This is a genomic window from Roseobacter sp. FCG-D35, from assembly GCF_033436665.1.
Classification (GTDB): Bacteria; Pseudomonadota; Alphaproteobacteria; order Rhodobacterales; family Rhodobacteraceae; genus JAWQFO01.
In genome coordinates, this window is sequence record NZ_JAWQFO010000002.1 from 395,069 (window position 1) to 619,031 (window position 223,963).

The 223,963-nt window shown below is 66.5% G+C and carries 219 protein-coding genes, 5 tRNA genes and 1 pseudogene (2 of these 225 cut by a window edge); 108 read left to right on the plus strand and 117 right to left on the minus strand.

Annotation, left to right across the window (positions count from 1 at the left end):
- Positions 1-308: the start of a glutamate--tRNA ligase gene (gene gltX / locus R5H30_RS06035; protein WP_318327177.1), read on the minus strand. 1,114 nt of this gene lie to the left of the window's left edge; 308 of the gene's 1,422 nt are visible here — the first part of the coding sequence; it begins with the start codon at positions 306-308; its stop codon lies beyond the left edge, outside the window.
- A 77-nt stretch (positions 309-385) separates the two neighbouring features.
- Between gltX and R5H30_RS06040 the strand changes: the two genes are divergently transcribed.
- A complete protein-coding gene (locus R5H30_RS06040) occupies positions 386-2,446 on the plus strand; it encodes a ComEC/Rec2 family competence protein (RefSeq protein ID WP_318327178.1) in 2,061 nt (686 codons plus the stop codon).
- On the opposite strand, the gene lexA is transcribed toward R5H30_RS06040, so the two are convergent.
- The 7 genes from lexA to R5H30_RS06075 form a co-directional block, all read right to left on the minus strand.
- The gene (gene lexA / locus R5H30_RS06045; protein WP_318327179.1) at positions 2,440-3,138 is read right to left on the minus strand and encodes a transcriptional repressor LexA; all 699 of its coding nucleotides are present in this window, start codon (positions 3,136-3,138) and stop codon (positions 2,440-2,442) included. The genes R5H30_RS06040 and lexA overlap by 7 nt on opposite strands.
- Positions 3,139-3,216: 78 nt before the next feature.
- Positions 3,217-4,398, minus strand: coding sequence for a molybdopterin molybdotransferase MoeA (locus R5H30_RS06050; protein ID WP_318327180.1), 1,182 nt, complete (start codon positions 4,396-4,398; stop codon positions 3,217-3,219).
- Between the two features lie 106 nt (positions 4,399-4,504).
- Positions 4,505-4,987, minus strand: a complete 483-nt coding sequence (gene moaC, locus R5H30_RS06055) for a cyclic pyranopterin monophosphate synthase MoaC (RefSeq protein WP_318327181.1) — start codon at positions 4,985-4,987, stop codon at positions 4,505-4,507.
- Between the two features lie 2 nt (positions 4,988-4,989).
- Complete coding sequence (gene trpC, locus R5H30_RS06060; protein ID WP_318327182.1) at positions 4,990-5,802, minus strand: indole-3-glycerol phosphate synthase TrpC; 813 nt, start codon at positions 5,800-5,802, stop codon at positions 4,990-4,992.
- Positions 5,799-6,470: a uracil-DNA glycosylase gene (locus R5H30_RS06065; protein ID WP_318327183.1), complete on the minus strand. Its 672-nt coding sequence runs from the start codon at positions 6,468-6,470 to the stop codon at positions 5,799-5,801. Before R5H30_RS06065 ends, trpC begins: the two co-directional genes overlap by 4 nt.
- Complete coding sequence (gene trpD / locus R5H30_RS06070) at positions 6,467-7,486, minus strand: anthranilate phosphoribosyltransferase (RefSeq protein WP_318327184.1); 1,020 nt, start codon at positions 7,484-7,486, stop codon at positions 6,467-6,469. The genes R5H30_RS06065 and trpD overlap by 4 nt, the downstream gene beginning before the upstream one ends.
- Positions 7,483-8,064 carry an anthranilate synthase component II gene (locus tag R5H30_RS06075; RefSeq protein WP_318327185.1) on the minus strand — a complete coding sequence of 194 codons (582 nt, stop codon included), beginning with the start codon at positions 8,062-8,064 and terminating at the stop codon, positions 7,483-7,485. Before R5H30_RS06075 ends, trpD begins: the two co-directional genes overlap by 4 nt.
- 178 nt (positions 8,065-8,242) lie before the next feature.
- On the opposite strand from R5H30_RS06075, the gene R5H30_RS06080 reads away from it, so the two are divergent.
- Complete coding sequence (locus R5H30_RS06080; protein WP_318327728.1) at positions 8,243-10,132, plus strand: divergent polysaccharide deacetylase family protein; 1,890 nt, start codon at positions 8,243-8,245, stop codon at positions 10,130-10,132.
- Positions 10,133-10,188: 56 nt separating this feature from the next.
- On the opposite strand, the gene trpE is transcribed toward R5H30_RS06080, so the two are convergent.
- The 5 genes from trpE to fabI form a co-directional block, all read right to left on the minus strand.
- Positions 10,189-11,700, minus strand: coding sequence for an anthranilate synthase component I (gene trpE / locus R5H30_RS06085; RefSeq protein ID WP_318327186.1), 1,512 nt, complete (start codon positions 11,698-11,700; stop codon positions 10,189-10,191).
- A gap of 7 nt (positions 11,701-11,707) precedes the next feature.
- Complete coding sequence (locus tag R5H30_RS06090; protein ID WP_318327187.1) at positions 11,708-13,546, minus strand: peptidyl-prolyl cis-trans isomerase; 1,839 nt, start codon at positions 13,544-13,546, stop codon at positions 11,708-11,710.
- Between the two features lie 80 nt (positions 13,547-13,626).
- A complete protein-coding gene (locus tag R5H30_RS06095) occupies positions 13,627-14,802 on the minus strand; it encodes an aminotransferase (protein ID WP_318327188.1) in 1,176 nt (391 codons plus the stop codon).
- 105 nt (positions 14,803-14,907) lie between these two features.
- The gene (gene gpt / locus R5H30_RS06100) at positions 14,908-15,420 is read right to left on the minus strand and encodes a xanthine phosphoribosyltransferase (protein WP_318327189.1); all 513 of its coding nucleotides are present in this window, start codon (positions 15,418-15,420) and stop codon (positions 14,908-14,910) included.
- Positions 15,421-15,424: 4 nt separating this feature from the next.
- Positions 15,425-16,231 carry an enoyl-ACP reductase FabI gene (fabI, locus tag R5H30_RS06105; protein ID WP_318327190.1) on the minus strand — a complete coding sequence of 269 codons (807 nt, stop codon included), beginning with the start codon at positions 16,229-16,231 and terminating at the stop codon, positions 15,425-15,427.
- 145 nt (positions 16,232-16,376) lie between these two features.
- Between fabI and pdxH the strand changes: the two genes are divergently transcribed.
- The 5 genes from pdxH (at position 16,377) to R5H30_RS06130 (ending at position 22,675) form a co-directional block, all read left to right on the plus strand.
- A complete protein-coding gene (pdxH, locus tag R5H30_RS06110) occupies positions 16,377-16,982 on the plus strand; it encodes a pyridoxamine 5'-phosphate oxidase (RefSeq protein ID WP_318327191.1) in 606 nt (201 codons plus the stop codon).
- A gap of 346 nt (positions 16,983-17,328) precedes the next feature.
- Positions 17,329-17,826 carry a cold-shock protein gene (locus tag R5H30_RS06115; RefSeq protein ID WP_318327730.1) on the plus strand — a complete coding sequence of 166 codons (498 nt, stop codon included), beginning with the start codon at positions 17,329-17,331 and terminating at the stop codon, positions 17,824-17,826.
- The gene (locus R5H30_RS06120; RefSeq protein WP_318327192.1) at positions 17,823-18,287 is read left to right on the plus strand and encodes a DUF192 domain-containing protein; all 465 of its coding nucleotides are present in this window, start codon (positions 17,823-17,825) and stop codon (positions 18,285-18,287) included. The genes R5H30_RS06115 and R5H30_RS06120 overlap by 4 nt, the downstream gene beginning before the upstream one ends.
- Before the next feature lie 41 nt (positions 18,288-18,328).
- Positions 18,329-18,405, plus strand: a tRNA-Pro gene (locus R5H30_RS06125).
- 634 nt (positions 18,406-19,039) lie between these two features.
- Entirely contained in the window at positions 19,040-22,675 is a 3,636-nt protein-coding gene (locus R5H30_RS06130) for a vitamin B12-dependent ribonucleotide reductase (protein WP_318327193.1), read from the plus strand.
- A gap of 366 nt (positions 22,676-23,041) precedes the next feature.
- On the opposite strand, the gene R5H30_RS06135 is transcribed toward R5H30_RS06130, so the two are convergent.
- The gene (locus R5H30_RS06135; RefSeq protein WP_318327194.1) at positions 23,042-25,156 is read right to left on the minus strand and encodes a sterol desaturase family protein; all 2,115 of its coding nucleotides are present in this window, start codon (positions 25,154-25,156) and stop codon (positions 23,042-23,044) included.
- 289 nt (positions 25,157-25,445) lie between these two features.
- Here R5H30_RS06135 and R5H30_RS06140 point away from each other — a divergent pair, with 289 nt between their 5' ends.
- Entirely contained in the window at positions 25,446-25,976 is a 531-nt protein-coding gene (locus tag R5H30_RS06140) for a hypothetical protein (protein WP_318327195.1), read from the plus strand.
- A gap of 81 nt (positions 25,977-26,057) precedes the next feature.
- On the opposite strand, the gene R5H30_RS06145 is transcribed toward R5H30_RS06140, so the two are convergent.
- The gene (locus tag R5H30_RS06145; protein ID WP_318327196.1) at positions 26,058-26,705 is read right to left on the minus strand and encodes a glutathione S-transferase family protein; all 648 of its coding nucleotides are present in this window, start codon (positions 26,703-26,705) and stop codon (positions 26,058-26,060) included.
- Positions 26,706-26,708: 3 nt separating this feature from the next.
- Entirely contained in the window at positions 26,709-27,065 is a 357-nt protein-coding gene (locus R5H30_RS06150) for a DUF1428 domain-containing protein (RefSeq protein WP_318327197.1), read from the minus strand.
- An 81-nt stretch (positions 27,066-27,146) separates the two neighbouring features.
- Here R5H30_RS06150 and R5H30_RS06155 point away from each other — a divergent pair, with 81 nt between their 5' ends.
- Entirely contained in the window at positions 27,147-27,608 is a 462-nt protein-coding gene (locus R5H30_RS06155; RefSeq protein WP_318327731.1) for a MarR family winged helix-turn-helix transcriptional regulator, read from the plus strand.
- Between the two features lie 3 nt (positions 27,609-27,611).
- Here the strand turns inward: R5H30_RS06155 and R5H30_RS06160 are convergent, their stop codons facing one another.
- Positions 27,612-29,150, minus strand: a complete 1,539-nt coding sequence (locus R5H30_RS06160; protein WP_318327198.1) for a trimethylamine methyltransferase family protein — start codon at positions 29,148-29,150, stop codon at positions 27,612-27,614.
- Positions 29,151-29,620: 470 nt separating this feature from the next.
- Here R5H30_RS06160 and R5H30_RS06165 point away from each other — a divergent pair, with 470 nt between their 5' ends.
- Positions 29,621-30,226, plus strand: coding sequence for an outer membrane protein (locus tag R5H30_RS06165; RefSeq protein WP_318327199.1), 606 nt, complete (start codon positions 29,621-29,623; stop codon positions 30,224-30,226).
- A 4-nt stretch (positions 30,227-30,230) separates the two neighbouring features.
- Here R5H30_RS06165 and R5H30_RS06170 read toward each other — a convergent pair whose 3' ends face one another.
- Positions 30,231-31,463 (minus strand): pyridoxal phosphate-dependent aminotransferase, encoded by a 1,233-nt coding sequence (locus R5H30_RS06170; RefSeq protein ID WP_318327200.1) that lies wholly within the window; start codon positions 31,461-31,463, stop codon positions 30,231-30,233.
- A 286-nt stretch (positions 31,464-31,749) separates the two neighbouring features.
- On the opposite strand from R5H30_RS06170, the gene cysS reads away from it, so the two are divergent.
- The 4 genes from cysS to R5H30_RS06190 all read left to right on the plus strand — a co-directional run bounded on the left by cysS (position 31,750) and on the right by R5H30_RS06190 (position 36,371).
- Positions 31,750-33,135, plus strand: coding sequence for a cysteine--tRNA ligase (gene cysS, locus R5H30_RS06175; protein WP_318327201.1), 1,386 nt, complete (start codon positions 31,750-31,752; stop codon positions 33,133-33,135).
- Between the two features lie 142 nt (positions 33,136-33,277).
- Positions 33,278-34,888: a citramalate synthase gene (cimA, locus tag R5H30_RS06180; RefSeq protein WP_318327202.1), complete on the plus strand. Its 1,611-nt coding sequence runs from the start codon at positions 33,278-33,280 to the stop codon at positions 34,886-34,888.
- Positions 34,885-35,598 carry a class I SAM-dependent methyltransferase gene (locus tag R5H30_RS06185; protein WP_318327203.1) on the plus strand — a complete coding sequence of 238 codons (714 nt, stop codon included), beginning with the start codon at positions 34,885-34,887 and terminating at the stop codon, positions 35,596-35,598. The genes cimA and R5H30_RS06185 overlap by 4 nt, the downstream gene beginning before the upstream one ends.
- Positions 35,595-36,371, plus strand: a complete 777-nt coding sequence (locus R5H30_RS06190; protein ID WP_318327204.1) for a squalene/phytoene synthase family protein — start codon at positions 35,595-35,597, stop codon at positions 36,369-36,371. The genes R5H30_RS06185 and R5H30_RS06190 overlap by 4 nt, the downstream gene beginning before the upstream one ends.
- An 81-nt stretch (positions 36,372-36,452) precedes the next feature.
- Here R5H30_RS06190 and R5H30_RS06195 read toward each other — a convergent pair whose 3' ends face one another.
- Positions 36,453-37,664 carry an MFS transporter gene (locus R5H30_RS06195; protein ID WP_318327205.1) on the minus strand — a complete coding sequence of 404 codons (1,212 nt, stop codon included), beginning with the start codon at positions 37,662-37,664 and terminating at the stop codon, positions 36,453-36,455.
- A gap of 78 nt (positions 37,665-37,742) precedes the next feature.
- On the opposite strand from R5H30_RS06195, the gene R5H30_RS06200 reads away from it, so the two are divergent.
- From R5H30_RS06200 to R5H30_RS06215, 4 genes are all read left to right on the plus strand, one after another.
- Positions 37,743-38,480, plus strand: coding sequence for a precorrin-6A/cobalt-precorrin-6A reductase (locus tag R5H30_RS06200; RefSeq protein ID WP_318327206.1), 738 nt, complete (start codon positions 37,743-37,745; stop codon positions 38,478-38,480).
- Positions 38,477-39,121 carry a DNA-3-methyladenine glycosylase family protein gene (locus R5H30_RS06205; protein WP_318327208.1) on the plus strand — a complete coding sequence of 215 codons (645 nt, stop codon included), beginning with the start codon at positions 38,477-38,479 and terminating at the stop codon, positions 39,119-39,121. The genes R5H30_RS06200 and R5H30_RS06205 overlap by 4 nt, the downstream gene beginning before the upstream one ends.
- A complete protein-coding gene (locus tag R5H30_RS06210; RefSeq protein ID WP_318327209.1) occupies positions 39,118-39,783 on the plus strand; it encodes an alpha/beta hydrolase in 666 nt (221 codons plus the stop codon). The genes R5H30_RS06205 and R5H30_RS06210 overlap by 4 nt, the downstream gene beginning before the upstream one ends.
- Positions 39,784-40,367: 584 nt before the next feature.
- A complete protein-coding gene (locus R5H30_RS06215) occupies positions 40,368-40,952 on the plus strand; it encodes an HNH endonuclease (RefSeq protein WP_318327211.1) in 585 nt (194 codons plus the stop codon).
- Between the two features lie 6 nt (positions 40,953-40,958).
- Here the strand turns inward: R5H30_RS06215 and R5H30_RS06220 are convergent, their stop codons facing one another.
- Positions 40,959-41,987: a PAS domain-containing sensor histidine kinase gene (locus tag R5H30_RS06220; protein WP_318327212.1), complete on the minus strand. Its 1,029-nt coding sequence runs from the start codon at positions 41,985-41,987 to the stop codon at positions 40,959-40,961.
- A 196-nt stretch (positions 41,988-42,183) separates the two neighbouring features.
- Positions 42,184-42,966, minus strand: a complete 783-nt coding sequence (gene xth, locus R5H30_RS06225; protein ID WP_318327214.1) for an exodeoxyribonuclease III — start codon at positions 42,964-42,966, stop codon at positions 42,184-42,186.
- Between the two features lie 385 nt (positions 42,967-43,351).
- Between xth and R5H30_RS06230 the strand changes: the two genes are divergently transcribed.
- Together R5H30_RS06230 and R5H30_RS06235 are read left to right on the plus strand one after the other, a co-directional pair.
- Positions 43,352-43,639, plus strand: a complete 288-nt coding sequence (locus tag R5H30_RS06230) for a DUF6749 domain-containing protein (protein ID WP_318327215.1) — start codon at positions 43,352-43,354, stop codon at positions 43,637-43,639.
- A 34-nt stretch (positions 43,640-43,673) separates the two neighbouring features.
- Positions 43,674-44,720, plus strand: coding sequence for a DUF6902 family protein (locus tag R5H30_RS06235; protein WP_318327217.1), 1,047 nt, complete (start codon positions 43,674-43,676; stop codon positions 44,718-44,720).
- A gap of 4 nt (positions 44,721-44,724) precedes the next feature.
- On the opposite strand, the gene R5H30_RS06240 is transcribed toward R5H30_RS06235, so the two are convergent.
- On the minus strand, positions 44,725-45,048 hold the full coding sequence (locus R5H30_RS06240) for a HesB/IscA family protein (protein WP_318327218.1): 324 nt from the start codon (positions 45,046-45,048) through the stop codon (positions 44,725-44,727).
- An 83-nt stretch (positions 45,049-45,131) separates the two neighbouring features.
- Here R5H30_RS06240 and R5H30_RS06245 point away from each other — a divergent pair, with 83 nt between their 5' ends.
- From R5H30_RS06245 to R5H30_RS06275, 7 genes are all read left to right on the plus strand, one after another.
- Entirely contained in the window at positions 45,132-46,316 is a 1,185-nt protein-coding gene (locus R5H30_RS06245; RefSeq protein ID WP_318327219.1) for a deoxyguanosinetriphosphate triphosphohydrolase, read from the plus strand.
- Between the two features lie 70 nt (positions 46,317-46,386).
- A complete protein-coding gene (gene argS, locus R5H30_RS06250; protein WP_318327220.1) occupies positions 46,387-48,129 on the plus strand; it encodes an arginine--tRNA ligase in 1,743 nt (580 codons plus the stop codon).
- 86 nt (positions 48,130-48,215) lie between these two features.
- Complete coding sequence (locus R5H30_RS06255; protein ID WP_318327221.1) at positions 48,216-49,364, plus strand: SPOR domain-containing protein; 1,149 nt, start codon at positions 48,216-48,218, stop codon at positions 49,362-49,364.
- A complete protein-coding gene (nagZ, locus tag R5H30_RS06260; RefSeq protein WP_318327222.1) occupies positions 49,361-50,386 on the plus strand; it encodes a beta-N-acetylhexosaminidase in 1,026 nt (341 codons plus the stop codon). Before R5H30_RS06255 ends, nagZ begins: the two co-directional genes overlap by 4 nt.
- Complete coding sequence (locus R5H30_RS06265; protein ID WP_318327224.1) at positions 50,379-51,170, plus strand: segregation and condensation protein A; 792 nt, start codon at positions 50,379-50,381, stop codon at positions 51,168-51,170. Before nagZ ends, R5H30_RS06265 begins: the two co-directional genes overlap by 8 nt.
- A 53-nt stretch (positions 51,171-51,223) precedes the next feature.
- Positions 51,224-51,832, plus strand: a complete 609-nt coding sequence (gene scpB, locus R5H30_RS06270) for an SMC-Scp complex subunit ScpB (RefSeq protein ID WP_318327732.1) — start codon at positions 51,224-51,226, stop codon at positions 51,830-51,832.
- A 47-nt stretch (positions 51,833-51,879) separates the two neighbouring features.
- Positions 51,880-52,068, plus strand: coding sequence for a hypothetical protein (locus R5H30_RS06275; protein ID WP_318327225.1), 189 nt, complete (start codon positions 51,880-51,882; stop codon positions 52,066-52,068).
- Between the two features lie 9 nt (positions 52,069-52,077).
- Here R5H30_RS06275 and R5H30_RS06280 read toward each other — a convergent pair whose 3' ends face one another.
- The 8 genes from R5H30_RS06280 to R5H30_RS06315 all read right to left on the minus strand — a co-directional run bounded on the left by R5H30_RS06280 (position 52,078) and on the right by R5H30_RS06315 (position 57,993).
- Positions 52,078-53,154, minus strand: coding sequence for a 2'-deoxycytidine 5'-triphosphate deaminase (locus R5H30_RS06280; RefSeq protein ID WP_318327226.1), 1,077 nt, complete (start codon positions 53,152-53,154; stop codon positions 52,078-52,080).
- Positions 53,155-53,221: 67 nt separating this feature from the next.
- A tRNA-Pro gene (locus R5H30_RS06285) sits at positions 53,222-53,298 on the minus strand.
- A gap of 52 nt (positions 53,299-53,350) precedes the next feature.
- Positions 53,351-54,532 (minus strand): MerR family transcriptional regulator, encoded by a 1,182-nt coding sequence (locus R5H30_RS06290; RefSeq protein WP_318327227.1) that lies wholly within the window; start codon positions 54,530-54,532, stop codon positions 53,351-53,353.
- A gap of 4 nt (positions 54,533-54,536) precedes the next feature.
- Entirely contained in the window at positions 54,537-54,839 is a 303-nt protein-coding gene (gene ihfA / locus R5H30_RS06295) for an integration host factor subunit alpha (protein ID WP_318327228.1), read from the minus strand.
- 94 nt (positions 54,840-54,933) lie between these two features.
- Positions 54,934-55,905 carry a beta-ketoacyl-ACP synthase III gene (locus R5H30_RS06300; RefSeq protein ID WP_318327229.1) on the minus strand — a complete coding sequence of 324 codons (972 nt, stop codon included), beginning with the start codon at positions 55,903-55,905 and terminating at the stop codon, positions 54,934-54,936.
- A complete protein-coding gene (plsX, locus tag R5H30_RS06305) occupies positions 55,902-56,975 on the minus strand; it encodes a phosphate acyltransferase PlsX (protein WP_318327230.1) in 1,074 nt (357 codons plus the stop codon). The genes R5H30_RS06300 and plsX overlap by 4 nt, the downstream gene beginning before the upstream one ends.
- A 46-nt stretch (positions 56,976-57,021) precedes the next feature.
- Positions 57,022-57,228 carry a 50S ribosomal protein L32 gene (gene rpmF / locus R5H30_RS06310; protein WP_318327231.1) on the minus strand — a complete coding sequence of 69 codons (207 nt, stop codon included), beginning with the start codon at positions 57,226-57,228 and terminating at the stop codon, positions 57,022-57,024.
- 234 nt (positions 57,229-57,462) lie between these two features.
- The gene (locus R5H30_RS06315; protein WP_318327232.1) at positions 57,463-57,993 is read right to left on the minus strand and encodes a YceD family protein; all 531 of its coding nucleotides are present in this window, start codon (positions 57,991-57,993) and stop codon (positions 57,463-57,465) included.
- Positions 57,994-58,106: 113 nt separating this feature from the next.
- Here R5H30_RS06315 and R5H30_RS06320 point away from each other — a divergent pair, with 113 nt between their 5' ends.
- The 3 genes from R5H30_RS06320 to R5H30_RS06330 all read left to right on the plus strand — a co-directional run bounded on the left by R5H30_RS06320 (position 58,107) and on the right by R5H30_RS06330 (position 61,251).
- Positions 58,107-58,589 carry an outer membrane protein assembly factor BamE gene (locus tag R5H30_RS06320; RefSeq protein WP_318327234.1) on the plus strand — a complete coding sequence of 161 codons (483 nt, stop codon included), beginning with the start codon at positions 58,107-58,109 and terminating at the stop codon, positions 58,587-58,589.
- Positions 58,590-58,687: 98 nt separating this feature from the next.
- Positions 58,688-59,371, plus strand: a complete 684-nt coding sequence (locus R5H30_RS06325) for a GNAT family N-acetyltransferase (RefSeq protein WP_318327235.1) — start codon at positions 58,688-58,690, stop codon at positions 59,369-59,371.
- 56 nt (positions 59,372-59,427) lie between these two features.
- Positions 59,428-61,251 (plus strand): ABC-F family ATP-binding cassette domain-containing protein, encoded by a 1,824-nt coding sequence (locus tag R5H30_RS06330; RefSeq protein WP_318327236.1) that lies wholly within the window; start codon positions 59,428-59,430, stop codon positions 61,249-61,251.
- On the opposite strand, the gene R5H30_RS06335 is transcribed toward R5H30_RS06330, so the two are convergent.
- Positions 61,239-61,706 carry an MOSC domain-containing protein gene (locus tag R5H30_RS06335; RefSeq protein WP_318327237.1) on the minus strand — a complete coding sequence of 156 codons (468 nt, stop codon included), beginning with the start codon at positions 61,704-61,706 and terminating at the stop codon, positions 61,239-61,241. The two genes, R5H30_RS06330 and R5H30_RS06335, sit on opposite strands and share 13 nt — an antisense overlap.
- Positions 61,706-62,461, minus strand: coding sequence for an SDR family NAD(P)-dependent oxidoreductase (locus tag R5H30_RS06340; protein ID WP_318327238.1), 756 nt, complete (start codon positions 62,459-62,461; stop codon positions 61,706-61,708). The genes R5H30_RS06335 and R5H30_RS06340 overlap by 1 nt, the downstream gene beginning before the upstream one ends.
- Before the next feature lie 114 nt (positions 62,462-62,575).
- On the opposite strand from R5H30_RS06340, the gene R5H30_RS06345 reads away from it, so the two are divergent.
- Positions 62,576-63,124 (plus strand): AAA family ATPase, encoded by a 549-nt coding sequence (locus R5H30_RS06345; protein WP_318327239.1) that lies wholly within the window; start codon positions 62,576-62,578, stop codon positions 63,122-63,124.
- An 18-nt stretch (positions 63,125-63,142) separates the two neighbouring features.
- Here R5H30_RS06345 and tyrS read toward each other — a convergent pair whose 3' ends face one another.
- The gene (gene tyrS, locus R5H30_RS06350; RefSeq protein ID WP_318327240.1) at positions 63,143-64,393 is read right to left on the minus strand and encodes a tyrosine--tRNA ligase; all 1,251 of its coding nucleotides are present in this window, start codon (positions 64,391-64,393) and stop codon (positions 63,143-63,145) included.
- Positions 64,394-64,458: 65 nt separating this feature from the next.
- Here tyrS and R5H30_RS06355 point away from each other — a divergent pair, with 65 nt between their 5' ends.
- Positions 64,459-65,595, plus strand: a complete 1,137-nt coding sequence (locus R5H30_RS06355) for an anhydro-N-acetylmuramic acid kinase (RefSeq protein ID WP_318327241.1) — start codon at positions 64,459-64,461, stop codon at positions 65,593-65,595.
- Here the strand turns inward: R5H30_RS06355 and R5H30_RS06360 are convergent.
- Together R5H30_RS06360 and R5H30_RS06365 are read right to left on the minus strand one after the other, a co-directional pair.
- Positions 65,561-66,451, minus strand: a complete 891-nt coding sequence (locus R5H30_RS06360; RefSeq protein ID WP_318327242.1) for a fatty acid desaturase — start codon at positions 66,449-66,451, stop codon at positions 65,561-65,563. The two genes, R5H30_RS06355 and R5H30_RS06360, sit on opposite strands and share 35 nt — an antisense overlap.
- A 46-nt stretch (positions 66,452-66,497) precedes the next feature.
- Positions 66,498-66,920 carry a cupin domain-containing protein gene (locus R5H30_RS06365; RefSeq protein WP_318327243.1) on the minus strand — a complete coding sequence of 141 codons (423 nt, stop codon included), beginning with the start codon at positions 66,918-66,920 and terminating at the stop codon, positions 66,498-66,500.
- A 47-nt stretch (positions 66,921-66,967) separates the two neighbouring features.
- Here R5H30_RS06365 and R5H30_RS06370 point away from each other — a divergent pair, with 47 nt between their 5' ends.
- On the plus strand, positions 66,968-68,050 hold the full coding sequence (locus R5H30_RS06370) for an NAD(P)/FAD-dependent oxidoreductase (RefSeq protein ID WP_318327244.1): 1,083 nt from the start codon (positions 66,968-66,970) through the stop codon (positions 68,048-68,050).
- Here the strand turns inward: R5H30_RS06370 and R5H30_RS06375 are convergent.
- The 5 genes from R5H30_RS06375 to R5H30_RS06395 all read right to left on the minus strand — a co-directional run bounded on the left by R5H30_RS06375 (position 68,040) and on the right by R5H30_RS06395 (position 71,962).
- Positions 68,040-68,585 (minus strand): GNAT family N-acetyltransferase, encoded by a 546-nt coding sequence (locus R5H30_RS06375; protein ID WP_318327245.1) that lies wholly within the window; start codon positions 68,583-68,585, stop codon positions 68,040-68,042. The genes R5H30_RS06370 and R5H30_RS06375 overlap by 11 nt on opposite strands.
- On the minus strand, positions 68,557-69,834 hold the full coding sequence (gene eno, locus R5H30_RS06380) for a phosphopyruvate hydratase (protein WP_318327246.1): 1,278 nt from the start codon (positions 69,832-69,834) through the stop codon (positions 68,557-68,559). The genes R5H30_RS06375 and eno overlap by 29 nt, the downstream gene beginning before the upstream one ends.
- Positions 69,831-70,772: a DMT family transporter gene (locus R5H30_RS06385; RefSeq protein WP_318327247.1), complete on the minus strand. Its 942-nt coding sequence runs from the start codon at positions 70,770-70,772 to the stop codon at positions 69,831-69,833. Before R5H30_RS06385 ends, eno begins: the two co-directional genes overlap by 4 nt.
- 61 nt (positions 70,773-70,833) lie before the next feature.
- The gene (locus tag R5H30_RS06390; RefSeq protein ID WP_318327249.1) at positions 70,834-71,535 is read right to left on the minus strand and encodes an NYN domain-containing protein; all 702 of its coding nucleotides are present in this window, start codon (positions 71,533-71,535) and stop codon (positions 70,834-70,836) included.
- A 13-nt stretch (positions 71,536-71,548) separates the two neighbouring features.
- A complete protein-coding gene (locus tag R5H30_RS06395) occupies positions 71,549-71,962 on the minus strand; it encodes a Fur family transcriptional regulator (protein WP_318327250.1) in 414 nt (137 codons plus the stop codon).
- Positions 71,963-72,322: 360 nt separating this feature from the next.
- Between R5H30_RS06395 and R5H30_RS06400 the strand changes: the two genes are divergently transcribed.
- Complete coding sequence (locus tag R5H30_RS06400) at positions 72,323-73,636, plus strand: DEAD/DEAH box helicase (RefSeq protein ID WP_318327251.1); 1,314 nt, start codon at positions 72,323-72,325, stop codon at positions 73,634-73,636.
- A gap of 42 nt (positions 73,637-73,678) precedes the next feature.
- Here the strand turns inward: R5H30_RS06400 and R5H30_RS06405 are convergent, their stop codons facing one another.
- Positions 73,679-74,536 (minus strand): tellurite resistance TerB family protein, encoded by an 858-nt coding sequence (locus R5H30_RS06405; protein ID WP_318327252.1) that lies wholly within the window; start codon positions 74,534-74,536, stop codon positions 73,679-73,681.
- A gap of 146 nt (positions 74,537-74,682) precedes the next feature.
- Here R5H30_RS06405 and R5H30_RS06410 point away from each other — a divergent pair, with 146 nt between their 5' ends.
- Entirely contained in the window at positions 74,683-75,594 is a 912-nt protein-coding gene (locus tag R5H30_RS06410; RefSeq protein WP_318327254.1) for a DMT family transporter, read from the plus strand.
- Positions 75,595-75,597: 3 nt separating this feature from the next.
- Here the strand turns inward: R5H30_RS06410 and R5H30_RS06415 are convergent, their stop codons facing one another.
- The 3 genes from R5H30_RS06415 to R5H30_RS06425 all read right to left on the minus strand — a co-directional run bounded on the left by R5H30_RS06415 (position 75,598) and on the right by R5H30_RS06425 (position 78,500).
- Positions 75,598-77,010, minus strand: a complete 1,413-nt coding sequence (locus R5H30_RS06415) for a protein adenylyltransferase SelO (protein ID WP_318327255.1) — start codon at positions 77,008-77,010, stop codon at positions 75,598-75,600.
- A gap of 102 nt (positions 77,011-77,112) precedes the next feature.
- Complete coding sequence (locus R5H30_RS06420) at positions 77,113-77,562, minus strand: GNAT family N-acetyltransferase (protein WP_318327257.1); 450 nt, start codon at positions 77,560-77,562, stop codon at positions 77,113-77,115.
- Positions 77,559-78,500: a nucleoside hydrolase gene (locus R5H30_RS06425; protein WP_318327258.1), complete on the minus strand. Its 942-nt coding sequence runs from the start codon at positions 78,498-78,500 to the stop codon at positions 77,559-77,561. Before R5H30_RS06425 ends, R5H30_RS06420 begins: the two co-directional genes overlap by 4 nt.
- 105 nt (positions 78,501-78,605) lie before the next feature.
- On the opposite strand from R5H30_RS06425, the gene R5H30_RS06430 reads away from it, so the two are divergent.
- Entirely contained in the window at positions 78,606-79,496 is an 891-nt protein-coding gene (locus R5H30_RS06430; protein WP_318327259.1) for a hypothetical protein, read from the plus strand.
- Here R5H30_RS06430 and mazG read toward each other — a convergent pair.
- Complete coding sequence (gene mazG, locus R5H30_RS06435) at positions 79,493-80,305, minus strand: nucleoside triphosphate pyrophosphohydrolase (RefSeq protein ID WP_318327260.1); 813 nt, start codon at positions 80,303-80,305, stop codon at positions 79,493-79,495. The genes R5H30_RS06430 and mazG overlap by 4 nt on opposite strands.
- 63 nt (positions 80,306-80,368) lie before the next feature.
- Between mazG and R5H30_RS06440 the strand changes: the two genes are divergently transcribed.
- From R5H30_RS06440 to R5H30_RS06455, 4 genes are read left to right on the plus strand one after another with little or no spacing between them, the layout of a single operon-like run.
- Complete coding sequence (locus R5H30_RS06440) at positions 80,369-81,538, plus strand: M20 aminoacylase family protein (RefSeq protein ID WP_318327261.1); 1,170 nt, start codon at positions 80,369-80,371, stop codon at positions 81,536-81,538.
- 3 nt (positions 81,539-81,541) lie between these two features.
- A complete protein-coding gene (gene speB, locus R5H30_RS06445) occupies positions 81,542-82,513 on the plus strand; it encodes an agmatinase (RefSeq protein WP_318327262.1) in 972 nt (323 codons plus the stop codon).
- Positions 82,510-83,460 (plus strand): agmatinase, encoded by a 951-nt coding sequence (gene speB / locus R5H30_RS06450; RefSeq protein WP_318327263.1) that lies wholly within the window; start codon positions 82,510-82,512, stop codon positions 83,458-83,460. The genes speB (R5H30_RS06445) and speB (R5H30_RS06450) overlap by 4 nt, the downstream gene beginning before the upstream one ends.
- Before the next feature lie 36 nt (positions 83,461-83,496).
- Complete coding sequence (locus R5H30_RS06455; RefSeq protein ID WP_318327264.1) at positions 83,497-83,910, plus strand: DUF1499 domain-containing protein; 414 nt, start codon at positions 83,497-83,499, stop codon at positions 83,908-83,910.
- On the opposite strand, the gene R5H30_RS06460 is transcribed toward R5H30_RS06455, so the two are convergent.
- Positions 83,851-84,138 (minus strand): hypothetical protein, encoded by a 288-nt coding sequence (locus R5H30_RS06460; RefSeq protein ID WP_318327266.1) that lies wholly within the window; start codon positions 84,136-84,138, stop codon positions 83,851-83,853. The genes R5H30_RS06455 and R5H30_RS06460 overlap by 60 nt on opposite strands.
- A 63-nt stretch (positions 84,139-84,201) precedes the next feature.
- Here R5H30_RS06460 and prfA point away from each other — a divergent pair, with 63 nt between their 5' ends.
- The 3 genes from prfA (at position 84,202) to R5H30_RS06475 (ending at position 86,919) form a co-directional block, all read left to right on the plus strand.
- Positions 84,202-85,257 (plus strand): peptide chain release factor 1, encoded by a 1,056-nt coding sequence (prfA, locus tag R5H30_RS06465; RefSeq protein ID WP_318327267.1) that lies wholly within the window; start codon positions 84,202-84,204, stop codon positions 85,255-85,257.
- Positions 85,258-85,295: 38 nt separating this feature from the next.
- Entirely contained in the window at positions 85,296-86,111 is an 816-nt protein-coding gene (gene prmC / locus R5H30_RS06470; protein WP_318327733.1) for a peptide chain release factor N(5)-glutamine methyltransferase, read from the plus strand.
- Between the two features lie 220 nt (positions 86,112-86,331).
- The gene (locus R5H30_RS06475; protein ID WP_318327268.1) at positions 86,332-86,919 is read left to right on the plus strand and encodes a DUF4167 domain-containing protein; all 588 of its coding nucleotides are present in this window, start codon (positions 86,332-86,334) and stop codon (positions 86,917-86,919) included.
- A 3-nt stretch (positions 86,920-86,922) separates the two neighbouring features.
- Here R5H30_RS06475 and rsmA read toward each other — a convergent pair whose 3' ends face one another.
- The 6 genes from rsmA to lptF are packed head-to-tail and all read right to left on the minus strand — an operon-like array spanning position 86,923 to position 94,336.
- On the minus strand, positions 86,923-87,765 hold the full coding sequence (gene rsmA / locus R5H30_RS06480) for a 16S rRNA (adenine(1518)-N(6)/adenine(1519)-N(6))-dimethyltransferase RsmA (RefSeq protein WP_318327270.1): 843 nt from the start codon (positions 87,763-87,765) through the stop codon (positions 86,923-86,925).
- Between the two features lie 7 nt (positions 87,766-87,772).
- Positions 87,773-88,747, minus strand: a complete 975-nt coding sequence (gene pdxA / locus R5H30_RS06485; RefSeq protein WP_318327271.1) for a 4-hydroxythreonine-4-phosphate dehydrogenase PdxA — start codon at positions 88,745-88,747, stop codon at positions 87,773-87,775.
- Entirely contained in the window at positions 88,744-89,964 is a 1,221-nt protein-coding gene (locus R5H30_RS06490; RefSeq protein ID WP_412105106.1) for a peptidylprolyl isomerase, read from the minus strand. The genes pdxA and R5H30_RS06490 overlap by 4 nt, the downstream gene beginning before the upstream one ends.
- Positions 89,965-89,969: 5 nt before the next feature.
- On the minus strand, positions 89,970-92,108 hold the full coding sequence (locus R5H30_RS06495) for an LPS-assembly protein LptD (protein ID WP_318327273.1): 2,139 nt from the start codon (positions 92,106-92,108) through the stop codon (positions 89,970-89,972).
- Positions 92,109-92,111: 3 nt separating this feature from the next.
- A complete protein-coding gene (gene lptG / locus R5H30_RS06500) occupies positions 92,112-93,212 on the minus strand; it encodes an LPS export ABC transporter permease LptG (protein WP_318327275.1) in 1,101 nt (366 codons plus the stop codon).
- Entirely contained in the window at positions 93,209-94,336 is a 1,128-nt protein-coding gene (gene lptF / locus R5H30_RS06505; protein ID WP_318327276.1) for an LPS export ABC transporter permease LptF, read from the minus strand. Before lptF ends, lptG begins: the two co-directional genes overlap by 4 nt.
- A 139-nt stretch (positions 94,337-94,475) precedes the next feature.
- On the opposite strand from lptF, the gene R5H30_RS06510 reads away from it, so the two are divergent.
- On the plus strand, positions 94,476-95,948 hold the full coding sequence (locus R5H30_RS06510) for a leucyl aminopeptidase (protein WP_318327277.1): 1,473 nt from the start codon (positions 94,476-94,478) through the stop codon (positions 95,946-95,948).
- Positions 95,949-95,951: 3 nt separating this feature from the next.
- Positions 95,952-96,410, plus strand: coding sequence for a DNA polymerase III subunit chi (locus R5H30_RS06515; RefSeq protein WP_318327278.1), 459 nt, complete (start codon positions 95,952-95,954; stop codon positions 96,408-96,410).
- Positions 96,411-96,501: 91 nt separating this feature from the next.
- On the opposite strand, the gene R5H30_RS06520 is transcribed toward R5H30_RS06515, so the two are convergent.
- The 4 genes from R5H30_RS06520 to R5H30_RS06535 are packed head-to-tail and all read right to left on the minus strand — an operon-like array spanning position 96,502 to position 100,299.
- The gene (locus R5H30_RS06520; RefSeq protein ID WP_318327279.1) at positions 96,502-97,083 is read right to left on the minus strand and encodes a retropepsin-like aspartic protease family protein; all 582 of its coding nucleotides are present in this window, start codon (positions 97,081-97,083) and stop codon (positions 96,502-96,504) included.
- 44 nt (positions 97,084-97,127) lie between these two features.
- Positions 97,128-97,751 carry a MarC family protein gene (locus R5H30_RS06525; protein WP_318327734.1) on the minus strand — a complete coding sequence of 208 codons (624 nt, stop codon included), beginning with the start codon at positions 97,749-97,751 and terminating at the stop codon, positions 97,128-97,130.
- 31 nt (positions 97,752-97,782) lie between these two features.
- Positions 97,783-99,633 carry a ribosomal protection-like ABC-F family protein gene (abc-f, locus tag R5H30_RS06530; RefSeq protein WP_318327280.1) on the minus strand — a complete coding sequence of 617 codons (1,851 nt, stop codon included), beginning with the start codon at positions 99,631-99,633 and terminating at the stop codon, positions 97,783-97,785.
- 42 nt (positions 99,634-99,675) lie between these two features.
- The gene (locus R5H30_RS06535; protein ID WP_318327281.1) at positions 99,676-100,299 is read right to left on the minus strand and encodes a YceI family protein; all 624 of its coding nucleotides are present in this window, start codon (positions 100,297-100,299) and stop codon (positions 99,676-99,678) included.
- Positions 100,300-100,504: 205 nt separating this feature from the next.
- Here R5H30_RS06535 and ndk point away from each other — a divergent pair, with 205 nt between their 5' ends.
- Positions 100,505-100,927 carry a nucleoside-diphosphate kinase gene (ndk, locus tag R5H30_RS06540; protein WP_318327283.1) on the plus strand — a complete coding sequence of 141 codons (423 nt, stop codon included), beginning with the start codon at positions 100,505-100,507 and terminating at the stop codon, positions 100,925-100,927.
- A 57-nt stretch (positions 100,928-100,984) separates the two neighbouring features.
- On the opposite strand, the gene R5H30_RS06545 is transcribed toward ndk, so the two are convergent.
- The 3 genes from R5H30_RS06545 to R5H30_RS06555 form a co-directional block, all read right to left on the minus strand.
- Positions 100,985-101,314, minus strand: coding sequence for a TfoX/Sxy family DNA transformation protein (locus R5H30_RS06545; RefSeq protein WP_318327284.1), 330 nt, complete (start codon positions 101,312-101,314; stop codon positions 100,985-100,987).
- Positions 101,315-101,358: 44 nt separating this feature from the next.
- Entirely contained in the window at positions 101,359-101,484 is a 126-nt protein-coding gene (locus R5H30_RS06550) for a hypothetical protein (RefSeq protein WP_318327285.1), read from the minus strand.
- A 331-nt stretch (positions 101,485-101,815) separates the two neighbouring features.
- Positions 101,816-102,493 carry a hypothetical protein gene (locus R5H30_RS06555; RefSeq protein ID WP_318327286.1) on the minus strand — a complete coding sequence of 226 codons (678 nt, stop codon included), beginning with the start codon at positions 102,491-102,493 and terminating at the stop codon, positions 101,816-101,818.
- A 251-nt stretch (positions 102,494-102,744) separates the two neighbouring features.
- On the opposite strand from R5H30_RS06555, the gene R5H30_RS06560 reads away from it, so the two are divergent.
- Positions 102,745-105,618: a chemotaxis protein CheB gene (locus tag R5H30_RS06560; RefSeq protein ID WP_318327287.1), complete on the plus strand. Its 2,874-nt coding sequence runs from the start codon at positions 102,745-102,747 to the stop codon at positions 105,616-105,618.
- Between the two features lie 6 nt (positions 105,619-105,624).
- Here the strand turns inward: R5H30_RS06560 and R5H30_RS06565 are convergent, their stop codons facing one another.
- From R5H30_RS06565 to R5H30_RS06600, 8 genes are all read right to left on the minus strand, one after another.
- The gene (locus tag R5H30_RS06565; RefSeq protein WP_318327288.1) at positions 105,625-105,765 is read right to left on the minus strand and encodes a hypothetical protein; all 141 of its coding nucleotides are present in this window, start codon (positions 105,763-105,765) and stop codon (positions 105,625-105,627) included.
- Positions 105,766-105,768: 3 nt separating this feature from the next.
- Positions 105,769-106,980, minus strand: coding sequence for a formate dehydrogenase subunit gamma (locus tag R5H30_RS06570; protein WP_318327289.1), 1,212 nt, complete (start codon positions 106,978-106,980; stop codon positions 105,769-105,771).
- Between the two features lie 244 nt (positions 106,981-107,224).
- Positions 107,225-107,818, minus strand: coding sequence for a formate dehydrogenase FDH3 subunit beta (gene fdh3B, locus R5H30_RS06575; RefSeq protein ID WP_318327291.1), 594 nt, complete (start codon positions 107,816-107,818; stop codon positions 107,225-107,227).
- Positions 107,819-107,830: 12 nt separating this feature from the next.
- On the minus strand, positions 107,831-110,821 hold the full coding sequence (locus R5H30_RS06580) for a formate dehydrogenase subunit alpha (RefSeq protein WP_318327292.1): 2,991 nt from the start codon (positions 110,819-110,821) through the stop codon (positions 107,831-107,833).
- Between the two features lie 78 nt (positions 110,822-110,899).
- The gene (locus tag R5H30_RS06585; RefSeq protein WP_318327293.1) at positions 110,900-111,097 is read right to left on the minus strand and encodes a twin-arginine translocation signal domain-containing protein; all 198 of its coding nucleotides are present in this window, start codon (positions 111,095-111,097) and stop codon (positions 110,900-110,902) included.
- Positions 111,098-111,152: 55 nt separating this feature from the next.
- On the minus strand, positions 111,153-111,761 hold the full coding sequence (locus R5H30_RS06590; protein WP_318327294.1) for a TorD/DmsD family molecular chaperone: 609 nt from the start codon (positions 111,759-111,761) through the stop codon (positions 111,153-111,155).
- Positions 111,758-112,372, minus strand: coding sequence for a DUF3306 domain-containing protein (locus R5H30_RS06595; protein WP_318327295.1), 615 nt, complete (start codon positions 112,370-112,372; stop codon positions 111,758-111,760). The genes R5H30_RS06590 and R5H30_RS06595 overlap by 4 nt, the downstream gene beginning before the upstream one ends.
- Complete coding sequence (locus R5H30_RS06600; protein WP_318327297.1) at positions 112,369-112,941, minus strand: DUF3305 domain-containing protein; 573 nt, start codon at positions 112,939-112,941, stop codon at positions 112,369-112,371. The genes R5H30_RS06595 and R5H30_RS06600 overlap by 4 nt, the downstream gene beginning before the upstream one ends.
- 326 nt (positions 112,942-113,267) lie before the next feature.
- Between R5H30_RS06600 and R5H30_RS06605 the strand changes: the two genes are divergently transcribed.
- Entirely contained in the window at positions 113,268-115,223 is a 1,956-nt protein-coding gene (locus R5H30_RS06605) for a 4Fe-4S binding protein (RefSeq protein WP_318327298.1), read from the plus strand.
- Here the strand turns inward: R5H30_RS06605 and R5H30_RS06610 are convergent.
- A complete protein-coding gene (locus tag R5H30_RS06610; protein WP_318327299.1) occupies positions 115,217-115,948 on the minus strand; it encodes a c-type cytochrome in 732 nt (243 codons plus the stop codon). The two genes, R5H30_RS06605 and R5H30_RS06610, sit on opposite strands and share 7 nt — an antisense overlap.
- Before the next feature lie 65 nt (positions 115,949-116,013).
- On the opposite strand from R5H30_RS06610, the gene R5H30_RS06615 reads away from it, so the two are divergent.
- From R5H30_RS06615 to R5H30_RS06660, 10 genes are all read left to right on the plus strand, one after another.
- Positions 116,014-116,208 (plus strand): DUF6494 family protein, encoded by a 195-nt coding sequence (locus R5H30_RS06615; RefSeq protein ID WP_318327300.1) that lies wholly within the window; start codon positions 116,014-116,016, stop codon positions 116,206-116,208.
- Between the two features lie 3 nt (positions 116,209-116,211).
- Entirely contained in the window at positions 116,212-117,276 is a 1,065-nt protein-coding gene (gene apbC, locus R5H30_RS06620) for an iron-sulfur cluster carrier protein ApbC (protein ID WP_318327301.1), read from the plus strand.
- Positions 117,273-117,980: a biotin/lipoate--protein ligase family protein gene (locus tag R5H30_RS06625; RefSeq protein ID WP_318327303.1), complete on the plus strand. Its 708-nt coding sequence runs from the start codon at positions 117,273-117,275 to the stop codon at positions 117,978-117,980. The genes apbC and R5H30_RS06625 overlap by 4 nt, the downstream gene beginning before the upstream one ends.
- Positions 117,977-118,480: a DUF6505 family protein gene (locus R5H30_RS06630; protein ID WP_318327304.1), complete on the plus strand. Its 504-nt coding sequence runs from the start codon at positions 117,977-117,979 to the stop codon at positions 118,478-118,480. Before R5H30_RS06625 ends, R5H30_RS06630 begins: the two co-directional genes overlap by 4 nt.
- Before the next feature lie 86 nt (positions 118,481-118,566).
- Positions 118,567-119,247, plus strand: a complete 681-nt coding sequence (locus R5H30_RS06635; RefSeq protein ID WP_318327305.1) for a GntR family transcriptional regulator — start codon at positions 118,567-118,569, stop codon at positions 119,245-119,247.
- On the plus strand, positions 119,244-120,266 hold the full coding sequence (locus tag R5H30_RS06640; protein WP_318327306.1) for an AbrB family protein: 1,023 nt from the start codon (positions 119,244-119,246) through the stop codon (positions 120,264-120,266). Before R5H30_RS06635 ends, R5H30_RS06640 begins: the two co-directional genes overlap by 4 nt.
- A 267-nt stretch (positions 120,267-120,533) precedes the next feature.
- Complete coding sequence (locus R5H30_RS06645) at positions 120,534-120,794, plus strand: hypothetical protein (RefSeq protein ID WP_318327307.1); 261 nt, start codon at positions 120,534-120,536, stop codon at positions 120,792-120,794.
- A gap of 70 nt (positions 120,795-120,864) precedes the next feature.
- On the plus strand, positions 120,865-121,803 hold the full coding sequence (locus R5H30_RS06650) for a pirin family protein (protein ID WP_318327308.1): 939 nt from the start codon (positions 120,865-120,867) through the stop codon (positions 121,801-121,803).
- 124 nt (positions 121,804-121,927) lie between these two features.
- Positions 121,928-122,004: transfer RNA gene (locus tag R5H30_RS06655), tRNA-Asp, on the plus strand.
- 152 nt (positions 122,005-122,156) lie between these two features.
- Positions 122,157-122,233, plus strand: a tRNA-Asp gene (locus R5H30_RS06660).
- Between the two features lie 31 nt (positions 122,234-122,264).
- Here R5H30_RS06660 and R5H30_RS06665 read toward each other — a convergent pair.
- Positions 122,265-122,924 (minus strand): hypothetical protein, encoded by a 660-nt coding sequence (locus R5H30_RS06665; protein WP_318327309.1) that lies wholly within the window; start codon positions 122,922-122,924, stop codon positions 122,265-122,267.
- Positions 122,925-123,152: 228 nt separating this feature from the next.
- On the opposite strand from R5H30_RS06665, the gene R5H30_RS06670 reads away from it, so the two are divergent.
- A complete protein-coding gene (locus R5H30_RS06670; protein ID WP_318327310.1) occupies positions 123,153-124,025 on the plus strand; it encodes a glycosyltransferase family protein in 873 nt (290 codons plus the stop codon).
- A gap of 10 nt (positions 124,026-124,035) precedes the next feature.
- Here R5H30_RS06670 and R5H30_RS06675 read toward each other — a convergent pair whose 3' ends face one another.
- The 3 genes from R5H30_RS06675 to R5H30_RS06685 form a co-directional block, all read right to left on the minus strand.
- Positions 124,036-124,917, minus strand: a complete 882-nt coding sequence (locus R5H30_RS06675; protein WP_318327312.1) for an alpha/beta fold hydrolase — start codon at positions 124,915-124,917, stop codon at positions 124,036-124,038.
- Positions 124,914-126,290 carry a M20/M25/M40 family metallo-hydrolase gene (locus R5H30_RS06680; protein WP_318327314.1) on the minus strand — a complete coding sequence of 459 codons (1,377 nt, stop codon included), beginning with the start codon at positions 126,288-126,290 and terminating at the stop codon, positions 124,914-124,916. Before R5H30_RS06680 ends, R5H30_RS06675 begins: the two co-directional genes overlap by 4 nt.
- 73 nt (positions 126,291-126,363) lie before the next feature.
- Positions 126,364-126,699 carry a 5-aminolevulinate synthase gene (locus R5H30_RS06685; protein ID WP_318327316.1) on the minus strand — a complete coding sequence of 112 codons (336 nt, stop codon included), beginning with the start codon at positions 126,697-126,699 and terminating at the stop codon, positions 126,364-126,366.
- A gap of 271 nt (positions 126,700-126,970) precedes the next feature.
- On the opposite strand from R5H30_RS06685, the gene hemA reads away from it, so the two are divergent.
- The 4 genes from hemA (at position 126,971) to R5H30_RS06705 (ending at position 132,121) form a co-directional block, all read left to right on the plus strand.
- On the plus strand, positions 126,971-128,194 hold the full coding sequence (hemA, locus tag R5H30_RS06690) for a 5-aminolevulinate synthase (RefSeq protein WP_318327318.1): 1,224 nt from the start codon (positions 126,971-126,973) through the stop codon (positions 128,192-128,194).
- 135 nt (positions 128,195-128,329) lie between these two features.
- Positions 128,330-129,592, plus strand: coding sequence for a helix-turn-helix domain-containing protein (locus tag R5H30_RS06695; RefSeq protein ID WP_318327319.1), 1,263 nt, complete (start codon positions 128,330-128,332; stop codon positions 129,590-129,592).
- 92 nt (positions 129,593-129,684) lie between these two features.
- Positions 129,685-130,827: a flavodoxin-dependent (E)-4-hydroxy-3-methylbut-2-enyl-diphosphate synthase gene (ispG, locus tag R5H30_RS06700; RefSeq protein WP_318327321.1), complete on the plus strand. Its 1,143-nt coding sequence runs from the start codon at positions 129,685-129,687 to the stop codon at positions 130,825-130,827.
- 10 nt (positions 130,828-130,837) lie between these two features.
- On the plus strand, positions 130,838-132,121 hold the full coding sequence (locus tag R5H30_RS06705) for a sensor histidine kinase (protein WP_318327322.1): 1,284 nt from the start codon (positions 130,838-130,840) through the stop codon (positions 132,119-132,121).
- Between the two features lie 6 nt (positions 132,122-132,127).
- Here the strand turns inward: R5H30_RS06705 and R5H30_RS06710 are convergent, their stop codons facing one another.
- Entirely contained in the window at positions 132,128-132,880 is a 753-nt protein-coding gene (locus tag R5H30_RS06710; protein ID WP_318327323.1) for a DsbA family protein, read from the minus strand.
- A 170-nt stretch (positions 132,881-133,050) separates the two neighbouring features.
- Here R5H30_RS06710 and R5H30_RS06715 point away from each other — a divergent pair, with 170 nt between their 5' ends.
- The 5 genes from R5H30_RS06715 to R5H30_RS06735 all read left to right on the plus strand — a co-directional run bounded on the left by R5H30_RS06715 (position 133,051) and on the right by R5H30_RS06735 (position 140,908).
- The gene (locus tag R5H30_RS06715) at positions 133,051-134,193 is read left to right on the plus strand and encodes a pyridoxal phosphate-dependent aminotransferase (RefSeq protein ID WP_318327324.1); all 1,143 of its coding nucleotides are present in this window, start codon (positions 133,051-133,053) and stop codon (positions 134,191-134,193) included.
- 80 nt (positions 134,194-134,273) lie between these two features.
- On the plus strand, positions 134,274-135,488 hold the full coding sequence (locus tag R5H30_RS06720) for an N-acetylmuramoyl-L-alanine amidase (RefSeq protein WP_412105107.1): 1,215 nt from the start codon (positions 134,274-134,276) through the stop codon (positions 135,486-135,488).
- 106 nt (positions 135,489-135,594) lie between these two features.
- Complete coding sequence (locus R5H30_RS06725) at positions 135,595-138,147, plus strand: penicillin-binding protein 1A (protein WP_318327326.1); 2,553 nt, start codon at positions 135,595-135,597, stop codon at positions 138,145-138,147.
- 91 nt (positions 138,148-138,238) lie between these two features.
- The gene (prfB, locus tag R5H30_RS06730) at positions 138,239-139,360 is read left to right on the plus strand and encodes a peptide chain release factor 2 (protein WP_318327327.1); all 1,122 of its coding nucleotides are present in this window, start codon (positions 138,239-138,241) and stop codon (positions 139,358-139,360) included.
- A 138-nt stretch (positions 139,361-139,498) separates the two neighbouring features.
- On the plus strand, positions 139,499-140,908 hold the full coding sequence (locus R5H30_RS06735) for an amidase (protein WP_318327328.1): 1,410 nt from the start codon (positions 139,499-139,501) through the stop codon (positions 140,906-140,908).
- A gap of 2 nt (positions 140,909-140,910) precedes the next feature.
- Here R5H30_RS06735 and R5H30_RS06740 read toward each other — a convergent pair whose 3' ends face one another.
- From R5H30_RS06740 to R5H30_RS06750, 3 genes are all read right to left on the minus strand, one after another.
- Positions 140,911-141,129 (minus strand): hypothetical protein, encoded by a 219-nt coding sequence (locus R5H30_RS06740; RefSeq protein WP_318327329.1) that lies wholly within the window; start codon positions 141,127-141,129, stop codon positions 140,911-140,913.
- Positions 141,126-142,289, minus strand: coding sequence for an aromatic ring-hydroxylating oxygenase subunit alpha (locus tag R5H30_RS06745; protein ID WP_318327331.1), 1,164 nt, complete (start codon positions 142,287-142,289; stop codon positions 141,126-141,128). Before R5H30_RS06745 ends, R5H30_RS06740 begins: the two co-directional genes overlap by 4 nt.
- A gap of 116 nt (positions 142,290-142,405) precedes the next feature.
- Entirely contained in the window at positions 142,406-143,203 is a 798-nt protein-coding gene (locus R5H30_RS06750; protein ID WP_318327332.1) for a helix-turn-helix domain-containing protein, read from the minus strand.
- 244 nt (positions 143,204-143,447) lie between these two features.
- On the opposite strand from R5H30_RS06750, the gene R5H30_RS06755 reads away from it, so the two are divergent.
- Entirely contained in the window at positions 143,448-143,804 is a 357-nt protein-coding gene (locus tag R5H30_RS06755) for a hypothetical protein (RefSeq protein ID WP_318327333.1), read from the plus strand.
- 9 nt (positions 143,805-143,813) lie between these two features.
- Here R5H30_RS06755 and ilvN read toward each other — a convergent pair whose 3' ends face one another.
- From ilvN to R5H30_RS06780, 5 genes are all read right to left on the minus strand, one after another.
- Positions 143,814-144,374 carry an acetolactate synthase small subunit gene (ilvN, locus tag R5H30_RS06760; protein ID WP_318327334.1) on the minus strand — a complete coding sequence of 187 codons (561 nt, stop codon included), beginning with the start codon at positions 144,372-144,374 and terminating at the stop codon, positions 143,814-143,816.
- Positions 144,375-144,445: 71 nt separating this feature from the next.
- On the minus strand, positions 144,446-146,197 hold the full coding sequence (locus tag R5H30_RS06765) for an acetolactate synthase 3 large subunit (RefSeq protein WP_318327335.1): 1,752 nt from the start codon (positions 146,195-146,197) through the stop codon (positions 144,446-144,448).
- Positions 146,198-146,537: 340 nt separating this feature from the next.
- Positions 146,538-148,076, minus strand: a complete 1,539-nt coding sequence (locus tag R5H30_RS06770) for a peroxidase family protein (protein WP_318327336.1) — start codon at positions 148,074-148,076, stop codon at positions 146,538-146,540.
- 256 nt (positions 148,077-148,332) lie between these two features.
- A complete protein-coding gene (locus R5H30_RS06775) occupies positions 148,333-148,995 on the minus strand; it encodes a response regulator transcription factor (RefSeq protein WP_318327337.1) in 663 nt (220 codons plus the stop codon).
- Positions 148,992-150,443, minus strand: coding sequence for a cache domain-containing protein (locus R5H30_RS06780; protein ID WP_318327338.1), 1,452 nt, complete (start codon positions 150,441-150,443; stop codon positions 148,992-148,994). Before R5H30_RS06780 ends, R5H30_RS06775 begins: the two co-directional genes overlap by 4 nt.
- A gap of 240 nt (positions 150,444-150,683) precedes the next feature.
- Here R5H30_RS06780 and R5H30_RS06785 point away from each other — a divergent pair, with 240 nt between their 5' ends.
- The 3 genes from R5H30_RS06785 (at position 150,684) to R5H30_RS06795 (ending at position 155,114) form a co-directional block, all read left to right on the plus strand.
- Positions 150,684-151,772, plus strand: a complete 1,089-nt coding sequence (locus tag R5H30_RS06785; protein WP_318327339.1) for a TRAP transporter substrate-binding protein — start codon at positions 150,684-150,686, stop codon at positions 151,770-151,772.
- A 75-nt stretch (positions 151,773-151,847) separates the two neighbouring features.
- Positions 151,848-152,741: a TRAP transporter small permease subunit gene (locus R5H30_RS06790; protein ID WP_318327340.1), complete on the plus strand. Its 894-nt coding sequence runs from the start codon at positions 151,848-151,850 to the stop codon at positions 152,739-152,741.
- A gap of 15 nt (positions 152,742-152,756) precedes the next feature.
- A complete protein-coding gene (locus R5H30_RS06795) occupies positions 152,757-155,114 on the plus strand; it encodes a TRAP transporter large permease (protein WP_318327341.1) in 2,358 nt (785 codons plus the stop codon).
- A 73-nt stretch (positions 155,115-155,187) separates the two neighbouring features.
- On the opposite strand, the gene R5H30_RS06800 is transcribed toward R5H30_RS06795, so the two are convergent.
- The 4 genes from R5H30_RS06800 to R5H30_RS06815 form a co-directional block, all read right to left on the minus strand.
- Positions 155,188-156,006: an arginyltransferase gene (locus R5H30_RS06800; RefSeq protein WP_318327342.1), complete on the minus strand. Its 819-nt coding sequence runs from the start codon at positions 156,004-156,006 to the stop codon at positions 155,188-155,190.
- Positions 156,007-156,081: 75 nt separating this feature from the next.
- Positions 156,082-156,519, minus strand: a complete 438-nt coding sequence (locus tag R5H30_RS06805; protein WP_412105114.1) for an RDD family protein — start codon at positions 156,517-156,519, stop codon at positions 156,082-156,084.
- Between the two features lie 69 nt (positions 156,520-156,588).
- Entirely contained in the window at positions 156,589-157,011 is a 423-nt protein-coding gene (locus R5H30_RS06810; protein ID WP_318327344.1) for a DUF2852 domain-containing protein, read from the minus strand.
- Positions 157,012-157,130: 119 nt separating this feature from the next.
- Positions 157,131-157,613: a YbaK/EbsC family protein gene (locus R5H30_RS06815; protein WP_318327345.1), complete on the minus strand. Its 483-nt coding sequence runs from the start codon at positions 157,611-157,613 to the stop codon at positions 157,131-157,133.
- 84 nt (positions 157,614-157,697) lie between these two features.
- On the opposite strand from R5H30_RS06815, the gene R5H30_RS06820 reads away from it, so the two are divergent.
- The 5 genes from R5H30_RS06820 to R5H30_RS06840 all read left to right on the plus strand — a co-directional run bounded on the left by R5H30_RS06820 (position 157,698) and on the right by R5H30_RS06840 (position 163,319).
- Positions 157,698-160,502 (plus strand): [protein-PII] uridylyltransferase family protein, encoded by a 2,805-nt coding sequence (locus tag R5H30_RS06820; protein ID WP_318327346.1) that lies wholly within the window; start codon positions 157,698-157,700, stop codon positions 160,500-160,502.
- Complete coding sequence (locus R5H30_RS06825; RefSeq protein WP_318327347.1) at positions 160,499-160,771, plus strand: hypothetical protein; 273 nt, start codon at positions 160,499-160,501, stop codon at positions 160,769-160,771. The genes R5H30_RS06820 and R5H30_RS06825 overlap by 4 nt, the downstream gene beginning before the upstream one ends.
- A 139-nt stretch (positions 160,772-160,910) precedes the next feature.
- Positions 160,911-161,507 carry a DUF6778 family protein gene (locus R5H30_RS06830; RefSeq protein ID WP_318327348.1) on the plus strand — a complete coding sequence of 199 codons (597 nt, stop codon included), beginning with the start codon at positions 160,911-160,913 and terminating at the stop codon, positions 161,505-161,507.
- 50 nt (positions 161,508-161,557) lie between these two features.
- Positions 161,558-162,766 (plus strand): RSP_2647 family RNA methyltransferase, encoded by a 1,209-nt coding sequence (locus R5H30_RS06835; protein WP_318327349.1) that lies wholly within the window; start codon positions 161,558-161,560, stop codon positions 162,764-162,766.
- A gap of 4 nt (positions 162,767-162,770) precedes the next feature.
- Positions 162,771-163,319: an RSP_2648 family PIN domain-containing protein gene (locus tag R5H30_RS06840; protein WP_318327350.1), complete on the plus strand. Its 549-nt coding sequence runs from the start codon at positions 162,771-162,773 to the stop codon at positions 163,317-163,319.
- A 19-nt stretch (positions 163,320-163,338) separates the two neighbouring features.
- Here R5H30_RS06840 and R5H30_RS06845 read toward each other — a convergent pair whose 3' ends face one another.
- From R5H30_RS06845 to R5H30_RS06880, 8 genes are all read right to left on the minus strand, one after another.
- Positions 163,339-164,034 carry a M48 family metallopeptidase gene (locus R5H30_RS06845; protein ID WP_318327351.1) on the minus strand — a complete coding sequence of 232 codons (696 nt, stop codon included), beginning with the start codon at positions 164,032-164,034 and terminating at the stop codon, positions 163,339-163,341.
- A gap of 109 nt (positions 164,035-164,143) precedes the next feature.
- Entirely contained in the window at positions 164,144-164,569 is a 426-nt protein-coding gene (locus R5H30_RS06850) for an OsmC family protein (protein ID WP_318327353.1), read from the minus strand.
- Positions 164,570-164,689: 120 nt separating this feature from the next.
- Entirely contained in the window at positions 164,690-165,877 is a 1,188-nt protein-coding gene (locus tag R5H30_RS06855) for a vWA domain-containing protein (protein ID WP_318327355.1), read from the minus strand.
- 111 nt (positions 165,878-165,988) lie between these two features.
- Entirely contained in the window at positions 165,989-166,156 is a 168-nt protein-coding gene (locus R5H30_RS06860; RefSeq protein ID WP_318327356.1) for an apolipoprotein acyltransferase, read from the minus strand.
- 21 nt (positions 166,157-166,177) lie between these two features.
- Positions 166,178-167,563 carry a DUF2927 domain-containing protein gene (locus R5H30_RS06865; RefSeq protein WP_318327357.1) on the minus strand — a complete coding sequence of 462 codons (1,386 nt, stop codon included), beginning with the start codon at positions 167,561-167,563 and terminating at the stop codon, positions 166,178-166,180.
- Positions 167,560-168,015: a GNAT family N-acetyltransferase gene (locus R5H30_RS06870; RefSeq protein ID WP_318327358.1), complete on the minus strand. Its 456-nt coding sequence runs from the start codon at positions 168,013-168,015 to the stop codon at positions 167,560-167,562. The genes R5H30_RS06865 and R5H30_RS06870 overlap by 4 nt, the downstream gene beginning before the upstream one ends.
- 163 nt (positions 168,016-168,178) lie before the next feature.
- Positions 168,179-169,078: an AEC family transporter gene (locus tag R5H30_RS06875; RefSeq protein ID WP_318327359.1), complete on the minus strand. Its 900-nt coding sequence runs from the start codon at positions 169,076-169,078 to the stop codon at positions 168,179-168,181.
- A gap of 10 nt (positions 169,079-169,088) precedes the next feature.
- Complete coding sequence (locus R5H30_RS06880; protein WP_318327360.1) at positions 169,089-169,928, minus strand: AAA family ATPase; 840 nt, start codon at positions 169,926-169,928, stop codon at positions 169,089-169,091.
- A gap of 137 nt (positions 169,929-170,065) precedes the next feature.
- On the opposite strand from R5H30_RS06880, the gene dksA reads away from it, so the two are divergent.
- Both dksA and R5H30_RS06890 read left to right on the plus strand, forming a co-directional pair.
- Positions 170,066-170,521 carry an RNA polymerase-binding protein DksA gene (gene dksA, locus R5H30_RS06885; protein WP_318327361.1) on the plus strand — a complete coding sequence of 152 codons (456 nt, stop codon included), beginning with the start codon at positions 170,066-170,068 and terminating at the stop codon, positions 170,519-170,521.
- A gap of 93 nt (positions 170,522-170,614) precedes the next feature.
- The gene (locus R5H30_RS06890; protein WP_318327362.1) at positions 170,615-171,760 is read left to right on the plus strand and encodes an FAD-dependent monooxygenase; all 1,146 of its coding nucleotides are present in this window, start codon (positions 170,615-170,617) and stop codon (positions 171,758-171,760) included.
- A 6-nt stretch (positions 171,761-171,766) separates the two neighbouring features.
- Here R5H30_RS06890 and ocd read toward each other — a convergent pair whose 3' ends face one another.
- Together ocd and rocF are read right to left on the minus strand one after the other, a co-directional pair.
- Positions 171,767-172,813, minus strand: a complete 1,047-nt coding sequence (gene ocd, locus R5H30_RS06895; RefSeq protein WP_318327363.1) for an ornithine cyclodeaminase — start codon at positions 172,811-172,813, stop codon at positions 171,767-171,769.
- Between the two features lie 11 nt (positions 172,814-172,824).
- Positions 172,825-173,745 carry an arginase gene (gene rocF, locus R5H30_RS06900; protein WP_318327364.1) on the minus strand — a complete coding sequence of 307 codons (921 nt, stop codon included), beginning with the start codon at positions 173,743-173,745 and terminating at the stop codon, positions 172,825-172,827.
- Between the two features lie 114 nt (positions 173,746-173,859).
- On the opposite strand from rocF, the gene R5H30_RS06905 reads away from it, so the two are divergent.
- A complete protein-coding gene (locus tag R5H30_RS06905; RefSeq protein ID WP_318327365.1) occupies positions 173,860-174,285 on the plus strand; it encodes an Lrp/AsnC family transcriptional regulator in 426 nt (141 codons plus the stop codon).
- Between the two features lie 72 nt (positions 174,286-174,357).
- Here the strand turns inward: R5H30_RS06905 and R5H30_RS06910 are convergent, their stop codons facing one another.
- Positions 174,358-174,822 (minus strand): disulfide bond formation protein B, encoded by a 465-nt coding sequence (locus tag R5H30_RS06910; protein WP_318327366.1) that lies wholly within the window; start codon positions 174,820-174,822, stop codon positions 174,358-174,360.
- Positions 174,819-175,397 (minus strand): YqaA family protein, encoded by a 579-nt coding sequence (locus R5H30_RS06915; RefSeq protein WP_318327367.1) that lies wholly within the window; start codon positions 175,395-175,397, stop codon positions 174,819-174,821. Before R5H30_RS06915 ends, R5H30_RS06910 begins: the two co-directional genes overlap by 4 nt.
- 144 nt (positions 175,398-175,541) lie before the next feature.
- Between R5H30_RS06915 and R5H30_RS06920 the strand changes: the two genes are divergently transcribed.
- Positions 175,542-175,627, plus strand: a tRNA-Leu gene (locus R5H30_RS06920).
- 45 nt (positions 175,628-175,672) lie between these two features.
- Here the strand turns inward: R5H30_RS06920 and R5H30_RS06925 are convergent.
- The 3 genes from R5H30_RS06925 to R5H30_RS06935 all read right to left on the minus strand — a co-directional run bounded on the left by R5H30_RS06925 (position 175,673) and on the right by R5H30_RS06935 (position 179,676).
- On the minus strand, positions 175,673-176,461 hold the full coding sequence (locus R5H30_RS06925) for a glycoside hydrolase family 25 protein (RefSeq protein ID WP_318327368.1): 789 nt from the start codon (positions 176,459-176,461) through the stop codon (positions 175,673-175,675).
- Between the two features lie 129 nt (positions 176,462-176,590).
- On the minus strand, positions 176,591-177,211 hold the full coding sequence (locus tag R5H30_RS06930; RefSeq protein WP_318327369.1) for a nucleotidyltransferase family protein: 621 nt from the start codon (positions 177,209-177,211) through the stop codon (positions 176,591-176,593).
- 56 nt (positions 177,212-177,267) lie between these two features.
- Positions 177,268-179,676, minus strand: coding sequence for a GcvT family protein (locus R5H30_RS06935; RefSeq protein WP_318327370.1), 2,409 nt, complete (start codon positions 179,674-179,676; stop codon positions 177,268-177,270).
- Positions 179,677-179,801: 125 nt separating this feature from the next.
- Between R5H30_RS06935 and R5H30_RS06940 the strand changes: the two genes are divergently transcribed.
- The 3 genes from R5H30_RS06940 (at position 179,802) to R5H30_RS06950 (ending at position 184,770) form a co-directional block, all read left to right on the plus strand.
- Positions 179,802-181,103 (plus strand): DUF2254 domain-containing protein, encoded by a 1,302-nt coding sequence (locus R5H30_RS06940; protein WP_318327371.1) that lies wholly within the window; start codon positions 179,802-179,804, stop codon positions 181,101-181,103.
- Positions 181,104-181,218: 115 nt separating this feature from the next.
- Positions 181,219-183,639, plus strand: coding sequence for a GcvT family protein (locus R5H30_RS06945; RefSeq protein WP_318327372.1), 2,421 nt, complete (start codon positions 181,219-181,221; stop codon positions 183,637-183,639).
- A 204-nt stretch (positions 183,640-183,843) separates the two neighbouring features.
- Positions 183,844-184,770 (plus strand): homocysteine S-methyltransferase family protein, encoded by a 927-nt coding sequence (locus R5H30_RS06950; RefSeq protein ID WP_318327373.1) that lies wholly within the window; start codon positions 183,844-183,846, stop codon positions 184,768-184,770.
- A gap of 79 nt (positions 184,771-184,849) precedes the next feature.
- On the opposite strand, the pseudogene R5H30_RS06955 reads toward R5H30_RS06950, so the two are convergent.
- The 6 genes and pseudogenes from R5H30_RS06955 to R5H30_RS06975 form a co-directional block, all read right to left on the minus strand.
- Positions 184,850-186,127 (minus strand): annotated as a pseudogene (locus tag R5H30_RS06955) (sulfatase-like hydrolase/transferase); the annotation flags it as partial.
- 18 nt (positions 186,128-186,145) lie between these two features.
- A complete protein-coding gene (locus R5H30_RS21755) occupies positions 186,146-186,364 on the minus strand; it encodes a hypothetical protein (protein ID WP_412105108.1) in 219 nt (72 codons plus the stop codon).
- A gap of 285 nt (positions 186,365-186,649) precedes the next feature.
- Positions 186,650-187,957, minus strand: coding sequence for an HlyC/CorC family transporter (locus R5H30_RS06960; protein WP_318327375.1), 1,308 nt, complete (start codon positions 187,955-187,957; stop codon positions 186,650-186,652).
- 130 nt (positions 187,958-188,087) lie between these two features.
- Complete coding sequence (locus R5H30_RS06965; RefSeq protein WP_318327376.1) at positions 188,088-189,056, minus strand: site-specific tyrosine recombinase XerD; 969 nt, start codon at positions 189,054-189,056, stop codon at positions 188,088-188,090.
- On the minus strand, positions 189,053-190,603 hold the full coding sequence (locus R5H30_RS06970; RefSeq protein ID WP_318327378.1) for a hypothetical protein: 1,551 nt from the start codon (positions 190,601-190,603) through the stop codon (positions 189,053-189,055). The genes R5H30_RS06965 and R5H30_RS06970 overlap by 4 nt, the downstream gene beginning before the upstream one ends.
- Positions 190,593-190,742 carry a hypothetical protein gene (locus R5H30_RS06975; protein WP_318327379.1) on the minus strand — a complete coding sequence of 50 codons (150 nt, stop codon included), beginning with the start codon at positions 190,740-190,742 and terminating at the stop codon, positions 190,593-190,595. Before R5H30_RS06975 ends, R5H30_RS06970 begins: the two co-directional genes overlap by 11 nt.
- A gap of 82 nt (positions 190,743-190,824) precedes the next feature.
- On the opposite strand from R5H30_RS06975, the gene R5H30_RS06980 reads away from it, so the two are divergent.
- On the plus strand, positions 190,825-191,418 hold the full coding sequence (locus R5H30_RS06980) for a shikimate kinase (protein WP_318327380.1): 594 nt from the start codon (positions 190,825-190,827) through the stop codon (positions 191,416-191,418).
- The gene (gene aroB, locus R5H30_RS06985; RefSeq protein ID WP_318327381.1) at positions 191,411-192,526 is read left to right on the plus strand and encodes a 3-dehydroquinate synthase; all 1,116 of its coding nucleotides are present in this window, start codon (positions 191,411-191,413) and stop codon (positions 192,524-192,526) included. Before R5H30_RS06980 ends, aroB begins: the two co-directional genes overlap by 8 nt.
- A gap of 16 nt (positions 192,527-192,542) precedes the next feature.
- On the opposite strand, the gene R5H30_RS06990 is transcribed toward aroB, so the two are convergent.
- A complete protein-coding gene (locus R5H30_RS06990; RefSeq protein ID WP_318327382.1) occupies positions 192,543-192,935 on the minus strand; it encodes a DoxX family protein in 393 nt (130 codons plus the stop codon).
- 122 nt (positions 192,936-193,057) lie between these two features.
- Positions 193,058-193,561, minus strand: coding sequence for a single-stranded DNA-binding protein (gene ssb, locus R5H30_RS06995; RefSeq protein WP_318327383.1), 504 nt, complete (start codon positions 193,559-193,561; stop codon positions 193,058-193,060).
- Between the two features lie 215 nt (positions 193,562-193,776).
- Here ssb and R5H30_RS07000 point away from each other — a divergent pair, with 215 nt between their 5' ends.
- From R5H30_RS07000 to R5H30_RS07010, 3 genes are all read left to right on the plus strand, one after another.
- Positions 193,777-194,361, plus strand: coding sequence for a lytic transglycosylase domain-containing protein (locus R5H30_RS07000; protein ID WP_318327384.1), 585 nt, complete (start codon positions 193,777-193,779; stop codon positions 194,359-194,361).
- A 191-nt stretch (positions 194,362-194,552) separates the two neighbouring features.
- A complete protein-coding gene (locus tag R5H30_RS07005; RefSeq protein WP_318327385.1) occupies positions 194,553-195,041 on the plus strand; it encodes a hypothetical protein in 489 nt (162 codons plus the stop codon).
- 248 nt (positions 195,042-195,289) lie between these two features.
- The gene (locus tag R5H30_RS07010; protein WP_318327386.1) at positions 195,290-195,688 is read left to right on the plus strand and encodes a hypothetical protein; all 399 of its coding nucleotides are present in this window, start codon (positions 195,290-195,292) and stop codon (positions 195,686-195,688) included.
- A gap of 84 nt (positions 195,689-195,772) precedes the next feature.
- On the opposite strand, the gene R5H30_RS07015 is transcribed toward R5H30_RS07010, so the two are convergent.
- The 5 genes from R5H30_RS07015 to miaA all read right to left on the minus strand — a co-directional run bounded on the left by R5H30_RS07015 (position 195,773) and on the right by miaA (position 202,230).
- Positions 195,773-197,860 carry a dipeptide ABC transporter ATP-binding protein gene (locus tag R5H30_RS07015; RefSeq protein WP_318327387.1) on the minus strand — a complete coding sequence of 696 codons (2,088 nt, stop codon included), beginning with the start codon at positions 197,858-197,860 and terminating at the stop codon, positions 195,773-195,775.
- A 97-nt stretch (positions 197,861-197,957) separates the two neighbouring features.
- Positions 197,958-199,175 carry an ABC transporter permease gene (locus tag R5H30_RS07020; protein ID WP_318327388.1) on the minus strand — a complete coding sequence of 406 codons (1,218 nt, stop codon included), beginning with the start codon at positions 199,173-199,175 and terminating at the stop codon, positions 197,958-197,960.
- Positions 199,176-199,190: 15 nt separating this feature from the next.
- Positions 199,191-200,234: an ABC transporter permease gene (locus R5H30_RS07025; protein WP_318327389.1), complete on the minus strand. Its 1,044-nt coding sequence runs from the start codon at positions 200,232-200,234 to the stop codon at positions 199,191-199,193.
- A gap of 202 nt (positions 200,235-200,436) precedes the next feature.
- Positions 200,437-201,243 carry a helix-turn-helix transcriptional regulator gene (locus tag R5H30_RS07030; protein ID WP_318327390.1) on the minus strand — a complete coding sequence of 269 codons (807 nt, stop codon included), beginning with the start codon at positions 201,241-201,243 and terminating at the stop codon, positions 200,437-200,439.
- 93 nt (positions 201,244-201,336) lie between these two features.
- Positions 201,337-202,230: a tRNA (adenosine(37)-N6)-dimethylallyltransferase MiaA gene (gene miaA, locus R5H30_RS07035; protein ID WP_318327391.1), complete on the minus strand. Its 894-nt coding sequence runs from the start codon at positions 202,228-202,230 to the stop codon at positions 201,337-201,339.
- Positions 202,231-202,325: 95 nt separating this feature from the next.
- Here miaA and pyrH point away from each other — a divergent pair, with 95 nt between their 5' ends.
- Positions 202,326-203,084 carry a UMP kinase gene (pyrH, locus tag R5H30_RS07040; RefSeq protein ID WP_318327392.1) on the plus strand — a complete coding sequence of 253 codons (759 nt, stop codon included), beginning with the start codon at positions 202,326-202,328 and terminating at the stop codon, positions 203,082-203,084.
- Positions 203,085-203,095: 11 nt separating this feature from the next.
- On the opposite strand, the gene R5H30_RS07045 is transcribed toward pyrH, so the two are convergent.
- Positions 203,096-203,737 (minus strand): DUF8692 domain-containing protein, encoded by a 642-nt coding sequence (locus tag R5H30_RS07045; RefSeq protein ID WP_507028649.1) that lies wholly within the window; start codon positions 203,735-203,737, stop codon positions 203,096-203,098.
- Positions 203,738-203,916: 179 nt separating this feature from the next.
- Here R5H30_RS07045 and frr point away from each other — a divergent pair, with 179 nt between their 5' ends.
- The 12 genes from frr (at position 203,917) to lpxB (ending at position 215,266) form a co-directional block, all read left to right on the plus strand.
- A complete protein-coding gene (gene frr, locus R5H30_RS07050) occupies positions 203,917-204,480 on the plus strand; it encodes a ribosome recycling factor (protein ID WP_318327395.1) in 564 nt (187 codons plus the stop codon).
- Positions 204,477-205,223 (plus strand): polyprenyl diphosphate synthase, encoded by a 747-nt coding sequence (uppS, locus tag R5H30_RS07055; protein WP_412105109.1) that lies wholly within the window; start codon positions 204,477-204,479, stop codon positions 205,221-205,223. The genes frr and uppS overlap by 4 nt, the downstream gene beginning before the upstream one ends.
- Before the next feature lie 7 nt (positions 205,224-205,230).
- The gene (locus tag R5H30_RS07060) at positions 205,231-206,028 is read left to right on the plus strand and encodes a phosphatidate cytidylyltransferase (RefSeq protein ID WP_318327397.1); all 798 of its coding nucleotides are present in this window, start codon (positions 205,231-205,233) and stop codon (positions 206,026-206,028) included.
- Positions 206,029-206,034: 6 nt separating this feature from the next.
- The gene (dxr, locus tag R5H30_RS07065; RefSeq protein ID WP_318327399.1) at positions 206,035-207,207 is read left to right on the plus strand and encodes a 1-deoxy-D-xylulose-5-phosphate reductoisomerase; all 1,173 of its coding nucleotides are present in this window, start codon (positions 206,035-206,037) and stop codon (positions 207,205-207,207) included.
- A 4-nt stretch (positions 207,208-207,211) separates the two neighbouring features.
- Positions 207,212-208,561 (plus strand): RIP metalloprotease RseP, encoded by a 1,350-nt coding sequence (gene rseP, locus R5H30_RS07070; protein ID WP_318327401.1) that lies wholly within the window; start codon positions 207,212-207,214, stop codon positions 208,559-208,561.
- Positions 208,562-208,646: 85 nt separating this feature from the next.
- Positions 208,647-208,805, plus strand: coding sequence for a hypothetical protein (locus R5H30_RS07075; protein ID WP_318327747.1), 159 nt, complete (start codon positions 208,647-208,649; stop codon positions 208,803-208,805).
- A 164-nt stretch (positions 208,806-208,969) separates the two neighbouring features.
- The gene (gene bamA, locus R5H30_RS07080; RefSeq protein WP_318327403.1) at positions 208,970-211,333 is read left to right on the plus strand and encodes an outer membrane protein assembly factor BamA; all 2,364 of its coding nucleotides are present in this window, start codon (positions 208,970-208,972) and stop codon (positions 211,331-211,333) included.
- A 7-nt stretch (positions 211,334-211,340) separates the two neighbouring features.
- Positions 211,341-211,973, plus strand: a complete 633-nt coding sequence (locus R5H30_RS07085) for an OmpH/Skp family outer membrane protein (RefSeq protein WP_318327404.1) — start codon at positions 211,341-211,343, stop codon at positions 211,971-211,973.
- Positions 211,974-212,048: 75 nt separating this feature from the next.
- The gene (gene fabZ, locus R5H30_RS07090) at positions 212,049-212,519 is read left to right on the plus strand and encodes a 3-hydroxyacyl-ACP dehydratase FabZ (protein ID WP_318327405.1); all 471 of its coding nucleotides are present in this window, start codon (positions 212,049-212,051) and stop codon (positions 212,517-212,519) included.
- Between the two features lie 4 nt (positions 212,520-212,523).
- A complete protein-coding gene (gene lpxA / locus R5H30_RS07095) occupies positions 212,524-213,306 on the plus strand; it encodes an acyl-ACP--UDP-N-acetylglucosamine O-acyltransferase (protein ID WP_318327406.1) in 783 nt (260 codons plus the stop codon).
- Positions 213,306-214,097 carry an LpxI family protein gene (locus R5H30_RS07100; protein ID WP_318327407.1) on the plus strand — a complete coding sequence of 264 codons (792 nt, stop codon included), beginning with the start codon at positions 213,306-213,308 and terminating at the stop codon, positions 214,095-214,097. The genes lpxA and R5H30_RS07100 overlap by 1 nt, the downstream gene beginning before the upstream one ends.
- Positions 214,094-215,266 (plus strand): lipid-A-disaccharide synthase, encoded by a 1,173-nt coding sequence (gene lpxB, locus R5H30_RS07105; protein WP_318327408.1) that lies wholly within the window; start codon positions 214,094-214,096, stop codon positions 215,264-215,266. Before R5H30_RS07100 ends, lpxB begins: the two co-directional genes overlap by 4 nt.
- Positions 215,267-215,272: 6 nt before the next feature.
- Here lpxB and mnmA read toward each other — a convergent pair whose 3' ends face one another.
- Positions 215,273-216,415, minus strand: a complete 1,143-nt coding sequence (gene mnmA / locus R5H30_RS07110) for a tRNA 2-thiouridine(34) synthase MnmA (protein ID WP_318327409.1) — start codon at positions 216,413-216,415, stop codon at positions 215,273-215,275.
- Positions 216,416-216,555: 140 nt separating this feature from the next.
- Here mnmA and sciP point away from each other — a divergent pair, with 140 nt between their 5' ends.
- The 5 genes from sciP (at position 216,556) to R5H30_RS07135 (ending at position 222,378) form a co-directional block, all read left to right on the plus strand.
- Positions 216,556-216,834: a CtrA inhibitor SciP gene (gene sciP / locus R5H30_RS07115; protein ID WP_318327410.1), complete on the plus strand. Its 279-nt coding sequence runs from the start codon at positions 216,556-216,558 to the stop codon at positions 216,832-216,834.
- A gap of 99 nt (positions 216,835-216,933) precedes the next feature.
- The gene (gene ctrA / locus R5H30_RS07120) at positions 216,934-217,653 is read left to right on the plus strand and encodes a response regulator transcription factor CtrA (RefSeq protein ID WP_318327411.1); all 720 of its coding nucleotides are present in this window, start codon (positions 216,934-216,936) and stop codon (positions 217,651-217,653) included.
- A 292-nt stretch (positions 217,654-217,945) separates the two neighbouring features.
- Positions 217,946-220,066: an NAD-dependent DNA ligase LigA gene (gene ligA, locus R5H30_RS07125; RefSeq protein ID WP_318327412.1), complete on the plus strand. Its 2,121-nt coding sequence runs from the start codon at positions 217,946-217,948 to the stop codon at positions 220,064-220,066.
- A complete protein-coding gene (recG, locus tag R5H30_RS07130; protein WP_318327413.1) occupies positions 220,063-222,153 on the plus strand; it encodes an ATP-dependent DNA helicase RecG in 2,091 nt (696 codons plus the stop codon). The genes ligA and recG overlap by 4 nt, the downstream gene beginning before the upstream one ends.
- Before the next feature lie 96 nt (positions 222,154-222,249).
- A complete protein-coding gene (locus R5H30_RS07135) occupies positions 222,250-222,378 on the plus strand; it encodes a hypothetical protein (protein WP_318327414.1) in 129 nt (42 codons plus the stop codon).
- A 202-nt stretch (positions 222,379-222,580) separates the two neighbouring features.
- Here R5H30_RS07135 and R5H30_RS07140 read toward each other — a convergent pair whose 3' ends face one another.
- Positions 222,581-223,033, minus strand: coding sequence for an iron-sulfur cluster assembly scaffold protein (locus R5H30_RS07140; RefSeq protein ID WP_318327415.1), 453 nt, complete (start codon positions 223,031-223,033; stop codon positions 222,581-222,583).
- A gap of 85 nt (positions 223,034-223,118) precedes the next feature.
- On the opposite strand from R5H30_RS07140, the gene hisI reads away from it, so the two are divergent.
- Entirely contained in the window at positions 223,119-223,484 is a 366-nt protein-coding gene (gene hisI / locus R5H30_RS07145) for a phosphoribosyl-AMP cyclohydrolase (RefSeq protein ID WP_318327416.1), read from the plus strand.
- A gap of 5 nt (positions 223,485-223,489) precedes the next feature.
- Here the strand turns inward: hisI and gluQRS are convergent, their stop codons facing one another.
- Positions 223,490-223,963, minus strand: partial view of a tRNA glutamyl-Q(34) synthetase GluQRS gene (gene gluQRS / locus R5H30_RS07150; protein ID WP_318327417.1) — the 3' portion only. Its footprint extends 399 nt past the window's final position; the window shows 474 of its 873 coding nt (coding positions 400-873); its start codon lies off the right edge, out of view; it ends in the stop codon at positions 223,490-223,492.

Below are 223,963 nucleotides of genomic sequence, written 5' to 3' on the forward strand. Positions count from 1 at the left end.
GTTGCAAAGCACTTGTAGGCCTTGCCGGCCGCCAGCAGTTCCTGCGCGACCTCGGCATGGCGCTCGGCGCCGGCGGCCTGCGAGATCACTTCGCCGTCGTGATCGAGCCCGAGCCAGCCCAGACCGTCGAGGATCGCCTGTGTCGCTTCCGGCGTCGACCGCGCCCGGTCGGTGTCCTCGATCCGCAGCAGGAACTTGCCGTCGCGTCCGCGCGCATACAGCCAGTTGAACAGTGCCGTGCGCGCCCCGCCGATGTGCAGGAAGCCGGTGGGAGACGGCGCGAAACGCGTGACGACGGGGGCGGACATTGCGGGCGTTTACCTTTCGGAAAGCATGTAATTCTAGGCTGCGCACTGTCTATCCAGTGCTGGCAACGGGGGCAAGGATGCGCGGTTCGGCCCGGATCGAGGCGACCCTGCTGCGCCAGCGCGGATACCTTTTCGAATGGGTCCCGGTGTGCCTTGGCTGTGGCATCGGGGTCTTCTTCCTGCTCCGCTTCGAACCCTCCCCGACGCTCTTGACGCTCGCCGCCCTTGCCGCTCTGGCGCTTGCGGCGCTGAGCCCGCGTCTGGGCGAGGCCGCAGCACCGCTGGCGCTTGCGCTGGCCGTTGCCGGGGCGGGCTTCGTGGTGGCTGGACTGCGGACGCATCAGGTCGCGGCGCCGGTGCTGAACTTCCGCTACTACGGCCCTGTCGAGGGCCGGGTGGTCGCCATCGACAGATCCGGCTCGGACGCGCTGCGCCTGACGCTCGACCGCGTGCAGCTCGAAAGGGTCTCCGCAGCGCGCACGCCCGACCGAGTGCGCGTTTCGCTCCACGGCGAGCGGTCGCACGATGTCGCCGCGGTGCCGGGTCTGCGGGTCATGACCACCGCCCACCTGTCGCCGCCCGGCGGCCCGGTCGAGCCGGGCGGTTTCGATTTCCAGCGCCATGCCTGGTTCGAAGGGCTGGGCGCCGTGGGCTATTCCCGCGTTCCGCTGCTGGCGATCGCGCCGGCCTCCGAGGGGTTGGCAGGGCTCGCCGTCTTCCGGATTCGCATGGCGCTGTCGGAACACGTCCGCTCCGTTCTGCCCGGCGACGCCGGCGGGTTCGCGGCTGCGGTCACCACGGGCGATCGCAGCGCCATATCGCAAGCCGCGCTCGAGGATCTGCGCGCCAGCAACCTCGCGCATCTTCTGGCGATCTCGGGCCTGCACATGGGGCTTCTCAGCGGCTTCGTCTTCGGCCTGTTGCGCCTGACGCTTGCGGCGATCCCGCCCGTCGCCCTGCGCTGGCCGACGCGGAAGATCGCCGCTGGCGGTGCGCTGGTGGCGGCAACAGGCTACCTGCTGCTGTCGGGGGCGAGTGTCGCCACCGAGCGCGCCTACATCATGGCCGCCGTGGCGCTGAGCGCAGTGATGCTCGACAGGCGCGCGATCAGCCTGCGCGCGGTGGCGATCGCCGCGACGATCGTGCTTGTCCTGCGGCCGGAAGCCCTGACCGGACCGGGTTTCCAGATGTCCTTTTCCGCCACCACGGCGCTGGTCGCGATCTTCGGCTGGATCCGCGATGCGCGCGTGCCGATGGGTCCGAAATGGCTGCGCCCGGTGCTGGCGGTGGTGATCTCGTCCGCTGTGGCCGGTCTGGCCACCGCGCCCATCGGGGCCGCACATTTCAACGCCGTGTCGCGCTACGGTCTTCTCGCGAACCTGGTGTCGGTGCCGGTCATGGGCACGCTTGTGGTGCCGGCGGCGGTGCTGGCCGCGTTGCTGGCGCCGCTGGGGCTCGACTGGCTCGGGCTTGGGGTCATGGAACTGGGCCTGCGCTGGATCCTCGGCGTGGCCGAGACCGTGGCAGGCTTCGACGGCGCCCGCCGGCTCGTGCCGAAGCCGGGCACCCCGGTGCTGCCGCTGCTTGCTCTGGGGCTTCTCTGGGCGCTGCTGTGGCGCGGCAGGGGGCGCGTTGCCGGTGCGGTCCCGGTCGTGCTTGCCGTCACGCTCTGGACCCAGGCGGAGCGTCCTTTCGCACTGGTTGCCGAGAACGGAGCGCTGGTCGGCGTGATGACGCCGGAGGGGCGGGCGCTCAGCAAGCCACGCGGCGCGGGATTCGTCGCCGAGAATTGGCTGGAGAACGACGGCGACGGTGCGGACCAGGCGGCCGCGGCGCAGCGCTGGCCCGCGGAACCCGCCCGGCCCGCCAGCTTCGGCGCGGTCAGCATCCTGCATCTGTCGGGCAAGCGCGCGGCCTCGCAAGTGACGCGCTGCGCGCCGGATCAGGTCGTGGTGGCCAGCGTACCGCTCACAGGGCTCGGCGGCGGCTGCACGGTGCTCGACCCCGCCCGGTTGCGCGCGACCGGCGCGGTGGCGCTGGTCTGGCGCGACGGCACGCCGGTTTTGCGCACGGCGCGCGAGGTCACCGGGCAGCGAGTCTGGAGCGGATGGAAAAAAGTGAGCCCGCGCGGTCAGTAGCTGCGGATCAGGCCCACGAGTTTGCCTTGAACCTTGACGAGGTCGGGCGGCAGGACGCGGGTTTCATAAGCCGGGTTCGCCGCCTCGAGCGCGATCGAACCGCCGCGCCGCATGAAGCGTTTCAGCGTCGCCTCGTGATCCTCGATCAGCGCAACGACGATATCGCCGTTGTCGGCGGACTTGGTTTCGCGGATCACCACGACGTCGCCGTCGTTGATCCCCGCGCCGATCATCGAGTCGCCCTTGACCTCGAGCGCGTAGTGGCTGCCGGAACCCGACAGCATCGCCTGCGGCACGGTGACCGAATTGTTGTTCTGGTTGAGCGCTTCGATCGGCACACCCGCGGCGATCCGGCCGACCAGCGGCAGGTCCATCGCGCCGGCGGTCGAAATCTCGCGCGCCTGCGACGGCGGAGCGGCATCGGGCCGGTCGCCATCGATCACGCGCGGCGTAAACCCCGACGGCCCGCCACCAAGGCTGTCGGGCAGCTTGACGATCTCGAGTGCGCGGGCGCGGTGGGCGAGGCGGCGGATGAAACCGCGTTCCTCAAGCGCCGTGATCAGGCGGTGGATGCCGGATTTGGATCGCAGGTCGAGCGCTTCCTTCATCTCGTCGAAGCTGGGCGGAACGCCGTCTCGCTGTACGCGCTTGTGGATGAATTCGAGCAAGTCCAGTTGCTTCTTGGTCAGCATCTCTCGGGCCTCTGCGTCGTTATTTTCCGTTTGTTCTAGTCATGTTCCCGTTTTGTGTCAACTCTCGACCCTGGAACGTCAGTAGTTACGCAGCATGATGACGTCGACCGTGTCGCCTGAGACACGCGCGGGATCACCCGGGGGCCGCACCAGCAGGGCATCGGCTTCCGACAATACGGTCAGAAGCGAACTATCCTGGCTGCCGAACACAGACAGGCCGTCCGGGCCGAGCCGCGCGCGCATGTAGTGCTCGCGCGGACCGTTTGCCGGGATGTCCTGGGCCAGGGCGCCCGTGGTGCGCGGCGCTGCCTCGGGCGCGAAACCTTGCATCACCCGGACCATCGGGGCGAGAAACACGGTGCCGCAGACCATGGCGGAGACCGGGTTTCCCGGCAGGCCCAGCATCGGCAGACCCTTGAGGTTGCCGGCCATCAGCGGCTTTCCCGGCCGCATCGCGACCTTGTAGAAGGACTGCTTCATCCCGAGTTCGGCCGCAACGCCACCGACAAGGTCATGATCCCCGACCGAGGCGCCGCCGATGGTAACCAGCAGGTCCGCGCCTTCGGCCAACGCGAAGGCGGCTGCCAGCGACGCAGACGTGTCGCGGGCGACCGGCAGCAGGCGCGCCGTTGCGCCGAGCTCTTCGAGAAGGGCGGCAAGGCCGAAACTGTTGGAAGCGATGATCTGGTCCGGGCCGGGGGCTTCGCCGGGAAGAACCAGTTCGTCGCCCGTGGCCAGAAGGGCGATGACGGGCTTTCGGGCGACCGGCACTTCGGCGATGTTCATCGCCGCCAGCAGGGCCACGTCGGACGGCGTCAGGCGGCGCGGCGCGGACAGGCTGTCGCCCTCGTGAAAATCGCTTCCGGCGGGACGGATGTTGGACTTACCGTCGAGCTTTCCGCTGATTGCGATGCGGTCGCCGTCGCGGGTGACGTCCTCCTGGATCACGACCATGTCCGCGCCGCGCGGAACCGGTGCGCCGGTGAAGATGCGCACCGACTGGCCGGGACCGACAGAGCCGTCGAACCCGTGCCCGGCGGCGGCCTCGCCGATGACGTCGAAACGCGCGTCCGGCGACAGGTCGTTGCGGCGCAGCGCATAGCCATCCATCGAGGACGCGTCGAAGGGCGGCTGGGTGCGTCGGGCGCGGACCTCGCGGGCCAGCACGCGCCCGGCGGCCGCCCGCAGCGGCACGGTTTCGGCCTCGAGCGGCGAAACCAGCGCAAGGAGTTTGGCCAGGGCGTCGTCGACGGAAATCATCGGGGCCGCGGCACTCTGTCCGCCGGTTGCGGCAGGGAGACGGAAAATTGGAATTTTCCGAACCGTTTTCCGGATCGGAAAACGGCTGCGGTTCGCCGCAGCGCGTTCACGGCGCCTCGTAGCGGCCCGACTTGCCGCCATCCTTGAGGCGCAGGCGCAAGCCGCCGATCTCCATCGCCCTGTCGACCGCCTTGGCCATGTCATAGACGGTCAGCGCCGCAACCGAAGCCGCCGTCAGCGCCTCCATCTCGACCCCGGTCTTGCCGGTCGTCTTCACCGTCGCCTCGATCCGAAGGCCCGGCAGGTCGGCATCGGGCGCCAGATCGACCGAAACCTTGGTGATCGGCAGCGGATGGCAGAGCGGTATCAGATCGGCGGTGCGCTTGGAGGCCATGATGCCGGCCAGGCGCGCCACCCCGGCGACATCGCCCTTCTTGGCGCGGCCCTCTGTGATCAGCGCCAGGGTCTCGGCCTGCATCCGGACGTGGCAGACCGCGACCGCGACCCGGTCGGTGTCGGGCTTGCCACCGACGTCGACCATTTGTGCATCGCCCTTGGCGTCGAAATGGGTGAGGCTGCCGGTGGCCACCCTTACATCCCCGAGGCGGTGACCGGGTGCGCAAGCAGGTCTCGAGTGGCCTGGGCCACGTCCTCCTGTCGCATCAGGCTTTCGCCGATCAGGAAGATGCGGGCGCCGAAGCGCGCGAGGTCGGCAAGATCCTCGGGCGACGACATGCCGGACTCGGCCACGATCAGCTTTTCTGCCGGGACCTGCTTGGCCAGCTTGCGCGTGGTGTCGAGCGAGGTCTCGAAGCTCTTGAGATTGCGGTTGTTGATGCCGACGAGCCGGCTTTCGAGTTCGGCCGCGCGGTCGAGCTCGTCGCGGTCGTGAACCTCGACCAGCACGTCCATCCCCCAGTCCCGCGCGGTCTGCTCGAGCTCCTGCGCCTGGGCGTCCGAAACCGCGGCCATGATGATGAGGATGCAATCGGCGCCAAGCGCGCGCGCCTCGACGACCTGGTACGGGTCGTACATGAAATCCTTGCGCAGCACCGGCAGCGAACAGGCCGCGCGGGCCTTGCCCAGGTAGGACTTGGCGCCCTGGAAGCTTGGTGTGTCGGTCAGCACCGACAGGCAGGTGGCGCCACCGTCCTCGTAGGCCTGCGCCAGCGCCGCAGGGTCGAAATCGGCGCGGATGAGGCCCTTGGAGGGGCTCGCCTTCTTGATCTCGGCAATCAGCCCGTAGCCCGCGATCGACACCTGGTGCAGCGCCTCTGCAAAGGGGCGCACGGTCGGGGCCGACGTAGCATCGCCCTCGACTTCGGCCAGCGGTTTCGCGGCCTTGTCGGCGGCGACCTCTTCGATCTTGTAGGCCTTTATGCGGTCGAGAATGGTTTCGCTCATGGGCCCTCCGGTGGTTTCGTCCAGTTTATGGCTGTCTGGCCTTGCCCCTGCAACCATGCATTCACCCGCGAGAACGGCCGCGAGCCGAAAAAACCGCGGCGTGCAGAGAGCGGCGAGGGATGCGCGGTCTCGATCTTGAGGTTGCACGTGCCGTCGACTCCGGCGGCGGTCTTCTGTGCCAGCGTCCCCCAGAGCAGGTAGGCCCGCGGCCGGTCCGCAAGCCTGCCGAGCACCTGGGCCGTCAGTCGTTGCCAGCCAAGCCCGGCGTGGCCCTTCGCCTGCCCGGCGGGAACGGTCAGGATCGGGTTGAGCAGCAGGACACCCTGGTCGGCCCAGAACCGCAGGTCGGCAGTGGCCGGGCAGGCTCCGATATCGTCGCGCATCTCGCGAAAGATGTTGCCGAGCGAGCGCGGCAACGGATGCACGTCTGCTTCGGCCGAGAACGCGAGCCCGTGGGCGTGACCGGGCGTGGGGTAGGGGTCCTGGCCCAGGATGACCACGCGCACCGTCTCGGGTGGCGTGCGCTCGAACGCGGCGAAGACGAGCTCGGGCGGCGGCAGCACCGGACGCGTCTCGGCCGCCAGCCGGGCCGCGATCGCAGGCAGGTCCCGGTCGAAGAAGGGCAGGTCGCGCCAGCCGCCGAGGCGGCCGAGATCGAGGGCGCTCACGCCTTTTGGGTGACGCGCGCGAGCGTCGCGATCCGCTCCTTGGCCGCGCCGCTGTCGATCGACTCGGCGGCGAGTTCCACGCCCTGTTTCAGGTCCGGAGCGGCCTCGGCCACCACCAGCGCCGCGGCGGCGTTCAGCAGCACCGCATCGCGATAGGCCGAGGGCGCACCGTCGAGCAGTTCGCGGAAGGCGCGGGCGTTGTCTTCGGGCGTACCGCCGACGATGGCCTCGAAAGGATGCACCGGCAGGCCCGCCTCTTCGGGATGCAACTCGCGCGCGCTGACGGTGCCGTCCGGGAACAACTCCGACACCCAGCTGACCCCGGTTATGGTCAGCTCGTCGGTGCCGTCCGAGCCATGCACCAGCCAGGCGCGCTCGGAGCCCAGCATCCGCAGCGTCTCGGCCATCGGGTCAATGAGATCGCGCGAGAAGGCCCCGGTCAGCTGGCGCTTGACGCCCGCCGGATTGGTCAGCGGCCCGAGGATGTTGAAGATCGTGCGGGTTCCGAGTTCGGCGCGCGTGGGCATGACATGGGCGATGGCCGGGTGATGCATCGGCGCCATCATGAAGCCGATCCCGGCCTCGGCCAGCGCGGTTTCCACGACTTTCGGCCCGACCATGACGTTGACGCCCATCTGTGTCAGCGCATCGGCGGCACCGGACTTGGAGCTGAGGTTGCGGTTGCCGTGCTTTGCGACGACCACGCCCGCGCCCGCGGTCACGAAAGCCGTTGCCGTCGAGATGTTGAGGGTCCCCTTGCCGTCGCCGCCGGTGCCGACGATGTCCATCGCGCCGGGCGGGGCCTTCACCGCGTTGCACTTGGCGCGCATGACGCTGGCCGCGGCGGCGTACTCCTCGACCGTCTCGCCGCGCGTGCGCAGCGCCATCAGCAGCCCGCCGATCTGGCTTGGCGTCGCCTCGCCGTCAAAGAGCACCTGAAAGGCGGCCTCGGCCTGGGCGCGGCTAAGCGCGCCTTCCGCGGCGGCGGCGATTAGCGGCTTCAGGGCTTCGCTCATGCCGGCACCTGCATCTCGTCAAGAAAATTCTTCAGCATCGCGTGGCCGTTTTCCGAGCGGATCGATTCGGGATGAAACTGCACGCCGTGGATCGGCAGGTCGCGATGGCGCAGCCCCATGATCGTGCCGTCCTCGAGGTCCGCGGTGATCTCGAGACAGTCGGGCAGGCTTTCCCGCTCGACGATCAGCGAATGGTACCGCGTGGCGAGAAACGGTGAGGGCAGTCCGGCGAAAACACCACTGTTGGTGTGGCGGATACGGCCGAGCTTGCCGTGTACGATCTCGTGGCAGCGGACCACGTTGCCGCCGAAAGCCTGGCCGATGGTCTGGTGGCCGAGGCAGACCCCCATCAGCGGCGTGCGGGTCTCGGCGGCGGCCTCGGTCAGAGCAAGGCAGATCCCGGCCTGGTCTGGGTCGCAGGGGCCCGGCGACAGCATGATGCCCGTCGGGCGCATCGCCATCGCCTCCTGAACGTCGAGCGCATCGTTGCGGCGCACGGTGACCTCGGCGCCGAGCGCCCCGAGATAGTGCAGCAGGTTGTAGGTAAAACTGTCGTAGTTGTCGATCAGCAGCAACATGTCCAAAACTTTGCAAACGGGGCTGGAGGCAGGGACTGCCGGCGCGATATACGTCGGGCCATACTTGTTCAGGCTTGAACACGGGCGTCAAGGGCAGGGCCGCGGCGGAGACCGCGCCAGGAGCCGACGTGGGCCGGGTCGGCCGTGAGCTGAAGGCAGAGGTGGGCAGACCGTGGCGATGGGATTTCTCAAGGGCGTTTTGAACGGCGGCGTGCTGTGCGTTTCCGCCGCGGCGGTCGCGTCGCTGATCGCGGACGGACCGGAACCTCCCGCCGTCGGCGAGGCGGCGCCGCAGGTTGCCCGCGCGGGCGATACCGCGCCGCCGGGCAGCGGGCGGCTGGGAAGCGGCACCGGACGCGACCGGGTGCCGGTCACCGGTGAGCGCAGCCCCAGAACCCCGGAGCCGGATGCCGACACGCTGGCATCGGTCACGAATTCCGACACGCTGCCCGCGCGGCAGCCCGAGACCGGTGGTGCGGCAATGGTGCCGCGTCCGGCAGCCCCGTCGGCCCCGGTCGCGCCGCAGCCGACCCCCACACAGGACAGCCCGGTGGATCCCGGCGCCGCGCTGACCGCGGCGGCGAGCCCGCAGGAGGTGCCTGTTCCGACCTTCGAGGCGAACCCCGTGGCCCCGCCGACCCCTGAACTGGCCGAAGCGACGGACGTGCTGGCCCTGTCGGTGGAACCGGCCAAGGCGCCCGCGATCCCGACGGCCTTCACGCCGGATGCCGCGGCGCCGAACCCGGACTCCGCGCCTGCCCGGCAGACGGCCGCGCGATCGCCCTCAGCCGATGCGCCGGTCGCAGCGGACCGCACAGCCGCGTTGGAGAACCCCTCGGTCGCCACCGTCCCGGTCGCCCAGCCGGCCGTGCCAAACGGCACTGCGACCGCCGCCGCTCCGGCGCTGTCCGGCATGGCCCAGCGGGGTCTCACGGGCGATACCGTGCCCGCGACCCAAGCTCCGTCCGAACCGCAGGCCACGGCGACTGCTCCCACACCCGACCTTCCGCCGGCCCGCACAGAGTCCGCCCCATCGACGGGAGACCGGAACCCTCCGGAGACGCCCGACGCGGCATCCAAGCCAGTGAACGAACAGGTCGCGGAACTCGATACGCTTCCGGCCCCTGTCCCGGCACAGGCTCCGGAGACTGCGCCCGAAGAAGCGGAACTGACCGAGCCGGACGCGCCGGCGGGCGAACCCGCGACCGAGACGGCAGACGCTCCCGCGACACTTGCCCCGGCCGCCGGACCGCGTTTCGCCGGCACGCTGACCGACCGGGCCGACGGCGTCACCGTCAACCGCCTGCCGAACCTCGCTGGCGCCGCCGCGGCGGAGGCCGACACCGCCGAGGCGGACGCGGCGCCGGCCCCCGGGGTCGATAGCCCGCCGCTTGTGCAATTTGCAAAGGCCTTCGACGACCCCGGCGGCAAGCCTCTGATGGCGATCGTTCTGGTGGACGACGGTGCGCCGCTTGGCGACGAGGTCGTGGGCATCGAGGCATTGGGGCGCTTTCCCTACCCGGTGAGCTTTGCCATAGACGCGACACTTCCCGATGCGGCGGCGCGCATGCAGGAGTACCGCGCTCGCGGTTTCGAGGTCCTGGCGATGCTGGATCTGCCCGAGGGGGCGACGGCGCGTGACGCGGAAGTGTCGGTCGCGGCAGCCTTCGGCAACCTGCCGGAAGCGGTGGCGCTGATGGAGGGCACCGGGTCTGGCATCCAGTCGACCCGCGCGGCCTCGAACCAGGTGACGGCGATCCTAGGCCAGACAGGGCACGGGCTGGTGACCCAGAACCGTGGTCTCAACACCGCCCAGAAGCTCGCCGTGAAAGAGGGCGTCCCCGCGGCCGCGGTGTTCCGCGACTTTGACGGCAAGGAACAGACGCCCAGCGCGATCCGCCGCTCTCTCGACCAGGCCGCGTTCCGCGCCGGCCAGGAAGGCGCCGTTGTGATGCTGGGTCGCCTGCGGCCCGACACGATCTCGGCGCTGTTGCTCTGGGGCCTGCAGGACCGCGCAGGAAAGGTGGCGCTCGCCCCTGTTTCCGCCGTGCTGGCCCCGCAGGACTGATCGTTTTCCGATCCGGAAAACGGGCCGGAGTTCTTAAAATTCCGGGGCGCGCCGGCTTAGCCGTTTCCCTTCCGGCCGAAACGCGCCGCGTCCGCTGCCGCGCGCCGGATCGCATTCGACTTGTGCACGGTCTCCTGGTACTCCGCCTCGGGGTCGCTGTCGTAAACGACCCCGCCGCCGGCCTGGATGTAAAGCGTCTCGTCCTTGACCACTGCCGTGCGCAAGGCGATGCACATGTCCATGTCGCCGCCGGCGCTGAAATAGCCCACGCCGCCGCCGTAGACGCCCCGCTTTTCCGGTTCCAGCTCATCGATGATCTGCATCGCCCGCACCTTGGGCGCGCCCGAGACCGTGCCCGCCGGCATCCCGGCGAAAAACGCGTCGAGCGCATCGCAGTCTTCGCGCAATTCGCCCACCACGTTCGACACGATATGCATCACGTGACTGTAGCGCTCGACGATGAACTCCTCGGTCGGGCGCACGGTGCCGATCTTCGCCACGCGTCCGACGTCGTTGCGGCCGAGGTCGAGCAGCATCAGGTGCTCGGCCAGTTCCTTCTCGTCCGCCAGCAGGTCGGCCTCGAGCGCGCGATCCTCTTCCGGCGACGCCCCGCGCGGCCGGGTTCCCGCGATGGGCCGGATCGTGACCTCGCGCCCGAAGACGCGGACCAGGATCTCCGGGCTCGCGCCGATCACCTGGAAGCCGCCGAAATCGAAATGGAACATGAAGGGCGACGGATTGGTGCGCCGCAATGAGCGGTAGAGCGCGAAAGGCGGCAGGCGGAACGCTTGTGTCCAGCGCTGCGCCGGCACTACCTGGAAGATGTCGCCCGCGGCGATGTAGTCCTTGGCCGTCTCGACCGCCGAAAGATAGTCCGCGTGGCTGAAGTTCGACACCGGCTCGGCAGGCTGGTCCGCTTCTCCGAGATCGCGATCGACCCCCGGCATCGCCCGTTCGAGATCGCGCACGGCGTCCATCACGCGCTCGGCGGCCTGGGCGTAGGCGGCACGGGCGCTCTGCCCGTCCGATACCCAGGCTGGCGAGACAACCGTGACCTCGCCCTTGACCCCGTCGAGCACGGCGACCACCGAAGGGCGCAACATGATCGCGTCGGGCAGGTCCAAAGGGTCGGGATTGACCTGCGGGAGGTGTTCGACCAGCCGCACCATGTCATAGCCGAGATAGCCGAAAAGCCCCGCCGCCGCCTGCGGCAGGTCGTCGGGAAGGTCGATGCGCGACTCCTCGATCAGGCTGCGCAGCGTGTCGAGCGGGTTGCCGTCGAGCGGCTCGAACGCCTCGCCATCGTAGCGCGCGGCGCGGTTGATCTCGCTTGCCGTTCCGCGGCAGCGCCAGATCAGGTCGGGCTTCATCCCGATGATCGAGTAGCGCCCGCGCACCTCGCCGCCCGTCACCGATTCCAGCACGAAGGCGTTCGGCGCGGCGCCGGTCAGCTTGAGCATCAGCGAGACCGGCGTGTCGAGGTCCGCCGCCAGCCGGGTATAGACGATCTGGTTGCGGCCCGCGGCGTAGGCGCGGTCGAAGGTCTCGAAGTCGGGCGTCAGGGCCATGGCCGGCTCACCGGAAGTTGGCGTGAACCGCCTGCACCGCACGCTGGTCGATCTGCGGGCGCGCTTCGGTCGTGACCTGTGCCACGAAGCGGGTAAAGACGTTCTCGGCCAGCGACCGGTCTGCCTGGTCCTGGAGCTGCGCGCGCAGCGCCTCGGCATCGGCGTTGCCGGACGTGCCGTCGACGCTCTCCAGCTTGACGATCGCCGCGGTCCCGTTGCCCGGCAGCACGCGGACCTCGCCCGGCGCCATTTCGAACACGGCCTCGACGAAGCCCGGCGGGGTGCCCGGCACCGTCGCCTGCCGCGTCAGCCCGGTCTCCGCCACGGCGTCGAGCCCGGCGTCGGCAAAGCTCTCGCCCTCGCGGATCCTTCCGGCGATCTCCTCGCCCATCGTCACGAGGCGTGCGCCGATCTCGCGTGCCTCCCAGCCGGCGCGGACCGCCTCGCGGACGGTCTCGAACTCGGCCGGGCGCGGGGCCAGCACCTCGTCGAGACGCATCGCGAAGATGCCGCCATCCTCCAGTTCGATGATCGAGGGGAAATCCTCGGCCTGCAGGGCTGCCGCGGCGCTGCGGAACCCGTCGTAGGCAGCGATGCCGTCCGTCGTGTCCTCGCTCCAGTCGATCTCTCCAAGCTGCATGCCGGTTTCCGAGTCCAGCTCTTCCAGCGTGGCGCCGCCGGCCAGCATGTCCTCGAACTCCTGCGCCTGGGCGGCGATCTGGCGCCGCGCCCGGTCGCGGGCGAGATCGTCGCGGATCGCTTCGCGCGCCTCCTGGAATGTGGTCACCTGCGCTGGCAGAACCGCGTTGACCCGGAAGAGGGCCGGCCCCAGCGGGCTCGGCAGCGGCCCCGCGACGGACCCGACCTCGGTGGCGAAGACCGTGTCACCGGCCGCGCCGAGATCTGCCGAACTCACGTCGCCGAGATCGATGTCGGCAAGCTGAAGCCCGCGGTCCTCGACCAGATCCTCGAAGCTGCTGCCTTCCGCGAGCGCCTCTGCCGCCGCTGCGGCCTTGTCGTCGTCGATGAAGGCAAGGCGCTCGACGAGGCGCCGCTCGGGCTGATTGAATTCTTCCGAGCGCTCCTCGTAGGCCGCCTGCAACTCGTCCTCGGCGATCTCGATATCGGCAAGCTGCGTCTCCGGCAGCAAGGCCGCATAGGTGATCTTCTTGGTCTCGGGCAGGGTGAAGGCCTCGATGTTCTCGTCGTAATACGCGCGCAGCACCGAATCGTCCGGGTCGGGCAAAGGCTCGGTCAGGCTGGCCCCGTCGATCAGCGACCAGGTAAAGCTGCGCTCCTCGGCGATGAATTGCATCAGCGTGTGCGCGAAGGTCGCGGGCATGGCGATGCCGCCCATCACGGCCCCCTGCAGCAGCGAGCGTGCCACGTCCTCGCGCAGTTGCGCCTCGAACTGCGCCTCGCTCAGCCCGGTCCGATCCAGCGTCATGCGATAGGCTTCCCGGTCGAAGCTGCCGTCGATCCCCTGGAAGCCGGGGATCTCGACGATGCGTTCGCGCAGGATATCGTCGCCCACCGACAGGCCCATCCGGTCGGTCTCGTCGTCGAGCGCGCGCAGCTGCACGAGGCGCTGCAAAACCGACTGGTCGACTCCGAGCTCCTGGGCGCGCTGAAAGCTCAGCGGCTCGCCCGAGCGGGTCTCGATGGCGCGGATCTCCTGCTGCAGCATCCGCCCGTAGGTCTCCACCGGCAGCGTCTTGTCGCCCACCGTGCCGATCGAGCGGACCTCGCCGCTGAGATTGGTCATCCCGAAACCGCCGAGGCCGAGAATGAGCAGGCCCATCAGGATCCACACGAAGGTCTTTGAGATGCTTTTGCTCTTGGCCATGAAGTGGGTTCCGGATGTGGGTTGGTTACAGGTTGGCGCCGTGTCTACGCGGGCCGGCAGGGCGGGGCAAGCCTCGGCCCTCAGCCCTCCACGGCGGCGAGCCGATCATAGAGCGTGGCGATGCCCGCGGCGTCGAGGTTGGCGAAGGCGATGCGCAGCTGGCGCGCCCCGGCCTGCGCGTCCGCAGGCTGGAACATCGTGCCGGGCAGGCACAGCACCGACTGCTCGCGGACCAGCCGCGGCGCAAGCTCGGCCGAGCTTTCCGCGAAGGGATGGGCAAAATAGGCGAAATAGGCGCCGACCCCCAGAAGCTCCCAGCCCCTGTCCCCCAGCATCGGCAGTCCGCGTTCGATCGCCGCGCGCCGGGCGAGGATCTCGTCACGCTCGCCGGCGAGCCACTGGGTCAGGTTGCGCAACCCCCAGAGCGCCGCGTGCTGACCGATCTGGGACGGGCAGATCGCCACGGTGTCGAGGAACTTCTCGACCTCGGCCAGGAATGCCTGCGCCGCCACGATGGCGCCGACCCGGTGGCCAGTCAGCCGGAACGATTTGGAGAAGGAATAGAGATGGATCAGCACGTCCGCCCAGTCCGGATCGGCGAAAAGATCGTGCGGCGCCCCCGGCGCGCTGTGAAAGTCGCGATAGGTCTCGTCGAGGATCAGCGCCAGGCCGCGATCACGCGCAAGTTCGAACATCGCGCGCAGCAGGTCGGCCGGGTACTCCACGCCACCCGGGTTGTTGGGCGAGACCAGCGCGATCGCCCGCGTACGTTCGGTGATCAGCGTCGCGGCGCGTTGGGGATCGGGCAGCAGTCCGTCGCCGCAGGGCAGGGGCACGGCGCGTACACCGGACATGTCGAGCCACATCTTGTGATTGAAGTACCAGGGCGTCGGCAGAATCACCTCGTCGCCCTCGCCGCACAGCGCTGCGATCGCCGCCGCGAATGCCTGGTTGCACCCCGAGGTGATGGCGACCTGCTCCGGCGCGACCGCGCCGCCATAATGTGCCGCCGTGCGGCCCGCCAACTCGGCACGCAACTCCGGCAGGCCCAGCACCGGGCCGTAGAGATGCGCGTCGTCCCGGCTCAGCGCGACCTCGGCCATGACCTGCCGCAGCGCCTCGGGCGGCGGGTCGACAGGCGCCGCCTGGCTGACGTTGATCAGCGGGCGCTCCGCGGGAAACGCGACGCCCGCGATCCAGCGCCGCGCCTCCATCACGGGTGGCGCGAAGGTCGCCGATGTGCGCGTCAGGCTCATCGCGCGCCCCGCGCACGTCGGGCCAACGACCGCAGTGCCGATCCACTTGACGTTCTCTGGTTCAGAAATATCCCCGCCGGAGGCATGAAACTCATGGCGCGCCGCTCAGGTGCCGCGATAGGGTTCGACATATTGCAGCGCCATGTCCCAGGGAAAGAAGATCCAGGTGTCCTGGCTCACTTCGGTGATGAAGGTGTCGACCTGCGGACGGCCCTTCGGCTTGGCGTAGACGGTGGCGAAATGCGCATTCGGATACTTCCGCCGCACCACTTCCAGCGTCTTTCCGGAATCCACCAGGTCGTCGACGATCAGTATCCCGGTGCCGTTGCCCATCAGCTCCGCGTCCGGCGCCTTCAGCACCTTGGCCTCGGACTGCTGCTGGTGGTCGTAGGACTTGATCGAGATCGTGTCGACGGTGCGGATGTCGAGCTCGCGCGCCACGATCATCGCCGGCGCCATGCCGCCGCGGGTGATGGCCACGACCGCGCGCCAGCCACCCTCGTCCGGACCCTGCCCGTCGAGCCGCCAGGCCAGCGCCCGGCTGTCGCGGTGAATCTGGTCCCAGCTGATGTGGAACCCCTTTTCATGCGGCAGGCGGGACGGATCCTTGGAGCTCATGGCGTCATTCCTTGCTCATGTCCGGGGCGTCGACCGCCTTCATGCCGACCACGTGGTAGCCGGCATCGACATGCAGGTTCTCGCCCGTGGTGCCGGACCCGAGGTCCGACAACAGGTAGAGCGCCGCCTTGCCGACGTCCTCGGTGGTCACGTTGCGCCGCAGCGGCGAATTGTACTCGTTCCACTTCATGATGTAGCGGAAATCGCCGATGCCGGAGGCCGCAAGCGTCTTGATCGGGCCCGCCGAGATCGCGTTGACGCGGATGCCGTCCTTGCCGAGATCCTCGGCGAGGTATTTCACGCTGGCCTCAAGCGCCGCCTTGGCGACCCCCATGACGTTGTAATGCGGCATCACCTTCTCGGCGCCGTAATAGGTCAGCGTCAGGCACGAACCGCCCGGCTGCATCATCTTCTCGGCGCGTTGCACCACGGCGGTGAAGGAATAGACCGAGATGTCCATCGACATCGCGAAATTGGCCCGGCTGGTGTCGACATAGCGCCCGCGCAGCTCGGACTTGTCCGAAAACCCGATCGCGTGCACCACGAAATCGAGCCCGCCCCAGCGCTCCTTCAGCGCCTCGAACAGCGCGTCGATCGAACTCTCGTCTCCGACGTCGCAAGGCAGAACGATATCGCTGCCGAGTTGCGCCGCCAGCGGGTCGACGCGTTTCTTCAGCGCCTCGCCCTGGTAGGAAAAGGCAAGCTGCGCACCGGCTTCGGCGCAGCTCTTGGCGATCCCCCAGGCGATGCTCTTGTCGTTCGCAAGCCCCATGATCAGGCCACGTTTGCCCGCCAGAAGATCCTTCGCCATCCGTGCCACCCTTCCTCGTCCCGTTCGGCCGTTCCGATTGCTTTAGGCGATCCACCGCAAACCATCAAGCACCTGCCATCCCTTGACCCGGCCACCGTTCCGGCCAATCTGCGCCGGGCGGCAGCACGGCAAAACGGAGGCGATGATGGAAAAACGCGACGGCAAGTTTGCAGGCGACGACCCTTTCGAAATAGCCCGGCGCTGGCTGGCCGAGGCCGAGGCGACCGAGCCCAACGATCCGAATGCAATTGCGTTGTCGACCGTGGGTGCCGACGGGCTGCCGAACGCACGCATGGTGCTGCTCAAGGAAATCGAGGCGGAGGCCTTCGTTTTCTACACCAATTACGAGAGTGCCAAGGCCGGCGAGATCGACGCGACGGGCAAGGCCGCGTTCGTGATGCACTGGAAATCGCTGCGCCGCCAGGTCCGGGTGCGGGGACTGGTCCACCGCGAGGACGGACCGCAGGCGGATGCCTATTTCGCGTCGCGCTCTCTCAAGAGCCGGCTGGGCGCCTGGGCCTCGCGCCAGTCCCGTCCACTGAAAAGCCGCGCGGCGTTGATGGCGGAGGTGGCCAAGGTCACGGCCAGGTTCGGGACCAATCCGCCGCGCCCGCCGTTCTGGGGCGGATACCGGATCGCCCCGCTGGAGATCGAGTTCTGGGCCGACGGCGAATTCCGCCTGCATGACCGTTTTGTCTGGCGCCGGGCCGAAATCGGGCAGGAATGGACCACCGCGCGGTTGAATCCATGACGCCCGCGGCGAAATTCGCTTGGAGCAGGGCCCGTGTGAGGGTTAGAACAAATAGGTTAACGGACATTTCGCCGCCCGCGTTGGCGGACCGGCGGCAGGATATTTCAGAACGTACTGGTAGGGGCAAAATTGTTATTCAGAATTTACGGGAAAATTCCGCGATTTACGTCGATCGCATGGTCAAACAGCCCGCGTTGTAGTTTACTTGTCCGGACGCCAGGTCATTGTCCAGTCGAGGACGGGCATGACACGGCTGGAATGGCGCTGGGAAGCAAATACCCTCTTTCGATGACAAGAAAGCAAAACGGTGAACGACGTTAGTGAAAAAGCCGGCCCGGTGACCGGCATGGTCAAGTGGTTCGATCCCGTCAAGGGGTTCGGGTTCGTCGTCGCCGACGTGGGCGGGCCGGACATCCTTTTGCACGTCAACGTGCTGCGCAACTTCGGGCAGAGTTCGGTCGCGGATGGCGCGCGGGTCAAGCTCGAGGTGCAGAGCACCGAGCGGGGCGTTCAGGCCACGCAGGTACTGTCGCTGCAACCGCCCGAATCCGGCGGAGCCGCTGTGCTCTCCGACCTCGCCGAGCTCGATCCCGAGGACGTGTCCTCGGCGCCGCTCGAGCCAGCGCGGGTGAAATGGTTCGACAAGGGCAAGGGCTTCGGCTTCGCCAATGTCTTCGGCCGGCCCGAAGACATTTTTCTGCATGTCGAGGTGCTGCGCCGGTCCGGACTGTCGGACCTGCAACCGGGCGAAGCGCTCGCCTTGCGGGTGATCAACGGCAAGCGCGGCCAGATGGCGGCCGAAGTTCTCGCCTGGGAAGCGGCGGCGCACCGGCCGAAGTCATGACCCGCGGATTATTCGCCGTGGCGATGCTGGTCTGGTCCGGCGCGGCCGCGGCGCAGAACTGCCGGGAGGATACCGTCTTTCTCAAGGGCGATTGGGGTCAGGCGCGCTTCAGCGTGGAAATCGCCGACGATGCGGCTGAACAGGCGCAGGGACTCATGCATCGCGACAGCCTGCCGATCTCTTCCGGTATGCTTTTTGTCTATGACAGACCGCAATCGCTGTCTTTCTGGATGCGCAACACCCTGATCCCGCTGGACATGCTGTTTCTCGACGCGACCGGAACCGTCCGGCACATACACGCCATGGCGGTCCCGCTGGACGAGACACCGATCCACGGCGGCGACGGGCTGACCCATGTGCTCGAGATCAACGGCGGACTGGCCGAGCGCATGGGTATCACCGAAGGCTCGGTCATGCGGCACCCGTCCTTCGACGCCTCCGACGCCGCCTGGTCGTGTTAGGGCTTTTCAAAACCTGAGCACCTGTCTAAAGAGGCGCCTGTCGGGGCGTGGCGCAGTCTGGTAGCGCACCTGTTTTGGGTACAGGGGGTCGTGAGTTCGAATCTCGCCGCCCCGACCACTTCCACAACATCTGGTATCGGCGGGGCGAAATTTCTGCCGCGGACCACAGGGTCTGGCACGTGGCGTTGTCCGCCTGCGTCGCAAATCTGTCACATGTCCGCGCCGGACATCGCGTCATCCATGCTGGCCGCGCTTCGGGTGAATGCCCGCGCCCGGCGGGTCGCCGGGCCTGTGGACAGGTTCAGGCGGTTTCTCAACTTGCGCGTCCAAACCTCAACGCAGGCGGGCGTTTTTTGACCTCGTTTGCAGAGGCGTCCGCCTCAGCGCCCTGTGGAGAACCTGCCGCCGGGTCATCGACTGAATCAGCCTGCAGGCCGCGTGACGCGCCGCGTCGCGCAGGTCAACCCGGAAGATTTGTCTAAAGCGCGAATTTTTTCGTTGACCAGTTGTGGTCGGATACGCCAGTTTGTGGAGGCCGACGATGGCGCCACAATATGTAGTAGAAAAATCTACAGGGCGACGCGGCGGACCGAGGGCTGACATCACTGCGACCATGTCGAATGGCCGTGCATCCGCGCAACGACGCGGATCGTGCGGACGGAGAAGTGTTGTGCGCTTTCAAGAGACGGTGGGGCGGTTTGCAAAGACGGATGCGGCCCTTGTTCGAAGAAGCTGAAGACGAGGCAGCGCACATGAAAATCGAAAGAAAATTCACCCGGGCCGATCAGGACGCCTACGCGGAGCTCGACTTCGTTTCCACCGTCTCCGAGATCCGCAACCCTGACGGCACCATCGTGTTCCGCCTCGACGACGTCGAAGTGCCGGCCTCGTGGAGTCAGGTCGCCAGCGACGTGATCGCCCAGAAGTATTTCCGCAAGGCCGGCGTGCCGTCCGCGACGCGCAAGGTGAAGGAAAAGGGCGTGCCCGAGTTCCTGTGGCGCTCGGTCGCCGAGGAAGGCGCGGAGATGGGCGGCGAGACCTCGTCCAAGCAGGTGTTCGACCGGCTTGCGGGCGCCTGGACCTACTGGGGCTGGAAGGGCGGCTACTTTTCCACCGAAGAGGACGCCCGCGCCTACTTCGACGAGATGCGCTTCATGCTGGCCACCCAGAAGGCCGCGCCGAACAGTCCGCAGTGGTTCAACACCGGCCTGCACTGGGCCTACGGGATCGACGGCCCGGCCCAAGGCCATCATTATGTCGATTACAAGACCGGCAAGCTGACCAAGTCGAAATCCTCGTACGAGCACCCGCAGCCGCATGCCTGCTTCATCCAGTCGGTCGAGGATGACCTGGTGAACGAGGGCGGCATCATGGACCTGTGGGTCCGCGAGGCGCGGCTGTTCAAGTACGGCTCGGGTACGGGCACCAACTTTTCATCGCTCCGCGGAGAGGGCGAGAAGCTGTCGGGCGGCGGCAAGTCGTCGGGCCTGATGGGGTTCCTCAAGATCGGGGACCGCGCCGCGGGCGCCATCAAGTCCGGCGGCACCACCCGGCGCGCGGCCAAGATGGTCATCGTCGACGCCGATCACCCGGACATCGAGGACTTCATCAACTGGAAGGTGCTCGAGGAGCAGAAGGTGGCAAGCATCGTCGCCGGCTCGAAGATGCACGAGCAGAAACTCAACCTCATCTTCAAGGCCATCGGCAGCTGGGACGGCGCGGCCGAGGATGCCTATGTTCCGGCGACCAACCCGCAGCTGCGCGAAGCGGTGCGCGAGGCCAAGAAATCCGCGATCCCCGAGACCTACATCAAGCGCGTATTGGACTACGCCAAGCAAGGCCACACTTCGATCGAGTTCCCGACTTACGACACAGATTGGGACTCGGAAGCCTACAACTCGGTTTCCGGCCAGAATTCCAACAACTCGATCCGGGTCACCAACGCCTTTCTGCACGCCATCGAAAAAGACGCCGACTGGGAGCTGATCTCGCGCGTCGATGGCGGCGTGAAAAAGACCGTGCGCGCCCGCGATCTCTGGGAGCAGATCGGGCACGCGGCCTGGGCCTGCGCCGACCCGGGCATCCAGTTCCACGACACCGTGAACGACTGGCACACGTGCCCGGCGGACGGGCCGATCCGCGGATCGAACCCGTGTTCGGAGTACATGTTCCTCGACGACACCGCCTGCAACCTTGCGTCGATGAACCTGCTGACCTTCCTCAAGGACGGCGCGTTCCAGGTCGAGGATTACATGCATGCGACGCGGCTCTGGACCGTGACGCTGGAAATCTCGGTGCTGATGGCGCAGTTCCCCTCGAAGGAGATCGCGCAGCGCAGCTACGACTTCCGTACCCTGGGCCTCGGATATGCCAACGTCGGCGGTCTGCTTATGAACATGGGCCTGTCCTATGACAGCGCCGAGGGCCGTGCGCTCTGCGGGGCACTGACGGCGATCCTGTCCGGGGTCTCCTATGCCACCTCCGCAGAGATGGCCGGTGAACTCGGACCCTTCCCGGGCTATGCCAAGAACGCCGATCACATGCTGCGGGTGATCCGCAACCACCGCACCGCAGCACGCGGCTTGTCGGACGGCTACGAGAGCCTCGCCGTCAAGCCGGTGGCGCTCGATCACGCCAACTGCCCGGACGCGCGCCTCGTCGAAGTGGCGATGCAGGCCTGGGACGAGGCGCTGAACCTCGGCGAGCAGCACGGTTACCGCAACGCGCAGGTCTCGGTGATCGCGCCGACCGGCACGATCGGGCTCGTGATGGACTGCGACACCACCGGGATCGAACCCGATTTCGCGCTCGTGAAGTTCAAGAAGCTTGCGGGTGGCGGCTACTTCAAGATCATTAACCGTTCGGTCCCCGCGGCGCTCGAAAAGCTCGGCTACGGCTCGGCAGAGATCGAAGAGATCGTCGCCTATGCTGTGGGTCACGGCACCATCGGCAACGCGCCGGGCGTCAACCACACAACGCTTGCCGGTCACGGCTTCGGCCCGAACGAGCTGGCCAAGGTCGATGCCGCGCTGGGTCAGGCCTTTGACATCCGCTTCGTCTTCAACCAATGGACGCTGGGCGAGGAGTTCTGCACCCAGGTCCTCGGCATCCCCGCGGAGAAGTTGAACGATCCGACTTTCGACCTGCTGAAAAGCCTCGGCTATTCGCGCAAGGACATCGAGGCGGCCAACGATCATGTCTGCGGGACGATGACGCTGGAGGGTGCGCCGCATCTGAAAGCCGAGCACCTGCCTATCTTCGATTGCGCCAACGCCTGCGGTAAGAAAGGCAAGCGCTACCTGTCGGTCGAAAGCCACATCCGGATGATGGCGGCGGCGCAAAGCTTCATCTCGGGCGCGATCTCGAAGACGATCAACATGGCCAACTCGGCCACCATCGAGGACTGCAAGGCGGCCTACGAGCTTAGCTGGTCGCTCGGCATCAAGGCCAACGCGCTCTACCGCGACGGATCGAAGCTGAGCCAGCCGCTCGCAGCGGCCCTGGTCGAGGATGACGACGAGGCCGCCGAGACGCTGGAAAGCGGAACGCCGCAGGAAAAGGCCGCCGTGCTGGCCGAGAAGGTGGTCGAGAAGATTATCGTCAAGGAGGTCGTCGCACGGCACCGCGAGAAGATGCCGCAGCGCCGCAAAGGCTATACCCAGAAGGCGATCGTCGGCGGGCACAAGGTCTACCTGCGCACGGGCGAATACGAGGACGGTAACCTCGGCGAGATCTTCATCGACATGCACAAGGAAGGCGCCGGCTTCCGCGCGATGATGAACAACTTCGCCATCGCTGTCTCGGTCGGGCTCCAGTACGGCGTGCCGCTCGAGGAATTCGTCGACGCCTTCACCTTCACCAAGTTCGAACCGGCGGGCATGGTGCAGGGCAACGAGACGATCAAGAACGCCACCTCAATCCTCGACTACATCTTCCGCGAATTGGCGGTCAGCTACCTCGACCGTACCGATCTCGCGCATGTCCAGCCCGAGGGTGCGACCTTCGACACGCTGGGGCGTGGTGAGGAAGAGGAAGGCATCGAGAACGTCTCGGAACTGAGCGAGACGGCCGCCACCAAGTCGCTGGAAGTGCTGCGCCAGATCAGTTCGACCGGCTACCTGCGCAACCGTCTGCCGCAGGAGCTGGTGGTGCTGCAGGGCGGGCAGGGCGTGACGGCCTCGATGGACGCGGCCGCTGTCGCGGATGGCGGGGTCGCGGTCATGGCCTCGAACACCACCGTCACCGCCACGGCGCTCGATGCCCGGACCAAGGCAAAGATGCAGGGCTACGAAGGCGAGGCCTGTGGCGAATGCGGCAACTACACGCTGGTGCGCAACGGCACCTGCATGAAGTGCAACACCTGCGGGGGCACCTCGGGGTGTAGCTGAGAACACGCGCCGGCTATGGCGCGCAGGGGCGCGGAGGCTTCGGTCTCCCGCCCCGCCGAGATAGAGGTCAGGGCGGACTATCGCCCTGATCGCACCACGGGCTTCCGGGCCCCTGGAAGAATGGGTGGGACGGTACCTTGTCCGCCCACCTGACACGGGGCGGGTGCGCTCGCCCCCGACGACGTTCAGGCCGCAGGCAGAAAATATCCGAGCGGTTAACAGATCGAGCCTGAACGGCGAAACTCAAGAGGCGCTTCGGCGCCTCTTTTTCTTTGCGCTGAGCCGATGGTGACGAGGCCGCATTCGCCTAGGGAACTCATGGCGCAAGTCGATCGTCCTGTCGTCACCCCGGTGAGTTGTTCTCGCCTATCCGGCAGAGGCCGTGTCGGCCTCACGAGGTGAGGCGATGCGTGCAAATAGCGCGCGCAGGACCGCGCGATACCGGCGGATGGGGCGTTCGAAGATCGCGGCAAAGCCGAAACAGACCGCGAGTGTCAGAACGAGCATCCACAGATCATGACCCGGAAGCGTGGCGGGCAGCGTCGCGTCGAGCAGGTGCAGCGTCGGGTAATGCACGAGGTAGAGCGAGAAGCTGCCGCCCGCGATCCAGCGCACCAGCCGCGCGAAGCGTCCCTCGGCCCGGCGCGCGCCATCCTGCGCCAGCGCCCAGATCGCAATCAGGTGCACTGCGAGCAACAGCGCGATCACCGTGTTCCACAGAACCTCGTTGGAATAGACGAGCAGATCGTGATGGTTGACGGGTTGCAACACCGCAATCGTCAGATTCTCGAGGATGTTCGGCAGTTTCGCGACCTTGAGCGCGACCAGCAGAGCGATGCTGCCGACGGCGATGGCCCAGTTCGCCTTGCGGCTGCGGGTAGACGGCGCGGCCGAGACGCGCTTCCAGACCAGCACGCCGAGGTACCACGCCGGGAACATGACGAGGATCGGAATGCCGACAAGCAGCACGAGCATGGCCAGCACGGCGGCGCGTGTCAGGCCCTTGAGGAAAATCATCGCGCCGAAGATCAGGTAGAAGCCGATTTCATAGCTCAACGACCAGACCGGACCGTTCGATCCCAGGCGAACCCAGTCCTGGGCGCCGGTCCAGAGGTTCGTGACTGTCAGGCCGCGCCAGAGGAACTCTCCGAGCGAAAGCTGCTGATAGTATCCTTGCGGGTAGGCCGACATGTCGGTCCGCGTTCCGATCGCGTCGAAGACCAATGTCAGAAGCAGTGCGGGCACCAGAACCGATGCCACGCGCGTCACCCTGTTGAAGGCAAACCGCGACAGCGTGGCGTCGCGACCGGCGGCGTAGGCGATCACGACGCCGGACAGTACGAAAAAGACGGCGACCGCGTCGCTTGCCACGTTCCAGTCGCGCAGGAAATAATATTTTCCGCCGGTGAACCGGACGTGGGCCATGTGGCCGAACAGGACCGTCAGGGCCGCGCCGGCGCGCAACACGTCGAGCCAGAGCGAGAAGCCCTGCGGCATGGCGGGCGCAAGGGCCGGAGTTGCTGCCGGCTGCGGGGCAGGGGTTTGGGTCCGCTGCGCCTGTGTCCCGCCCATCTTGTCCACAATCGCCGACCAGCTTTGCGTAAAGGGCAGGATCAGGGCGGCGACCAGCGTCGGGTAGGGCTGTTCGACGGGCTTGTCGGTGCCGTCGGAAACCCCGAAGCGCAGCTTTTCCTGCTCGGTCGGCACGTAGAGCGTTCCGAATGCCCAGTCCCAGACTGCGAAGATCGACCCGTAGTTCTTGTCGTGATGCTTGCGCGCAACCGAATGGTGGATCTGGTGCTGCGCGGGCGAGATGAACACGTGTTCGAGCACCGGCCCGTAGCTGATCCAGATGTGGCTGTGCCGAAAATTGGACCCGAGAGCGTTGAAAACGAAGTAGAGCGCGTTCGCCCCGCCGATGGTCGTCAGGTTGATCTGTCCGACCAGTCCGTAAAGCACGAGCCCCTGAACAAGGCCGACAACCAGCGTCATCAGCAGGTTGCGGATGATCGGCTCGAGCGGATGGACGCGTTCTACCGTCAGCGGGGTGAGCACGTCGGCCGAATGATGGACGGCATGGAACGGCCAGAGAAAGCGCCATTCGTGATGTGCACGGTGCGCCCAGTATTTGCAGAAATCCGAAGTGACCACGACGACCACCGTCGCGATGAAGCCGCGCGACCAGCTGATCGGCGGGGCGGAGAACTCATCCGGTGACAGGTAGGTCAGCACCGCGTAGGCGATGGTGGTGGGAAAGAAAACGGCCCCGAATAGGCCCAGGATGCTGAACAGGCGGCCCGTGATAAACAGCTTGATGTCGAGCAGATTGGATCTGTGCGTGTAAACGGCCTTGGGAAAGAGCCACGTGCTGAAGCTCTCGGGACGACCGCGATAGCGCCAGACAAGAAACGCGATCAGGATCGTGCAGGACAGATAGAACAACGAGTAGCGCACGTTCAGATCGAACAGCGCGCCGGTCACGAGTCCCAGGATTGATCCGATTGCTTCCACGGTACAGCCCTCAAAATTTGGCTCACAGCTAGCGATCCAATCGAGCGCAATTGAGGCGCAAATGCGACTGTTCTCTGAACCGCAACGCAGTGTTCGCGCAATCCGACTTCGTCTCCGGACGGCGGACGGGCTTCGCCTTGCAGCGCGGGACGCAGCGGAGCACAACCTTGATTCATGTCAAGGTGGTATTATGCTCTTTCCGCGCAATCTTCGGCGGGCGAGCCGATGGGGTTTGCGCAAATCAGGAGAGGAAATCACCATGAAGATGTCGACGCTCATTGCCGCAGCCGTCTGCTGCGGGTTCGCAGGAACCTCGGCTCTGGCGCAGGCCAGCGACGTTCTGCCCGTCGAAGGCAGCACGTTCACCGAGTGGGGGACCGAAGGCGACTGGCGCATCTACCTCGACGAGACCAAGGGCTCGTGCTTTGCCGAACGCACGGACGCGGAACAGGACGTGCTGCAGATGGGACTGACCAAGGCCGGAGATCTGGGCTACCTCGGTGTCTTCACGCTGGGCGATTCCAGCGGTGGCGTGCGCGAACAGCGCATCAACGTGTCGCTCGACGGGAAGGAATACCAGGGAACCGGCTATTCCGGCGGCAATCACCTGTCGAAGAATCACGTTGGCGGCTACATCCTCACCAACAATCCCCGGCTGGTCGAAGATGTCATGAACACGTCGCAGATGGACGTCACGCCGCAACTCGGCAAACCGTTCTCGATCAGCCTCGCGGGCACCCAGATGGCGATCGAGGCCGCCCGGAAATGCACGTCCGAGCAGGGCGGCTGACATCCGGACCGAATCCTGCCCGGCGGGTGTTTCCTCCGGGCAGGTCCAAGCGACGAGGCGGCCCCCGCCGCGGCCAGGGAATCAGGCCGCTTCAGGCCGGAAGCTCTCACGCTGTTTCCTGAGTGCTTCGGCAAAAGCCGGGCGTTCAAGGCAGCGTTCGAGATAGGATGCGACGACCGGGAAATCGTCGATCACCGGCTCTTCTCGCAACCCGCGCAGAACGGTCGCCATGGCGATATCGGCCACGCCGAAGCGCGCGACCAGCCAGTCGCGTCCTTCAAGCCAGCCGGTCAGTGATGTCAGGCGAAATTCGAGCAGGCGCAGCGCGTGCGGCCGCCAGCCCGCCACCCAGTCCTCGTCCGGGTAGAAGATCTGCGGATTCACGAGGTTGTCGACGCGTGGCTCGACAGAATTGAACGCAGCGAACATCCAGGCTTCTGTCTGGGCCGTTTCCTGCGCGCCGCGCGGCCGCAGCACATCGGACTTTCGGCCGATGTGCAGCAGGATGGCGCCGCTTTCGAAGAGCTCGACCTCGTCATCCCGGTAGGCGGGCACCTGCCCGAAGGGCTGCCAGCGCCGGTATTCGGCGCCGTCGGTCTCGCCGTTTTCCAGTTGGCGCACTTCGTAGTTCAGTCCCGCCTCGGCCAACGCCCACCGCGGGCGCAGGTCCTTGACGTAGCCTTGGGCGAATTCGGGCACCCACGCGAAGCCGCTGATCTCGATGCCCATGGCTCAGGCTTCCATGCGGATCAGAGGTTCGAACCCGCCCCACATCATCCGCATTCCGTCGAAGGGCATCACCTGGATCTTTTCCATCCGCGGGTCCTGCATCATCGCCTCGAAGCCCTTGTCCGCCGTGTCCTTGTCCGGCCATTCCATCCAGGAGAAGACGACGACCTCGCCCTCCTTCTTCTGCACCGCCATCGGAAACGAGGTGACCTTGCCATCGGGCACGTTCTCTCCCCAGTTTTCCTGCATGGCGAGGCATCCGTGATCTTTGAAGATCTCCCAGGCTGCTTTCGCCATATCGAGGTATTCCTGCTTCTTGTCTTCCGGTACCGCCAAAAGAAATCCGCTGACGTAGGCCATGTCTGTCACTCCCTTCCTGGTTCTGAATCGTCTTCTCCGACGTTGACAGCCAGTTAAGTTGATATCAACATAAATATCGTGATGGATCCCGACCTGCCGATTTCCGCCACCCACGAGGTGCGCGACAGGTGCCTGTGCCTGCATGCGCAGCGCGCGGCGCGGCGGCTGGGGCGCGTCTTTGACGAGGCCTTGCGCCCGGTCGGGCTGACCAACGGACAATTCTCGCTGCTGATGGCGCTCAACCGACCGGACGGGCCGCGCGTGGGTGATCTGACGGGCGTTCTCGCGATGGATCGCACCACCGTCACCGCCGCCCTGAAGCCACTGGAACGGCGGGGCCTTGTCGACAGCTTCGCCGACGACCAGGATGCGCGCGCGCGACGGCTGCGCCTGACCGACGCGGGGCGAGAGGCGCTCAAGCAGGCGCTGCCGATCTGGCGCGAGATGCATGACCGGGTCGATGCATTGCTGAGCCGCATCACGCCGGAGGCCCTGCGTACCGGTCTTGTCGAGGTGCTGGGCGAGGTCGACCGCCCCACCTGACGTTCAGGCGGGCAGGTGGATGCGGAAGCGGTCGCGGATCGCGGCGTCCGTCGCGGCATCGAAGCGCGCGCGGGATCTTTGCGACAGGATCTCGTCCTTGAACGCCCTGGCGCGTTCCAGAAGGTCGGGCTTGCCCTTTTCCTCCCATTCCTTGGGGGAACTGCGATCGCCCAGGCGGGGGTAAAGATATTCGGTCTGCATCAGTTCCAGCGTCTGGGCCGAACCGAGGTAGTGGCCCGGCCCGCCGAGGCAGGTGGCCCGCATGACGTCCAGCGACACCGCGTCTTCGCTGACCTCGATCCCGCGCACGCAGCGCAGCGCCTGTCCGATCAGGTCGTCGCCGATCACCAGCGATTCCAGGCAGAACCCCAGCAGCGAAGCATGCATCCCAGCAGCCTCGTAGACCATGTTGAGCCCCGCCATCCCGGCCATGACGTTCGACATGGCCTGTTCCCAGCCCGCCTGCATGTCGGGCAGTTTGGCGTCCGCGATGCCCGCCGCCGCGCCGCCGGGCAGATCGTAATGGCGGTGCATCTGTGCGCAGCCCGCGGTCAGCAGCGCCTGTTCGCCGGACCCGCCCGACATCGCCCCGGTGCGCAGGTCCGACACGAAAGGCCAGGTGCCGAAGATCGCCGGATGACCCGGCTGGATCGCCTGCACATAGACCAGTCCGGCCAGACACTCGGCCACGGCCTGCACGATGGCGCCCGCGATCGGGGCAGGGGCGGTGGCCCCGGCCTGACCGGCCGAGAGCAGCAGGACCGGCATCCCGCCGCGAATGCAGGTCTCCATCACCAGGCAGCTTTCCGTGGCGAATTTCATCGGCGGCACAACGAAGCAGTTCGAATTCGACACGAAAGGCCGTGCACGCCAGGCCTCCTCGCCGCCCGCGATCAGGTGCAGCATTTCCAGCGCGTCCGCGGCGAACTCGGCTTCGGTGAAGGATGTGCCGATATGCTTGGTTGTCCCCGCGCAACAGGCATAGACGGTGTTCAGGTCCATCTCGCGGTTGTCGGAAATGTCGCGGGCGACCATCGGGCGTTGCAGGAAGTGGATGTTGTCGAGCACATCGGAGATGCGCGCGGCGTCATGCAGGTCCTGAAGCGTGCTTTCGCGATACGTTCTGTCGTGCGGCTCGACGATATGCACGGCGGCCCCCGCGGTGCCATAGTGAACACGGGTGCCGGAGAGGTCCATGTCATGACGGGCATCGCGTCCGCAAAGAGTGATCGACCGATTGGCCCGCGCGATCGTGTCCTCGACCAGCGCGCGCGGATAACGCAAGCGCCCGTCGCCGCCCAGAACCGCACCCGCGCGGGTCATCGCTTCGATCCCGGAGGGCGGCGCGTCGGCAAGCCCGATCTCTTCGAGCGCGTCGAGCGCGGCCGTGTGGATGCGGTCCATGCCGTCCCGGGTCAGCGGCGCGTAGGTGCCGCCGGACATCCCGGCGCGCACCGGGCGGAGATGTTCGGCAAGCGGGCCGGCACGGGCGGCCCGACGCGCGGCACGGCCACCGCTGCGGGTCTGGGACTGGTCGTTCATATCGGTGTCCTTGAGAGGAGAAAACTGAGGGCGGCGGCGGTCAGTTTTCGATCGGTCCGCCGCGTGCGGCCCGTCCCCGCTCGGCCCCGATGGTGCGGATCACCAGTTCGATCTTGCTTTGGTCGCCCTGCATCGTGGCCCTCCCGGACGGCATGATGGTCGGACGGCGCGCCGCCTCTGTCTGCCGCGTTTGCGACGCCGGGTCGCTTTTGGACCCTGCGGCGTTCCGGCGCTTTCTACGCAAGGGACTTCAAGGAAATGTGAGCGTTGAACGTGGCTTACGCAGGGTCGCTGGGCCGGTTCCCGCCGGCATGATTCCACGCTGTGCGCCAAATCGCGCGCAAATCCGCCACGGCTCTGGCAATGGTCGGGCGCGGTGAACAACTCGGCGTGGACCGTCGTTGAAGGTACGAGGGCAACAGCGATCGCCCCTGCCAACAACGGCAGTCGAGCAAGAAAGGACAAGACAGATGAAGAAGTTCAAGAGTATCGCCGCCAGCCTGGCAGCCACCACCGTTCTCGCAACCCCGCTGATGGCGGGCGACCTCGTCGAGGCCCCCGTCGAGCCGGTGCCGGTTGCGCCGGTCGCGACGCCTCCGGTCGACTACGGCAGTGACTGGGGCGGCTTTTACGGCGGTGTGCAACTGGGCTACGGCGATGTCTCGGGCGACGGCGGTCTCGACGGGATCGACGGCGACGATACGTTCTACGGGGTGCACGTCGGTTACAACCACGATTTCGGCAACTGGGTCGCCGGTGCCGAACTCGACTACGACAAGATGGACATCGACATCGGCGATGGCGCCGCGACCGTCGACGACGTGACGCGCCTCAAGCTCAAGGGCGGTTATGACTTGGGCAACACGCTGGTCTACGCCACGGCGGGGTCGGCGATGGCCAGCACCTCGGTGGGCGACGACACCGGGCCGTTCTACGGTCTCGGCGTGTCCTACAAGGTGACTGATAACTGGCTGGTCGGCGGCGAGGTGCTACGGCACGAGTTCGACGGCCTCGGCGCAGACGGCAATGACGCCAGCGCCAACACCGTCTCGCTGCGCGCGTCCTACAAGTTCTGATCGGTCACGCGGTTGGAAAGATACGCGGCCCGGGCTTTCCGCCCGGGCCGTTCTCGTTGACACAGGCTGCGGCGCGCTGCTGCGCGTGGGCGCAGATCGTCGCCAAAGCCCGTTCGAAGGCGGCATCCTCGACCGTCATCGCAACGCGGATGTGCCCCCAGGCCGCCGCACCGAAGCTTTCTCCCGGCATGACCGCGATGCGGTGAGTCTCGAGCAGGTCTTCCGCGAAGTCTTCCGACGACATGCCGGTCGCGCGGATGTCGAGCATCAGGTACATCGCGCCACCGGCGGGGACGAGGCCAACGGTGTTCTGTCGCGCAAGGATGCTTTTCGCGAGCGCCCGCCGACGCCGGAACGGCTCGGCGATCTCGGCCTCGAAGTCAGGCCCCTCCTGCAGCGCGAAAAGCGCCGCGTCCTGGATGAAGCCCGGAACGCCGTAGGTGGTGTGTGTGGCGAGGTTGATCAGATGCGCAATCGCCGCTTCCGGGCCGATCAGCCAGCCGATCCGCGATCCGGTCATCGCGTGGCTCTTGGACATAGAGCCCACGACAAGCGTGCGCTCGGCCATGCCGGGCAGCGCGCGCGGCGAGACGTGTTCGCCTTCCCAGACTTGGGTGTCGTAGACCTCGTCCGAAATCAGCCACAGATCCGCGTCCTGGCTGATCCTCGCGATGCCTTCGAGCGTCTCGCGCGAATAGACCACGCCGGTCGGGTTGTTGGGGGAGTTGACGAGCAGCGATTTTGCGCCCTGCGCGGCCTCGGCGATGTCCGCCGCGCGCGGCTGGAATGCATTCTTGGCCCGGGCCTGCACCGCGACCGGAACCGCGCCGGCGCCTCGGATGGTGCCTGGGTAGGTCGCGTAATAGGGATCGATGTAGAGCGCCCGGTCGCCCACATCGCAGGCTGCCATGTGCGCCGCAAAAAGCGCCGACTGCCCGCCGGGCGTGATCAGCACGTTCTCGGGTGTCGTCGCAACGCCGGTCCGCTCGGTCACGCGCCGGGCGACGGCCGCGCGCAGCGCATCGACACCCGGAATTGCGGCATAGCCGGTGTGTCCTCCCAGCGCCGCTTGGTGCATCGCCTGCAGCACCGGGGCGGCGGTTCGGATGTCATGCTCGCCGATGGTCAGCTCGGTCACCGGTATCCCGGCGGCGACCATCGCGCGCGCCTTGAGAAACAGCTCCCACCCGTCCGAGCCACCGCCGGTGATCCCGTCCAGCCGCTTCGAAATCTGCATCTGCCCGTTCCCTTTTCGCCTGTCTGTCCGCGTCCGAAGATCGGCGGCAAGGGCGCAGAGGCGGCGCGATTCGTCAATCACATGCCGGCGCGGGCGGCGTCGCCCGGCCGGGTCCATAGCCCTTGACCGCAAGCGACGCCGCGGGATATGCGGGGCCATGACCCGCATGAACGCCATTTGCTGCTGCATTACCATTCGCTGATCCATCCAGCGGGCGTTCACTGTCGTTTCCATTCTGACCAGAGATTGCTAAGCCCGCGTCACCCCCGCGCAAGGACGCCCGGCCATGTCGACCCAGATCAAGCTTCACAACACCCGGACCCGCCGCAAGGAGGCGTTCGCCCCGATCGATCCCGGCAACGTGCGCATGTATGTCTGCGGGCCGACCGTCTATGACCGCGCGCACCTCGGCAACGCGCGCCCGGTCATCGTCTTCGACGTGCTCTACCGGCTCCTGCGCCATGTCTACGGAGCGGATCACGTGAACTACGTGCGCAACTTCACCGACGTCGACGACAAGATCAACGCGCGCGCCGCCGAGACCGGGCGCAGCATCCGCGAGATCACCGACGAGACCACCGGCTGGTATCTTCAGGACATGGCGGCGGTCGGCGCGCTCGAGCCAGACGCGATGCCGCGGGCGACCGAGTGGGTCCCGGCGATGGTGGCGCTGATCGAGCGGCTGATCGAGATGGGTCACGCCTATGCCGCCGAAGGTCATGTGCTGTTTGCCGTGGACAGCTACGCGAAGTACGGCGCGCTGTCGGGGCGTTCGGTCGACGACATGATCGCCGGCGCCCGCGTCGAGGTCGCGCCCTACAAGCGCAATCCGATGGATTTCGTGCTCTGGAAGCCGTCCGACGATACCCAGCCCGGCTGGGAGAGCCCCTGGGGCCGCGGGCGCCCGGGATGGCACATCGAATGCTCCGCCATGGCTCACGAGCTTTTGGGCGAGAGTTTCGACATCCACGGCGGCGGCAACGACCTGATGTTTCCGCACCACGAGAACGAGATCGCGCAAAGCTGCTGCGCCTACCCGAACGCCGAGTTCGCCAGGGTCTGGATGCACAACGAGATGCTGCAGGTCGAAGGCAAGAAGATGTCGAAATCGCTCGGCAACTTCTTCACCGTGCGGGATCTGCTGGATCAGGGTGTGCCGGGCGAAGTGATCCGCTTCGTGATGCTGTCGACGCATTACCGCAAGCCGATGGACTGGACAGCGGAGAAGGCGCGGCAGGCGGAGGACACCCTGCGCAAATGGCGAGCAATGACCGATGGCGTCGATCCGGGCGACATGTCCGGCGCGGCGCTCGAGGCGCTGGCGGATGACGTGAACACGGCGGGCGTGATTGCCGAACTGCACAGGCTTGCCGGAAAGGAAGATGCTGCCGGGCTGAAGGCTACGGCGGGTCTGATCGGATTGCTGACCGATGCGCTAGGCGAATGGTGTTCGTTGGAGGCGGATGTACCTACCAAAGAGTTTCAGGAAAAGGTTGAAGCCTACGTCACCGCGAGACTGGCGGCGAAGAGCGAGAGAGATTTCCAGCGTGCAGATGAGATCCGAGACCATTTGGCGTCCATCGGCGTAATGCTCTCAGATGGCCCACAGGGCACGACTTGGCACCTTGACCACACAAATCCGAACCTCGGAAACTGGGAGGCTCTAAAATGAGCGCCTCGTTTACCGTGGAGGGCAGCGCCCGGCCCGAGGGTAGGCGTGAAGCGCCCGCCCTGGGGGCCGGGTCGGGCGCTGCCCGGCGTTGCCGCCGGGCAGTTCATCCTGAACAAAACGCTCAAACTTTGGACGCCCACCCATGACCCGCGAGCGCCTCACCCTTTACGACACCACGCTGCGCGACGGCCAGCAGACCCAAGGTGTTCAATTCTCCACCGAGGAAAAGCGCGTCATCGCCACGGCGCTCGACGACCTCGGTGTCGACTACATCGAAGGCGGCTGGCCCGGTGCCAACCCAACCGACAGCGCATTCTTCGAGACCGCACCGCAGACCCGCGCCACCATGACCGCCTTCGGCATGACCAAGCGCGCGGGCCTGTCGGCGGAAAACGACGACGTGCTCGCCGCCGTCCTGAACGCCGGCACCCCGTCGGTCTGCCTCGTCGGCAAAACCCACGACTTCCACGTTTCCGCCGCGCTCAAGATCTCTCTCGAAGACAACCTCGACAATATCGCCAAATCCGTCGCGCATCTCGTCGCGCAGGGCCGAGAGGCGCTCTTCGACGCCGAGCATTTCTTCGACGGCTACAAGGCCAACCCCGACTATGCGCTCGACTGTCTCAGAGCCGCGCACGAGGCAGGCGCGCGCTGGGTCGTGCTTTGCGACACCAACGGCGGCACGCTGCCCGCCGACGTCGGCCGCATCACCGCCGAGGTGATCGCCGCCGGCATCCCCGGCGACCACCTCGGGATCCACACACATGACGATACCGAGAATGCCGTCGCCTGCACCCTTGCCGCCGTCGATGCCGGCGCCCGACAGGTTCAGGGCACGCTCAATGGGCTCGGCGAACGCTGCGGCAATGCGAACCTCACCGCGCTGATCCCGATCCTGCTGCTCAAGGAGCCTTATGTCAGCCGCTTCGAGACCGGCGTCACCCTCGAAGCGCTGCGCGGCCTCACCCGCATCAGCCGCACGCTCGACGAGATCCTGAACCGCGTGCCCAAGCGCCAGGCCGCCTTCGTCGGCTCTTCGGCCTTTGCGCACAAGGCCGGGCTGCATGCCTCGGCCATGCTGAAGGATCCGTCCACCTACGAACACATCGACCCGGCGCTGGTAGGCAACAGCCGCATCATCCCGATGTCAAACCAGGCCGGCCAGTCGAACCTGCGCGAGCGCCTCGAGGGCGCGGGGCTCCAGGTGGCAAAGGGCGACCCGGCGCTTGGCCTGATACTCGACACGATCAAGACACGCGAGGCCGAGGGCTATTCCTACGACACCGCGCAGGCGAGCTTCGAACTGCTCGCCCGCGAGGCGCTGGGCCAGCTGCCCGCCTTCTTCGAAGTCAAGCGCTACCGGGTCACGGTCGAGCGCCGCAAGAACAAGTACGACCGCATGGTCAGCCTTTCCGAGGCCGTGGTCGTGGTGAAGATCGACGGCGAGAAGAAACTCTCGGTCTCCGAAAGCATGGACGAGATGGGCAGCGATCGCGGCCCGGTCAATGCGCTTTCCAAGGCGCTGGCCAAGGACCTCGGGCGCTACCAAGAGATCATCGACGACATGCGCCTCGTCGACTTCAAGGTGCGCATCACCCAAGGCGGCACCGAGGCCGTGACCCGCGTCATCATCGACAGCGAGGACGGGCAAGGCCGGCGCTGGTCGACGGTGGGCGTGTCGCCCAACATCGTCGACGCCTCCTTCGAGGCGCTGCTCGACGCGATCCGCTGGAAGCTGGTGCGCGACACGTGAGCGCGTTCTTCAGCGTCTATAGCGGCCTCGACCGCGAAGGACCGGGGTGTCCGGAAGACGTGCTCTGGGCCCTGGAGGTCGCCGGCACGCCGGACCGCGCACGTATCTGCGACGCCGGCTGTGGCTCTGGCGCCGACAGCGCAACGTTGGCCGAGGCCCGGCGTGACGCGCGGATCGTGTCGGTCGAGCAAGCCGAACCGCTCGCGCGCGAGGCAAAGGAGCGGCTGGCCCGCTTCGGGGCGCGGGTCGAGACCCGTCAGAATGACATGGCGCGGCTCGACGGCGCCTTCGACCTGATCTGGTGCGCCGGTGCGCTCTATTTTCTCGGCGTGACCGAAGGGCTGTCGGGCTGGCGCAGCAACCTCGCACCCGGGGGCGCGATCGCCTTTTCCGAACCCTGCGCGATTGCCGGCGCCGAGACCGGGGCGACGCAACGCTTCTGGGCCGATTATCCCGCGTTGACCGATCTCGCCGGCATCGAGGCGCGCGTTCGCGCCGCGGGGTTCGCGCCACTTGGGCACCGCATCATCGTCGGCCCCCCCTGGGCGCGCTACTACGCCTCTCTCGAACGCAGGATCGCCGCCTTGCGCAAGGGCCGTCCTGACGCCGAGGTCCGGCAGGTGCTCGACGCAGCCGAAGCCGAGATCGCGGCTTGGCGGCAGGCGCCCGAGGCCATCGCCTATGCCTTGCTCGTGGTGCGCCCGGAATGACCCTGTCGACTGACGTCCTGGCCTGCGCGCGGATCGTCGAGTCGGCCGACCCGCACCGCTTCCGCGCCGCGATGGTCGCTCCATTGGCGGCGCGGACCGTGCTCTTCCCGCTCTATGCCTTCAACGTCGAGGTTTCGCGCGCACCGTGGGTCACGCAGGAGCCGATGATCGCCGAGATGCGTCTGCAATGGTGGCGCGACGTCGCGGACGAAATCGGGCAGGGCGGCCCGGTGCGCCGACACGAGGTCGCAACGCCCCTGGCCGAAGTCATCGCCCCGGACCGCGCGCACCTGCTCGATGCACTCGTCGCGGCCCGAAGCTGGGATATCCATCGCGACCCGTTCGAGGACCACGACCACCTCGCCACCTACATCGACGCCACCGCCGGCAACCTCGTCTGGGCCGCGGCCTCGGCCCTGGGTCCGGCCGACGAACACACCGTGCGCGACGCCGCCTGCGCGGCCGGCATCGCCGCCTGGTTATGTGCGGTCGCGGAACTCGAAGCCCGCGGCCGCATCCCACTTGTCGACGGCACGCCCGAGGGTGTCCGGCGTCTTGCCCGATCCGCGCTGGACCGGCTCGCGCGGGCGCGCCGCAATCGCGGGACCGTCTCGCGCGCCGCCCGGCCGGCGCTCAACTCAGTCGCCGGGACCACGCGCATTCTGCGCGCCGCCGCCCGCGACCCCGCCCGCGTCGCCGACGGTCGCCTGACGTCCGATGCGGCCCTCGCCGGCTTCAGTCTCGCGCTGCGCACCGCCACCGGCCTCTGGTAGCTAGCTGCGCCCTCTCTGGTTCGAAAATATCCCGGGGGAGACGCGCGCAGCGCGGCGGGGGCAGCGCCCCCACGCAACGCTTCAGGCGGCGGCCCGGCGCGGCCGCAGCACAAGCCAGATCAGCGCCCCGCCCGCGAGGGTCAGTGCCGGGACCATGGCGAGGTTCACCGCCGTCCAGCCTTCCACCGCGCTGCCGCCCGAGCAGTTCATCAGCCCGCCGCTCGCCAGCGAGGCCAGCGTCACGCCGCCGAAGATCAGCAGGTCGTTGAGCCCCTGCATGCGCCCGCGCTCGGCCGCGGTATGGCTCGCGGCCAGCATCGTCGTCGCACCGATGAACCCGAAGTTCCAGCCGATCCCGAGCAGCACGAGGGCGACGAAAAAATTTCCCAACTCCACGCCGTTCAGCGCCACGAGGCCCGCAGCGCCAAGGATGGCAAGCCCCAATGCCACGATGCGCTCGACGCCGAAGCGTGCGATCAGGTGCCCGGTGAAGAACGACGGCACGTACATCGCCAGAACGTGCCCGGTGACGATGTCGGCGGCGTTCGACTTGGAAAAGCCGCAGCCCACGACCGCCAGCGGCGTCGAGGTCATCACCAGGTTCATCAGCGCGTAGGAGACCATGGCGCAGATCACCGCCACCGCGATGCGCGGGTTGCGCAGCAACTCGCGCCGCGTCCGGCCGCGCGGCGCGTCCCGCGTCGGCCGCGGCGGCGTGGGGATATCGAGCCTGAAAAACAGCAGCGAGCCCGCGAGGTTCAGCACGATGATCGCGAGATAGGTGCCGAGGAACGGGATCACGTAGGCGTCGGCGGTCAGCTTGACCAGCTGCGGCCCGATGATCGCCGAGGCCAGCCCGCCGGCCATGACGTAGCTGATCGCCTTTGGCCGGAACGCCTCCGACGCGGTGTCGGCGGCGGCGAAACGGTAGAAGCCGTGGGCCGAGAAGTAGATACCGGTCAGCAGGCTTCCGGCTAGAAAGACCGGGAAGGAGGCGATGGAGAGCCCCCAGGCGCCGACCACGCCGCCCAGTGCGCCGAACCCCGCGCCTGTCACGAAGCCCGCGCGCCGCCCGAAGCGTTGCATCAGCGCCGACATCGGCGTCGCGGCCAGCATCGAGCCGAGCACGATCAGCGAGATCGGCAGCGTGGCGAAACATACGTTCGAGGCCAGCGACTGCCCGGCCAGCCCGCCGATGGTGAAGATCATTGGCAGTTGCGCCCCGAGAAGCGCCTGCGCCGCCACCAGAACCCAGACATTGCGCCGTGCCCGGCTGTCGTCACTCGTCTCCATCGCGCCATGCCTAGTCCTCGTGCGCGACGGCGGCAAGCCCCTTGCCAGCGCGCCCGCGCCGCTTATGGTCGCGGCATGATGCGACGGCGGAAACTGGCTCTCCTGGCGGGCGCGCGCGAGGCGCATGCGCTGGCCTCGGTTCTTGTAGCTGCTGGCGCCGAGGTGCGCGCGTGCCTGTCCGAACCGTCTCGGCTTGCGCCGCTGCCTGTCCCGACGCATGTGGCGTCTGCGGAACCGGCGGACGGCCTCTCCGCCTGGCTAGCGGCGGATGTGCCCGACCGGGTAATCGACGCCGGCCACCCCTTCGATGCCGGCGTCACCGCCGTTGCGCAGCAGGCCTGCAAGACACTCGGCATCCCGTACCTGCGGCTGCTGCGTCCGGCCTGGCAGGCGCAGACCGGTGATTGCTGGACCGGGGTGGGCAGCATCCCCGAGGCGGTCGCCGCGCTCCCGCCGGAGGCCCGTGTCTTTGCCAACACCGGGCGCGCGACGGTCGATGACTGGCGCGACTTTGAGGGGACGGCGCTGATCCTGCGCATCATGGAGACACCCGCCACGCCGCCGCCCTTCACCTTCATGACCTACCTGCCGGCATCGCCTCCTTTCACGCTCGAGGATGAACGCGCCATGCTGCGCGACAATGCCATCACCCATCTGGTCTGTCGCAACACCGGCGGCGTCGAAAGCCGCGCCAAGCTCGAAGCCGCCCGGAGCCTCGGATGCCAGGTCCTGATGATCGCGCGACCCGCCGCGCCGCCCGGGGCGCCCGTGGTCGCCTCGGTGGCCGAGGCCCGAGACTGGGCGCTTGCGCCATGACGGATGACGCACATGTCGGGCGCATCATTACCTGCGACGCCGACGTCGCCGAAGGAGCGGCCTGGCTCGCCCGGGCCGAGCCACGCTTTGCCGCCGCACTCGAGGCGGTTGGCCCCCTGCCACTGCGGCGCAAGCCCGACGGATTCGCGCAACTGCTTTCCGCCATCGTCTCCCAGCAGGTCAGCCTCGCCTCGGCCCGCGCGATCTGGGGCCGGCTCGAGGCCGCGGGCCTGACCGATCCGACGCGGGTCGCGGCACTTTCGGAGGAAGACTTGCGCGCGCTCGGCCTCAGCCGCCAGAAGGCGCGCTATGCCCGGGCGCTCGCCTCCGCCGACATCGACTACGACGCCTTGCGCCGGGCCGAGGACGCCGAGGTCGTCGCCAGGCTTACGCAGGTGTCGGGGATCGGCGTCTGGACGGCGGAGATCTACGCGATGTTCAGCCTCGGGCGCGCCGATGTCTTCGCCCCCGGCGACCTCGCCCTGCAGGAGGCGGCGCGTCTCATCTTCGATCTCGAGGCCCGCCCGAAGGAACGGGCGCTGCGACAAATGTCCGAAGCCTGGTCGCCCTGGCGCGCGGTTGCGGCGCGGTTGCTGTTCACCTACTACAGGCACGCCAAGGGAAGGGATGCCATCACATGACACGGGTTTTGAATGCGGAGCGGCGTGCGCCGGCCTCGGGGGACACGCGCTCGGTCGTGGTGTTCCTGCACGGGTACGGGGCCAACGGCGCCGACCTGCTGGGTCTAGCCGATCCGTTGGCCGAACATCTGCCGGACACGCTGTTCGTGGCGCCCGACGCGCCCGAGGACTGTCCCGGCGCGCCAATGGGGTTCCAATGGTTCCCGATCCCCTGGATCGACGGGTCGTCCGAGGAAGAGGCGATGCGCTCGATGGGCCAGTCGATCGACGATCTCAACGCCTTTCTCGACGCGCTGATGGTCGACGAGGACGTATTGCCCGAGCAGGTCGTGCTCTTCGGGTTCAGCCAGGGCACGATGATGAGCCTGCATGTCGCCCCGCGCCGCGAGGATGAGGTGGCCGGAATCGTCGCCTTCTCGGGCCGGCTGCTGAACCCCGAGGCGCTGGAAGAGGAGACGCTTGTGCGTCCGCCGGTCCTGCTTGTGCATGGCGACGCCGACGAGGTGGTCCCGCCGCAATCGCTGCCCGAAGCCGCCGAAGCCTTGCAGCAGGCGGGATGGAAGGAAGTCTACGCCCACGTGATGAAGGGGACCGGCCACGGCATCGCGCCGGACGGGCTGTCGGTCGCCCTGGCCTTCATGCGCGACAAACTGCACCTCTGAGCACGTCTTGCAGCCAAAGCGCGGCGACCTCCAAAATCGCTTGTGTGATCGCGCCGGTAGAGCGACCGCGCTCCGGAGACCAAGTCCAATGACTCCTCGACCGCGGCATCATCCGCGGTCGTCTGCGCGCGCCTCTCTGCATGCGTCGTCGCAGTAGCGATATGGCGCGACCAAGATGGCAGTTTGGCTTCGTCCGGGCGAGGACCAGCGCGACCGATGGTTCGGCGAAAACTACAGGTGTCGCGACTACTGCCGCACCGAGATTGTCGGATGCTACGCGACCCGGCGGATGGCGCCGGATGGCGCGGCGCAGGGTCGGTTACCATTTGGCGATTTGAGGCAGGCCCGGCAGTCCCGAAATTCGACGTCACGGCCGGGCGATGCCTCGGTAAGAGGTTGGAAAACCCTGTGGAAAACCGTCACGTCGCCGTTACGTAAGCGCTGTAGCGAAGAAGCGACATGTTGTGGCATTGCAAAGGCTTGTCAGATGCAAACCACGATATATAGTCATCAGGGACTCGAGGCGCCTCCGGTCTGGTGCCCGGGGACCGGTGTGAGGGTCGGGCATAGGGTGATCGTGAGGCATGGACGGCGATTTCAGAACTGAATTCACGCGGAACCCCGCGAGCCTGAAGCACCATCCGGCGCTGGTGCTCAACGCGGATTATCGCCCGCTCAGCTACTATCCGCTCTCGCTCTGGCCCTGGCAGGAAGCGGTCAAGGCCAAGTGGCTCGACCGAGTGGATATCGTGGCCGAATACGACGAGATCGTTCGAAGCCCGAGTATCGAGATCAGGATCCCTTCGGTGGTTGTCCTGAAAGATTACGTAAAACCCCAGAAGCGCGTGGCCTTCACGCGCTTCAATCTTTTTCTGCGGGACGAATTCCGCTGTCAGTACTGCGGCAGCAAGGGCGATCTGACCTTCGACCATGTGGTGCCGCGGGCATCGGGCGGCGTCACGAGCTGGCAGAACGTCGTCGCGGCCTGTGCGCCCTGCAACCTCAAGAAGGGCTCGAAGCCGCTGCATCGGACGGGCCTTTCACTGCGCAAACCGCCGCGCCAGCCTGGCGCGGAAGAGTTGCGCAACATGGGGCGCAAGTTCCCGCCCAACTACCTGCACGACAGCTGGATGGATTTCCTCTACTGGGACGCCGAACTCGAGGCCTGAGCCGGACTACTTCGCCGGGATGTCGAGAGTAAAGATCGTCTCTGCCGGGGTCGAGGCGACCTTGAGTTCGCCCTCATGCGCCTGGGCGATCTGGGAGGCGATATAAAGGCCGAGACCCAGACCGTTCTGGCTCTGCCGAACCTTTTCCCGGAAGAACGGGCGGAACAGGTGGCGCATGGCCTCCTCCGGGATCGGTTCGCCCTTGTTGGCGACCGACAGCATGAAACGGTCGGCCTGGCGCGTAGCGCTGACCCGAACCGCTTGCGCCTTGTCACCGTGCAGCACAGCGTTGGCCAGCAGGTTCGACAGCAATTGCCCGATGCGCGCCGGGTCGCAGTAGACGTCATCGAGATCTGACATCTCGAGCTCGATCGCCGCGCCGGTTGCCGAGCGCTGCTCGAAGACCACTTGCTCGAGCACGTCGCGCAGGCCGCTGCCAACACTGCGCTCCACCTTCAGCCCGTCGGCCTGCTTGGCACGGGCAAGGTCCATCAGGTTGTCGACAAGTTCGGCCATGCGGTCAGCGCTGCCCTGGATGCCACTCAGGATCTCGGCGGACGCGTCATCCTGCTCGCGCCGCATCAGCATCCGAACGCCGGCGCCGATCGCGCTGATCGGGTTGCGCAAGTCGTGCCCCAGAACGGCGACGAACTGTTCGCGCAGCTCGGCCTCGCTGCGCTGACGCTGGATGATCTCGAGCCGACGCTTGTCGTCGGTCACGTCCCGCGCCGAGCAGAAATAGTGATCGCCTTCGGGAACGGCGACCCAGGCCAGCCAGCGCTGCTCGCCCATGCGTGTCTTGTAGCGATTCTCGAACCTCAGGACCGGATCGCCCGCGGTCAGCGTCTCGAAGGCGCGCACAGAAGCGGCAAGATCCTCCTCGGCGACGAATTCCGAGAAGTGATGTCCGACCATCTCGTCGTGCCTCCAGCCCAGCGTCCGCTGCCAGGCCGGGTTGACCGCTGCGAACTTGCCTTCACCGTCGATGATGCAGAGCATGTCGGGGGTTACGCGCCAGGTCGCGCTGAGTTCCACCGGTAGTTCTTCGAATGCGTCTCTCAACCGAGCAATCCCTTTTCCTGATCGGCTGATAGCAGTCAAACCGCGCATGGTCACGAAGTTTGAACAGTCTGGTTAACCAAGCGTCGTGGCGTCATCGCGGTCCGGATCGGCGGGCTACACGGCCCGATTGGTGAATGTCCCGTGCGGCGGGTATACGTTCCATCAAGTCTCAGGCGGCGAGGTCGATCCAGACCGGCACGTGATCGGAGGGTTTTTCGCGCCCGCGCACCTCCTTGTCGATGCGGCAGTCGATCAGCAGATCGGCGGCCTGCGGGCTCAGCAGCAGGTGGTCGATGCGGATGCCGTTGTTGCGGTTCCACGCGCCGGCCTGGTAGTCCCAGAAGCTGTAGTGTCCCGGCGCCTGCACGCGGGCACGGAAGGCATCCGTGAGTCCGAGATTGACCAGGCGGCGGAACGCTGAGCGGCTCTGCGGCAGAAACAGCGCATCGTCGCGCCAGCTGTCTGGTTTGGCGGCATCCTCGGCCTGCGGGATCACGTTGTAATCGCCGGCCAGCACGAAGGGCATCTCTTCGGAGAGCAGCGTCTCGGCGCGCGCCTGCAAACGCTCCATCCATGCCAGCTTGTAGTCGTACTTCGGACCCGGGGCAGGGTTTCCATTAGGCAGGTAGAGGCCGCAGAGCCGCACGGCGTGGTCCCCTCCGGTCACAATGGCTTCGATCCAGCGGGCCTGTTCGTCGTCCGCGTCGCCCGGCAATCCTTGGCGCACGTCCTCCAGCGGCAGTTTTGACAGGATCGCCACGCCGTTGAAGCTTTTCTGCCCGTGGGTCTCGACGTTGTAGCCGCGATCCTCGAACAGTTCGCGCGGAAAGGTTTCGTCGAGCGACTTGATCTCCTGCAGCAGAACGACATCCGGCTTGGCCTCGTCAAGCCAGTCCGGAAGCGCCGCCGCGCGCGCCTTGATGCCGTTGATGTTGAAGGTTGCGATCTTCATGGCCGATGCCTCCGCTGCGCTTGTCGTCAAGCTATCGCCGACGGCGCGGGAATCGGCAAGGCCGCGCGCCCCCGAAGCGGTGGCCATGCGGCCCCGATTCGCCGCTCTGACGAGCTTGATCCGGACCCCGGGAAGCGACGTTTCGTTAACCAATTTTGATTTTACTACTTGGGGTTTTGGCCCGACAATCCCCGAACCCTGTGGATAAAAGTTTTTTCCAACGTCCGGTCGCAGCAGATACCCCGTCTCGTGAAGACCCTAGGCATCCGAATTGCTGTGGATAACCAAAGGTAAACACATCCTTAACACGAAAAGTATTTGGCATATCTCCTGAAACGGGCAAGCTGTAATCACTCGACAATCCGAGCAACACGGGGATAGATAAATGACTGCTCTGAAACAATTTTCCACCACTCACGACCATTTTGCGCCGGTTCCGGACGCGCTGTCTTCCGGCGCCTTCGGGGTGCGCGTGATTCGCTCTTCGGTAGCACCGGGATCGGACCTGCACCTGGGCGAGGACTGCGGTCTTTTCACCACCAGCTGCGAGCCCCGTATGGCCGATACGCTGACGGGGGCCAGGACCGGTCTCTTCACCACCAGCTGCGATCCCGCGGCCGGATCGGGGATCTTAGACGGCGCATGGACCGGGCTTTTCAGCTCGGGATCCTGACAGACCGGCAGATCCGACGCGGGGAGGACAGGCAATGGGGAACGTCGTCTACATCGAGCCTTCGCGCCGGATCGGCCTGCAGGGTCGCCTTGCGGCCCTGTTGCAGGTCTTCGCCAGCCACCGCAAACGCCGGGACGACGTGTTCTGGCTCAAGGAAAACGCGGAGCTTCTCAACATCTGCGCCAACCTGGGCGCGCCGCTGGACCGCATCGACCTCGACCCCTACGCACGCTTCTATGCGGACCTTCCGCAGCGCCTTCGCTTTTTCCCGCAATACTATCGGTTCCTGCTGTCGATCTGTCTCGATCTGGAAGATCTCGGGATCGGCGGATCGCACGGACCGGAAATCTGCCGCCACGTCGCTGCCCTCGATCTTCCCGGCATGGAAATCTCCGATCTGCAACGCGCCGAGGCCGTCCGCCTTCTGGCCCGCGGTGGGGTGAAACAATGCGATGCGCATCTCGACAACCGCTTGCGCACCTTCATCGCCCGCTCCGACACCTTCGCGCTGCCCAACCGCAAGGCTGCCTACGAACTTACCCACATCGTCTTCTATCTCAGCGACTACGGTCGCTGCGATCCACTGCTCGACGACCGTGCCATTACAGCGCTGGAGTTCGCGGGATTGCTGGCCTTTCTGGATCAGAACAGCGATCTGCTGGCCGAGGTTTGCATCGCGCTGCGATACGTCGGACAGGCCCCGAGCGCCATCTGGGAGGGTTGGCTGGCACAAGGCCTGAACGGGTTCGCTGTGTCCCGATGCGGCAGCGGCATCGCGGACGACGACTATCACGACTACCTCGTCACCGGTTGGTGGGCGCAGCTTGCCGGCCGGAGCGGGTTCAGGTGCGCCGGTCGAGCCGGCCAGAACAGTTTTGTCCGCCTGGATCGGAAGCCGGGGCCCTTGCGTCGGATGTCGGAGGTGATGTACCAGCTCGGCGCCGAGCGCCGGCGCGACTGGCACGTCATGCGCCCGACGATCGCCGACGCGCTCAGCCAGGAATGCTACGACATCCTTGCCGGCGCGGAACGCTCGTCCGACAGGTTCGGCGAGTTTTTCGAAGGCTTCGCGCGGGCCTGAGGCTTCAGAGCGAGAAGGACGTGCCACAGCCGCAGCTGCTGGTCGCGTTCGGATTCTCGATCACGAACCGCGCGCCGATCAGCTCTTCGGAAAAGTCGATCGTGGCATCGGCGAGGAATGGCAGCGACACCGAATCCACGACGACCTTTTCGCCGCTGCCCTCCAGCACCAGGTCGTCCGACTTCGGCTCGTCGAGCGCGATGTCGTACTGGAACCCCGAGCAGCCTCCGCCCTCGACGGCCACGCGCAGCGCCTTGCCTTCCGAGGCCGCGCCGATCTCGGCCAGGCGTTCGAAGGCACGCGGTGTGACTTTCGGGGGCAGATTCATGTGTCGCGCTCCGTGGGACGGTTTCAATGGGCCGCTGGCTGCAATATAGAAACCGCAAGGACAGGCCACAAGGACCAGCCAGTATGACGGCGCCCTATGCCTCTGATCCGGACACGGCCCGGGGACGGCTGGTGCCGGAGGAGGAAAGCACGTTCCGGTCGTGTTTTCAGCGCGACCGGGACAGGATCATCCATGCCAGCGCGTTCCGGCGCCTCAAGCACAAGACCCAAGTCTTCATCGAGCACGAGGGCGACTATTACCGCACGCGCCTCACGCATTCGATCGAGGTGGCACAGGTCGCACGCACGATCTCGGGGGCGCTGGGGCTCAACCCGGAATTGACCGAGGCGGTGGCGCTGGCGCACGATCTCGGTCATCCGCCCTTCGGGCATACCGGCGAGGACGCGCTGCAGGCGCTGATGGCGCCCTATGGCGGCTTCGATCACAACGCCCAGACTGTGCGCATCGTCACCCGTCTCGAACGCCACTACGCCGATTTCGACGGGCTGAACCTGACCTGGGAGACGCTCGAAGGCATCGCCAAGCACAACGGCCCGGTTGTGGGTGACATCCCCTGGGCGCTGGCTGACTACACCGCGCGGCACGATCTCGAGCTCGACAGCTTCGCCAGCGCCGAGGCGCAGGTTGCCGCGATCGCGGATGACGTGGCATACAACCACCACGACCTGCACGACGGTCTGCGCGCCGAACTGTTCTCCACCGACGAACTGGCCGAACTGCCGATCCTCAACGCGTGTTTCGACCGCGTCGACAGGCTATACCCCGGTCTCAACTACTACCGACGGCGGCACGAGGCGTTGCGGCGCTTCTTCGGCGTACTGGTCGAGGACGTGATCGGCTTCGCACGCGCGCGACTGGCCGAGCTCGGTCCGGCTTCGGTCGCGGATATCCGCGGGGCAGGGCGCACGATCATCCGGTTTTCGGACGCGGTGTTCAACGATCTCAAGGTGATCCGAGCTTTCCTTTTTCAGCGCATGTACCGCGCACCCTCGGTCGTCGCCATGCGCAGCGAGGTGACGCAGGTGGTCAACGAGCTGTTTCCGTACTTCATGGACCACACCGAGCATCTGCCCAAGCAATGGCGCAAGGATGTCGAGGACGTCGAGGGCGAGACCGAGCTTGGCCGCATCGTCTGCGACTACATCTCCGGCATGACGGATCGCTTCGCGATCCAGGAGCACGCCCGGCTCATTCTCGGCCAGCCGGTCGATACGCGTGTCTTTCTGCCGCCGCTCGAAGGGCGCTGAGGCTCCGGCTTCCGAGTTGACCCGGCATGGGGGAATGGTAAGACGCGCTGACCCCAGACAGGACCAGACGATGAACCTCTTCGCCGATATTCGCACGCTCGTGATCGAAACGCTGGACGCGATGGTCACCGCCGGTCAGTTGCCCGGCGGCCTGTCCTTCGAGAACGTGACGGTCGAGCCGCCGCGCGACGCGGCACATGGCGACATGGCGACCAACGCGGCGATGGTGCTGGCCAAGCCCGCCGGGCAAAAGCCGCGCGACATCGCCGAGGCGCTGGCCGCCCGCCTGGCCGAGGACACGCGCATCACCAGCGCCGAGGTGGCGGGACCGGGCTTTCTCAACCTGCGGCTCGACGCCGGCGTCTGGCAGGGGCTGGTCGGCGCGATCCTCGCCGCCGGTACCGATTACGGGCGCGATTGCATCGGAACCGCTGAAAAGGTCAATGTCGAGTACGTCTCGGCCAACCCGACCGGGCCGCTGCATGTCGGACATACGCGCGGCGCGGTCTTCGGTGATGCGCTGGCGAGCCTGCTCGACTTCGCGGGTCACGATGTGACGCGCGAATATTACATCAACGACGGCGGCGCGCAGGTCGACGTGCTCGCGCGGTCGGTCTACCTGCGTTATCTCGAGGCGCACGGGCAAGAGGTCGCCTTCGAGGACGGTACCTACCCGGGCGACTACCTGATCGCCGTGGGCGAGGCGCTCAAGGAAAAGGTCGGCGACGCCTATGTCGGCAAGGGCGAGGAGGTCTGGCTGCAGGACGTGCGCAATTTCGCCACCGACGCGATGATGGACCTCATCCGCGCCGATCTGAAGGCGCTGGGCGTCGAAATGGACGTGTTTTACTCCGAAAAGTCTCTTTATGGCACCGGCCGGATCGAGGCGGCGATCGAAGATCTGCGCGGCAAGGGGCTGATCTATGAGGGCGTGCTCGAACCGCCGAAGGGCAAGGCGCCCGAGGACTGGGAGCCGCGCGAGCAGACGCTCTTCAAGTCGACCGAACATGGCGACGACGTCGACCGTCCGGTGATGAAGTCCGACGGCAGCTGGACTTATTTCGCGCCCGACATCGCCTATCACTACGACAAGGTGCAGCGCGGCTTCGACGCTCTTATCGACGTGTTCGGCGCCGACCACGGCGGCTATGTCAAACGCATGAAGGCGGCGGTCTCGGCGCTCTCTGAGGGCGGCGTGCCGCTCGACGTCAAGCTCACCCAGCTGGTCAAGCTCTTCAAGAATGGCGAGCCCTTCAAGATGTCCAAGCGCGCCGGGACCTTCGTCACCCTGCGCGACGTGGTCGAGCAGGTCGGGGCGGACGTCACACGCTTTGTCATGCTGACGCGCAAGAACGACGCGATGCTCGATTTCGACTTCGACAAGGTGCTCGAGCAAAGCCGCGAGAACCCGGTGTTCTACGTGCAATACGCTCATGCCCGGGTGGCGAGCGTGCTGCGCAAGGCCGAAGAGGCGGGTGTGGCCGTCGACGACGAGACCCTGCGCGCGGCGGACCTGAGCAAGCTCGACCACGAGGCCGAACTTGCGATGGCGGCAAAGCTCGCCGAATGGCCGCGGCTGGTCGAAACCGCGGCGCGCACGCATGAGCCGCACCGCGTCGCCTTTTATCTCTATGACCTCGCCGGCGCCTTCCACGGGCTGTGGAACCGCGGCAACGACGAGACCTCGCTGCGCTTCCTGCAGGACGATGCGCAACAGTCGCAGGCAAAAATCGCGCTGGCCCGGGCCACGGCAATTGTAATCGCATCCGGCCTCGGTATTCTCGGCGTCACACCGGCCCAGGAAATGCGGTAGAAACCGCAACTGGCGCCGGGCAGGCGTGACAGCAACAGACCCCGATGGCGATGCACCGGACGGGCAGCGAGGCAGAGATGACAGACATGAATTCCTCCCAGCACATGGGAGACGATCGTAGTGTACCCGAATTTCAATCCCCGCCGAGATCGCGCGCCAAGTCATTGGTTTTCCTGACCAATGCGGCGGGCGCGGCCGTGTCGCTGGCGCTGATCGGTGGCATCGCGATGTGGAGTTACAAGCTGGTCATGCGCGACGTGACCGGCATTCCGGTGGTCCGCGCGATGGCCGGAGAAATGCGCGTTCGGCCCGAGGATCCGGGCGGAATGCAGGCGCGCCACCAGGGCCTTGCCGTGAATGCCGTGGCCGCAGAAGGCGAGGCCGAGGCGCCAGCCGACCGGATCGTTCTGGCACCGCGTCCAGCCGCCCTGACCGACGAGGACCAGCCGATCACCCCGCAGGCGGTGGCAGCCGTGCAACAGCCCGACGCCCCGGAAAAAACCGCCGCGGATGAGGCCAAGGAAACCACGGTTGCCGACATTTCCGAGAGCCTCGCTGCCGGCAATGTCGACGGGCTGGTCGCGCAGTTGACCGACGGTGTGGCGCCGATCGACGCGGAGGAAGCCACCGAAAACGCCGAGGTCGCCGAGGAGGCTGACGACGGCACCGTGGCGCTGGCCGAGATCGGCGTCGAGACCGCGACTGAGGGCACGCCGACCGAACTCGCTGAAGTCATGGACGAAGACGAGACCTCCGACGCCGGGACCGAGATGGCGATCCTCGCGGCCCTTGCTGGCATTCAGCAGGAGGACGCGCAGGCCGCGACGCCTGCGATCGCGCGCAGCGTGCCGGGCGTCCGGACCTCGATCCGCCCGCGCACCCGGCCCGAGGACGGACCCGAAATGCTCATCCGTGCGAGCCTTTCGGCCCCGGCCCCGACACCTGCCGCGGCGTCGAACGAGATCGACGCAACCAAGATCCCGACCGGCACGCGGCTGGCGCAGCTTGGCGCCTTCGACAGCGTCGAGGTCGCGCGCAGCGAATGGGCGCGCCTCGAAACCCGCTTCGGCGATTACCTGCACGGCAAGTCGCGGGTGATTGAGAAGGCAAGCTCGGGCGGCCGGACCTTCTACCGGCTGCGCGCGATGGGCTTTACCGATCTGGCCGACGCGCGGCGCTTCTGTTCGACGCTCGTGGCCGAGAACGCGGACTGTATTCCGGTCGTCACGCGATGACCGCAACGGCGGGGGCGCGGACCTTCGGCGCGACCATTCTCGATGCCGAAGGCTTGCGTCTGACGCCGCATGAAAAGTCGTTCTTTCGCGAGGCCGACCCGTTCGGCTTCATCCTTTTCGCGCGCAACGTCGACACGCCCGACCAGCTGCGCGCGCTCTGCGACGAAATGCGCGCGGCCGTGGGTCGCGATGCACCGATTACCGTCGATCAGGAAGGCGGGCGCGTGCAGCGCCTGCGCGCGCCGCACTGGAGCGACTGGACGCCGCCGCTCGATTTCGCAGCGGCGGCAGGTGACGTGGCCGAAAAGGCGATGTACCTGCGCTATCGCATCATCGCGCACGAGCTGCGCGTCGTGGGCATCGACAGCGACTGCGCGCCGATGCTCGACGTCGCCACCGACGCGACCCATGCCTTTTTGCGCAACCGCTGTTACGCGGGCGATCCCGACACGGTGGCGCGGTTGGGTCAGGCGGTGGCCGAGGGGCTGCTGGCGGGCGGCGTGCTGCCGGTGATGAAGCACATGCCGGGCCACGGTCGCGCCACGCTCGACAGCCACCACGATCTGCCGCGCGTCACGGCGGCGCGGGACGACCTCGAAGCGGTCGACTTCGCGCCGTTCCGCGCGTTGGCCGATCTGCCGATGGGCATGACGGGGCATCTGGTCTTCGAGGCGCTCGACGACGCGCCCGCAACGCAATCGCCGCGGCTCATCAATCTGATCCGCGACGAGATCGGGTTCGACGGCCTGCTGATGACCGACGATCTGTCGATGAACGCGCTCAGCGGCAGCTACGGCGCGCGCGCCCGCGCCGCCCTCGACGCCGGTTGCGACGTGGCGCTGCTGTGCAACCGCTCGCTTGCAGAGCGGCAGGAGGCGACGGAGGCCGCCGGCCGGATGACGGCAGCGGCGCAGGCCCGTGCCGAACGGGCGCTGGCCGCGCGCCGGGCCCCCGACGATATTGACATTGCCGCCGCTCGTGCGCAGCTTGAGACGCTGTTGAGCGGACGGGACGATGGCTGAACCCACATTCGAAGAAGACAGCACCTCCGTTGCCGACCGCCTCGCCGCCGAGGCCCTGATCGTCGACGTGGACGGCTTTGAGGGGCCGCTGGACGTGCTGCTGACGCTGAGCCGGACCCAGAAGGTCGACCTGCGCAAGATTTCGGTGCTGGCGCTGGCCCGGCAATACCTCGCCTTCGTCGAGAAGGCCAAGAAGCTGCGCCTCGAGCTTGCCGCCGACTACCTGGTGATGGCGGCCTGGCTCGCCTTCCTGAAGTCGCGCCTGCTGCTGCCGCCTGATCCGGAAGAGGAAGGTCCGAGCGGCGAAGAGATGGCCGCGCACCTGGCCTTCCAGCTCGAACGGTTGCAGGCGATGCGCGATGCTGCGGCCCGGCTGATGGGCCGTGACCAGCTTGGCCGCGACTTCTTTGCGCGCGGCCAGACCCAGGAGGTGACCAGCCTGCGCCGGGTGACCTACACCGCCACGCTGCTCGATCTCATGCAGGGCTACGCGCGCATCCGCACCCGCGACGAGTTCCGTCCGTTCGTGATGGACCGCGATCACGTCTTCACCATGGAGCAGGCGCTCGAGCGGATGCGCGGCCTGATCGGTTTCGCGGGTGACTGGACCGAGATTTCCAGCTATCTGCCGGACGGCTGGGAAACCGACCCCGCGCGCCGGCGCTCGGCCACGGCCGCGACCTTCGCCGCCTCGCTGGAACTGGTCAAGGAAGGCCATCTCGAGATCCGGCAGGGCGATACCTTCGCGCCGATCCAAATCCGAAGAAAGGATCCCCGGACGTGAACGACCGCGCCGAAACGCCGGAGACAGAGGAAAGCCTCTTCGATGCCCCGCCAATGGCCGAGCAGGAGCGCATGGTTGAGGCGATCCTCTTTGCCACCGCCGAGCCGGTGAGCGTGTCCGAACTGGCCGGGCGGATGCCGCACGGCTGCGATCCGGCCGAGGCGCTGGTGCATCTGCGCAAGCGTTACGAGGGGCGCGGCGTCACCGTAATGAAGATCGGCGACGCCTGGGCGCTGCGCACCGCGCCGGACCTCGGGTTCCTGATGCAGCGCGAGACTGTCGAGACCCGCAAGCTGAGCCGGGCCGCCATCGAAACGCTGGCGATCATCGCCTACCACCAGCCGGTGACGCGGGCCGAGATCGAGGAGATTCGCGGCGTTTCGGTGTCGCGCGGGACGGTCGACCAGTTGCTCGAGATGGAGTGGATCCGCTTCGGGCGCCGCAAGATGACACCGGGCCGGCCGGTGACTTTCGTGGTAACGCAGGGCTTTCTCGACCATTTCGGCCTCGAGAATGCGCGCGATCTGCCGGGGCTCAAGGAACTGCGCGCTGCCGGCCTGCTCGAGAACCGCCCGCCGCCGGGCAGCGGGCCGCTGAAACCCGACGACGAGGATGCCGAAGACGAGAGCCCGGAAGGCCAGAGCGAACTTTTCGAGGACTGAGACGGCCGCGCGCCGCGACCGGAAGAGGAGGACTGCGAATGCAACGCATGCTGACGATGATCCTGCGCATCGTGATCCAGCGCCTGCTCAACAAAGGCATCGACGCGGGTTTCGATCATTTCAGCAAGGGGGCCGGCGCACCCGGTCAGGGCAAGCAGGGGCGCAAACAGGCAAAAGGTTCGGTGCGCAAGGCCCGACGGACTTCGCGGCTCATCCGGCGCGGTATGAAATTTTGAGCTTTCCCGTCAGGCGGCTGCGAAGTGTTTCGAGAGCTTCAGGCCCTGGCCCTGGTAGTTCGAGGCGATGCCGGACCCGTAAAGCTGCGTCGGCGCTTCGGCCATGCGTTCGTAGACGAGACGGCCCACAACCTGCCCGTGCTCGAGAACGAACGGCGCCTCGTGACACCGCACTTCCAGCACGCCGCGCGAGCCTGCGCCGCCGGCCGCCGCATGGCCGAAGCCCGGGTCGAAGAACCCGGCGTAATGCACGCGGAACTCGCCGACCATCGCAAGGTAGGGCGCCATCTCGGCAGCGAAAGCGGGCGGGATCGTGACCGCCTCGCGGCTTACCAGGATGTAGAATGCGCCGGGATCGAGGATTATGCGCCCGTTGTCGGTATGCACCTCTTCCCAGTATTCCGCCGGGGGGTACTGCCCGATGCGGTCGAGGTCGATGGCCCCGGTATGCGGCTTGGCGCGATACCCGACCAGGGTCGCGCCGGCAGGGCGCAGGTCGACAGAGAAACCGAGCCCGTCATCGATTACCGCCGGGCCGTCGACCAGGGGCGTGTGCGCGTGCAAGTCGCCCAGCTCGCCGTCGCTCAGCACCGCCTGTCCGCGCCGGAACCGGACCTGGTTGAGCCGCATGCCGGGCCGGACCAGCACCGAAAACGAGCGCGGGCAGATTTCGGCGTAGAGCGGCCCGTCATAGCCCGGCGCGATCCGGTCGAACTCGGTGCCGCCGTCGGTGATGGTGCGGGTGAGCAGGTCAAGCCGTCCGGTCGAGCTCTTGGCATTCGCCACCGCCGTTATGTCGAAGGGCAGGGCAAGCGACTCCATCAGCGGCACGACGTAGACGCAGCCCTTTTCCAGCACCGCGCCGTTCGTAAGGTCGATCTCGTGCATGCCGAACTCGTCGAGCCGTTCGGTGACCGTGCGGCCGGTCCCCGCAAGAAACGAGGCGCGCACGCGAAAGGCGCGACTGCCAAGACGCAAATCGAGGCTCGCGGGCTGGATCTGGGCCTCGGTGACGGCGTGTGCCGCGCGGATTTCTCCGGCCTCGATCATCGCCGCGATGGACTGGTTTGGAAGAACGCCGCTCATCTGACTGCTCCCGGACACGCGGACGCCCGCGTCGCAAGGGCGCGGGCGCTCCACGAAGTGCGGTTCTTGGTCGGGCTAGCAGGACTTGAACCTGCGACCTTCCGTCCCCCAGACGGACGCGCTACCAGGCTGCGCCATAGCCCGACTTGCCGCGTTTCATACCCGATCTGAGAGCAGGGGCAAGGCCGAATTGCGCTCACGCCCCGTCTTTGCCGTGCGTGTCCCCGGCGAGACTGTCGTGCACCCGCGCAAGCCGCGCGAGCAGCGGCCGCAATTCGTCCGCCTGGCGTTTCGACAACCGGCGCGGCGGGTGCAGGGCGCTCAGAACCGAGGGCCGTGCGGGTATTTCGTCTTCCGCCCGAAGCGGCGGGATGTCGACGACGCGGGGTTTGGGCGCGGTGGCATCCGATTGCGATGCGTCCTGGGCATCTGCAGTGTCTGCGGTGTGCTCGGCGTATAGCGGCTCGGCATTTTCGGGGCCATCCACCTCCGCCGAGGAGAGGTCGTGCGTCTCCGCAGGCTCAGGTGTGGGTTCTGCTTCGGAGGCCGTACGGGGCAGGCCGTCGTCGGCTGCCGCATCCGGCACCGGCGGCTCCGCCGTCTCGGGCGTGCGGTGGCGGCGGAAGCTCGGCATGCTCATCGGAGCCTCGGCGTCGGGCACATCCCCGTCATCCGGATCGTCCGCGAAGAGGTTTCCTGCCTCCTCCGCCTCAGGCGCCTCGTCGCTGATCTCGCCGGCCTCGATGCGCGCGGCACCTTGGACCGCGTCGCTCTGGGCATCCTCGGCTGCGGCGTCTCCGGCGCTCTCCTCCTCGGTGGTCTCGGGGGTCTCGGGCGCGCGCGCCGCGTCCATCATCGGCAGGTCGGCCTGCGGGGATGCCTCGTCCGTTTCCGACCCCGGACCGGAAGGGTCTTGGGCAATCTCAGGCTCGGGGGCATTATCCTCCGGCGCTTGGGTAGGTTCCGGGGCTTCGGCCGCTTTCGACGCGCTTGCACGGTCCTCGAACGGTAGCACGACACCGGTATCCGGTTCCGGCTCGGCCACGGTAAAGCGCGCGGTCTCTGGCGCGGTATCGCTGTCGAGCACCGCCAGCGTCAGGTCGTCGAGCGGCTGGGACAGGTCCGCGACATGGCTCATGCCGTGCTCGCGCAGGATCTTCTGCACCCCCTTGATGGTCAGCCCGTCCTCATGCAGCAGCTTCTTGATGCCCCCCAGCAAGAGCATGTCCGAGGGCCGGTAATAGCGCCGTCCCCCGGCCCGCTTGACCGGTTTCACCTGGGTGAACTTGCTTTCCCAGAAGCGCAGCACATGCGCCTGAACGCCGAGCCAGTCTGCGACTTCGGAGATGGTGCGGAACGCGTCGGGCGATTTGGCCATCAGATCAGGTCTTGTTGCCCTCGGCCACCCGGTCCTTCATCAGGTGCGACGGGCGGAAGGTCAGCACCCGGCGCGGGTTGATCGGAACCTCTTCGCCGGTCTTTGGGTTGCGGCCCATCCGGGCCGACTTGTTGCGCACAGAGAAGGTGCCGAAGCTCGAGATCTTCACCTGTTCGCCGCGCACCAGAGCGTCGGACATGTGCTCGAGAACGGATTCCACGAGCTGCGCGCTTTCGTTGCGCGACAACCCGACCTCGCGGAACACGGCTTCGCTGAGATCCATTCGGGTCAGGGTTTTCTCGGCCATCTCTTCCCCCTCGTTTCCGGCAACCATAGGTCCGGGGGTTTTTCCGAGTCAATATCAATGGCTTGGCGGACGGCGCTTTGGCGGTGGTTCGCCCTTACCAGCGCAGCACGACGGCGCCCCAGGCAAGCCCGCCGCCGATCGCTTCGGTGACGATCAGATCGCCGCGCTTGATCTGGCCGCGGGCGTGCCCGACAGACAAAGCCAGCGGGATCGAGGCCGCCGACGTGTTTCCGTGGTCCTGCACGGTCACCACGACGCGCTCCATCGGCACGCCCATCTTCTTCGCCGTGCCCTGGATGATGCGGATATTGGCCTGGTGCGGCACGACCCAGTCGACATCGCCGGCACCGACGCCGGCGCGCTCCATCGCGGTCTCCGCGGTCTGGGCCAGCTTTTCCACGGCGTGGCGGAACACCTGGTTGCCCTGCATGCGCAGGTAACCTGTCGTGCCGGTCGAGACACCGCCGTCGACATAGAGCAGGTCGCGGTGCGCGCCGTCCGAGTGCAGATCGACCGCAAGAATCCCGCGATCGTCGCTGCCACCCGCGCCCTCCTGCGCTTCGAGCACCAGCGCGCCGGCGCCGTCGCCGAAGAGAACGCAGGTCGAGCGGTCGGTCCAGTCCATGATGCGGCTGAAGGTCTCGGCTCCGACCACCAGAACGCGCCGCGCCTGGCCCGACACGATCAGCGCATTGGCATTGCCAAGCGCATAGACGAAACCGGCACAGACCGCCTGGACGTCGAAGGCAAAGCCGCGCGTCATGCCGAGCGCGGACTGCACCATGGTCGCGGCAGAGGGAAAGGTCAGGTCCGCGGTCGAGGTGGCCACGATGATCGCGTCGAGGTCGTCGGGCCCGATCCCGGCCATCTCCAGCGCATTCTGCGCAGCCGCGGTGCCCATCTGCGACGTGGTCTCGCCCTTCTCGGCGAAATGCCTCCGCTCGATGCCCGAGCGCGAGCGGATCCATTCGTCGGTGGTGTCGAGCGTGGCTTCGAAGGCCGAGTTCGGGACGACGCGCGAGGGCAGGTAGTGGCCCACGCCGGTGACGACGGATCGCAGGGTCATTCAGCCGCCTCCTCGGCGGGGATCGCGGCGACACGGGCGGCGAGCTTGTCGGTGAACTGGATGTCGGAGAGCTGCGCGGCGAGCTTGATGGCCGCCGACACCCCGGTCGGATCGGCGGAGCCGTGCGATTTGACCACGGTGCCGTTCAGCCCAAGGAACACGCCTCCGTTGACCCGGCGCGGGTCGATCCGGCGCTTCAGGCGCTGCAGCGAAGGATGCGCCAGAAGCGAGGCGGCGCGGGACAGGAAGGAATACTTGAAGGCCTCTCGCAGGGCGTTGCCGATCAGGCTCGCCGTGCCTTCGCCGGTCTTGATCGCCACGTTGCCGGTGAAGCCGTCCGTGACGATCACGTCGCAGGCGTCGCCCGAGATGTCGCCGCCCTCGACGAAGCCCACGAACTCGAACCCGGCCGGGTCCGCCTGGTCGCGAATCAGGTCGAAGGCTTCCTTGAGCTCGGTGCGGCCCTTGTGCTCTTCGGTGCCGACGTTCAGCAGCCCGACGCGGGGCCGCGGCAGATCGAGCCCGTTTCGCGCATAGGACATGCCCATCAGGGCAAAGCGCAGCAGGTCGTCGGCATCGGCGCGCACGTCGGCGCCGACGTCGAGCATCACGTTGAACCGCTGCGGGTTCGAGGACGGGTAGAGCACGGCGATCGCGGGACGGTTGACGCCCGGCAGCCTCTTGAGCCGGATCATCGACAGCGCCATCAGCGCGCCGGTGTTGCCGCAAGACACCGCCACCGCGGCCTCGCCCTCGCGCACCGATTCGATGGCCGACCACATCGAGGTACCCTTGCCGTGGCGCACCACCTGGCTGGGCTTGTCCTCCATCGTCACGACGTCCGCGGCATCACGGAAGCTGCAGCGCCCTTCGAGAGAGGCGCGGCGCGCGACAAGCTCTTCCAGCTCGGCCCGGGGACCGTGCAGGATGAAGCTGATGTCCGGGTTGATCTGTGCGGATTGTGCGCAGCCCGCGATCACGGCAGACGGACCCTTGTCGCCGCCCATCGCATCGACTGAGATGATGGTGCGTCCGGGCTTCGCCTGTGTCTGATCGGTCTTCGCCGTCATGTCCGCAACTGCCTGTCCGTCCCGTTCCGACCGGAAACGGGGCGGCTTAGGCTGCGTCGTCTTCCAGGTCGATCTCTTCGGTCAGCGCGACGACTTCCTTGTCGTCGTAGTGCCCACACGCTGCACAGACATGGTGCGGGCGCTTCAGCTCGCCGCAGTTCGGGCACTCGTTGGGGTTCGCCGCGACCAGCGAATCATGCGCGCGGCGATTGTTGCGGCGCGACTTGGAAACCTTGTTCTGTTGAACAGCCATTGTCCTGGGCCTTCTGTCGTTCGGGGCCGGGCCGGATGCATGCTCCATCCATCGGGCGCGTGGCCATGTTTCTGATGATCCCGTCCGGGCGTGACGTGCGTCTAGACCCTGGCCCCCGCCTTGTCCAACCCTTTCGCGATGAGCCGCGCAAAATACCCCGATTGCGCGCGGGCGCAAGGGGGTATTTCGCAGCTGCAGAATGAGCGTGGCGTCGCGAAGCCGAAGCCTGCCTGACTAGCGATCTGCCTCGGGGTCATCCTTCATCCTGTCACGCAGACCGGCCAGCCCGGCGAAGGGTTTCGCGTCCTCGTCGCGCATCGGTGCCACGCCATCCTCGGCATAGACCGCTTCGCCCAGTTCGGCGCCCGGCGCGCGCGGGTAGAGCGGCAGCGCGAGCACCAGCGCCTCGACCATGACCTCGGCGGGATCGATCCACCGCCCCAGTGGCTCAACGCTGTCGTCCTCGGGCATTTCGCTCTCGATCTCGTCGGGCTCGGTGTAGTCGTGCTGGAAAAGCCGCGTCACCGGCTGGTCGATGCGCGTCGTCACCGGCTCGAGCGTCACGCCGCAGGGCTGCACCACCGTCGCGCCCAGCGTCGCCTCGAGCCGCCAGTCGCGCGCACCCTCGCCGCGGATCGCCCCGCGGAACGACAGCTTGCGCAACCCCTGGAGGCCGAGCTCATCCGCAATGTCCTGCGTCCGTGCAGCGTCGGGCTGGATCTCGAACGCCGTCTGCGCGTTCTGCGATAGATCGGCGACACGCAATGCGGTAGGGGACTGAGCGGAAGCTGACATCATCTATGCTTTCGTTTCTTGAACGAGGACCACGGCTTGGTGTAAGCGAGATAGAAGTTGCACCGGCCAAGGGCAAGGACGTGATGAGCAGTATCCCGATATCGAGGGCCACCTTGCGCAAGGCGGCCCGCCTGACCAGCGCGCTGGCGCTGACTGTCGGGCTGGGAGCCTGCCAGGCGCAGTATCGCAATCACGGCTACGTCCCCTCGGCCGAAGAGCTGAGCCAGATCGCCGTCGGTGTCGACACGCGCGCCAGCGTCGAGGAGGCGCTGGGCTCGACCGGCGCCGGATCGGTCGCCGGAGACCGCGGAATCTATTACGTGCGCAGTCGCGTCCGCAGCTTCGCGATCCGCGAACCCGAGGTCGTCGACCGCCGCGTCGTGGCGATCAGCTTCAACGACGCCGGCGTGGTCAGCAATGTCGAGAGCTTCGGCCTCGAACGTGGACGCATGGTGCCGCTGACGCGTCGCGTCACCAGTTCGCCAAGCGACGACAAGCCTTTCCTCAACCAGCTGCTCGGCAATCTCGGACGGATCGGCCCCTCGGGCCTCGGGTCGCCCGAGTAACGGCCCCGGTGACCGTCGCGGGCGATACCGGATCGGTCCGCGCAGAGCCTCTACCCGTCGAGACACGAGAATCTCTTCCGGAAAGCGGTCGCTATTTGGTGCGCCTGTCGCGGGACGCGGAAGACGTCGCGAAAGCCCTGGCGTTGCGGGAGAGATGTTTCGGTACGAACGACGCCGACAGTTTCGACACGACCTGCGATCACGTGCTGATCGAAAGCCGCGCCGGCCTCGTTGTCGCATGTTTTCGCCTCCTCTGGCTCGACGGGGCGCGCATCGGAACCGGCTACGCGGCGCGATCCTACGACCTGAGCGCGCTGTCGGGCTTGCCGGGGCCGATTCTCGAGATCGGGCGCTTTTGCGTCGATCCGGCCTGCCGCGACGCGGACGTCCTACGCCTGGCCTGGGCCGCGATCACGACGCTTGTCGACCGGGAACACGTCAGGCTGTTGATCGGCTGCACGTCCTTTTCCGGCATCGACCCGAAGCCATACCGCGACTGCTTCGCGCTTCTGCACGCACGCCATCTCGGCCCGCACGACCGCCGACCGGCCGCCGTCGCCGCAGAGGTCGTGTCGTTCGGTACGCTTGCGCATGCTCCCTTCGACGCGCAGCGGGCAACGCGGATGATGCCGCCGCTTCTGCGCAGCTACCTCGCGATGGGCGGGTGGGTCGGCGATCACGCCGTCGTCGACCGGCAGATGAACACGCTGCATGTCTTCACCGCCGTCGAAGTCGCGGCCATCCCGGAGGCCCGCAAGCGGCTGCTGCGCGCGTTGGTCTGAGACCGCGTAAGGCGACCCCCGTTGACGCCGGAGGCCGCGCGGCATAGCTGGCGTGCATGGCACGCGCACCGCTTCTGCAACTCACCGACATTTCCCTGACCTTCGGGGGCAACCCGGTCTTCGATGGCCTTTCGCTGGTCGTGCCCGACGGCGACCGCGTGGCACTGGTCGGGCGGAACGGCTCGGGCAAGTCGACACTGATGAAGGTCATGGCCGGGCTGGTCGAACCCGACCGCGGCGAGGTCGTGACCGGCCCTGGCTCGAGCGTCGGCTACATGGAGCAGGACCCCGACCTTGCCGGGTTCGACACGTTGGGGGCCTTCGCCGCGCACGGGCTCGAAGCCTCCGAGATGTACCGGGTCGAGCGCGCGGGCGAGGGGTTGAAGTTCGACCCCGCGCGGCCGGTGGCCACCGCCAGCGGCGGCGAACGGCGCCGCGCGGCGCTGGCCCGGCTGATGGCGCAGGACCCGGACCTGATGCTGCTCGACGAGCCGACCAACCACCTCGACATCGAGGCGATCGCCTGGCTCGAGGACGAGCTGCGCGCCAGCCGCAAGGCGTTCGTCATCATCAGCCACGACCGCGCCTTCCTGCGCAACCTCACCCGCGCCACACTCTGGATCGACCGCGGTGCGGTGCGCCGGCAGGACAAGGGGTTCGCGGACTTCGAGGCGTGGCGCGACAAGGTCTGGGAAGACGAGGACCAGCAGCGCCACAAGCTCGACCGCAAGATCAAGGCCGAGGCGCGCTGGGCGGTCGAGGGCATCTCGGCCCGCCGCCGCCGCAACCAGGGCCGGGTGCGCGCTCTGCAGGACCTGCGCGCCGAACGCGCCTCGCAGATCCGACGGCAGGGGGCTGCGGCAATGGAACTCGACGCTGGCCCGAAGTCCGGCAAGAAGGTGATCGAGGCGACAGCGATCACCAAGGCGTTCGGCGACCGCACCATCCTCAAGCCGTTCTCGCTGACCGTGCAGCGCGGTGACCGCATCGCGCTGGTGGGTCCCAACGGGGTCGGCAAGACCACGCTTCTGAACCTGCTGATCGGCCTCGAAACCCCCGATAGCGGCATGGTGACGCTCGGCACCAACCTCGAGATCGCGCTGTTCGACCAGGCCCGGGCGCAGCTCGACCCCGACCTCAGCCTCTGGGAAAGCCTGACCGGCGATCCCGAGATGCGCGTCTCTGGCAAGGCCGACCAGGTCATCGTGCGCGGAACTCCCAAGCACGTCGTGGGCTATCTCAAGGAGTTTCTCTTCGACGAGGCGCAGGCCCGCGCGCCGGTGCGCTCGCTCTCGGGTGGCGAAAAAGCACGGCTGCTGCTGGCCAAGCTGATGGCCAGGGAAAGCAACCTTCTGGTGCTCGACGAGCCGACCAACGACCTCGATGTCGAAACGCTGGACCTGCTGCAGGAGCTTCTGGACACCTACGACGGCACCGTGCTGCTGGTCAGCCACGACCGGGACTTCCTGGACAGGGTCGCGGCGACGACGATCGCGATGGAAGGCGACGGGCGTGCGACGGTCTATGCCGGCGGCTGGAGCGACTACCGCAGCCAGCGCCGGGAGAGGGATACGCCCGCCGCGCGCGACAAACCCGCAGGCCCCGCGCCAAAACGTGCCACGGCACCGAAGCCCGCGCGAAAGGCCGGTCTCAGCTTCACCGAGAAACATCGTCTGGAAGCGCTGCCTGCCGAGATCGCCCGGCTCGAGGCCGAGATCGGCAAGCTGCAGGAGTTGCTCGCCGACCCCGACCTTTTCAGTGCCAACCCGGTGAAGTTCCGCAAGGCGACCGAGGCGCTGGCAGAACGCGGCGAAAGGCTTTCGGCCGCCGAAGAGGAATGGCTGACGCTCGAGGAAAAGGCCGAGGCTCAGGCCGGTTGAACGGTGTCGCCGGGGCGGATCGTGCCGCCTTCGACGATCCGGCAGTTGAGCCCCGAGCGGTGCACCATCAGGTCGCACACCGATTTGCGAGTGATCATGTCGAGATACCGGCAGGGTGTATTGAGCCGTCCGCCTTCGAGCACGACCTCGCCGACCCGGAAGCGCACCCCGACGAGGTGGTTCAGGGGTACGCCTCGGACCGTCAGGTTACGCCGGTGCTCCTGCGGCGTCAGCGTGATGTCATGATCGCGGGCCAGCGCCTCGAGCGTTTCGACCTCGATCAGCGTCACCTCGCGCACGTCCGGGATCTTGGAATAGGTGCCCGTGTCGATGCCCTTGGCATAGCGGTCCCCCTCGATGCCGACCCCGGCGATCAGCGTCGCCCTGTCCAGCTCGCGTATCGGTTCGCGCGACGCTCCGGTGGTGTGGATGCTGAGCAGGCGACCCTTCCACATCAGCGCATCCTCAGCGCGCCGTCGATGCGGATCACCTCGCCGTTGAGGTAGCCGGCCTCGACGATGAAGCCCGCAAGCGCGCCGTATTCCGCCGGATCGCCCAGACGGGGCGGGCAGGGCACATCGGCGGCAAGCTGCTTTTGCACCTCTTCGCCCAGCCCCTGCAGCATCGGCGTCAGGAAGATGCCCGGTGCGATGGTCATCACCCGGATGCCGCTTTGCGCAAGATCACGCGCCATCGGCAGGGTCATGCCCGCGACCCCGCCCTTGGAGGCGGAATAGGCCGCCTGGCCCTTCTGCCCGTCGAAAGCGGCAATCGAGGCGGTGTTGACTATCACGCCGCGCGCGCCGTCGGGCTCGGGATCATTCCCGGCCATCGCCGCCGCCGCCAGCCGCGCCACGTTGAAGGTGCCGACGAGGTTCACGTCGATCGTGCGCCGGAAGGCGTCGAGCGGATGTGGGCCGTCCTTGCCGACGGTCTTGATCGCGTAGGCGATGCCCGCGCAGTTCACCGCTGCCGTGATCCGGCCCATCTTTTCGCGCCCGAAGTCGACTGCCGCCTGCACCGAAGCCTCGTCGGTCACGTCGGTTTCCGCGAAATGGCCGCCGATCTTCTGCGCCACCGCCGCGCCACGCTCGGCGTCCCGGTCGAGGATCGTGACCTGTGCCCCGTGCGCCGCGAAATGCCGCGCCGTCGCTTCCCCGAGGCCCGAGGCCCCACCGGTGATCAGGGCCGAAGTTCTGTCGAGTTGCATCGTTCTCTCCCGGGTCTGGTACGTGCCTCAGTTCGCACGGGGCGCAAGGCGCCTGCAAGAGGGCGCGGTTGCGAGAGAAATCCGTTAGTGTTTCGCGTGCAGGAGGCAACGCCAGTGAAAGACCTTGGCCACCACGTCATCCTCTCGGGGTGTTCCGGCGGCGGAAAATCCACCCTGCTGGCAGTACTGGCGTATCGGGGGTTCGCGACCGTCGCTGAACCCGGCCGCAGGATCGTCGCCGAAGAGTCCCGCAGCGGTGGCTCGGCGTTGCCCTGGGTCGATCCGGGGGCCTTTGCGCGACGGGCCGTCGACATGGCGATCGCGGACCGGGATGCCGCGCGGGACCTTGACGGCTGGGTCTTTTTCGATCGCGGTCTCGTGGACGCTGCCGTGGCGCTCGAACATGCATGCGGAACCCCGGCTGAGGACACGGTGCGAGGTCACCCGCAATTTCACCGGACGGTCTTCCTGGCACCGCCCTGGCCCGAGATCTACCGCCGCGACGACGAACGCCGGCACGGGCTGGAGGAGGGCATCGCGGAGTATCATCGCCTGCAGGCGGCCTACCGGCGGCTGGGCTACGACCCGGTCCTGCTGCCCAAGACCGAACCGCAGCGGCGCGCCGATTTCGTCCTCGAGTGCCTGACGGGACCGCCGCCCTGAAAGGCGGCGGCCCGGATGTCAGCCGAGTTGCACCAGCGCGTGGCGTTTCTTGCCGGCGCTGAGCTTGATCGGGCTTGCAAGCTTGCCCGCGTCGATCATCAGGCCGGCATCGGTCAGCGGCGCATCGTCGAGCCGCGCGCCGTTCTCGGCGATCAGCCGCTTGGCCTCTTTGCCCGACGCCGCGAGACCCGAACGCACGATCAGCTGCACGATGGAAATGCCGTTGCCGACATCGGTTTCGCTCAGCGTCAGCGTCGGCAGATCGTCCCCGATCCCACCCTTCTCGAAGACCTCGCGCGCCGTCGCCTCGGCGGCCGCCGCCGCTTCGGCGCCGTGCAGAAGCGTCGTGACCTCGTTGGCGAGCCGGATCTTGCCCTCGTTGATCTCGGCACCTTCGAGCGCGCCCAGCCGGTCGCATTCCGCCACCGGAAGCTCGGTGTAAAGCTTGAGGAAGCGGCCGACGTCGGCGTCCGTGGTGTTGCGCCAGAACTGCCAGAACTCGTAAGGGCTCAGCATGTCGGCATTGAGCCAGATCGCCCCACCCGCCGACTTGCCCATCTTGCGACCGTCCGAGGTCTCCAGAAGCGGCGTGGTCAGCCCGAAGATCTCGTGGTCGAGCACGCGGCGCGTGAGGTCGATGCCGTTGACGATATTGCCCCACTGGTCCGAGCCGCCCATCTGCAGCAGGCAGCCGTAACGGCGGTTCAGTTCGAGGAAGTCATAGGCCTGCAGGATCATGTAGTTGAACTCGAGAAAGCTCAGCGACTGCTCGCGGTCGAGCCGCGACTTGACGCTCTCGAAGCTCAGCATCCGGTTGACCGAGAAATGCCGCCCGATGTCGCGCAGGAACTCCAGGTAGTTGAGCCCGTCGAGCCATTCGGCATTGTTGATCATCAACGCGCCCGAGGGCCCGTCGTCGTATGAAATGAGCTTGGCAAAGACCGTCTTCATCGACGCGATGTTGTCGTCGATGGCCTGCGGCGTCAGCAGCGGGCGTTCGTCCGAGCGGAAAGACGGATCGCCCACCTTCGTCGTGCCGCCGCCCATCAGCGTGATCGGCTTGTGTCCGGTCTTCTGCAGCCAGCGCAGCGCCATGATGTTCATCAGGTGGCCGACATGCAGCGACTTCGCCGTCGCATCGTAGCCGATATAGGCCGGGACGACGCCTGCCATCAGCGCCTCGTCGAGCGCCTGATAGTCGGTGCAGTCCGCGAGAAACCCGCGTTCCATCATGATCGAGATGAAATCCGATTTCGGATGGTAGGTCATCTGTCTTGCCCTTGGCTGGAAATGCGTTGCACTCTATAGGCGCGCGGCAGGCAAAGGAAAAGGCCATGAAACCGGCCACTGGGGCGGCAGATCTCAAGAGTGGCGCGGTGACTGCCCTCGGTGCGATGAGCGGGACGTCCCTTGACGGGGTCGACGCCGCCGTCCTGCGCACCGACGGGGTGGAAATTCTCGGATTCGGCGACAGCGATTACCGGCCTTATTCGGCCTCCGAGCGCCGGGTGCTTGCCGCCGCGTTGGGGCGCTGGGAGGGGGCTGCGGTCGATGCGGCCTCGGAAGTGGTGGACACCGCGCACATGGAACTCCTGTCGCGCTTCGACGCGGTCGATCTCGTGGGGTTTCACGGTCAGACGCTGGCCCATGCCCCGCGCACGCGCGGCACGCTGCAGGTGGGCGACGGGGACGCGCTATCGCAGGCGCTGGGCGCGCCAGTGGTCTGGGATTTCCGCTCGGCGGATGTCGAGCTTGGCGGCGAGGGCGCCCCGTTGGCACCCTTCTTCCACTTCGCCTGCGCGCGCTTCATCAGCGCCGAGGCACCGCTGGCCTTTCTCAACCTCGGCGGGGTCGGAAATCTCACCTATGTCGACCCGCGCCATGCCCGGCCCGAGAGCCCCGGCGCGCTGCTGGCCTTCGACACCGGCCCGGCCAATGCGCCGGTCAATGACCTTCTGCAGACCCGATTGGGCGTTGCGTTCGACGAGGACGGTCGCATCGCACAGGGCGGCACGGTCGAGACCGGGGCGCTGGAACTCTTCCTGGCCGAGCCCTTCTTCGCCAGGATGCCACCCAAGTCGCTCGACCGAAACGATTTCGCCGAAATGATTGGCCTCGTGGGCGAGCTGGGCGATGCCGATGCGGCGGCCACCCTGACGGCGATGTGCGCGGCCGGTGTGGCCGAGGGCATGCAGCACTGCCCCGAACCGCCGAGCCGCGTGCTGGTCACTGGTGGTGGTCGTCACAACCCGGTTCTGATGCAGATGCTCGAAGTCTCGCTCGACTGTCCGGTGCTGCCGGTCGAGGCGGTCGGGCTCGATGGCGACATGCTGGAGGCGCAGGCCTTTGCCTATCTCGCCGTACGCGTCTTGCGCGGATTGCCGACCTCCTGTCCGGGCACGACCGGCGTGAAGGCGAGTGTCAGCGGCGGCCGGATCAGCCGTCCAGGTCGCGTACATACGCCCGCGTGAAGGCGACATAGCCCGGGGACACAGACTTGAGGTGCGCCCGCGCCATCTCGTGCAGGGCTGGCAGGGCATGGAAGGGCACCGCCGGAAAGGCGTGATGTTCGGCGTGGTAGGGCATGTTCCAGGCCAGAAAGCGCACCGCACGGCTGGTGAGCGTCGTGCGGGTGTTCTCCAGCATGTTGGCCACCGGTGGGCAATGCCCGTGCTCGGCCAGTAAGTAGAGTCTCAGGAACGGCTGGCCCAGGAGGACCGGCACCAGCCATATCCAAAGGAGCAGCGGCGTGAAGGCCAGTGACAAGGCCGCCAGCGCGTAGAGGGCGAGGATAGTCCGCGCCTCGCGGCGTATCGCGCCGTGCTTCCGCACCGGCAGGTAGTCGGCGCCGATCCGCCCGATGGCGTTGCGCCAGAGGGTCGCAAGGTTGCCGGACCAATAGCCCCAGCCGACGAGATAGACGAGATAGGCGCGCCAGGTCTCCGGACGGCCGTGATCCATGATCTCCGGGTCGTACGCCGGATCGTTGGTGAAGCGGTGGTGCGCGAGATGGAAATAGCGGAACCAGGTGAAGGGCAAGGCCAGCACCGGGGCGATCGCGTGGCCCACGATGTCACAAAGGCGCGCGCTGGCGAACGGGGTCTGGTGGGTGCATTCGTGGCTCAGAGTGAACAGAAACACCAACAGCACCCCGTGCGGCAGCAGCACAAGGCCCCAGAATGGGCCTTGCAGGGCGATCCACGTCCCCGTCAGCAGGATTGCACCGAGGTGGCCCGCGAGATGCGTCAATCCCTTGGCCGTCGATCGGCGCGTGAGCCGGTCGCGCGTCCCGGCGTCGAGCGATTTCAGGAAGGCAGCATGATCCATGTCCTGAACCTAGCGCCGCCCGGCCTGCTTCGACAGTCCGGCGGGATCACGTTCCGCGTGGAGGGTCGAACCCGTCCGCGGCAAGGGTGAACCCCTCGAAGTTGAAACCCGGAGACACGGCGCAGCTGACCAGCGCATAATCGCCTGTCGTGCGCGCGGATTGCCAATGATGCTCTGGCACGACGATCTGCGGTGAGCCGGTCGCAAGATCCGGGGTCAGGACATGATCCCGGGCCGGGCCGTGGGCGTCCGCGCTGATCGACAGCACCAGCGGCGCGCCCGCGTGCCAGAGCCAGATTTCTGCGGCGTCGACCTTGTGCCAGTGGCTGCGCTCGCCGGCGGCCAGCAGGAAATAGATGCAGGTGGCCGTCGGCCGCCCGGCGTTCTTGGCAATCCAGGTCTGCCGGTAATGCCCGCCCTCGGGATGCGGCGCCAGGCCGAGCCGGTCGATGATCTCTTGTGCCGTCATGCCCGCAGGCTAGTCTGGCGCGCGAAAAGGACCAAGGAGCGTTTGCTGTGAAAGTCGTGATTGTCGGGGCCGGGGTGATCGGCGCGCTCATCGGATACCGCCTGGCGCAGTCCGGGGCCGAGGTGACGATCCTCGAGGCCGGACGCCCCGCCGGCGCTGCCTCGGGCGCGTCCTTCGGCTGGATCAACGCGTCCTTTTATGCCGATGCGGATCATTTCCGCCTGCGCCACGCGGCGATCGAGGCGCACCGGCGGCTTCAGTCCGAGCTTGGGTCGGACGCCGCGACATGGCCTGGCTGCCTCTGCTGGGAAGAGAAAGGGGCGGCCTTTGACACCCGGCACGACGCTCTGCGCGATCTCGGCTACGACGTCCGGGAGGTGGACGCGGCGGAGTTCCGGCGGCTCGAACCCGAAGTCACGCCCCCTGATCGGGCGCTGCGCTTCGGCGCGGAAGGGGCCGTCGATCTGCCGACCCTGACGCGCGACGCATTGCAGGCCGGCCACGCGCTGGGCCTGCGTCTCGTCTGCGGCGTGCGGGTGACCGGGGTCCGCGCGGACGGGGACCGGATCAGCGGCGTCGAGACGACCGCCGGGCGCATCGACGCCGACCGCGTGATCGTCGCTTCTGGCACCGGGACGCAGGCGCTGCTCGAGACCGCGGGCGTGCCGCTGCCGATGCTCGACCGGCCGGGTCTGATCCTGCGCAGCCAGCCACTCCCGCAACTGGTCTCGCATGTACTCGTGACGCCGGACGGCGAGGTCCGGCAACTGCCCGACGGGTGCTTCCTGTCACCTACCGCCGCCGCGCATCAGCAGGTCGACACCGCCTCGGATGTCACCGACCCGCGCGCGCTGGCCGATGCCGCCGCGGCGCGCCTGTCGCAGCTTCTCAATCGCGCGGTGCACTGGGAGCAGGTGACGCTGGCGCAGCGCCCGGTGCCGCAGGGCGGGCTTCCGGCGATCGGTCCCTGTGGTTCGGAGGGTCTTTACGTGGCGACGCTGCATTCCGGGGCGACGCTGGCGCCGCTCGTGGCCGAGCTTGTCGCGGCAGAGGTCGCGGATCCTGGCGGGCTGGGCAACGACCGCGCCCGAATGCTCGCGCCCTACCGACCCGACCGGTTCAAAGGCTGAGTTCGTAGAAGCAGAGCAACGGCACCATATGCTCCGGCACCGGGGCATAGGGTCCGCGCGACCTGAACCCGAGCGACTCGTAAAGCCCTCTCGCGGCCAGAAGATCCTGCGACGTGTCCAGAAACACCGTATCGAACCCGTCCGCCCGCGCCTGGTCGATCAGAGCGCGTGACAGCGCCTTCGCCGCGCCCGTGCCCCGCGCCTCGGGCCGCATGAAGACGCGCTTGATCTCGGCGGCCGTCTCGTTCAGCGCATGGCTCATGCCGCAGCCCGAGATCACGCCGTCGACCTCGGCCACCAGAACGATCCCGCGAGGGCGGGCATGTTCTTCCTCGAGTCGGTCCATCAGCGCGGCGTAGTCGTCGTGCGGGTAGAACACACGGACGATGCGCCGCTGCTCCGGCCCGAATGTCTCGAGAAAGTCGCGGTATTCCCAGCAAAGCGCGCGCACCGCGTCGAAGTCCGCCCGCGATTGCGCGGGGCGGACCGTGACGCGGGACACGCAGTCAGCGCCGGAGGATGCTGCGTCCGGCATATTCCGCGGTCTCCCCCAACTGTTCCTCGATCCGGATGAGCTGGTTGTATTTCGCCAGCCGGTCCGAGCGCGCCAGCGAGCCGGTCTTGATCTGCCCGCAGTTCGTCGCCACGGCGAGATCGGCGATGGTGGCATCCTCGGTCTCGCCCGACCGGTGCGACATGACGTTGGTGAACCCCGCGCGATGCGCCATGTCGACGGCCCGGAGGGTCTCGGTGAGGCTGCCGATCTGGTTGACCTTGACCAGCATCGAGTTGCCGCAGCCGTTGGCGATGCCCTCGGCAAGGCGGCGCGGGTTGGTCACGAAGAGGTCGTCGCCCACCAGCTGCACCCGGTCTCCGAGGCTTTCGGTCAGCGCGCGCCAGCCGTCCCAGTCATCCTCGGCCATGCCATCCTCGATCGAGATGATCGGGTAATCGTCGACCAGCGCGGCAAGGTAAGCCACGTTCTCGTCCGAGCTGAGAGTTTTGTCTTCCCCGGCAAGGACATAGGCGCCGTCCTTGTAATATTCGGTCGCCGCGCAATCCATCGCGAGATAGATGTCCTCTCCCGGCTTGTAGCCGGCTTTCTCGACGGATTTCAGAATGAAATCAAGTGCGTCACGGGTCGAGTTTATGTTGGGCGCAAAGCCACCCTCGTCGCCGATCCCGGTGGACAGCCCCGCCGCCGACAGCTCCTTTTTCAGCGTGTGGAACACTTCCGAGCCCCAGCGCACGGCCTCGCGGATGTTCTCCGCCGCGACCGGCATGATCATGAATTCCTGGATGTCGATCGGGTTGTCGGCATGTTCGCCGCCGTTGATGATGTTCATCATCGGCACCGGCAAAACCCGCGCCGAGGTGCCGCCGATGTAGCGGTAAAGCGGCTGGGTGCAGAAGTCCGCCGCAGCCTTGGCGGAGGCCAGCGACACGCCGAGGATTGCGTTGGCGCCAAGCCGGCCCTTGTTGTCGGTGCCGTCGAGCTCGATCATGATCTCGTCGATTCCAACCTGTTCGGTCGCGTCGATCCCGACCAGCGCCTCGGCGATCTCGCCGTTGACTGCCGCCACCGCCTCGGTCACGCCCTTGCCCATGTAGCGCGCCTTGTCGCCGTCGCGGCGTTCGACCGCCTCATGCGCCCCGGTCGAGGCTCCGGAGGGCACCGCGGCGCGCCCCATCGTGCCATCCTCGAGGATCACGTCGACCTCCACCGTGGGGTTGCCCCGGCTGTCGAGGATTTCGCGTCCGATGATGTCGATGATGGTGCTCATGCCAAGGGCTCCCTGTTCCCACTTTCCGTGCGGTCATAGCGGGATGGACCCTGCAAGGGAAGGCTTGCCGTCCGCCGCGCGCCGGTTTTGCGCTCGCGCCAGACCGTGTAGATGCCCGAGCCCACGATCACCGCCGATCCCAGCAGCGTCATCAGGTCGGGCCGCTCGTCGAAGACCGTCATGGCGATCACGATGGCGAAGGGCAGGCGGGTGTAGCGGAAGGGCGTCACGAAGCTCACCTCGCCGACCCGCATTGCTGCCACGATCCCGTAGTACGCAAGCACGCCGATGGCGACGCTGGTGCCCAGTACGGCCCACTCAGCCGCTGAGGGCGCGACCAGCGAAGCGCCCGAGAGCGCCTGCATGATCAGCGCCGCCGGGATCACCGACAGGAAGCCCAGAAAGCTCAGCTGCATCGATGACGTCTCGGGCGGAACGCGCCGCGTGGCGAGATCGCGGATGCCGAGGCCGATGACCCCCTGAAGCGCAAAGAGCGACATCCAGTCGAAATTTTCGAGGCCGGGGCGGATGATGAGCAGAACGCCGAGAAATCCTACGAGAATGGCCGACCAGCGTCGCCAGCCCACGGGTTCGCGCAGGAAAAGCGCGGCCCCGAGTGTCACGAAAAGCGGTGTCGCCTGCAGGATCGCCGAGGCCGAGGCCAGCGGCGTGTAGGCGATGGCGCTGACAAAGCCGATCGTGCCCACGACCTCGCCCACCGCGCGCAGCAGGATCGGCCCGGTCAGCATCGCGCGTTCGAACAGCGGTCGGCCCTGCGCCACCAGCACGGTGCCGAAGATCACCGACCCGCCCAACCCCAGAAAGACCAGGATCTGCGACAGCGGCAGGGTGCCCGAGACGAACTTGATACAGGCGTCCTCGATGGCGAAGCCAAGCATCGCCAGCACCATGAGCAGTGCGCCGCGCAGGTTGTCCATGTCGGGAATCCTTCGGGAAGTCGTGCCGCCGGTCTAGGACCGGGCCGGCACGATGTCCACCTCAGTCCCGGCGGCGGATCATCAAGACATTGCCCTCGCGCCGGGTCTCGAGCTTCGGGATCGCCTTGACCAGCGCCGAGAGCTTGCCATGACCGAAGCTGCGCGTGTCGAAGTCGGGATGCGCCGCGAGGATGGTCTTGCCGATCGCACCAAGGTCGAACCAGTCGCCCTCCTGGTCGATCTTGTCCATCGCCTCGGCGACCAGCCGGAAGGCGTCGTTGAGCGCCTTGGCATCGGTCTGCGGCGGCTTGGCCCGGGCTTCCTCGGTGATGTTCTCGATGAAGATGAAGCGATTGCAGACGTTGCGCAGCGCCTCGGGCGCCTTCTTTTCACCGATGCCCACGACCATCAGCCCGTCCTCGCGCAGCCGGTTGGCAAGGGCAGTGAAATCGCTGTCCGACGAGACCAGCACGAAGCCGTCAAAGCGCCGGGCGTGCAGGATGTCCATCGCGTCGATCACCAGCCCGATGTCCGAGGCGTTCTTGCCCTTGGTGTTCGCGGTTTCCTGGTGGGCCACCAGCCCCAGCGACAGGATCCGGTCGGACCAGGCATTGAGGCGGCCGCTCGACCAGTCGCCGTAGACGCGCCGCAAAGCGGGCTCACCAATGCCCGCGATCTCCTTCAGGATCGCCTCGGCGAACTTCGCCGGCACGTTGTCGGCGTCGATGAGAACGGCCAGCAGCGGCCTGTCACGCTCTGCCATTGCGTCTTTCCCTTCAGCCCTTCTTCAGCGGAACGCCGTAAAGCTCGAGCCGGTGCCCGCGCAGGTCGTAGCCCAGCTTGCGCGCGATCCGCTCCTGCAGCGCCTCGATCTCCTCGTCGACGAATTCGATCACCTCGCCCGAATTCATGTCGATCAGGTGGTCATGGTGGTCGCGCTCGGCATCCTCGTAGCGCGCGCGCCCGTCGCCGAACTCGAGCTTGTCGAGAATGCCGGCCTCTTCGAAGAGCTTGACGGTGCGGTAGACGGTCGCGATCGAGATGTTGCTGTCCGCCGCCGAGGCGCGGGCGTAAAGTTCCTCGACGTCCGGGTGATCCTCGCTGTCCTCGAGAACCCGCGCGATGGTCCGCCGCTGTCCCGTCATGCGCAAGCCCTTGGCCTCGCAGCGTTTGATGATGGGTTTCGCCATGCCGTCCCGCGCCCGCATCCTCACGATTGAGGGTCACGTTTAGCCTGTTTGCGAAACCGGGGCCAGTCGGGTTTTGCCTGGCAGGTTGACTTGTCGCTGCATCGCGGCCATATGCCCCCCAAGCGACGCCTTCTGCCGCGTGAGCAGTGTCAGCATTTCCGGCCCCGACGGCCGCCTCGCTGAGCGACAAGGCCCGCCATTGTTCCCAAGATCACGCGTGGGGCAGACGCGACGGACAGGTGCCGGCATGTGGCCGCGACCTGCGATCCGGTGACGCGCGACCCATGCCGCACGCTCTCTTGCGTGCCGCAAAGACGTATTGGCCGCGGAGCGATGAGCCCGGGCCGGAAAGATGTGACTATGAGCGATTTCGACATGATGGACCTGCCGCCCAAGATCGTGGCGCGGCTGGCCGAGATGGGCATTACCGAGCCCACTCCGATCCAGAAACAGGCGATTCCCCACGCGCTGAACGGGCGCGACGTGATGGGCCTGGCCCAGACCGGCACCGGCAAGACGGCCGCCTTCGGCGTGCCGCTTGTGGCCCGGATGCTGGAGGAGGGCGGGCGTCCCGCGCCGCGCTCGGTGCGCGGTCTCGTCCTGGCGCCGACCCGCGAACTGGCCAGCCAGATCGCGCAGAACCTGCGCGGTTTCTGCGAACATACCAAGATGCGCGTGCAGATGGTCGTCGGCGGCCAGTCGATCAACGCGCAGATCAAGCGGCTGGAACGGGGTGCCGACCTGCTGGTAGCGACACCCGGCCGGCTGCTCGACCTGATGGACCGCCGCGCGGTCCGGCTCGAGGACACGACGTTCCTCGTGCTCGACGAGGCCGACCAGATGCTCGACATGGGCTTCATCCATGACCTGCGAAAGATTGCGGCGGTGATCCCCGAAAAGCGCCAGACGATGCTGTTCTCGGCCACCATGCCCAAGCTGATGGCCGAACTGGCGCAGTCCTTCCTGCGCTCGCCGATCCGCGTCGAGGTCTCGCCCCCGGGCAAGGCCGCCGACAAGGTCACGCAAGAGGTGCATTTCATCGCCAAGGCGGAAAAGGCCGGGCTGCTGATCGAACTGCTCGACAAGCACCGCGACGAGCGTGCACTGGTCTTCGGGCGCACCAAGCACGGCTCGGAAAAGCTGATGAAACAGCTGGTCAACGCCGGCTTCGCGGCGACCTCGATCCACGGCAACAAGAGCCAGGGCCAGCGCGACCGTGCCATCGAAGGCTTCAAGTCCGGCGACATCCGGGTGCTGGTGGCCACCGACGTGGCCGCGCGTGGCCTCGATATTCCGGACGTGAAGCACGTCTACAACTACGACCTGCCCAACGTGCCGGACAATTACGTGCACCGCATCGGCCGGACCGCGCGCGCCGGCAAGGACGGTGCTGCCGTGGCCTTCTGTGCGCCCGACGAGATGGGCGAGCTGAAGGCGATCCAGAAGGTCATGGGCATCACCATTCCCGTCGCCTCGGGCCGCCCGTGGGAGCCGATGGATGCGCCCGACAAGCCTGCGGGCCGCGGACGTGGACGCCGGCGTGGACCGCGCCCCGGTCAGGGCCAGAAGCAGGGTCAGGGTCAGCAGGGCAAGCCTAAGGCCGCCGCGAAGCCCTCGGGCGGGCGCGGACGGCGGCGACGCAAGCCGGGCCAGGGTCGCAGCGCTGCGGCCTGATCGGAAAGGTCTGGCCCGGGCCGAAGCGGCCCGGGCTGTCCTTCAGGTGTAAAGTGTCGGAACCCCCAACTCGTCGTGGATCTGGTTGACCTTTTCCGGTGCCAGATCGAGCCCGCGCGCGAGTTTGTCGAGGTATTGCGCCTCGGCCTGGTGGTCGAGGTCGATGGCCAAGAGCGAGACCGCGTAGATCTGCGCCTCCATGCCCTCGGGCACCTGTGACACCAGCTTGTCGACATCGACCGGCGACTGCATCTCGGACTGAACGAAGGCCTTTTCCTCTTCGTCGACTCCGGAGCCAAGCTGGCCCAGCAGCCGTTCGCTTTCGGCAGCGTCGATTTCGCCATCGGCCTTGGCAGCCTGTATCATCGCCCGCAGCATCAGCGCCGCGGTCAGTTCCTGCTCGGTGCTGGGTTCGATCTCGGGTTCCGGACTGCCGTCGAATTGCGAATTGAGCACGCGCCCGAAATCCGCATCGACCCGATCGGGATGGTTCTGCACGGATCTCGGCAAGCCGCCCGATCCGCCGCCCATCGCACCACCCGCGGCCGCGCCGCCCAGTAACCCGCCGAGGATATCCTGCAATCCACCGCCGGACCCGCCAGCGCGTCCCGCGCCAAGCCCGTTGAGCAGCCCGCCGAGGCCGCCCGACCCGCCGGTGCCACCACGTCCGCCAAGCACGGATCCGAGCAGATCCTCGAGCCCGCCGCCGCTCGACGCGCCGCGCGTGCCGGACTGGCCGGGCGCCTGCCCCGGGGCGTGTCCGGGCCTCTGGCCGCCGGACATCTGCCCGAGAATGCCGCCGAGCCCGCCGCCCGACTTGCTGCCACGCATCATGCTCTGCGCGCCTTTCGCGACCGCCACGCCCACGGCCACCTTGGCCAGCGCCTTCATCAAGCTCATGTCGAAATCTCCCTGAATCAATTCCGCCCCCCGGCGTGTTCGCAACGCGCCGACCGGCTCAGTTGAACATGGATCGATTCGGCGGAATTTCCATGCAGAGCCGGACCCGCGATTGACAAACCGGCGGCCACGCGCCCAATGGCGCAATGGACAGGAAAACCCACATGGACGCGTTCGGCGCCACGGCGCTGGTGCTTTTCGCGGCGAACCTCGGGTTCAACCAAGTCGTCATCAAGGTCACCAATGGTGGTTTCCAGCCGGTGTTCTCGGCGGGCCTGCGATCGGCCGGAGCGATCGTCATCCTGCTTTTGTGGATGAAGCTGCGCGGCACGACCTTCCGCATCGACCGCGCCGCCGTGCCCGCGGGCCTGCTGTCGGGCGTGTTCTTCGCCGTCGAGTTCATGGCGCTCTTTACCGCGCTTGACCTCACCACCGTCGGGCGCGCTTCGGTCATGCTCTACTCGATGCCGGTCTGGCTGGCGCTGGCAAGTCACCTCGTGATTCCCGGCGAGCGGCTGACGAAGCTTCGCACGCTCGGCATGGCGCTGGCGATGGGCGGGGTGGCCCTTGCGCTGCTGGACCGGTCGAGCGCGGGCGCGAGCCTTGCCGGAGACCTGCTGGCGCTGGTCGCGGCCTTCTGCTGGACCGGCATCGCGCTTTGCGTGAAGATCACGCCGCTGTCGCGCGTCGCACCCGTTCATCAACTGATGTACCAGCTTGTCGTCTCGGCCCCCGTGCTGTTGCTGGCGGCCCTGTTCTTCGGAGATCTCGTGCGCGACATCGGCCCCGTGCATCTCGCAGGGCTCGCCTACCAGATCGTCTGCGTGGCGAGCCTGGGGTTCCTTGCATGGTTCTGGCTGCTGTCGATCTACCCGGCGGCCTCGGTCGCCTCGTTCAGCTTCCTGTCGCCGGTCTTTGCCGTGCTGCTCGGCTGGGCGCTGCTGGGCGAAGAGATCGCACCGCGGGTCTGGATCGCACTGGGGCTCGTGGCCGCCGGCATATTCCTCGTCAACCGGCGGCCACGCGCGGTGCGGGCAACCGGCGCTCCGGCGCGCTGACGCTCAGGTGCCGCAGAATGTGGCCGGCACCACCTCGTCGGGCTGCGGCGGACGCATGAGATCTCGGTCTTCGGTGTCGTAAGGTCTGGCCAGCTCTGCGCGCAGGCGCTCGAAGGGCGCGTAGTCGCCGGACACGGCAGCGGCGATCATCTCTTCCAACCTGTGATTGCGCGGCACGATGCGGGGGTTCGACCGCGCCATCAGCTCGGCAGCGTCGGACAGATCGCCGACCCGATCCTGCCAGCGCGTCTGCCAGGCGTCGAATGCGTCGCGGTCGGTGAACTGGTCGCGGGCATCGCCGCGGGTCAGCGCGTCGAAGGTATTGGTGAAATCGGCCCCGTCCTCCTGCATCAGGGCCAGCAGATCCTCGATCAGCCCGCCGTCTCCTTCCTCAGGCGCCGCGATGCCAATCTTGGCCGCGAACGCGTCGAGCCAATGCCGTTCGATCTGCGCGGGCATGGCGTGCACGAGGGCGGTCGCCTTTTCGACCGCCGCCTCGCGGTCCGCGCATTGCTGGATCAGGGCGGTGGCGAATTGCGCCATGTTCCAGATCACGATGCGCGGCTGGTTGGAGTAGGCGTAGCGGCCCTGCTGGTCGATCGACGAATACACACGATTGGCATGGAAATCGTCCATGAAGGCGCAAGGGCCATAGTCGATGGTCTCGCCAGAGATGGTGCAGTTGTCGGTGTTCATCACGCCGTGGATGAAGCCCACCGACATCCATTGCGCGACAAGCTTTGCCTGCGCGGCGCAGACCGTGCGCAAGAGGCCCATCGCGCCGTCCGCGTCCGGGTAGTGCCGCGCGATCGCGTAGTCGGTGAGCCGGCGCAGATCGTCGATCTGGCCGCGATGCGCAAAGACCTGGAAGGTTCCGACCCTCAGGTGGCTCTGGGCGACGCGGGTCAGCACCGCGCCGGGCAGCACGGTTTCTCGCAGCACGTTTTCTCCGGTCAGCACGGCGGCAAGCGCGCGGGTGGTCGGGATGCCAAGCGCGTGCATCGCCTCGGAGACGATGTATTCGCGCAGAACCGGGCCGAGCCAGGCGCGCCCGTCGCCCATGCGTGAATAGGGCGTCTTGCCCGATCCTTTAAGCTGGATGTCGCGCCGGAGGCCGTCGCGGCCCACGACCTCACCGAGAAGGATCGCACGGCCGTCGCCAAGCTGGGGCGAGTAGTGGCCGAACTGGTGACCGGCGTAGAGCTGGGCCAGCGGCGCGGCGCCCTCCGGAACCTCGACGCCACCATAGACCCGTGCCAGTGCCTCTTCGGGCGCGTCCGGCAGACCGAGAATCTGTGCAAGGTCATGATTGTAGGCGACAAGCCTCGGGGCGCGCACCGGGCTCGGGTCGAGCCGTGTGTAGAACTGTTCCGGTAGGCGCGCGTAGGTGTTGTCGAAGGCGGCGGTGTATCCCATGACCTCGATATACGGTCGCGGCGTCGGTTTTGCCAGTTCGACGGGTTAACGGGGCGTTGAGCTTTGCAAAGTCGCGGTGACCTGTTTGCAAAGCGTCCTGGCTCAGGATCTGCGGGTCATCAGCATGTAATCGGCGCGTTCCTTGAAACCGGCACGGGCATAGAGCCGACGCGTCTTTTCATCGTCGCGCCGCACCTCGAGATGCAACGCCTTCAACCCGGCCGCCGCGAGGGCACGCGGCAGGCTCTGCAGCGCTTCCGAGGCGATCCCGCGTCCGCGCACGCCGGGGCGAATGAAGATCTCGTCAATGAACCCGTCCATGCCGCCGAACTCCAGCGACCAGCCGAAGGTCACGACGACGTAGCCAATCGGCGCGCGCGGCGGCCCGATGAGGTAGGCCGCGCCATGCGGAACACCTTCCAGCAGGGGGGCGATCCCGGCGCGGCGCGCCTCGGCGCTCACCTCGATACCCGCCTCTGCGTGGAAGGCGGCGACCAGCGCGTCCATCCGGTCGAGGTGATCGGGCGTGGCGAGGGTCAGCACCGCGCTCACAACCGGGCCAGCCTTTCCGTCAACAGCGCGAAAAAGCCGTCAGCATCGATTTCGCCGATGAACGTCGCATTGGGCGCGCGATCGGTCACGCCCCACCAGTCGGCCACCGTCATCCCGAGCGTCAGGTCCGAGCCGGTCTCGATCTCGACGTTGACGTGCCGGCCCGAAAACAGGTCGGGCCGGATCAGATAGGCGGTCACGCAGGGGTCGTGCAGCGGCGCGCCGTTCGACCCGTATTTCTCCTTGTCGAAACGTTCGAAGAAATCCGTCATCTCGGCCACAGCCGCGCCGACAGGCGTGCCCAGCGCGCGGAAGGCGTCGTTGCGCGCTTTGGTGACCAGCGCCTTGTGCGTGACGTCGAGCGGCATCACTGTGATCGGGACGCCCGAGCCGAACACGATCGCGGCGGCCTCGGGGTCGACGTAGATGTTGAACTCGGCAGTCGGCGTGATGTTGCCGACCTCGAAATAGGCGCCGCCCATCAGCACGATTCCGGCGATGCGATCGGCGATGTCGGGCGCTTTCTGCAAGGCGCGCGCGATGTTGGTAAGCGGGCCGAGCGGGCACAGGGTGACCGTTCCGGGCGCGGCGTCGCGCAGGGTCTCGACGATGAAAGCGACCGCGTGCTCCTCGGCCAGCGGCATCCGCGGCTCCGGCAGCGTGGGCCCGTCGAGCCCGGTCTTGCCATGCACATGCTCGGCGGTGACCAGGGGCCGTTCCAGCGGCGCATCGCACCCCGCGAACACCTTGATATCGGTCTTGCCGGCCAGTTCGCAGACGATCCTCGCGTTGCGCGCCGTCAGTTCGAGCGGCACGTTTCCGGCGACGCAGGTGATGCCCAGAACCTCGATGTCCTCGGGGCTCGCGAGGGCCAGCAGGATCGCGACGGCGTCGTCCTGCCCGGGGTCTGTGTCGATGATGATCTTGCGGGGGGCCATGTCTGCTCCTGAGCCGATTTTGGCGGACACTGTCAAGGCCGTCCGCCGTTGTCCAGCCGTGCCCCGACGCTTGCGCCGGCTTGCGCGCATCGTTATCTCGGCGCGATGGCGCAGACCAAGCCGATCTTCCTGCATCTGGGCGCGCACCGCACGGGTTCGTCTTCCTTCCAGGCCTGCCTTGCCCTGAACCGCGACGCGCTTGCGGCTGCAGGCTTCGACATCGCCTATCCCGGACGGGACGGCATTCCCGGCGGCAGGTTGCGGTTGCGTCTGCCGGCGCCGCGCCACGGCCGGGAGCGCGACGACGGCTTTGCAAAGGGGATTGCCGAGACCTTTGCAAACATCAGCCCCGACCCGTCGCGCGGGTTGATCCTGTCGGAGGAGAACATACCCGGCGCGATGCGACAGTTCCGCAAAGGACGTTTCTATCCAGCCGCCGAGGGACGGCTGGAGTTGCTTTCTCGGGGCATGCCGGCGCGCCCTGACAGCGTTCTGCTTGTCGTGCGCCGGTACGACGCGCTTTTTCGCTCGAGCTATCGCAAGCGCGCCGAGGACAACGCCGTGCCTGATTTCGCTACGCTGGTTCCGGCCTATCTGTCGATGGATCGCGGCTGGCCGGAGATCGTCGCGGCGATCCGCGACATCCTGCGGCCCGACCGCCTGGTTGTCGTCAACTATCCGGAGCGGGGCACCAGCCTCGACTTGCTGCACCGGCTGGTGCCCGGTCTTGCCATCAGCGGGCTGCGCGAACCCGAAAGGCCGATGAACCTCAGCGCCACGGATCAAGCGCTTAAGGTGCTGCAGGCGCGCTACCGGATTGGCGAGACGTTGGGCCGGAGCCAATGGAAGGCCATCATCGCCGAGAACGCCGGACGGACCGAAGATCACGGCTTTGCGGTCTTCTCCGAGGCCGATTCAAGGAAACTGCGGGCAAGGCACGACCGCGATCTCGACCGGCTTGCCGCGATGCCGGGTGTCACGCTGGTGTCGGGCTAGGCGCGTTCGGCGCGCTTGACCGCGTCCCAGAGCGCGTCCATCTCGGCCAGATCGCTTTCTGCCGGGCGCTTGCCGCGCTCGGCCAACTGCGCCTCCACGGCCTCGAACCGGCGGGTGAACTTGGCGTTGGCCGCGCGCAGAGCGGCCTCGGGATCGAGCCCGAGGTGCCGCCCGAGGTTCGCCATCACGAATAGAAGATCGCCGAACTCTTCCTCGATCTCCGCCTCGCTCAGCGTGTCGCGCGCCTCGACCAGCTCGGCGGATTCCTCGGCGATCTTGTCGATGACCTCGCGCGTCGAGGGCCAGTCGAAGCCGACCCGCGCTGCGCGTTTCTGCAGCTTCAGCGCGCGCAGCAGCGCCGGAAGCCCGATCGCCACCCCGTCGAGCGTGCCCGACTGCGCCTTGCCCGCGCGCTCGGCGGCCTTGACCTGCTCCCAGTCGCGGGTCTGCTGTTCGGCCGACTTGTCGCGGCTTTCGTCGCCGAAGACATGCGGATGCCGCGCCACCATCTTGTCGGAAATCGCCCGGACCACCGACTGGAACGAAAAATGTCCGGCCTCTTCGGCCATCTGAGCGTGGTAGACCGCCTGCAGCAGCAGATCGCCCAGTTCGCCCTCGAGATCGGGCCAGTCGCGACGCTCGATGGCGTCGGCGACCTCGTAGGCCTCCTCGATCGTGTAGGGCGCGATGGTGTCGAAATCCTGTTCGATATCCCAGGGGCAACCGGTCTCGGGATCGCGCAGACGGCGCATGATTTCCAGCAGCCGCTCTACCCCGGCGTCAGGGTCGTGAATGAGGTCGTCAGCCATTGCAGCGGCCCTTCGTTCGGTGTCAGATGCACGTGCCAAGAAACGCCCGAGGAGTCTACCCCCATGCCCGTCGTCAACCGGATCGCCGATTTCACCGGCGACATGACCGCCTGGCGGCGGCACCTGCACACCATTCCCGAATTGGGGCTGGAGTGCCACGAGACGGCGGCCTTCGTGGCCGAACGCCTGCGCGACTTCGGCGTCGACGAGATCCACGAGGGGATCGCCAGAACCGGAATCGTGGCGATCATCGAAGGCCAGGGCGACGGGCCGACCATCGGGCTGCGCGCCGACATGGACGCGCTGCCGATCGCCGAGGAAACCGGGGCCGAGCACGCCAGCACGCGGCCCGGCAAGATGCACGCCTGCGGACATGACGGGCACACCACGATGCTGCTGGGCGCGGCGCGCTACCTTGCCGAGACACGCAACTTCGCGGGCCGCGTGGCGCTTTTGTTCCAGCCGGCGGAAGAGACCGGCGGCGGTGGCGAGGTGATGGTGCAGGAAGGCGTGATGGAGCGCTTCGGGATCGGCGAGGTCTACGCCATCCACAACGCGCCCGGAAAGGACTTCGGCCAGTTCTTCACCAAACCCGGTCCGATCATGGCCGCAGCCGACGAGTTTCACGTGCGCATCACCGGCAAGGGCGGGCATGGCGCGCGGCCGCACGACTGCATCGACCCGGTGGTTGCGGCGGTCTCGATCGTGCAGGCCTTCCAGACCGTCGTCAGCCGCAACCACCGCGCGGCGGACTCGCTGGTGATCTCGGTCACGCAGATCCACACCGGCACTACGGACAACGTGATCCCCGAAACCGCCTACATCAACGGCACGGTGCGCACTTTCGACAAGGAGGTGCAGGCGATGGTCGTGCGGCGAATGGAAGAGATCGTGGCCGGGCAGGCGGCCTCTTTCGGGGTGACGGCCGAGCTCGAGTTCGTCTACGGCTACCCGCCGACCGTGAACGATGCGGCCAAGGCCGAATTCGCCGGGCGGGTCGCGGCGGAAGTCGCCGGCGAGGAGGGCGTCGACGGGGCGGTCGAGCCGGTGATGGGAGCGGAGGATTTCTCCTACATGCTCGAGGCGCGCCCCGGCGCCTACCTGATGCTGGGACAGGGCGACGGTCCGGGCGTGCATCACCCGAAATACGACTTCAACGACGAGATCGCGCCGATCGGGGCCTCGTTCTTCGCGCGGCTCGTCGAACGCGCGCAGCCGGTCGCCGGAGCCTGATACATGGCACTGGAAGACGCAAAGACCCAGGTCGACCAGGCCTTTACGCGCGACGACCTGAAAGGCCCAAGCTTCGAGAACACCTTCGGCGGGGCAACCTCGTTCCTGCGCCGGCGCTATTCCAAGGACCTGTCGGGCGCCGAGATCGCGGTGACCGGCGTACCCTTCGACCAATCGGTCACCAACCGCACCGGCACCCGGCTGGGGCCGCGCGCGGTGCGCGAGGCCTCGGCGCTTCAGCCCTATGACCCGCCCTACGGCTGGGGCTTCGACGTGCTGAGCGAACGCGCCATCGTCGACTACGGCGATCTGGCCTTCGACTACGGGCATGTCAGCGAATTCCCCGACAAGCTGACCGACCATATCCGGGGCATCCTCGCGGCCGACGTGGCCAGCGTCGCCATCGGCGGCGATCATTACATCAGCTTCCCGATCCTCAAGGCCTATGCCGAGAAATACGGGCCGATTGCCCTGTTGCAGTTCGACGCGCACACCGACACCTGGGTCGACGACGACATGACCCGGATTGATCACGGCACGATGTTCTACAAAGCCGTGAAGGCGGGGCTCATCGACCCGGCGCACTCGGTTCAGGTCGGCATCCGCACGACGAACCCCGACACGCTGGGTATCACCGTGATCGACGCGCCGGAGGTGCACGAGAGCGGACCGAAAGCGGTGGCCGAGAAGATCAGGTCGATCCTCGGCGATGCGCCCTGTTACCTGACCTTCGACATCGATGCGCTCGACCCGGCCTTCGCGCCGGGCACCGGCACCCCGGTCTGGGGCGGGCTGAGCTCGGCGCAGGCGGCGGCGATCCTGCGCGGCATCGCCGGCATCAACATCATGGGCGGCGACGTGGTCGAGGTCTCGCCGCCCTTCGACACCACCGGGGCCACGGCGATCGCCGGGGCGCATGTGGCGGCCGAGATCCTGTGCCTTCTGGGCTGGAGGATGCGCGGGGGCGCGGCATGACGAAGACCAACCAGCCGATCAGCGGCAACGATCTGGCGCGGTTTTCCGGCCCCAACACCTTCATGCGGCTGCCTGCCGCCAACGACCTGTCGGGGCTCGACGTGGCCATGCTCGGGGTGCCCTCGGACATCGGCACCTCGTGGCGCTCCGGCACGCGCTTCGGGCCGAAGCAGATCCGCGCCGAAAGTGCGATGATCCGGCCCTACAACCTCGGAACCGGGGCGGCGCCCTTCGACAGCCTGCAAGTGGCCGATATCGGTGATCTGGCGATCAACACCTTCTCGCTGGCCGACAGTCTGCGGATCATCCGCGACAGCTATGCCGAAATCCTCGCCCGCGACCTCGTCCCGATGGCGATGGGCGGCGATCATTCGATCACCCTGCCGATCCTGCGCGCGATCCACGACCGGCACGGGCCGGTTGCGTTGGTGCATGTCGACGCCCATGCCGACGTCAACGACGAGATGTTCGGAGAGAAAGAGACCCACGGCACCGTCTTCCGGCGCGCCTACGAGGAAGGATTGCTCGTTCCCGGCAAGACCTACCAGATCGGTCTGCGCGGATCGGGCTATTCGGCAGAGGATTTCACCGAGGCGCAATCGTGGGGCTTCCAGCACTTCCCGGCGCAGGACTACTGGCACCGCAGCCTCGAGACGCTGGGCGCCGAGATCCGGCGCGACATCGGTTCCGAGATTCCGGTCTACGTGAGCTACGACATCGACAGCCTGGACCCGGCCTACGCGCCCGGCACCGGCACGCCCGAGATTGGCGGGCTGACCACGCCGCAGGCGCTTGAACTCGTGCGCGCGCTCAAAGGGCTCAACATCGTCGGTTGCGACCTCGTTGAGGTCTCGCCGCCCTACGATCCGTCCGGAAACACGGCACTCACCGCCGCCAACATCCTGTTCGAACTGCTGTGCGTCCTGCCGGGGGTCGCCTATCGCTGAACGCTGCCCGGGCGGTCCGGGCGCGAAAGGACCGCCATGAGGGTATTGACCATGATCGGCACCATCGTCCTCGTCGTCGTCATCGGACTGCTGGCCTACATCCGGCTGGCGCCCAGTGATCCTGCACGCTGGCACCAGCCGGTGCCCTATTCCGAGAACACGGACATGCAGAGCGGCGCGGCCCGCGTGATAAAGGCGGAACCGAACGCGCTGGCGCGCATCGACGCGGCAGCGCGGGGCCTGCAGCGCACTTCGGTTCTGGCCGGTTCGGTCGAGGAGGGACGCATCACCTACGTCACGCGGTCTGCCGTGTTCGGGTTTCCGGATTACACGACCGTCGAGCAGAACGACAAACAACTGAAGCTCTACGCGCGCCAGCGCTTCGGGCGCTCAGATTTCGGCGTCAACCGCGACCGACTGGAGCAACTGCTGGCCGCCCTCGAGGCTTGAGGACAGGCAACCCGGCTCGACCTCGCGCCACATCGGCACGTTGAGCGACATCTGGCACTGCGCCATGAACATGCGCCCGTCGACCTGCATGCAGATGGTCTCACCCAGTTCCACGCGCGCGCCCGAGCGGTCCGTGCAGTAGCATTCGACCGTGCGCCCGTCGGGATAGGTCACGTCCGCAAGCGCGGGACCGGTCAGCAACAGCAGCAGGGCGGCAAGACGTTTCATGGCCGAAAACCTAGCATGCGCGCCAGACTTGACCAAAGCCTTTCAACCCGTCACAGACCGGCCATGATCCCGATGGACCGCCTGCACCAGATCACCCAGAGGTTCCAGTACCTCGAGGCCGCCATGAGCCAGGGCGGCGCTTCGGCGGATATTGCGAAGCTGGCCAAGGAATACTCGGATCTGCGACCGGTGGTCGAACAGATCGCCGCCTACCGGCAGCTGTTGTCGGACATGGACGAAGCCCGCGAGATGCTGTCCGATCCCGACATGGCCGAGCTTGCCGAGGAGGAGATGCCGCGGCTGAAGGCGGAACTGCCCAAGGCCGAGGCCGCGCTGCAACTGGCGCTCCTGCCCAAGGACGAGGCCGATGCGCGGCCCGCCATGCTCGAGATCCGCCCCGGCACCGGTGGCGACGAGGCGGCGCTTTTCGCGGGCGACCTGCTGCGCATGTACCAGCGCTATGCCGAGGCGCGCGGCTGGCAATTCGAGATCGTCGAGATGCAGGAAAGCGAGCTGGGCGGCGTCAAGGAAGCGGTGATCCACATCAAGGGCGACAACGTCTTCGCCCGGCTCAAGTACGAAAGCGGCGTGCACCGTGTCCAGCGCGTGCCGGCGACCGAGAGCGGCGGGCGCATCCACACCTCCGCCGCGACCGTCGCCGTGCTGCCCGAGGCGCAGGATGTCGACATCCAGATCGACGCGAACGACCTGCGCATCGACACCATGCGCGCGTCCGGGGCGGGCGGTCAGCACGTCAACACGACCGACTCGGCGGTGCGCATCACCCACCTGCCGACCGGAATTGTGGTCACAAGCTCCGAGAAATCCCAGCACCGCAACCGCGAGAAGGCGATGCAGGTGCTCAAAGCGCGGCTTTATGATCTCGAACGCAGCCGGGCGGACTCCGAGCGCTCGGCGGATCGCGCCGCGCAGGTCGGCTCGGGCGACCGGTCCGAACGGATCCGTACCTACAATTTCCCGCAGGGTCGGATGACGGATCACCGGATCAACCTGACGCTCTACCGGCTCGATGCGGTGATGCAGGGCGATCTCGACGAGATCGTCGACGCGCTGACGGCTGACGCGCAGGCGCGGCAGATGGCGGAGATGGGCGCGTGAGCGATCCATCTCTGCCCCCGGTCACCGCGGCCCAGGCGATGGTCGCGGCGACAGCGCGCCTGCGTGCGGCCGGCGTGCCGGACCCGGCGCGCGACGCCCGTATCCTGCTGGCACACGCGGCGCGCGTCGATGCGGCGCGGGTCACGCTGATCGCACCCGAGGATATCGCGCCCGAGATCGCCGAGCGCTACGAACAGCTGATCGCGCTGCGGGCGATCCGGGTGCCGGTCTCGCAGCTGATCGGCGAGCGCGAGTTCTACGGACGCCGGTTCAAGATCTCGCGCGAGGTGCTCGACCCGCGCCCCGAAACCGAAACCCTGATCGAGGCGGCGCTGGCGGAGGATTTCGAGCGCGTGCTCGACCTCGGGACAGGATCGGGCTGCATCCTCGTCACCCTGCTGGCCGAGCGTCCGCAGGCGCGCGGTGTCGGCGTCGATGTGAGCGAGGCCGCCTGCCTGCAGGCCAGCGCCAATGCGGTCCTGCACGAGGTCGCCGGGCGGGTCGCGATCCTGCAGTCAGACTGGTTCGACGCGGTCGAGGGGCGGTACGACCTGATCGTGTCGAACCCGCCCTACTTGGCCGCCGAAGAGATGGACGAGGTGGCGCCCGAGTTGCGCGATCACGAGCCGCGCCGCGCCCTGACCGATGGAAGGGACGGGCTGAGCGCCTACCGCGTCATCGCGCGCGAGGCGCAGGCGCATCTCACCCCCGCTGGCCGCGTCATCGCCGAATTCGGCTGGCGCCAGGGGGCCGAGGTGGCGCGGATCTTCCGCGAGGAGGGCTGGGCACAGGTCGCGATTCTTCCCGACCTCGACGGCCGCGACCGCGTGGTCTGCGCCTCGAGTCCGTCCTGAAAGCCTCGTAATGGCGGGAAAATGCCAAAAAAGCCGGTGTTTCGGCCATTTGCGCTTGCGAGCGGGCCGATCCCGTGCTTATTCAGAGTCGTTGCAGCGGTGGATGCCCTCCAGGCGGTCCCGCGCGGCGTATGCCCAACATGACCTCATCCGGTAAATCCCATCGCGCTCTGTGCGCTTCCGGTCATACGATACACAGCACGAAGGCTGAGCAGACTTCATGAAATCATCGAGATCCCGGTCCCGCTCGAAGAGCAACCGTAACCGGTCCAACAACTCGTCTGGTGGCAACATCGTCAACCGGGTGTTCGACAGCAACGGGCCGGAAGGCAAGGTGCGCGGGACGCCGCAGCAGATCATCGAGAAGTACAACCAGCTTGCGCGCGATGCGCAGCTGTCGAACGATCGCGTCGCGGCCGAGAACTTCCAGCAGCATGCCGAGCATTACACGCGCCTTCTGAGCGAGGCGCAGCGCGAGATCGACAACCGCCGCGAAGAGCAGGAACGCCAGAACCGCGAGCGCCAGGCCGAGCGCGATCGCGAACGCGCCGAGCGGCAGGAACGCGAAGCCGCCCAGCAGCAGGAGCGTGAAGCGGCGCAGCAGAAGAACGCGGGTCCCAGCGAGTTCGCCGAACCGTCGCAATCCGACGATGAGGGCGGCGAAAGCAACCTGGTCGAGACCCCGGAAAGCCAGCCCAAGAAGCAGCGCGCCCCGCGCCGCAAGCCGCGCCAGAAGGCCGAACAACCCGCCGAGACGTCCGGCGGGCAGGGTGGCGACGGCGGCGATGCGCCCAAGGCGGCCGAGTAGGCCTCAGCCTTTCGCGATTTCCCGCGCCAGCGCGCAGAAGCCTTCCAGAGACACCTGTTCGGCCCTGTCGGTCGGCGCGATCCCGGCGGCGCGCAGCCGCGCCTCGATGTCGGGCGCCTGACCTTTCAGCGATGCGCGCAGCATCTTGCGGCGCTGGTTGAAGGCCGCGGCCACCACCCGTGACAGCACGCCCGCATCGGCCTCGAAGCGCGGTTCCGGCAAGGCAGTGAGATGCACCACCGCGCTCGACACCTTGGGTGCCGGGGTGAAGGCTTCGGGCGGCAGGCTCATGGCGATACGTGCCTCGCAGCGCCACTGCGCGAGGATCGCAAGCCGGCCGTAGGCTTTGGACCCCGGCTGCGCCACGATGCGCTCGGCCACCTCGCGCTGGAACATCAGCGTGAGGTTTTGCCAAAACGGCGGCCAGGTGTCGGGCGTCAGCCAGCGAACCAAGAGTTCCGTTCCGACGTTGTAAGGCAGGTTGGCGGCGATCCGGATGGGCGGGGTGAGATGCGCGAGCGGGTCGACCTGCAGCGCGTCGCCCTCGATGACCTGCAGCCGGCCGGGGTAGGCGGCGGCGATCTCGGCCAGTGCCGGCAGGCAGCGCCGGTCTTTCTCGATCGCCAGGACCTTGCGCGCACCGCTGGCCAGGAGACCCCGGGTCAGCCCGCCGGGGCCGGGGCCGATTTCCAGCACGTCGCAGTTGGTCAGGTCGCCGGCCTGCCGCGCGATCTTCGACGTGAGGTTCAGATCCAACAGGAAGTTCTGGCCCAGCGACTTGCGCGCGGCAAGATCGTGCCTGCGGATCACCTCGCGCAGCGGAGGCAGATCGTCGATGCCGCTCATATTCGCATCAGTCCCGCCCGGCCAAACGTGCAGCGAGTTTCAACGCCTCGATCATGCTCGTCGGGTTGGCGATCCCCTTGCCCGCGATGTCGAAGGCGGTGCCGTGATCGGGCGAGGTGCGCACGAAGGGCAGGCCAAGGGTCACGTTCACGCCACGGTCGAAATCCAGCGTCTTGATCGGGATCAGTGCCTGGTCATGGTACATGCAGACCGCCGCGTCGTAGCTTTCGCGCGCGGCGGCGTGGAACATGGTGTCCGCCGGCAGCGGGCCGGAAAGGTCATGGCCCCCGCCGCGCATTTCGGTGACAAGACCGGCGATCCAATCGGTCTCCTCTGGCCCGATGGCGCCGCCCTCACCGGCGTGGGGGTTGAGCCCCGCCACCGCGATGCGCGGCGCGGGAATGCGGAAGCGCGTCTTCAGCGCCTCGACGGTGATCTCGATCGTCTCGCGCAGCAGCGCCGGCGTCAGGGCGCCGGGCACTTCGCTGAGCGGAATGTGGATGGTCGCCGGCACGACTCGCAGCCGGTCCGAGGCCAGCATCATCACCGAGCGCTCGACGCCTGATAATGCGCCGAGGTACTCGGTGTGACCGGGATAGCGGAAGTCGGCACCGTCGATCAGCGCCTTCTTGTGGATCGGCGCGGTGCAGAGCGCCGAAGCCGCGCCTGCACGGACCAGGTCGACACATTCCGCGATGACCTCGACAACGCCTTGCGCGTTGCGCGGGTCGATCAATCCGGGCTCGGCATGACCGTCGAAACCGCGCACCAGCACCGGCAGCGCCTCGCCGCAGACGGCACGGGCTTCGTCCATGTCGAGCACCGCACGCCAGGTCGCATCCGAGGGCAGGTGCCGCGGATCGCCCATCCAGGCCATCGGCACCGCGTCCTTCAGCGCCTCCCACGCCTTGGTCGCGATCTCCGGACCGATGCCCGCCGGTTCGCCGCAGCTGATGACGACCGGCGCGGTGCGGTCATTCATCGCGCGATGATGCGGGCGTCGGCGCGCAGCTGCTCGAGCCAGCCGTCGGCGTAGGAATTGAGACGCTGGCTGCGCAGGGTCGAGGCCACGTCGGAGCGGTCGACATCGGCGTTCTGCGCGGCGGTGCGGCCACAGAGCATCAGGTAGACCAGCGTCTGCCCGTTGTTGCGGGTCAGTGCCGTCGAGACCTCGTTGGCGTCGAGCTTCGAGAGCTCGATGGCGATGTCCTGCGGGATCTCGGACGGCGCCTTGGAATCGCGCTCCAACACCTCTGGCGGCTGGCCTTCGGAGACGCCATAGAGGTCGTTGCAGACATCGGTCTCGGCCTTGATGCGCGCCGCACGCGTCAGCGCCGCCTCGCTGCGGCCGCCGGCGATGTAATAGACCGCGTAATCGATCTCGGAGTACTCCTTGGCCGGTGCGCCTGTCTCTTCGATATCGCGCAGTTGGAAGATCGCCACCGCCTCGGGGATCGGAAGCGGGTCGGTGGTTTCGCCGGGCGCGAGGCCCAGCAGGATTGGGCGCAGCACGGGCGGCAGCTTGTCGAGGTCCTGCCAGGGCAGGCGCCCGCCGGCATCGCGCGAGGCGGTTGCCGAATACTGCCTTGCGAAATCCGAGAACTCGGCCTCGCTTTCGGAGGCCGCAATACGCTCGGCCAGCGCCAGCACCTCTTCGGCGCGGGCCGGCGGGGCGGGGATGATGATCTCGGAGACCAGAACCCGGATGCCGCCGGCGCCCACGGTGGCGGCAAGCGCGCGGTCGATCTCGGCGTCCGAGATATCGATCCGGTTGCCGTAGCGCGCGCGCACGAGGTTGCGCCATGCGACGCCCGAGGAGACGAAATCGCGGAAGGTCTCGCGCGAGACCCCGGCACTTTCGAGCCGGGCGATGAACTCTTCCGCCGGCAGTTCGGCCCGCTGCGCGAATTCCGCCATGCCTTCCTCGACCTGTTCGGTGGTCAGGGTCAGTCCGACGCGCGCGACCTCCTGCGATTTCAGCCGGTCCTCGATCAGCGCCTCGATCGCGCCTTCGCGGTTCGCACCGGGCGAATTGAGCAGGCGCAGGAACCGTTCGCGCTGCTGCACCTCGTATTCGGTGATCACGGCGTCGTTGACCTTGACGACCGGCGCAAAGAGGTTCTGTGCGAGGGCAGGTCCCGCCATGAGGGCCGCAACCAGCCCTGCAAGGATCGTCCGTCTTACGCCTGACCCGGTCATCTCGCTCACTTTCCACATGATCTTGAGTAGTTTTCCGTTCCGTTCTGCGCGGAGAAGCCGCGCAGTCCGATGGTAAAGCCGAAACTGGTCGAAGGCTCAACACTTGTCGAGGAGGTATACCGGCGCTTCAGCGAAAGATCGACCGTGACGCATTCGTTGGTGTAGACCACGCCCACGCCCGCCGTGGCGGCCCGGTCCGAGGCCAGATCGAAACGCCAGTCGGCGCCCACGCTCCAATTGCGGCTGACATCGTATTCGCCCTCGAAGCTCACTTCCGAGACGTCGTTGTCGCGCATTTCGTCCGGATCCTCGATCAGCCACAGATAGCTCGTGGCGAAGCGCACGCGCGGGCGGATGAAATGGCCACGGATCTCGGACTTGGTGAAATCGAAGCCGCCGTCGAAGAGAGAGCGTGCGCTGATCGCCCAGCCGTTGTCGGTCTTGATCTGGCCCGCCAGAAGGTAGTCGGAACTGGTGCCGCGCAGGCCGGAGCTTTCGGTGAAGCTGGCGTCGGACTCCTCACTCAGGACCTGGCCCAGCGTGAGGTGGGCCTGCCAGCCGCGCGGATCGAATCGCGCCCAGTTGACGCCGAGCGCCGTGACCACGCCGCGCTCGCGCCGGTCGGGGCGCGGGAAGCGCGAGAGGCTGAGCAGATTGCCCTCGTCGAACTCGACCAGCGTGCTTTCCTCGTTGGGCAGGTCGAGCGCGTTGTCGTCGACCCACGCGAGCTGTGCCAGCGGTTCGAGGAACTGCGTCGCGCCGCCCGCTTCGGTGCGCGACATCGGGTAGCGCAGGGCCAGGGCGGCCTGGGGGGTCAGCGCGCTCTGGTCGTCGGGAAAGGTGCTGTCCTGCTTGATGTCGAAGAAATCCGCGACGGCGCCGGCACGGGCCTCGGCCACCAGGCCCTGTGACAGTGTCCATGTGCGCAGCCATTCGGCGCGGGCGTTGATCCGGTTGACGTCGCGGCCGACGATGTCCTGCGTCGACGACCGCTGGTGGCTGTGCAGGTTGAGACCGAGACGCAGCTCGCCACCGACGGCCGAGGGGAACAGCCGCGCTTCGTAGACCGCGTCGCCGATCAGCGTCGGCAGGGTCGAATTGTCTTCGTTGTCGCGCAGTGAGTGGTACTTGATCAGACTGCCGCCGACGAACTCGTCCCGGCGCGCGCGGCTGATCGCGATCTCGCTCTTGAGCCGGTCCTTGTCCGAGTAGTCGTAGTCAAGCAGGTAGGCGTCGTCGGTGGTAGTCTCGATGGCGAAATCGAGCTTGAAGTCGCGCGGAAGATCGAAGCTGCCGTAGCCGAAGAGATAGGCGCGGGTCTCGCCCGGCAGCTGATCGTCGCGCGAGGCCGCGCCGTTGAACTCGATCCGGCCATTGCGGAAGGCTTCGCGGTAGCGGAATTCCAGCGTCTTGGTCTTGCCCGAGATGTAGGGCGTCAGGGTCAGGTCGCGGCTGGGTCCGATGGTGAAGAAATAGGGGATCTTGACCCCGGTGCCGAGCTGCGAAGTGGTGCGCACGGACGGGATCAGGAAACCGGTGGTGCGCTCGACCGTGGGATCGGGCAGGCGCAGGCGCGGAAAGTAGAAGATCGGCAGATCGTAGATCCGGAACTGCGCGCCTTCGAAATAGATCTGGCGTTCGAGATCGTCGTGCACAACGCGCCGGGCGCGGATCTGCCACAGCGGCGGCCGGCCGTCCTCGCAGACTTTGCACGAGGTGACGGCGGTCTTGTAGAGCTGGCTGTAGCGACCGTCGACGCGGTTGATCTGGACCGCCGCGAGTTGCAGTTGCCGGTTCAGGACCAGCCGCGCGCTGGTCAGCAGACCGGATTCCAATTCCGGGTCAAGTTCGGCGGCTGAGGCGAGGATCGCCACGCTCTCGCCGTCGCGCAACGTAATCGGCCCGGTTATGTCGAGCGCGCCGCTGCGCTGGTCATAGCGGATTTCCTGCGCGCGGATGCGGGTCGTGCCCTGGAAGGCCTCGACATTGCCGCGCGCCACCAGCACGCGCTCGGGCGTGATGAACAGTTCGTCGGCCACCAGAACGGCGGGTTCCGGCGGGGCCTCAGCCGACGCGGCCTGCGCCGAGACGTCACGCGGCAGGCAGAGCAGGACCGCCAGCAGGATCAGGATGGGCAGGCGCATCGCTCAGCCGTCCTCCCGGTGCAGCAGGAAGCCCATCGCAAGCAGCGTGCCGGCCACGGGCGGCGCCCAGGCCGCGAGCAGGATCGGAATCTGCCCGTTCTCGCCGAGGATCTGCGCGAAGCTGCGGATGAAGTAGAGCGTGAAGCCCAGCAGGATCGAGCTCAGGACCGCGACGCCGGTGCCCCCGAACCGGGTATGGCGCATGGTGAAGGCCGAAGCGATCAGCACCATCGAGACGAGGAAAAGCGGACGGGCCAGCTCGGACTGGAACCAGACCCGGTGACGCCGCGCGGAAAAACCCGATTCCTCGAGCTGCGCGATGAATCGCGGCATCTCCCAGATCGACACGGCATTGGGATTGCCAAAGCTTTCACGGATGCGTTCCAGCGTCAGGCTCGACGGGATCTCGAGGTTTGCGTCCTCACGTGCGTTGGCCTCGGCGTTGGTTCCCACCTCAAGCGGCCAGGACTTGGCGTCGCGCAGCTGCCAGGCGCCGTCGCGCAACGAGGCGCTCTCGGCCTCGATGCGCTGCACCGGCCCGCCGCCGGGCGCGTAGCCGATGATGGTCACGTCATAGAGTACAGAGGCGTCGGCATTCGACCGCCAGGCGCGGATCACGCTCTGCCCGTCTTCGCCGCCTTGGCGCAGCCACAGCCCCTCGGAGGAAATCGAGAAGCTCGACGCGCGCCCGGTCTTGTACTCTTCGGACAGCTCGGAATAGCGCTTGGATGCGGCCGCCACGATCGGGTTCAGCGTCGAGACGGCCAGCCCGCCGATGACCAGCGCCACCGTCACCGGCGCAAAAAGCGCGCGGATCGCCGAGCGCCCCGCGGCCCGGGTCACCACCAGTTCCGAGGTGCGCGCAAGCCCGATGAAAAGCGCGATCGTCGCCAGCATGGTGATCAGCGGCAGGATCAGGTTGATGGTCTCGGGCGCCGCGAGGAAGGTCAGCCCGACCAGCTGTGCGAAGCTGACGTCGTCGCTGCTGGAGAACCGGCGCGACTGGTCGACGAACTCGACAAGCGCGACCAGCGTGAAAAGCACGACCGTCAGGACGAGGAAGGCGTAAAGGAAACGCCGGGCGAAATACGTGTGCAGGATCATGCGGCCACCGCAGGCTTTGCGCGTCCGGCGCGCCGCGGCGTGGCGCATTTCCCCAAAAGGCCCAGCACGATCAGCGTCCCGAGACCGGACGGCATGTAGACCAGCGGCCAGAGCGTCGGATCCTTCAGGACGACATCCTCGAGAGCCGAGCGCAGCCCGTCGAGCAGCAGCAGGATGCCGAAGGCGATCACCACCTCGCGCCAGATGCCGAAGCGCGAATAGCCGCCGACCAGCAGCGTCGCGAACCCGACCATCGCCGCCACTCCTGCAAAAAGCGGTGCGGCGAGGCGGCCGTTGAACTCGGTCACGATTTCCGACAGGTCCTGGTCGATGCGTTCCGCCAGCCGCGGCCAGGACGTCAGGAATTCGCTGCTCACAAGTGCGCGTACCGAGACGCGCCGCGTGCTGTCGTTGCGCACCAGCGCCGAGATGTCGAATGAGAAATCCCGGAAGTTCGCGGTGGCAAGCCGGCGCGAATGCTGGGTGAGCCGTTGGGCCATGCCGTCGACCATGATCAGCGTCGTCCCGTCGCCGCTGCGCACGAGGTAGGCCTCGGCGGCGGTATAGATCACGCCTTCCTCTGCGTTGCGCCGGTCCGACAGGAAGACGTCGCGCAGCACCCCGTCGCTGCCGATGCTGCGGGTGTAGAAGGTCACGCCCCGCGTCGGGTGCAGGAAGGTGCCCTCGGTCAGCAGCCGCGCCGTGACGTTGCGCGAGATTTCCTCCTCGCGTTCGGTCAGGCGCGCCTGCGCCATCGGCGCCAGCACGTGGCAGAGCACGCTCGACATCGCGAAAACTGTCAGCGCAAACAGAAACACCGGCCGCGCCAGCCGGAACGGGCCCGAGCCTGTGGCCTGCATCACCGTCAGCTCGCTCTCGTTGGACAGGCGATTGGTGACGTAGACGGTCGCCGCGAAACTGGCGATCGGGATCACGGTGAGGATGAGGCGCGGCAGGCCGAGGGCTGTGAACTCGGCGAAGACCAGCGCCGACTGACCGTCGCCGATCAGCCGGTCGAATAGCACGACCGCCCGGTTGATCCAGAAGATCGCGACCAGCACCAGCGCGAAAAAGCCGAACATGACCAGCAGCTGCGACAGGATGTATCTGTCGATTCTCGCCACCGCGCCGTTGCCCTTCTTGTTCCGCTCGTTTGATTGCAGCGGAGATTAGACCAAAGCCCGGGCGGCGGAAACTGCTATCTGGTCATCGGCGGGAGGGCGCGCTAGGTCTGGGGTGCAACCGAACAAGGAAGGCCCGCGCATGACCACCCCGACGCCCGTGACATTCACCGAGACCGATCTGGAGCGCATTGTCGGGCATGCCGGTCGCATCGCCGTGATCGTGACGCCGGAGGGTGGGATGGATCCGGGCGGGCGGCGCGTCAACAAGCTCTGCAAGGGGGCGCTGAAGCGTGCCGTCGAGGCGCGGGCCGAGGACGGTCTGAAGGAAGGTGACAGCTTCGCTCTGGCCTGGCCCGCCGGGCTCGAGGCCAAGGCGATCGACGTGCTGTGTCTCTCGCGGCGCGCGAAACCGGAGGCAGCGCGCAAGGCCGGCGCAGCGCTCGGCAAGGGCCGCGGCACGGCCGATCTTCTGATCCTGGCAGGCAGTCTGAAACATGCCGCCGACCTCGCCTTCGGCGCGGTGTTGCGCGACTACGCCTTCCGCGACCACAAGACCGACGGCAAGACGCCCGAGGGCGGGATTGAGGTGATGTGCACCAGGCCCGACGAGGTCGAGGCTGCCGGGTCCCCGCTCATGGCGGTGGCCGAGGGCACATTCTTCACCCGTGATCTCGTCAGCGAGCCTGCCAACGTGCTGACCACCACCGAGTTCGCACGGCGGCTCGAGGAGATGTCCGAGCTCGGGCTCGAGGTCGAGGTGCTCGACGAGGCGAAGCTCGAAGAGCTCGGGATGCGCACGCTTCTGGCCGTAGGGCAAGGCTCGGCCAGCCCCTCCTACGTCGTGGTGATGAAATGGATGGGCGGCGAGACCGACGCGGCCCCGCTGGCGCTGGTCGGCAAGGGCGTGGTCTTCGACACCGGCGGCATCAGTCTCAAGCCCGCCGGCGGCATGGAGGACATGACCATGGACATGGGCGGCGCGGGCACCGTCGCCGGCACCATGCGCGCGCTTGCCCGTCGCAAGGCCAACGCCAATGTCGTGGGCCTGGTGGGGCTCGTCGAGAACATGCCGTCGGGCACCGCGATCCGTCCCGGCGACGTCGTGAAGACCATGAAAGGCGACACGGTCGAGATCCTCAACACCGACGCCGAGGGCCGCCTCGTGCTCTGCGACGTGATGTGGTATGCGCAGGAAACCTTCGCGCCCGCCGGCATGATCGACCTTGCCACGCTGACCGGGGCGATCATCATCAGCCTCGGCCACGAAAAGGCCGGCGTCTTCTCCAACGACGATGCGCTCTGCAAGGCCTTTCTCGACGCCGCCGAGACCGAGGGCGAGGGCGCCTGGCGCATGCCGCTCGGAAAGGCCTACGACAACCTGCTGAAGTCGCCCATCGCCGACATGAAGAACATCGGCGGCCGGCCCGCGGGCTCGATCACCGCGGCGCAGTACCTTCAGCGCTTCGTCAAGGACGACACGCCCTGGATCCACCTCGACATCGCCGGCGTGGCCTCGGTCAAGTCGGACACCGATTTCGCGCCGAAGGGTGCGACCGGCTGGGGCGTGCGGGCGCTCGACCGGCTGGTCGCGGACCGCTTCGAAACGGACTGAGCCTTGGGCAGCGCGTTCTTCTACCACCTGACGCGGCGCCCGATGGAAGAGACGTTGGCGATGCTGCTGGAAAAGGCGCATGCGGTGGGCTGGCCGGTCATGGTGCGCGGCACCGATCCCGCCCGCATGGCCTGGCTCGACGAGAAGCTCTGGCTCGGCCCCGAGGACGGCTTTCTGCCGCACGGGCTGGAAGGCGGACCGCATGACGCGCTGCAGCCGATCCTGCTCGGCACCGGCACCGGGGACACCAATGCCGCGCGCTGCCTGATGTCGGTCGACGGCGCCGAGGTCACGGCGACGGAGGTGGACACGTTGGAGCGCGTGTGCGTGCTTTTCGACGGTGCCGACACAGAGGCGCTCGCCCGCGCGCGCAGCCAGTGGAAGGCACTCAAGGACGCGGGCGCCCGCGCGCAGTACTGGTCCGAAGACTCCGGCCGCTGGGAAAAGAAGGCTGAAACCTGAGCCGCCGCGCACCGGCCGCGCGCCTCTCTCTGGTTCACAAATATCCCCGCCGGAGGCTCCCGCAGGCGCCACACGCGCCGACGGCAACCGCCTAGCGCGTCAGCGACAACTCGCCGTTCGAGATCTCGATGCGGCCCCAGCGCTGCAGGTATTCCATGCCGAGCAGCGATTGCGACATCTCCCCGCCGTTGACCACCGCGGGCAGGTCGGTGTCGGTGACCGGCCCCAGCGTCACCCGGTCGATCCGCACCGGCGCCGTGCGCACCTCGCCGTTGGCCGTCATCGCGCGCCCGATGTAATTCAGCCCGTCCGGGTCCAGGCCGACCCGATCCGCGTCCTCCCGCGTCAGCACCATGCCCGACGCCCCGGTGTCGACGACGAAGTCGACCGGCGCGCCGTTGACCTCGGCGCGCAGGTAGTAATGCCCGTCGCCCATCCGCGGCACCACGATCCGGTTCTCGTCGGAGAACACCACCTGCCGCGGCTGTACCGTGTCGCGGATGTCCTCCCAGAGCCCTACGATCGCGATCACGCCGAGAAAGATCAGCACCCAAGCCGCGGCCTGCTGCAGGGTCTTGTTGAGCGACAGGCGGGACTGCGACACGAACCAGCCCGCGATCACGAGGCCGAGCAGTCCCAGGTAGATCAACCGTCCGATGTCGTGGCTTTCCATGCGCGCACTCCCCCCCTCCGAAATAGGGGCGCGCGCGGCAGATGTCAGCCCGGGCCGGGGCCGAAACCGAAGGCGCTGAGCCCGTCGAGCACGAATTGCACCGAAAGGGCCGCCAGCAGCATGCCGAAAAGGCGCGTCAGCACGGTGATGCCGGTCTTGCCCAGAAGCCGCCCGATCCGGCCGCTGGCCATGAAGAACAGCATCACGATCGCCAGCACCGCCGCTGTCGCCCCCAGCACCATGGCCGCGCCTTCTGCGCCCGGGCGCTGACCCATCAGCAGGACGATCGATGCGATGGCCCCGGGTCCGGCGATCAGCGGGATCGCGAGCGGGAAAACCGAGGGGTCGTCGCGCTCGGCCTCGCTGTGATCCTCGCGGCGCTTGGTTCGGCGTTCGAAGAGCATCTCGAGCGCCGTCAGAAACAGCAGGATGCCGCCCGCGACGCGAAAGGCCGGCATCGAGATACCCGCGACGCTCAGCACCGCATCGCCGAAGATCGCGAAGGCCAGCAGCACCACTGAAGCGATCGCGCAGGCGCGAAAGGCGATGCGGCGCTGCTGCGCCTCGCCCATGTTCTGGGTGATCGCGATGTAGAGCGGCGCCAACCCGATCGGGTCGATGACCACGAACATGGTTACGAAGGCGGTGGTGATGAAGGCGTAGTCCAGCGTCCTGTCCCTTGTTCGGCGTCGCGCCCCGTCAGGCCGACTGCGCCGTTTCCAGCTTTTCCATGGCGCTCATCCAGAGCGTCTCGGCCCGGTCGAGCGCGTCCATGACCTCGGCGTACTTGCGGTTCCAGACCTCGAGCTCGCCGACCTTGTCCTCGGCGTAAAGCTCCGGGTCCGCCAGCTTCTTCGCCAGCTTGTCGCGCATTTTGTTGATCTTCTCGACCCGCGCCTCCGCCTTGCGCGCCTCGGCCCGCAGCGCCAATGTCTCCTCGCGGCTGACCTTCTTGGGCGCGGCCTTCGGTTTCTTCTTCTCGGCGGGCTTTTCCGGGGCAAGCAGCATCCGCCGGTAGGCCTCGAGGTCGTCCTCGTAGGGTTTCACCGTCCCGCCCGAGACCAGCCAGAGCCGGTCTGCCACCATCGACAGCAGGTGCATGTCGTGGCTGACGAGGATCACCGCGCCGGAATAGGCGGTCAGCGCCTCCACCAGCCCCTCGCGGCTTTCGATGTCGAGGTGGTTGGTGGGCTCGTCGAGGATCAGCAGGTGCGGCGCGTCGAGCGTCGCCAGCAGCAGCGAAAGACGCGCCTTCTGGCCGCCCGACAGCCGCCCGACCTCGGTCTCGGCCTGGTCCGGACCCAGACCGAAGCCCGCAAGCTGCGCCCGCAGCTTTGAGGGCATCACGCCGGGGCGCGCCGCGATCATGTGCTGCAGCGGGGTCTCGTCCACCCGCAACTCCTCGACCTGGTGCTGGGCGAAGAAGCCGACCCGCAGCTTGCGCGCCTTGGTCTGTTTGCCTTCCATCAGCGGCAGGCGCTCCGACAAGAGCTTCGCCAGCGTCGACTTGCCCTGTCCGTTCCGGCCCAGAAGCGCGATCCGGTCGTCCTGGTCGATGCGCAGGTTCAGCCGCGACAGTACCGGCTTGTCGCCGTAGCCGGTGACGCCGCCCTCGAGGCTGATGATCGGCGGCGACAGTTCTTCGGGCTCGGGGAAGGTGAAGACCTTGCGCGCGGCCTCCTCGGGCGGGGTGATCATCTCCATCCGCTCGATCATCTTCAGGCGCGACTGTGCCTGCTTGGCCTTGCTGGCCTTGGCCCGGAAGCGGTCGACGAAGGATTGCAGGTGCTCGCGCCGGGCCTGCTGCTTCTTGGCCATCGCCGCCTGGACTGCGCGCTGCTCGGCGCGCTGGCGCGCGAACTGGTCGTAGGGGCCCTGGTAGAAGGTCAGGCGGCGCTCGTCGAGATGCAGGATCGCGCCCACGGCCCTGTTCAGCAGGCCGCGGTCGTGACTGATGATGATGACCGTATGCGGGTAGCGCGCGAGGTAGGATTCGAGCCAGAGCGCCCCTTCGAGGTCGAGGTAGTTGGTCGGCTCGTCGAGCAGCAGGAGGTCGGGCTGCGAGAACAGCACGGCCGCCAGTGCCACGCGCATCCGCCAGCCGCCCGAGAAGGCCGAGCAGGGCATCCGCTGCTCGGCATCGTCAAAGCCGAGGCCCTTCAGGATCGTCGAGGCACGCGCCTCGGCCGACCAGGCGTCTATGTCGGCGAGCCGGGTCTGGATCTCGGCGATGCGATGCGCGTCGCCCTGTGTCTCGGCTTCGTGCATCAGCGCCGCGCGCTCGGTGTCGGCGGCCAGTACGGTGTCGATCAGCGAGGTCCCGGACGAAGGCACTTCCTGTGCGACGCCGCCGATCCGCGCGCGCGAGGGCAGCGAGATCTCGCCGCCGTCGAGCGGCAGCTCGCCACGGATGATCCGGAACAGCGTCGTTTTGCCCGCGCCGTTGCGCCCGACAAGGCCGACCTTGTGGCCGTCGGGGATCGTCGCGCTCGCCTCCTCGAAGAGGGGTCGGCCCTCGACCGAATAGCTTATGTTCTGGATCTTCAGCATGCCCGCGCCTTTAGCAGAGCGCCGCGGGACTGGAAAGCGGGCTTACTCGAAGGGTTCGCCAGTCAGTTCGGTCTCGATGGTCACGGTGATCTCGTCGCCGACGCCGAAGGTGGTGCCATCGGGCGGCAGGCCGGCGTCGACCCCGAAATCCGAACGGCGGAACATGCCGCTGGCCGAGAACCCCACCCGCGCGTGCGGCTCGAAGGGTTGTCTGCCCCAGCTTTCGTTGAACGTGACCTCGAGCGTCACCGGCGCGGTGGCGCCCTTCAGTCCCAGATCGCCGGTCAACTGCGCCGTCCGGTCGCCGGTGCGCGTGACCGAGGTCGAGCGGAAGGTGATCTCGGGGTGCGCGCCCGCATCGAGCCAGTCGGGGCCGAGCAGCAATTCGCGGAACCCATCGGGCGGTCTCGGCAGGTCGAGCGAGTCGGTGCGGATCGTCACATCGAGTTGCGCCGCTTCGGGCGCGTCCGGGTCCAGTTCCAGCGTGCCCGCGATGTCGTCGAACCCGGCGGTGTAGTTCGAAAACCCGAGGTGGTTGACCGAGAAGAAGACTGTCGTATGCGACGGATCGACGGTGAAGGTCTGCGCCCAGATCTCGCGGTCGATATCCTGCGCCGCAGCGGCACCTGCGACAGGCAGGGCGAGGATCAGCAAGGCGTGGCGCATGGTGGCGGCTCCCGTTTCCTGCACAAGAGCTATCACGGGGCGCGATGCGGGCAAGCGCAACGAGTCGGAAGAAGTGTGCCTGCTGGACGCTGCGTGAATCGCGCGCGAGCGCCCCGGCCGCCCTTTCCAAGGCACCAGACCCGTGATAACCGGGCGCCGACATCAAGACAGGCCCCGGCGAGGGCCGGAAACAGGAGACTGCCCGATGGCCCTCGAACGCACTTTTTCGATCATCAAGCCCGACGCGACGCGCCGCAACCTCACCGGCAAGATCAATGCCAAGCTCGAAGACGCCGGCCTGCGCATCATCGCGCAGAAGCGGATTCACATGAGCAAGGCCCAGGCCGGCGTGTTCTACGCCGTGCACGCCGAGCGCCCGTTCTACGACGAACTGTGCGAATTCATGTCGTCGGCCCCGGTTGTCGTTCAGGTGCTGGAAGGCGAGGACGCCATCACCAAGAACCGCGAAGTGATGGGAGCCACCAACCCCGCCGACGCGGCCCCCGGCACGATTCGCGCCGAGTTCGCCGAATCCGTCGGTGAGAACTCGGTGCATGGCTCGGACGCGCCGGAAACGGCCGCTGTCGAGATCGCCTATTTCTTCTCGGGAACCGAACTGGTCGGCTGACCGGTTCTGAAGTTTCGAAGACCAAGGGCCGGCGCTTCAACGCCGGCCCTTTTGCATTCAGCGCGGCGGGCGCACGCCGATCTCATCGAGCATGCGTTCCAAAGCGTCCTGCGAAGCGTCGAAGGAGGCGGCCTTGATCGCGTCGAAGCGTTCGCGCAGCGCCTTTTTCTCCGCGCCCTTGCAATCGTTCCACGGCCGGCCCTGCAACCCCATGACGAGAACGTAGTAACCTATGAAATGCGGTCGCATGCCGCTTTCGAGAAGCCGGGCATATGCGGCGTCGGCGCCGAGATCGCGCAACTCCTCGGCAGAGGCAATGCCCGCGCGGTCGCAGGCGACCTCATAAGCGGGTCCGAGATTGCGGATCGACGAGACGGGTGTCGGCATGGCGACTGGATACAGCCCGCCGAAAGGTCTGTCACCGTCACAGTTCAGATGCTGGCATAATCCGTGATCAGCGGCATCTCGGGATCCACCTTGCGGGGTTCCGTCTTGGCCACTTGAACGGTTGCCTGGCCTGGCCGCGGATCGCGTTTTTTCTTCTTGTCCTCGGGCATGTGTCCGGTCCTGCTGCTTTATCGCTCGATCTTGCCCCCAGATGAACGTCGCAACCATTTCTGCCGAGAGAATGGCGGCGAGGGGAAAGTTTCAAGGCAGCAGCGCCCCCCGCGAAAGCTCGGTCGGTGAATTCATTAGGACTGGGTGGCGCCGGTTCTCAAAGGAAAAACGCGCCAAAGAGGCGCGATCGCCCGCGACCTGATGCACCCGTATCACGCCGCATCTCCGAGCGGGGCGCAAATTGGGCAAGCACGGAGCCATGCCGCAGTTGCGGTCAGCGCCGCAACACAGGTGTCAGAAATGGATAGAGTTCCCGCATCGCGGGGTCTGTCAGGCGCTTGTAAGGCCCGCCATCGGTCTGGGAACGCGGGCGAGCTTGAGTGCCAAACCTGCATCGCCGGCTTCGCCCGAATGGCTGACAAAGCGTTTCAGCAGCTCGGTGCGGAACTCCAGCTCCGAAGCCTTGTCGGCGATCTGGCGCGCGACGTCGCCGCCGGGATCGATCTGCCGCGTGAACTGGCTGTGACGGCAAAGGTTCAACAGCGGCATGCACAAGTCGGCAAGGATGTTGGTCGCAAGCCGCTCGTTGTGGTCGGTGATCGACTGCTCGAATCCGATGTCGGTCAGAAAGGCGAAATTGATCGCGCCGAGAAATTCCTTGAAGCGGAAGATGGCGTTGCGCGCACCGTCCTGGACGTCGGTCACGAGCACATGCGCTCCGGAGAGAACCAGCCCCGGCAGCTCGACGAGAAATTCCGGGATCGATAGCACGTGCGCGCCCGACGGCGGCAGGCCCTCCACCACGCTCCGGATCGCCTGCGCGATGCGCTCGACGATCACCGTCTCGATGGCGCAGATTTCCGGAAACGAGGTGCGGTTGCGGAAGCTGTGACTGGTGATCTCACAGGCGCGCACTCCGATGCGGCCGTCCCGGATCACCAGGTTGAAGGCCAGGCGGCGCGACGACAGCTTGGCGGCAGGGCTGAGATCCAGGGAATAGTTGTTCATGTGCAAGTACCGGCTCTTCTGGTTTGTGTGAGAACTACATCAACCATTCTTAACGAGGTGTTAACGTTGCGCCCGTATGCGACTGTTAATCAGAAGTTTCTTTCGATCATGATGGCTCTGGCGCGCGACTCCCGTTTGGCATGATGTTGGTGGTACTTGCGCAACTGATGGTTGCCGGGCAAGCATAGGGAAAGAAGCTTAACGAGGCTGGGAGACGGCGTTCGGCCGGACGGGTGGCAGGAGGTGAGACCGTGCAGAAGACTGGCGCTCTAACGATCATCGGGATCGGATCGTCCGCGGGCGGCTTGGAGGCGATCCGCGAACTGGTCTCGACCCTGCCTGCGGATCTGGCGGTGTCCTACGTCATCGTCCAGCACATGTCGCCCCATCACAAGAGCCTGATGACCGAACTGATCGCGCGGCAGACCGAGCTCAAGGTCGAGGATGTCACGGACGGGGTCGTGCCGCAGCCCAACGTCGTCTACATCACCCCGCCCAAGACTGACATCGTCTACGATGACGGCAAGCTGCGGCTGGTCGACTCGTCACCCGAGATCGCGACGCCGCGGCCGTCCGTCGATCGCTTCCTTCTCAGCCTTGCTGACAAGCATGGCGAGAAGTCGATGGCGGTCATCCTGTCGGGCACGGGAACTGACGGCGCCTATGGCGTGCAGGCGATCCGCGAGGCCGGCGGGATCACCATCGCGCAGGACGCAGACAGCGCCAAATACGATGGCATGCCGTCAGCCGCCGTGCAGACCGGGTGCGTCGACCTGATCCTGCGACCGCTCGAGATCGGGCGTCACTTGACGAAGATCCTGTCCGTGCCGCGGGACTTCGGGGATCTGAAGAAGGCTGCGAACGACAAGAACCCGCTGTCCGACCTGCTGCAGATCCTGCTGGCCCGGACCCGCGTCGACTTTCACGACTACAAGCAATCCACGATCAAGCGCCGGATCGAAAGGCGCATGGCGGCGCTGGGGATCGAAAGCCAGGACGAATACACGCAATTCTGTCGCGACAACCCGCATGCGGTCGACGCGCTGTTCAAGGATCTGCTGATCTCTGTCACGCGGTTCTTCCGCGACAAGAGCGAGTTCGACAGGCTGGCCGCGATGCTGCCCGCATTGATCGAAAAGCGCGGAGATGCGCCGCTCAGGGTCTGGATCGCCGGCTGCGCTACGGGAGAAGAAGCCTATTCGGTGGCCATCCTGCTCTGCGAGGCGCTGGGCGGTCCGAAGGTCCAGCTCAAGGATCACGTCCAGATCTTCGCCACCGACATCGACAAGGACGCGCTGGCCGTGGCGCGGCGCGGCGTCTACGGGATGGCCGCGCTCAACAACATCCCCAGGGATCTGTCGGAACGCTATTTCATCCGGCAGAACGACGGCGTGCGGGTCATCGATTCGCTGCGCTCGGCCATCCTGTTCTCGGACCACAACGTCTGCCAAGACCCGCCTTTCCAGAAGATAGACCTGCTGTGCTGCCGCAACCTGCTGATCTACTTCGGCAACGGGTTGCAATACCGCGTGATGAACAGGTTCCACTACGCATTGACGGAAACTGCGCTGCTGTTTCTGGGCACGGCGGAGAGCATCGCCGGCGCGGACGAGCTTTTCATCCAGGACAAGCAATCCTCGCACATCTATCGCAAGCGCTCGATCCGCCGGCAGGAAAGCACGCCCTTCACGCGCGCGCGCACCGAGCCGCGCTCGCGCATCATCAAGCAACGCGAACCGCTCCAGAAGGGGCATTCGACGGAACGGCAGATGTTCGAGGCGCTGGTGCTGGCGCTGGGGCGCAACTCGATCCTCGTGACGGACGAGTATTCCATCGTCCGCGTCTACGGCAACGTCAGTCCGTTCATCGAGATGAACGATCAGAGCAGCCTCAAGATGCACGTCGACCTGCTGAAACGGCCCTACCGCGAAGAAGCGCGCTCCTTGGTCACGCTGGCGCTCAAGAACGGTGAACATCGCAGCGGCGTGCGCCATTCGGTGGGCGACGGCGAAACAGAGATAAGGCTCGACGTCTACCCGATCATCGCGCGCGACATCAACGAGCGTGCCGGCCTGGTGGTTTTCAACGAGCTTCCCGCCGAGAAGGTCCGCAGCAAGCGCGCCGTCGACGACAGCGGCCGCGACGACGCCGAAAGCGATCGCATCCGCATTCTCGAGGACGAGGTCGCCACAACGCGCGAGGTGCTGCAGCAGACCATCGAGCAGCTCGAGACCTCGAACGAGGAGTTGCAGTCGCTCAACGAGGAGCTTCAGTCGACGAACGAGGAATTGCAGGCGACGAACGAGGAGCTGGAAACCTCGAACGAAGAACTGCAATCGACCAACGAGGAACTGATCACGGTCAACGAGGAACTTCAGGTCACCGCCGCCGAGCTGAGCGGGCGCACCGGTGAGCTGCTGTCGGTGCTCGAAACCGCGCCACTGGCGATCATGGTGCTCGATTCCGCGCTGCAGATCGTCCAGGCGACAAACGCGGCGGCAGACTTGTTCGGTCTCTCGCGCCCGATCGCCAACCCGCATATCAGCCAGTGCGTGCTGCCCGAGAACTGCCCGACGCTGGCGCCGATCTGCAGCGAGACCCTGAAACTCGGAGAGGCGATCGAGCGCGAATTCACCTCGCGCGGGGGACGCAGCAAGCTGACCTGCTCGCCCTTCTTCAACATGCGCGGGCAGATGAAAGGCGTCACGCTGGTGATTTCCGAGTTTCCCGGTCTGGCGCTCGAGATGGACGACCTTCTCGCCAATTCCCAGATCCGGATGGTGCGGAGGACTGCCGACGGAACGATCCTGCGCATCAGCGAGAGCGCTGCCGCAGCGTTGGGCACGAGCCGGGATGAGGCGGAGGGTCAGAATTACTTCGAGATCGCCGAAGATGCCGAAGCCGATCAGGCAAAGACCCTCGACCGGAACCTGCTCGAAAGCGGCAAGTCGTTCGCGCAGGACATCCGGTCGGACGCGACTGGCACAAACGGGCAATCGGCGTGGATGAACGATGTGCGCTTCGTGGTTTCCGAGAGCGAGAACGAGTCGCCCACCATCTTCTGCCTGTCACTCGACGTCACCGAGCTCATCGAGAGCAGCGGAGCCCGCGCGGCTGGAGACTAGGGCTCTTTATTCTCCGTCGTCGTCGAGGCGCACGCTCTGGCCGACTGTCGCGTCCTGGCGGGCCGAGAAGCCGACCTCGGGCAAACCGAGCCCGGCTCCGGCAGTGATGACGGCCGCGGCGAGCACGGCGAGCACAAAGGCTTTCATCTGCTATTCTCCCGGAACCTGCCGGCCGTCGCCTTCGGCGGTCCGGTTCTTGACCTTGTCGTACCACAGGCTGTGATGCTCGCGCGCCCAGGCCTCTTCGACCTCGCCCGAGCCCATTGCCTGGAAGGCGCCCTCCATGCCGACGGAGCCGATGTAGATATGTGCGAGGATCACGGCGATCATTACGAAGCCGATGATCGCGTGCCAAAGCTGTGCGTATTGCATCTCTTCCTGCGGCGTCAGCCCGACGGGCAGGGGATCGGCTCCGACGAGCCCGGTCAGACCCCAATCGTTGGCGGTGCGGAAGCTGTGCTCGAACATGTGGAATTCGAACGGGAAAATCAGTGACAGGCCCGAGGCCGAAACCGAAACGCCGAGGATGATCACCGCCCAGAAGATCAGCTTCTGACCCGCGTTGAACTTTTCGGCCGGAGGATGCCCATTGCCGACGATTCCGCCGCCCTTGGCGAACCACTTGAGGTCGATCAGCTTGGGGACGTTGTGGACGACCCAGAGCACGAACACCATGACCAGCGCCAGCATGAAGGCCCAGGAAATGTTGTTGTGGATCCACTTGGAGCCGATGGCGAGGCTTGCAAAGGCCTCCTTGCCGAAGGCGGGGATCAGGAACTGGCGGCCGAAGATCGAGACCAGCCCGGTCACGGCAAGCAGGATGAACGAAGTGGCAAGAAGCCAGTGCGCGAACCGCTCGATGCCGCTGAAGCGCTCGATGCGCCGGCCGGTCTTTTCGCCCTGGATGCGGATGCGCCCGCGTATCAGGAAGAACAGGGCCAGCAGCGCAAGTGTCCCGAGCAGCAGGTAGCCGCCGTATTCGGCCAGCGGCCCGCGCCTGAGTTCGAGCCACCACATGCCGCCGTCCTGTACCAGCACGTTCGTCGCGGGGCCGTTGGCCTGTGTGCTGATCTGTGCCGCGTCGAACCGGATGCCGCGCCAGAGGTCGGCGTCGGAGGCGCCGCCTAGCGTGCCGAGCTGTCCGTCGACCGGAGCGGCGGCGCCGGGGTCGCCGGTCTCGCCGGCGCGGTAGCTGTTGTCGACTTCGAGGCCCTTCTGCCGGCGCATGATGTCCTCGAGCGTCGTCGCGCCGCCCGTCGCCGACCGGTCGACCGGCGTGGTGACGATGTCCTGCGCCGCGCCCGGCGTCGCCGCCAGCGCGGGCAGGATGGCCAGGAACAGGACCGCGATCAGATACCGCATGAATGACCTCTTGCTGTCGGAGCGGGGCCGCCGCGGCCCCGGTTTTGGTTTCAACCTGGCGAGGCCTCAGGCACCCTGAAGCCTCGAACTCTCTGAAATCGGCCCTGTTCGGCGTCATCGGTTTCCGGAACCAGCGACTATTCCCGGCTCCGAGGCCTGGTGACCGAAGCCCGGCCATGCGTTTCCGGACCGTGCAAGGGCAAGCGTGGGGCCGGTACGCGGCCCCGCGCCATTCTCAAAAGGCTCAGCCGCCCTTCTGGTCGTAGGCGGTGCCCCAGCCCCAAGCGCCCGAGCCGAAGCCGCGGGCCACGACGCGCTCGCGGTAGATGCCCGAGACCACATCGCCGTCCCCGGCCAGAAGCGCCTTGGTCGAGCACATCTCGGCGCAGATCGGCAGTTTGCCTTCCGCGATCCGGTTGCGCCCGTACTTCTGGAACTCGGCCTCCGAGTTGTTCTCCTCGGGTCCGCCGGCGCAGAAGGTGCACTTGTCCATCTTGCCGCGGCTGCCGAAGTTGCCGGCCTGCGGGTACTGCGGCGCGCCGAAGGGGCAGGCGTAGAAGCAGTAGCCGCAGCCGATGCAGAGGTCCTTGGAGTGCAGGACCACGCCTTCCTCGCTCTGGTAGAAGCAGTCCACCGGGCAGACCGCCATGCAGGGCGCGTCCGAGCAGTGCATGCAGGCGACCGAGATCGACCGCTCGCCGGGCGAGCCGTCGTTGATCGTCACCACGCGGCGCCGGTTGATCCCCCAGGGCACCTCGTGCTCGTTCTTGCAGGCGGTGACGCAGGCATTGCATTCGATGCAGCGTTCGGCGTCGCAGAGAAACTTCGCTCTTGCCATCTTTCTTCTCCCTTATACCGCCCAGATCTTGCAGAGAGTGGCCTTGGTCTCCTGCATCTGGGTCACGCTGTCATAGCCATAGGTCTGCGCCGTGTTGGACGCCTCGCCCAGCACGTAGGGATCGGCCCCCGCGGGATACTTGCTCCGCAGGTCCTCGCCCTCCATCCAGCCGCCGAAGTGGAAGGGCATGAAGGCGACGCCGCTGGCGACACGCTCGGTCACCATTGCCTTGACCTTCACCTTGCCGCCCTCGGGCCCTTCGACCCAGACCATCGACCCGTCGCGAATGCCAAGGTTGTTGGCATCGCGCGGGTTCACCTCGACGAACATGTCCTGCTGCAACTCGGCGAGCCAGGGGTTCGACCGGGTCTCGTCGCCACCGCCCTCGTATTCCACGAGCCGGCCGGACGTCAGGATGATCGGGTAGTCCGCGCTGAAGTCGTTCTGCTGGATCGAGGCGTACATGGTCGGCACGCGCCAGAACTTCTTGTCCTCGTAGGTCGGGTAGTTTTCCACGAGATCGCGCCGGTTGGTGTAGAGCGGCTCGCGGTGGAGCGGCACCGGGTCCGGGAAGGTCCAGACCACCGCCCGCGCCTTGGCGTTGCCATAGGGCGCACAACCATGCGCGATGGCGACCCGCTGGATGCCGCCCGAAAGGTCGGTCTTCCAGTTCACGCCGCCGACCTTCTCGGCATAATCCGAGGGGCGTTCGCCGGTCTGCGAGGTCTCGCCGACCTCTTCTTCGCCGTTTCCGGCCGTCTCAGGCGCTGCGTAGCCGGCGACACGCTCGATCGCCGCGCGTTCCTCGGCGGTCAGATCGCCGTCCCAGCCGAGATCGATCAGCATCTGCATGGTAAACTCGGGGTATCCGTCCTGGATCTCCGAGCCCACCGGAGCCACGCCCTCGGCCAGCAGGTTGTCGCCGTCGCGTTCGACGCCGAACCGCGCCCGGAACCCCATGCCGCCCTGCGCCACCGGCAGCGAGACGTCATAGAGGTTGGCCGACCCGGGATGGTTCATCTCGGGCGTGCCCCAGCTGGGCCACGGAAGCCCGTAGAAATCCCCGTCGGCGGGACCGCCGATCGCGCGCAGCGTGGTCTTGTCGAAGGTGTGCTGGTTTTCCATGTGCATCTTCAGGCGCTCCGGCGACTGGCCGGTGTAGCCGATGGTCCACATGCCGCGGTTGAACTCGCGGGTGATGTCCTCGATCAGAGGCTCGTCGCCGTTCATCTCGATGTTGCGGAACATCTTGTCCGCGAACCCGAACTTCTGGGCGAACTTGGCCATGATCGTATGGTCGGGCAGGCTCTCGAACAGCGGCTCCACCACCTTCTCGCGCCATTGGAGCGAGCGGTTGGAGGCAGTTACCGAGCCGTAGGTCTCGAACTGCGTCGCCGCCGGCAACAGGTAGACGCCGTCGCTGCGATCCTGCAGCACCGCCGAGACGGTCGGGTAGGGGTCCACAACGACCATCAGATCGAGCTTCTCCATCGCCGTCTTCATTTCCTTCTGGCGGGTCTGCGAGTTGGGCGCATGACCCCAGAGCACCATCGCCCGGGTGTTGTCGGGCTGGTCGATGTTCTCCTTGTCCTCGAGCACGCCGTCGATCCAGCGGCTGACCGGGATGCCGGTCTCGTTCATCATCATCCGGTCGGCGCCATCGGCACCGGCCCCTTCCATGACCGAGAAGCGCGCCTTGAGCCAGTCGAGGTCTTCCTCCCAGACCCGCGCCCAGTGCGCCCAGGATCCGTCGGAAAGCCCGTAGTAGCCGGGCAGGGTGTCGGCTAGAACGCCGAGGTCCGTGGCGCCCTGCACGTTGTCATGGCCGCGGAAGATGTTGGTCCCGCCACCGGCGGTGCCCATGTTGCCGAGCGCGAGCTGCAGGATGCAGTATGCGCGCGTGTTGTTGTTGCCGTTGGTGTGCTGGGTGCCGCCCATGCACCAGATCACGGTGCCCGGACGGTTGTTCGCAAGCTGCATCGCCACGCGCTTGAGCTGGCTGCCCGGCGTGCCAGTGACGTTCTCGACCACCTCGGGCGTCCAGTTGGCGACCTCGGCGCGGATCTCGTCCATGCCCCAGACACGGGTGCGGATGAATTCCTTGTCCTCCCAGCCGTTGTCGAAGATGTGCCACAGGATGCCCCAGACCAGCGCCACGTCGGAGCCCGGCCGGAAGCGCACGTATTCGTCGGCATGGGCCGCGGTGCGGGTGAAGCGTGGGTCGCAGACGATCAGCGGCGCGTTGTTCTGCTCCTTGGCCTTCAGCACGTGCAGCAGAGAGACCGGGTGCGCCTCGGCCGGGTTGCCGCCGATGATGAAGATCGCCTTGGAATTGTGGATGTCGTTGTAGGAGTTGGTCATGGCGCCGTAGCCCCATGTGTTCGCAACGCCCGCAACGGTCGTCGAGTGGCAGATCCGGGCCTGGTGATCGACGTTGTTGGTGCCCCAGTAGGCAGCGAACTTGCGGAAGAGATAGGCCTGTTCGTTGTTGTGCTTGGCCGAACCGAGCCAGTAGACCGAATCCGGCCCGCTTTCCTCGCGGATGGCGAGCATTTTGTCGCCGATCTCCTCGATCGCCTGATCCCAGGAAATGCGGACCCATTCGCCGCCTTCCTTTTTCATCGGGTACTTGAGACGCCGCTCGCCGTGGGCGTGCTCGCGAACCGAGGCTCCCTTGGCGCAATGCGCCCCGAGGTTGAACGGGCTGTCCCAACCCGGTTCCTGGCCGACCCAGACGCCGTCGCGGACCTCGGCAATGACCGTGCAGCCGACCGAGCAGTGGGTGCAGACCGACTTGGCGGTCTGAACGGCGCTTGCCGCGGCGCTTTGCGCGGTCGCCTGCGTCACCGTCCCGCCGGTGGCGGCGATGGCGGTCAACCCGCCGATGGCCAGGCCCGATCCGCGCAGGAAGCTGCGGCGATCCACGCTTTTCTGCGCCACGGCAGACATCAGCGATGTCCGGCCGGCGCGTCTTGCAACCCCGTTGGTCTTTTTCCTCAGCATCTTTCTCTCCCTAGCTGCCCGTGCCGCGCGGCCGGTGGCTCAGTATCTCGTGACCCGCAAGCGGCGGGCGTGGTTCCGTCAGAAGCGGGCGCTGTCGATGTAGGCGCGCGTGTGGGCGGTATCCTGCATCCGGTCGGACGACGGGTCGGCGACCTGCGGTTCGGCGGCCTGCGCGGCCTGTCCGGTGGCGACCGCCGCGACGGCGGCCGGGGCTGCGGTGCCCGCGAGTTTCAGGAAATCGCGCCGGCTCGACTGGCCTTCTGGATTCTTGTTCATGGGATTTCTCCCCTCCCTGTTGTGGCGGGCGTCCCCGCCGGTCTTGCGGAACGCGTCAGTCCGCGGTCAATCTGAATGCTTCCTTCTCGATCTCCATGAAGGCCGCGCCCACCGCGCCGACACCGGCATAAAGCACCGAGCCCTGCGCCGCCTGCAAATCGTCGAAGAAATGCGGCGCCCAGGGGCCGACATGGCGGGCGAAAAAGGTCTTCTGGCGCTCGAGCGTGGCCGGCGCGCCGAAGCGTCCGACGATCATGCCGCCCATCATCTCCATCAGCGAGGCGATGTTGTCCTCGGGCTCAAAGACGTTCTGCGCCCGCGTGATCCCCAGTGCGGCCATGTCCTGGCGCAGCCGCGCCAAGGGTTTCTCGTTCAAGAAACCGGTGAGGTAGTAGCTGGCGAAAGGCAGCAACTCGCCCCGGCCCAGCCCGATGAAAAGCGCGTTGTACTCGCTGCGCACGCCGCGCGGTGTGCTGACCCTGGCCACCCGCGCCAGCCCGCCAATGGCCTGGCCCAGCGGCGAGGTATCGCCCGAAAGCGCCGCGGTCTGGTCGAGCAGGACCTGGTCCGGTGGGCCGGACAGGATCAGCCCGAGATAGTTGTAGAGATCCGCGCGCAGGCGGTCTTCGGAAGAAACCTCGGGTTTCGCAGCCATCGCCGTCATGCCGTTTCCTCCTCGAAGCGGATCCGCATCCGGCGGGGTGCGGGCATCTCATCGGGCGTGTCATCCGCCTCGGATTGCAGGGTTGGCATGGCCGCTGCCTCGGCATCGACGATCACGCTGTCCGCAGCCGCCTCGGCCAAGGTGTCCACGGTCTCCGCCGCGTCCGCGTCCGCGTCTTCGGTCCCGGTTTCGGCCAATGCCTCCGCAACCGGTTTTGCGACCGCTTCCAGATGGGCCAGCATGCCGCGCCCGACCTGATAGCCGGTCCTGAGCGGCGGCTGGTTGAACGATCCCGCAAGGTAATCGTCGTCGTAGTCATTCAGCCCGTCGACGCAGGCCAGCACCGGGTTGCTGGTCCAGAGCTTGCGCAGCGCGCGGCGCTGGATGTGACGCGGCACGGCCTTGACGAGAAACGCCTTGAAATCGTCGCCGGCCTTCAACGTGTCCGGATCCGGCAGGTCCAGTTCGGCAAGCACTTCAGCGTCCGGACGCTCGGCCAGTTCAGCCTCGCGCAGCGCGGCCTCGCGGTCGGCCGCCAGCGTGCGCTCGGTGGCCGCCTCGGCCTCGACGGCGGCTTTGCGGCGCGCCCAGAACCCCCGATCGGCCTTCATTGCGCGTCTCCCGGCACGCGCCGCGACGGCGCGCGGTAGACATCCGTGACCTGCGCGATGCGCGCGTCGCCGATGCCGTCCTGTACCCGGTCGGTGCGCGCCTTGTTGCGCCGGCGTTTGATGAATTCCTCTTCCTCGTGATGCGCGTCCACGAAGGCGCCGACCCAGGCCAGGACAGCGGGCGGCATCGGCACCTTCTCGACGATCTCCTCGCCGCTGTCGCAGTAATCCTGCGCCTCGTAAGGCGACACCGTGACCGCGGCTACTTCGAGAGGCGTGTCCTTGCCGCGCGGGGTCTCGCGCAGCACGACGTAGACCGACGGCGCGCGCGCCTGAAGCTCGTGCACGTAGGCTTCGGTGTCCGAGGTATAGAGCGTCAGGGGCAGGGTTGCCGCATGGTACTCGGTCACGTCGCCCTCGCGGCGCATTTCCTTCCAGCTTGCGTCGGGCGCGCCCGGAAGCACGGCGACCGCCTTCCAGATCCACTTGGCCCAGCGGGTCACGCCCGGCGACCGTCGAAGCACGACGCCGAGGCGCACGGTCTGCGCGTTGGGGTATGTGACGTTCAATCTTCCTCCCGCGGCGCTTGTCTGGCTCTCTCCGATGGCTCGATACGCGCCCGCTGAAATGATTTTTGCCCCAAGTCTGCAGAAACTCAACGAAAAATTTCGCCCGTCCTTGCCAAGTTACCGGGGCGCCGGCGCCTTTCGCGGTCTCTTGTTCAAGGCTAAGTGGCGACAAGGCCTTGGATTTTGCAATCCTGTACCTGCCGCGCGGAAAGGTTGTCGCAGGGTGCCGCGCAGATCGCGGTTTACGCCGCCGACAAATCCTGACTAGCTGTGCGCGCGAACCCGGCCGGCCAGCGCGCCGGTGCCGGGTCGAAGGTGGGAGGATCATGGCCAGCAAGCTTTACCTTTGTGACTGTCTCGGTAGCCAGACCATCGCGCCCGACCTGCTGTCGAAGACGACCGGGCGCGAGTGTTCGCGGGTGCATACCTGCCTGTGCACCGACGAGATCGGCACGCTGGCCAAGGCGCTCGAGGCGGGTCCGGTCGGCGTCGCCTGCGCGCAGGAGGCGACGCGCTTTGCCGAGCTGGCCGAGGATCTTGGCGTGGCCGCGCCCGAGGTCGTGGACATTCGTGACCGCGCCGGTTGGTCGGACGAGGGCGAGGACGCCGGGCCGAAGATGGCGGCACTGGTGGCTGAGGCAGGGATCGCCCTGCCGCAGCCGCGCGGATTCGATGTCGAGTCGGAAGGGACCTGTCTGGTCATGGGCCCGCCCGAGGTTGCGCTTGCCGCCGCGCGCACGCTGTCGGCACACCTTGCCGTCACCGTGCTGCTGGCGGAGGTCGATGACGCGGAAGCTTCGGACGATTTCGACATTCTTGTCGGCCGCGTCCGGCGCGCGAGCGGTTCCTTGGGCGGATTCGCGGTCGTCCTCGACGGCCTGCGTCAGCAAATCCCCGGGGGACGCGGCGCGCCGCGATTCGAGCCGCCGCGCGACGGCGCACAGTCGGACTGCGATATCATCGTCGACCTGACGGGCGCCCAACCGCTGTTTCCCGCGCACAAGAAGCGCGACGGCTACCTGCGCGCCGATCCGGGCCGCGCGGCGGCGGTGGCCGAGGCGGTGCTGGAAGCCTCGCATCTCACCGGGACCTTCGAGAAAACCCTCTACGTGCGCATGGAGCCGGCGCTCTGCGCCCACTCGCGCGCCGGGCAGCCGGCCTGTTCGAACTGTCTCGACCTTTGCCCGACCGGCGCGATCAGCCCGGCGGGCGAGCATGTCAGCGTCGATCCTGCGATCTGCGCCGGCTGCGGTGCCTGCTCGGCGGTCTGCCCCTCGGGCGCGATCTCCTACGATGCGCCGCCCGTCGAGACGACGTTCCAGCGCCTGCGCGTGCTGGCCGAAACCTATCGCGCGGCGGGTGGCACGGCCCCACGCCTGCTGGTCCACGATGCCACGCATGGCGCCGAGATGATCCGGCTTGCCGCGCGCCACGGGCGCGGGTTGCCGGCGGACGTTATCCCGCTCGAGGTCGCGGCACTTTCGGGCTTCGGCCACGCCGAGATGCTTGCCGCGCTGGCCTGCGGGTTTTCGGAGGTGCGCGTGCTCCTGTCGCCAGAGACCGAGCGCGACGCGCTCGATCCCCAGACTGCGCTGGCTTCGGCTTTGGCCGGGAGGGGGCAGATTGCGCTGCTCGACGTCGCCGATCCGGACGCGATGAGTGCGGCACTCTACGAGGACCGGCCCGAGGCGATGCCGGTGGTTCCGGTGCTGCCCATGGGCAGCCGCCGCCAGGTCGCGCGGCTGTCCGCCCGCGCGCTGAACCCTGAAGCCGAGGTGATCGACCTGCCGGAAAACGCGCCATATGGTGCGGTTCTGGTCGACACCGACGCCTGCACGCTTTGTCTGTCCTGCGTGTCGCTCTGCCCGTCCGGTGCGCTCGGCGACAACCCCGACATGCCGCAGTTGCGGTTCCAGGAGGATGCCTGCCTGCAATGCGGTCTCTGCGCCAACATCTGTCCCGAGGATGCCATCACGCTTCAGCCGCGCATGGATCTGACCGACGCGGCACTGACCCAACGTGTGCTGCACGAAGAGGAACCCTTCGCCTGCGTCGAATGCGGTGCGCTCTTCGGGGTGCGCTCGACGGTCGAGCGGATCACCCAGAAGCTCGCCGGCAAGCATGCCATGTTCGCCAACTCGGAGGCCGCGCGCATGATCCAGATGTGCGACGATTGCCGGGTGCGCGCGCAGATGCACGCTCAGAACAACCCGCTCTCGGGCGGCGAGCGCCCGCGCGTGCGCACAACCGACGATTACTACGGCAAGCGCAGGGATCACTGAGATTGAATCGGGGCTCCGAGGTCCGCAGGCGGGATCGTCGCGACATAGGCGAGGATCGCCTCGATATCGTCGACGCTGATCCGCATTGGCGCGATGGGCGGCGGGCGCATCGGGTCGAAGGGCGCGGTGATCTCGTCGACCTGAGTGAAGCTCTGATGCGGGTTGAGCGCGTAGAAGCTGGCGAACTTCACTTCCCATTCCGCCAAGGTCCGCAACACGGCGAAGGACGGGGTCGATCCCATGCCCTTCATGCGGTTGCGCTCGTTGATCACGTGACAGCGCCCGCAATGTGTCAGCGAGATCGTCTCGCCTTCGGCGGGATCGCCGTCGTAGGCCAGCTCGGCTTTCTTCGCGCGGGCCACGGGCACCGGGCCGAACGGCGCCGCACCGTCGCGCTGGAAGGAGGCGACCGTATTCTGCCCGATTTCCGACAGAAGCCAGTCGGAGAATTCCGTTTCGGCCGGCGTGTCGATGCCGTCGAGGTGCCACGTCGCCTCCGGTCCGGCGAAAACCGGCGTGCCGGTATCGCCGAGGGTGGCGTCCGCATCCTCGCCCGGGCCTGTCAGCGTGACCCGGATGCCGTGCTTGAGCGAAAAGCGCGGCAGAAGATAGTTCAGGAGCCCGGTCTCGACGATCTCTTGTGGGGCGGACAGGCGAAAGCTATTGTCCTGCGCCAGACCGGCGAGGGGCCAGAGCAGCCCGAGAAGCAGAACCGCCGGTTTCATGCTCAAATCGTAGGTGGCGGGCGGAGTTTCCGTCAAGCCGCGCAATCCAGCAGGGGAGACAACAGATGAGCGACGACTTCAATATGTCGATGCGGAAATTTCTCAAGCAGGTCGGGGTGACCTCGCAGCAGGCGATCGAAGAGGCGATGCGCAACGCGCCCGACACCGCCGGCAAGAGCTTTGACGCCAAGGTCGTGCTGACCATCGACGGGCTCGACCTGACCCACGAGGTGACCGGTTCGATCAAGGGCCAGTCCTGATCCATGAGTGCTCGCCGTGAGGACGTGCTCGACGTCCTGAAATCTCTGGAAGATCCCGCCCGCGGTGGCTCGCTGGTCGAGGCTGGCGTGGTCAAGGCGCTGACCGCCGAGGGCGGCGCGGTGCGCTTCGTGCTCGAGGTCGCACCGGACCGGGCCGAGGCTTATGCGGAGGTGCGCGACGAGGCCGAGCGCCGGGTGCGTGCCCTGCCGGGTGTCGACACGGTATCGGTAGTGATGACGGCGCATTCGACGCCCAAGGCGCCGCCTGATCTCAAGCCGCAACGCGCCGCGCCCTCCGGTCCGCAGAAAGTGCCGGGGGTCGAGCGGATCGTCGCCATCGCTTCGGGCAAGGGCGGGGTGGGCAAGTCCACGGTCGCCGCGAACCTCGCCTGTGCGCTGGCCGCAGAAGGGCGCCGGGTGGGCCTGCTCGATGCCGACGTCTACGGGCCGTCCCAGCCGCGGATGCTGGGCGTGTCGGGCCGTCCGGCCTCGCCCGACGGCAAGACCATCCTGCCGCTGCGCAACCATGGCGTGACGATGATGTCCATCGGGCTGATGACCAACGAGGACCAGGCGGTGGTCTGGCGCGGCCCGATGCTGATGGGCGCGCTGCAGCAGATGCTGATGCAGGTTCAGTGGGGGGCGCTCGACGTGCTGATCGTCGACCTGCCGCCCGGCACCGGCGACGTGCAGATGACGCTGGCGCAGAAGGCCGAGGTGACCGGCGCCATCATCGTCTCCACCCCGCAGGACGTGGCGCTACTGGATGCGCGCAAGGGCATCGACATGTTCCGGCAACTCAAGACTCCGATCCTGGGCATGATCGAGAACATGTCGACGCATATCTGTTCCAGTTGCGGCCACGAAGAGCATGTCTTTGGTCACGGCGGCGTGGCGGCGGAGGCCGAGAAGATCGGCGTGCCGCTGCTGGCCGAGGTACCACTGCACCTCGATATCCGCGTCGCCGCCGACGGCGGTGCGCCGATCGTGGTCTCGAAGCCCGACAGCGCGCAGGCGGCGGCCTTCCGGCAAGTGGCGCGGTCGCTGGTGGCAGACGGGCAGGCATGAGGCTGCCGGTCTTCCCGCCGCTTTTTGAGGGCCGGCAAGCCGGTGACGGCGGGACGCCCTTCGTTCAGGCGGTGGACGCCGCGCGGGAGGGCTGTGACGCCGGTCTGGTGATCTACCGGATCGAGGCGGACCAGATGCGCGCCGCCATCGTCTTCGCGCCCGAACGTTCGCTGTCGGAGGCCGCCGCGGTTCTTCCGGCCTGCGGCACGGGGTTCCAGAACGCGCTGGGCGCGCTCGCCCCGCCCGAGGTCGCGGTGCAGATCGCCTGGGCGGGCGATATCCTCGTCAACGGCGGGCGCTGCGGCGAGTTGCGGCTTGCCGGGCCGCATTGCGCAACCGATGCGGTGCCGGGATGGCTGGTCGTCGGGCTGGAACTGCAGCTCTGGCCTGCAAGCGAGGAGGGCGGCCTGACGCCGGAGATCACGGCGCTGTTCGCCGAAGGCTGCGCCGACGTCGACCCGGTGGATCTGCTCGAGGCCTGGGTGCGGCACTGCCTTGTCTGGCTCGATACCTGGGATTCCGAGGGTCTGGGGCCGCTGCATCGCGAGTTTGCCGGCCTCACACATCAGTCCGGCGAAACCATCAGCGTCCTCGGCCAATCCGGCACCGTCACCGGGCTCGATGAGAATTTGGGGTTGCTGCTCAAGCAGGACGGGCAGAACCTGCTGCTGCCGCTGACACGGCTTATGGAGGTGCAGCCATGATGCTGGCGCGGGCGATCCATTTCGACGAGAGCGACACGCGCGTGTTCCACAGCCCGGCGCGGACCGGCGAATGGTGCATCTCGGGCGGGTTCGAGTTCTCCAACTGGGGCGAGGCCGACCTTTTCGGCAAGGCCCGGCAGGCCTTCTCGAACGGCTGGCTCGGGCTCGAGACCTTTGGCCGGGTCAGCTTTGTCGCCGTGACCAGCATCGAGCTTGCCGAGATCGACAGGCTCACCGAAGCGCTGGCGCAGCACTTCGTCGATGTCTACGGCGCGCCGTCGCCGGAGGCCGCGCGCGGCGTGGCGTCCGACGAGATCGCGCAGATGGCCGATCTTTGCGACGAGCATGCGCCCAACACGCTGATCACGGTGATGCGCGAACTGACCGACGCGGGCGTGCGCGAAAGCTTCCGCGTCATCGATCCGCGTGAAGCGGGGCTGGAACAATTCGCCATCCACGGATCGCTCGACGACGAACCTGGCACTACCCACAACCATTGACCGAACCGGAAGGATTCGAAGCTCTGCAACGCAGGTGGTTGCAGAGAGCGGTTTGACATTGCGTCGCCATCCCTGTAGCCGATTGTATGCGCTTGGATACAATTACGATGGGGATCATGCAGGAGAGCGACGCCGCCGATCTGTCGCAGGGCGAGCTTGCCTATCGCCGCCTCAACGAGGCGATCCGCTCCGGCACGTTCCGTCCAGGAGATCGGCTCCGCGAGGTCGAGGTCGCGGCGCGGCTCGACCTGTCCCGAACGCCGGTGCGCGAGGCCATGCGTCGTCTCGAGGCCGACGGCGTGGTCGAGCACAGGCCGCGGATCGGCGCCGTGGTCCGCACCCTGTCGCATTCGGAACTGGTCGAGCTCTACGAGATGCGCATCGTGCTCGAGCGCACTGCGGCGGGCATGGCGGCGAAACACGCCAGCGCGGCGGAGGCCGACGAGATGGCCGACATCAACGCGGAACTGGCCGGGACGGCGGGCGACGCACAGGCCGCGGTCGCCCTGAACGAACGGTTTCATCGCTGTCTCTACCTCGGTGCGCGCAACCGCTTCCTGTCGGATGCCGCGCGGGGCCTGAACAACGCGCTGATGCTGCTTGGACCGACGACACTGGCTGGTGCCGCGCGACTGGCAGAGGTCTGCGAGCAGCATGACGCCATCGTCGCGGCGATCCGGGCCGGCGACATGGCCGAGGCCGGGGCGGCGGCCGAGCGGCATCTGCAGACCTCGTTGCGCGCCCGACTCAAGGGCGTGCGCGAATGAGGGCGATCCTGGCCACCTTCCTGATTGCAGGTGCCGGCGTCGCCGCGTTCATGGTCCTCGGGTTGCCCCTGCCGTGGCTGCTCGGCCCGATGACCTCGTGCCTGCTTGCGGCGCTGGCGGGGGTCCGCATGCAGGGGATACCGCTGCTCAACGAAACGATGCGCACGATTCTCGGTGTCGCGGTCGGCGCGACCTTCACGCCGCAGATCCTCGGCTCGATGACGCAGATGTGGCCGACGCTTCTCTTGATGCCGGTCATGGTGGCCTGCGTCGGGCTGACTGGCGTACCGTATTTCCGGCGCGTCTGGAAATACGATTTCACGACTGCCTATTACAGTTCGATGCCCGGCGGATTGCAGGACATGCTGGCCTTCGGGGAAGAGGCCGGCGGCAACGTGCGGACGCTTTCACTGGTCCATGCGACGCGAATCCTCGTCATCGTCGTGGTTCTGCCGGTCCTGCTGGTGACGGTCTGGGACGCGGACCTCGGCAATGCGCCGGGCGCGCCCCTGCGCACGCTCGATGCGACCGAGCTTGCCCTGATGGCGGTCTGCGCCATCGCCGGCTGGCGGCTTGCGAAGGCCGTGGGCATGTTCGGTGCGTCGATCCTCGGACCGATGATATTGACCGCGGCGGCCGCTCTGGGCGGCTTGCTGCACAATCGTCCTCCGGCCGAGGCGATCTGGGCGGCGCAATTCTTCATCGGCATGACGGTCGGGGTGAAGTATTCCGGCATCACGATGTCCGAGGTGCGCCGCGACCTCGTCGCGGGCATCGGGTTCTGCGGGCTGTTGATCGTCCTGACCCTGATCTTTGCCGAGATCGTCTACGCGCTCGAGCTTGCGCCACCGCTCGAAACCTTGCTCGCCTTCGCTCCCGGCGGGCAGGCCGAGCTGGCGGTTCTGGCGCTGATCGTCGGCGCGGACATGGCATTCGTGGTCGCGCATCATGTCCTGCGGATCGTGCTCGTCATCATCGGCGCGCCGTTCTTTTCGCGGCTGTTCGGGGACCGCCCGTGATCTCGAAGGCACCGTCCCTCCACCTATGATTTAATTCGCCTTTTGGGGAACAGCCGTGAGTTGACATTCACCGGCTCGGCGCGTGTTATCCACGACGGGGATAGCCGGTGCATATCGGGCGCAGATCAGCGTCTCGGCCACGCTGGTTACGCACAGTTGAAATGAACTCGCCAGGCGCAGGCGGACGAGACGGGTCCTGCGGACGCACGTATCTTGGCCGGCAACTTTCGCGTCCCTGCGGGTGAATTGGTAAAAGGCGGTCAGAGGATGACAGCTACAGACGAGTGTGGCGCGAAGTTTGCGGAATATGTCAGGGAAATCGAGCGCATGGCGGAGCTTCCGCGCCTCGCGCAGGTTTGTGCCGCGATGGAGATGACCTCCCGGTTTCTCGAGGAGGCTGCTTTCGACATCGCGGGCGACCATCCGCCGGACCAGGTCGCCGAAATCATGCGCATGGCCGCGCGACTCGAACGGACGGCAGAGACGCTCTGCCCGGACGTGGCCGAGAACGGGACGAACGGAGCCTGACCCGGCCTTGCACGGGGCGGGCGGCACACTAGACTTTCCGTCATCTGAGTCCCCTAACCGAGAGGCCGACATGAGCTGGAATCCTGCCCTTGACCCGGAATGTCCAACCGGGGACGCGGTTGATGCCATCGAGACCGTGATCGTGCCGCGCGCACGCGACCTCGGCGGGTTCGAGGTCCGCCGCGCGCTGCCGGCCCCCAAGCGGCAGATGGTCGGTCCGTTCATATTCTTCGACCAGATGGGGCCCGCGGAGTTCGTGACCGGGCAGGGCATCGACGTGCGCCCGCATCCGCACATCGGGCTTGCGACCGTGACCTACCTTCTGAAAGGCAAGATCCACCATCGCGACAGCCTCGGCACCGATCAGTGGATCGAACCCGGCGCCGTGAACTGGATGGTCGCGGGGCAGGGGATCACCCATTCGGAACGCACCGACGGCGAGATTCGTGAACGGCCACACGACCTGTTTGGCATCCAGACCTGGGTTGCGCTGCCCGAAAAGAACGAGGACAGCGCGGCGCTGTTCCAGCATGCCGCCAAGGCCGAGCTTCCCGAGATGGAGGGCGAGGGCAAGCATCTGCGCCTGATCCTCGGCACGGCCTATGGCGAAGAGGCGCCGGTCAAGACCTTCTCGGAAACCTTCTACGCCGATGCCGTGCTCGAGGCCGGGGCAAAGCTGCCGATGCCCGACGATCACGAGGACCGCGGCGTCTACGTGCTCGATGGGTCCGTCACGGTCGCCGGGGACGACTTCGAGGCCGGCCAGATGATGGTGTTCCGGCCCGGTGACCGCATCAGCCTGACGGCGGGCGCGCGCGGCGCGCGGCTCATCCTTCTTGGCGGTGCCACCCTGGAAGGTCCGCGGCATATCTGGTGGAACTTCGTCGCCTCGAGCAAGGAACGGATCGAGGCCGCCAAGGAAGCCTGGCGCGCCGGCGATTGGGAGCATGGGCGCTTCCAGCTTCCGCCCGGCGACGATGCCGAGTTCATCCCGCTGCCGGAACGCTAGGCCTTGCCCTAGGCTCTCCCGCGCGCTGAAATTCGTGCATTCCCGCAAAGTCCGCTTGACGGGCCGGAGCGCGGACCATATGAGGTCCGGACACGTCGGGGTCCGCCCCAGCGTGCAGCAGCGGGCGGTTGTAGCTCAGTTGGTTAGAGTACCGGCCTGTCACGCCGGGGGTCGCGGGTTCGAGCCCCGTCAACCGCGCCACCGCTGCCATGAAAGGGACCCTTGCCGGGTCCCTTTTTCGTTGCGGGAGGGTGCGGTGATCACCATCCGGATGCGCCCCGGAAATACCGCCACGACAGCAGCGAAACGCCCTTGACGCTCTTCGGCGCTTGGCCTATCCCGCCGGTCATCGCGCGGTTGTAGCTCAGTTGGTTAGAGTACCGGCCTGTCACGCCGGGGGTCGCGGGTTCGAGCCCCGTCAACCGCGCCACTTTCCTTCCCTTCTCAGACCGTCCCGACGCTCAGCTCTCTGCCGTTCCGTATGCGTATCCGAGCCGCGCTTCGAGATCGAGATCGAGCTCGCCGCGCATGAAGCCGATATCCTCGGGCGCCATCCGGGTCGGCGTCTGCGGGCGGGTGATGCCGGCGGCCGGCTTGAACCGGCTGCCGAGACGTTTGTGCACCGGCCGGAAGTCGTGACCCTCGGCAGGCGCGCCCAAGGCCCGCCGGATCGCGGCCAGAGTCGACTCCGGTGCGCCCTGAACCGTCTCAAGCCGCAGGATCAGGCTGGAACAGTCGCGCGCGGCAAAGCCCGACAGCGCTTTTAGCTTGTGCCGCCGCAGCGCGAAAAGGTTGGCCAGCGCGGCGCCGGTCTCGGGGTGGCGATCCTGTTGCAGCGGGCGCCCGACCGCCGCGACGCCCGGGATGCCCGCGAAATAGCGCGGCCGGTCGAAGATCGTCTCCCAGGGCGCGCGAATGAATTCCGAAAACGCCAGCGCCTGCATCTCGGGTGGCGTGTGCCAAGGCTTGGCATGCATCGACAGCGCCCAGGCGACGGCATTGCGGACGACGCAGACCACCAACAAGTCGGCGGGAACGGGCTCGAGTGTCGGAAACCCGTGTTTCCAGCCAAGCGCGTCGGAGGGCGCGAGCGCGGTGTTGCGCTTCAGGAGGCGGGTCACGAGGTTCGTGCCGGACGACCGTTCTCCCAGTACCTGGAACCGCGCGAGTGGTGCGTGGTCCCGGATCCCGGCCTCGATTCCGGTTTGCGCGAAGTCGGGCGACAGCAGGGTTCCGATCCTTTTTTCGCTCTCCGCCGACGCGGATTTACCGATTCTCTTGTAGCAAGCGATTGGCTAGGCTGCGACCGGGCGTGCGATTGGAGCTGCGCGGGAAGGACCGGACAGGACATGCAGACGGCGGCGGCGGTCACGATGGTGCGGGACGATCTGTTCTTCCTGAAGGCCTGGCTGCGCCATTACGGCGGGACCTTGGGGCGCGAGAACTGTTACGTGGTGAACCACGGGCGCGGGTCCGAGGTCGCCGACCTCGCCGCGGGCTGCAACGTGATCGGGCTGCCGGGCGACGCGCATCGCAACTTCGACATCAAGCGCTGGGGCTTCCTGAACGGTCTCGTGGGCGGGCTGCGACGCTATTACCGCTACGTGATCGTCGGTGACGTGGACGAGCTTGTCGTCGTCGACCCCGACGCCGGAACCGACCTGCGCGGGTTTCTCGAGGCCGTGCCGGACCGGCGGGTCCTGACCCCGCTCGGGCTCGAGGTGATCCACCGCGTCGACGTCGAGCAGGACGCAATCACCGACAGGGTCCTCGGACCGCGCCGCCACGTGCGTCCGGCGCCGCAATACTCCAAGCCCTGCGTCATCGGCGCGCCGACCAAGATCTCGCGCGGAGGACATTTCTCGCAGTTCGGCAAGCTCTACACGCCCGAAAACCTGTACCTCCTGCATCTGAAATTCTGCGATTACGATCACTACGCCGCCGCGATGGACCGCCGCAACGCCGTCACTGCCGAGATCGGCGCAGGAATATCCGACAGCGCCGTGGGACGGCACTGGTTTGCCAGCGAGCGGGGCGACGACAAGGCGACGTTCGAGGCCTTCACGAGACTGCCGCTGGTCGACGACTTCAATTTCCGGCCCACAAGGCGGCGCATGCAGCGCAGTTGGCGACCGCGCGGCGAGACGGGATACCATGAATTCGACCGGACCGATCCGGGAACGCAATACGTCCTGCCCGAGCGGTTCACCGGGCTGGTCTGACGGCGCCCGGTCAGCCCGTCTCGACCTTTGAAAGAAACGACAGAAGCGCTTCCGCGGTCTCGCGGGGATGCTGGTCGACGAAGAAATGCCCGCCCGGGATCGCCTCGGCTTGCAAGGTCTCGAACCGGTCGGTCCAGGTCGCGGGAACGTCATAGGCTTTCGCCATTGCCCCGTCGCGCCCGTAGAGCACCAGCGCCGGGCAGGACAGGCGGCGCCCGAGGTCGGCGGCGTCAAGGTCGAAATCGTGATCCAGCGCCGCGCGGTAGTCGGCGCACATGGCCCGGATGGTCTCGGGGTCGCGCCAGGCGTGCCGGTAGGCGTCGAGCGCGTCGGGCGCGAAATCGTCAAGACGCGCCGCACCCCAACCCAGCAGACAGCTTTCGAAGAAGGTGTCGGGATCGTGGCCGATCATGGTTTCGGGGAACGGCGAAGGCTGTGGCAGGAAGAACCAGTGGTAGTAAGCGCGCGCGACATGGCGGTCGAGGTCGTCGAGCAGCCGGTGCGTCGGCACGATGTCCATGAGGGTGATCGACCGGACAACCTCCGGCGTGTCGAGCGCCAGGCGGTGCGCGGTGCGCCCGCCCCGGTCGTGGCCGGCGACGTGGAAGCTGCCATGCCCGAGGCTGCGCATCAGCGCGCGCTGGTCGTCTGCCATGTGGCGAAAGCTGTAGGCCTCGGTGCTCGCCGGCTTGGAGCTCGCGCCGTAGCCGCGCAGGTCCGGGAGAACGACCCGGAACCGTTCGGCGAGGGCCGGGGCCACATCATGCCACATGACATGGGTTTGCGGAAAGCCGTGCAGCAGCAGGACCGGCGGGCCTTTCCCGCCTGTCGCGTAGTGGATCGACTGACCGTTGACCTCCGCCGTGCCGGTCTCGAACCCCGCGATCCTCAAGACCGGGTCAGCGCGTCGACGATACGCGCCCAGCTGCGGATGCCCTTGTGGAAGCTTTCCATGTCGTACTTCTCGTTCGGCGAATGGATCGCGTCGTCGTCGCGACCGAAGCCCACGAGCAGAGGCGTTGTGCCGAGGATGTTCTGGAAATGCCCGGCGATCGGGATCGAGCCGCCGCCTCCGATATAGGCGGCATCGACACCCCATTCGACGCTCAGCGCCTTGAGCGTCGCCTCGAACTTCGGATCCGAAATGTCGACCGAGGAGGCGCGGCTGGCGCCATGTTCGGCAAAGCTGACCTCGCAATCGGGTGGCAGCATGTCCGCGACCATCTTGCGAAAGCTTTTTCTGATCGCGTGCGGGTCCTGGTCTCCGACGAGGCGAAAGCTGATCTTGGCGCTGGCCTTCGAAGGCAGCACGGTCTTGAAGCCCTCGCCGGTATAGCCGCCGGTGATGCCGTTGACCTCGCAGGTCGGCCGCGCCCAGACCATCTCGAGTGGCGTGCGCCCGGCTTCGCCTGCGGGCTGCGACAGCCCGACATCGGCCAGGAAGCGATCCGAATCGAACCCCAGCGCCTGCCATTGCGCTGCCATCTCCTCGGGAATGTCCGGCACGCCGTCGTAGAAGCCGGGCACCGTGATCCGGCCGTCGTCGTCGTGGAGCGCCGCGATGACGCGCGACAGAACCCGGATCGGGTTCATCGCGATCCCGCCGTAGTAACCCGAGTGCAGGTCCTTCGACGGTCCGGTGATCGTGATCTCTTCGCCGAGCAGTCCGCGCAGCATAGTCACGATGGCCGGGGTCTGGTTCTCGAACATTGTCGTGTCGCAAATCAGCGCCATGTCGGATTTCAGCTCGTCGGCGTTCTCTTGCATGAACGGCACCAGCGAGGGCGAGCCGCTTTCCTCCTCGCCTTCGAGAAAGAACGTCAACCGGCAGGGCAGGCTGCCATGCACCGCCTTCCAGGCCCGGCAGGCCTCGATGAAGGTCATCAGCTGACCCTTGTCGTCCGCCGAACCGCGTCCGCGGATGACCTGTCCGTTGGCCGTGTCCTCGATCTGCGGGTCGAATGGCCCGCGCTCCCAAAGGTCGAGCGGGTCGACCGGCTGCACATCGTAGTGGCCGTAGAACAACAGGTGTGGTCCGTCGCCCGCGACATGGCCGACGACCATCGGATGGCCGGGCGTCGTGCGCTTCTTGGCATCGACGCCAAGAGCCTCGAGGTCGGCCACCAGCCAGTCCGCCGCCTTCTCACAGTCCGGCTTGTAGGCGGGATCGGTCGAGATCGACGGGATCCGCAGCAGTTCGAGCAATCGGTCGGTCGCGGCGGGCAGCTCGGCGTCGATGCGCGCGAGTACGTCGTCAAGGGACATGGGGCAGGCTCCTTCCATCGGTTGCGCGAACGGTATCAGCGCCAGCGCCCGTGTCCAGATTGCCCGCGGATTGCTACTCTCCGAGCGTGACGAGTGCGAAACCTGCAAGGACCATCGTCGCGCCCCAGATCTGTCCGGTGCCGGGCATGCCGCCCAGATGCACCGCATAGGCCAGCACCAGGACACTTTCGGCAAGGATGACCCCGAGATAGATCACCGCAAGGTCGGCGTGGCGCAGCAGCACGATCTCGGCAATGGCGGCGGCCCCGAGTCCGGCGAGCACGAGGCTTAGTGCCGCGGGCGAAAGAACCGCGCTGGCCATCTTCATGCCGACGGTTGCGACCGCATAGCCACCTGCGGCCAGCAGCATCAGGAAAAACATCGCCGTGAGGTTCAATTGGTATGTCATTTGAATCAGTCCATTTCTGAAAATCCGAGCGTCATGAAATGCGCTCAGCCTGCCCGACGATGGTCGCGGTCAACAGTCAGGGATTCCTGACTTACGTTAAGTTCGTGTTCGGGCTTTGATCGGTATCAAGGCTGCGACACCCTGTTCCGGGTAAGGTGATTGAAACCGCAGGCTGTCGCATATATTCAGGATTGCGAACGCGTTACCCAGACCGGACCCAGACCGGATGACGCCACGACGGCCCCTTGGCCTGCACGAAAGGGAGAAACGGGTGGATTATACCGCGAAGCTGGACGAGGCGATCGGACGTCTGCACGAGGAGGGGCGCTACCGCACCTTCATCGATATCGAGCGGCAGAACGGGCGCTTTCCGCATGCGGTCTGGACCCGTCCGGACGGCAGCCAGCAGCCGGTAACCGTCTGGTGTGGCAACGATTATCTTGGAATGGGGCAGCACCCGGTCGTGCTCGAGGCGATGCACGAGGCGATCGACGCCACCGGCGCGGGTTCGGGCGGGACGCGCAACATTTCCGGCACCACGGTCTATCACAAGCGGCTCGAGCGCGAGCTCGCCGACCTGCACCGCAAAGAAGCGGCGCTGCTCTTCACCTCGGCCTACATCGCCAATGACGCGACGCTGTCGACGCTGCCAAAGCTTTTTCCCGGTCTCATCATCTACTCCGATGCGCTCAATCACGCCTCGATGATCGAGGGCGTGCGCCGCAATGGCGGGGCCAAGCGGATCTTCCGCCACAACGACGTGGCGCATCTTCGCGAACTGCTCGAGGCCGACGATCCGGCGGCACCCAAGCTGATCGCCTTCGAATCGATCTACTCGATGGACGGCGATTTCGGCCCGATCGAAGAGATCTGCGACCTCGCCGAGGAATTCGGCGCGCTGACCTACATCGACGAGGTGCACGCAGTCGGCATGTATGGCCCGCGCGGCGCCGGCGTGGCCGAGCGCGACCGCCTGATGCACCGGCTCGACATCATCAACGGCACGCTGGCCAAGGCCTATGGCGTGATGGGTGGGTACATCGCCGCATCGGCCAAAATGTGCGATGCGGTAAGGTCTTATGCGCCGGGGTTCATCTTTACCACGTCGCTGCCACCCGCCGTGGCCGCAGGGGCCGCGGCCTCGGTCGCGTTCCTCAAACGGGCGCCCGAACTACGCGAAAGACACCAGACGCAGGCGGGCATCCTCAAGCTGCGCCTCAAGGGGCTCGGCCTGCCGATCATCGACCACGGCAGCCATATCGTTCCCGTGATGGTGGGCGATCCGGTCCACACCAAGCTGCTGTCGGACATGCTTCTGGCCGATCATGGCATCTACGTGCAGCCGATCAACTTCCCGACCGTACCGCGCGGCACCGAACGTCTGCGCTTCACGCCCTCACCGGTACATGGACCGGACGAGATGGACGCGCTTGTGCGCGCAATGGATGCACTGTGGTCACATTGTGCGCTGAATCGCGCCGAGGTCGCCGGCTGACATTCCCCGTTATGTAATTCCGGTTGCACTGTGTTAACGTAGGCTAAAGAACAAGCCGCATACGAATCGTGGAGCGCACTGGCCCGCAATTCGAACTACGGGCACAGGGCAGTTGCGGGTAAACGGGACATTCGCATGATCGGGCGACGGTCTATCCAGGACGTTGACGGAAAAGTCGAGCCGCGTGCGTTCGACGATTTCGAACTGCGCCTTGGTGACATCATGCGCGGTGAGCGGGCGACACTCGGCAAATCGCTGCTCGACGTCCAGCGCGAGTTGCGGATCAAGGCGTCCTACATCGCCGCGATCGAGAATTGCGATCCCGATGCCTTCGACACTCCCGGCTTTATTGCGGGGTACGTTCGCTCTTACGCGCGTTACTTGGGGATGAATCCCGATTACGCCTTCACCGAGTTCTGCAAGGAGAGCGGTTTCGCGGTCGCGCACGGCATGTCTGCCGAGGCGTCCGTCATCCGCAAGGTGCCGGTCGCCGAGGATCGTGCGGCGCGCGCGGCGGAGGCCGACATGTTCAAGCGGCCAAGCACGCCCTTCGTGCCGAAGGGCGAAAGCGTGTGGTCCGGCATCGAACCCAGCGCCATCGGTTCGTCACTGGTGCTGATCTGCCTGATCTCTGCCATCGGCTACGGCGGATACGCGGTTCTGCGCGAGGTGCAGAAGGTGCAGGTGGCCCCGGTCGAACAGACCCCGGTCGTGCTGTCCGATCTCGACCCGCTGCAGGGCGCGCTTGCCCCCGCGGGAACCGAGGGTGACGATCCCGACGCGCCGGCCGCAATGGATCAGCCCCGGGTCGAGGCGCTGAGCCGGCTTTACCGTCCGCAGGCACTCGACGTGCCGGTGCTGGTGCCGCGCGATGCGCCGATTGCCAGCATCGAGCCGGGATCGCTGGGCAATTTCGCCATGGCCGAGGTGCGTCAGCCCACGTTAAGCGATCCGGTGGTCCCGGTCCGCAGCGGCATCGAAAGCGACACGGAATTCGTCGGCCCGGTGGTTCCACAGGTCTCCGAAACACCAGGTCCGGCGCTGCGGATGGTTGCGGTGCGCCCGTCCTGGGTTCGGGTCCGTGCCGCAGACGGGACGGTGATCTTCGAGAAAACGATGAAACCCGGCGAGTACTGGGACGCGCCCGCAACCGAAGAACCGCCGACTCTGCGCACCGGCGAAAGCGGGGCGATCTATTTTGCGATGGGCAACGAGATCTACGGCCCGGTCGGCCAGAGCGGTCAGGTGACGTCGAACCTCGCGTTGGCGGTGGACACGCTCAAGGACGCCTATCAACTCGCCGATCTCGAGGCCGACGAGGCGCTCGCCACCACCGTCGCCGAACTTCAGACCCCGGTCGCCGAACCGCTCGCGCCGGCATCCGTCATCAGCGAATAAGGACGGGCATCTGCCCATGGCACGACTTCGTTGCGGGCGAAGTCGCAAATGCCTATTTTGCGCGTGGCAGCGCCCAACCGGAGGTTCTCGACATGTCGCTCAACCACGTCCGACCCTGGCGCAACATCTATCGCCGGACGTCGCGCCAGATCATGGTGGGAAATGTCCCGGTGGGCGGCGACGCCCCGATCAGCGTGCAGACCATGACCAACACGCTGACCACCGACGTGAAGGCGACGATCGCGCAGGTCCAGGCCGCCGCCGAGGCCGGCGCCGACATCGTGCGGGTCTCGGTGCCGGACGAGGCGTCGTCGAAAGCCCTGCGGCAGATCGTGCCGGAGGTGTCGGTGCCGATCGTGGCAGACATCCACTTTCACTATCGGCGCGGAATCGAGGCGGCCGAGGCCGGTGCGGCCTGCCTGCGCATCAACCCGGGCAACATCGGAGACGAGAAGCGCGTACGCGAGGTCATTGCCGCGGCCCGCGATCACGGCTGCTCGATCCGCATCGGGGTGAATGCCGGCAGCCTCGAAAAGCATCTGCTGGAGAAGTACGGCGAGCCGTGCCCGGACGCGATGGTCGAGAGCGGTCTCGATCACATCCGCATCCTGCAGGACAACGATTTCCACGAGTTCAAGATTAGCTGCAAGGCGTCCGACGTCTTCATGGCCGCGGCGGCCTACCAGCAGCTGGCGGAGGCGACAGACGCGCCCATCCACCTCGGCATCACCGAGGCCGGGGGGCTGGTCTCGGGCACGATCAAAAGCGCGATCGGCCTCGGCAACCTTCTGTGGATGGGCATCGGCGATACGATCCGCGTCTCGCTCTCGGCCGATCCGGTCGAAGAGGTGAAGGTTGGCTACGAGATCCTCAAGTCGCTTGGCCTGCGCCACCGCGGGGTCAACATCATCTCCTGCCCGAGCTGCGCGCGGCAAGGCTTCGATGTCATCAAAACGGTCGAGATCCTCGAAAAGCGGCTCGAACATATCAAGACGCCAATGAGCCTCAGCATCATCGGCTGCGTGGTCAATGGCCCGGGCGAGGCGCTGATGACGGACGTCGGCTTTACCGGCGGCGGAGCGGGCTCCGGCATGGTCTATCTCGCCGGTCGCCAGAGCCACAAGATGAGCAACGACCGCATGATCGACCACATCGTCGAGGAGGTCGAGAAGAAGGCGGCCGAACTCGAAGCGGCGGAACCTGATCTTCAGGTGTCGAAGCCAGCCGCCGAATAGGGATTGCGGCGTGGCGTCGAAGTCCGGACCGCAGGCCGGCGCGCCGCCACCGGGCGCCGGGTACGACCTGACCGGTCTCAAGGCCATCGACCACTTCAAAAGCCGCGAACTGCGCCTGCGTCTGCTGATGCTGGCGACCATGGCGATCAGCGTCGGGATCTACTACGACGATCCGGTCTTTCTGGTCGCCTACATCGCCTACGTCCTGTCGCTGTGCGGCTACGTCGTCCTGTTGCACCGCCAGCCCGACGAAGTGCCGCGCCGCGTGGGCCATCTTCTGAACGCGGTCGGCCTGGTTTCGGTGCTTATCGTGCAGGCGACATGCGTCTATCTCTTCGCTTTCGAGAACCATATCGCGCAGCTTCTCGGGCTGTTCCTCTATTTCGTATCGAGCCTGAACACCGTCACCGTCCGGGCCGTGCGTCGCACCTACCTCTTCGGCGAGGTGACGAGCTACGGGGTGGCCGCGGCGGCCATGGTCTTGGTCGAATACCTGCGTCACGGTGGGTCGGAGTCGCTGTTGCTCGGCCTCGCCTTCGTGACGCACTCGATCTATTTCGCGTTCACCGTCTACGGCATCCAGCGCTTCCAGCGCCGGCTCGACGCCGCGCGGGAAGGCGAACACGCGGCCGAACGTCAGCGCGCGATCGGCCAACTGACCGGCGGTGTCGCGCATGATTTCAACAACCTGCTGACCGCCGTGATCGGCAATCTGCAATTGCACCGCGAGGTGGAAGGACCCGAGGAGCGTGCCGCGCTGCTGGCGCAGGCCGAGGCGGCAGCACAGAAGGGCGCGGCACTGACCGGCCAGCTTCTGGCCCTGTCGCGCCAGTCACAACTGACGCCGGAGACAGTAGACACCGACCGCATCGCGCGGGATCTCGCGCGGATGGTCGAGAGCCTTCTGGGTCCGCGGCACCGCCTGGTGACGGATCTGCCGGACACGCCCTCGCAGGTCCGGGTGGATGCCGGCATGCTGCAGAACGTCCTGATCAACCTCATCCTCAACGCGCGCGACGCGATGCCCGGCGGCGGCGACATCCGGCTGACAGGCGAGATCGACGTCGACGGCGGGCTCACGCTGACCATCAGCGACCGGGGCACCGGCATCCTGCCGCAACACATCGACCGCGTCTTCGAGCCTTATTTCACCACCAAGCCGGTGGGACAGGGGTCGGGCTTGGGCCTGTCGATGGCGCGCGGGTTCATGGAGCAGAGCGGCGGGACCGTCGAACTCGACAGCCGGCCCGGGCTGGGCACGGACGTACGGCTGCGTTTCGCGCCGCAGACGTGAGACGGCTCAGAGGTCGCGCTTCTCGGTGACGATCGCCTGCATCTGGTCATAGGGCAGGTAGCCGCGCAACATCTCGTCCTCGAGAACGAAGGTGGGCGTGCCGCTGATCCGCAGCTTCTGGGCCAGTTCGCGCGTCGCGCTGATCTCGGCGGTGACCGCCTCGTCGTCCATTGCCTGCTCGATGGCGTCGCCGTCGAGGTCGAAGGTCCCGGCAAGACGCTTCAGCGCCTGCAGGGTGATGTCGCCGTTGAAGGCCATGAGCGCGTCGTGCACCTGCTTGTAGGCGGAATCGCCCGCGACCTGCTTGGTCGCCACGGCGAACCGGGAGGCCAGGACGGACTGTTCGCCGAGGATCGGAAACTCCTTGACGATGAAGCGGATGTTGCCGTCGGTCTCGAGAAGTTTCTCGACCTCGCTGTAGGCGCGTTTGCAGTAGCCGCAGCGGTAGTCCATGAACTCGACCAGCGTGATGTCGCCGTCGGGATTGCCGCCGACGAAAGAGAACCCGTCGTCGAAAAGCGCGCTGGCGTTGTCCGCAACCAGCGTGTTGTCCTGCGCGGCGCGTTCCTCGGCCTGCCGCTCTTCCAGCGTGGCGACCGCTTCCATGATCACCTCGGGATTTTCCATGAGGTAGTCGCGCACCTCCTGTCGGAAGATCGCCCGCTCTTCGTCGGTCATCGCGTTGAGGTCGAGCGCACAGGCCGCGCCGCCAAGCGACATGGCGCCGATCAGGGCGGGCAAGAGGTGGCGTTTCAACATCCGGTCATCTCCGTTTCTGTGCGGCGCGATCCGGTGCAGTCAACACATCCTGCGCCCGATGCCAAGCGTCGTATCCTTGAGCCCGCGGGGCTCGGGCCGGTTTCCGCGTATGCATTGACGCCGCCCGGAATCCACGGTGGAAGATCATGGCGCAGACTAGGAGCGAAGCGATGCGAAACTCAAGGCGCTCGGCCGTCGATCCCTTTATCGTGATGGATGTCATGGAATCCGCGCGCCGCGCCGAGGCGGCGGGCCGTCGGATCATCCACATGGAGGTCGGCCAGCCGGGCACCGGCGCGCCGCGAAGGGCCGTCGACGCGCTGGCGCGGCGCATGGCCGACGAGCCGCTTGGCTACACCGTTTCGCTGGGGCTGCCGGAACTGCGCGCCCGGATCGCGCAACTTTACCGCGACTGGTACGGCGTCGATCTCGATCCGGCCCGCGTGGTGGTCACATCGGGCTCGTCGGCGGGCTTCCTGCTGGCCTTCACGGCGCTTTTCGACACCGGCGACCGTGTCGGCATCGGGGCGCCCGGCTACCCGAGTTATCGGCAGATCCTGCGCGCACTCGATCTTCAGCCGGTGGACCTGCCGACGCGCGCGGAAAACCGCTATCAACCGGCGCCAGAGGACTTTGCCGATCGCGACCTCGCCGGTCTGCTGGTCGCCTCGCCGGCGAATCCCACGGGCACGATGCTCGACCGGGCTGCGATGACGGCATTGATTGAGGCGACACAGGCTGCAGGAGCCGCCTTCATTTCGGACGAGATTTATCACGGGCTCGAATACGAGGCGAAGGCGGTGACCGCGCTCGAGATCACGGACGAGGCCTACGTGATCAATTCCTTCTCGAAGTATTTTTCGATGACCGGCTGGCGCGTCGGCTGGATGGTGGTGCCGGAACACCATGTGCGGGTGATCGAACGCATTGCGCAAAACATGTTCATCTGCGCGCCCCACGCCAGCCAGATCGCGGCGCTTGCAGCGATGGAGTGTACACCCGAGCTGCAAGCCAACCTCGACGTCTATCGCCGCAACCGTGCGCTGATGCTGGATGGTTTGCCGAAGGCGGGCTTTGATCGGATCGCGCCGCCGGATGGCGCCTTCTACATCTATGCCGACGTGTCCGAGCACACACAGGATTCGCTGGCCTTTGCAGGTGAGATCCTCGACCGGGCGGGGGTGGCGGTCACCCCGGGTCTCGACTTCGACCCGGTGCGCGGCGCGAGTACGCTGCGTTTCTCCTACGCCCGTGCGACGGCGGATATCGAGGAGGGCCTGGAACGGCTCGCCGATTTCATGGGGCGGCGCTGACGCCGGAGGGGGATTCCCCCGGGCCGCAGCATGCGATAGGGTGCGCGCAAGATCCGTAAACGGACTTCTGGCGGGCAGGCATGTTAGGGCGTTTTCTCCTTTTTCTGGTTCTCCTTTACGGGGCAGGTGCCGCCTCAGCGCAGCAGTTGACAGCGCTTGCGCGCATCGACCCCGGTCCCAGCGTCGCCCGCGACGGCTGGATGGGCGGCGCGGTTCTGGAACTGCATCTCAGCCAGGGTGTGCCGTTTCGCGTCTTCACGCTCGATGGGCCGCCGCGGCTGGTGGTAGACTTCCGCGAGGCCGACTGGAGCGGCGTGACCGAGGCCGACCTGCTGCCTGATCCGGGAGTTTTCTCCGCCCTGCGCTTCGGGCGTTTCCAGCCGGGCTGGTCGCGTCTGGTGGCCGATCTCTCCGGGCCGTTCCTGCCTGACAACATCGGGATGCCTGTCGATCCGCAATCGGGTAAGGCGGTGCTGACCATCGGCCTCGACCCGGTCGACCCGGAAGCCTTTGCCGCGGCCTCCGGCGTTCCCGAAACCGCCCTCTGGCCCGAGCGCAAGGCGCCGCAGACGCCCGCGCCCATACAGGACGGGCGGCTGGTGGTGGTGATCGACCCGGGCCACGGTGGTGTCGACCCGGGAGCGGAGCGTGATGGCGTGGCCGAGAAGGACCTGATGCTGACCTTCGCGCGGCTGCTGCGTGACGCGCTGCGACGGGCCGGGGATGCCGAGGTCGTGCTGACGCGCGAGGCGGACGAGTTCATTTCGCTCGAATCGCGCGTGGCGGTGGCGCACCGGTCCGGCGCCGATCTCTTCATCTCGCTGCATGCCGACAGTCTCAGCCAGGGCGGCGCGCAGGGGGCCGCGATCTACACATTGTCCGACGAGGCCAGCGACAAGGCTACGGAACTACTTGCCGCGCGCCACAACCGCGCCGACATCATCGCAGGCGCCGACCTCACCGGCTCGGACGACCAGGTTGCCGGCGTGCTGCTGGATCTTGCCCGGCAAGAGACCGAGCCGCGGTCGGCGGCCCTCGCGCGGTCCTTTGCGGTGGCGATGAAAGAGGCCGGCGGACCCATGAACCGTCATCCGCTGCGCGAGGCGGGGTTCTCGGTGCTGAAATCGGCGGATATTCCGTCTGTCCTGATCGAGATCGGGTTTCTCAGCAGCGACCGCGATCTCGGCAATCTCACCGATCCGGACTGGCAGCGGCGTACCGCGACGGCGATGGCACGCGCTGTGCTCGACTGGCGCGATGCCGATGCCGCGCGGCGCGACCTCGTCAGGCAGTAGAGTCTCGGCGGGCGGCCGCCACGCCGCAACCTTTCGTGTTTTGACCATCAACGCCAAGCCGCGTATAGAGAGGCCTCTTCACCTCAGTCCAGGTCGCCCGGTCCCCGTGTTTCGATTCATCCTCTCCTTCTTCGGCGGTATCTTCACCGCGATCACGCTCGCCATCGCGATGACAGCGTTGATGATCAGCGCGGTTTTCTGGATGTACGCGCGCGACCTGCCGAGCCACGAGTCGCTGGCGCAATACACCCCGCCGACGATCAGCCGGATCTATTCCGGGCAGGGCCAGATCATCGACGAATTCGCCAAGGAGCGCCGTCTTTTCGCTCCGGCCGAGGCGATCCCGGACCTCGTCAAGCAGGCCTTCATCTCGGCAGAGGACAAGAACTTCTACGAGCACGAGGGCTACGATCTGCGCGGCATCGGCGTGGCCGCCTACGAGGCGGTCAAGTCGCGCGGCCGCGACATCCGCGGGGCTTCGACGATCACCCAGCAGGTGATGAAGAACTTCCTGCTGTCGGGTGACCGGCAGGCCGAACGCAAGATCAAAGAAATCATCCTCGCCGCGCGACTGGAAGAGACGCTCGACAAGGAGAAGATCCTCGAGCTTTACCTCAACGAGATCTTCCTCGGGCAGAACTCCTACGGCGTCGCCGCGGCGGCACAGACCTATTTCAACAAGACGCTGGACGAGCTCGAACCGCACGAAGCGGCGTTTCTCGCGTCGCTGCCCAAGGCGCCCTCGGACTACCACCCGGTGCGCCAGAAAGACCGGCTGATCGCGCGGCGCAACTTCGTGCTGAAGGAGATGATGGAAAACGGCTATCTCACCCAGGCCGTCTACCAGCAGGAAGTCAACGCTCCGCTGCGATCGGTGCAGAACGGCGATTTCGAAAGTTTCCGGACCGAACTGCCGCCGCGCGACTACTTCACCGACGAAATTCGGCGTCAGCTGACGCAGGACTTCGGCGAAGGTGAATTCTTCACCGGCGGGCTGACCGTGCGGGCGACGATCGACGAAGAGTTGCAGCCGCTGGCGGCGAACTCGCTGCAGAAGGAACTTGAGGATTACGACCGCGGCGTCGGCGTCTGGCGCGGCACCCGTGCCAGGATCGAGCCGGAGCGACTGACCGACGAGGCGTCCTGGCGCGAGGCGCTCTCGGAAAAGCGCGTGCCGCGCGACATCGATCTTGATGGACAGTGGTATCCGGCAGTGGTGCTGGAGGTCGGCGCCGAGACCGCACGCATCGGCATCGAGGGCGTCCCGGTCGACGACACGCAGGTCATCACGCCCGCGGACGTGCAATGGGCGCGCAAGCGCCGCGAGGACCGGTCGCTGGGGCCGCAAGCCAAAGTCGCGGGCGATCTGGTCGAAGTCGGCGACGTCGTTCTGGTGCGCAAGATGACCCGCGACGAGGACGGCAGTTTCATCCGCTGGACATTGCGCCAGGTGCCGCAGGTGCAGGGCGCCTTCGTCGCGATGGACGTCAACACCGGCCGTGTAATCTCGATGCAGGGCGGTTTTTCCTACCAGTCCTCTGTCTTCAACCGGGCGACGCAGGCCAAGCGTCAGCCGGGGTCGAGCTTCAAGCCATTCGTCTATGCTGCGGCCCTCGACAGCGGCTACACACCGGCGACGATCGTGGTCGACGCGCCGATCGAGATCGACACGCCGCAGGGCCTCTGGCGTCCGCGCAATTCGTCGAACAAGTTCTACGGCCCGACGCCGCTGCGCACCGGGATCGAGCAGTCGCGGAACCTGATGACGATCCGTCTCGCGCAGGAAGTCGGCATGGGCACGGTTGCGCGCTATGCCGAGAAATTCGGCGTCTACGACAACATGGGCCAGTATCTGGCAAATGCGCTCGGGTCCGAGGAAACCACGCTCTACCAGATGGTTGCGGCCTACGCGATGTTCGCCAACGGCGGAGAGCGCGTGAAGCCGACGCTGGTGGACCGGGTCCAGGACCGTTACGGCAAGACGATCTACCGCCACGACGACCGCATCTGCGAGGATTGCCGGGTCGCGAGCCTGCAGCCCGGTTTTGCACCGACCATCCGTTCGGACCGCGAGCGGGTGATGGATCCGATCACCGCCTACCAGCTGACCTCGATGATGAAGGGCGTCGTGGACCGCGGCACCGCTTCGGGGGTCATCAACCTGCCGGTGCCGACCGCCGGCAAGACCGGGACGACCAACGACGCCAAGGACGTTTGGTTCGTGGGCTTCACCTCGAACATCGTTGCGGGATGCTACATCGGCTACGACCAGCCGCGCTCGCTCGGGCGCCGCGCCTACGGGTCGAGCCTGTGCGGACCGGTGTTCCAGCGCTACATGACCGAGGCCACGAAGAAATACGGTGGCGGTCCTTTCGAAGTACCGCCGGGCGGCCATTTCATCAAGATCGACCGCTTCACCGGCGCGCGTCTCAGCGACGAGGCGTCGGGTGCGAACGTCGTGGCCGAGTATTTCCGCGATGGCGAGGAGCCGCTCTTTGGCGTCACCTTCGACGGCGGTTTCGCCATGGGGGCGGATCTGCCGCTCTTCGAGGAAGTCGGCAGCGCGACGGGTCGCCAGGTCATCACCTCGACCGGGCGCAAGGCCACCGTCGGGCCCAAGGCCAACTACGGAACGCTCAGTTCCGGCGGCCTCTACTAGCCGAAACCCGACCGGTTTGACCGCCTTCTTGCCGCGTGGCGGAGGGTGGTCTAATACCGCCTGCAACAAGTCGAAAACGAAAGTCCGACAGATGCGTGCCGAGGCACAGAACACCGTAGAGAAGATCGAGAAGTCGCTGCACCTGCTGGGCCAGCGCCTCGACATCGACACCGCGCAGCACCGGCTCGAGGAATTCAATGCCCGCGTCGAGGATCCGAACCTCTGGGACAACCCGGAAGGGGCGCAGAAGCTGATGCGCGACCGCCAGACGCTGGTCGACGCCATCGGCGACTACGAGGGCATCCGGCAAGAACTCACCGACAACGTCGAGTTGATCGAGCTTGGCGAGATGGAGGAAGACGACGAGGTCGTCGCCGATGCCGAAGGCGCGCTGAAGGCTCTGGCCGAGAAGGCGGCGAAGAAGGAACTCGAGGCGCTTCTGAACGGCGAGGCCGATGCAAACGATACCTTCCTCGAGATCAACGCCGGCGCAGGCGGGACCGAGGCCTGCGACTGGGCGCAGATGCTCCAGCGCATGTACGTGCGCTGGGCCGAAAGCCGGGGCTACAAGGTCGAGTTGCAGTCCGAGGAACCGGGATCCGAGGCCGGCATCAAGTCCTGCGCCTACAAGATCAGCGGCCACAACGCCTATGGCTGGCTCAAGTCCGAAAGCGGTGTGCACCGCCTGGTGCGCATCTCGCCTTTCGGCAAGGGCACGCGCGAGACCTCCTTCGCCTCGGTCTGGGTCTACCCGGTGGTCGACGACAATATCGAGATCGACGTGAACCCGGCGGATATCCGCATCGACACATACCGCTCGTCCGGCGCAGGCGGTCAGCACGTCAACACCACCGACTCGGCCGTGCGGATCACCCACCACCCGACGGGCATCGTTGTGACCAGCTCGGAAAAGTCGCAGCACCAGAACCGCGACATCGCCATGAAGGCGCTGAAATCGCGGCTCTACCAGCTCGAACTGGATCGGCGCAACGCGGCGATCAACGAGGCGCACGAAAGCAAGGGCTCGGCCGGCTGGGGCAACCAGATCCGATCCTACGTGCTGCAGCCCTACCAGATGGTGAAGGACCTGCGCACCAGCCACGAAACGTCCGACACCTCCGGCGTGCTCGACGGCGACCTCGACGCCTTCATGGCGGCGACGCTCGCACTGGATGTCTCGGGCAAGAGCCGTGCGGAAGCCAAGGGCGATTGACGAGACCGACGCACAGGGTGTCCGAGGTGGGGTAAACCCGTCGAACCATCCGGGCGGTATTGCGTTTCTCTAACGACACGCCTGCGCGCTCGGGGGAGGGCGCTCGCATCAAATGGCGTATCTGGGAGGGGAGATGACATGGAGCTGACAGGTCTCGAGACCGCTGTGCTATCGGAGAAGCTCGCCGCTGGTGAGGTCAGCGCGGTCGAGGTGATGAAGGCGACGCTTGGCCGCATCGAGCAGGTCAACGGGTCGGTCAATGCCATCGTGTCGCTGCGGGCGGAAAAGGATCTTCTGAAAGAGGCGGAAGCCGCGGACGCCGCCAAGCCCGAGGGCTGGCTGCACGGCATTCCGATTGCCATCAAGGACCTTGCCGATGCCGCGGGCCTGCCGACCTCGCAGGGCTCGCCGCTGTTCGCGGACGTGGCGGCAGCGCGCGACAGCACGGTCACGGCGCGGTTGCGCGCGGCGGGGGCAATCGTGATCGGCAAGACCAACACGCCAGAGTTCGGGCTGGGCAGTCACACCTTCAACCCGGTTCATGGGGCCACGCGCAACCCGTACGACACCACCCGTAGCGCCGGAGGCTCTTCCGGCGGGGCGGCGGCGGCGCTGGCCTGCGGGATGCTCACGGTCGCGGACGGGTCGGACATGATGGGGTCGCTGCGCAACCCTGCGGCCTGGAACAACGTCTACGGCATGCGCCCGAGCTGGGGGCTTGTTCCGGGCGATCCGGATGGCGATCTCTACCTGCATCCGCTGTCGACAAACGGACCGATGGCGCGGACACCACGCGATCTTGCGGCGCTTCTCGATGTCATGGCGGGCCCCGATGCCGGGCGCCCGTTGGGGCGTATCGCAGACCCCGCGCGCCCCGGCATCGACGACGCGCCGGAGGGCCTGCGCGGCGCCTGGCTTGGAGACTGGGACGGCGCGTTGCCATTCGAGGATGGCGTGCTCGAAACCTGCAAGGCGGCTTTGCCGCAGATGCGAAAGATCGGCTGGAGCATCGAAGATATCGGCGCGCCTTTCGATGCGGATGCGCTTTGGCGCAGCTGGACCACGTTGCGCAGCTTTTCCGTCGCCAACACTCTTGGAGAGATCTACGACGATCCCCTGCAGCGCGAAAAGCTCAAGCCGTCGGCGCGCTGGGAGGCCGAGCGCGGTCGCGCGTTGAGCGGGGTCGAGATCCAGGCGGCCAGCCTGACCCGCTCGGACTGGTATCGCTGCGCGGCATCCCTTTTCGAGCGGTTCGACGTGCTGATCGCGCCATCGGCGCAGGTCTGGCCGTTTCCCGTCGAGGACGAGTACCCCGTGCGGATCGCCGGGCGTGAGATGGACACCTATCACCGCTGGATGGAAGTTGTGATTCCGGCCAGCCTGATCGGCCTACCGGTCGTCGCGATCCCGGTCGGGTTCGGCAGGCAAGGCTTGCCGATGGGCGCGCAGTTGATCGGCAGGCCGGGGTCGGATGCGTGGCTGCTGCGCGCGGCTCAGGCCTGGCACGCGGCGACCGGATGGCCGCAGAAACGCCCGGCGATGGTCTGACCTCAGAGCGGGTGCTCACGCCCCATGTCGACCAGCCGATTGCGCAGGGCGGCGGCCTTCGGATGGCCGCGTTCGAGCGCGTAGACGTGGGCGTGGGTGAGGTAGAAGCCGCGCGCGGTGTCGTCCCGCGCCGTCTCGGCCGCCTCGGCATAAAGCTCAACGAGGGCGTCTAAGTCGCCCGCCGCATGGGCTGCGAGCAGGCGGGCATCGAGATCGCTCATCCAAGTTGCTGTGCCTTGGCGGTTCTGCGTCGGAGAACGCGTTCGGCGACCCAGTCGTGAAACAGGTGCGTCGGCCCGTCCATCGCCGGCGAGAAGCGTCCCCCGTCGAACGTAAGGGCGTGGCGGCCGCGCTGCATGCCCTCGACCACGAAGATGTCCTCTTCGAACACGTCTTTCCACTGCGCCGCATTGCGCTGGCGCAACGGCTCGGGCGTGTCGGCGTCGGCGTAGAAGATGTGTACGTGCTCGCGCGTCCGTTCCGGGCCGTCGGGCAACAGGATGATCGCGAAAGCATGGTCGCGGTGCACGCCAAGCAGCACATTGGGATAGACGGCGGCGTATTCGGCCGCCGTCTCCCACCGCGCGCCCACGCCCTCGAAATCCGGAAAGGCGGTGCCGTCCGCGTCCTTCATCTGGCGGTAGACCCGGGTCCCCTGGCCCGAGAACGCACCCGGACATTCGAGATGATAGTGATCTTCTAGCCGCGAATAGCTGTTCAGGCCCGGATGCACCCAGGGCAGGTGATAGCTTTCGCAGTAGTTCTCGACCGCGAGTTTCCAGTTGCAGGCGACGTCGAGAACGAAGCGGCTTTCCGCGCCGCCGGGATGCATCGGACGATCGAAATCGGACCAGCGCGCCAGGATCTCGGCATGCGCCGTCTCGAAGTCGGGAGCCGTTCCCGACACGTCGATCCAGATCACGCCGAGCCAGACATGGCTGCGGATCTCGACAAGACCCAGCGCGCTGCGGTCGATGTCGGCATGGGTGTTTTGGCCGGGGCCGCCGACATGCGGTGTGCTGACCAGCCGCCCGTCCGTCGCGTAGCACCAGCTGTGATAGGGGCAGCGGATCGCGCCCTCGATGCGCCGCGGCGCGTCGACGAGGATCATGCCGCGATGCCGGCAGGTGTTCTGGAACACGCGCACGACCCCGTCGCGGTCGCGCAGCAGCAGCAGGGGCATGCCGGCGAAACTGAGCGGCACGGCGTCGCCGGCCAAAGGCACTTCGCCCTCCGCCGCCAGCCCGGCCCAGCCGCCGAAGAGCAGCGCGTGGCGCTCCTCCTCGAAAACCTCGGCATCTGTGTAATGGGCATTCGGCAAACCCCGCGCTTCGCGGATCGGGCGGCGGACGTCTGAAAGGTCGGTCTGGCAGGCGCGCATCGCGGAGCTCCTCGCAAATCTGGACCGACTCTAGTCGAAACCGGGCCGGTCGCCGCTTCCGGAGCGACCTGCGCCTTGCGCGGCGCGACATTCGCGGCACCATCGCGGGACCGCGGCTAGCGGAACGGGTCGTCGAGTTGCAGAAGGCGCTGGTGAAAGGGCGGCAGAACCTCGATGCCGCAAATCCCGGCGGTCCGCGCCGTCGCCAGAACCTTGCCGACGTCGGTTCCGAGATGTTCGTAGACCAGCCGCGTCACCCGGCTGGTTCCGGCGCTCTCGCGGATCGTACGTGCGACATAGCCGACCCAGAAATTGTTCTCGAAAGAGTTCACCCGGCTGAGGAAGTTGAACGACGCGGTCATACCATGGACGCGCGAGACCGTGGTCGCGATGCCGTCATCGACCTCGAACACGTAACCACGGAACTCTCGCGTCCGTTTGTCGATGGGAAGACCCTGCGCGCGCATCGCCGATTTGGCCTCGAGGCCCCGCACGAACGTCCCCGATCCACGGCGCGATGCCAGTACCAGCCCGGAGACGAATTGCCCGGCCTGCAGGAAGCTGCGCCGCGAGAAGCGGTAGAAGCCGCTGGGAAAGATGTCCTCGGATACGTCATGGGCTTCCGGTCCCATGAAGGCGCGCAGGTAGTCACTGGCTTCCGGCGTCCGCGCCGGGCCGATGCTCTCGACCGGCTCCAGCAGGATCCGTGCGTCGACCGAGAAGAACGCGCAGATACGCGCCAGAACGTCGGGGCGGGGGAAGCTTTCACCTGCAAGGTAACGGTTGAGTTGCGTGCGGTTGATGCCCAGGCGTCGCGACAGATCGGTGATCGACTGATACTCGGCCGCCAGTATCCTAAGGTTCCGGCCGAACATGTTGCGCAGCTCGGAAGGTGATCTCGACTGGGGGCGCATCAATAAATCCGTGAAATACGTGCAGCGGACGCTAGACGATCGAGTGAAAACGCGCGAGTCAAATGAAGATCGTGCAATCGATGGTTGGGATTTGACGCTATTTGGCGTCAGGCATGACGCTCTTTCGCATCAGTCAGGCGCCTTGTCGACACAAAATATCGCCGAACGGTGCCCGCTTTACTCTGTGCGAATTGGTTAACGCCCTGATATTGTTAACAGGCTAAGGATAGGCTTGGGGACAAGAATGATCGGCGTAGTGCTGTGGTGCGATGCATCCGACCGTAAAGCGGTCATCTGGTGCGAGGATCAGGGAGACCTGGCCTACATCAGCACATCCAGCGACGTGCTGGATCGCGGCAGCTTTTTCGATGCCGGCGATGTCGTGCAGTTCGACATGGACGTCAAGACGACCCTGCGGAAAGCGCTCAACCCGCGATTGGTGATCGAGAAGGCCGGCCGGATGCTGCCCGCCGTCCTGCGCATGGCGACGCGCGAAGAGGATGACCCCGGCGCGGAGGCAAGCAATGTCATACCCTTTGCCCGCCGCACCGCCGGCTGTCCCGCGCCACAGTCGAGCCAGACAGCCGCCGGCAGCACCTGACCGCCGGCGCTATTCGCCGCGGGCGAGGGCCGCGACGCCGGTCCGCGCGACATCGGTGAGACCGAGGGGCCGCATCAGTTCGGCAAAGGCGTCGATCTTTTCCGGCGCACCCGTGATCTCGAAAATGAAGCTTCCAAGTGTGCTGTCGACGACGCTGGCCCGGAAGATGTCCGCCAGGCGCAGCGCCTCGACACGCTTCTCGCCGGTGCCCGCCACCTTGAACATCGCGAGTTCGCGCTCGACCGAGCGACCCTCGACGGTCAGGTCGTGCACATCATGGACGGGCACGATCCGTCCCAGCTGGGCCTTGATTTGCTCGATCACCTGCGGCGTGCCCGAGGTCACGATGGTGATGCGGCTGAGATGGCCGGCGTGGTCGACCTCGGCCACCGTGAGGCTGTCGATGTTGTAGCCGCGGCCCGAGAACAGGCCGATGACCCGGGCTAGAACCCCCGGTTCGTTCTCGACCAGGACCGCGAGGGTGTGTTTTTCGACCACGTCCGAGAACGTCGGTCGCAGGTTGTAGGCGGAATGGCTGGTTGCGCCCTTCTTGATCTTCAATGCTGACATCTTCTTGCTTCCTTAACCGTCCGTCGCCGGAATTTTACAAAATTCCGGGCCGTTTTCTTTGAAGAAAACGGTCACACCATCACCGCGCCGTCTTCCTGGATAACGCCTTGCGTGCTGGCTTCGCCGAGCAGCATCTCGTTATGCGCCTTGCCCGAGGGGATCATCGGGAAGCAGTTCTCGTGCTTCTCGACGAGGCAGTCGAAAAGCACCGGCCCGTCATGATCCAGCATCTCCATGATCGCGTCGTCGAGATCGGCGGGATCCTTGCACAGGATGCCCTTGGCGCCGAAGGCCTCGGCCAGTTTCACGAAATCGGGCAGGGCCTCGGACCAGCTTTGCGAATAGCGCTCGCCATGCAGCAGCTCCTGCCACTGGCGCACCATGCCGAGGCGTTCGTTGTTGAGGATGAACTGCTTGACCGGCAGGTTGAACTGCACCGCCGTGCCGAGCTCCTGCATGTTCATCAGCCAGCTCGCCTCTCCCGCGACGTTGATGACCAGCGCGTCGCGATGCGCGAGCTGCACGCCGATCGAGGCCGGAAAGCCGTAACCCATCGTGCCGAGGCCCCCGGAGGTCATCCAGCGATTGGGCTCCTCGAACCCGAGGTACTGCGCCGCCCACATCTGGTGCTGGCCGACCTCGGTGCAGATGTAGCGGTCGTGTTCCTTGGTCAGCGCCTCGAGCCGTTGCAACGCATGTTGCGGCTTGATCGTACTTTCTCCCGGCGTGAAGCTCAGGCAGTCGATCTTGCGCCACTCGTCGATCTGCGCGCGCCACTTCGCCAGCGCCTCGTGCTCGACCTTGCGCCCGCGTGACTTCCAGACCTTGAGGATGTCCTCGAGCACGTGGGCGACGTCGCCGACGATCGGGATGTCGGTCTTGATGACCTTGTTGATCGAGGACGGGTCGATGTCGATATGCGCCTTGGTCGAGCGCGGGCTGAAGGCGTCGATGCGCCCGGTGATCCGGTCATCGAAACGCGCCCCGATGTTGATCATCAGGTCGCAGTCGTGCATCGCCATGTTTGCCTCGTAAAGCCCGTGCATCCCGAGCATGCCGAGCCAGTGCTGGCCACTTGCCGGATAAGCTCCGAGACCCATCAGGGTCGACGTGATCGGAAATCCCGTCGCCTCGACGAGTTCGCGCAGAAGCTGGCTCGCCGCGGGGCCGGAGTTGATGACGCCGCCGCCGGTGTAGAACACCGGTTTCTTGGCCTTCTCGATCGCCGCGACAAGCTCGGTGATCTCTTCCATGTCGCCCTTGACCCGCGGCTGGTAATGCGAGGTCGAGGGCTTGGGCGGCGCATAGGTGCCGGTGGCGAACTGGACATCCTTGGGGATGTCGACAAGCACCGGGCCGGGGCGGCCGTGGGTCGCGACATGGAAGGCCTCGTGCAGCACGCCGGCAAGCTGGTCGGTTTCCTTGACCAGCCAGTTGTGCTTGGTGCAGGGGCGCGTGATGCCGACCGTATCGGCCTCCTGGAAGGCATCCGAGCCGATCATGAAGGTCGGAACCTGCCCGGTGAGCACGATGATCGGGATCGAATCCATCAGCGCGTCGGTGATGCCGGTGACCGCGTTCGTGGCGCCCGGGCCGGAGGTGACGAGAACCACGCCCGGCTTGCCGGTGGCGCGCGCATACCCTTCGGCGGCGTGAACGGCCCCCTGTTCGTGGCGCACCAGGATGTGGCGAATGGCGTTCTGCTGGAAGATCTCGTCGTAGATCGGCAGGACGGCCCCCCCGGGATAGCCAAATACGGTGTCGACACCCTGATCGATCAGGGCCTGGACAACCATCTTCGCTCCGGACATCTGGCGGGTCATATCACTTGTCTCCGTTGTGGACCGGTCTCGGTCCCTGGCTTGCTCTCGGGCAAAAAAAAGCCCCCGGTCAGGCGGGGGCGCATGGGTCAGACTATGGTCTACCGTTACCGGCCCATGCGCGTGCGTCCTACGATTACGACTAGGGTCGTCATGTGAAGAAGGCTCCTTGATGCAGGCGGGAGATTATGGGCGGGGCGCGGGGGCGTCAACCGCTCATCGGCGAGAAAAAGTGTCGCGTGGTGGATTTTTTCTTTCTGGAAGTTGCGACAAATCGCCCTCAGGCGTCATTTTCGCAAATTCGACGCGGCGGAGTCGCTCCGCCGCGTCGATGAGTGCAGACTCAGGCGTCTTCGAGTTCCGGTGCGGCCGCGACCGCAGGGGTGCCCGTCAGCAGATCGTCGCGATGGGCGACCTTGTCGCGGTTGGTCTCGACGCAGGCCAGCATGTGACCCAGCGAGAAGCTGCCGTCCTCTCCCGCGCCAAGCGCCTTCCAGGGCTTGAAGTCATGCGTCGAGCACAGGATCGACTCGGGATCGAGCGCCATGAGCCGGACCAGCGTGGTCGCGACGATGGTGCCGCCGACCGGCCCCAGCTTGCCACCGTGCGCCTCGGCCTCGTGCAGGCAGTAGTACCACAGCGGAGTCTTGGTGATGCCATGTGCGCGCAGCTCCTCCGGAGCGGCGATTTCGGGAACGTGCATCATCCGTGCCATCTGCTGTCCCGAGGGCAGTTCGAGCGTGACCCGGTCGCGGAACACGTTGCGGTGCGGCAGCTTGCGGCTGTCCTCGAGGCTCAGCTCGTTGCCGCCGATGGTGAGGGGTCCGTCGATGAACGGCAGGGCGAAGATCGTCGACGCCAGTTTGCGTCCGATCGGCCGGGCCGCCTGCGCGCTTGCCTCGCCTGGCACGTTGAAGAGCCGGTGGAATTCGACGTTCAATTCCGTCGGACGCGAATGGAACTCGCGCCGGCGCATGTCGAAGAGCTTGACCTTGCCCGAGCTGCCGTTGAGCTCGTAGGCGTTCTGCACCGTGGCGTGGCCAAAGCGGTAGGCCGCGCCCGAGAACTCGATCGGCATGATCGGCGCATGCGCCGTGTAGGGTTTCGGCAACGTGCCGTGGTCGAAGGCGTGCAGGACTTTCTTCAACACGTCCCCGTCGACGAAGGCCGGCAGGAAGTCGTTGAGGATGATCCAGTGATAGTGCAGGCGCAGGATGCGCCGCGCGGCCTCGAAGGGCATTTCCGAGCCCTCGACGCCGCTCGCCAGCGCTTCGGACCGGATGCCGGCCAGCGCGTCGGGCACGAGGCTTTCGTCCTTTTGCAGCGCTGTCATCAGGATGTTGTGCATGCAGACGAAGGCACCCTGCAGCTGGCTGACGATCTGGTTCTCGTCGTTGCGGAAATCGCCGATTATTGCCGTACCGTGGCTGTTGCGTGCCAGGTCATAGGGGTTCTCGGCGGTCCCGAAGAGCAGATAGCCCTTGTGCTCGGGGTGGTAGAGGTAGGGCGAGGCCTCGTGGCCGTCGCCGTAGACGCAGTCGAGGTCGAGCCCCGGCGTGCGTACGTTCCGGATCGCGCGCGGATCGATGCGGGTTCCGATGGCGCTTTGCGCGTCGAGGGTGATGTCGTGGTCGATGAACTGGCCGAAGAAGGTCATGCCGGCGGCCACGTCGCCTTCGGGATCGCCGTCATCGCGCATCTCGTCGAGCGCCGCGCTGAAAGCCTCCTGCACGAGCTTGTCGTCGAAGGGTTTGCCGTTGGGCGCGATGCCCGACAGTGGGTTGCGCGGACCGAGTCGGCCGAAAGTCTGGGGAAGCGGGGGATGAACGCCGTCTGAGCAGTCGAGAACGAAGGCGTCGTACCCGGTAAGTCCGTGTGTCATTCCAAATCTCCTGAATAAAATACTCGCCGTCCGACGCCGATCACAGGGACCATGGAAATCACGACCACGACGCCGGGGGCTGCGTAGAAGCCTACGCCGGACCAGTTTACACTATAAGTCAGGGATTCCTTACCTGTTTTCTCGCGAGGGTAGTGAAATTCGGTCTTGCTCGACGGGCATCCGCCACGGCGATCGACATGAGATACTGCCGATAAACAATTGCCTTGTTGTGATTACCTCTATCCCAGGCTGAAAATCAGCCGCGCGCCCGGAAATTGGCGCCGGTTCCCTGCAGGACGCCGTGTTCCAGCGCGTAGCGGGTCAGGCCGGCGGTACTCGATATGCCCAGCTTGCGCTTGATGTTCTTGCGGTGGGTCTCGACCGTGCGCACCGAAATCTCGAGCGCCTGCGCCACGTCCTTGTTCGAACGACCTTGCGCGAGTTGCAGCAGGATCGTCTGTTCGCGCCCCGTCAGGGCCTCGCGCGCCGCCCCGTCCTGCGGCTCGAGCGACCCCTTGGCTCCGGTGCACAGATACCGCTCGCCCGCCATCACCGCGTCGATCGCCTGCTTGATTTCGTCCGTCGGCACGTCCTTGAGCACATAGCCCATCGCTCCGTGGCTGAGCGCCGTCGAGATGTACTCGGCGTTGTCGTGCATCGACAGGATCAGGATGCGCGTTTCCGGACGGCGTTCGAGCACGATCTCGGTCGCAGCCAGCCCGCCCATGCCCGGCATGTTGAGATCCATCAGGATAACGTCCGGCTTTGCCTGGTCGAGCGCCTCTATGACCGCGTGGCCCGAGTTGCAGGTGCCCAGAACGTCGAGATCGTCGTAGCTTTCGAGGATCGACTGGATGCCTTCGGCCACCATCGGGTGATCGTCGACAACCAATACCTTCACACGCGTCGCTTCGGTCATTCCGCGGCCCTCATCTTGGCGCGGCCGGCGGGCGGCGCGGTGTTCTGGTCGGGTTCGGGTGGCAGCAGGTGCGACAGCGGCACCGTGACCTCGATCAGCGTCCCTGACCCGTTTTCCGCGGGTGTCTGGATCCGCAGCCGACCATCGAGTTGCTCGACGCGCTCCTGCATGTTGCGCAACCCGATCCCGGCCGAGCGCGCGCTGCGATCGGCGGGAAATCCGCGCCCGTTGTCGCTGATCCGCAGGGTGGCGCCGCGCTTGTGTCCGCGCAGGTCGACCGCAACCCGTGTTGCGTCGGCGTGGCGTTCGATGTTCGTAAGCGCCTCCTGTGCGATCCGGTAGAGCGCGATCTTGGCCTCCGGATCAAGCCGGTTGCGGAACACCACGGTCGAAAAGTCCACCGCAATGCCGGTGCGCTGCGCGAATTCTTCGGCCAGCGCCCGGATCGCCGGACCGAGCCCGAGATCGTCGAGCACGCCGGGGCGCAGGTCGCGGCTGATCCGCCGCACCTCCGAGATCGCCTCGCCCAGAGAATCGATGCCCTTGTCGAGCGGCGCGCGGGCGCCGTCGTCGCCGCGCTCGAGCTTGCGCCGCGCGATGTCGAGCGCATAGCGCACGCCGACGAGGATCTGGCTGATCCCGTCGTGCAACTCGCGCGCGACGCGCCCGCGCTCCTCCTCCTGCGCGTCAAGCACTCGCTGGGTGAGCTTTTTCAGCTTGGCATCGGCAAGCCGGCGCTCACGCAGGTTCAGGAACATCCCCGAGAAATAGACCAGCATCAAAGCGGCCAGCGCAATCGCACCAATGTAAAGGAACGTGCGCCGCACCCGCGCCTCGACCTCGGCGCGCGCCGCCGAAACGGTGGCGAGAACGTCGTCGATGAAAACGCCCGTGCCCACCGCCCATTGCCAGTCCTGCAGGCCGGAGACGTAGGCGACCATGCGGGCGTCCTCGCCGGTCGAGGGTTTGGGCCACAGATGCGTGTGCCAGCCCGCGCCGGTGCGCGCGATGCGGATATACTCGTCGACGATGGGCGTGCCTTCGCTGTCTGCAAGGCCCGACCAGTTGCGGTTGATGCGCTCGGTCTGGCGCGGCGAGACGAGGTTGGTGCCGTCATAGTCGTAGACGAAGAAGAACCCTTCCTCGCCGTAGACCATCGCGGCGAGCATCTGCAGCACGCGCTCCTTGGAACGGGCGTCATTGGGCGCGGCCGGTCCGTAGATGAAGAAGAATGCATTGCGCGCCTGGGTCACGTAGTTGCGCAGCTCGGCCTTCTTGGCCTCGATCAGCCGCTCCTCGAGCCCGCGGATCTCGCGTTCGGCCACGCTGCGCGCCTGGTAGGCGACGAGGATGGCGATGGCGGCCACGGCGACAACGAGCGGCAGCGCCGCCAGAAGCGAGATCTTCTGGGCGTAGTTGGGTCGCAGGAGGGCCGCGATGCGCCGCATGGCTGATTCGTCCTTGCCGGGCCGGGGCGGTGGTGCCGCCATGGCGTCCGGACAGTCGCCCGCGCGGCACCGGCATTGCAAGCCCGTTCCCCGGCGTAAAGCGTGTGCGAAGCCGATATTTTGGGCCTGAAGTACGTAGTAATTGGTATTCACAAGCCTGCCCCAGTTGGTAGGTTGCGCGCACCGAAAAAAGATCCGCCCGCGAACGACAGATTTTGCGGGCCTATGGGGAGGACACCAATGGATCGACGCTCATTTCTGAAGAATTCCGCTTTCGGCGGCGCGGCTGCAGCCACTACGGCGCTGGCGGCCCCGGCCTATGCCCAGGGCAACCGCACCCTGACCATGGTCACCACCTGGCCGCGCGGCCTTGCCGGTGTGTGGGACTCGGTCGAGCGCGTCGCGAACTCGATCACCGCCGCCACCGACGGCCAGGTCACCGTCGAGGCGAAAGCTGCCGGTGAACTCGTCGGCGCGCTCGAGGTCTTCGATGCCGTGACCGCCGGTCAGGCCGACATGTACCACGGCGCCGACTACTACTTCGTCGGCCAGCACCCGGCCTGGGCCTACTTCACCGCCGTGCCCTTCGGCATGACCGCGCCCGAGATGATGACCTGGTACTACGGCCAGGACGGCATGGCGCTGCACCACGAGCTGGGCGAGGTCTTCGGCCTCAAGAGCTTCATCGCCGGCCAGACCGGCGCGCAGGGCGGCGGCTGGTTCCGCAACCCGGTGGCTTCGGCCGACGACTTCAAGGGCCTGAAGTTCCGCATGCCGGGCCTCGGCGGCGAGGCGCTGTCGAAGCTTGGCGCGTCCGTGCAGGTTCTGCCGGGCGGCGAGATCTACCAGGCGCTGTCGACCGGTGCGCTGGATGCGACCGAGTGGATCGGCCCCTGGTCGGACGAGAAGCTGGGCCTGCAGGAGGTCTGCAACTACTACTACCCGGCCGGCTTCCACGAGCCCGGCGCGGCCCTGTCGACGGCGGTCAACCTCGAGGTCTTCAACAGCCTTACCCCGTCCCAGCAGAAGGCGATCGAGCTGGCCTGCGCCGACGCGCACCAGGCCAACTACGCCCAGTTCATCGCCAACAACGGTCCGGCGCTCGAGCGTCTGAAGTCCGGCGGCACCCAGATCCAGGAATTCTCCGACGACATCTGGAACGCCTTCGGCAATGCCTCGGTGGAACTGCTGGACAGCTACACCAGCGACGACCTGTTCAAGAAGGTTCACGATTCGGCCCAGGCGTCGATGCGTGCCTCGGGCGGCTGGCTCTCGGTCTCCGACAGCGCCTACGCACAGCAGCGCAACCGCGTTCTGGCGTCGATGTGACGGCGACAGCCTGACGAAAAACAGACCGCGCGCGGCCCCCCGCGCGCGGTCCTTTCCACTGGGGAGGGGGACCTCATGGGCGACGCTCTGATCTGGCTGATCACGAATATCGGGCTGGGTTTCTACAATTTCTTCTACGCGCTCAGCCATCCGCTTCAGTGGCTCGACTGGTCGAACAAGGAAGCGCTCATGCGCTTCATCTACTACGGCGCATCGGTCGAATTCTTCTTCGTTTTCCTCGACATCGTGATCGTTCTTACAGTCGTCGGCCTGATCTGGCCGCGCGTCATGTGGGCCTGCGTCCGCGGTCTGGAAGGCTTTGCCAACGGCATCGGCCGCGCCGCCGCCTGGGTCGGCCTGCTGATGGTCCTGCAGCAGGTCGTCGTCGTCTTCCTGCAGTCGATCTTCCGGCTCGGCACGCTGACCTTCTCGCCCGCCGGGATGGGATTTTCGCAATCGGTCGGCTGGTTCACCGAAGAGCTCAAGCTCTACAACGCGATGATCGTGGCGCTCTGCGTCACCTACACCTTCGTTCAGGGCGGCCATGTCCGTGTCGATCTGGTCTATTCGGTGGTGAAGTTCCGCACCAAGAAGGTGATCGACATGTTCGGATCGCTCTTCTTCATGATCCCGGCCGGCATCCTGACCTGGCTTTACGCCTGGTTCTTCCTGTGGCGCAACATGCTGACGCCCAAGGTCTCGGCCAGCGACACGCTCGACATGATGCTGCGCAAGGCCTCGATCGCCAAGTGGAACGTCGAGACCATCGGATTCTCGCCGAACGGCTTCAACGGGTACTTCCTGTTCAAGATCTTGATGGTGGCCTTCACAGGGCTCGTCATTCTTCACGCCATCGCCTTCTTCTTCCGCTCGCTGCTCGAGTTCCGGGAAGGCGAGGCCAGCGAAAACAAGTATCTCGACCGCGACCAGATGGGCGTGGAAGAAGATCCGCTTCACAGCGTGCACTAAGGGGCAGGGACGACAATGTTCGGACTAGACGGCGTAGAGATCGGCCTGCTGATCGTTCTGATCACGCTTTTTGCAGGCATCCTGTCGGGTTTCCCGGTGGCCTTCGCCATCGCCGGCGCAGGGATGATCTCGTTCGGGATCATCGCGGCGCTCGACAGCGCGGGGCTGCTGATCCACCAGGCGATCGATACCGGCTCGCAGGCCTACCGCGACATCCTCGCCACCGGCGTACATCGCAACGATGTAACAATCTTCAAGTACCCGGACCTGCCGCGCGTGGCGGAATCCGTCTTCCCGGGCGGCTGGGAAATGGCGATCGACCGCAACCTGTCCTTCGTCGTCAACCGGATGAACGACCGCGTCTTCGCGGGCCAGTCGATCGAGACGCTGCTGGCGGTTCTGATGTTCGTGATGATGGGCATTACGCTCGAACGCTCGAAGATCGCCGAGGATCTGCTGACCACGATGGCGCGTGTTTTCGGCCCTCTGCCGGGCGGTCTCGCCGTGTCGGTGGTCGTCGTCGGCGCGTTCCTCGCCGCCTCGACCGGCATCGTCGGCGCCACGGTCGTCACGATGGGCCTCTTGAGCCTGCCGACCATGCTGCGCAACGGCTACAGCCCGGAACTGTCGACGGGCGTCATCGCGGCCTCAGGTACGCTGGGCCAGATCATCCCGCCCTCGATCGTGATCGTCCTGCTCGGCACGCTCGCCGGTGACCTCTACTCCACGGCGCAGGAGGCCCGCGCTCAGTCCGCCGGATGCTCGGACGCGCTTACCTATCTCGGGCGTCCCGCCGTGGTCTCGGTCGGCACGCTGTTCCAGGCTGCCATGCTTCCCGGCATCATGCTGGCCGCCCTCTATGCCGGCTACGCCTTCTGCTATGCGCTGCTGAATCCGTCGCGCGCACCCTCGGTGACCCTCGACGACAGCGGCCAGGGGGTCATCACGCGCGGCGAGGCGATGACCTGGTTCGTCGTGGCGCCGGTCCTCGTGATCGGTGCGGTCATCGCGATGGCCCAGTTCGACATCGTCGGCTCTCAGCGCGCGAGCCTTTCTGACACCGGTTCCGCCGAACGTACGACCATGCTGCGCACCAACGTCAGCGAACAGTGCCAGGCTTCGATGATCGAGCTGCACGGGCAGGAAGCCTGGGACGAGTCGGTCCGCCTGCGTGCGGCCGGGGTCGAGCCCGAGCCCGAGCCGGCACCCGATCCGAACGCCGCAGAGACCGAGGTCGAGGCGCCCGAAGATACACGCCCGATCCTGAACGCGGCGCCGATCGGCTCGGGTGTCGCGACCATCGTGGTTCTGCTGGCGCTGGTTCTGACCACCGCGCGCGGCGTCGCGCCGATGCGCTCGGCGACACCGCTGATCGTTGGCGGGGTCGGCCTGGCGCTCGCGCTTCTCGTCGACATCGCCCTGATCGGACCGCTGACCAGTTCCAGCGGCACAGTGCTCATGCTGGCCATTCCGCTCGGCATCGCGCTCTGGGGCTGCTGGCACGCCGCCGGGCGCCTGGCGCAGAACGAGCTTATCCGCGTGGTCTTCCCGCCGCTGGTGCTGATCATCGCGGTGCTGGGCTCGATCCTTGGCGGCATCACCAATCCGACGCCCGCGGCGGCGCTGGGGGCCGCAGGCGCGATCATGCTCGCGGCCTTCCGAAAGCTGAAGGACGAGGGCGGCAGCGGGCGCATCATCATCATGTCGACCTTCGCGCTGGTGATCATGATCCTGCTCGGCATCAACTTCGACCTGCGGATCAACCAGGCCGTCGTGACGCTCGAGACCTGGGTCGCCTATATCGTTGCCTACGGCGCGTATATGTTCGCCTTCTTCGGGCTGCTCTATGCCTGTTGGGTGCTGTTCCGCAGCAAGGTGCTGACCCAGGTCGTGCGCGAGACCGCCAAGGTCACCAGCATGGTCTTCACCATCCTGATCGGCTCGCAGCTTCTCAACCTCGTGGTGATCAGCTTCGGCGGCGAGCATTACATCCAGCAATGGCTGCAAAGCTTCGACAACGAGTTCACGGTCTTCCTGATCGTGATGCTGGTGCTCTTCGTGCTCGGCTTCGTCCTCGACTTCCTCGAGATCATCTACATCGTCATCCCGATCGTCGGGCCGGTGATCTACGGCGGCACCTTCGACCCGAAGTGGGTGACGATCATGATCACGGTGAACCTGCAGACCTCGTTCCTGACGCCACCTTTTGGCTTTGCGCTGTTTTACCTGCGGGGCGTGGCACCGAAAGAGGTCACCACGGGCCACATCTACCGCGGGATCATCCCCTTCGTGATCATCCAGGTCGTGGCGCTGGCGCTGCTTTGGCTCGTGCCGGGGATCGTCACGCTGGTGCCGGACCTGCTGGGAAGCTGAGACCTGTCAGGGGACACAAACAAGAAACGGGGCGCTGCGGCGCCCCGTTTTTTTCAGTTGTTTTGGGACCGGCTCAGCGCCGCTTGGTCGGGCGCGTGTCGGGCAGGTGGATGTTCGCCACCTGCTCGGCGATCGGGTCGGTCGAGAGCGGATGCGTGTCCGCGGAGAAACGCTTGGCGTCGGTCACGCGCGTCCAGCGCCCGCCGACATAGACCTCGAGTCCCGAGAACTTGGACTTGTAGCCCATCTTCTGGCTGCCGGGCACCCAGTAGCCGAGGTAGACATACGGCAGCCCGGCCTCGCGTGCGATCTCGATGTGATCGAGGATCATGTAGGTGCCCAGAGAGCGGCGCTGCAGGTCGGGGGCGTAGAAGGAATAGACCATGCTCAGCCCGTCGCTCAGCACATCCGTAAGGCTGACGCCGATCAGCGAGCGGTCTTCGGTGTATTCCACCACCCGGCTGCGAATCGGGGTTTCTTCGATCATCGCGGCGAACTCGAACACGTCCATGTCGGCCATGCCGCCGTCCGCGTGCCGGTCATCGAGGTAGCTGCGGAACAGCTCGTACTGTTCTTCGGAGGCCCAGGGCGAGGTCGCACGACGCGCGACCGCTTCGTTGCGCGATGCGGTGCGGCGTTGGCTGCGCGAGGGCTTGAAACGCGACACGTCGATCCGTGCCGAGAGGCAGGCCGAGCATTCCGCGCAGGACGGCCGGTAAAGCACGTTTTGCGACCGTCGGAAGCCCTGCTGGGACAGGCTGTCGTTCAACCGGTCGGCATTCTCGCCCTGCAGCGCGGTAAAGAGCTTCCGCTCCATCCGACCTTCCAGGTACGGGCACGGCTGCGGGGCCGTGACGTAGAACTGGGGCGCTATGGGAAGCGTGTGGCGCATCAGGATCCTAGGCGTGAGTCAGCACGAAGGATAACAAGCCCCCCAGCGAGCGCCAAGCGCCCTTTTGAAGCGTGGTCAATCCGCCGCTCGCCGGTTGATCGCAACGGTCCCGAGCGCATGGTCGCTCAACCCCTGCTTGCGTTCCGTGCAGGCCATCATGACGACCGAGATCAGCTGAAGAGGCGCCACGGCCCAGCTGACGGCATACCCGATGGTGTGCATCAGCGCGGTGGTCGCATCGAGCCGTTCCCCGTTCGCCTGCCGGATTTCGACCGCAAAAAGCCGCATGCCCCAGGTCGCCGAGCGGTTTGCAAGGGTGACGACACGGTAGATGAAGTTCACCGTGACGTAGAGCGCGGGAAAGAAAAACAGGCCGGTGAAGGCGGTGAAGGGCAGGATCACGACACAGGCCAGCAGCGTCACCAGCGTGTCGACGACCCAGGCCAGCAGGCGCTTGAGCGGGACGTCGCGGTAGAACTGGGCCTGCGTCTGCGGGTCGGGGGTGTGGGTCATCGTCATCTGCATATCATGCCTCGTCGTGGAAGCGACCCCGCGCGGAATGCGCGGGGCCTCGGTCCGTGTTCAGTCTTCGACGCTCTCGTCGTCAGCCTTCTTGCTGGCGCGATCGCGCATGAACTCGTCGAATTCGGCCTTGTCCTTGGCCTCGCGCAGGCGCTCGAGGAAGGCTTCGAAGTCGGCCTGTTCCTGTTCAAGCCGCGCGAGCGTGTCGGCTTTGTAGGAGTCAAAGGCGGAGTTGCCGGTCGGGCGCATGGCATTCATGCCGTGGCGCATCGAGCGGGAGGACGAGCGGCAGGATTTCGAAAACATGCGTTTGCTCCAGATCATGTAGAAGAGAAGGGCGAGGCCAACCGGCCAGAAGAAGACGAAGCCGAGAACCATCGCGGCGATCCAGGCGCCTTTGCCCTTGTCGTCGAGCCAGCCTTCCGCACGGGCGAACCAGCCGGGGCGGTACTCCATCGGGCGCGTCTGCGTCAAAGATGTCATGTCAGTGCCTTTCAATCGGTTGATGTCGGATCCCCGGGTCAGCCGGTGATGTGAATGTGTTTCACATCCCCGATATCGGAGTGCGGGGCGGCACTTGCAAGGCGCGATGTGAAAAGATTTTACATTTTCTCGCGCAAGGCAGTGAAATCAGATACTTGCGCGAAAGAAATTTCGACAAGGACCGCCGGCTCGACGCAAAATACATGGTGCGGCGTGCCAGCGGCGGCCCAGATTTCTTCGAAATCCAGCAGCGTTCGGTCGAAAAACGCCGGCACGCGCTCGAGGTGCCCGATGGGTGCGACGCCGCCGATGGCGAACCCGGTGCGTTCGCGGATCAGGTGCGCCTCGGCCTTGCCGAGCGCTTCGCCGGCAAGCCGCGCCGCGCGGTCCGGGTCGACCTTCTGCGCCCCGGCCGTGATGAAAAGATAGAGCCCGCCGCTGTCCTCGCCGCGGAACACGATCGACTTGGCGATCTGGTCGACCTCGCAGCCGACCGCCAGGGCGGCGTCCGCGGCGGTGCGGGCGAGGGCGGTTTCGCGGATGTCGATGGCGACATCGGCGGCTTCGAGGGCGGCGCGCACGCGGCGGAGGGACTTGCTCATGCGCCGCACCCTGCCGCCTGTACCGCGCCCGCGCAAGCCCGCCCGGCATTGACGCGGCCCACGCCGCAAGTCACATCTTGGCGTATGAGCCTTGCCGCCGCGCTGACCCGTATGCCCCGCGCCCACGAACCCGACCGGGGCAGGGAGGCTCGGGCGCTGGTGCCCGCGCTGGACGGCGATCTCGGAGCGCTGGTCGAGGGGGCGGCAGGCTGCTGTCCCTACCTGGCGACGCTGGTGGCGAAGGAAGCCGACTGGCTGCCGCAGGCGCTCGACAATGCCGATGCGGGGGCCGCCGCCGTGCTGGACGCTGCCCGCGGCGCCGGGGCGGACGGCTCCGTCAAGGACGACCTGCGCCAGGCCAAGCGGCGCCTGGCGCTGCTGACAGCACTTGCAGATCTCGGCGGGGCCTGGCCGCTGGAAAAGGTCACCGGTTTGCTGACCGATCTCGCCGATGCCGCCTGCGAGGCGGCCCTGCGCGACGCCATCGCGATCCAGATCCGGCGCGGCAAGCTGCCGGGCATGACCGAAGACGATGTCCCGGTCGCGGGCGGGATGTGCGTTCTGGCGATGGGCAAGATGGGCGCGCGAGAGCTCAACTACTCCTCCGACATCGACTTGATCTGTCTCTTCGACGAGACCCGCTTCGATCCCGGCGACTACCACGAGGCCCGCGCTGCCTTCGTGCGCGCGACCCGCGCTATGAGCGCAACGCTCAGCGACCTGACGGCGCAGGGCTATGTCTTCCGCACCGACCTGAGACTTCGGCCCGATCCCGCCGTGACCCCTGTCTGCATGGCGATGGAGGCCGCTGAACGGTATTACGAAAGCGTCGGGCGCACCTGGGAACGGGCCGCCTATATCAAGGCGCGGCCCTGCGCGGGCGACGCCGCGGCGGGTGAGCGGTTCCTCGAGGCGATCCGGCCTTTCGTCTGGCGTCGGCATCTCGACTTCGCCGCGATCCAGGACGCGCATGACATGCGCCTGGCGATCCGCGAGCACAAGGGGCTGCACGGCCCGATCACCCTGCCGGGCCATGACATGAAGCTGGGCCGCGGCGGCATCCGCGAGATCGAGTTCTTCACCCAAACCCGTCAGATCATCGCCGGTGGGCGCGATCCGGACCTGCGCCGACGCGGCACTCTGGCGGCGCTCGCGGTTTTGGCCGAGAAAGGCTGGGTCGAACAGGCGGCCTCGGACACGCTGGCCGATCACTACGTCGCCCATCGCACGGTCGAGCACCGTCTGCAGATGATCCAGGACGCCCAGACTCACAGCCTGCCGGGCTTGGAGGAGGGGTTCGCCCGCCTTGCGCACCTGATGGACCGTGACGAGGATGCGCTTCGGACCGATCTGCGCAGGCGCTTGGAAGAGGTTCACGAACTCACCGAGGGCTTCTTCGCCCCCAGCAAGCCCGCGCCCGTGCCGCACGCGACCGAGGTCCACGACTTCGACGCCGACATCATGGCGCGTTGGCCCAGCTACCCGGCGCTGCGTGGCACACGCAGCCGGACGATCTTCGAGCGGCTGAAGCCCGATCTGCTGATGCGCCTGTCCGAAAGCGCGAAACCCGACGAGGCGCTGGTGGCCTTCGACGGCTTTCTCAAGGGTCTGCCGGCCGGGGTGCAGCTTTTCTCGCTGCTCGACGTGAATCCGCAGCTTCGCGATCTGCTGATCGACATCATTGCCGTCTCGCCGGATCTCGCCGCTTACCTGTCGCACAATCCGGTGGTCTTCGACGCGGTGATCGGCGGGGATTTCTTCAGTGACTGGCCGAGCGCGCAGGCGCTGGCCGACGGTCTGGCAGCGGCGCTCGAGCCCGAACCCGATTACGAGACTCGGCTCGACCGGATGCGGCGCTGGCGGCGCGAGTGGCACTTTCGCGTCGGTGTGCACCTCTTGCGTGGCCTGATCGATCCCCGCACGGCGGCGCTGCAGTATTCGGATATCGCCCGTGCGATCCTCGGGGTGCTCTGGCCCGAGGTCCAACGCCAGTTCGCCGAACGTCATGGGCAAGCGCCCGGCCGCGGCGCGGTCGTGCTTGGCATGGGGTCTCTCGGCGAGGGGCGGCTCGGTCCGCGCTCCGACCTCGACCTGATCGTCGTCTATGACCCGGCGGAGCAGGATATGTCGGAAGGCCGCAAGCCGCTGCCGACACGGCAATATTACGCGCGCCTGACGCAGGCGCTGATCACCGCGCTGACCGCGCCGATGTCTCAGGGCCGGCTCTACGAGGCGGACATGCGTTTGCGTCCCTCGGGAAACCAGGGACCGGTAGCCACAAGCTGGAGCGCCTTCCGGAATTACCAGCGGGACGAGGCCTGGGTCTGGGAGCACCTGGCGCTGACCCGCGCCTCCGCCGTCGCCGGCCCCGAGGCGCTGTGCGCCGAGGTGGAAGCATTTCGCGCCGAGGTGCTCTCGGCTCCGCGCGATCTTGCCGAGATCTGCCGCGAGGTGGCGACGATGCGCGCTCGGATCTCGGCTGCGAAGGGGGCGGGAACCCTCTGGGACACCAAGGTCGGCCCGGGACGCACGCAGGAAATCGAGCTGATCGCCCAGGCCGGAAACCTCGTGGCCGGCAAGGCAGAGCGGGCGCTGCGAACGGGCCTGTCGAACGCGGAAGCCGCGGGCATCCTCGGCCCGGGCGAGGCTGACGCACTCTCCGAAGCCCATGCGACGCTGTTCGATTTCAACATGGCGGCGCGGCTGCTGACTGCCGATACGCCGGATCCCGGGCAGATGGGGCAGGGTGGGCGGGCATTCCTGCAGCGTGTGACCGGCGCGCCGTCGATGGACGCCGCAGCCGAGCGCCTGTCAGAGCTCTACGCAACGGCTGACACGATCATTACCCGCGCGCTGGCACCTTATGAGGGCGAGGATCGCGGCGCATGACCGAGGCTGACCCGGACGATCCCAAGGGCCTGATCCGCGAGGCGTTCCGGATCGACGGCATCAGTGCTGCCGAATGCCGGTCGATCTTCCTCGACTGGGCACTCAGCTTGCCCGGGCACATCGACAGCCGGGCCGCGATAGCGCGCCTGCTGGCGCGTCATGTCGATGCGGTGCCCGCGCACCCGATGGCGCAGGTGTTGCAGGAGGGGCTGACCGGCATCTCATCCCCCAGACGACGCGGCGGCTGGCGGGGTCGACAGCGCAACTGAGAGGCGGATGAATTGACGAACGTTCTACCTTCAAGTGTTTGAACCGAAAGCAGAAAACGAAAAATCGCGGTGATCCCATGCCGTCGTTGACAGGACCCTTGGCGTGCGCCTAGGCAGGATCACCTAGCGGAGACGCGCCATGCGCCTGAACGCACGGCTGAACGCCCTGATCCTTGTCCTGTCGCTGGCCGGTTGCGCCGCGCCGCCCTACCCGGGCGCGCCGCGCCTTGCCGCTGGCCAGGAAACATCCCCGGACGTGACGGTGCAGGAGGTGACGGTCGCGGTGCCGCGCAGCCTGACCGTCTCCGAGGAGAGCACCTACTACCCTGCGGCCGATATCGTGTGGCGTGGCGAACCACGCGGAGACCGCTATGCCCAGGTGACGGCGATCTTCGCCGAGGCCGGGCGCCGTGCCGTGCGTCCCTTGAGTGGAACCAGGAAGGTGGCGGCGGACATCGAGGTGACGCGCTTTCACTCGGTAACCGAGGTTGCGCGCTACACGGTGGGCGGCGTGCATTCGATCACCTTCGAAATGCTGATGCGCGACGCCAGCACCGGCGCGCCGCTGGGGCCGCGGCGGGTCATCAAGGCCGATCTCCGGGCTTTCGGAGGGCAAAAGGCGGTCGATGCCGATGCCGCGGGACAGACCCAGAAGGTCAGGATCATCGCCCACCTAGAGACCGTGATCCGAAGCGAACTGGTCAACCCCGATGCCTACGGGTCCACCGGTGGCTGACAGCAGATCGGCCCTTTCCCGCGGACACCGAAAGCACTATTGCCCGGGACATGACACAGACCTCGCCTGCATCCGACCTGCCGACCGTCCGGCTCATGCCGAAGGCCAACGCCCGTGCGATCCGCCACGGTGCGCCCTGGGTCTTCGCAAACGAACTCGTCACCGACCGGCGGACGAAGGCGCTGGCACCGGGAAGCATCGCGGTTCTGCAAGATCACGAACGCACGCCGATGGGTCTCGTCGCGGTAAACTCGCGGTCACGGATCATCGCGCGGATGCTCGACCCGGATCCAGCCGCGCAGATCGATGCTGCGTGGTTCGGTTGGCGTCTCTCGCGCGCGCTCGACCTGCGGCAAAAGCTTTATGACACGCCTTTCTACCGACTGGTCCATGCCGAGGCCGACGGGCTGCCCGGCGTGGTCATCGACCGCTTCGGCGACACCTGCGTCGTGCAACCCAACGCGGCCTGGGCGGAGCGGCATCTCGAGGCTCTGACCGAAGCGCTGGTCGAGGTGACGGGCGCTGAGACGGTGCTCAAGAACGCTTCGGGCCGGACCCGGACGCTCGAAGGGCTGGACGACGCAAGCGCCGTGCTGCGCGGCTCGGCCCCGGACGGACCCTTGCAGGTTCCGATGAACGGCGCGACCTACCTGGCCGACCTCACCGGTGGCCAGAAAACGGGTCTCTTCTTCGACCAGCGGCCCAACCACGCCTTCGCCGCCGGGCTGGCGCGCGGGGCGCGCGTGCTCGACGTGTTCAGCCATGTCGGCGGTTTCGCGCTGGCCTGCCTTGCCGGTGGCGCGGTCTCCGCGCTGGCCGTCGATGGCTCGGCTCCGGCGCTCGAGCTTGCGCAGGGCGGGGCGCAGGCCTCGGGTGTCGCGGACCGCTTCGCGACCCGTCCGGGCGATGCCTTCGAGGTGCTGACCGCCCTGCGCGCCGAGGGTGCGCAGTTCGACGTGGTGATCTGCGATCCGCCGGCCTTCGCGCCCTCGAAACAGGCGCTCGAGGCCGGGCTGCGCGCCTATGAACGGATCGCCCGTCTGGCTGCGCCGCTGGTGGCCGACAACGGAATCCTCGGGCTCTGCTCCTGTTCGCACGCCGCCGATCTCTCGGTGTTTCGCGCGGCATCGGTGCGCGGGATCGGCCGGGCCGGCCGGCGCGGCGTGCTGATCCACACCGGCGCTGCGGGACCGGATCACCCGGTCCTGCCGCAACTGGCCGAAAGCGGCTATCTCAAGTCGCTGTTCTTCCGGGTCTGACGCCATGCGCATCGTGCTTGACGCCTGTGTGCTTTATCCGACGGTGATGCGCCAAGTGATCCTCGGTGCCGCGCGTGCCACCGGTGCCTTCGAGCCGGTCTGGTCGGCGCGAATCCTCGAGGAATGGGCGCGCGCAGCGGAAAAACTGGGACCGGAAGGCGCGGCACAGGCGCGGGGTGAAATCGTCCTGCTGCGCGCCGATTGGCCGGACGCCGAGCGTCGTCCCGAGCCGGGGATCGAGGCGCGCCTCTGGCTGCCGGATCCCGCCGACGTTCATGTACTTGCGGTGGCCGTCGGGTCATCCGCTGACGCAATCATGACGCTGAACGCAAAGGATTTTCCACGCGGCACGCTGGCCGAGGAGGGGCTGGTGCGCATCGACCCCGACGCATTGCTGAGCTCGCTCGCGCAGGAACATGTGGAGGCGATGCGCACCGTCGGTGCAGAGATTCTGGCAGAGGCGCGGCGGCTGTCTGGCGAGGACTGGACGCTGCGGGGTCTGATGAAGAAGGCGCGGCTGCCGCGCCTCGGCAAGCAACTCGACCGGCCCTGAAGTGGGGCCCGGCCGGCGCTCAGGTCTGGTCGTCGACGGACCAGCGCGCGCCCAAGGTTCGAAGCGCCTTGATCCGCTCTTCGGTGGCCGGATGACTCAGCAGCCAGGCCGGCGCCCCGGCACCACCGCGCCCGGACAGCCCGTCGAGCTTGTGAAAGAGGCTGATCTGCGGCTCGATCCCGATTCCGGCCTTGGTCAGAAGGGCCGCGGCATATGCGTCGGCCTCGAACTCGTCCTGGCGCGACAGGCGTGCGGCCAGAAGGGTGGCAAGCGCATTGGCGATCCAGATGCCGACGCCCGGGATGATGCGCCCCAGAACCATGGCCAGCGCCGTGCGCAGCGCGTTCTGCCCGGAAAAGTCGATCATCCGCCGCCGGGAATGCCCCAGCGCGACATGGCCCAATTCGTGTGCGACGACCGAGGCCAGCTCTTCCGCGCTGACCTCTCCGACCCGGAACTTGTTGTAGAACCCGCGCGTCACGAAAATTCGCCCATCGGGCGCCGCCAGACCGTTCACGGGATCTATTTCGTAGATATGGACGCGGATCCGCGGCAGGTCGAGCGCAGCGGCAAGCCGGTCCATCAGGGATTTCAGCTTGGGATCGGCGAGCTCGGTCGAACGCGAGTCGAGCTCTTTCGCGGTCCGCCACGCCGAAAAGCGGTACATGGCCAGCGCGTAGAGCACCGCAAGCAGGATCGGTGTGACCTTGAGCATGACCCGGATATGGGGCCTGCGTGCCGGTCTGGCAAGCGCACATGGCGTCACGGTGTGGTCATGCGGCGCGACACGGAACAGCGTCGCGCCGCGGACATTTCGGGTCCCTTCAGGCCAGCTTGGCGTTCAAGGTGATCTCTGCCGTGAAAAGCTTGGAGATCGGGCAGTTTTCCTTTGCGATCTTGGCCGCTTCCTTGAACTGCTCCTCGCTTGCGTCCGCGATCGCCGCGGTCACGTCGAGATGTACCTTCGGAATGTGATACCCGCCGTCCTTCTGTTCAAGCGAGACGGTGGCCTTGGTGTCGATACTGTCGGCGACGAGGTCGTAGTCGCCAAGCACCATCGACAGCGCCATCGAGAAGCAGGCGGCATGTGCGGCCCCAACGAGTTCTTCGGGGTTGGTCTCGGTGCCGCCTTCGAAACGCGACTTGAACCCGTAGGGTTGGTCGGACAGCGCGCCGGTCTCGGTCGACACGTGACCGCGCCCGGAGCGCAGGTCGCCTTCCCATTTCGCGGAGCCGGATTTCGTGATCATGGTGTGTCCTTTCCACTGTCGTTTCGGGTGCGGCAGGTCGCGACAGCCTTTCGGCGCGCCCGGTCTCGCACTCCGACACAACGCGCCGCATCGCCCGCACGTTCCGGCGCGCGACCCGCTCTAGCGGGTCAGCGCCTTCATTCCGCGACCCAGACCGTCCAGCGTCATCGGCACCATGCGATCCGGCCCGATCAGTTCCTGGATCATGGCGATCGACTGGGTATAGCCCCAGTAGGCTTCGGGGACGGGATTGATCCACAGCGTCGCCGGCCATTGCTCGTGGGCCCGCCGCAACCATGTCGCACCGCTTTCGGCGTTCCAGTGCTCGGACGCGCCGCCGGGGTAGGCGATCTCGTAAGGGGACATCGACGCATCCCCGACGAAGATGCAGCGGTAGTCCGGCCCATAGGTGTTGAGGACTTCGTGGGTCGGGATCTGCGCATCCCAGCGCCGCCGGTTGTCGCGCCAGACACCCTCGTAAAGGCAGTTGTGAAAGTAGTAGTGCTCGAGATGCTTGAACTCGGCGCGCGCCGCCGAGAACAGTTCCTCGACGACCTTCACATGCGGGTCCATCGAGCCGCCGACGTCGAAAAACAGCAGCACCTTGACCGCGTTGCGCCGTTCGGGTCGGGTCTTGACGTCGAGATAGCCGTGTTCGGCGGTCGAGCGGATGGTGCCGTTGAGGTCCAGTTCCTCATCCGCGCCGTCGCGCGCCCATCGCCGCAGGCGCTTGAGCGCGACCTTGATGTTGCGCGTGCCCAGCTCCACGGTGTCGTCGAGATTGCGAAATTCACGCTTGTCCCAGACCTTGACCGCTCGCTTGTGCCGCGAGCGGTCCTGCCCGATGCGCACGCCCTCGGGGTTGTAGCCGTAGGCGCCGAAGGGCGAGGTTCCGGCCGTGCCGATCCATTTCGAGCCGCCCTGGTGTCGGCCTTCCTGTTCCTTCAGACGCTCCTTGAGCGTTTCCATCAGCTTGTCGAAACCGCCCAGGGCCTCGATCTCGGCCTTCTCGGCGTCCGACAGGTGTTTTTCGGCCATCTTCTCGAGCCATTCGCGCGGAATGTCGACTGCTTCGAGCACCTCTTCAGGCGTGATCGCCTCGAGCCCTGCAAAGGCGGCCGAGAAGGCGCGGTCGAACTTGTCGATATTGCGCTCGTCCTTCACCAGTGTCAGCCGGGCGAGATAGTAGAAGGCCTCGACATCGTAGGTCACGAGGTCGGCCTTCATCGCCTCGAGAAACGACAGGAACTCCCGCAGGGAGACCGGCACGGCATTGCGGCGCAGGGCATCGAAGAAGGGCAGGAACATCTCGGGCGGCCTCTCTGGATGACCTCAGACTATCGCGCGGCAGCACTGGGGACCAGAACGGGCGAGACGGCGGTCAGACTGCCGGGAAAACAGCGGCTTGCGGACCTTGGTTCACAGCAAAGTGCGGTCGAGGATCACCGTGGCGATCAGCCCGACGACGGTGAAGGCCAGCGCATAGCCGGCGGCGTATTGCGCGATGTCCTTGCGGTTGCCGTTGCGCCGAGCGGCGGTCATCCCGCCGATCACGGCGCCGGCGATGGCGGCGAGGATCACGATCATCTGCTACGCGCGCTCCTTGGTTCAGCTGCGGTTCAGACCTTTCAGCGGGTTCAGCCCGGCAATCTCGCTTTGCCGGTCGCGGACCGCCCAGTCCGGGCCGAAGCCGTATCGCGCCCATCCCAGACTGTCCAGCCTGACCGCGCGCGCCTCGGTGTCGCGGCCTACGAGCTCGAGTGCCTCGGCCTTGAGCAGCATCAGCGTGGCAAGCAGGGCGGCATTCTCGGAACCCGCTGCGGCAGCCAGGTTCGGCTCGAGGCGCGACAGCGCGGCGGCGCCGTCGCCTTCGGCGACCGCGTAGGCGGCAAGTTGGCTTGCGACATAGGCGCGATGCAGCCGGGTCTGCGGCGACCGGGCGTAGTAGCGGTCGGCCAGCAGGAACTCGCGGTAGGCATCGCCGGGGTCGGACGGCTGCAAAACGCGGGCGCGGGCGTAATGGGCAAAGGCGCGGCGCTGGTCCTGCCAGCCGAGCTGCACCGCGATGCGGACGGCCTGCGCCGAGGCGCGGCTGCGCTGGGCGTAGGACGCCCCGGGGCCAAGCGCGGTCTCGATGGCCTGGCGCCATTCGCGCGGGGTCTCCTGCGCATAACGCGCCGGCCGCCCGGCGCCGGCGGGATTGATGCGTGCGAAGATGCCGGGCAGCCGGGCCGCGACCTGTTCACGGGACATGCCCGAGCGCAGTTCGGGCGCGTAGGTGGCGCGCAGGATCAGCATGTCATGGGCGGTCAGCACCGAGTGCATGTTGTCGTCGTTGAAGACCGAGTCGGGCAGACGGTAGAGGTCGTTGAGCGGCCCGAGCGACTGCGCCAGTTCCTCGTGCAGACAATCGCGGATCTCCTGCGGCGGGGCGTCGGCGGGCAGGAAAATGGCAAGCCGCGTCCGTTCCTTCAGCAATGTCCAGTTGGTGCGGGCATTGCGGCGATTGGCGCGATATTCGGAGAAACTGCCGACATTGGGTGCGACGAAACACGCCGCCTGCGGCAACACGGTGCGGATCTGCTCGGACGAGACCGCCTCGATGGTGATCGACGCGCCGGCACCGGTGCTGCGGCGGATGTCGATGCCCGCCTCGTTGCGCAGCCGCGTCAGAAGCTGCGTGAGGTCCGCCGACAGCGAGGGAGACGGCCGTCCGCTCAGGCGCAGCGTGATCGGGCCCTCGAAACGCGTGAAGACCGGCAGGCCGCGCCCGCTTTCGAGCGCGAAGGAAAGGTCGAGGAAATCGCGCGTCAGATCGGCGTTGGAAGTCGTGGAGGGCGGCACCGGCGAGGGCTCGAACCGCTTCATCGGCGGCAGGTTGGTCTCGACGATGGCCGCGCGACTGGGCGTGGCGCCCTGTTCGACCGGCGCGCAAGCGTGCAGGAGCACCAGCACCGGCAGCGCAAGCCGGGACAGGCGGCGCCGGGCGCTCATGTGCGGTTGTACTTCACGAAGGGCGTCAGCGTGCCGATCCGGTCGTAGAGCCGGCGCGCCGTGGCGTTGGAATCCTGGGTCAGCCAGTAGACGTTCGGCGCGCCGGCGGCATCGGCCGCGGCATAGACCGCCTCGATCAGGGCGCGGCCGATGCCCATGCCGCGCACATCCGGGTCGGCGTAGAGATCCTGAAGGTAGCAGACGTTCTCGACCGACCAGCCGTGACGATGAAAGAGGTAATGCGTGAGGCCCACGAGCCGCCCGTCGAGCACGGCAACGAGCCCGCTGAAATCCTGCGGATCGTCGCCCATCAGGCGCTCGAAGTAGAGATCGTGTATCTCTTGCGGACGCGAGGTTTCGTAGAATGCCAGGTACGCGGCCCAGAGCCGCGACCAGTCTGCCTTGTCGGACGCCTGCAGCGGCCGCACCTCGAGCGCGGGGTGTTCGGTCATCTTGCCTGCCTCGTTCGCCCGGGGTCTTTTGCCCCGGTACTGTTGCACCAGCGTAGTTAACGCCGGATGAAAGGCGCCTGCCAAGTCAAAGAGCGCCGGAAGCGGCCCGAGCGCGCGGCAGGTGATGCGCCTGCGCCGCAGTCTTGCACGGCGTACCCCCGGATCAGGCCAGCAGCGCCAGCGGGATCAGCGAGATGAGGCTGGTCCAGATGATGACCTGCGTGATCGCCTCGCTGCGCACGCCGTGCAGCAGCGCCAGCGCAAAGGCCATCATGCCCGAGGGGCCGGCCGCGTTCAGGATGAACTGCGCCCCGGCGGGGTCCCCCGGCGCCACGCCCGCCAGCGCCACCCAGACCAGCACGGGGAACAGCGCCAGTTTCATCCCCGAAATCGCAAGGACCACGGGGGTCGGGACGAGCGGGCTGCCCGACAGGATCACCCCGACCGCAAGCAGGGTCAGCGGCGGGGCCGCCGATCCCGCGAAGTCGAGCGCGGTGACCAGCGGCGCGGGCACCGTCAGCCCCGCGATGTTGACGGCGATCGCCAGCAGGATCGCGATCAGAACCGGGTTGACGGCCATCGAGGCCAGCGCGGCCCGGGGGCCACGGCCGCCGCGGAGAAGTTCCATCGAGATGATGAAGAAGCCGAAAGCGAAGGTGGAATCCCACGCGGCGATCGCGGTGATCGGCGCGGCGCCCTCGGCGCCGTAAATCAGCACCGAGATCGGCCAGACATAAAGCAGCGAATTGACGAAGACGACCGCCATGCCCAGCAGCCAGCTTTCGGCTCGTCCGCGGTGGAACACCCGAAAGGCCACCTGGTAGGCCAGTACGAAGGCCACAATCTCGGCCAGGGCGTACCCCGCAAGCGGGCGCAGCGGAAAGCTCGAGACATCGATGCGTGCCACCAGCAGGAAGATCAGCGCGGGCTGGAAGACGAGGAACGAGATCCGGTTGACGGCCCGCGCTTCTTGCGCGCCGATCACACCGACGCGGCCAAGCAGGAAGCCGAGCGCGAGGAGCGAGAAGACCGGGAGGATGTTCCCAGTGAGAATGTCGAGCACGCGCGCGCTCTCAGCCGTTCCGGCGCGCCATGAAGGCGAGGCGTTCGAAAAGATGCACGTCCTGCTCGTTTTTCAGCAACGCCCCGTGCAGGCGCGGCAGGGCGCTGGCGCCTGAGGTCTTGAGATCCTCGGCGGTCAGATCCTCGGCCAGCAGCAGCTTGAGCCAGTCGAGAACTTCGGAGGTCGAGGGTTTCTTCTTGAGCCCCTGCTGGTCGCGGATCTCGTAGAACTGCGTCAGCGCCGTGGTCAGCAGCGCGTCCTTGATGCCCGGGTGATGGACTTCGACGATCTTCTTCAGCGTCTCGATGTCCGGAAAACGGATGTAGTGGAAGAAACAGCGCCGCAGGAAGGCGTCGGGCAGCTCTTTCTCGTTGTTCGAGGTGATGATGACGATCGGGCGTTGCCTGGCGCGGATCGTCTCGCCGGTCTCGTAGACGAAGAACTCCATCCGGTCGAGTTCCTGCAGCAGGTCGTTCGGGAACTCGATGTCCGCCTTGTCGATCTCGTCGATCAGCAGCACCACCTTCTCGTCGGCCTCGAAGGCTTCCCAGAGCTTGCCCTTGCGGATGTAGTTCTTCACGTCATGCACGCGTTCGTCGCCAAGCTGGCTGTCGCGCAGCCGGCTCACCGCGTCGTATTCGTAAAGACCCTGCTGCGCCCGCGTGGTCGATTTCACGTTCCAGTCGATCATCCGCAGGCCGAGGCCCGAGGCGACCTGTCGCGCAAGTTCGGTCTTGCCGGTCCCGGGTTCGCCCTTGACGAGCAGCGGGCGTTCCAGCGTGACCGCCGCGTTGACGGCGATGGTCAGGTCCTCGGTGGCGACGTAGGCATCGGTACCTTCAAATTTCATCAAATTGTCAATCCTTTGGGCGTCATCAACTCGCACCGCTTTTAGCCGAAAATCCGCCGGATTGTGTAGTGACAATCGGCATGTCGTGGGGTAGATGCACGCCCATGGGGGCGTTTGGCCCGAGGAAAAAGTCGCTTATGAACGACGTGAGCCATCTCGAGGGGAAAAGAATGAAGCAGGAGACCTTCCTGTCGGACAATTACCGTCCGGCAGAGGACGAGCCATTCATGAACGAGCGACAGCTCGAGTACTTCCGGAGGAAATTGCTGACCTGGAAATCCGAGCTTCTCGCCGGATCGCGCGACACCATCGAAGGCCTTCAGGACGGCACCCGCAACATTCCCGACGTGGCCGACCGTGCGAGTGAGGAAACCGACCGCGCGCTCGAACTTCGCACCCGTGACCGTCAGCGCAAGCTCGTCGCCAAGATCGACGCGGCGCTGCGCCGGATCGACGAGGGCGAATTCGGCTACTGCCTCGTTACCGGCGAGCCGATCTCGCTCAAGCGCCTCGACGCGCGACCGATCGCGACGATGAGCCTCGAGGCTCAGGAACGCCACGAACGCCGCGAGAAGGTCCACCGCGACGATTGATGCCTCCCGGTTGTCCGGGACCCGCAGATGACAGAACAGACCGCAAAGCGCCGGGCCAGCGACCCGGCGCTTTTTTTGTTGGAGAATGGGGCGTTGAGCGACAAAGCTATCGTGATCGGAGCGGGCATCGGCGGGCTGGCCTGCGCGGCGGCATTGGCGCAGCGCGGTATCGCGGTCACCGTGCTGGAGCAGGCCGATGCGATCCGCGAAGTGGGCGCCGGCCTGCAGATCAGCCCCAATGGGCTCAACGTCCTCTCGGCGCTTGGCTGCACGCCGGCACTTCATCAAACGGGCGCGGTCAAGGCCGAGGCCGTCGTGCTCGAAGACGGTCTCGACGGGCGCACCGTCGCCCGGCTCGACCTCGCCCGGACGGCGCCGGGGCAATACCTCTGCGTTCACCGCGCCGACCTCGTCTCGGTGCTGGCCTCCACGGCGCGCGACCTCGGCGTTGTCGTGGAACTGGGATGCCGGGTTCGGCGCGTTCTGCCGGGCGCTGCGCCGGGCGTCGAACTCGACGACGGCACGCGTCGCAACGCCGACATCGTGATCTGCGCCGACGGTCTGCACTCGGTCGGGCGCAATGCGTTCGGCGAGGCGCCGCCGGCTCACTTCACCGGTCAGGCGGCCTGGCGCGCAACCGTTCCCTTGCGGGGACCGGTCCCGCCCGAGGTGCATGTCGTCATGGGGCCGGGCCGGCATCTGGTCAGCTATCCGTTGCGGGGCGGACGGCTGTTGAACCTCGTCGCCGTCGAGGAGCGCACGGAGTGGACCGAGGAGGGCTGGGCGCATGGTGACGACCCGATGCACCTGCGCCGTGCCTTCGCGGGGCTCATGGGCACGCGGATGCATCTGCTGCACAATGTCAGCGCCGTCAACATCTGGGGTCTCTTCCGGCACCCGGTTGCCGCGTCCTGGTACTCTGACGGCGTCGCGCTTCTGGGCGACGCGGCGCATCCCACCCTGCCGTTTCTCGCGCAGGGCGCCAACCTCGCGCTCGAGGATGCCTGGGTGCTCGCGCAATGCGTGGCCGAAGGCGATCTTGTCGCCTACCAGGGCCTGCGTGAGGCCCGCGTGCGCCGGGTGATCGCCGCCGCCGAAAGCAACGCATGGAAATACCACATGCGCCCGGGCCTGGCCCGCAGCGCCGCGCACACGGCACTGCGCATTGCCAGCCGCGCCGCGCCCGGCCTGCTTGTCGGCCAGTTCGACTGGATCTACCGCAAGGACGTCACCGCCTGAGCCGGCTCACTTCGCGCGCTGGAGCATACCGAAGAGATCGCGCGGATCGTCCGGGTCGGCCAGAAGGTCGAGCGGATGGAAAAGCCCCGTATCCCCGATCCGGTCGCGCACGAAGCGCAAGGCCGAGAAATCCTCGATCGCGAAGCCAACGGAATCGAAGAGCGTGATCTGCCGCTCGGACGTGCGCCCCGGCTTCGCGCCCGTCAGCACCTCCCAGATCTCGGTCACCGGATGTTCCGGAGCAAGCTGCTGGATCTCGCCTTCGATCCGCGTCTGTTCGGGATACTCCACGAAGATCTCAGACCGTGTCAGGATCGCTGGCGCCAGTTCGGTCTTGCCCGGGCAGTCGCCGCCGATGGCGTTGATGTGCACACCCGCGCCCACCATGTTGTCGGTCAGGATCGTCGCGTACTGCTTGTCCGCCGTGCAGGTGGTCAGGATCTGCGCACCCATGATCGCCTCTTCGGCGCTGTCGCAGGACACCACCCGCAGACCCGATCCGGCAAGGTTGGCCGCGCATTTGCGCGTCGCCGCGGGATCGGTGTCGTAAAGCCGAACCTCCTTCAGCCCCAGCACCGCCTTCATCGCCAGCGACTGGAACTCGGACTGCGCACCGTTGCCGATCATCGCCATGGTTGTCGCGCCGGCCGGCGCCAGAAGCTTGGCGACCAGCGCCGAGGTCGCCGCCGTGCGCATCGCCGTCAGCATCGTCATTTCGGTCAGCAGCACCGGGTAGCCCGTACCCACGTCTGCCAGCAGCCCGAAGGCGGTGACTGTCTGCAGCCCCTCGGCGGTGTTCTTGGGATGCCCGTTGACGTACTTGAAGCCGTAGACCTCGCCGTCCGAGGTCGGCATCAGCTCGATCACGCCTTCGGCGGAATGCGAGGCCACGCGTGGCGTCTTGTCGAAAAGCTGCCAGCGCCGGAAATCCTCCTCGATGTAACCCGCAAGCCCGCGCAGCATCTCCTCCACCCCGATGTGATGGATGAGCTGCATCATGTGATCGACGGAAACGAAGGGCACGAGCGCCTTGTCGGACGGTTGCAGGGTCATGTCGGTCTCTCTCAATAGGCGCGGGTCGGGCGGTCGAAGACGCGCCGCCCGAGGGCCGAGGCGGCCAGATCGACCATCACCTGCGCGGTACGGCCGCGTTCGTCGAGGAAGGGGTTCAGCTCGACCAGATCGAATGAGGTCATCAGCCCGGAGTCGTGCAGCATCTCCATCACGAGGTGGCCTTCGCGGATCGTGGCGCCGCCGGGAACGGTGGTGCCGACCGCCGGCGCCACAGACGGGTCGAGGAAATCGACGTCGAGCGAGACATGCAGCATGCCGTTCGCCGCGGAGACGCGGTCGAGAAAGCTCTGAAGGGGCTTCGCGATCCCGTGCTCGTCGATGTCGCGCATGTCCACGCGGTGGATCGACGTGTCCTGAAGTGCCGCACGCTCCGGTGCGTCCACCGACCGCAGTCCGATGATCGCGATGTGCTCTTGCTGCAGCGGGGTGGGGAGGGCCGGGAAGCCGTCAAAGCCTGCGCGTCCGGTCACATAGCCCAGCGGCGTGCCGTGCAGGTTGCCCGAATCCGTCGTCTCGGGCGTGTGATAGTCGCTGTGCGCGTCGAGCCAGAGCACGAAGAGCGGCCGGCCCACCGACTCGGCATGGCGCATCGCGCCCAGCACCGTGCCCAGCGACAGTGCGTGATCGCCGCCCAGGAAGATCGGCAACCCGCGCTTCAGACCGTCCTCGGCCGCGTCCGCCAGCGCCTCGGTCCAGGCGGCCGTCTCCTCGCGCGCATGCAGCTTCGGGTGCGGCTTGGGCTCGAAACGCCGGGGCCCCACGTTGCCGGTGTCGATCACGGTATGGCCGAGATCGGCCAGCGCCTGGCCCAGCCCCGCGGTGCGGTAGGCGTCGGGGCCCATCAAACAGCCGGTCCGGCGCTTGCCGCTGTCCACCGGCGCGCCGATCAGAAGGCAGGTCTGCTGGGTCATTCGTGGCTCCGTCTCTCAAAGGGGTCGCGCGCCGTCATACCGCCCGATATGCGGCATGGACAAGCGGCCACATCGCGCATTATGAAGCCACAAGGATCGCTTTGGACAAGGCCAATGGACGAAACGGACAAGCGACTGGTTGCTGCCCTGCGTCACGACGCACGGGCATCGCTGTCGGATCTCGCGGCGCGGCTCGGACTGTCCCGCGCAACGGTTCGCAGCCGCATCACAAGGCTGCGTGAAAACGGCGACATCATCGGCTTCACCGTCGTCCTGCGCGAGGACACGCTCGCCGATCCAGTGCGCGGCCTGATGATGATCGGTATCGAGGGCCGTGGTACCGACCGCATCCTGCGCCAGTTGCGCGGCATGGCCGAGGTCCGCCAGGTGTGGTCGACCAACGGGCGCTGGGACGTGATCGTGGAGATCGGCACCGAAACCCTCGAAGCCTTCGACGCGGTGCTCTCGGCGATCCGCCGCTTCGATGGCGTCACCGCAAGCGAGACCAGCCTCCTGCTCTCGACACGCAAGACCGGATGAGGGTGTCTCTGGTTCAAAAATATCCTCGGGGGAGCGCGAGGGGGCAGACAGCCCCCTCGTTTCTGCAGCCTCTCAGCTGCGCGCCGCGCGCAGCCAGAACACCACCAACACCAGCGACAGAAATGCGTTCCAGCCGGCCATGGACAGGCCGAAAAGAGACCAGACCACCTCGTCGCACATCACCAAGCCGACCGGTCCGTCGGTCGACAGCAGGTCCGCTCCGGACATTGTGCCCAGATCGAGCCCGCCGCCGCTGCAACTGGCCGGCCCCGGCCACCAGCGCCATTCCACGCCGGCGTGATAGGCCCCGATCAGCGCAGTCGTTGCCGCCGCCAGCGCTCCAAGCCAGATCAGGGCCACCCGAGGCACGCTCGCAAGCCAGACCGCGCCCGCGGCCACGGCGACACCGTGGGGCCAGCGCTGCCACAGACACATCTTGCAGGGCGCATAGCCGCCGAGGTGCTGGAAGGCGAAAGCGCCGATGAGCAGCGCGGCCGAGCCCAGCGTCGCCAGACCGATCCAGGTGGCGCGGGTCACAGGTACCTCACGAGGAAGAAGCCGCCGATCAGCAGCACGACGAAGAGCGTGAAGACCAGACCCAGCCGGCGCTCGATGAACTCGCGGACCGGAGCGCCGAAAGCGCGCAGCAGTCCCGCGACGACGAAGAACCGGATGCCGCGGGCCAGCAGCGAGGTCGCGGTGAAGGTCGCCAGCGGCATGCCGGTCCATCCCGACATGATGGTGATGACCTTGTAGGGAAACGGCGTGATCCCCGCCGTCAGCACTGCCCAGAAGCCGAAGTCGTTGAAGCGCGTCCCAAAGGCCGCCATGGCATCGGCCTTGCCGAGCATTTCCAGGATCGGCCGGCCGATGGTCTCGAAGGCAAAGGCGCCGATCGCATAACCGAGAAGCCCGCCCAGCACCGAGGACACCATGGCCACCAGCGCGATCAGCCAGGCCCGGTGCGGGGCGGCAAGGATCATCGGTATCATCAGTACGTCGGGCGGGATCGGGAAGAACGAGCTTTCCACGAAGGACACGACCGCCAGGACCCAGAGCGCGTTGGGATGGTCGGCCATACCGATCACCCAATCGTAAAGGCGTCTGATCATGCGGCGTCGTCCGGGATTGTTGGGCTCGGACCCTGCAAGATCACGGGGCATGGCGGGCGTCAAGGCAACCGGCACGCCGGGCGCCGAAAAACCTCTTGCCCGATCCCGGCGCGGCGGCTACATCGCGAGGGATCGGCCCCGTGGGCCCAAGTGGCGGAATGGTAGACGCAGCGGATTCAAAATCCGCCGGCTTAACGGCCTTGTCGGTTCGAGTCCGACCTTGGGTACCAGCCTCCATCCCGATGAACCCTGTCTTTCGAACCGCGCCGCTGATGTCAGCGCGCCCAGGCATGCCACTGATCGAGCGATCCCGCGAAGACGTTGACGTCGACCGGCCCGCGCACGCCGGGAACCTTGCCGGTGCCGGTGTACTGCCAGAAAGTCCATTCTTCCCCCGGGTAGGTGACCCGCGGGTGATCGCGCACCGAGCGCAGCCAGAACTGGGTGCGCGGCAGTTTGCCGATTTCCGTATCGCGGTAGAAATCGAGCGTGGTGTAGACGATCGGGCGCTTGCCGTAATGTCTCTCGAGAATGTCGAGGAACTTCGCCGCTTCGGCCCGCGCGGTGCTGCCGGGCGGGCGCAGGCGGCAGGTCGGGGACTTGTGGTTCCATTCCATGTCGAGAACATGGGGCAGGGCGTAGCGGTCGCGCGGCACATTCTCGATGAACCAGGCCGCCTGTTCCTCGGCCGGGCGGCAGAAGTAGTAGAAATGATACGCGCCATGCCGGACACCGGCCTGCCGCGCGCCATTCCAGTGCTGCTCGAACATCGGGTCGAGGATATCGCCCCCCTCGGTCGCCTTCATGAAGACGAAGGCCACGCCCGAGGCCCGCGCCGCGCGCCAGTCGATGTCGTCCTGCCAGCGCGAGACGTCGATCCCGTGCACGGGATACTGCGTCGGCTTGCGGCTCGGCCAGTCGACGGCCTTGTGATCGCCGAAGGCCGGGAAGGACATCACCGCGTTGCGCGACGAAAGCTGTGGTGCGGGGGAGGTGTCGGGGCCGCTGCCCGAACATGCCGAGAGAATGAGGGCGATCGTTGCGGCGAGAAGGGAACTGCGCATCGTTTTTGCCTGTATTGTTTTGCCCGAAACTGTCCATCGACAGGGGGATTCTGTCAACCGCGACATGCACGCGTCACGGGAAGCGTCGGCATGCGTGCCGCAGGATGCACGCGCATGGTAAAGGCAGGCTTAACGTCCGCGCTGTTCGGCGCGCCAGGCCGCCCAGTCCTCGGGGGTGTCTAGGTCGCGCCGCGCGCGATGGCCGGCGAGGAAAACGAGGCGCACGTTTGCGCCGGCCTTCGCGACCACTGCCCGCCCGCCGTCATCGCCGGTGAGCCGCTTCAGGTCGTCGAAGAGAGCGGCCGCAAAGACGATCGGATGCCCCGGCGCGCCGTCTTGCGTTGCGCCACGCCAGACCAACGTGCGATCGGCAAGATCGACGTCAGCAAGGACCCTGCGCAGGTCGTCCGCGGTGATCTCGGGCAGGTCGCCGAGCAGCAGCATCGCCGCCGGCGCGTCCGGCGGCAGGGCGGCGAAGGCCGTTCGCAGGCTTGCGCCCATGCCTTCTGCAGCCTCCCGAACCGGCAACGGATCGACGTCGAGACCCGCCAGCGCGTCGCGTCGCGGGCTCGGGGTCGCGGGCAGGGCGACGATCACGGGCCCGGACGTGACCTCGCGCGCGATCTCCGCCTGTCGCCGCACCAGAGGTATTCCGTCGATCCCTTCCATCAGCTTGTCCGCGCCGCGCATGCGCCGCGACCGGCCGGCGGCCAGCACGATGATCGGCAGATGGGTCACGGGCTTTTCCATGTGGCGACACTATCCTGTCGCGCGGCCCGGCGTCATCCCCGTGTAAGACGCGCGCCTCAGCCGCGCATCCGCGCCCCGTCGGCGTCGAAGGGCGGCTCGGGCAGAACGCGCGCGGGGCGCATCTGTCCGAGGATCTCGATCTCGACCGCCGGCGCCTCCGCGACGCGGTCGCTCGGCAGGAATCCCAGCGCGATGGATTTGCCGGAGTGATGCGCGAACCCGCCCGAGGTGCAGAACCCCGCGACCTCGCCGCCGAGCCAGATCGGCTCGTAGCCGTGAACATCCGCATCCTCGGCCTCGACCTCGAAGGCGACGAGACGGCGCGACGGGCCGGCGACACGTTCGGCCTCGGCGGCGGCGCGCCCGATGAAATCGGCGTTCTTGGAAAAGCTGATGAAGCGGTCGAGCCCGGTTTCGGCGGCGGTATAGTCGGGCGAGAATTCAGACATCCAGGACCCGAAGTACTTGTCGAGACGCAGCGACATCATCGCGCGCATGCCGAAAGGCACCATGCCATGCGCCGCGCCCGCCGCCCACAGCGTCGACCAGAGCTGGCGCTGGGCCATCGGGTCGCAGTAGATCTCGAAACCGAGGTCGCCGGTGTAGCTGACACGCTGCACGATGCAGTCGGTCATGCCCACGACCATGCGCCGGACGTCGAGAAACTTCATGCCGCTCACGTCCTCGCGCGTGCAGGCGGCCAGCACGGCGCGCGCCTTCGGCCCCGCGATCTGGAAGCCGGTGCGCCGGTCCGAGATGTTCTCGACCCTTACGCCGTCCGCGGCGTTTTTCTCGAACCAGCGGGAATGAAACGCCTGAGCGCCGTAGGAGGCAGTGAGCTGGAATTCGGTCTCCCCGAGGCAGGAGATGGTGAAATCGCCGATCAGCCTGCCCTTGGGCGACAGCATCGGCGTGAGGCTCAGCCGTCCCGGTTGCGGCACGCGGCCCGCCATGATCCGGTCGAGCCAGTCGCGCGCGCCGGGTCCGGTCACGCTGTACTTGCCGAAGTTCTGCACCTCGTTGATGCCGACACCCTCGCGGACGCCCCGGACCTCGCGCGCCGTGGCCTCGAAGGCGTCCGAGCGCCGGAAGGACGGCGTTTCGTAGGTCGGCTCGTCCCCTTGGGCGAAGTAGTTGACCACCTCGAGCCCGTATTGCTGACCCCAGACCGCGCCCATCGCCGTGAAGATGTCGTACATAGGCGTGGTCCGGTTCGGACGGCCGGCGGGCAATTCCTCGTTCGGGTAGGAGACGGAAAACCGTTTCTGGTAGTTCTCGATCACCTTGGGCCGGGTGTAGCCGGGCGAAATCCAGTTGCCGAAGCGCGCAACATCGAGCGCCATCACGTCGCGCTCGGGCTCGCCCTCGATCATCCACTGCGCCAGCGTCAGCCCGACGCCCCCGCCCTGGCTGAAGCCCGCCATGACGCCGCAGGCCGACCAGTAGTTACGCATCCCCGGCACCGGTCCCACCAGCGGGTTGCCGTCGGGGGCGAAGGTGAAGGGGCCGTGGATCACCGATTTCACGCCCGCCGTCGCCAGAACCGGGAAACGCTTGTAGGCGAAATCGATGCTGGCCTCGATCTTGTCGAAGTCGTCGGGCAGCAGTTCGTGGCCGAAATCCCAGGGCGTGCCGTCCACCGCCCAGGGCCGGCAGGGTTGTTCGTAGAACCCGATGCAAAGCCCGCGCCCTTCCTGCCGCAGGTAGCTTTCGCCGGCCGGGTCCATCACATGCGGATGCTCGTGATCGCGCTCGTAGATCTCGGGGATGTCGTCGGTGACGATGTACTGGTGCTCCATCGGGTGCAGCGGAAAGTAGACGCCGGCCATCGCGCCGACTTCGCGTGCCCAGAGCCCGCCCGCGTTCACCACGTGCTCGGCGTGGATCGTGCCCTTGTCGGTGACCACGTCCCAGGTGCCGTCGGGCCGCTGATTGGTCTCGCGCACCATGCAATGCGTCTCGATCGCGGCGCCGCCCATGCGCGCGGCCTTGGCGTAGGCATGGGTCGTGCCGGATGGGTCGAGATGCCCGTCGAGCGGATCGTAGAGCCCGCCGATGATGCCCTCGATATTGGTGACGGGCGCGATCTTGGCGATCTCCTCGGGCGTCACGATCTCGGTCTCCAGACCCATGAAGCGGTGCTTGGCGCGCTCGGCCAGCATCATGTCGAACCGGTCGCGGTTGTCGGCCAGCGTCACCCCGCCGACGTGGTGCAGCCCGCAGGAGAGGCCGGTGATCTCTTCGAGTTCCTTGTAGAGCCGGATCGTGTAGCCCTGCAGGGCCGCCATGTTGGTGTCGCCGTTGAGGGTGTGAAACCCGCCCGCGGCATGCCACGTCGAACCCGAGGTCAGTTCGGAGCGTTCAAGCAGCATCACGTCCGACCAGCCGAGCTTGGTCAGGTGGTAGAGAACCGATGCGCCGACGACGCCGCCACCGATCACCGCGACCCTTGTGGTTGTTTGCATGGCTGCCCCTTTGCTCTAAGTCTTCCGCCAGACCCTAGGCCGTTGCGCCCCGGTGCCTTTGCCGTTTCCGACATGACCTGTCGCTCGGAGTCAATGCGCCGGACAATCCGAAGAGGCCGCCGGCCATGAACCTCACGCAGTTTGCTCCCGACACCTTGCTGCGCAAGGCGCGCCGATACACCAGAAAGTTGTGGGTGCGCGTGTTCGCGATGGGCTTTCTGGCCTTTGTCGTGCTCGGGCTCACGCAGATCATCGAGAATTTCGTGCCCGAAAAACTCGGCTCGACCCTGACCGGGCAGGCCGCAGACGAGTTGCTCGACATCATCGCCGACGCGATGCTTGTGGTCACGACCTTCTCGCTGTCGGTCATGGTCATGCTCTACCGCTCGACCTCGACCCAGTGGACGCCGCGGGTCCACCGGATGATCATTCAGGACCCGGTGACCCAGAACACCATCGCCGCTTTCATCGGCGCCTACGTCTACGCGCTGACGGCGATCATCCTGCGCGAGCTTGGCATCTACACCGACGAGCGCGCGCTCGTGCTCTTCGTGACGACGGTTCTGGTGCTGGCCTTCATCGTCTGGAACCTGATCCGCTGGACATTTCACCTTCAGACCTTCGGCAGCCTGATCGACATCACGCGCCAGCTCGAGGAGACCACGATGGCACAGTTCCGCGAGCGTCTCGACATTCCCTGCCTTGGCGGGAAGCCGTGGCACGGCACGCCGCCCGAGGCGGCGCGCCCGATCGCCACCGCGCGCAGCGGCTACGTGCAGCAGATCTATCCCGAGGCGCTGCAGGAGGTGGCCGCGCGTCACGGGCTGGCCGTCTACGTCTCGAAGGTCACCGGCTCTTATGTCTTCGAGAACCAGCCGATGATGTACGTGGTCCCGGAAGGCGAGCCGGAGGACGATGCGCAAGACGAGAACATGGAGGACGCGCTGCGCAAATGCGTCGACGTGGGCCATCTGCGCACCTACGAGCAGGACCCGCGCTTCGGCCTGATCGTGATGGGCGAGATCGCCTCGAAGGCGCTGTCGCCGGGCATCAACGATCCGGGCACCGCCATCGACGTCATCACCCGGGTCTCGCGAATCCTGTCGCTCTACCGCGACGAAACCGAGGGCGACGAGGCGCCGACCTATCCACGGGTTCACATCAAGCCGATCGACCCCGAAGACCTGATGGCGGACGGCTTCGGCGCGTTGGGGCGGGACGGCGCCAAGCTTGTCGAGGTGCAGATCCGGCTGCAGCGCACCTGCGCGGCGTTGATGAAACACCCCGACGACGGCTTGTGTCGCGCCGCTAAGGAGCATGCGGTGATGCAGTACCGGCGCGCGATGGAGGCGCTGGAGTTCGAGCCGGACCGCGCGGCGCTACGCGCGGCGACCGCCGAGGAAGTCCGCGATGCGGCTCGCGACTGACCCGCCGCGTGTCGAGGCCGCGCCCGGGATTGCCGGTCTCCGACATGCCATGTCGCTTGCGGGCTAGGTGACGCGGACCCCGCGGTGCAGGGTGCCGCGAAACAGGAGCTGACCCATGCGCACCCATGCCCAGGCCGTCGTCATCGGAGGCGGCGTCATCGGCTGTTCGATCCTCTACCACCTCGTCAAGGCAGGCTGGACCGACGTGGTGCTGCTGGAACGCTCGGAACTGACCTCCGGTTCTACCTGGCACGCGGCGGCAAACATCCACGGGCTGCATGACAGCACCAACATCAGCCGGATCCAGCATTACACGATGGGCCTTTACAAGCGGCTCGAGGAAGAGACCGGCCAGGGCTGCGGCGTGTTCCAGCCCGGATCGCTCTACCTCGCCCAGACCGAGGCGCGCGAGCACCAGCTGCGCCTGCAGGCGGCCAAGGCAAAGCTCTACAAGATGGACTTCGGCGAAGTGAGCCGCGACGAGGCCGAGCGCCTGCATCCGCTGGTCGACTTCGACGGTATCCGCTGCATCATGTGGGAACCCGCCGGCGGCAACGTCGACCCTTCGGGCGTGACCAGTGCCTATGCCGCGGGGGCGCGGGCGGGCGGGGCCGAGATCCACCGTTTCTGCCCGGTGACTGCGACCGAGGCGCAGTCTGACGGCAGCTGGATCGTGCGCACCGAGAAAGGCGAGATCCACACGCAGTGGGTGGTCAATGCCGCCGGTCTCTGGGGCCGCGAAGTGGCGGCGATGGCCGGCCTCCGGCTGCCGCTGCAACCGACCGAGCACCAATATTTCGTGACCGAGACCATCGCCGAGATCGCCGCGCTGGACCGGCGCCTGCCGTCGGTCGCGGATCGCGACGGCGAGTATTACCTGCGCCAGGAAGGCAAGGGCCTGCTGGTCGGCGCCTACGAGAAGGATCTGCGGTTCTGGGCCGAGGACGGCACGCCGCAGGGCTTCGGGCACGAGCTTTTCGCCGACGATCTGGAGCGGATCGAGCCCAACATGATGCGGGCCATCGAACGTGTCCCGGCGGTGGGCGAGGCCGGGATCAAGCGGGTGATCAACGGCCCGATGATCTGGTCGCCGGACTCCAACGTGCTTTTCGGTCCCGTGCCGGAACTGTCGAACTACTTCTGCTGCAACGGCATCATTCCCGGCTTCTCGCAATCGGGCGGCATGGGCCTTCTGGCCGCCGACTGGATCACCTCGGGCGAAAGCCGCTACGACATGTTCGCCTGGGATGTCGCCCGCTTCGGGGACTGGGCAGACGCCGCTTTCACGAAGGCACGCGTCGGCGATCAATACGCGAACCGCTTCAAGATTCACTTCCCGAACGAGGAGCGCGCGGCCGGCCGCCCGGTGCGCACGCGGCCCGTCTACGAGACCCAGAAGGCGCTCGGCGCCATTTTCGGCCTGAATTACGGCTGGGAGCATCCGTTGTGGTTTGCCGAGACGCCGGGTGCCACCGACACCGACGGGTTCACGCGGCAGAACTGGTGGGCGCCTGTGGGGCAGGAATGCCGGATACTGCGCGAACGCGCCGGCATCATCGACATCTCGAACTTCGCCAAATACGTCTGCCACGGGCCGGGGGCGGAGGACTGGCTGAATGCCGTCTTCGCCAACCGGATGCCGCGCGGCGTGGGCCGGTCGTGCCTCACGCCGCTGATCGGCACGCGTGGCGGCATTGCCGGCGATTTCACCGTGACGCGCACGGGAGACGACGAATTCTGGATCATCGGCTCGGGCATGGCCGAGCGGTATCATCAGCGGTTTTTCCGCGCCGTGCCGCTGCCGGAGGGCACCACCTTCGAAAGCCGGACGCTGCAGACCTGCGGTTTCAACGTGGCAGGACCCGCGTCGCGCGAGTTGCTGCAACGCCTCACCAACGCATCGCTGGCGACCGAGGATTTTCCGTTCATGCGCTCGGCGTGGATCGACATTGCAGGCGTTCGTGCATTGGCGCTGCGCGTGTCGTTCACCGGGGATCTCGGCTGGGAGTTGCATTGCGCCAAGGAAGACCAGGCACGCCTCTACGACGCGCTTCTGGAGGCGGGCAGGGAGGTCGGAGCGGGTCCGGTTGGCAGCCGGGCCCTGATGTCGCTGCGCATCGAGAAGGGCTATGGCTCGTGGTCGCGCGAGTACTCTCCCGAATACTGGCCGCAGGAGGCCGGGCTCGACCGGCTCTGCAAGCTCGACAAGGACTTCCTGAACCGGGCCGCGGTCGAAAAGGTGCTGGCGCAGGTTCCGCGCGAACGGCTGGCGATCTTGGCGCTCGACGCTGCGCAGACGGATGCCTCGAACGCCGACGCCACCGGCGGCGAACCGGTTTTCAAAGACGGTCGCGGCATCGGCCGGGTTACCTCGGGCGCCTATGGCTACACGGTCGGGCAAAGCCTCGCGCTGGCCTACGTGAGGGATGCGGGTCCCGGAGACCCGGTGCAGGTCATGGTGCTCGGCCGCCCGCATGACGCGGTGATCCTCGATCGACCGCCCTTCGATCCGGATGGGGTCCGCCTGCGCGCCTGAGCCAATACTGACGCCACGTCATTTCCCGCTCTGGCCGGGAAAAAGCGGGATCCGCGTCCGGTTGTGACGCAGTTCACAGACGCCTCGCGATTCGGCTGTCACATGGCGGGACGGGGTCGCGCCAAAGGTCACGCGCCGGCGGCACGGACCCGCATTTGAGACCTGAATTTTGGAAAAGTGAACACAATGTCAGTTGATATGCTTATGCGCACGTCGAGGCCCTTCCTGACCGACGGTGGCCTCGAAACCAGCCTGATCTTTCATCAGGGGCAGGACCTGCCGTGCTTCGCGGCCTTCCCGCTGCTTGAGACCGCGACAGGACGCGACGAGCTGCGCCGCTATTTCGAGGGCTACATCGATCTGGCCGCCCGCACCCGGCGCGGCTTCGTGCTGGACACCGTGACCTGGCGCGCCAACATGGGTTGGGCCGAAGTGCTCGGCCGCAGTGCCGGCGATCTGCGCCGCGCCAATCACGCCGCGGTCCAGTTCGCCCGGGCGCTGGTGGTGGAATCCGGCACCGGTGCGGCGCCCATCGTGATCAACGGTGTCATCGGGCCGTCCGGTGACGGCTACGACCCCGGCGAGATGCTGACGGTCGACGCCGCGCGCACGCTGCACGCGGTCCAGGTCGAGGCGCTGGCGGCCGCGGGGGCGGATATGGCGACGGCGGTGACCATGACCCATGCCGAGGAAGCCATCGGCATCGCCAAGGCGGCGATGGCGGCGGAACTGCCGGTGGCGATCTCCTTCACCGTGGAAACCGACGGCCACCTGCCGTCGGGACAGACGCTCGGGGAAGCCATCGCGCAGACCGACCGCGATACCGGGGGCGGGGTGCTTTACTACATGATCAACTGCGCCCATCCCGACCACTTCGCGCACCGCCTCGGCGGCGCGGCGTCCTGGCTCGCGCGGATCGGCGGGCTGCGCACCAACGCCTCGCGGATGAGCCATGCCGAGCTCGACTGTGCCGAAGATCTCGACGACGGGGATCCGGCGGAACTCGGCCGGCTCTGCGCCGACTTGCAGCGCAACCTGCCGAACCTGCGTGTCATCGGCGGCTGCTGCGGGACCGACCACCGCCATGTCGGCTGCATGTCCGATCATCTCGAGGCGCACATCGCGGCCTGAACTCTGTCCAGCGCGGCGGTCCGCCGCCGCGCTGGTTCTGTGTTTGCAAGACTTAGAATTCAGCGCGCGTTCGGGTCCATCATGCTGTCCATGATCGCCTCGGTGTCGAAGTGGAGGCTCGCCTGACGCGGCGGATAACCTGGAAGGTCGCGCAGAACTGGCCGAGGATCGCGCTCGCCGAGCCAAGCGCCCAGGACCGTTTCTCCTGCCATTCGTCGAAGCCGCGGCTTTCGTGGAAGCGTTCGAACGGATCGAGATCGAGCCGGGTGATCAGCGGTGTCGTCAGCTGGTCCTGAACGCCGTTGAACCGCTTGTCCTGCTGCGTGAAGAGGAACTTCCATTCATCGAAGCGCAACCCGTGGAAGGTCGTTTCGGAGAAGAACGGGAAGAAGCGCCGGTTGGACGGCCCTTCGCCGGTCAGGATCGGGGTCTGGTCGAACCCGTCGAGATGCACCGTGTAGGTCTCGCCACCGATCTCGGCACCGTCCAGCAGGTCTTCTTTCAGATCGGTTCGCCCGAGCTGGGCCATGATTGTGGGAACCCAATCCTCCATCGTGATCAACTCGCCGGTCGTGGTTCCGGCTTCGGTCAGGCCCGGCCAGCGGATCATCGCGGGTACCTTGAATGCGTCCTCGTAGCCGCCGACACCCTTGTCGCCGCGGAAGGGCTGGTTGCCGCCGTCCGGCCAGCTGTTGGTCGGCCCGCCGTTGTCGGTCGAGAACATCACCACGGTGTTGTCCGCAACGCCGAGTTCGTCGAGCAGGTCCAGAAGCTCGCGCACGTCGTCGCGCTCGACCATTCCGTCGGCGTAGACGGAACCGGTGCCGGTGACGCCGTCGTATTCCTCGCTGAGGTTGGTGCGGTAGTGCATCCGGGTCGTGTTGTGCCAGACTAAGAACGGCGTGTCCGCCTTCACGGCCTCGCGGATGAAGCGCTTGCTTTCCTCCAGCACCTCCTGGTCCAGGACGCGCTGCTTTTCCTGCCCGAAGCCGCCGAGATCCTCGATCTGCTGCGCACCCCCGTCCTCGGCGGCGAAGGAATGGATGATGCCGCGCTGGGCAAGGCCCGCGTCCTTGAAAGCCAGGACGAGGTAGTCGTCCTGCTCGACGTATTCGCCGGCGTTGAGGTAGTAGAGTATGCCGAAGAACTCGTCGAACCCGTGGTTCGTCTGCAGGTGTTCGTCGCGATCCCCCAGGTGGTTCTTGCCGAACTGTCCCGTGCGGTAGCCCAGCAGCTTGAGCATTTCGGCCAGCGTCGGATCCTCCGCCTGCAGGCCCTGCGGCGCGCCGTGCAGGCCCACGGTCGAGAGCCCGGTGCGGATCGGGTACTGCCCGGTGATGAAAGCGGCGCATCCGGCGGTGCAGGACGCATGTGATCAGTGATCCATGAACAAAAGGCCCTCATCGGCGATGCGGTCTATGTTCGGCGTTTCACAGCACATCATCCCGCGGTGATAGGCCGAGATGTTCCACATGCCGACGTCATCGCCCCAGATCACGAGGATATTCGGCTGCTCTGCGTCCCGCGCTGCACCCGCGCCGGCCGCCAGGCAGATGGATAGTGCTGCCGGAAAGAGTCGTTTAATCTCGTCCAACCTCCAATGAACCCGTGATGCTTAGATCGTGAAGCTCGCGGCATAGTTGTTCATTGGTTTCCGGTCCCCGACATTTGAGAGAACACCGACAGAGGCGCGCGCAGTCATCGCCTCGGGAAACCCCAAAGACCGCGCCTTGGTTGTAATTGGTTCGTCGGCACCGACCCCGGCCAGTGCTTTCCCAAAGCGCAGACAGCCGGCTCAAGAACCGGCTACGCGTTCGCTGAAACGGCCCTCTTTGCGACGCTGCGGCATGCTCGGTCCCGCGACCACTCCGACCTGCGCTCAGAGCGGGCGGATCTTCAGCCGGGTGATCCGGTTGCCCTCGCGTTCGGAGACCTCGAAGCGGAAGCCGTGGAACGAGAACACCTGTCCCGCCGTCGGGATCATCTGCGCTTCGTGGATCACCAGCCCGGCGATCGTGTTGGCCTCCTCGTCCGGCAGGCTCCAGTCCGTGGCGCGATTGAGGTCGCGGATGGTCATGCCGCCGTCGACGACATAGTGGCCGGAGTCGTCGGGCTTGAGCGTCTGCTCTTCCTCGGGGTCGAACTCGTCGGTGATCTCGCCGACGATCTCCTCGAGGATATCCTCGAGCGTGATCAGCCCCTGCAGCGATCCGTATTCGTCCACCACCAGCGCGAAATGGGTGCGGCGGCGCAGGAACTGGCGCATCTGCTCGTCCAGCGTGGCGTTCTCGGGCACGAAGTAGGGCTTCATCGACACATCGGTGATCTTGAAGTTCCGCAGCTTCGCGGCATCGCCATCCGGTCCGCCGATGATCTTGTACATCGCGCGCAGCAAGTCCTTGGCATGCACGACGCCAAGGATGTTTTCCTGCTCGCCGCGGAAGACCGGCAGGCGGGTATGGTTCGATTTCAGGCACTGGTCGAGGATCTGCTGGGGCTCGTCGTCGGCGTCGATCATCTCGATGCCCGAGCGGTGCAGCATGATCTCCTCGACCGTGCGGTCGCCGAGGTCGAGCGCGCCGAGGATGCGGTCGCGGTCCTCCTTTTCGACCACGCCTTCGGAATGGCCCAGATGCAGCGCTCCGGCGATCTCCTCGCGCACGGCGAGGACGCTGGTGTCGGGGTCGATGGTGACACCGAAGATGCGCAGAACGCCGCGCACGAAAAGGCGCACCGCCGAGACCACCGGCGCGAAGATCGCAACGACGATCTGGATCGGGCGCGACACCAGCGAGGCGGCGGTCTCGGCGTTGGTGATCGCATAGGTCTTTGGCAGCACCTCGGCGAAGACCAGCACCAGCAGCGTCATCACCAGGGTCGCCAGCGCCACGCCGCTTTCGCCGAAGACCCGCGTGAAGATCGCCGTGGCAAGCGAGGCCGCGAGGATGTTGACCAGGTTGTTGCCCAGCAGGACCGAGCCGATCAGTCGCTCATTGTCCTCGGTGATCTTGAGCGCGCGCGCGGCACCGCGTGACCCTCGGTCGGCCTGGGCGCGCAGCTTGCCGCGCGAGGCCGCGGTCAGAGCGGTTTCGGAGCCGGAGAAGAAGCCCGACAGGACGAGCAACAGCAGGATGACCGCGCAGGTGATCCAGAACGCGCTGTCATATGTGGCCGGAACGGAGTCCATCTGCAAAAGTACCTTCGATCTGTGCAGTGCGTGGTAAGGGCATGCTGGTTATGGGCACGCGGGGCGGCGCAATCAAGCCTCGTAGGGGGCAGGGCGGTGCGCGCGCCAGCGGCGGGTGATCCCGCGAAGATCAGTCACGACCGACCGAAGCCTTGCGCGGCGGGGCCTTTGCCCCGTTTTTGGCCAGCGGATGATGGTTGAGGACAAGCTCTGACAGGCGTTCCTCGAGCACGTGGGTATAGATCTCGGTCGTGGCGACATCGGCGTGCCCGAGCAGGGTCTGGATCGACCGCAGGTCGGCACCGCGGGCCAGAAGGTGCGTGGCAAAGGCATGCCGAAGCGTGTGCGGCGTGACCTTGGACGGAGACACGCCGCCAGCCACCGCGAACTCCTTGATCAGAAGGTAGAAGCGGTGGCGGGTCAGGTGCCCGGACGCCCCGCGGGACGGGAACAGGAAACGCGACGCCGGTTTGCCCTTTGCGGTGTCCTGCTCTTCGGCGGCGTCGCGGATCTCGAGCCAGGTCGCCAAGGCATCGCGGGCCGGCGGTGACAGCGGTACCATGCGTTCCTTGCCGCCCTTGCCACGGATCAGCAGCAGGCGCGGATCGCCCCGCGTGGCGGCGACCGGCAGCGAGACCAGTTCGGTCACCCGCATGCCCGTAGCGTAAAGCAACTCCATAAGGCAGGTGTTGCGCGCCGCGTCCGCCGCGGTTCGCCCGGAGACGCGCGCGGCCTCGAGCAGGCGGTCGACCTCGTCTTCGGTCAGCGTCTTCGGCAGGCGCTTGTCGCGTCCGGGACCGGCAATCTGGATCGCCGGGTTGTCCTCGCGCCAACCTTCCTCGAAGGCGAAGCGGTAAAGCTGCTTGATCGCCGACAGCCGACGGGCGCGGGTCGCGCGGGCCAGCCCCTGCGCGTCGCAATGCACGAGGTAATCCTCGACGTCTTGACGTGCCAGCGTGTCGAATCCCTTGTTGCGTGCCGCGATCCAGTCGGCGACGTCGCGCAGATCGCGCCCGTAGGCCAGAAGCGTGTTGCGCGCCGCCCCGAGTTCCGCGGCCTGGGCTTCGAGAAAGGCGGATATCCAGCTGTCCGCGGTCATCCCGAGAACCGGTCGAGCAGGATAAGCTCGAGCCCCGCGCGCCGCGCAGTGTCCTCGAGCCCGAGCTTGCGCAGGGTCCCGATGGCGCTCGCCAGCGCCTGGGTGTCGCCATGCGTTCCGTCCCCGAGCAGGTAGAGCGTTCGCAGGATTGCCTCGCCCAGCCGGCCCTCGCCGGCCGCGCGCACGATCGCTGGATCCAGCGCCTCGCCTTCGAGCCCGCGCTGGATCGCCTCGGCCACCGGGTCCTCGACCCGCAGCCCGGCCATCCGCCCCAGCGCGATGCCGCGCGGGATGGCCCTGTGTTGTAGGGTCTCGTCCTGCGCCGCCGCTTCGTATCCGGGCGACAGCAGGCGCATGTCGTAGGCGATGCGCGCCGCGGGGCCAACAAGGTCGATCTCCTCGAGTTCCGCGGCGAAAAGCGCAGCGAAGGAGACTTCGAGACGGGCGTCCTGCATCGCCGACCAGGCGTCGGGCAGCGTCTTGCCGACCGCCTCGGCCGAACCTGTCGAAAGCGCGGTCTCGAACTGCTGCAGCGCCGCGACCCGGTCCCAGATCCCGCCCGAGGCCGCCGGCAGCCGCGCGGTGTAGATCCCCAGCAAACGGTTGTCCGGCAACGCCCCGGTGCGCGTCAGACGCTCTGCGGCTTCGAGTTGCGCCTTCCAGCCGGCCAGGTCACGCAGGTCGGCCACCGCATAGGCCCGCGGCAGGCTTCCGGTGGGCAAGGGTTCCCCGATGGTCTCGTGCAGGCGGAAAGCCAGCGGCGAGATGTCCGCGGTTTGCGCTAGCGGACCGGCGTTCTCGAAGAGGTCGGGATTCAGGAACCGGTCCAGCAGTTCTGTTTCCGTGGCATCGAACCGCCCCAGCACCCGCCCGCTGTCGAACATCAGCGCCGCGGTCGTCCAATCGCCCGACCGCGCAGTGCAAAAGACGCTATGCGCCAGTGTCGGTGCAAGCTGCGGATTGGCGACGAGGGTGGCGCAGGCGGCATCCTCGTCACCGGTGAGCAGCGAGATATCGACATAGGCCGAAAAATGCGCCGCGTCCCGCGTCGGGCCGGCCTGTTCGATCAACGCCAGCGCCGGTTCCAGCGCGCCGTAGCGCCAGAGCGTTTCGATCCGCGCCAGCGCGAACAGGTCCTGCGGACCGGGATCGGCCGGTGGCTCCAGCGCCTCGGCCAGCAGAACGGTGTAAAGCAGAGATTGCGCCGCGGGCAGTTCAAGCTCGGGCAGGCGGTCGAGCAGGTCGGTCAGGCGGATCGCATCGCTGCCGAGCCACAGGTCGTCGGAGAGGCCGGTGACGTCCGGTGGAACGAGACCGATCCGGCGCATCGCCGGTTCGGCCAGCGGCTGCGTCTCGACATCCGGAACGCGGCCGGATCGCGCGACCGGCGGTTCCTCCGGCGCCGGCATGGCGACGGGTGTGGCGCGCTCGGGATTGTTGTCGAGCCAGTCGATCACCGACAGCGGCGCGTCCTGGGCCGCGCCGGCGCAGGGCAGGAACGCGCAAAGTGCCGCGCGGATCAGGAATGGCGCCGCATCAGTTGTCATCAAGGGTCACGGGCACCCGTATCTCCTGTTGCGGCGCCGAGAAATCGGCCCCGAAGAACGGACCGACATAGGCATAACCGACAAGGGCAATCAGGCCGATTATCAATAAGAAAATCAATAGCTTGAATAGTCGCCCCATGGTACTGCTCTGCCTCTTTCCGGTGCCGTTTTGAGCAAGTTATATATGGCCTTTTCCGCAATATCACGTCATTCAGCTGTTTATGAGCAGAATTGAGCAATCCATGGCCGAGAAAGTCGAACCGTTGCAATACCGGCTCAGCAAGACGGTTGTGATGGTCGGCATGATGGGGGCCGGGAAGACCGCTGTCGGCCGCGCTCTGGCGCAGATCCTGGGTGTGCCGTTCATGGACTCCGACGCCGAGATCGAAACCGCCGCCAACCTGACGGTGCCCGAGATTTTCGCCCGTGACGGCGAGGCGTTCTTCCGGGCGCGCGAAGGCGAGGTCATCGCACGGCTGCTGGGCGGCGCGCCGGGTATCCTGTCGACCGGCGGCGGGGCGTTCCTGTCCGCCACGAACCGCCGGAACATCTCGGACAAGGGCGTTTCGGTCTGGCTCGACGCGGACATCGACCTGCTCTGGGCGCGGGTGCGCCACCGCGACACCCGACCGCTGTTGCGCACGCCGGACCCGAAGGCGACGCTGGCCGAGCTATACGAAGCGCGGGTGCCGAATTATGCCAAGGCGGACCTGCGCGTGCCTTGCGCGCCGCCGGTTTCGGTCGAGATGATGGCGCGCCGGGTCATCGAGACGCTGCTGACGCGCCCTGACGTTCTGGAACGTGCCGATGCATGAGACCGTCACCGTCGACCTGCCGGGCCGGGCCTACGAAGTCCGCATCGGCCCGGGCCTGATCGCGCGGGCGGGGGCCGAGATCGCGCCGCTGCTGCACCGGTCGCGCGTCGCGGTCCTGACCGACGACAATGTCGCCGCCCTGCACCTCGACGCGCTCGGCATGGGGCTCGCCGAAACCGGGGTGAAAATGCAGGCGCTGACGCTCGATGCCGGCGAGGCGACGAAGTCCTGGGGGCCGTTGCAGAAATGCGTCGAGTGGCTGCTTGATGCAAAGGTCGAGCGCAGTGACGTGGTCGTGGCGCTGGGCGGCGGCGTGATCGGCGACCTTGCCGGCTTTGCCGCCGCGATCCTGCGCCGGGGCGTGCGCTTCGTGCAGATCCCGACCTCGCTGCTGGCGCAGGTCGACAGTTCCGTGGGCGGCAAGACCGGCATCAACGTCGCCCAGGGCAAGAACCTCGTCGGCGCCTTTCACCAGCCATCGCTGGTTCTGGCCGACACCGATGTGCTCGACACGCTGCCGGAACGCGATCTTCTGGCGGGCTACGGTGAGGTGGTCAAATACGGCCTTCTCGGAGACGCGGAGTTTTTCGCCTGGCTCGAAAGGAACGGCCCGGCACTGGCGCAGGGCGACGCCGCGGCCCGGATCGCGGCGGTGCGGCGCTCGGTCGAGATGAAAGCCGAGATCGTCATCCGCGACGAGACCGAGCAGGGCGATCGTGCGCTGCTGAACCTCGGACATACCTTCTGTCATGCGCTGGAGGCCGCGACTGGCTACTCCAACCGACTGCTGCATGGCGAAGGTGTGGCGATCGGGTGCGCGCTGGCTTTCGAGTTGTCGGCGCGTCTCGGTCTCTGCGCCCAGGAAGATCCCAGCCGGGTGCGCGCGCATCTGCGCGAAATGGGCATGAAGACCGATCTCGCCGACATCCCCGGCGAGCTGCCCGGGTCCGAGGCGCTGCTCGACCTGATGGGCCAGGACAAGAAAGTCGTCGACGGAACGCTGCGCTTCATTCTCGCGCGTGGCATCGGACAGGCGTTCGTCACTTCCGATGTTTCGCGCGACGCGGTGCGCGATCTTCTGTCGGACGGCCTCTCGGCGCGGTCCTGACGCCGAAAATTTTCCGTCAGGTGGCCGGTGTCCGTCGCGCGTCCACGCTGATCGGGCCGGGTCCGGCGAAGAAGATGTAGAGGAACACGAAGCAATAGAGGATCGCCGCGTCGCCGCCGTTCAGCGTCGGAAAGAAGTTTTGCGGTGCGTGGAACATGAAATAGGCAACCGCCATCATCCCCGACAGGATGAAGGCCACGGGCCGGGTGAACAGGCCAATCGCCAGAAGGATGCCCCCGAAGCATTCCAGAACGCCGCCGATCCACATGAGCGAGAAGGCCGCCGGCATCTGGTCGGTGGCGGGAAAGCCGAAAAGCTTCTGCGTGCCATGCGCGATGAAGATGAGCGAGGCCATGATGCGCAAAACGCTGAGCATCACGGGTGCGAAACGGGTAAGAGTGCCGGTCATGTCATGGTCCCTGCTGACGAAATTGGCCGGTCGCGCCGGCACATGACGCGGCATAGCGCCATGCTGCCCCCGCGTCACTCTCGAAAATCAGCCGCGCCCTTGGCAGGCGCGCGCAGCCCGATTCAGAACGGGATCTCGTCGTCCAAATCGCGCGACGGCGCCCGGCCGCCGCCACCGCCACCAGATCCACCGCCCGAACCGCCGCGCTCGTCGTAGCCGTAATCGTCCGAACCACCACCGCCGTCATACCCGCCGGTCGAACCACTCGGACCGTCGCGCCCGTCGAGCATCGTCAGTTCCGAGCGGTAGGGGCGCAGCACGACCTCGGTCGAGTAGCGGTCCTGCCCGGACTGGTCCTGCCATTTGCGGGTTTCGAGCTGGCCCTCGATATAGACCTTGGAGCCCTTGCGCAGATACTGCTCGGCCACCCGGGCGAGCGGTTCGGAGAAGATCGCGACCGAGTGCCACTCGGTCCGTTCCCGGCGCTCGCCGGTGTTGCGGTCCTTCCAGTTTTCAGACGTGGCGATGCGCAGGTTGCAGACCTTCCCGCCGTTCTGGAAGGTCCGCACCTCCGGGTCGCGCCCGAGATTTCCGATGAGAATAACCTTGTTGACCGAGCCTGCCATCGGGCCCCCCTTGCTGTTCTTGTGTCTCTCGTCCTGCCGCGCAGCGAATCCGGCGGGACGGGTCGCGTCAGCCTATACCGCCCGACGAGCGGTTGAAACACGGTTAACGGCCATGCGGCGCAACACTCCGCGCATTTGTCCGCGCAGGGGTGGCGGCCTCCGCGCAGGATGGTGTATAGCGTTCCAAGGGACAGGAAAACGGGACGGCAGGGACAATGCAGCTACGGCATGTCGCGGCGCTGGCCGCAAGCTTTCTGGTCGCGGCGCCGGTCGCGGCTGATGTTTTGTCAAGCAACAGCCGGGTCAAGCTTTTCGCCTCTCAGAAGGCGTTGCTCGACAACCGCGCGGCCCAGCAATACACCAATTCGGTGCGCCTCCAGCCACCGACGGTGAACACCCCGACGAAATGGGGCTCGCCCGCCTACACCGGCAAATACCGCGGCGTCTATCTCGACATGGCAAAGAAGGCCGCGCGCCGCCACGGCATCCCCGAGGACCTGTTCTTGCGCCTTGTGCACCAGGAATCGGGCTGGAACCCCAGTGCGAAGTCGCACAAGGGCGCGCTCGGCCTTGCGCAGCTCATGCCAGCGACCGCGCGCCAGCTGCGCGTCGACCCGCATGACCCCGCGCAGAATCTCGAAGGCGGCGCGCGTTACCTCAAGCGCCAGTACGCGACCTTTGGCAACTGGCGCCTGGCGCTGGCGGCCTACAACGCCGGTCCCGAGGCGGTGCGCAAGTACGGCGGTGTGCCGCCCTACAACGAAACCCGGAATTACGTGAAGATCATCTGGGGCGGCTGATTTCTGCCACTGCCCGCATTCGGGCGGTCTTTCAAACCCTTGCACAGCCGCCGGCGTCTTTCGCGTGTCGCGCGCGTGGGCGGCTGGCCTCTTGTGTGCAACGCCACTGGAACAGTTCCTGTCAAAGCGACGTTTGTCCTGTACGGTGACGGCGAGAGCCACCGTCGCCTGTGTTAACGAAAGGACATGTTATGAAGATCGCAGGCAGAAAAACCCTGATCGCAGCAGCAACCAGCGTCTTTGCCCTGACCGGCTGGGCCCATGCCGATACGCCGCAGGTCAGCGAGGTCGAGATCGACACGTCGTTCCTGTCCGCCGAGGGCATGAACGTGATGGACTTCTACCCCGGTCTCGCCGACGACCTCGAGGCGCGCATCCGCGCGCAGGTAGCGCCCAGCGATGATCCCACCGGCCCGACCCTGCGCGTCGACGTGCGCGAAATCAGCCTCGACGGCGAAACGATGCTGCCTGACAGCATGGAGTTCAACAAGCTCGAAGGCGTGATGAGCTATTCCGGCGGCGAGGGGGAAGCGGTGACCGTTCCGGTGAGCGTTTCTGCCCAAAGCGGCGAGGTGGCGGCGACTGAGGGTGTCATCGTCGTCCAGCCCAGCGAGGCGGATTTCTACAACGCCATGATGGATGTCTTCGTCGGCGCCGTCGTCGACGCAATCCCCGACTGATCGTCTAAAAGAATCCCGTCTGTCCGGGTACCGCCCCGTCACCCGGCAGCTTCGGGAGAACGGCGTGGCGCCAGAGATGGTGTCACGCCGGACCTGTGACTCCTGGGCGCCAAGTGACCGGTCACTAAACTCCCTCGCATTGTCCATAATTCGACCCGCCTGCTGCCAAACTCCGGCCCGAATTCGCCGCGAGATTGCACTCAGCAACGACGGGGACAACCATGGCGACGGCCAATTTTCAAGCAAGAGTGGAACGTATCAACCTCGCGCACAGCCAGATATCTGCGCGCGACCGGCTGGCTGCCGAGATGGCGCGCCTGCAGCCCGACGCCGGGCGCGAGATCGAAAACGCGCAGCGCGCGGGATCGGCCCGAAAGACCGGTTTCTCCGCGTTGATGACGGCGATCTTGACCGGACTGGTTTGCGGGGCGCTGGCCGCGATGCTGCTGATCGGGGTCACCTCGGACGGCTCGCCCATCGGTCCGGGAACCGAGCACAACCACGCCCTCTTTCTCGGAGCGCTGGGTGGTCTCGGAATCTCGCCTCTGATGCTGATGATCGCACTTGTCCGCCAGGGGCGGGCGCCGCGCCTGGCGCTCTTCGCGCTGGCTTACCTGTCGGGTCTGGTGGTCACGCTTCTGGCCTGATCCGACAGGCCGCACCGCGATGTTCCGGTTCCGGCGCGGCCGCACCACCCCGCGTAAACGCGTCGCCAACCGCGCGTGCGGGCTTCACTCGGCGGCGACATCCACCTGGATCACCGGCTCCATCTCGGCGAACTTCTCGTCGCTGAGGTGACACTTGATCTGGTGACCGCCGAAATTGCGCATTGGGGGCACCTCGGTCTCGCAGAGATTTCCCGGCACCTGACTCTTCCAGCGGCAGCGGGTCTGGAACGGGCAGCCCGGCGGCGGGTTCATCGCCGACGGAATGTCGCCCTCGAGCACGATGTGCTTCTTATGGATCGAGGTGTCCGCGATCGGCACCGCCGACAGCAGCGCCTCGGTATAGGGATGATAGGGCGGTGCGAATACCTCGTCCGTGGTGCCAAGCTCGACCACGTGGCCGAGATACATCACCATGACCCGGTCGCTGAGATAACGAACGATCGACAGATCGTGGCTGATGAACAGCAGCGTCGTCTTGTGCTCGCGCTGGATCTCCATCAGCAGGTCCGTGACCGCCGCCTGCACCGACACGTCGAGCGCCGAGACCGGCTCGTCCGCAACCACGATCCGCGCATCACCGGCGAAGGCCCGCGCGATGCCCACGCGCTGCTTCTGCCCGCCGGACAGCTGGCGCGGCATGCGAGTGGCGAACTCGCGCGGCAGTTTGACGAGGTCGAGCAGCTTGAGCATCCGCTCGCGCCGGTCCGCCTCGCTGTTACCAACCCCGAAGATCTCAAGCGCCCGGATGATCTGCCGTCCGACGCTCATCGACGGGTTCAGCGTGTCGAACGGGTTCTGGAACACCATCTGGATATCGGCGATGGTCTTGGTGTCGCGGCGCTCGATCGGGACCTGTTCGATGGCGCGGTTGTCCAGCAGGATCGAGCCTTCCGTCGCCGTCTCGAGCCCCATCAGTACCTTGGCGAAGGTCGACTTGCCGCAGCCCGATTCCCCCACGATCGCCAGCGTCTCGCTTTCGCGGGCCTCGAAGCTGAGAGTCTCGTTCGCCTTCACGACCCGGGTGCTGCCGCCGCCGAAGATCGCGTTTGCCGCGACCTCGTAGTACTTCTTCAGACGGTCCATCTTCAGCACCACCTGTCCCGGCGCGGTCTTCTGCTTGACCGCCGAAACCTCCGGAGGTGCCGCCCAGTCGATTTCGCGGAACCGCAGGCAGCGCGTATGGTGGCGCGCGTTGCCGGGCACCTCTTCCATCGGGATTTCGCCGGCATCGCAGCGCCCGGCCTGGAAATAGTCGCAGCGCGGCCCGAAGTTGCAGCCCGGAGGGCGCTCGTGCGGCAGCGGGAAGTTGCCCGGGATCGCCACCAGCGGACGCGCGGTCTTGTCGGCGCCGGGCAGCGGGATCGAGCGGAAGAGGGCCTGCGTGTAGGGGTGCTGCATCTCGTCGAAGACATCGCCGATCGACCCGTCCTCGACCGCCTCGCCGGAATACATCACGCAGATCCGGTCGCAGGTCTCGAGCACGAGCCCGAGGTTGTGGCTGATGAAAAGCATCGAGGTGCCGTACTTGCGGCCCAGTTCCTTGACGAGTTCGACCACCGCCGCCTCGACCGTAACGTCGAGCGCAGTGGTCGGCTCGTCGAGGATCAGCAGAGAGGGTTCGGACATCAGCGCCATGGCGATTACGATGCGCTGCTGCTGGCCGCCGGACAGCTGGTGCGGATAGGCCTTCAGGATGCGCTCGGGGTCGGGCAGCTTGACGTCGGCGATCACCTGCAGGGCGCGCGCGCGAGCTTCCTTCTCGCCCATGCCCTGGTGGATCATCGGCACTTCCATCAGTTGCCGCCCGATCTTCATCGCGGGGTTCAGCGAGGCCATCGGCTCCTGGTAGATCATCGCGATCTCCGAGCCGCGGATGTCGCGCAACTCCGCATCAGACATCGCCCCGAGGTCGCGTCCCTTGAACTTGATCGACCCGCCGACGACGCGCCCGTTCTTGCCGAGATCCTGCATCACACCAAGCGCCACCGTCGACTTGCCACAGCCGCTCTCGCCCACGAGCCCCACCGCCTCGCCGGGCTGCACAGTGACCGAGAAGTCCATGACCGCCGGGATCTCGCGAAGCCGCGTGAAGAACGAGATCGAAAGCGCGTCGATCTCGAGGATCGGTCCGTCGTAACTGTCCCTGGCCATCGCGTCCTTCCTTCTCCGAAACACCGGCGCCGACACCGCTGCTTCTCTGGTTCCGAAATATCCCGGGGTCCGGGGCAGAGCCCCGGTCCGGCGTTCGTCAATCGCGCAACGATTCCTCGCGCAGCCCATCCGCCAGCAGGTTGAGCCCCAGCACCAGCGTCAGCAGCGACAGCGCGGGTGCGATGGCGGCATGCGGATAGAGCGCCAGCAGACGCCGGCCGGCGTTGATCGTGGTGCCCCAGTCCGGGCTCTCGGACTCGAGCCCCAGCCCGAAGAAGCCGAGCGTGCCCAGCAGGATCGTGGTGTAGCCGATGCGCAGGCAGAAATCGACGATCAGCGGCCCGCGCGCATTGGGCAGGATCTCCCAGAGCATGATGTACCACGGACCCTCGCCGCGGGTCTGGGCGGCGGCCACGTAGTCGCGGGTCTTGATGTCCATCGCGAGGCCGCGCACGATCCGGAAGACGGTCGGCGAGTTCACGAAGACGACCGAGACGAAGACCACCAGGATCCCGGCATCGACATCGAACAGATCGAGCCAGGACGGCAGGCCCGGGATCGCGTAGCTCGGCGTGCGCACCAGCGCGCCGTTGGTCGAGACCATCGACAGGTAAAGCCAGCCCAGCACCGCCAGCACCGCGATCAGCAGCGGCGTGCGGAACGAGGGTTGCGTGTAGTAGCGCGAGTTCAGCAGGATCGCCACGAAGACGATCGGGAAGACGAAGAGGAACAGCGCCATGTAGTTCGGGATGCCGGTCAGCACGATCTCGGGCGTGACCAGCAGGTAAAAGAGCAGGATCACCGGGAAGGCGAGGATCAGGTTGGCGAGAAACGACAGAACGGTGTCGAGGCGGCCACCGTAATACCCCGCGGGCAGGCCCAGCGTGATGCCGACCATGAAGGCGAACAGCGTCGCCATCGGCGCGATCTGCACCACCACCCAGGCGCCCTTGATCAGCCGGCTGAACACATCGCGCGCCAGGTTGTCGCCGCCGAGCAGGAAATAGGGGTAGGCGTCTTCGGCCGACCCGGCCATCGGCGTGCCCGGCACCTTGTTCTTCATCCCCGACACCTGGCTCAGCGGATCATGCGTGACGAGCATGTCCAGCGGGCCGCCGAAAATGCCGGTGAACACCCAGAACATCACCAGCGCGAAGCCGACCATGCCGATGGTGCTGTCGAAAAGCTTGCCGTAAAGACCCAGCTTGCGCTTGTAGGTGATCGAGACGGCGAAGAGCACGATCAGCGCGATCCAGACCGGCATGAACTGCAGGAACATCCGCCACAGGATCGCGCCCCAACCCAGTTCCTCCATGACCCGGGCCCTCCCTTACGCGATGCGGATACGCGGGTTGAGGTAAACGTAGCCGATATCCGAGATCAGCTGCGTCACCAGAACCACGATGACGGACACCACCGAGACCGCCAGCAGCAGCTCGATGTCATTGTTCGAGGCGGCCTGCACCAGCAGCCAGCCGAAGCCCTTGTAGTTGAAGAGCGTTTCGACGATCACCACCCCGTTCAGAAGCCAGGGAAACTGCAGCATGATCACTGTGAAGGGCGCGATCAGCGCGTTCCTGAGCGCGTGCTTGAGCACGATGTTGGGAAAGCTGACACCCTTGAGCCGGGCGGTTCGGATGTATTGCGCCGTCATAACCTCGGTCATAGAAGCGCGGGTCATCCGCGCGATGTAACCCATGCCGTAAAGCGCGATGGTGATGACCGGCAGGGTGAAGTTCTCGAAGGTGGCGTCTTCCATCGCCGAAGTCGCCGAGCCCTTGAACCACTTCAACCCGAAGGCCGAGGAGGCGAAGACCGCGATGAAGATCACGCCCGAAACGTATTCCGGCGTTGCCGTCGAGGCGATCGAGAAGGTCGAGAGCGTCCGGTCGGTCTTCGACCCTTCGCGCATTCCGGCCAGCACCCCGATCAGCAGCGCCAACGGGACCATCACCAGCATCACCGCCAGCATCAGCTTGCCGGTCAGGCCCAGCCGTGTGACCACGATGCCCCAGACATCCTCCTTGAAGACCGTCGAATAGCCCCAGTAGCCCTGCAGCACGCCGCAATAGGTCGCGCGCTCCTCTTCCGGGGTGTTTGCTGTAAAACAGCGCCCGGTAACCTCGCCGTCGCGCTCGTTGACCCAGCCCGGCACGACGCCCAGCCAGCGTCCGAACTTTACCGGGATCGGGTCGAGATAGCCGCGGTTGCCCAGATAGCTTTCCACCGCCTCGTCCGACATTCGGAAGTTGCCCTGCGTCTTGGCCAGCTTCTCGAGGTTCGGATAGAGGTTGGTGAGCCAGAACACGATGAACGTCAGGCAGAGCGCGGTCAGCACCATCACGCCCAGACGCCGCAAGATGAACAGTCCCATATGCGCCCCTGTTGTCAGGCTACGATCCGCCCGGGGCAGGTCGAGCATCCCGGGCCGCATTCGGTTTTTCTCGTTCGGACCAGTGAGGCACGACTTGGGGCGCTGCGTCAATCGAAGGCTGCGGCGTGCGATCAACTATTTGCGACAATGCGATGTCGTTGTGGGACATATCGGCAGACAGAACGGCCCCACGCGGCCGGTGTCAGGCCTGAAGCCTCTGCCGGGGCGGCGGCTGGCGCAGTTCCGACGGCGAATGGCGCGTGTGATGCTGCATGAAGCGTGTGAAATAGGCCGCGCTGCCAAATCCGAGATGGCGCGCGATGTCCTGCGCCGGAACGCGGGTGTTGGCCAGCAGCATCCGCGCTTCGTAAAGCACGCGTTCGGTCAGAAGATCGGCGGCGGTTTTGCCGGTCGCCGCCTTGCAGGCCCGCGTCAGGTGCGTCGGCGTCACGTCTAGGGCGGCGGCATAATCCGCCATGGTCAGGTTCTGCGAATAATGACGTGTCACCCGCTCGCAGAACCGCGCCGCGAGGCGCTGACCGGCGCTCTTGCGCTGCGGGACATGCTCGTCGAGCGCCATCTGCCGGCGCAGCCAGACCGTGATCAGCGCGCCGTGCGCCTCCATGGCCTCCGAGCCCAGTGGCCGCCCAGAGGCCTGCTCGCGCTGGGCCGCCTCGAAGAGGCCGGTCAGTTCGGCCTGGGCGTGGATCTCTCGGATGCGCAGCTGGCGCGGGGTCTGCGGTAAGCGCAGGTCGGTGCCGTCCGGCAGGACCAGCACCGTTCCGCCGGCCTGCCGTCCGAGGTCGAGCGCGAAAAGATGGCGCGCAGGCACGAAGACCGCGTTGTGGCTGCCGGTGCCGCTGCGTTGCCCGTCGATCAGCAACCGGCCCTGTCCGCGCTGGATCCAGATCAGCAGGTGCTCTGCCCGGTCATGGGCCAGCGACAACTGCCAGTCCTGCGCGGCCGTGAGCTGCGACAAGCTCTGCACGGTCAAGATCGGCGTGGTCATGCGTCCGTTCCAATACAGGCGGATCGTTTGAGTATTCGCTCAACCTGACACAATACGGCCCTGTGAACCAGCCGTTTCTGGGAACGGGCCGGATCACGCCGACATCGGGATCCGGGTCCAGGCGCGCATGCGCTTGCGAAACCACGTGCGCTGGCGCTTTGCGAACTGGCGTGTCGCGACGATGACGGCGGCGCGCGCGCCATCGAGATCGAGGCGTCCTTCGAGGTGATCGATCAGTTCCGGCGCACCGATGGCGCGGTGCGCGGGCAGGACGGGATCGTACCGCGGGCGCAGTGCCTCGGCCTCCTCCAGCGCCCCGCCGGACAGCATCGCGTCGAAGCGCCGCGCGATCCGCGGGTCGAGCCAGCCTTTCGGTGCATCGAGCACCACGCAGGCAGCACTGTCGCGCGGCAGGACCGGGGCAGGGGTCTCGTCCTGCCAGTCCGCCAGCGGCCGCCCGGTGGCGCGCAAGACCTCCCAGGCGCGCTGCACCCGGGCCCGGTTGGCGCGGTCGATCCGCCCGGCCGTGCGCGCGTCGAGCCCCGACAACAGCTCGCCGAGCGCCAGCGCGTCGCCCTCGGAGCGCACCTCGGGCGGCGTCGGGGGAATCTCGGCCAGTCCTTCGGTCAGCGCGCTGAAATAAAGGCCCGTACCACCCACGATGATCGGGCGCGGACCATCACGGAGCAGGGGCGTGACCTCGCGCAGCCAGTGGCCGGTCGAATAGGCGCAGGTGTCGGCGACGTGGCCGAACAGCCGGTGCGGCGCGCGCGCCTCCTCGTCCGGCGACGGCCGCGCGGTCAGAACGCGCCAGCAGTCGTAGACTTGGCTGGCGTCGGCATTGACGATCACGCCGCCGCGGCTTTCGGCCAGCGCGAGGGCCAATGCGGATTTGCCGGAGGCGGTCGGCCCGGCGATCAGGACCGGCCGATCGTCGGGCAGGTTCGCGAAATGCCGTGCGACGAGGGATTGCTCAGGATCGGCCATTTTCCGTGCATTCCGCTGCCGGGCGCATTGAAGTCCGACCGCTTTTCCGACATTTTGCGCCCGAGCGAAACCCCAGCCGCCGGAGACCCCCCTGAATGACCGAACCTGCCGCCGCGCCCGCGCCGCTCGCTGACACCGCCGCGCCGGCCAAGTTCGACCGGGTGATGCTGAAGATCTCGGGCGAGGCGCTGATGGGCGACCAGGGCTTCGGTCTGCATCCGCCCACCGTGGCGCGGATCGCGCAGGAGGTCCACTCGGTCTGGCAGATGGGCGTCGAGATCTGCATGGTGATCGGCGGCGGCAACGTCTTCCGCGGGCTGCAGGGCTCGGCGCAAGGCATGGAGCGGACCACCGCGGATTACATGGGCATGCTCGCCACGGTGATGAATGCGCTGGCAATGCAATCTGCGCTCGAGGCGCTCGGCATCCATACCCGGGTGATCTCGGCGATCCGCATGGACGAGGTGGCCGAACCCTACATTCGCCGCCGCGCCGTGCGCCACCTCGAGAAGAAGCGGATCTGCATTTTCGCCGCCGGCACCGGCAATCCCTATTTTACCACCGATACCGCGGCCACGTTGCGCGCCAACGAGATGAATTGCGAGGCGATCTTCAAGGGTACCAAGGTCGACGGCGTCTACGACAAGGACCCCAAGCGCTTCAGCGACGCGGTGCGCTACGACACGGTGAGCTACGACGATGTGCTCGCCAAGCGCCTCGGGGTCATGGACGCCTCGGCCATCGCGCTCGCACGCGACAACAACCTGCCGATCATCGTCTTCTCGCTCGACGAACCCGGCGGGTTCCGGGGCATCCTCGCGGGCGAAGGCACCTATACGCGCGTCCAGGGTTAGGACTTTTTCAACTATGCTCCTGTTCGAAATCCGCGATCGGTCCGGTCTGCCGGGAGACGCGTGCGCGGTGGGGAAAGCAGGTTGCCTGCTGCACTGACCCAGAAGAATGCCCACGATGCAAAACCGGCCATCTTCGCAGTGTCCTCGACCCATACGTGAGGCGTTGTTCGTTGGTCGACAAGATCTACGACAATGGCGACTGAAAAGCAGATTGCGGCTATCGCCAGCGGCTTCAGAGAAGCCAAACCCCATGTCCGGACAATTGAAATGATTATCGCGCAAGCGATCATCGCATAAACGGCGAGCGTCTGTTTTTCACCGATGTCAAGGTGACGAGGTATGATACGCTCATGCAACATGAAAAAGTCATCAATGGCGAGAAGCGCAGTAAATGCGGCGCCCGATGAGAACAACAATCTGTGCAGCGGCACAAGCCACGCAGCCATCGCGCAGATCGCTGCAGTGCTTACCAATATTGCAATGCCCATGTTCGAGAGAAGACCCGCGTATACAGGAAAACGAAACTGACCGGCGGGGTCTCTGAGAAGAACAACGGGATCTACCCCGCGCCATCCAAACCACAGCGAAACACATGCGGAAACAGCCAAAGTAGCTATAACAGTTACCAGAACTGGCGCAAATGTCTGTCTCAAACGCTCACCTACTTACGACATATGCGGATGTAACACTCTTATGACAGTCGGCAAGTCCCGACCTTGCTTGACCCCGGCGCCGATCGAGACGCGCACTGTCAAGGCAGCCACCGAGGGATGAACCTTCCCTTTTCTTTTGCGTCGTGGCTCGGATATAAGCGCCGAAAAATGAGGTACAGATGGCTGACGATTTTATTCTTGATACCGATGATCTCGAGCGTCGGATGGACGGGGCCATCGCCTCGCTGCGGACCGAATTCGCCTCGCTGCGTACCGGACGGGCTTCGGCCTCGATGCTAGAGCCGGTTATGGTGGACGCTTACGGGCAGAAGACCCCGATCAACCAGGTCGGCACCGTGAACGTGCCCGAGCCGCGCATGGTCACCATCAACGTCTGGGACAAGGCGCTTGTCGGCAAGGTCGAGAAGGCGATCCGCGAAAGCGGGCTGGGGATCAATCCGCAACTTAACGGCACCATCATCATGCTGCCGATCCCGGAACTGAACGAGGAGCGCCGGCGCGAACTGACCAAGGTCGCGGGGCAGTATGCCGAACACGCCCGGGTCTCGATCCGCAACATCCGGCGCGACGGCATGGATCAGGTCAAGAAGGCCAAGGGCGACGGGCTGTCAGAGGACGACCAGAAGTTCTGGGAAGGCGCCGTGCAGGAGCTGACCGACAAGTACATCAAGACGGTCGACGAGTCGCTCGAAACCAAGCAATCCGAAATCATGCAGGTATGAGGAAAGCGCAGGTGGCAAAGCCCCAGCCGGAGCCGATCCCGGGCGGTCCGCGCCATGTCGCCATCATAATGGACGGCAACGGGCGCTGGGCGACGCAACGGGGCCGGCCGCGGCTTTTCGGGCACCACGCCGGTGCGCGCCGGGTGCGCGAGATCGTCGAGGCCTGCCCGGACGTGGGCGTCGAGTACCTGACGATCTTTGCCTTCTCGACCGAGAACTGGAAACGTACCCAGGTCGAGGTCGCGGGGCTGATGAGCCTTTTCCGGCGCTACATCTCCAAGGAGACCCGCGCGCTCAGCGAATTCGGCGTACGTGTGCGTTTCATCGGCGACCGGATGCGGCTCGACGACAAGCTGACGCGGCTGATGAACGAGCTCGAGACCGCGACCGCGGGCAATACCCGCGTGCACCTGACCATCGCGCTCAACTACGGCGGCCGCGACGAGGTCGCGCGTGCGACGCGGCGCCTGGCCGAGGACGTGGCGGCCGGACGCCTGGCCCCCGAGGACGTCGACGAGGAGACGCTGCCGCGGTATCTCGACACTTTCGTGCTGCCAGACCCCGACCTCGTGATCCGCACCAGCGGCGAGGCGCGGATTTCGAACTTCCTGCTCTGGCAGTCGGCCTATGCCGAATACGAGTTCATCGACACGCTGTGGCCCGATTTCACTCACGAGGAATTCGCGCGCCTCTGCGCTTCCTACGGTGGGCGCGACCGGCGCTACGGCGGGGTTGGTCCGTGAGGTCCGCATGACGCCGGAGAGTTCCGGAAAATGGTCAGACCTCTGGGTCCGCCTGGGCTCGGGCGCGTTGATGGTCACCATCGGCCTGCTCGCAATCTGGTACGGGAGCGGGCTGTTCCACGCCCTTGTCGCGCTGGTGTGCGGGCTGATGGTCTGGGAACTGGTCAAGATGCTGAACCCGTCGAGCGGCTGGGCACCCTCGGCGCTGGGCGCGCTGGCGGGTGCGGTGACGATGGCCTCGATCTACCTACCGGCGGGGTTCGCGCTGCCTATCCTGCTTGCCGTGGGGCTTCTCGGGTTCAGCCAGCTGCAGCGCCACCGCACGCTCTTCATGGTTTTCACAGTGATGATCCTGATGTCGGGCTACGGGCTGATGCAGGTGCGCGACGATCTCGGATTTACCTGGCTCTTGTGGATCGTGTTGGTGGTCGTAGTCACCGATGTGGTCGGTTACTTCGCCGGACGCGCCATCGGCGGTCCGAAGTTCTGGCCGCGCGTGAGCCCCAAGAAGACTTGGTCCGGGACCGCAGCGGGATGGGTCGGCGCGGCGATCGTGGGCTGGCTTTTCGATCTCAACACAGGGGCGGGGCCGCAGATCATCGGGGTGTCCGTGGCGATGTCGATGGCCAGCCAGATGGGCGACATGGCTGAAAGTGCGCTCAAGCGCAGCCGTGGGATCAAGGACAGCTCTGCCCTCATTCCGGGGCATGGCGGCTTGCTCGACCGGTTCGACGGCATGCTGGGGGCGTCGGTCTTTCTTTTGCTCGCGGGACAGTTCACCGGTTTTCCGTTCGGCGCGGGCTGAGCGGCCATGCGGCGGATCAGCATTCTCGGAGCCACCGGCTCGATCGGGCAGAACACCATCGACCTCATCGCCCGCGCCCCTCAGGAGTACCGGGTCGTCGCCCTGACCGGAGCGGGCAACATCGCGCAGCTGGCCGATGACGCGTGCCGCCTTGGCGCCGAGATCGCGGTGACAGCGCACGACGATCGCCTCGAAGAGTTGCGCACGGCCCTGTCGGGCAGCGGCGTCGATGCGGCCGCCGGTGCGCAGGCCATCGTCGAAGCGGCGCAGCGGCCCGCCGACTGGGTGATGTCGGCGATCGTCGGGGTCGCGGGTCTCGCACCCGGTCTGGCGGCGTTGCGCGACGGGGCGACGCTGGCGCTCGCAAACAAGGAATCGCTGGTCTGCGCGGGCAGCCTGATGCGCGACACCGCCCGGACGCGCGGCGCCACCTTGTTGCCGGTCGACAGCGAGCATTCGGCGATCTTCCAGGCGCTCACCGGCGAGAATATCGCGGACGTCGAGCGCATCGTCATCACCGCGTCGGGCGGGGCATTCCGGGACTGGCCGGTCGAGGATCTGCACAAGGCGACGCTGGAGCTGGCCTCGAGCCATCCCAACTGGGACATGGGCCAGCGGATCACCATCGATTCCGCGTCGTTGTTCAACAAGGCCATGGAAGTCATTGAGACGCGAGAATATTTTGGGATCGAACCGGAACGGATCGAAGTGCTGGTACACCCCGAGTCGCTCGTGCACGCGCTTGTCGGGTTTGCCGACGGGGCGCTGATGGCGCATGTCGGTCCGCCGGACATGCGCCATGCCATCGGCTACGCGCTGCATTGGCCGGAACGGCGTGCCCTGCCGGTGGAACGGCTCGATCTCGCCCGGATCGGCAGCCTGACCTTCCGCGCGCCAGATGAGCGGCGCTGGCCGGCGTTGCGCCTTGCGCGCGAGGTCATGGCTGCGGGCGGCCTATCGGGGGCGGTGTTCAACGCGGCCAAGGAAACCGCGCTCGATGGCTTCATCGACGGGCGCATCGGGTTCACCAAGATGGCCGAGGTGGTCGAGAGGGTTCTCGACCGGATCTGTGCGCAGCCGGGCCACATTGACGCCACCATGACCCTTGATAACGTCGCCCATATCGACCATCTGGCACGGCAAGAGGCCGGAACGGTCATCCAGAAAATAGCAGGTTAGGTTCTTGGATATATTGGCTTTGATCCCGCAGTTCGGCAGCCTTGTCTGGACGATCGCGGCCTTCGTGCTGGCGCTGTCGGTGATCGTGGCGATCCACGAATACGGTCATTACATCGTCGGACGCTGGTCGGGCATCCAGGCCGATGTGTTCAGTATCGGCTTTGGCCCGGTGCTGTGGTCGCGCGTCGATAAACGCGGCACGCGCTGGCAGGTCGCGGCACTGCCCTTCGGGGGCTACGTCAAGTTCGCGGGCGATTCCAACGCCGCCTCGGGCAAGGACGCTTCGGCGATGGCGGAGGCAGAAGCCGATCCCGACCGGTTGCGCGCGACGATGCACGGCGCGCCGCTCTGGGCGCGCGCCGCAACCGTCGCTGCCGGGCCGATCTTCAACTTCGTGCTGTCGATCCTCGTTTTCGGCGCGATCATCCTGTCGACCGGCGTGCAGCGCGATCCGCTGACGATTTCCGAGCTGACACCGATGCCGCAGACCGTGGGCGACCTGCGCGCCGGCGACGAGCTGGTGGCGATCAACGGGCGTGCGATGCCCAATCCCGAGGACCCCGCCGCCTCCGAATTCTACGACACGCTCCCCCGCCAGCAGGTGCTCGAATACACCGTGCGCCGCGACGGCGCCGAGACGACCGTCGACGGCCCCTACCTGCTGCCGCCGCTGGTGACCGGACTGAGCCCGCAGAGCGCCGCGATGTCGGCCGGGCTCGAGACCGGTGACGTCATCACCTCGGTCGACGGCACGCCGATCTTCGCCTTCGACCAACTCAAGGACGCCGTGGAAGGCGGCGCGGGCGCACCGCTGGCGCTGAAGGTCTGGCGCGATGGCGAGAGCATCGACGTGACCCTGACGCCCAAGCGCGTGGACGAACCCCAGCCCGAGGGCGGGTTCGAGACCAACTGGCGGATCGGCATCGCCGGCGGGCTGGCCTTCGATGCGGCGACGGAAACGCCCGGACTGGGCGAGGCACTTTGGGGCGGCACGGCGCAGGTCTGGCGTATCATGGAGGGGTCGATTTCGGGTCTTGCCCATATGATCAGCGGCGCGATCAGCACATGCAACCTGTCCGGTCCCATCGGCATCGCCCAGACCTCGGGCGCGATGGCGAGCCAGGGGGCGGTGTCGTTCGTTTGGTTCATCGCCGTGCTCAGCACCGCCGTCGGGCTGCTGAACCTGTTCCCGATCCCCGCGCTCGATGGTGGGCACCTGGTGTTCTACGCTTACGAGGCGGTCTCGGGCCGTCCCCCAAGCGACGGTGCCTTGCGCGTCCTGATGACCGCGGGGCTGGCGCTGGTGCTGACTCTGATGGTCTTCGCGCTGGGCAACGACATCTTCTGTCCCTGACTCCGTCTCCGGGTGCGCGGATTGCGACAATTGCCGCTTTCTCGCCACATTTGAACAAACTGCGGCCTTAATCCTCGGCTAACCCTTGGCGCAAGTTAGGGAGAGCTGGATCATGCAGACCATCAACGACGGATACCGCGGGCTGAGCCTGCTGATGGACCTGAACTGGGACCTGGTGCTTTACGCCGGAACCATCACGCTTGCCCTGGCCGGCGCGACCTATATCGGTTCGCTCGGACTCTGATAAACGACCCTCCCGACGGTGACTCGCCCGGCCGAAAGGTCGGGCGTGGTCGTTTTGCGCCATCCATCTAGTTGCCTGCCGTTTCCGACCCACATGGTTTTGACAAGTTCCGGCTTTCTGGATAGTCAGGGGCAGAGCAAAATAAGAGTGGGTCGGGGCAGGCAATGACACCGGGCAGGACAGGGCAGGAGCGCGCGATGCGCGCAGGCGGAACTTGGCTTGGACGCGCATTTCGGACGACGGCCATATGCGCCGTGTTTTCAGCGGCTTTCGCGGTGCCGCTCACATCGGTCGAGGCCCAGACCTACAGTTTCAGCTCGGTGTCCATCGAGGGCAACGAGCGCATCGGCGATGCCGCGATCATCAGCAGGGCGGGCATCGGGGCGGGGGCCGTCTCGTCCGCGCAGCTCAACGACGCCTACCAGCGCCTGGTCGAGTCGGGCCTGTTCGAGACTGTCGAGATCGTGCCGTCGGGCTCGACCTTGCGGATCCGGGTCGTCGAATATCCCACGATCAACCGTGTCAGCTTCGAGGGCAATCGCCGGATCGACGACGAGGCGCTGATTGCGCTGACCGGATCGAACGAGCGCCGCGTCTTCAACCCCGCGCAGGCCGAGCGCGACGCCGCCACCATCGCCGAGGCCTATGCCTCTGAAGGTCGGCTTGCCGCCAAGGTCACGCCGCGCATTATCCGCCGTTCGGACAATCGCGTCGACCTTGTCTTCGAGATCTTCGAAGGTGGCGTGGTCGAGATCGAGCGCCTGAGCTTCATCGGCAACCGGGTCTACTCGGACGGGCGGCTGCGCCGGGTACTGGGCACCAAGCAGGCCGGCATCTTCCGCGCGCTGGTGCGCCGTGACACCTTCGTCGAGGAACAGATCGAACTCGACAAGCAACTTCTGACCGACTTCTACCAGTCGCGGGGTTACGTCGATTTCCGCGTTGTCTCGGTGAATGCCCAGCTGGCCGAGGAACGCGACGGCTATTTCCTGGCCTTCAACGTGCAGGAGGGGCAGCAATTCCGCTTCGGCAACGTCAGCGTGGCCAGCGAGATCCCGGGACTCGACGGGTCGCGCTACGGAGACATCGTGAAGATCAAGCCGGGCGTGGTCTATACCCCGACGCTGATCGAGCGCGATATCGCCCGCATGGAGCGCCAGGCGATCCGCGACGGCGTCGACTTCCTGCGTGTCGAACCGCGCATCACGCGTAACGATCGCAACCTGACACTCGACGTGCAATACGTGCTCAGCAAAGGCCCGCGCGTCTTCGTCGAGCGCATCGACATCGAAGGCAACACTACGACGCTCGACCGTGTGATCCGGCGTCAGTTCACCGCCGTCGAGGGCGATCCGTTCAACCCTCGCGAAATCCGCGAGGCGGCGGAACGGATCCGCGCGCTGGGCTATTTCGAGGAGGCTGAGGTCAATGCCCGCGAGGGATCGGCCCCTGACCAGGTGGTCGTCGACGTCGACGTGGTCGAGCAGCCGACCGGGTCGCTCAGCGTCGGCGGATCCTATTCGACCAACGACGGCTTCGGCATCGCGCTCAGCTTCGCCGAGGAAAACTTCCTTGGCCGCGGCCAGCGGCTGGCCGTCGACCTGTCGACCGCCGAAGAGGCGCGGCGCTATGGTTTGCGCTTCGTCGAACCGGCGCTTCTGGGGCGCAATCTCGAGTTCTCGCTCAATGCCAACGTGGCCCAGCAGCGGTCCAGCTTCACCTCCTATGACGCCGACCGTTTCCTGTTCCAGCCGGGGATCGAATTCCCGGTCAGCGAGAACGGCCGCCTGCAGTTGCGCTACAGCTTCGAAAGTTCCGAGATGCTGCGCCGCGACGACGATGACGATCCCGAAAACGGGCCGATCATCCAGCGAGAGATCGACCGAGGACGGCTCGACTCCAGCGCGATCGGCTATGTCTACACTTATGACACGCGGTTTACCGGCCTGAACCCCAACGCCGGGGTGCTCTTCGAGTTCGGTCAGGACTTCGCGGGCATCGGGGGCGATGACGAGTTCATCAAGACCACGGCGCGCCTTGTCGGCGAAACCCGGGTCTGGAACGAGGAAGTGACCCTGCGCGCTACCGTCGAGGGCGGGGCGCTGAACTGGAAGGACGGCAACAGCCGCGCGGTCAACCGCTTCCTGCTCAATCCCAACATCATGCGCGGTTTCGAACCGGGCGGCATCGGACCGCGCGACCTGACGGTCAACGACCGCGACCCGTTGGGGGGCAACCTCTACGTCGTGGCGCGCTTCGAAGCCGAATTCCCGCTTGGCCTGCCGGAGGAATACGGCATATCGGGCGGCCTGTTCTACGACGTCGGCAACCTGTGGGATCTCGACAACGTCGACACCCGCGGCGGCGACGTCGTCGGCGAAGACGGCTCGTTCCGCCACGTGGTCGGGGTGTCACTGTTCTGGAACACGCCCATCGGCCCGCTGCGTTTCAACCTCTCCAACGCGCTCCAGAAAGAGGAGTTCGACCGCGAGCAGTCCTTCGACGTGACGCTTTCGGCGCGTTTCTGACACCGCCATGCGCGCGGGGCCCGTCCTTTTCGCGGCACTGCTGTCGGCACTGGTCGGCCTCGGCCCGGCGGTTTCGGCGCAGGGCCTTGCCGGCGGGTCCGTTCACAGCCCGATCCTGACCATCGACACCGAACGGCTGTTCGTCGACAGCGACTACGGGCAGAAGACGACGCAGGAACTGGAGGCGCGCAGCGCCGAGCTTGCCGCCGAGAACCGCCGGATCGAGGCCGAGCTTGCGGCCGAAGAGCAGGATCTGACGCGCCGGCGGCCGACGATGGAGCCGGAAGCCTTCCGGACCCTTGCAGACGCCTTCGACGAGAAGGTGCAGGCCACGCGCCGCGCGCAAGAGGGCAAAAGCCGCGAGCTCACCCAGGAGTTCGAACAGCGCCGCGTCGCCTTCCTGAACGCCGCCGTGCCGGTGCTCGAGGCCCTGATGCGCTCGGCCGGGGCTGCGGTGGTGCTCGAACGCCGGTCGATCTTTCTCAGCGCCAATGCCATCGACATCACCTCGGACGCGATCTCGCGCGTGAACGACGTGCTGGGTGACGATGCGGATGTCGCACCCACGGGCGGCCAAGCACCGGGCACTGCGCCCGCGCCAGAAGAGACCGCGCCGCCCGCCGGGGACGGGACGGAGTGAGCCGCGCTTGCCCAAGCCGGGCGCAGTTGATACGCACGTCGACACGCCGACCCTGACCAGCAAAGGACATCCCGCATGACAGCCGACGGCACGCCCCCGCCCGCCGAGGCGGATATCCAGCTGATCCAGCGTATCCTGCCGCACCGCTACCCGTTCTTGCTGGTCGACAAGGTGGTCGAGATGGACGGCTATGCCTCGGCCGTGGGGATCAAGAACGTGACCATGAACGAGCCGCACTTCCAGGGCCATTTCCCGGGCCTTCCGGTGATGCCCGGGGTGACCATCGTCGAGGCGATGGCGCAGACCACTGCCGTCATGGTGGGCGCGCACTTGGACATGGCCGACAAGAACATGAAAGTCTATTTCATGGCCATCGACAACTGCAAGTTCCGCCGCAAGGTGGGTCCCGGCGATGTGCTGCGGATGGAAGTGCGCACGATCCGCGGCAAGCCCGGCGGCAAGGTCTGGCGCTTTGGCGGTGTGGCCAAGGTCGGCGAGGAGGTCGCGGCCGAGGCCGAGTTCACGGCGATGATGGACCTTGGGTGACACCATGAGCCGCGTCCACCCGAGCGCGGTTGTCGAGGCCGGTGCGCGCGTCGATCCGACCGCGCGGATCGGGCCGTTCTGCGTCGTCGGACCCGAGGTCACCCTCGGCCCCGGCGTCGAGCTGCGCTCGCATGTGGTGGTGAGCGGGCGGACGACCATCGGCGCGGAGACCGTCGTGTTCCCGTTTTCGGTGATCGGAGAGATTCCGCAGGACCTCAAGTTCAAAGGCGAAAGCACCGAACTGGTCATCGGCGAACGCAACCGGATCCGCGAGCACGTCACGATGAACACCGGCACCGAAGGCGGTGGCGGGGTGACCCGGATCGGGGATGACGGCCTCTTCATGGCCGGATGCCACATCGCCCACGATGCACAGATCGGGAACCGCTGCATCATCGTCAATCAGGTCGCGATCGCCGGCCATTGCGTGCTCGAGGACGACGTGATCGTCGGTGGCCTGTCCGGCGTGCACCAGTTCGTGCGTATCGGGCGCGGGGCGATCATCGGCGCGGTGACGATGGTGACCAACGACGTGATCCCCTACGGTCTGGTACAGGCGCCGCGCGGCGTGCTCGACGGGCTGAACCTCGTCGGCCTCAAGCGCCGGGGCGTGTCGCGCGCCGACATCTCCGCGCTGCGGGCGGCGTTCCGCGAACTGTCGGACGGCGAGGGGACCTTCCACCAGCGCGCCGAACGCCTGAAGGCCGGAACAGAGAGCGACTATGTCCGCGAGATCGTCGATTTCGTGCTGGCCGGCACCGACCGGCACTTCCTGACACCCGGCTGATGCTGGCTCTGATCGCAGGCAGCGGGGGCCTGCCCGCTCATGTCGCGGCGGCCCGGTCAGAAAGACCGCTGATCTGCGCGCTCGAAGGCTATGCGCCGGACGGGCTGGCGCCGGACATGAGCTTTCGCATCGAGAAGTTCGGCAGCTTCCTCAAGGACCTGCGCAAGCGCGGGGTGACCGAGGTCTGCCTGTGTGGCGCCGTGGCACGGCCGCGCGTCGATCTCAAGGCTATCGACATGGCAACTCTGCCGCTGGTGACACAAATGCAGAAGGGCCTGCAGGCGGGCGACGACGGCGCGCTGCGCGTCGTGCTCGACATTCTCGCGTCCAAGGGCTTCACGGTGCGCGCCGCCCACGAGCTTGCCCCCGGCCTGCTGGCGCCGCCGGGTGTCCTGAGCCGCGCGCAGCCCGACAAGGCGATGCGCGCCGACGTCGATCGTGCCGTCGCGGTTCTCGACGCGCTGGCCCCGCATGACGTTGGACAGGGCTGCGTCGTGGGCGCGGGGCAGGTGGCCGCGATCGAGACCATCGGCGGGACGGATCACATGCTGGCGACCCTGCCGAAGATTGCCGCGCGGCTGCGCGCTGTGCTGGTCAAGCGCCCCAAGCGCGGGCAGGACCGGCGCGTGGATCTGCCGACCGTGGGCCCTGCGACGCTCGACGCGATTCAGGCCGCAGGCCTGGCCGGTCTGGTGATCGACGCCGGCGACGTACTGCTGCTCGACCGCGACGAGGCCATCGCCCGGGCCGACCGGCACGGGCTGGTCCTGTGGTCGCGGGATCCGCGGTGACGCGCGCCTTCGTGATCGCGGGCGAGCCGTCGGGCGACCGGCTGGGCGGAGCGCTCATGGCGGGGCTGAAAACGCTCGAACCCGGCATCGCTTTCGACGGGGTCGGCGGCGAGCGCATGCAGGCCGAGGGGCTGGACAGCCGCTTCCCGATGGATGAACTCAGCGTCATGGGGATCGCCGAGGTGCTGCCGAAGTACCGCGCTCTCATGGCCCGGATCGAAGAGACCGCCGAGACCGTGGTGGCGACCCGGCCCGACGTGATGATCACAATCGATTCGCCCGATTTCTCGTTGCGCGTCGCCAAGCGCGTGAAGGCCAGGGCGCCGGATCTGCGTACCGTGCATTACGTAGCACCGACCGTCTGGGCGTGGCGCGCGGGCCGGGCCGAGAAGATGAGCCGGATGATCGACCACGTCCTCGCGCTGTTTCCCTTCGAGCCGCCCTACATGACGGCGCACGGGATGGCCTGCGATTTCGTCGGCCACCCGGTGGTGTCCGAGCCGGTGGCGAGCGATGCCGAGGTCGCCGCGTTCCGCGACGCCTTCGGGTTGGGGGATGCGCCGCTCCTGCTGGTGCTGCCGGGCTCGCGGCGCGGCGAGGTCTCGCGGCTGGCCCCTGTGTTCGGCGCGGCCCTGCCGGACGTGCTGGCGCGCCACCCGGATCTGCGCATCGTCCTACCCGCGGCCGCACCGGTCGCACCGGCTGTGAAGGAGGCCGTGCGCGACTGGCCGGCGGAGGTCTGCGTGCTCGACCCGCGCGACCATCCAGAACCGGTTTTCGCACGGCACAAGCGCGCCGCATTCCGCGCGGCGCAGGTCGCGCTGGCGGCGTCCGGCACGGTCTCGCTGGAACTGGCCGCCGCGGGCACGCCGATGGTGATCGCCTATGACATGAACTGGCTCAGCCGGACGATCATCCGCATGATGATGAAGGTGGACACCGTGACACTGGTGAACCTCGTTTCAGAGAGCCGCGCGGTGCCCGAATTCATCGCCGGAAACTGCCGCGCCGAAAAGATCGCACCCGGACTACTCGAGGTCATGGCGCATCCCGAGGGCCAGTACGAGGCGATGGAGTTGACGATGCAACGGCTGGGGCGCGGCGGCGAGGCACCGGGGCTGCGCGCGGCGCGCGCGGTTCTGGACGGCCTCGCCGAAGCGCGCGCCTGACGGGGCTCAGCCCTTGTGGATCCAGCCGCCGCCGAAGATCCGGCTGCTTTCGATATCGTAGAAGACGCAGGCCTGACCCGGCGACACGCCCTGCTCGGGGCTCAGAAGCTCCACGGTCGCCTCGGTGTCGCTGACGGGGCGAATCACCGCCTCGGCCGGCGGACGGGTCGAACGCACGCGCACGGCGACATGCCATTCCTCTCGCGACGACAGCGGCGCGTCGCCCAGCCAGTTGATTTCGCGCACCGGGATGGAGCGGGTCGCCAGCATCGATTTCTGCCCCACGATCACGCGCTTCGTCTCGGGGTCGAGCCGGACCACGTAAAGCGGATCGGTCAGCCCGCCGATCCCCAGGCCCCGGCGCTGGCCCACGGTGTAGTTGATCACCCCGTCGTGGTGGCCCAGCACGGTGCCGTCGGCATGCACGATCTCGCCCGGATCGGCGGCCTCGGGCCGCAGCTTGCGGATCACCGCGGCATAATCGCCGTTCGGAACAAAGCAGATGTCCTGGCTGTCGGGCTTCATCGCCACGCTTAGCCCGTACTTTTCTGCCAGCGCACGGGTTTCTGCCTTCGACGCGAGGTGCCCGAGCGGGAACCGAAGGTAGTCCAGCTGTTCGGGCGTGGTCGAGAACAGGAAATAGCTCTGGTCGCGCGCCGCATCCGCCGCCGAATGCAGTTCGGGTCCGTTCGTCCCGAGCTTGCGCTGGATGTAGTGGCCGGTCGCCATGCAATCCGCGTCGAGATCCTTCGCGGTTTCGAGCAGGTCCTTGAACTTCACTCGCTCGTTGCAGCGGATGCAGGGCACCGGCGTCGCGCCGCCAAGGTAGCTGTCGGCGAACTCGTCGATGACCGCGTCGCGAAAGATGTTCTCGTAGTCGAGCACGTAATGCGGAAAGCCCATCTTCTCGGCCACGCGCCGCGCGTCGTGGATGTCGATCCCCGCGCAGCAGGCGCCTTTCTTGGCGAGAGCCGCGCCGTGATCGTAGAGCTGCAGCGTCACGCCGACCACGTCATAACCTTCCTCGGCCAGCATCGCGGCGACTACGGAACTGTCGACGCCACCCGACATCGCCACCACCACCCGCGTCTGCGCGGGCGGCTTGGGAAAGCCGAGTGAATTCAGCGGCGGCGTCTGGTCGAGCGGCATGGCAGGGCTCCGGGGCGTCGGGTCGGCTGGAATATAGGAAAATCCGACTCACTCTCAAGGGCCCGCTTCATCTGTCCTTAAGGCGGTGACGTCAAGTTCTCGCGCAAAGTGTGATGAGGCAGAGTGTTCGGGCGAGTGTGATGTACCTAAAAAAAGTGGACGGGCCAAGGGCGGTGACCCTTGCCGATGGCCGGATCATGACCCAGGCCGACCTTCCGCCGGCAAAGACCCGGCGCTGGGTCGCGTCGCGCAAGGCTTCCGTTGTGCGGGGCGTCGCCTACGGTCTGATCACGCAGGCCGAGGCGCTCAAGCGCTACCAGCTCAGCGCCGAGGAGTTTCAGGAGTGGGTCCGCGCCGTGTCCGAACACGGCGAAGAGGCGCTGAAAGCCACGGCGGTCCAGAAATTTCGACAACTTTAAGTTGATCGGTCTCGTTTTCTGCGTAGAATAACGTGTCATTAACTATTTTTGCCCAATTTGTCTGCCTAGGATTATCAGAACGGAATACGGGAAATATCCATGCGTGTATTGCTTGTCGAAGACGATCCCACCACGTCCAAAAGCATCGAGCTGATGCTGACGCATGCCAACCTGAACGTGTACGCGACGGACCTCGGGGAGGAGGGGATCGACCTTGCCAAGCTCTACGACTACGACCTGATCCTTCTCGACCTCGACCTGCCGGACATGAACGGGCACGAGGTGCTGCGGCAGCTGCGCCTGGCGCGGATCTCGACGCCGATCCTGATCCTGTCGGGCGCCGACGACACCGAGAACAAGATCAAGGGCTTCGGCTTTGGCGCCGATGACTACCTGACCAAGCCGTTCCACCGCGAGGAACTCGTGGCGCGCATCCATGCCATCATCCGACGGTCGAAGGGCCATTCGCAATCGGTGATCGAGACCGGCGAAATCTCGGTCAACCTCGACGCCAAGACGGTCAGCGTCAACGGCAAGTCGGTGCATCTGACGGGCAAGGAATACCAGATGCTGGAACTGCTGTCGCTGCGCAAGGGCACGACGCTCACGAAGGAGATGTTCCTCAACCATCTCTACGGCGGCATGGACGAGCCCGAACTCAAGATTATCGACGTCTTCATCTGCAAGCTGCGCAAGAAACTTAGCCTTGCTACCGGGGGCGAGAACTACATCGAAACTGTCTGGGGCCGTGGCTACGTGCTGCGCGATCCCGAGCCGGTGCGCTCGGACGACCCGCAGCGCCTCGCCGTCGGCGCCTGACGGCTGGGGCGGGCCGCACGCCCGGTCCGTCACCGGGACATTCCCGTCCCGGCGGGCAGTGTGGCCGAAATCCCTCGACTGGTGATCCTGGGTCCTGGCTCCGATCCCAACGATTCCTCTGCAAGCCTGCTCCCACCAGTGGGATCCTCTCCGTGAAAGCCGCTCGATGGCAACGGTTGCGGGTCCGCGCGCGGCGCTGCCGCCTCGGGCGCGGGGACATGTGCCGAAGCCGCTGGACCCAGCCCCCGATCACCGCATATCTAGGAGGCACGCGGACTGAAGAGGGCAGGTCGTGCCGACCCCGAAAGACATCGACACACTGGACGAGGCCGCGGCCCGGGCCGAGCTTGCCGACCTGGCGCGACGCCTGGCAGAGGCCAACGTGGCCTATCACGGCGACGACGCGCCCGAGATCAGCGACGCCGACTATGACCGCCTCAAGGCCCGCAATGCGGCCATCGAGGCGCGTTTTCCGCACCTGAAACGATCCGACAGCCCGACCGAGATGGTGGGAGCCGCCCCCGCAGAAGGCTTTTCCAAGGTCACCCATGCGGTTCCGATGCTGTCGCTTTCCAACGCCTTCGCGGCGGAAGAGATCGAAGAATTCGACCGGCGCATCCGCAGGTACCTGAACCTCGCCGACGATGCCTCGCTTGCCTACACGGCGGAGCCGAAGATCGACGGCCTGTCGCTGTCTTTGCGCTATGAAAAGGGCGTGCTGGTACAGGCCGCGACCCGCGGCGACGGCACGACCGGCGAGAACGTCACCGCGAACGCCCGCACCATCGCGGACATTCCCGAAAGGCTTGACGGCGCGCCCGAGCTTCTGGAAGTGCGCGGCGAAGTTTACATGTCGCATCCCGACTTCGCCGCGCTCAATGAGCGCCAATCGGCGCGCGGGGGCAAGACCTTCGCCAACCCGCGCAACGCCGCCGCAGGCTCGCTGCGCCAGCTCGACGCCGAGATCACACGGGACCGTCCGCTGCGCTTTTTCGCCTACGCCTGGGGCGCGCTTTCGGATCCTCTGGCCGAGACACAGAAAGGCGCGATCGATCGCCTCGAAGCACTCGGTTTCGCGACCAACCCGCTGACCGCGCTCAGCGATGGGCCCGCCGAGATGTTGCGCCACTACGCGGCGATCGAGGAACAGCGCGCGACCCTCGGCTATGACATCGACGGCGTCGTCTACAAGGTCGACGACCTCGCCCTGCAGCGCCGTCTCGGCTTTCGCTCGACGACGCCGCGCTGGGCGCTGGCTCACAAGTTCCCTGCTGAACTGGCCTGGACCCGGCTCGAGGCGATCGACATTCAGGTCGGCCGCACCGGGGCATTGTCGCCCGTGGCGCGGCTGACGCCGGTCACCGTGGGTGGCGTCGTGGTCTCGAACGCCACGCTGCACAACGAGGATTACATCGCCGGGCGCGACAGCAAAGGTCAGCAGATCCGCGACGGCAAGGACATCCGCGTCGGCGACTGGGTGCAGGTCTACCGGGCCGGCGACGTGATTCCGAAAGTTGCGGATGTCGATCTTTCGAAACGCCCCGACGATGCGCAACCCTACGCCTTTCCGACCGAATGTCCCGAGTGCGGCAGCGATGCCGTCCGCGAGGAGGGCGATGCCGTGCGGCGCTGCACCGGCGGGCTGATCTGCCCCGCGCAGGCGGTCGAGAAGCTCAAGCATTTCGTGTCGCGCGCGGCCTTCGACATCGAAGGGCTCGGTGCCAAGCAGGTCGAGCAGTTCCATGCCGACGGCTGGATCGCCGAGCCTGCCGACATCTTCAGCCTGCGCGACCGCTTCGGCTCGGGTATCCAGCAACTCAAGAACCGCGAAGGTTGGGGCGAGAAATCCGCGGCCAACCTCTTCGATGCCATCGACGACAAGCGACAGATTCCCTTGGCGCGGCTGATTTTCGCACTGGGCATCCGGCACGTGGGCGAGTCGGCCTCGAACCTGCTTGCGCTGCATTATGGGACCTGGGAGGCGCTCGAGACCGCGGTCTCGGAGGCGGCGGAGCAATCCGGCCCGGCTTGGGAGGATCTGATCGGGATCGACGGCGTCGGCGCGGTCATGGCGGGCTCTCTAGTCAGCACGCTCAACCAGGATGCGGAACGCGCCTCGATCGCCCGCCTGCTCGAACATCTCGAGGTCGAACCGGCGCAGCGCGCGGACACCGACGGCAGCCCGGTCGCGGGCAAGACCGTGGTCTTCACCGGCACGCTCGAGCGGATGACCCGCGCCGAGGCCAAGGCGATGGCCGAGCGGCTTGGCGCCAAGGTCTCGGGCTCGGTCTCGGCCCGGACGGATTACCTCGTCGCCGGACCGGGGGCGGGATCGAAGGCCAAGAAGGCCGCCGAACTCGGCATCGAGACGCTGGACGAGGAGGCGTGGCTCACCCTGATCGGCAACGCATGAGCGGACGTCCGGAACAGCTTTTCCCGCTGTTCGCGGGGCTGGAAACGCTGGAGGGGGTCGGGCCGAAGACCGCGCGTACGATGGCGGGCCACGGTATCGACGCGCCGCGCGACCTGCTGTTCACGCTGCCCCATGCGGTCATCGACCGACGCCGGGTTTCGGGACTTGCCGGGCGCAGCCTGCCAGCCGTGCTCACGCTGGCGGTGACCATCGGCGAGCACCATGCGCCGCGCAACAAGGGCGGCGCCTATCGCATCCATGCGAGCGACGGAGATGCCGCCTTGCAGCTGGTCTATTTTCACGCCCGCGGCGATTACCTCAGGCGCAGCCTGCCCACCGGTGCGCGCCGCGTCGTCTCGGGCAAGATCGAGCTTTTCGACGGCATGGCGCAGATGGTGCATCCGGATTTTGCGGTGCCGGAAGAGGAGGCCGGGCAGATCCCCGACTTCGAGCCGGTCTACCCGCTGGGCGCCGGGATCTCGCAAAAGCTGATGTACAAGGCGACGCGCGGGGCGCTGAGCCGCCTGCCGGAGCTTGTCGAGTGGATCGATCCCGAGCTGAAGCGCCGCAAGGATTGGCCTGACCTGCATCGCGCGTTCGAAGCTGCGCATACGCCGCACGCCCTCGACGATGTTGCCGCGACCGCCCCGGCGCACGAGCGCCTGGCCTATGACGAATTGCTGGCCCACCAGCTTACCCTTGCGCTGGCCCGGCGGCGCGCCCGGCGCAAGGCTGGCAAGGTCTCGACCGGCGACGGAACGCTGCAAGGCAAAGTGCTGGCGCAACTGCCGTACCGGCCCACCGGCGCGCAGGAACGCGCGATCGCGGAGATCAACGCCGATCTCGCGCGGCCCGAGAGGATGCACCGGCTGCTGCAGGGCGATGTCGGCGCGGGCAAGACGCTGGTCGCCTTCATGGCGCTTCTGCGCGCGGTCGAGGCGGGCGGGCAGGGGGTGATGATGGCGCCGACCGAGATCCTCGCGCGCCAGCATCTCGAGGGGCTGCAACCTCTGGCCGAGACAACGGGCGTGGTGCTTGAGATCCTGACCGGGCGCGACAAGGGGGCCGAGCGTCGCGCCAAGCTTGCGGCCCTGGCACGCGGCGACATCGCCGTGCTGGTCGGCACCCACGCGGTGTTCCAAAGCGACGTGGTTTTTGCCGACCTGCGCGTTGCGGTGGTCGACGAGCAGCACCGCTTCGGGGTGCGCCAGAGGCTGGAACTGGGGCGCAAGGGTGCGGCGGTCGACGTTCTGGTGATGACCGCGACCCCGATCCCGCGGTCCCTGTCGCTGGCGCAATACGGCGACATGGACGTGTCGGTGCTCGACGAGAAGCCGCCCGGACGCAAGCCGATCCGCACCGCGATGGTCAGCGCGGAGCGCATGGACGAGGTCGTCGAGCGACTGCGCGGGGCAATCTCGGAGGGCCGGCAATGCTACTGGGTTTGCCCGCTGGTCGAGGAAAGCGAATCGGTCGATTTGACGGCGGCCTCGGAACGCTTCAAGCGGCTGCGCGCAGTGCTGGGCGAGGGCGTGGTTGACCTTGTGCACGGGCAGATGCCCGTGGCCGAGAAGGACACGGCAATGGCGCGTTTCGTGTCCGGCGAAAGCCAGGTTCTGGTTGCGACGACGGTGATCGAGGTCGGGGTGAATGTGCCCAACGCGACCATCATGGTCATCGAACGCGCCGAAACCTTCGGGCTGGCGCAACTGCACCAGCTGCGCGGACGTGTCGGGCGGGGTGAGGCGCAGTCGACCTGCCTGCTGCTTTACCAGCCGCCGCTGGGCGAAACCGGGCGAAAGCGGCTGGAGGTGCTGCGCGCCACCGAGGACGGGTTCGAGATCGCCGAGACCGACCTCGCGATGCGCGGCGCCGGCGACCTCATCGGCACGGCGCAATCCGGGCTGCCGAAGTTCCGCATCGCCGACCTCGAAAGGCAGCCGGGCCTGATGGCCACCGCGCAAAGCGATGCGCGCGCCCTGCTGGAGGCCGATCCCGAGTTGTCCACGGAGCGCGGGGCTGCAGCGCGGGTCCTGTTGTGGCTGATGCGGCAGGACGAGGCGATCCGCCTGATTTCGGTCGGCTAGGGCGAAAGCTACCTTTGTTCACATATGTTCTTAAAAAGTTCTTTACACAGCGCGTAATTCGTGAGAACAAATAAGCAACAAATGTTGGAGGTGAGCATGACGACGCTGAAACAGATCAAGTCCATCGCCCTCAGGTCCCATGCGACGCTGGTGCAGGATGCCGTCGGCGCAGCGGCACTGGCCCTGATGCTGGTCGTCGGCCTTCACCTTCCTGCCTTTGCCTGATTTCTGCCTGCGCTGTCATGCCGGCGTCCTGCCCGTGCCGCCTGTCCCGTAAACGGCACCCGGGTGCAAGCACTGCCTGATTGCACCTTTCGCGGGGGATGACCCCGTCGCAGGACCTCGGAGTCCCCATGAGCATCGCTTGACTGGCGCCGCCATCCCGTCCCGGATGCGCGGCGCCTTTTTCTTGTCGGGAAGGGCTGTGTCAGGCGCAGTCGGATTGCAGCGCTTGGTGCATGGCTTCGGCAGTCGCTTCGATGCTGAGCAGGATCGAGGCGTGGCGATTGCGATACGCGCGCGCCGGTTCCAGCACCTCGAACCCTTCGAAAGGCGATTCCGGTATCGGCCCGTCCTGCGTCAGCATCGCACGCAACTGGTCGCGCGCCGTCTCGACCTCGTCGAACGTGCGCCCGATGACGGCGCCACCGGTCACCGCGGCGGCCGCCTGTCCGAGGGCGCAGGCCTTGACGTCTTGCCCGAATGCGCTGATCCGCCCGTCCTCGACCGCGACATCGACCGTGACGGTCGACCCGCACAGTGGCGAGCGGCGCTTGACCGTCGCATCCGGCGCATCGAGTCGGCCGAGATGCGGGATATCGGCTGCCAGCGCGAGAATACGGCCGGAGTAGAGCTTGATCAGGTCGTTGTCCGCGGACATGTCGCGCGCAGCCTTTGCGGTTTTCCTCGGTTCACTGACTGCATAGATAGGGGATCGCCGCCCAGATGCAAAAAGGTTTCCACCGATGGCCACACAGACCTTCGACCCCGCCAGCCTCACCTTCAACGCCGCGGGGCTGATCCCCGCCATCGCGCAGGACGAGACCAGCGGCGAGGTGCTGATGATGGCCTGGATGAACGCCGACTCCGTGGCGCGCACGCTCGATACGGGCCGCGTGACCTATTGGAGCCGGTCGCGCGCATCCTTCTGGGTCAAGGGCGAGACCAGCGGCAATGTCCAGGAACTCGTGGACCTGCGGGTGGATTGCGACCGCGACTGCCTGCTCGTCATCGTGCGCCAGACCGGCCCGGCCTGCCACACGGGCCGCAGGACCTGCTTTTACACCGCCGTCCGTGACGGCGCGGAGGTGGAGTTGATGAAGCTCGAATAACCGCGTCATTGCCCCGGCGGCAGACCGACCATGCGCCGGATGTCGTTTGGGCTGGCCCCTTCGGCGCGGTACTTCGCCAGCGCGCGGGCGTCGTCGCGCTTTGCAAGGCGCTTGCCGGTGTCGTCGCGGATCAGGCGATGGTGGTGATAGATCGGCGTCTGCAGGCCCAGCAGGCGCTGCAGGATGACATGGATGCCGGTGGCCTCGAAAAGATCGGCGCCCCGCACGACATGGGTGACGCCCTGCGCGGCATCGTCGAGAACCACCGACAAGTGGTAAGAGGTGCCCATGTCGGGCCGTGCCAGCACCACGTCGCCAATTCCCCGGACGGCGCTTTCGGGATCGACCGTGTCCGTGCGCGATGTCTCTCCGCCCTCTTCGACAAAGGTGAGCGGCGCGGCGCGGGCAACGGCACGGGCCATGTTCAGGCGCAACGCGCATCCGGCAGGCAACGCGGACGATCCCGTGCGAACATCGCG

Coding starts and splice junctions, on each gene's coding strand:
- uppS (WP_412105109.1), top strand. CDS start 204,477: ATGAGGAAAGCGCAGGTGGCAAAGCCCCAGCCGGAGCCGATCCCGGGC.
- recG (WP_318327413.1), top strand. CDS start 220,063: ATGAGCGGACGTCCGGAACAGCTTTTCCCGCTGTTCGCGGGGCTGGAA.
- R5H30_RS06880 (WP_318327360.1), bottom strand. CDS start 169,928: ATGAAATTTGAAGGTACCGATGCCTACGTCGCCACCGAGGACCTGACC.
- R5H30_RS06440 (WP_318327261.1), top strand. CDS start 80,369: ATGCCCGTCGTCAACCGGATCGCCGATTTCACCGGCGACATGACCGCC.
- R5H30_RS06170 (WP_318327200.1), bottom strand. CDS start 31,463: ATGCAGATTTCGAAGCGGCTGGACGGGATCACCGGCGGTGGCTCGGAC.
- fabI (WP_318327190.1), bottom strand. CDS start 16,231: ATGGCGAAGGATCTTCTGGCGGGCAAACGTGGCCTGATCATGGGGCTT.
- rsmA (WP_318327270.1), bottom strand. CDS start 87,765: ATGAGCGGCATCGACGATCTGCCTCCGCTGCGCGAGGTGATCCGCAGG.
- ocd (WP_318327363.1), bottom strand. CDS start 172,813: ATGACCCTGCAACCGTCCGACAAGGCGCTCGTGCCCTTCGTTTCCGTC.
- R5H30_RS06150 (WP_318327197.1), bottom strand. CDS start 27,065: ATGGCCTACGTCAGCGGATTTCTTTTGGCGGTACCGGAAGACAAGAAG.
- R5H30_RS06630 (WP_318327304.1), top strand. CDS start 117,977: ATGATGCTGGCGCGGGCGATCCATTTCGACGAGAGCGACACGCGCGTG.
- R5H30_RS06360 (WP_318327242.1), bottom strand. CDS start 66,451: ATGGATCATGCTGCCTTCCTGAAATCGCTCGACGCCGGGACGCGCGAC.
- speB (WP_318327263.1), top strand. CDS start 82,510: ATGACGAAGACCAACCAGCCGATCAGCGGCAACGATCTGGCGCGGTTT.
- R5H30_RS06940 (WP_318327371.1), top strand. CDS start 179,802: ATGAACCTCACGCAGTTTGCTCCCGACACCTTGCTGCGCAAGGCGCGC.
- R5H30_RS06165 (WP_318327199.1), top strand. CDS start 29,621: ATGAAGAAGTTCAAGAGTATCGCCGCCAGCCTGGCAGCCACCACCGTT.
- R5H30_RS06790 (WP_318327340.1), top strand. CDS start 151,848: ATGGGCGACGCTCTGATCTGGCTGATCACGAATATCGGGCTGGGTTTC.
- R5H30_RS06770 (WP_318327336.1), bottom strand. CDS start 148,076: ATGACACACGGACTTACCGGGTACGACGCCTTCGTTCTCGACTGCTCA.
- lptG (WP_318327275.1), bottom strand. CDS start 93,212: ATGATCCTGCACACGTATTTCGCCCGGCGTTTCCTTTACGCCTTCCTC.
- R5H30_RS06810 (WP_318327344.1), bottom strand. CDS start 157,011: ATGACATCTTTGACGCAGACGCGCCCGATGGAGTACCGCCCCGGCTGG.
- rpmF (WP_318327231.1), bottom strand. CDS start 57,228: ATGGCTGTTCAACAGAACAAGGTTTCCAAGTCGCGCCGCAACAATCGC.
- R5H30_RS06235 (WP_318327217.1), top strand. CDS start 43,674: ATGGGGAACGTCGTCTACATCGAGCCTTCGCGCCGGATCGGCCTGCAG.
- R5H30_RS06915 (WP_318327367.1), bottom strand. CDS start 175,397: ATGATCAGACGCCTTTACGATTGGGTGATCGGTATGGCCGACCATCCC.
- R5H30_RS06090 (WP_318327187.1), bottom strand. CDS start 13,546: ATGGCCAAGAGCAAAAGCATCTCAAAGACCTTCGTGTGGATCCTGATG.
- R5H30_RS06490 (WP_412105106.1), bottom strand. CDS start 89,964: ATGACCGGGTCAGGCGTAAGACGGACGATCCTTGCAGGGCTGGTTGCG.
- R5H30_RS06990 (WP_318327382.1), bottom strand. CDS start 192,935: ATGACCGGCACTCTTACCCGTTTCGCACCCGTGATGCTCAGCGTTTTG.
- R5H30_RS06340 (WP_318327238.1), bottom strand. CDS start 62,461: ATGCAACTCGACAGAACTTCGGCCCTGATCACCGGTGGGGCCTCGGGC.
- R5H30_RS06320 (WP_318327234.1), top strand. CDS start 58,107: ATGAGCAGTATCCCGATATCGAGGGCCACCTTGCGCAAGGCGGCCCGC.
- ctrA (WP_318327411.1), top strand. CDS start 216,934: ATGCGTGTATTGCTTGTCGAAGACGATCCCACCACGTCCAAAAGCATC.
- miaA (WP_318327391.1), bottom strand. CDS start 202,230: ATGGCCGATCCTGAGCAATCCCTCGTCGCACGGCATTTCGCGAACCTG.
- R5H30_RS06805 (WP_412105114.1), bottom strand. CDS start 156,519: ATGACCCACACCCCCGACCCGCAGACGCAGGCCCAGTTCTACCGCGAC.
- speB (WP_318327262.1), top strand. CDS start 81,542: ATGGCACTGGAAGACGCAAAGACCCAGGTCGACCAGGCCTTTACGCGC.
- R5H30_RS07140 (WP_318327415.1), bottom strand. CDS start 223,033: ATGTCCGCGGACAACGACCTGATCAAGCTCTACTCCGGCCGTATTCTC.
- R5H30_RS06460 (WP_318327266.1), bottom strand. CDS start 84,138: ATGAAACGTCTTGCCGCCCTGCTGCTGTTGCTGACCGGTCCCGCGCTT.
- R5H30_RS06455 (WP_318327264.1), top strand. CDS start 83,497: ATGAGGGTATTGACCATGATCGGCACCATCGTCCTCGTCGTCGTCATC.
- R5H30_RS06145 (WP_318327196.1), bottom strand. CDS start 26,705: ATGGGCATCGAGATCAGCGGCTTCGCGTGGGTGCCCGAATTCGCCCAA.
- R5H30_RS06970 (WP_318327378.1), bottom strand. CDS start 190,603: ATGACAACTGATGCGGCGCCATTCCTGATCCGCGCGGCACTTTGCGCG.
- R5H30_RS07025 (WP_318327389.1), bottom strand. CDS start 200,234: ATGGGACTGTTCATCTTGCGGCGTCTGGGCGTGATGGTGCTGACCGCG.
- R5H30_RS06510 (WP_318327277.1), top strand. CDS start 94,476: ATGACCACCCCGACGCCCGTGACATTCACCGAGACCGATCTGGAGCGC.
- R5H30_RS06240 (WP_318327218.1), bottom strand. CDS start 45,048: ATGAATCTGCCCCCGAAAGTCACACCGCGTGCCTTCGAACGCCTGGCC.
- R5H30_RS06475 (WP_318327268.1), top strand. CDS start 86,332: ATGAAATCATCGAGATCCCGGTCCCGCTCGAAGAGCAACCGTAACCGG.
- frr (WP_318327395.1), top strand. CDS start 203,917: ATGGCTGACGATTTTATTCTTGATACCGATGATCTCGAGCGTCGGATG.
- rocF (WP_318327364.1), bottom strand. CDS start 173,745: ATGACCCAGCAGACCTGCCTTCTGATCGGCGCGCCGGTGGACAGCGGC.
- R5H30_RS06850 (WP_318327353.1), bottom strand. CDS start 164,569: ATGATCACGAAATCCGGCTCCGCGAAATGGGAAGGCGACCTGCGCTCC.
- R5H30_RS07020 (WP_318327388.1), bottom strand. CDS start 199,175: ATGGAGGAACTGGGTTGGGGCGCGATCCTGTGGCGGATGTTCCTGCAG.
- R5H30_RS07015 (WP_318327387.1), bottom strand. CDS start 197,860: ATGGCCAGGGACAGTTACGACGGACCGATCCTCGAGATCGACGCGCTT.
- R5H30_RS06155 (WP_318327731.1), top strand. CDS start 27,147: ATGGATCCCGACCTGCCGATTTCCGCCACCCACGAGGTGCGCGACAGG.
- R5H30_RS06215 (WP_318327211.1), top strand. CDS start 40,368: ATGGACGGCGATTTCAGAACTGAATTCACGCGGAACCCCGCGAGCCTG.
- R5H30_RS06780 (WP_318327338.1), bottom strand. CDS start 150,443: ATGCGGCGCATCGCGGCCCTCCTGCGACCCAACTACGCCCAGAAGATC.
- eno (WP_318327246.1), bottom strand. CDS start 69,834: ATGAGCACCATCATCGACATCATCGGACGCGAAATCCTCGACAGCCGG.
- R5H30_RS07085 (WP_318327404.1), top strand. CDS start 211,341: ATGCGCGCGGGGCCCGTCCTTTTCGCGGCACTGCTGTCGGCACTGGTC.
- R5H30_RS06855 (WP_318327355.1), bottom strand. CDS start 165,877: ATGTTCCTGCCCTTCTTCGATGCCCTGCGCCGCAATGCCGTGCCGGTC.
- R5H30_RS06945 (WP_318327372.1), top strand. CDS start 181,219: ATGCGCACCCATGCCCAGGCCGTCGTCATCGGAGGCGGCGTCATCGGC.
- R5H30_RS06980 (WP_318327380.1), top strand. CDS start 190,825: ATGAGCAGAATTGAGCAATCCATGGCCGAGAAAGTCGAACCGTTGCAA.
- ssb (WP_318327383.1), bottom strand. CDS start 193,561: ATGGCAGGCTCGGTCAACAAGGTTATTCTCATCGGAAATCTCGGGCGC.
- R5H30_RS06190 (WP_318327204.1), top strand. CDS start 35,595: ATGACCCTGTCGACTGACGTCCTGGCCTGCGCGCGGATCGTCGAGTCG.
- R5H30_RS06495 (WP_318327273.1), bottom strand. CDS start 92,108: ATGCGCCTGCCCATCCTGATCCTGCTGGCGGTCCTGCTCTGCCTGCCG.
- R5H30_RS06845 (WP_318327351.1), bottom strand. CDS start 164,034: ATGCTCAAGGTCACACCGATCCTGCTTGCGGTGCTCTACGCGCTGGCC.
- R5H30_RS06200 (WP_318327206.1), top strand. CDS start 37,743: ATGCGACGGCGGAAACTGGCTCTCCTGGCGGGCGCGCGCGAGGCGCAT.
- R5H30_RS06050 (WP_318327180.1), bottom strand. CDS start 4,398: ATGATTTCCGTCGACGACGCCCTGGCCAAACTCCTTGCGCTGGTTTCG.
- R5H30_RS06410 (WP_318327254.1), top strand. CDS start 74,683: ATGGACAGGAAAACCCACATGGACGCGTTCGGCGCCACGGCGCTGGTG.
- R5H30_RS06555 (WP_318327286.1), bottom strand. CDS start 102,493: ATGAACAACTATTCCCTGGATCTCAGCCCTGCCGCCAAGCTGTCGTCG.
- prfB (WP_318327327.1), top strand. CDS start 138,239: ATGCGTGCCGAGGCACAGAACACCGTAGAGAAGATCGAGAAGTCGCTG.
- R5H30_RS06930 (WP_318327369.1), bottom strand. CDS start 177,211: ATGGAAAAGCCCGTGACCCATCTGCCGATCATCGTGCTGGCCGCCGGC.
- dxr (WP_318327399.1), top strand. CDS start 206,035: ATGCGGCGGATCAGCATTCTCGGAGCCACCGGCTCGATCGGGCAGAAC.
- R5H30_RS06545 (WP_318327284.1), bottom strand. CDS start 101,314: ATGCCGACACCCGTCTCGTCGATCCGCAATCTCGGACCCGCTTATGAG.
- apbC (WP_318327301.1), top strand. CDS start 116,212: ATGAGTGCTCGCCGTGAGGACGTGCTCGACGTCCTGAAATCTCTGGAA.
- ndk (WP_318327283.1), top strand. CDS start 100,505: ATGGCCCTCGAACGCACTTTTTCGATCATCAAGCCCGACGCGACGCGC.
- fabZ (WP_318327405.1), top strand. CDS start 212,049: ATGACAGCCGACGGCACGCCCCCGCCCGCCGAGGCGGATATCCAGCTG.
- R5H30_RS07005 (WP_318327385.1), top strand. CDS start 194,553: ATGAAGATCGCAGGCAGAAAAACCCTGATCGCAGCAGCAACCAGCGTC.
- R5H30_RS06605 (WP_318327298.1), top strand. CDS start 113,268: ATGGCCAGCAAGCTTTACCTTTGTGACTGTCTCGGTAGCCAGACCATC.
- R5H30_RS06580 (WP_318327292.1), bottom strand. CDS start 110,821: ATGCTGAGGAAAAAGACCAACGGGGTTGCAAGACGCGCCGGCCGGACA.
- R5H30_RS07135 (WP_318327414.1), top strand. CDS start 222,250: ATGACGACGCTGAAACAGATCAAGTCCATCGCCCTCAGGTCCCATGCG.
- R5H30_RS06870 (WP_318327358.1), bottom strand. CDS start 168,015: ATGACCGAACACCCCGCGCTCGAGGTGCGGCCGCTGCAGGCGTCCGAC.
- R5H30_RS06840 (WP_318327350.1), top strand. CDS start 162,771: ATGCGCATCGTGCTTGACGCCTGTGTGCTTTATCCGACGGTGATGCGC.
- ilvN (WP_318327334.1), bottom strand. CDS start 144,374: ATGTCAGCATTGAAGATCAAGAAGGGCGCAACCAGCCATTCCGCCTAC.
- R5H30_RS06860 (WP_318327356.1), bottom strand. CDS start 166,156: ATGATCGTGATCCTCGCCGCCATCGCCGGCGCCGTGATCGGCGGGATG.
- R5H30_RS06935 (WP_318327370.1), bottom strand. CDS start 179,676: ATGCAAACAACCACAAGGGTCGCGGTGATCGGTGGCGGCGTCGTCGGC.
- R5H30_RS06595 (WP_318327295.1), bottom strand. CDS start 112,372: ATGAAGGCCGATCGGGGGTTCTGGGCGCGCCGCAAAGCCGCCGTCGAG.
- cimA (WP_318327202.1), top strand. CDS start 33,278: ATGACCCGCGAGCGCCTCACCCTTTACGACACCACGCTGCGCGACGGC.
- trpD (WP_318327184.1), bottom strand. CDS start 7,486: ATGAGCGAAGCCCTGAAGCCGCTAATCGCCGCCGCCGCGGAAGGCGCG.
- ispG (WP_318327321.1), top strand. CDS start 129,685: ATGTCGCTCAACCACGTCCGACCCTGGCGCAACATCTATCGCCGGACG.
- R5H30_RS06715 (WP_318327324.1), top strand. CDS start 133,051: ATGCGAAACTCAAGGCGCTCGGCCGTCGATCCCTTTATCGTGATGGAT.
- R5H30_RS06650 (WP_318327308.1), top strand. CDS start 120,865: ATGAGCTGGAATCCTGCCCTTGACCCGGAATGTCCAACCGGGGACGCG.
- R5H30_RS06080 (WP_318327728.1), top strand. CDS start 8,243: ATGGGATTTCTCAAGGGCGTTTTGAACGGCGGCGTGCTGTGCGTTTCC.
- R5H30_RS06680 (WP_318327314.1), bottom strand. CDS start 126,290: ATGTCCCTTGACGACGTACTCGCGCGCATCGACGCCGAGCTGCCCGCC.
- R5H30_RS06300 (WP_318327229.1), bottom strand. CDS start 55,905: ATGACCCTGCGATCCGTCGTCACCGGCGTGGGCCACTACCTGCCCTCG.
- R5H30_RS06365 (WP_318327243.1), bottom strand. CDS start 66,920: ATGACGGCACAAGAGATCATCGACCGGCTCGGCCTGGCGCCGCATCCC.
- tyrS (WP_318327240.1), bottom strand. CDS start 64,393: ATGACCTACCATCCGAAATCGGATTTCATCTCGATCATGATGGAACGC.
- R5H30_RS06795 (WP_318327341.1), top strand. CDS start 152,757: ATGTTCGGACTAGACGGCGTAGAGATCGGCCTGCTGATCGTTCTGATC.
- R5H30_RS06570 (WP_318327289.1), bottom strand. CDS start 106,980: ATGCGGTATCTGATCGCGGTCCTGTTCCTGGCCATCCTGCCCGCGCTG.
- R5H30_RS06385 (WP_318327247.1), bottom strand. CDS start 70,772: ATGGACAACCTGCGCGGCGCACTGCTCATGGTGCTGGCGATGCTTGGC.
- dksA (WP_318327361.1), top strand. CDS start 170,066: ATGAACGACGTGAGCCATCTCGAGGGGAAAAGAATGAAGCAGGAGACC.
- prfA (WP_318327267.1), top strand. CDS start 84,202: ATGATCCCGATGGACCGCCTGCACCAGATCACCCAGAGGTTCCAGTAC.
- argS (WP_318327220.1), top strand. CDS start 46,387: ATGAACCTCTTCGCCGATATTCGCACGCTCGTGATCGAAACGCTGGAC.
- R5H30_RS06565 (WP_318327288.1), bottom strand. CDS start 105,765: ATGAAAGCCTTTGTGCTCGCCGTGCTCGCCGCGGCCGTCATCACTGCC.
- bamA (WP_318327403.1), top strand. CDS start 208,970: ATGACACCGGGCAGGACAGGGCAGGAGCGCGCGATGCGCGCAGGCGGA.
- lpxA (WP_318327406.1), top strand. CDS start 212,524: ATGAGCCGCGTCCACCCGAGCGCGGTTGTCGAGGCCGGTGCGCGCGTC.
- aroB (WP_318327381.1), top strand. CDS start 191,411: ATGCATGAGACCGTCACCGTCGACCTGCCGGGCCGGGCCTACGAAGTC.
- R5H30_RS06720 (WP_412105107.1), top strand. CDS start 134,274: ATGTTAGGGCGTTTTCTCCTTTTTCTGGTTCTCCTTTACGGGGCAGGT.
- ihfA (WP_318327228.1), bottom strand. CDS start 54,839: ATGGCCGAGAAAACCCTGACCCGAATGGATCTCAGCGAAGCCGTGTTC.
- R5H30_RS06255 (WP_318327221.1), top strand. CDS start 48,216: ATGAATTCCTCCCAGCACATGGGAGACGATCGTAGTGTACCCGAATTT.
- trpE (WP_318327186.1), bottom strand. CDS start 11,700: ATGGCCCTGACGCCCGACTTCGAGACCTTCGACCGCGCCTACGCCGCG.
- R5H30_RS06415 (WP_318327255.1), bottom strand. CDS start 77,010: ATGGGATACACCGCCGCCTTCGACAACACCTACGCGCGCCTACCGGAA.
- gpt (WP_318327189.1), bottom strand. CDS start 15,420: ATGAGCTCCAAGGATCCGTCCCGCCTGCCGCATGAAAAGGGGTTCCAC.
- R5H30_RS06635 (WP_318327305.1), top strand. CDS start 118,567: ATGCGCTTGGATACAATTACGATGGGGATCATGCAGGAGAGCGACGCC.
- R5H30_RS06275 (WP_318327225.1), top strand. CDS start 51,880: ATGCTGACGATGATCCTGCGCATCGTGATCCAGCGCCTGCTCAACAAA.
- R5H30_RS06960 (WP_318327375.1), bottom strand. CDS start 187,957: ATGGACTCCGTTCCGGCCACATATGACAGCGCGTTCTGGATCACCTGC.
- plsX (WP_318327230.1), bottom strand. CDS start 56,975: ATGACGGCGAAGACCGATCAGACACAGGCGAAGCCCGGACGCACCATC.
- R5H30_RS06765 (WP_318327335.1), bottom strand. CDS start 146,197: ATGACCCGCCAGATGTCCGGAGCGAAGATGGTTGTCCAGGCCCTGATC.
- trpC (WP_318327182.1), bottom strand. CDS start 5,802: ATGAGCGAAACCATTCTCGACCGCATAAAGGCCTACAAGATCGAAGAG.
- R5H30_RS06625 (WP_318327303.1), top strand. CDS start 117,273: ATGAGGCTGCCGGTCTTCCCGCCGCTTTTTGAGGGCCGGCAAGCCGGT.
- R5H30_RS06740 (WP_318327329.1), bottom strand. CDS start 141,129: ATGAGCGATCTCGATGCCCGCCTGCTCGCAGCCCATGCGGCGGGCGAC.
- R5H30_RS06230 (WP_318327215.1), top strand. CDS start 43,352: ATGACTGCTCTGAAACAATTTTCCACCACTCACGACCATTTTGCGCCG.
- R5H30_RS06395 (WP_318327250.1), bottom strand. CDS start 71,962: ATGGCGAAACCCATCATCAAACGCTGCGAGGCCAAGGGCTTGCGCATG.
- R5H30_RS06535 (WP_318327281.1), bottom strand. CDS start 100,299: ATGCGCCACGCCTTGCTGATCCTCGCCCTGCCTGTCGCAGGTGCCGCT.
- R5H30_RS06815 (WP_318327345.1), bottom strand. CDS start 157,613: ATGAGCAAGTCCCTCCGCCGCGTGCGCGCCGCCCTCGAAGCCGCCGAT.
- R5H30_RS06775 (WP_318327337.1), bottom strand. CDS start 148,995: ATGACCGAAGCGACGCGTGTGAAGGTATTGGTTGTCGACGATCACCCG.
- R5H30_RS06695 (WP_318327319.1), top strand. CDS start 128,330: ATGATCGGGCGACGGTCTATCCAGGACGTTGACGGAAAAGTCGAGCCG.
- R5H30_RS06245 (WP_318327219.1), top strand. CDS start 45,132: ATGACGGCGCCCTATGCCTCTGATCCGGACACGGCCCGGGGACGGCTG.
- R5H30_RS06400 (WP_318327251.1), top strand. CDS start 72,323: ATGAGCGATTTCGACATGATGGACCTGCCGCCCAAGATCGTGGCGCGG.
- sciP (WP_318327410.1), top strand. CDS start 216,556: ATGTACCTAAAAAAAGTGGACGGGCCAAGGGCGGTGACCCTTGCCGAT.
- R5H30_RS06750 (WP_318327332.1), bottom strand. CDS start 143,203: ATGCGCCCCCAGTCGAGATCACCTTCCGAGCTGCGCAACATGTTCGGC.
- mazG (WP_318327260.1), bottom strand. CDS start 80,305: ATGGCTGACGACCTCATTCACGACCCTGACGCCGGGGTAGAGCGGCTG.
- pyrH (WP_318327392.1), top strand. CDS start 202,326: ATGACCGAACCTGCCGCCGCGCCCGCGCCGCTCGCTGACACCGCCGCG.
- R5H30_RS06925 (WP_318327368.1), bottom strand. CDS start 176,461: ATGCGCAGTTCCCTTCTCGCCGCAACGATCGCCCTCATTCTCTCGGCA.
- R5H30_RS06375 (WP_318327245.1), bottom strand. CDS start 68,585: ATGCCGGACGCAGCATCCTCCGGCGCTGACTGCGTGTCCCGCGTCACG.
- R5H30_RS06950 (WP_318327373.1), top strand. CDS start 183,844: ATGCGCACGTCGAGGCCCTTCCTGACCGACGGTGGCCTCGAAACCAGC.
- R5H30_RS06520 (WP_318327279.1), bottom strand. CDS start 97,083: ATGGAAAGCCACGACATCGGACGGTTGATCTACCTGGGACTGCTCGGC.
- fdh3B (WP_318327291.1), bottom strand. CDS start 107,818: ATGGCAAGAGCGAAGTTTCTCTGCGACGCCGAACGCTGCATCGAATGC.
- R5H30_RS06075 (WP_318327185.1), bottom strand. CDS start 8,064: ATGTTGCTGCTGATCGACAACTACGACAGTTTTACCTACAACCTGCTG.
- R5H30_RS06800 (WP_318327342.1), bottom strand. CDS start 156,006: ATGCGCCACACGCTTCCCATAGCGCCCCAGTTCTACGTCACGGCCCCG.
- R5H30_RS06115 (WP_318327730.1), top strand. CDS start 17,329: ATGGTCAAGTGGTTCGATCCCGTCAAGGGGTTCGGGTTCGTCGTCGCC.
- R5H30_RS06140 (WP_318327195.1), top strand. CDS start 25,446: ATGAAGATGTCGACGCTCATTGCCGCAGCCGTCTGCTGCGGGTTCGCA.
- R5H30_RS06335 (WP_318327237.1), bottom strand. CDS start 61,706: ATGTGGAAGGGTCGCCTGCTCAGCATCCACACCACCGGAGCGTCGCGC.
- R5H30_RS06550 (WP_318327285.1), bottom strand. CDS start 101,484: ATGCCCGAGGACAAGAAGAAAAAACGCGATCCGCGGCCAGGCCAGGCA.
- R5H30_RS06825 (WP_318327347.1), top strand. CDS start 160,499: ATGACCGAGGCTGACCCGGACGATCCCAAGGGCCTGATCCGCGAGGCG.
- R5H30_RS06615 (WP_318327300.1), top strand. CDS start 116,014: ATGAGCGACGACTTCAATATGTCGATGCGGAAATTTCTCAAGCAGGTC.
- hisI (WP_318327416.1), top strand. CDS start 223,119: ATGGCCACACAGACCTTCGACCCCGCCAGCCTCACCTTCAACGCCGCG.
- R5H30_RS06430 (WP_318327259.1), top strand. CDS start 78,606: ATGGCGCAGACCAAGCCGATCTTCCTGCATCTGGGCGCGCACCGCACG.
- R5H30_RS06040 (WP_318327178.1), top strand. CDS start 386: ATGCGCGGTTCGGCCCGGATCGAGGCGACCCTGCTGCGCCAGCGCGGA.
- cysS (WP_318327201.1), top strand. CDS start 31,750: ATGTCGACCCAGATCAAGCTTCACAACACCCGGACCCGCCGCAAGGAG.
- prmC (WP_318327733.1), top strand. CDS start 85,296: ATGGTCGCGGCGACAGCGCGCCTGCGTGCGGCCGGCGTGCCGGACCCG.
- R5H30_RS06735 (WP_318327328.1), top strand. CDS start 139,499: ATGGAGCTGACAGGTCTCGAGACCGCTGTGCTATCGGAGAAGCTCGCC.
- R5H30_RS06265 (WP_318327224.1), top strand. CDS start 50,379: ATGGCTGAACCCACATTCGAAGAAGACAGCACCTCCGTTGCCGACCGC.
- abc-f (WP_318327280.1), bottom strand. CDS start 99,633: ATGCTGAAGATCCAGAACATAAGCTATTCGGTCGAGGGCCGACCCCTC.
- xth (WP_318327214.1), bottom strand. CDS start 42,966: ATGAAGATCGCAACCTTCAACATCAACGGCATCAAGGCGCGCGCGGCG.
- scpB (WP_318327732.1), top strand. CDS start 51,224: ATGGCCGAGCAGGAGCGCATGGTTGAGGCGATCCTCTTTGCCACCGCC.
- R5H30_RS06645 (WP_318327307.1), top strand. CDS start 120,534: ATGACAGCTACAGACGAGTGTGGCGCGAAGTTTGCGGAATATGTCAGG.
- R5H30_RS06905 (WP_318327365.1), top strand. CDS start 173,860: ATGGACGAAACGGACAAGCGACTGGTTGCTGCCCTGCGTCACGACGCA.
- R5H30_RS06390 (WP_318327249.1), bottom strand. CDS start 71,535: ATGGCAGAGCGTGACAGGCCGCTGCTGGCCGTTCTCATCGACGCCGAC.
- R5H30_RS06835 (WP_318327349.1), top strand. CDS start 161,558: ATGACACAGACCTCGCCTGCATCCGACCTGCCGACCGTCCGGCTCATG.
- R5H30_RS06585 (WP_318327293.1), bottom strand. CDS start 111,097: ATGAACAAGAATCCAGAAGGCCAGTCGAGCCGGCGCGATTTCCTGAAA.
- R5H30_RS06280 (WP_318327226.1), bottom strand. CDS start 53,154: ATGAGCGGCGTTCTTCCAAACCAGTCCATCGCGGCGATGATCGAGGCC.
- R5H30_RS06965 (WP_318327376.1), bottom strand. CDS start 189,056: ATGACCGCGGACAGCTGGATATCCGCCTTTCTCGAAGCCCAGGCCGCG.
- lexA (WP_318327179.1), bottom strand. CDS start 3,138: ATGCTGACCAAGAAGCAACTGGACTTGCTCGAATTCATCCACAAGCGC.
- R5H30_RS07030 (WP_318327390.1), bottom strand. CDS start 201,243: ATGACCACGCCGATCTTGACCGTGCAGAGCTTGTCGCAGCTCACGGCC.
- R5H30_RS06685 (WP_318327316.1), bottom strand. CDS start 126,699: ATGACATACCAATTGAACCTCACGGCGATGTTTTTCCTGATGCTGCTG.
- R5H30_RS06975 (WP_318327379.1), bottom strand. CDS start 190,742: ATGGGGCGACTATTCAAGCTATTGATTTTCTTATTGATAATCGGCCTG.
- R5H30_RS06290 (WP_318327227.1), bottom strand. CDS start 54,532: ATGGCCAAATCGCCCGACGCGTTCCGCACCATCTCCGAAGTCGCAGAC.
- R5H30_RS06160 (WP_318327198.1), bottom strand. CDS start 29,150: ATGAACGACCAGTCCCAGACCCGCAGCGGTGGCCGTGCCGCGCGTCGG.
- R5H30_RS06195 (WP_318327205.1), bottom strand. CDS start 37,664: ATGGAGACGAGTGACGACAGCCGGGCACGGCGCAATGTCTGGGTTCTG.
- R5H30_RS06670 (WP_318327310.1), top strand. CDS start 123,153: ATGCAGACGGCGGCGGCGGTCACGATGGTGCGGGACGATCTGTTCTTC.
- R5H30_RS06755 (WP_318327333.1), top strand. CDS start 143,448: ATGATCGGCGTAGTGCTGTGGTGCGATGCATCCGACCGTAAAGCGGTC.
- R5H30_RS06830 (WP_318327348.1), top strand. CDS start 160,911: ATGCGCCTGAACGCACGGCTGAACGCCCTGATCCTTGTCCTGTCGCTG.
- R5H30_RS07000 (WP_318327384.1), top strand. CDS start 193,777: ATGCAGCTACGGCATGTCGCGGCGCTGGCCGCAAGCTTTCTGGTCGCG.
- R5H30_RS06425 (WP_318327258.1), bottom strand. CDS start 78,500: ATGGCCCCCCGCAAGATCATCATCGACACAGACCCCGGGCAGGACGAC.
- pdxH (WP_318327191.1), top strand. CDS start 16,377: ATGGAAAAACGCGACGGCAAGTTTGCAGGCGACGACCCTTTCGAAATA.
- R5H30_RS06120 (WP_318327192.1), top strand. CDS start 17,823: ATGACCCGCGGATTATTCGCCGTGGCGATGCTGGTCTGGTCCGGCGCG.
- R5H30_RS06745 (WP_318327331.1), bottom strand. CDS start 142,289: ATGCGCGCCTGCCAGACCGACCTTTCAGACGTCCGCCGCCCGATCCGC.
- R5H30_RS06610 (WP_318327299.1), bottom strand. CDS start 115,948: ATGAAACCGGCGGTTCTGCTTCTCGGGCTGCTCTGGCCCCTCGCCGGT.
- R5H30_RS07060 (WP_318327397.1), top strand. CDS start 205,231: ATGACGCCGGAGAGTTCCGGAAAATGGTCAGACCTCTGGGTCCGCCTG.
- R5H30_RS06590 (WP_318327294.1), bottom strand. CDS start 111,761: ATGACGGCGATGGCTGCGAAACCCGAGGTTTCTTCCGAAGACCGCCTG.
- R5H30_RS06210 (WP_318327209.1), top strand. CDS start 39,118: ATGACACGGGTTTTGAATGCGGAGCGGCGTGCGCCGGCCTCGGGGGAC.
- R5H30_RS06640 (WP_318327306.1), top strand. CDS start 119,244: ATGAGGGCGATCCTGGCCACCTTCCTGATTGCAGGTGCCGGCGTCGCC.
- pdxA (WP_318327271.1), bottom strand. CDS start 88,747: ATGAATGACCGCACCGCGCCGGTCGTCATCAGCTGCGGCGAACCGGCG.
- R5H30_RS06095 (WP_318327188.1), bottom strand. CDS start 14,802: ATGAGCCTGACGCGCACATCGGCGACCTTCGCGCCACCCGTGATGGAG.
- R5H30_RS06205 (WP_318327208.1), top strand. CDS start 38,477: ATGACGGATGACGCACATGTCGGGCGCATCATTACCTGCGACGCCGAC.
- R5H30_RS06785 (WP_318327339.1), top strand. CDS start 150,684: ATGGATCGACGCTCATTTCTGAAGAATTCCGCTTTCGGCGGCGCGGCT.
- R5H30_RS06130 (WP_318327193.1), top strand. CDS start 19,040: ATGAAAATCGAAAGAAAATTCACCCGGGCCGATCAGGACGCCTACGCG.
- nagZ (WP_318327222.1), top strand. CDS start 49,361: ATGACCGCAACGGCGGGGGCGCGGACCTTCGGCGCGACCATTCTCGAT.
- R5H30_RS06710 (WP_318327323.1), bottom strand. CDS start 132,880: ATGTTGAAACGCCACCTCTTGCCCGCCCTGATCGGCGCCATGTCGCTT.
- R5H30_RS06865 (WP_318327357.1), bottom strand. CDS start 167,563: ATGAGCGCCCGGCGCCGCCTGTCCCGGCTTGCGCTGCCGGTGCTGGTG.
- R5H30_RS06405 (WP_318327252.1), bottom strand. CDS start 74,536: ATGAGCTTGATGAAGGCGCTGGCCAAGGTGGCCGTGGGCGTGGCGGTC.
- R5H30_RS06820 (WP_318327346.1), top strand. CDS start 157,698: ATGAGCCTTGCCGCCGCGCTGACCCGTATGCCCCGCGCCCACGAACCC.
- R5H30_RS06330 (WP_318327236.1), top strand. CDS start 59,428: ATGGCACGCGCACCGCTTCTGCAACTCACCGACATTTCCCTGACCTTC.
- R5H30_RS06355 (WP_318327241.1), top strand. CDS start 64,459: ATGAAACCGGCCACTGGGGCGGCAGATCTCAAGAGTGGCGCGGTGACT.
- R5H30_RS07100 (WP_318327407.1), top strand. CDS start 213,306: ATGCTGGCTCTGATCGCAGGCAGCGGGGGCCTGCCCGCTCATGTCGCG.
- mnmA (WP_318327409.1), bottom strand. CDS start 216,415: ATGCCGCTCGACCAGACGCCGCCGCTGAATTCACTCGGCTTTCCCAAG.